154 protein-coding genes and 3 pseudogenes are annotated in these 184,211 nt (G+C 63.7%); 92 read left to right on the top strand and 65 right to left on the bottom strand.

All coding sequences use genetic code 11. The annotated features are described in order from the left end of the window. The 6 genes from EN846_RS24675 to EN846_RS24650 form a co-directional block, all read right to left on the bottom strand. On the bottom strand, positions 1 to 983 hold a 983-nt coding region (locus EN846_RS24675), incomplete at its 3' end, for a dihydrolipoamide acetyltransferase family protein (protein ID WP_135859317.1). A 3-nt stretch (positions 984 to 986) separates the two neighbouring features. Beyond that, positions 987 to 1,985 carry an alpha-ketoacid dehydrogenase subunit beta gene (locus EN846_RS24670; protein ID WP_128346923.1) on the bottom strand — a complete coding sequence of 333 codons (999 nt, stop codon included), beginning with the start codon at positions 1,983 to 1,985 and terminating at the stop codon, positions 987 to 989. Beyond that, on the bottom strand, positions 1,985 to 3,019 hold the full coding sequence (locus tag EN846_RS24665; RefSeq protein ID WP_127393910.1) for a thiamine pyrophosphate-dependent dehydrogenase E1 component subunit alpha: 1,035 nt from the start codon (positions 3,017 to 3,019) through the stop codon (positions 1,985 to 1,987). Before EN846_RS24665 ends, EN846_RS24670 begins: the two co-directional genes overlap by 1 nt. Further along, positions 3,016 to 4,338, bottom strand: coding sequence for an NAD(P)H-dependent oxidoreductase (locus EN846_RS24660; protein ID WP_127393911.1), 1,323 nt, complete (start codon positions 4,336 to 4,338; stop codon positions 3,016 to 3,018). Before EN846_RS24660 ends, EN846_RS24665 begins: the two co-directional genes overlap by 4 nt. Before the next feature lie 349 nt (positions 4,339 to 4,687). After that, entirely contained in the window at positions 4,688 to 5,338 is a 651-nt protein-coding gene (locus EN846_RS24655; protein WP_127393912.1) for a hypothetical protein, read from the bottom strand. A gap of 127 nt (positions 5,339 to 5,465) precedes the next feature. Beyond that, positions 5,466 to 6,284 (bottom strand): hypothetical protein, encoded by an 819-nt coding sequence (locus EN846_RS24650; protein ID WP_128347109.1) that lies wholly within the window; start codon positions 6,282 to 6,284, stop codon positions 5,466 to 5,468. A 116-nt stretch (positions 6,285 to 6,400) separates the two neighbouring features. Here EN846_RS24650 and EN846_RS24645 point away from each other — a divergent pair, with 116 nt between their 5' ends. Further along, a complete protein-coding gene (locus tag EN846_RS24645) occupies positions 6,401 to 7,426 on the top strand; it encodes a sugar-binding transcriptional regulator (protein ID WP_127284107.1) in 1,026 nt (341 codons plus the stop codon). Between the two features lie 36 nt (positions 7,427 to 7,462). On the opposite strand, the gene EN846_RS24640 is transcribed toward EN846_RS24645, so the two are convergent. The 6 genes from EN846_RS24640 to EN846_RS24615 all read right to left on the bottom strand — a co-directional run bounded on the left by EN846_RS24640 (position 7,463) and on the right by EN846_RS24615 (position 16,316). Next, complete coding sequence (locus EN846_RS24640) at positions 7,463 to 8,422, bottom strand: sugar kinase (RefSeq protein ID WP_135859319.1); 960 nt, start codon at positions 8,420 to 8,422, stop codon at positions 7,463 to 7,465. A gap of 11 nt (positions 8,423 to 8,433) precedes the next feature. After that, on the bottom strand, positions 8,434 to 9,492 hold the full coding sequence (locus EN846_RS24635; RefSeq protein ID WP_127309205.1) for an ABC transporter ATP-binding protein: 1,059 nt from the start codon (positions 9,490 to 9,492) through the stop codon (positions 8,434 to 8,436). Between the two features lie 59 nt (positions 9,493 to 9,551). Then, on the bottom strand, positions 9,552 to 10,391 hold the full coding sequence (locus EN846_RS24630; RefSeq protein ID WP_127287161.1) for a carbohydrate ABC transporter permease: 840 nt from the start codon (positions 10,389 to 10,391) through the stop codon (positions 9,552 to 9,554). A 3-nt stretch (positions 10,392 to 10,394) separates the two neighbouring features. Then, entirely contained in the window at positions 10,395 to 11,336 is a 942-nt protein-coding gene (locus EN846_RS24625) for a sugar ABC transporter permease (RefSeq protein ID WP_245493322.1), read from the bottom strand. A gap of 48 nt (positions 11,337 to 11,384) precedes the next feature. Further along, complete coding sequence (locus EN846_RS24620) at positions 11,385 to 12,920, bottom strand: extracellular solute-binding protein (protein WP_245493323.1); 1,536 nt, start codon at positions 12,918 to 12,920, stop codon at positions 11,385 to 11,387. Between the two features lie 558 nt (positions 12,921 to 13,478). After that, the gene (locus EN846_RS24615) at positions 13,479 to 16,316 is read right to left on the bottom strand and encodes an ATP-dependent Clp protease ATP-binding subunit (RefSeq protein WP_128346205.1); all 2,838 of its coding nucleotides are present in this window, start codon (positions 16,314 to 16,316) and stop codon (positions 13,479 to 13,481) included. Between the two features lie 334 nt (positions 16,317 to 16,650). On the opposite strand from EN846_RS24615, the gene tssA reads away from it, so the two are divergent. The 17 genes from tssA to EN846_RS24530 all read left to right on the top strand — a co-directional run bounded on the left by tssA (position 16,651) and on the right by EN846_RS24530 (position 36,805). After that, complete coding sequence (gene tssA / locus EN846_RS24610; protein WP_127392668.1) at positions 16,651 to 17,826, top strand: type VI secretion system protein TssA; 1,176 nt, start codon at positions 16,651 to 16,653, stop codon at positions 17,824 to 17,826. Between the two features lie 6 nt (positions 17,827 to 17,832). Beyond that, complete coding sequence (gene tssB, locus EN846_RS24605; RefSeq protein WP_127392664.1) at positions 17,833 to 18,372, top strand: type VI secretion system contractile sheath small subunit; 540 nt, start codon at positions 17,833 to 17,835, stop codon at positions 18,370 to 18,372. A gap of 3 nt (positions 18,373 to 18,375) precedes the next feature. Further along, positions 18,376 to 19,884 (top strand): type VI secretion system contractile sheath large subunit, encoded by a 1,509-nt coding sequence (tssC, locus tag EN846_RS24600; protein WP_127285564.1) that lies wholly within the window; start codon positions 18,376 to 18,378, stop codon positions 19,882 to 19,884. Between the two features lie 49 nt (positions 19,885 to 19,933). Continuing rightward, positions 19,934 to 20,389 (top strand): Hcp family type VI secretion system effector, encoded by a 456-nt coding sequence (locus tag EN846_RS24595; RefSeq protein WP_127285565.1) that lies wholly within the window; start codon positions 19,934 to 19,936, stop codon positions 20,387 to 20,389. Further along, positions 20,376 to 21,131, top strand: coding sequence for a type VI secretion system baseplate subunit TssE (tssE, locus tag EN846_RS24590; RefSeq protein WP_127392665.1), 756 nt, complete (start codon positions 20,376 to 20,378; stop codon positions 21,129 to 21,131). Before EN846_RS24595 ends, tssE begins: the two co-directional genes overlap by 14 nt. 1 nt (position 21,132) lies before the next feature. After that, on the top strand, positions 21,133 to 23,007 hold the full coding sequence (gene tssF, locus EN846_RS24585; protein ID WP_127285567.1) for a type VI secretion system baseplate subunit TssF: 1,875 nt from the start codon (positions 21,133 to 21,135) through the stop codon (positions 23,005 to 23,007). Beyond that, positions 22,971 to 24,038, top strand: a complete 1,068-nt coding sequence (gene tssG / locus EN846_RS24580; RefSeq protein ID WP_128274029.1) for a type VI secretion system baseplate subunit TssG — start codon at positions 22,971 to 22,973, stop codon at positions 24,036 to 24,038. Before tssF ends, tssG begins: the two co-directional genes overlap by 37 nt. Beyond that, on the top strand, positions 24,035 to 25,423 hold the full coding sequence (gene tagH / locus EN846_RS24575) for a type VI secretion system-associated FHA domain protein TagH (RefSeq protein WP_127392667.1): 1,389 nt from the start codon (positions 24,035 to 24,037) through the stop codon (positions 25,421 to 25,423). Before tssG ends, tagH (EN846_RS24575) begins: the two co-directional genes overlap by 4 nt. Before the next feature lie 3 nt (positions 25,424 to 25,426). Next, positions 25,427 to 25,879, top strand: coding sequence for a type VI secretion system lipoprotein TssJ (tssJ, locus tag EN846_RS24570; protein ID WP_127308960.1), 453 nt, complete (start codon positions 25,427 to 25,429; stop codon positions 25,877 to 25,879). A gap of 39 nt (positions 25,880 to 25,918) precedes the next feature. Beyond that, the gene (gene tssK / locus EN846_RS24565; protein WP_127308961.1) at positions 25,919 to 27,253 is read left to right on the top strand and encodes a type VI secretion system baseplate subunit TssK; all 1,335 of its coding nucleotides are present in this window, start codon (positions 25,919 to 25,921) and stop codon (positions 27,251 to 27,253) included. A gap of 4 nt (positions 27,254 to 27,257) precedes the next feature. Next, entirely contained in the window at positions 27,258 to 28,589 is a 1,332-nt protein-coding gene (tssL, locus tag EN846_RS24560) for a type VI secretion system protein TssL, long form (RefSeq protein WP_127308962.1), read from the top strand. A gap of 1 nt (position 28,590) precedes the next feature. After that, positions 28,591 to 32,127, top strand: coding sequence for a type VI secretion system membrane subunit TssM (gene tssM / locus EN846_RS24555; RefSeq protein ID WP_127392751.1), 3,537 nt, complete (start codon positions 28,591 to 28,593; stop codon positions 32,125 to 32,127). Beyond that, a complete protein-coding gene (tagF, locus tag EN846_RS24550; RefSeq protein WP_245509043.1) occupies positions 32,109 to 32,651 on the top strand; it encodes a type VI secretion system-associated protein TagF in 543 nt (180 codons plus the stop codon). Before tssM (EN846_RS24555) ends, tagF begins: the two co-directional genes overlap by 19 nt. Further along, complete coding sequence (locus EN846_RS24545; RefSeq protein ID WP_127392752.1) at positions 32,651 to 33,748, top strand: DUF2169 domain-containing protein; 1,098 nt, start codon at positions 32,651 to 32,653, stop codon at positions 33,746 to 33,748. Before tagF ends, EN846_RS24545 begins: the two co-directional genes overlap by 1 nt. After that, positions 33,745 to 34,770 (top strand): beta-ketoacyl synthase N-terminal-like domain-containing protein, encoded by a 1,026-nt coding sequence (locus EN846_RS24540; protein ID WP_127392750.1) that lies wholly within the window; start codon positions 33,745 to 33,747, stop codon positions 34,768 to 34,770. Before EN846_RS24545 ends, EN846_RS24540 begins: the two co-directional genes overlap by 4 nt. After that, complete coding sequence (locus tag EN846_RS35940) at positions 34,767 to 35,834, top strand: PAAR-like domain-containing protein (RefSeq protein WP_245493466.1); 1,068 nt, start codon at positions 34,767 to 34,769, stop codon at positions 35,832 to 35,834. Before EN846_RS24540 ends, EN846_RS35940 begins: the two co-directional genes overlap by 4 nt. A 65-nt stretch (positions 35,835 to 35,899) precedes the next feature. After that, positions 35,900 to 36,805, top strand: a complete 906-nt coding sequence (locus EN846_RS24530; protein ID WP_127394054.1) for a hypothetical protein — start codon at positions 35,900 to 35,902, stop codon at positions 36,803 to 36,805. Positions 36,806 to 36,872: 67 nt separating this feature from the next. Here EN846_RS24530 and EN846_RS24525 read toward each other — a convergent pair whose 3' ends face one another. From EN846_RS24525 to tssI, 3 genes are read right to left on the bottom strand one after another with little or no spacing between them, the layout of a single operon-like run. Next, positions 36,873 to 37,208 (bottom strand): hypothetical protein, encoded by a 336-nt coding sequence (locus EN846_RS24525; protein ID WP_127394055.1) that lies wholly within the window; start codon positions 37,206 to 37,208, stop codon positions 36,873 to 36,875. Then, a complete protein-coding gene (locus tag EN846_RS24520) occupies positions 37,208 to 37,633 on the bottom strand; it encodes a DUF6484 domain-containing protein (protein ID WP_127394056.1) in 426 nt (141 codons plus the stop codon). Before EN846_RS24520 ends, EN846_RS24525 begins: the two co-directional genes overlap by 1 nt. Before the next feature lie 9 nt (positions 37,634 to 37,642). Further along, positions 37,643 to 39,970, bottom strand: a complete 2,328-nt coding sequence (tssI, locus tag EN846_RS24515) for a type VI secretion system tip protein TssI/VgrG (protein WP_128346682.1) — start codon at positions 39,968 to 39,970, stop codon at positions 37,643 to 37,645. Positions 39,971 to 40,225: 255 nt separating this feature from the next. Here tssI and tagH (EN846_RS24510) point away from each other — a divergent pair, with 255 nt between their 5' ends. The 8 genes from tagH (EN846_RS24510) to EN846_RS24475 all read left to right on the top strand — a co-directional run bounded on the left by tagH (EN846_RS24510) (position 40,226) and on the right by EN846_RS24475 (position 54,802). Beyond that, positions 40,226 to 41,296 (top strand): type VI secretion system-associated FHA domain protein TagH, encoded by a 1,071-nt coding sequence (tagH, locus tag EN846_RS24510; protein ID WP_127394334.1) that lies wholly within the window; start codon positions 40,226 to 40,228, stop codon positions 41,294 to 41,296. A gap of 305 nt (positions 41,297 to 41,601) precedes the next feature. Beyond that, positions 41,602 to 43,110, top strand: a complete 1,509-nt coding sequence (tssL, locus tag EN846_RS24505; RefSeq protein ID WP_128346674.1) for a type VI secretion system protein TssL, long form — start codon at positions 41,602 to 41,604, stop codon at positions 43,108 to 43,110. A gap of 22 nt (positions 43,111 to 43,132) precedes the next feature. Next, on the top strand, positions 43,133 to 46,669 hold the full coding sequence (gene tssM, locus EN846_RS24500) for a type VI secretion system membrane subunit TssM (protein ID WP_128346675.1): 3,537 nt from the start codon (positions 43,133 to 43,135) through the stop codon (positions 46,667 to 46,669). Positions 46,670 to 46,828: 159 nt separating this feature from the next. Next, entirely contained in the window at positions 46,829 to 47,611 is a 783-nt protein-coding gene (locus EN846_RS24495; RefSeq protein ID WP_127393159.1) for a protein phosphatase 2C domain-containing protein, read from the top strand. Beyond that, the gene (locus EN846_RS24490; protein WP_127393160.1) at positions 47,608 to 50,064 is read left to right on the top strand and encodes a serine/threonine-protein kinase; all 2,457 of its coding nucleotides are present in this window, start codon (positions 47,608 to 47,610) and stop codon (positions 50,062 to 50,064) included. The genes EN846_RS24495 and EN846_RS24490 overlap by 4 nt, the downstream gene beginning before the upstream one ends. Positions 50,065 to 50,075: 11 nt before the next feature. Then, entirely contained in the window at positions 50,076 to 50,582 is a 507-nt protein-coding gene (locus EN846_RS24485; protein ID WP_348630794.1) for a DUF1036 domain-containing protein, read from the top strand. Further along, positions 50,579 to 52,972 (top strand): M23 family metallopeptidase, encoded by a 2,394-nt coding sequence (locus EN846_RS24480; RefSeq protein WP_127393161.1) that lies wholly within the window; start codon positions 50,579 to 50,581, stop codon positions 52,970 to 52,972. The genes EN846_RS24485 and EN846_RS24480 overlap by 4 nt, the downstream gene beginning before the upstream one ends. Positions 52,973 to 53,161: 189 nt before the next feature. Further along, on the top strand, positions 53,162 to 54,802 hold the full coding sequence (locus EN846_RS24475) for a caspase family protein (RefSeq protein ID WP_128346758.1): 1,641 nt from the start codon (positions 53,162 to 53,164) through the stop codon (positions 54,800 to 54,802). A gap of 51 nt (positions 54,803 to 54,853) precedes the next feature. Here EN846_RS24475 and EN846_RS24470 read toward each other — a convergent pair whose 3' ends face one another. Then, the gene (locus EN846_RS24470; protein WP_128346759.1) at positions 54,854 to 55,390 is read right to left on the bottom strand and encodes an OmpA family protein; all 537 of its coding nucleotides are present in this window, start codon (positions 55,388 to 55,390) and stop codon (positions 54,854 to 54,856) included. Positions 55,391 to 55,622: 232 nt separating this feature from the next. Here EN846_RS24470 and EN846_RS24465 point away from each other — a divergent pair, with 232 nt between their 5' ends. Continuing rightward, positions 55,623 to 56,156 carry a hypothetical protein gene (locus EN846_RS24465; RefSeq protein ID WP_245500112.1) on the top strand — a complete coding sequence of 178 codons (534 nt, stop codon included), beginning with the start codon at positions 55,623 to 55,625 and terminating at the stop codon, positions 56,154 to 56,156. 58 nt (positions 56,157 to 56,214) lie between these two features. Here the strand turns inward: EN846_RS24465 and EN846_RS35260 are convergent, their stop codons facing one another. Together EN846_RS35260 and EN846_RS24455 are read right to left on the bottom strand one after the other, a co-directional pair. Further along, positions 56,215 to 56,493: a hypothetical protein gene (locus EN846_RS35260; protein ID WP_187331462.1), complete on the bottom strand. Its 279-nt coding sequence runs from the start codon at positions 56,491 to 56,493 to the stop codon at positions 56,215 to 56,217. A 29-nt stretch (positions 56,494 to 56,522) separates the two neighbouring features. Further along, positions 56,523 to 59,072: a caspase family protein gene (locus EN846_RS24455; protein ID WP_127393837.1), complete on the bottom strand. Its 2,550-nt coding sequence runs from the start codon at positions 59,070 to 59,072 to the stop codon at positions 56,523 to 56,525. 702 nt (positions 59,073 to 59,774) lie between these two features. On the opposite strand from EN846_RS24455, the gene EN846_RS36415 reads away from it, so the two are divergent. Beyond that, entirely contained in the window at positions 59,775 to 59,903 is a 129-nt protein-coding gene (locus EN846_RS36415; RefSeq protein ID WP_281015745.1) for a hypothetical protein, read from the top strand. A 106-nt stretch (positions 59,904 to 60,009) separates the two neighbouring features. Here EN846_RS36415 and EN846_RS24450 read toward each other — a convergent pair whose 3' ends face one another. Then, positions 60,010 to 60,273, bottom strand: a complete 264-nt coding sequence (locus tag EN846_RS24450) for a hypothetical protein (RefSeq protein ID WP_127393838.1) — start codon at positions 60,271 to 60,273, stop codon at positions 60,010 to 60,012. Between the two features lie 394 nt (positions 60,274 to 60,667). Continuing rightward, a complete protein-coding gene (locus EN846_RS36530) occupies positions 60,668 to 61,003 on the bottom strand; it encodes a hypothetical protein (RefSeq protein ID WP_189521666.1) in 336 nt (111 codons plus the stop codon). A 514-nt stretch (positions 61,004 to 61,517) separates the two neighbouring features. On the opposite strand from EN846_RS36530, the gene EN846_RS24440 reads away from it, so the two are divergent. Next, positions 61,518 to 62,021 carry a transglutaminase-like cysteine peptidase gene (locus EN846_RS24440; protein WP_245493496.1) on the top strand — a complete coding sequence of 168 codons (504 nt, stop codon included), beginning with the start codon at positions 61,518 to 61,520 and terminating at the stop codon, positions 62,019 to 62,021. Positions 62,022 to 62,233: 212 nt separating this feature from the next. Beyond that, positions 62,234 to 63,856 carry a GNAT family N-acetyltransferase gene (locus tag EN846_RS24435; RefSeq protein ID WP_128346855.1) on the top strand — a complete coding sequence of 541 codons (1,623 nt, stop codon included), beginning with the start codon at positions 62,234 to 62,236 and terminating at the stop codon, positions 63,854 to 63,856. A 6-nt stretch (positions 63,857 to 63,862) separates the two neighbouring features. On the opposite strand, the gene EN846_RS24430 is transcribed toward EN846_RS24435, so the two are convergent. Continuing rightward, positions 63,863 to 64,345, bottom strand: a complete 483-nt coding sequence (locus EN846_RS24430; RefSeq protein WP_127308976.1) for a hypothetical protein — start codon at positions 64,343 to 64,345, stop codon at positions 63,863 to 63,865. Between the two features lie 7 nt (positions 64,346 to 64,352). Further along, entirely contained in the window at positions 64,353 to 65,138 is a 786-nt protein-coding gene (locus tag EN846_RS24425; RefSeq protein WP_245478120.1) for a response regulator transcription factor, read from the bottom strand. A 600-nt stretch (positions 65,139 to 65,738) separates the two neighbouring features. Between EN846_RS24425 and EN846_RS35255 the strand changes: the two genes are divergently transcribed. From EN846_RS35255 to EN846_RS24395, 5 genes are all read left to right on the top strand, one after another. Then, positions 65,739 to 67,637, top strand: a complete 1,899-nt coding sequence (locus tag EN846_RS35255; RefSeq protein ID WP_187331464.1) for a hypothetical protein — start codon at positions 65,739 to 65,741, stop codon at positions 67,635 to 67,637. A gap of 133 nt (positions 67,638 to 67,770) precedes the next feature. Next, entirely contained in the window at positions 67,771 to 69,816 is a 2,046-nt protein-coding gene (locus EN846_RS24410) for a type I secretion protein (protein WP_127394138.1), read from the top strand. Between the two features lie 504 nt (positions 69,817 to 70,320). Next, a complete protein-coding gene (locus tag EN846_RS24405; RefSeq protein ID WP_245493380.1) occupies positions 70,321 to 72,708 on the top strand; it encodes a type I secretion system permease/ATPase in 2,388 nt (795 codons plus the stop codon). A 12-nt stretch (positions 72,709 to 72,720) separates the two neighbouring features. Continuing rightward, a complete protein-coding gene (locus EN846_RS24400; RefSeq protein ID WP_127393888.1) occupies positions 72,721 to 74,061 on the top strand; it encodes an HlyD family type I secretion periplasmic adaptor subunit in 1,341 nt (446 codons plus the stop codon). A gap of 33 nt (positions 74,062 to 74,094) precedes the next feature. Next, a complete protein-coding gene (locus tag EN846_RS24395; protein WP_128346389.1) occupies positions 74,095 to 75,714 on the top strand; it encodes a GNAT family N-acetyltransferase in 1,620 nt (539 codons plus the stop codon). Positions 75,715 to 75,773: 59 nt separating this feature from the next. Here EN846_RS24395 and EN846_RS24390 read toward each other — a convergent pair whose 3' ends face one another. Continuing rightward, positions 75,774 to 76,814, bottom strand: a complete 1,041-nt coding sequence (locus EN846_RS24390; protein ID WP_127392983.1) for a proline racemase family protein — start codon at positions 76,812 to 76,814, stop codon at positions 75,774 to 75,776. A gap of 95 nt (positions 76,815 to 76,909) precedes the next feature. Between EN846_RS24390 and EN846_RS24385 the strand changes: the two genes are divergently transcribed. Beyond that, positions 76,910 to 77,872, top strand: a complete 963-nt coding sequence (locus tag EN846_RS24385) for a dihydrodipicolinate synthase family protein (protein ID WP_127392984.1) — start codon at positions 76,910 to 76,912, stop codon at positions 77,870 to 77,872. 167 nt (positions 77,873 to 78,039) lie between these two features. Here the strand turns inward: EN846_RS24385 and EN846_RS24380 are convergent, their stop codons facing one another. The 12 genes and pseudogenes from EN846_RS24380 to EN846_RS24325 form a co-directional block, all read right to left on the bottom strand. Next, a complete protein-coding gene (locus EN846_RS24380) occupies positions 78,040 to 78,867 on the bottom strand; it encodes a DUF1445 domain-containing protein (protein WP_127392985.1) in 828 nt (275 codons plus the stop codon). A 171-nt stretch (positions 78,868 to 79,038) separates the two neighbouring features. Beyond that, on the bottom strand, positions 79,039 to 79,854 hold the full coding sequence (gene sctT, locus EN846_RS24375; protein ID WP_127392986.1) for a type III secretion system export apparatus subunit SctT: 816 nt from the start codon (positions 79,852 to 79,854) through the stop codon (positions 79,039 to 79,041). A 9-nt stretch (positions 79,855 to 79,863) separates the two neighbouring features. Next, positions 79,864 to 80,133 (bottom strand): flagellar biosynthetic protein FliQ, encoded by a 270-nt coding sequence (locus EN846_RS24370; protein WP_127285468.1) that lies wholly within the window; start codon positions 80,131 to 80,133, stop codon positions 79,864 to 79,866. A 21-nt stretch (positions 80,134 to 80,154) separates the two neighbouring features. Further along, positions 80,155 to 80,805, bottom strand: a pseudogene (sctR, locus tag EN846_RS24365) (type III secretion system export apparatus subunit SctR); the annotation flags it as partial. Continuing rightward, positions 80,798 to 81,721 carry a type III secretion system cytoplasmic ring protein SctQ gene (gene sctQ / locus EN846_RS24360; RefSeq protein WP_189379639.1) on the bottom strand — a complete coding sequence of 308 codons (924 nt, stop codon included), beginning with the start codon at positions 81,719 to 81,721 and terminating at the stop codon, positions 80,798 to 80,800. The pseudogene sctR and the gene sctQ, both read right to left, overlap by 8 nt. Before the next feature lie 213 nt (positions 81,722 to 81,934). Then, entirely contained in the window at positions 81,935 to 82,423 is a 489-nt protein-coding gene (locus EN846_RS24355) for a YscO family type III secretion system apparatus protein (protein WP_127392988.1), read from the bottom strand. Then, entirely contained in the window at positions 82,420 to 83,769 is a 1,350-nt protein-coding gene (locus tag EN846_RS24350) for a FliI/YscN family ATPase (protein WP_135859330.1), read from the bottom strand. The genes EN846_RS24355 and EN846_RS24350 overlap by 4 nt, the downstream gene beginning before the upstream one ends. After that, positions 83,766 to 84,383: a type III secretion system stator protein SctL gene (gene sctL, locus EN846_RS24345; RefSeq protein WP_127394121.1), complete on the bottom strand. Its 618-nt coding sequence runs from the start codon at positions 84,381 to 84,383 to the stop codon at positions 83,766 to 83,768. Before sctL ends, EN846_RS24350 begins: the two co-directional genes overlap by 4 nt. Beyond that, complete coding sequence (locus tag EN846_RS24340; RefSeq protein WP_127394122.1) at positions 84,380 to 85,069, bottom strand: SctK family type III secretion system sorting platform protein; 690 nt, start codon at positions 85,067 to 85,069, stop codon at positions 84,380 to 84,382. The genes sctL and EN846_RS24340 overlap by 4 nt, the downstream gene beginning before the upstream one ends. Continuing rightward, positions 85,006 to 85,839 (bottom strand): type III secretion inner membrane ring lipoprotein SctJ, encoded by an 834-nt coding sequence (sctJ, locus tag EN846_RS24335; RefSeq protein ID WP_281015744.1) that lies wholly within the window; start codon positions 85,837 to 85,839, stop codon positions 85,006 to 85,008. The genes EN846_RS24340 and sctJ overlap by 64 nt, the downstream gene beginning before the upstream one ends. A 16-nt stretch (positions 85,840 to 85,855) precedes the next feature. Continuing rightward, positions 85,856 to 86,488: a hypothetical protein gene (locus EN846_RS24330; RefSeq protein ID WP_128346939.1), complete on the bottom strand. Its 633-nt coding sequence runs from the start codon at positions 86,486 to 86,488 to the stop codon at positions 85,856 to 85,858. A gap of 17 nt (positions 86,489 to 86,505) precedes the next feature. Continuing rightward, on the bottom strand, positions 86,506 to 87,156 hold the full coding sequence (locus EN846_RS24325) for a type III secretion protein (RefSeq protein WP_245493512.1): 651 nt from the start codon (positions 87,154 to 87,156) through the stop codon (positions 86,506 to 86,508). 237 nt (positions 87,157 to 87,393) lie between these two features. Here EN846_RS24325 and EN846_RS24320 point away from each other — a divergent pair, with 237 nt between their 5' ends. The 3 genes and pseudogenes from EN846_RS24320 (at position 87,394) to EN846_RS24310 (ending at position 88,567) form a co-directional block, all read left to right on the top strand. Beyond that, entirely contained in the window at positions 87,394 to 87,579 is a 186-nt protein-coding gene (locus EN846_RS24320) for a hypothetical protein (RefSeq protein ID WP_127392398.1), read from the top strand. Between the two features lie 64 nt (positions 87,580 to 87,643). Further along, positions 87,644 to 87,778: pseudogene (locus tag EN846_RS35930) on the top strand (LysR family transcriptional regulator); the annotation flags it as partial. Between the two features lie 93 nt (positions 87,779 to 87,871). Further along, positions 87,872 to 88,567, top strand: a complete 696-nt coding sequence (locus EN846_RS24310) for a substrate-binding domain-containing protein (RefSeq protein WP_245509034.1) — start codon at positions 87,872 to 87,874, stop codon at positions 88,565 to 88,567. A gap of 17 nt (positions 88,568 to 88,584) precedes the next feature. On the opposite strand, the gene EN846_RS24305 is transcribed toward EN846_RS24310, so the two are convergent. Further along, on the bottom strand, positions 88,585 to 98,784 hold the full coding sequence (locus tag EN846_RS24305) for a LysM peptidoglycan-binding domain-containing protein (protein WP_135859331.1): 10,200 nt from the start codon (positions 98,782 to 98,784) through the stop codon (positions 88,585 to 88,587). A gap of 76 nt (positions 98,785 to 98,860) precedes the next feature. Continuing rightward, entirely contained in the window at positions 98,861 to 99,721 is an 861-nt protein-coding gene (locus tag EN846_RS24300) for a MurR/RpiR family transcriptional regulator (protein WP_127393863.1), read from the bottom strand. Between the two features lie 211 nt (positions 99,722 to 99,932). Here EN846_RS24300 and EN846_RS24295 point away from each other — a divergent pair, with 211 nt between their 5' ends. The 6 genes from EN846_RS24295 to EN846_RS24270 all read left to right on the top strand — a co-directional run bounded on the left by EN846_RS24295 (position 99,933) and on the right by EN846_RS24270 (position 105,342). Beyond that, positions 99,933 to 100,118, top strand: a complete 186-nt coding sequence (locus EN846_RS24295; protein WP_126056235.1) for a hypothetical protein — start codon at positions 99,933 to 99,935, stop codon at positions 100,116 to 100,118. Between the two features lie 116 nt (positions 100,119 to 100,234). Further along, entirely contained in the window at positions 100,235 to 101,236 is a 1,002-nt protein-coding gene (locus EN846_RS24290) for an EscD/YscD/HrpQ family type III secretion system periplasmic domain-containing protein (protein WP_127393864.1), read from the top strand. A gap of 38 nt (positions 101,237 to 101,274) precedes the next feature. After that, positions 101,275 to 101,673 carry a hypothetical protein gene (locus EN846_RS24285; RefSeq protein ID WP_127393865.1) on the top strand — a complete coding sequence of 133 codons (399 nt, stop codon included), beginning with the start codon at positions 101,275 to 101,277 and terminating at the stop codon, positions 101,671 to 101,673. Positions 101,674 to 101,690: 17 nt separating this feature from the next. Next, complete coding sequence (locus EN846_RS24280) at positions 101,691 to 102,002, top strand: hypothetical protein (RefSeq protein ID WP_245455579.1); 312 nt, start codon at positions 101,691 to 101,693, stop codon at positions 102,000 to 102,002. After that, positions 101,999 to 104,170: a type III secretion system export apparatus subunit SctV gene (gene sctV / locus EN846_RS24275; protein ID WP_245493316.1), complete on the top strand. Its 2,172-nt coding sequence runs from the start codon at positions 101,999 to 102,001 to the stop codon at positions 104,168 to 104,170. The genes EN846_RS24280 and sctV overlap by 4 nt, the downstream gene beginning before the upstream one ends. A gap of 131 nt (positions 104,171 to 104,301) precedes the next feature. Continuing rightward, complete coding sequence (locus EN846_RS24270) at positions 104,302 to 105,342, top strand: EscU/YscU/HrcU family type III secretion system export apparatus switch protein (RefSeq protein ID WP_127393978.1); 1,041 nt, start codon at positions 104,302 to 104,304, stop codon at positions 105,340 to 105,342. A 111-nt stretch (positions 105,343 to 105,453) separates the two neighbouring features. Here EN846_RS24270 and EN846_RS24265 read toward each other — a convergent pair whose 3' ends face one another. Then, positions 105,454 to 105,783 carry a hypothetical protein gene (locus EN846_RS24265; RefSeq protein WP_245493315.1) on the bottom strand — a complete coding sequence of 110 codons (330 nt, stop codon included), beginning with the start codon at positions 105,781 to 105,783 and terminating at the stop codon, positions 105,454 to 105,456. A gap of 380 nt (positions 105,784 to 106,163) precedes the next feature. On the opposite strand from EN846_RS24265, the gene EN846_RS24260 reads away from it, so the two are divergent. Continuing rightward, positions 106,164 to 107,660, top strand: coding sequence for an aldehyde dehydrogenase family protein (locus EN846_RS24260; protein ID WP_128346199.1), 1,497 nt, complete (start codon positions 106,164 to 106,166; stop codon positions 107,658 to 107,660). Positions 107,661 to 107,668: 8 nt separating this feature from the next. Here the strand turns inward: EN846_RS24260 and EN846_RS24255 are convergent, their stop codons facing one another. The 4 genes from EN846_RS24255 to EN846_RS24240 form a co-directional block, all read right to left on the bottom strand. Then, positions 107,669 to 107,812, bottom strand: coding sequence for a hypothetical protein (locus EN846_RS24255; protein ID WP_187331466.1), 144 nt, complete (start codon positions 107,810 to 107,812; stop codon positions 107,669 to 107,671). A 48-nt stretch (positions 107,813 to 107,860) separates the two neighbouring features. Then, on the bottom strand, positions 107,861 to 108,724 hold the full coding sequence (locus tag EN846_RS24250; RefSeq protein ID WP_127392679.1) for a DUF2182 domain-containing protein: 864 nt from the start codon (positions 108,722 to 108,724) through the stop codon (positions 107,861 to 107,863). Positions 108,725 to 108,733: 9 nt separating this feature from the next. Beyond that, positions 108,734 to 109,372, bottom strand: coding sequence for a DUF1326 domain-containing protein (locus EN846_RS24245; protein ID WP_127283291.1), 639 nt, complete (start codon positions 109,370 to 109,372; stop codon positions 108,734 to 108,736). A 119-nt stretch (positions 109,373 to 109,491) separates the two neighbouring features. Further along, complete coding sequence (locus tag EN846_RS24240) at positions 109,492 to 109,812, bottom strand: antibiotic biosynthesis monooxygenase (RefSeq protein ID WP_127392678.1); 321 nt, start codon at positions 109,810 to 109,812, stop codon at positions 109,492 to 109,494. Between the two features lie 318 nt (positions 109,813 to 110,130). Between EN846_RS24240 and EN846_RS35610 the strand changes: the two genes are divergently transcribed. After that, positions 110,131 to 110,298, top strand: coding sequence for a hypothetical protein (locus EN846_RS35610; RefSeq protein ID WP_210235149.1), 168 nt, complete (start codon positions 110,131 to 110,133; stop codon positions 110,296 to 110,298). Here the strand turns inward: EN846_RS35610 and EN846_RS24235 are convergent. The 6 genes and pseudogenes from EN846_RS24235 to EN846_RS24210 form a co-directional block, all read right to left on the bottom strand. Then, complete coding sequence (locus EN846_RS24235) at positions 110,277 to 110,849, bottom strand: NAD(P)H-dependent oxidoreductase (RefSeq protein WP_210214002.1); 573 nt, start codon at positions 110,847 to 110,849, stop codon at positions 110,277 to 110,279. The genes EN846_RS35610 and EN846_RS24235 overlap by 22 nt on opposite strands. Next, complete coding sequence (locus tag EN846_RS24230) at positions 110,846 to 111,322, bottom strand: DoxX family protein (protein WP_127392677.1); 477 nt, start codon at positions 111,320 to 111,322, stop codon at positions 110,846 to 110,848. Before EN846_RS24230 ends, EN846_RS24235 begins: the two co-directional genes overlap by 4 nt. A gap of 11 nt (positions 111,323 to 111,333) precedes the next feature. Then, complete coding sequence (locus EN846_RS24225; protein WP_127392676.1) at positions 111,334 to 112,119, bottom strand: DNA-binding domain-containing protein; 786 nt, start codon at positions 112,117 to 112,119, stop codon at positions 111,334 to 111,336. Further along, positions 112,106 to 113,139, bottom strand: a pseudogene (locus tag EN846_RS24220) (DUF692 domain-containing protein). Before EN846_RS24220 ends, EN846_RS24225 begins: the two are co-directional and overlap by 14 nt. 41 nt (positions 113,140 to 113,180) lie before the next feature. Then, a complete protein-coding gene (locus EN846_RS24215) occupies positions 113,181 to 113,450 on the bottom strand; it encodes a DUF2282 domain-containing protein (protein WP_127283463.1) in 270 nt (89 codons plus the stop codon). Between the two features lie 234 nt (positions 113,451 to 113,684). Next, a complete protein-coding gene (locus EN846_RS24210) occupies positions 113,685 to 114,542 on the bottom strand; it encodes a hypothetical protein (protein WP_127392675.1) in 858 nt (285 codons plus the stop codon). Positions 114,543 to 114,758: 216 nt separating this feature from the next. On the opposite strand from EN846_RS24210, the gene EN846_RS24205 reads away from it, so the two are divergent. From EN846_RS24205 to EN846_RS24180, 6 genes are all read left to right on the top strand, one after another. Then, positions 114,759 to 115,037: a hypothetical protein gene (locus EN846_RS24205; protein ID WP_127392674.1), complete on the top strand. Its 279-nt coding sequence runs from the start codon at positions 114,759 to 114,761 to the stop codon at positions 115,035 to 115,037. A 189-nt stretch (positions 115,038 to 115,226) separates the two neighbouring features. Next, positions 115,227 to 115,502, top strand: coding sequence for a hypothetical protein (locus tag EN846_RS24200; protein WP_127392673.1), 276 nt, complete (start codon positions 115,227 to 115,229; stop codon positions 115,500 to 115,502). A 150-nt stretch (positions 115,503 to 115,652) separates the two neighbouring features. Next, positions 115,653 to 116,567: a LysR family transcriptional regulator gene (locus EN846_RS24195; protein WP_127392672.1), complete on the top strand. Its 915-nt coding sequence runs from the start codon at positions 115,653 to 115,655 to the stop codon at positions 116,565 to 116,567. Between the two features lie 192 nt (positions 116,568 to 116,759). Continuing rightward, the gene (locus EN846_RS24190; RefSeq protein ID WP_127283467.1) at positions 116,760 to 117,260 is read left to right on the top strand and encodes a cupin; all 501 of its coding nucleotides are present in this window, start codon (positions 116,760 to 116,762) and stop codon (positions 117,258 to 117,260) included. A gap of 89 nt (positions 117,261 to 117,349) precedes the next feature. Further along, positions 117,350 to 118,552, top strand: a complete 1,203-nt coding sequence (locus tag EN846_RS24185; protein WP_127391597.1) for an MFS transporter — start codon at positions 117,350 to 117,352, stop codon at positions 118,550 to 118,552. Positions 118,553 to 118,593: 41 nt separating this feature from the next. Beyond that, positions 118,594 to 119,058, top strand: a complete 465-nt coding sequence (locus tag EN846_RS24180) for a DUF302 domain-containing protein (RefSeq protein ID WP_127283469.1) — start codon at positions 118,594 to 118,596, stop codon at positions 119,056 to 119,058. Positions 119,059 to 119,113: 55 nt separating this feature from the next. Here the strand turns inward: EN846_RS24180 and EN846_RS24175 are convergent, their stop codons facing one another. Further along, entirely contained in the window at positions 119,114 to 120,025 is a 912-nt protein-coding gene (locus EN846_RS24175; protein WP_127283470.1) for a LysR family transcriptional regulator, read from the bottom strand. A gap of 161 nt (positions 120,026 to 120,186) precedes the next feature. On the opposite strand from EN846_RS24175, the gene EN846_RS24170 reads away from it, so the two are divergent. From EN846_RS24170 to EN846_RS24155, 4 genes are all read left to right on the top strand, one after another. After that, positions 120,187 to 120,969, top strand: a complete 783-nt coding sequence (locus EN846_RS24170; protein WP_127391595.1) for a 3-hydroxybutyrate dehydrogenase — start codon at positions 120,187 to 120,189, stop codon at positions 120,967 to 120,969. 22 nt (positions 120,970 to 120,991) lie between these two features. Then, positions 120,992 to 122,143: a patatin-like phospholipase family protein gene (locus EN846_RS24165; RefSeq protein ID WP_127391594.1), complete on the top strand. Its 1,152-nt coding sequence runs from the start codon at positions 120,992 to 120,994 to the stop codon at positions 122,141 to 122,143. A gap of 33 nt (positions 122,144 to 122,176) precedes the next feature. Next, positions 122,177 to 123,571 (top strand): NAD(P)/FAD-dependent oxidoreductase, encoded by a 1,395-nt coding sequence (locus EN846_RS24160; protein ID WP_187331467.1) that lies wholly within the window; start codon positions 122,177 to 122,179, stop codon positions 123,569 to 123,571. A 181-nt stretch (positions 123,572 to 123,752) separates the two neighbouring features. Beyond that, entirely contained in the window at positions 123,753 to 124,457 is a 705-nt protein-coding gene (locus EN846_RS24155; RefSeq protein ID WP_127391593.1) for a peroxiredoxin-like family protein, read from the top strand. Here EN846_RS24155 and EN846_RS24150 read toward each other — a convergent pair. The 7 genes from EN846_RS24150 to EN846_RS24120 all read right to left on the bottom strand — a co-directional run bounded on the left by EN846_RS24150 (position 124,441) and on the right by EN846_RS24120 (position 134,470). Further along, positions 124,441 to 125,346 carry a LysR substrate-binding domain-containing protein gene (locus tag EN846_RS24150; RefSeq protein WP_127391592.1) on the bottom strand — a complete coding sequence of 302 codons (906 nt, stop codon included), beginning with the start codon at positions 125,344 to 125,346 and terminating at the stop codon, positions 124,441 to 124,443. The genes EN846_RS24155 and EN846_RS24150 overlap by 17 nt on opposite strands. Before the next feature lie 138 nt (positions 125,347 to 125,484). Beyond that, positions 125,485 to 127,257, bottom strand: a complete 1,773-nt coding sequence (locus tag EN846_RS24145) for an adenylate/guanylate cyclase domain-containing protein (protein ID WP_127391591.1) — start codon at positions 127,255 to 127,257, stop codon at positions 125,485 to 125,487. A gap of 624 nt (positions 127,258 to 127,881) precedes the next feature. Beyond that, a complete protein-coding gene (locus tag EN846_RS24140; RefSeq protein ID WP_127391590.1) occupies positions 127,882 to 128,526 on the bottom strand; it encodes a peroxiredoxin-like family protein in 645 nt (214 codons plus the stop codon). A gap of 363 nt (positions 128,527 to 128,889) precedes the next feature. After that, positions 128,890 to 129,966 (bottom strand): ABC transporter ATP-binding protein, encoded by a 1,077-nt coding sequence (locus tag EN846_RS24135; protein ID WP_127391589.1) that lies wholly within the window; start codon positions 129,964 to 129,966, stop codon positions 128,890 to 128,892. Next, on the bottom strand, positions 129,966 to 132,203 hold the full coding sequence (locus EN846_RS24130; protein WP_210213988.1) for an iron ABC transporter permease: 2,238 nt from the start codon (positions 132,201 to 132,203) through the stop codon (positions 129,966 to 129,968). The genes EN846_RS24135 and EN846_RS24130 overlap by 1 nt, the downstream gene beginning before the upstream one ends. A 54-nt stretch (positions 132,204 to 132,257) precedes the next feature. Beyond that, positions 132,258 to 133,286: an ABC transporter substrate-binding protein gene (locus EN846_RS24125; RefSeq protein ID WP_127391587.1), complete on the bottom strand. Its 1,029-nt coding sequence runs from the start codon at positions 133,284 to 133,286 to the stop codon at positions 132,258 to 132,260. A 497-nt stretch (positions 133,287 to 133,783) separates the two neighbouring features. After that, entirely contained in the window at positions 133,784 to 134,470 is a 687-nt protein-coding gene (locus EN846_RS24120) for a GntR family transcriptional regulator (RefSeq protein ID WP_127391586.1), read from the bottom strand. A 135-nt stretch (positions 134,471 to 134,605) separates the two neighbouring features. On the opposite strand from EN846_RS24120, the gene EN846_RS24115 reads away from it, so the two are divergent. From EN846_RS24115 to EN846_RS24060, 12 genes are all read left to right on the top strand, one after another. Further along, positions 134,606 to 135,727 carry a cupin domain-containing protein gene (locus tag EN846_RS24115; RefSeq protein WP_128346171.1) on the top strand — a complete coding sequence of 374 codons (1,122 nt, stop codon included), beginning with the start codon at positions 134,606 to 134,608 and terminating at the stop codon, positions 135,725 to 135,727. A gap of 10 nt (positions 135,728 to 135,737) precedes the next feature. After that, entirely contained in the window at positions 135,738 to 136,658 is a 921-nt protein-coding gene (locus EN846_RS24110) for a fumarylacetoacetate hydrolase family protein (RefSeq protein ID WP_127393681.1), read from the top strand. A gap of 119 nt (positions 136,659 to 136,777) precedes the next feature. Beyond that, a complete protein-coding gene (locus EN846_RS24105; protein WP_127393682.1) occupies positions 136,778 to 137,809 on the top strand; it encodes a carbon-nitrogen hydrolase family protein in 1,032 nt (343 codons plus the stop codon). 44 nt (positions 137,810 to 137,853) lie between these two features. Then, on the top strand, positions 137,854 to 138,606 hold the full coding sequence (locus tag EN846_RS24100; RefSeq protein ID WP_127283480.1) for an Asp/Glu racemase: 753 nt from the start codon (positions 137,854 to 137,856) through the stop codon (positions 138,604 to 138,606). A 254-nt stretch (positions 138,607 to 138,860) separates the two neighbouring features. Next, on the top strand, positions 138,861 to 139,913 hold the full coding sequence (locus tag EN846_RS24095) for a peptidase M29 (protein WP_127393683.1): 1,053 nt from the start codon (positions 138,861 to 138,863) through the stop codon (positions 139,911 to 139,913). A 17-nt stretch (positions 139,914 to 139,930) separates the two neighbouring features. Then, positions 139,931 to 141,241, top strand: a complete 1,311-nt coding sequence (locus EN846_RS24090) for an acyl-CoA dehydrogenase family protein (protein ID WP_127283482.1) — start codon at positions 139,931 to 139,933, stop codon at positions 141,239 to 141,241. Positions 141,242 to 141,247: 6 nt separating this feature from the next. Further along, the gene (locus EN846_RS24085; protein WP_127283483.1) at positions 141,248 to 142,537 is read left to right on the top strand and encodes an alpha/beta fold hydrolase; all 1,290 of its coding nucleotides are present in this window, start codon (positions 141,248 to 141,250) and stop codon (positions 142,535 to 142,537) included. Continuing rightward, complete coding sequence (locus EN846_RS24080) at positions 142,534 to 143,223, top strand: TetR/AcrR family transcriptional regulator (RefSeq protein ID WP_127283484.1); 690 nt, start codon at positions 142,534 to 142,536, stop codon at positions 143,221 to 143,223. Before EN846_RS24085 ends, EN846_RS24080 begins: the two co-directional genes overlap by 4 nt. After that, positions 143,213 to 144,553, top strand: a complete 1,341-nt coding sequence (locus EN846_RS24075) for a glutamine synthetase family protein (RefSeq protein ID WP_127392283.1) — start codon at positions 143,213 to 143,215, stop codon at positions 144,551 to 144,553. The genes EN846_RS24080 and EN846_RS24075 overlap by 11 nt, the downstream gene beginning before the upstream one ends. A 6-nt stretch (positions 144,554 to 144,559) precedes the next feature. Next, entirely contained in the window at positions 144,560 to 145,726 is a 1,167-nt protein-coding gene (locus EN846_RS24070) for a LysR substrate-binding domain-containing protein (protein ID WP_210213996.1), read from the top strand. 91 nt (positions 145,727 to 145,817) lie between these two features. Further along, positions 145,818 to 147,251 (top strand): APC family permease, encoded by a 1,434-nt coding sequence (locus EN846_RS24065; protein ID WP_127392284.1) that lies wholly within the window; start codon positions 145,818 to 145,820, stop codon positions 147,249 to 147,251. Between the two features lie 154 nt (positions 147,252 to 147,405). Further along, complete coding sequence (locus EN846_RS24060; RefSeq protein ID WP_127392285.1) at positions 147,406 to 149,031, top strand: AMP-binding protein; 1,626 nt, start codon at positions 147,406 to 147,408, stop codon at positions 149,029 to 149,031. 120 nt (positions 149,032 to 149,151) lie between these two features. Here EN846_RS24060 and EN846_RS24055 read toward each other — a convergent pair whose 3' ends face one another. Beyond that, on the bottom strand, positions 149,152 to 150,054 hold the full coding sequence (locus EN846_RS24055) for a GNAT family N-acetyltransferase (RefSeq protein ID WP_127392286.1): 903 nt from the start codon (positions 150,052 to 150,054) through the stop codon (positions 149,152 to 149,154). Positions 150,055 to 150,281: 227 nt separating this feature from the next. Between EN846_RS24055 and argE the strand changes: the two genes are divergently transcribed. From argE to EN846_RS24025, 6 genes are all read left to right on the top strand, one after another. Then, the gene (argE, locus tag EN846_RS24050) at positions 150,282 to 151,406 is read left to right on the top strand and encodes an acetylornithine deacetylase (protein WP_127392287.1); all 1,125 of its coding nucleotides are present in this window, start codon (positions 150,282 to 150,284) and stop codon (positions 151,404 to 151,406) included. Between the two features lie 12 nt (positions 151,407 to 151,418). Next, on the top strand, positions 151,419 to 152,342 hold the full coding sequence (locus tag EN846_RS24045) for a glyoxylate/hydroxypyruvate reductase A (protein ID WP_127392288.1): 924 nt from the start codon (positions 151,419 to 151,421) through the stop codon (positions 152,340 to 152,342). 24 nt (positions 152,343 to 152,366) lie between these two features. Continuing rightward, positions 152,367 to 152,720: a cupin domain-containing protein gene (locus EN846_RS24040; protein WP_128346169.1), complete on the top strand. Its 354-nt coding sequence runs from the start codon at positions 152,367 to 152,369 to the stop codon at positions 152,718 to 152,720. Positions 152,721 to 152,867: 147 nt separating this feature from the next. Continuing rightward, complete coding sequence (locus tag EN846_RS24035; RefSeq protein ID WP_135859336.1) at positions 152,868 to 154,331, top strand: aldehyde dehydrogenase family protein; 1,464 nt, start codon at positions 152,868 to 152,870, stop codon at positions 154,329 to 154,331. 10 nt (positions 154,332 to 154,341) lie between these two features. Continuing rightward, positions 154,342 to 155,385 carry a tartrate dehydrogenase gene (locus EN846_RS24030; protein WP_128346289.1) on the top strand — a complete coding sequence of 348 codons (1,044 nt, stop codon included), beginning with the start codon at positions 154,342 to 154,344 and terminating at the stop codon, positions 155,383 to 155,385. A 17-nt stretch (positions 155,386 to 155,402) separates the two neighbouring features. Beyond that, positions 155,403 to 156,860: an NAD-dependent succinate-semialdehyde dehydrogenase gene (locus EN846_RS24025; RefSeq protein ID WP_127394081.1), complete on the top strand. Its 1,458-nt coding sequence runs from the start codon at positions 155,403 to 155,405 to the stop codon at positions 156,858 to 156,860. Between the two features lie 65 nt (positions 156,861 to 156,925). On the opposite strand, the gene EN846_RS24020 is transcribed toward EN846_RS24025, so the two are convergent. Both EN846_RS24020 and EN846_RS24015 read right to left on the bottom strand, forming a co-directional pair. Then, a complete protein-coding gene (locus EN846_RS24020; RefSeq protein ID WP_128346288.1) occupies positions 156,926 to 158,200 on the bottom strand; it encodes an FAD-binding oxidoreductase in 1,275 nt (424 codons plus the stop codon). A gap of 16 nt (positions 158,201 to 158,216) precedes the next feature. Beyond that, positions 158,217 to 158,885 (bottom strand): haloacid dehalogenase type II, encoded by a 669-nt coding sequence (locus tag EN846_RS24015; RefSeq protein WP_127393181.1) that lies wholly within the window; start codon positions 158,883 to 158,885, stop codon positions 158,217 to 158,219. Positions 158,886 to 159,206: 321 nt separating this feature from the next. Between EN846_RS24015 and EN846_RS24010 the strand changes: the two genes are divergently transcribed. From EN846_RS24010 to EN846_RS23945, 14 genes are all read left to right on the top strand, one after another. Then, a complete protein-coding gene (locus tag EN846_RS24010) occupies positions 159,207 to 160,046 on the top strand; it encodes a GNAT family N-acetyltransferase (protein WP_127393182.1) in 840 nt (279 codons plus the stop codon). Between the two features lie 10 nt (positions 160,047 to 160,056). Continuing rightward, positions 160,057 to 161,430 carry an aspartate aminotransferase family protein gene (locus EN846_RS24005; protein WP_127393183.1) on the top strand — a complete coding sequence of 458 codons (1,374 nt, stop codon included), beginning with the start codon at positions 160,057 to 160,059 and terminating at the stop codon, positions 161,428 to 161,430. A 240-nt stretch (positions 161,431 to 161,670) separates the two neighbouring features. After that, a complete protein-coding gene (locus tag EN846_RS24000) occupies positions 161,671 to 162,393 on the top strand; it encodes an HAD-IA family hydrolase (RefSeq protein WP_127393184.1) in 723 nt (240 codons plus the stop codon). 64 nt (positions 162,394 to 162,457) lie between these two features. Beyond that, positions 162,458 to 164,068, top strand: coding sequence for an ABC transporter substrate-binding protein (locus EN846_RS23995; protein ID WP_127393185.1), 1,611 nt, complete (start codon positions 162,458 to 162,460; stop codon positions 164,066 to 164,068). Between the two features lie 88 nt (positions 164,069 to 164,156). Further along, complete coding sequence (locus EN846_RS23990) at positions 164,157 to 165,107, top strand: ABC transporter permease (protein ID WP_127393186.1); 951 nt, start codon at positions 164,157 to 164,159, stop codon at positions 165,105 to 165,107. After that, positions 165,104 to 165,955: an ABC transporter permease gene (locus EN846_RS23985; RefSeq protein WP_135913929.1), complete on the top strand. Its 852-nt coding sequence runs from the start codon at positions 165,104 to 165,106 to the stop codon at positions 165,953 to 165,955. Before EN846_RS23990 ends, EN846_RS23985 begins: the two co-directional genes overlap by 4 nt. Beyond that, positions 165,952 to 167,607: an ABC transporter ATP-binding protein gene (locus EN846_RS23980; RefSeq protein WP_127391638.1), complete on the top strand. Its 1,656-nt coding sequence runs from the start codon at positions 165,952 to 165,954 to the stop codon at positions 167,605 to 167,607. Before EN846_RS23985 ends, EN846_RS23980 begins: the two co-directional genes overlap by 4 nt. A gap of 78 nt (positions 167,608 to 167,685) precedes the next feature. Further along, on the top strand, positions 167,686 to 168,165 hold the full coding sequence (locus EN846_RS23975; RefSeq protein WP_127391639.1) for an Lrp/AsnC family transcriptional regulator: 480 nt from the start codon (positions 167,686 to 167,688) through the stop codon (positions 168,163 to 168,165). Positions 168,166 to 168,628: 463 nt separating this feature from the next. Beyond that, complete coding sequence (locus EN846_RS23970; RefSeq protein ID WP_127391640.1) at positions 168,629 to 169,405, top strand: amino acid ABC transporter ATP-binding protein; 777 nt, start codon at positions 168,629 to 168,631, stop codon at positions 169,403 to 169,405. Between the two features lie 40 nt (positions 169,406 to 169,445). Beyond that, on the top strand, positions 169,446 to 170,264 hold the full coding sequence (locus EN846_RS23965) for a transporter substrate-binding domain-containing protein (protein WP_127391641.1): 819 nt from the start codon (positions 169,446 to 169,448) through the stop codon (positions 170,262 to 170,264). Between the two features lie 60 nt (positions 170,265 to 170,324). Further along, positions 170,325 to 171,038, top strand: coding sequence for an ABC transporter permease subunit (locus EN846_RS23960; RefSeq protein WP_127391642.1), 714 nt, complete (start codon positions 170,325 to 170,327; stop codon positions 171,036 to 171,038). A 1-nt stretch (position 171,039) separates the two neighbouring features. Beyond that, entirely contained in the window at positions 171,040 to 171,732 is a 693-nt protein-coding gene (locus EN846_RS23955) for an ABC transporter permease subunit (RefSeq protein WP_127391643.1), read from the top strand. Between the two features lie 11 nt (positions 171,733 to 171,743). Then, entirely contained in the window at positions 171,744 to 172,097 is a 354-nt protein-coding gene (locus EN846_RS23950) for a cupin domain-containing protein (protein WP_127391644.1), read from the top strand. Positions 172,098 to 172,126: 29 nt separating this feature from the next. After that, a complete protein-coding gene (locus tag EN846_RS23945) occupies positions 172,127 to 173,455 on the top strand; it encodes an FAD-binding oxidoreductase (RefSeq protein ID WP_127391645.1) in 1,329 nt (442 codons plus the stop codon). A gap of 31 nt (positions 173,456 to 173,486) precedes the next feature. Here the strand turns inward: EN846_RS23945 and EN846_RS23940 are convergent, their stop codons facing one another. Further along, positions 173,487 to 173,963 (bottom strand): Lrp/AsnC family transcriptional regulator, encoded by a 477-nt coding sequence (locus EN846_RS23940; protein ID WP_127283402.1) that lies wholly within the window; start codon positions 173,961 to 173,963, stop codon positions 173,487 to 173,489. 222 nt (positions 173,964 to 174,185) lie between these two features. Between EN846_RS23940 and EN846_RS23935 the strand changes: the two genes are divergently transcribed. Next, positions 174,186 to 175,511 carry an FAD-binding oxidoreductase gene (locus EN846_RS23935; protein ID WP_127391646.1) on the top strand — a complete coding sequence of 442 codons (1,326 nt, stop codon included), beginning with the start codon at positions 174,186 to 174,188 and terminating at the stop codon, positions 175,509 to 175,511. Positions 175,512 to 175,547: 36 nt separating this feature from the next. Here the strand turns inward: EN846_RS23935 and EN846_RS23930 are convergent, their stop codons facing one another. The 5 genes from EN846_RS23930 to EN846_RS23910 all read right to left on the bottom strand — a co-directional run bounded on the left by EN846_RS23930 (position 175,548) and on the right by EN846_RS23910 (position 182,275). Beyond that, positions 175,548 to 176,915 (bottom strand): FAD/NAD(P)-binding oxidoreductase, encoded by a 1,368-nt coding sequence (locus EN846_RS23930; protein ID WP_127391647.1) that lies wholly within the window; start codon positions 176,913 to 176,915, stop codon positions 175,548 to 175,550. Further along, entirely contained in the window at positions 176,912 to 177,214 is a 303-nt protein-coding gene (locus EN846_RS23925) for a (2Fe-2S)-binding protein (protein WP_127391648.1), read from the bottom strand. Before EN846_RS23925 ends, EN846_RS23930 begins: the two co-directional genes overlap by 4 nt. Next, the gene (locus EN846_RS23920; protein WP_127391649.1) at positions 177,211 to 179,196 is read right to left on the bottom strand and encodes a hydantoinase B/oxoprolinase family protein; all 1,986 of its coding nucleotides are present in this window, start codon (positions 179,194 to 179,196) and stop codon (positions 177,211 to 177,213) included. The genes EN846_RS23925 and EN846_RS23920 overlap by 4 nt, the downstream gene beginning before the upstream one ends. Before the next feature lie 4 nt (positions 179,197 to 179,200). Then, complete coding sequence (locus EN846_RS23915; protein WP_127391650.1) at positions 179,201 to 181,279, bottom strand: hydantoinase/oxoprolinase family protein; 2,079 nt, start codon at positions 181,277 to 181,279, stop codon at positions 179,201 to 179,203. 90 nt (positions 181,280 to 181,369) lie between these two features. Next, the gene (locus EN846_RS23910; protein ID WP_127282713.1) at positions 181,370 to 182,275 is read right to left on the bottom strand and encodes a LysR family transcriptional regulator; all 906 of its coding nucleotides are present in this window, start codon (positions 182,273 to 182,275) and stop codon (positions 181,370 to 181,372) included. 110 nt (positions 182,276 to 182,385) lie between these two features. Between EN846_RS23910 and EN846_RS23905 the strand changes: the two genes are divergently transcribed. Both EN846_RS23905 and EN846_RS23900 read left to right on the top strand, forming a co-directional pair. Beyond that, a complete protein-coding gene (locus tag EN846_RS23905) occupies positions 182,386 to 183,504 on the top strand; it encodes an FAD-binding oxidoreductase (protein WP_128346986.1) in 1,119 nt (372 codons plus the stop codon). Between the two features lie 469 nt (positions 183,505 to 183,973). Continuing rightward, on the top strand, positions 183,974 to 184,211 hold a 238-nt coding region (locus tag EN846_RS23900), incomplete at its 3' end, for an ATP-binding cassette domain-containing protein (protein ID WP_135898713.1).

Genomic DNA, 184,211 nt, shown 5'->3' with positions numbered 1-184,211 from the left:
AGGCCGCCAGGGATCGACACGGCGACGCCGACATCGGCGTGCTTGTGCTTGACCATGGCGCTGTCGGTCCACGAGGCATTGGCATCCGGCACCGCCATCAGCGCCATCGCCATCGCCTTGATCACCAGGTCGTTGACCGAGAGCTTGTAGGCTGGAACCTCGCCCTTCTCGGTCTTCTTCACCGGCGCGGCGGCATTGAGCTGCGTGCGCAGCGCCAACAGCGCGTCGAGCTCGCAGTCGAGCGTCAGATAGAAATGCGGGATGGTTGACTTGGCCTCGACCAGGCGGCGCGCGATGGTCTTGCGCATACTGTCGTGCGAGACGAGCTCGTAGGAGCCTTCGGCAAACAGCTTCAGCACCTGGTCGTCCGACATCGCCTTCGGCGCCGCGGCGGATGCAACTGCGGGAGCCTCCGCAGCGACCCTTGGGGTGGCGTTGCCGATCGCCGCGTCGATATCCGCCTTCACCACACGGCCGTATGGGCCGGTTCCAGCAATATTGGAAAGCACGATGCCCGCCTCACGAGCGAGACGACGGGCCAGCGGCGTTGCACGTGCGCCCACCGGCGATTGGCTGATCTCCCCCCTAGTGGGGGAGATGGCCGGCAGGCCAGAGGGGGGCGCGACAGAATGAGATGCTGGCGAGACAGCGCCCCCCTCTGTCGGCATCGCCGACATCTCCCCCACGAGGGGGGAGATTGGAGCCTCACCCTGCTTCGCCACAGCATCAGTCCCATAAGCCTCGCCATCAGCATAAATCCAGGCAACAGGCGCGCCGACCGGAATGTCGACGCCCTCCTTGCCGGTGACATCAAGCAGAATGCCGCTCGCCGGCGCATCGATTTCCATCGCCGCCTTGTCGGTCTCGATCTCGAACAGCACGTCGCCCTGCTTGACGACGGAACCCTCGCTGACAAACCAGCGCGAGATCTGGCCGGTCGTCATATCCATGTCGACCTTGGGAAGGATGACTTCGACGGGCATCGGCTAGCGCGCTCCCCTGACCAGATCGCGCGCCGCCGCGACAATGTCGGGCACTTGCGGAACGGTCGCCCTTTCCAGGTCGGGATTGTAGGGGATCGGTATCTCGGCGCCGCCCAGCCGCACGATCGGCGCATCGAGGAAGTCGAAGGCCTCGCTCTCGGCGATCATGGCGCTGACCTCGGCGCCGACGCCCAGCGTCTTCACCGCCTCGTAAACGCAAAGCAGCCGCGAGGTCTTCTTGACGCTTTCGATGATGGTGCGCTTGTCCATCGGCCGCACGGTCCTGAGGTCGATCACCTCGATGTCGATGCCTTCGGCTTGCAGCGCTTGCGCCGCCTCCAGTGACTTGTGCACCATGATCGAGGTCGCGACGACGGTCAGGTCGCTTCCCTCGCGCCGGACATCCGCCTTGCCGATCGGCACCGTGTAGTGGCCCTCGGGCACCGGCCCCTTCATCTTGTAGAGCAGCTTGTGCTCGAAGATCATCACCGGATCGGGATCGGCTATGGCGGCCAACAACATGCCCTTGGCATCGTAGGGCGTCGCCGGCTGGATCACCTTCAACCCCGGCACATGGCCGAGCCAGGCTTCCAGGCTCTGGCTGTGCTGCGCGGCCGCGCCGGTGCCCGAGCCGGCCGGGAACCGCATCACCACCGGCACCGAGACCTCGCCGCCCAGCATGAAGCGCATCTTGGCCGCCTGGTTGACGATCTGCTCCAGGGCAAGCGTGGCAAAATCGGAAAACTGGAATTCGAAGATCGGCCGCAAGCCGGTCATCGCCGCGCCGACGGCGACACCGGCGCCGCCGAGTTCGGAGATCGGCGTGTCCATCACCCGGTCGACACCGAAACGCTCGACCAGATCGCCCGTCACCTGGAAGGCGCCGCCATAGACGCCGATGTCCTCGCCCATCAGCAGGACGCGCTCGTCGGCCTCCATGGCGATCGCCATCGCCTCCTGGATCGCCTGCGCATAGCTCAGTTCGCGCATCTCGGCATCCATCACGCCAGCTCCGTATAGACGTAGTTCTGAAGATCGCCGATGTCCGGAGCGGGGCTCGCCTTGGCGAATTCGATGGCCTCGGTGATCTCCTGTCTGACAGCTTCGCGCACCGCTTCGATGCCGCTGTCGTCGATGATGCCGAATTCCTTCAGTTCAGCCTCGAACAGCGTGATCGGATCGCGGTTCGACATCCAGTCCTCGATCTCCTCCTTGCTGCGGTAGCGGTTGCGGTCGCTCTTGGAGTGGCCGCGATAGCGGTAGGTCTTGGATTCGATCAGCGTCGGTCCCTCGCCTGTCCGGGCGCGCTCGATGGCGGCATGCGCGGCCTCCGCGACTTCGGTGAAGCTGTTGCCGTTGACGATGACGCCGGGCATCGAATAGGCCGCCGCCCTGTCGGCGATGTTCCTGACGGCGGTCGAGCGGGCGGTCGATGTCGACATGCCGTAGCCATTGTTCTCGCAGACGAACACCACCGGCAGCTTCCAGATCGACGCCATGTTCAGCGCCTCGTGGAAGGCGCCCTCATTGTTGGCGCCGTCGCCGAAGAACGAGACCACCACCTTGCCGGTCTTCAGCCGTTTGGCGGAAAGCGCCGCGCCGACCGCGATCGGGATGCCGCCGGCGACGATGCCGTTGGCGCCGAGATTGCCCTTAGCGACATCGGCGATGTGCATCGAGCCGCCGCGCCCTTTGCAGTAGCCGGTGGTCTTGCCGAAGAACTCCGCGAACATCTTTCTGACCTCGGCGCCCTTGGCGATGCAGTGGCCGTGGCCGCGATGGGTCGAGGTGATCTGGTCGTCCTCGGCAAGCGGCATGCAGATGCCCATCGCGCTTGCTTCCTGCCCGATCGACAGGTGCATGGTGCCGTGGATCAGGCCGCGCATGTAACAGTCCTCAGCGCCCTCCTCGAAGCGGCGGATGAGGTACATCTTGCGCAGCACTTCCCTGAGCTGGCCGGCGTCGTAGTGCCGGTAGGCAAAGGGCAGATTGGTGGGCGCGGCCTTTTCCAGCACGGCTTTCCTGGCCATCGTCATGCCCTCCCGTAGACCAGCTGGTCCTGTCGCGCCCTGAGCTCCGCGATCCTTGAACCCGGCGCGGACGCCGCATTGGCATAGGTGATGAGATCGCCCTTCCTGATCGGCGATGTCACCGAGGCGCCTTGCAGCAGGCCGCAGGGAACGGCTCCGGCCGCCTTCGCCTCCGGCGCGGTCATGATCCAGGCGCGGTAGCAATACTCGCCGATCGCATCGAGCCGTTCGCCCGGCTGCATGTCCTTCTTGGCGACCGCGCAGACCTCCGCCACCGGCTTTGCCAGCGGCACCATGTCGGCCTTGCCGTAGAGGACGACGCGCGCGCAGGTCAGCGGCACTTCGAGCGAGGTCAGGTGATACGGTCGATGAAAGGTGAAATATGGGCCCTTGCCCATCTTCAGGTCCTCCATGCGCTCCGAGATGCGCGGATGCGACATGTCGGCGACGACGAAGACACCCGGCGCGACGCCCTTGCCGATCGAATAGTCGACGACGCCGACCTTCGACAGCACGCCGCCATCCTTCTGCGGCACCAGCACCTTCGACAATTCGCCAAGCGTCGCAGCGGGCCCGTGCATGCCGGGCCTGTCGGGCACCAGTCCGGTGGCATTGGCGATCGCCGCCATCTCGACCATCGTCTTGGAGCCGTCGACGAATTCCACCAGCATGCGCACATTCATGTGGCGGCGCGCGGCCTCCTCGGCATAGTCATGCGGGACGGCGTCGATGTTGAGCGGGTTGTTCTTGCCCTTGCCGGCGGCGACGATCGGATGGCCCATCGCCGAAACGAACTCGATCAGTTCCATGCAGGAGGACGGCTCGTCGCCGGCGCCGAGCGAATAGGTGACGCCCAGCCTGTCGGCCTCGCTCTTCAGATAGGCGCCGATGGTCACGTCCGCCTCGACATTCATCATCACCAGATGCTTGCCGTGCTCCATCGCCCGCAGGCCGTATTCGGCGCCGACCGCCGGAACGCCGGTGGCGTCGATCACCACATCGATCAGCTCGTTGTTGATGACGAGGTCGGCATCGCCGGTGACCGCGACCTTGCCGGCCTCGATCGCCGTGCTCATCGCCGCGACGCTTGAGACCTCGCGCGAATGGCCGCTCTCCTGAAAGGCGATATCGACCGCCTTGGCCGCCGCCGGAAGGTTGAGTTCCGAGATCGCGCCGATCTCGATGCCGGTCATGTGGGCGACCCTGGTCACGATGTCGGTGCCCATCTCGCCTGAACCGATCAGCCCGATGCGGATCGGCTTGCCGGACTTCGCCCGCTCGGAAAGATCGCGCGCAAGGCCGGTCGGCGCGACGTTGATGGTCATTGCTATATCCTCCCAGGGGCGTCTTGCCTCCGGCTGACAAATACTGAACATCTGTCTCCATATCAAGACGAATGTACAAATCTTTGCGGCAAAATCCGCAGCAGGAATTGCCTGCCGGATGAGAGGTCACGCACTTCGCGAGGGCTTTGCTGCTTTCCGGCCCGAGGACCGGTTGCCCTCGCCTGAAAATCAGATCGAATCGCTCGGGCGTGATTGCCCGAACGCATCGCCGGGCCGTAGGGCGACAAGCCCGGCCCGTAGGCCGATTGGGCTGAACCTGCTCCCTGGACCGGAGCGCCGACAGACCGCCGCAGCGGAAAACGCAAGAACGGACTCGGCGCGCCGTAGCCTATCTCGTCGCTGCCGGAGGCAGGCGGTCGAGCGCCGTTTCGCGGGGAGCGGCCAGAGCCTTCTTGATCGCTGCCCTCTCCTGCGCCATCGCCGGGAACAGCCAGTTCGGTTCCAGGCCGACGAACTGGTCGAGGAAGGCGATCGACATGTTCGGATCCTCCTCGGCGTTTTCCCGATAGGACCACCAGACGCGCAGATCGGAGGCGGCCTTTTCGAGATCGCGGGATTGCCCGAACTCCTGTTCCTGGACCGCGGCAATGCCGCAGACGCAGAAATTCGTATAGAGAAAGCCTTCCGGCCAGAACCGCGCAATCTCGAGCGTGGCCTTGTCATCCGCCTCGCTCGTCCCGGCATCCGAAACCATCACCGCTGGCTTGGTCCGGATCAGCTCGCGCAGGGCTAGCCCCGCCACGAAGACGATGTAGTCGGCCCGGTCGATCGCTGCCGAATCGTCCTGCTCGTCGATCGCCGCCAGCCAGTCGAAGAAGACCTGGTTCAACAGCTTGTCGTCGATCCGGTAAGAGAACCCAAAGTGCTCCTTCACCAGTTCCGCATTGTTCCGGAAGGCCTTGGAAAACCACCGCAATTGGCGGAGCCGGTGCCGCAGGTCCGGTATCGAGGACAATTTGTCCTTGGGTGTCAGATCCATTGTCCAGTTCCAACTGAGGCGCCCGCGATACCCAACCGCGACAGGGCATCAACATGTACATCTGTTGCACAAAAAATGCAAAGGTTCATCCCCGCCGATTTCGCGACAACCTCTCGCGAACGACCCGCTACGGAAGATGCGGGATCAGATCGGCAAAGACTCGCGCCAGGTCTCCAGGCCGATCCTGGCTTGCCAGCGCCTTGCTGAACAGCACGTAGCGCGCGTCGACCGCAGCGCAGACGCCCACATAGATATCGTCATCCGCCGTGACGTCGGCGCTATAGCTGGCGACAGCGGTGGCCAAGGCGAGTGCCGCCGCGACATATATGCCAGTGTCCAGCATCCGGCCGTTGGCCGCGTCATCGATGTATCGCGGCGACTCGACCGGACGGGCGCGAAGAATGGCATGGGCCATGGCGGCCGCCTGTAGGGCAATGTCGTCGAGCGAGGCATCGTCGGCGCCTTTCGATCGGCCAGCCGGGGCCGGCTGCTCGGTTCTGGCCGCGAGGCGATGGGCTTCGCCGAACAGTTCCTCGCTCAGCCGCGGATTGGCGACCCCTTTCGCCAACAGGATCTGCTTGGCGGCGAAATAGCAGTCGCGCGCGAACAGCGCCTGGGAGGTCGCATTCTCGGTGTCGAAGTAACGGCCGAGCGGATAGGCGGACGCGCTGCCGAAATGCGCCTTGGGGTCGGAAGAGAGCAGCCCAATGGCGACAGATTCCAATGCCGAAAGCGCGCTGTCGGAGAAGTCGGCGATCGCCGTCACCAGCCCGGCCGGGCCGGCGGCGCGGTCGCTCCGTTCCGGCGACTGGTCGTCCTGCCCCTTGCGGGTGGTCGCACGCATTTCGCGCGCCACGAACCGGGCGTCGCGCAAGCGCTCCTTCACTTTGGTCCGCAGTTCCTCCGGCAAAAACGGCGCCATCACCTGGGTCCCTTTGACTGCCAATCGTTACTCCTTGCAAAGATAGACAATTATGGGCTGCAAAGCTATGACATCGTCATCCGCGCATCCTGTGTTCCGGCTGTGACAGGTGGGCTGGAATGACGGGAGCCAAGGGGACCATGCGCCAGAGGAAACGGGGCTCGAAAGATCCCGAGATGCCGTTTGGCGAGAATGTCCGCGGCTCGAGTCAGGCCGACCGCGTCCGCATCCGGACCGCATGGATGTACTATGTCGAGCAGCTCACCCAGAGCGAAATCGCGGCCATCCTCAATGTCGGCCGGGTGACCGTCGTCAGGCTTCTGGCCGATGCCCGCGCCCGCAACGAAATCAAGATCACGATCAACGCCAAGGTCGCCGACACGACCGAGCTGGAGCGCGGCCTCGAGGAACTGTTCGACATCCAGAAGGCGATCGTGGCGCCGCTGTCCGGCCCGCAAGCCGATCCGGTGCCCGTCATCAGCGCCGCGGCGGGCGACTATATCTCGCAGATCGCAACATCGAACATGCGCGTCGGCGTCGGCTGGGGACGGACCCTCTACAACACCTTGCCCTTCATCAAGGGCCAGTCGCTCACCGGCTTCCGCGTCTACTCGCTGCTCGGCGGCATCATCCAGGCGCGCCGCTTCAATCCGGCCGAGTTCGCCTGGCAGCTGGCCGAGCTCTTCCAGGGTGAGGGCTTCCTGGTGCCGGCGCCGGCGATCGTCGACAGCGTCGAGACGAAGCGCACCCTGATCGAGCGCTGCGGCCTCAACACCATCTTCGAAATGGCCGAGGATCTTGACGCCGTGCTTCTCAGCGTCGGCGGAACCACGTCGACCGCCACCTCGTACCAGGTCGGCTACCTGACCGATGCCCAGCACGACTCGCTGGTTGCGGCCGGCGCGATAGGCGACCTTTTGTTCCACTTCTTCGACGAGCGCGGCAACCTCATCGATCACGAGATCAACGACCGCGTCATGTCGGTCGGCCTCGACCGGCTGCGCCGGGCGCCGATCCGGCTGCTCGCATCCGGCGGGCCGGAGAAAGTGGGCGCCCTGATCGGGGCGATGAAACTGGTCAACCCGACGGTTTTCATCACCGACGAGGTCACCGCGGCGAGCATGATCGAAAAGACGCGGCTGAACGGATCGCGGAAGAAGGCATAGAGCGCCGGACGGCACGGCCGGCGCCCGAGCCGCGCCTCAGGCGGCGAGCGTATTGGTCTTCTTCCTCGTGCGCCGCGCGAAGTCCATCGTGTGCTCGAACGACACCACTCCGGCCTGGCTGCCGAGCCCGGTTGCGTTCAGCGCCGAGGTCGCCTGCGCCAGCGTGACCGCGCTTTCCGCGTCGAGCCCGCGGTGCAGGCCCGCCGCGAAGCCGGCGTTGAAAGCATCGCCGCAGCCGCAGGTGCAGACCACATCGACCTCGAAGGCCGGGATATGGAAGCGCGTGCCGTCGGCATGGTGATAGTAGGCGCCGTGTTCGCCAAGCGTCAGGATGCAGCAGCCCACGCCGCGATCGAGCATGAAGCGCGCCACGTCCTGCGTGTCGGTGAGACCGGACAGTAGCCGCGCCTCCTCGACCGAGGGCAGGAAATAGTCGACATGCGGCAACAGCCTTGCGATCATCGACATGTCCTCATGCCTCGCGGAAGCGACGTCGAGCGTGGTCACGCAGCCGCGCTTCTTGGCGCGCGCCAGGAGGTCGACGGTCGGCTCGCCATCCATGCGATCCATCAGGCCCGCGCCGCCGACATGCACGAACGACGCATCGAGCACCCGGTCGAACTGGTCCGGCGTGACTTCGAAGAAGCCGGTCGCGCCCTTCATGTGCATGGCCGGCCGCTGGCCGTTGTCCTGGACCGCGACGATGCTCGACGAGGTGCCGACACCGTCGATGCGCTGCATCATGCTGGTGTCGACGCCGTAGCGGTTGAGCCGGCCAAGCACCCAGTCGCCCATGTCGTCGGCGCCGACGCCGCCGACGCCGAGCACCTTCATTCCGTATTTCGCCGCCACGATCGCCGCCGCCCCGGCGGCGCCGGAAACGGCGATGGTGATCTCCTCGAGGAAATCGAATTCGGTCGGACCCGGAATGCGGCGCACCGGCCGCCCGAGGCAATCGAAGGTGAAGAAGCCGATTGAGGCGTAGTCGTAGAGCACGGTGGTTCCCGTCAGTTGAGGCGGATGCGCTGGCCCGATTCCGCGTCGAAGAAATAAAGCCGCTCGGGGTCGAGCTCAATGGCGATCGAGGTGTCGAGCGGCTGCCGGAAATCCCGGTCCGCCTTCACCTCGACGACCATCGCATCGGTGCGAACCGAAAGGAAGGTCTGGTCGCCGGTCGGCTCGAGCCCGTAGAGCTGCCCCTTGAGATGAGCGGCCGTGCCGGTCGCCACTTTCGCGTCCTCGGGCCGCACGCCGAGAATGACGGCCCGGCTGTCCGGCAGGTTGATGCCGGCGACCTCGACCCCCGGAGCGGAAAACCGCTTGCCGCGCACCTCGCCCTTGATCAGGTTCATGGGCGGCGAGCCGATGAAGCCGGCGACGAAGGTGTTGTTGGGATTGCTGTAGATCTCGTCGGGCGTTCCAAGCTGCTGGATGCGCCCCTTGTCCATGATGACGATCCTGTCGGCGAGCGTCATCGCCTCCACCTGGTCGTGGGTGACGTAGATGGTGGTGATCTTCAGCTGGCGCTGGACATGTTTCAGTTGCACCCGCATCGCGTTGCGCAGCTTGGCGTCGAGGTTGGACAGCGGCTCGTCCATCAGGAACACGCGCGGCTGCCTGACAATGGCGCGGGCAAGGGCCGCGCGCTGCCGCTGTCCGCCCGACAGCGCGCCCGGCTTGCGGTCGAGGTAGGCTCCGAGTTCGACCATGTCGGCGGCCCGGCGCACCCGCGCGTCATGCTCGGCCTTCGGGATGCCGCGCATCCTGAGCGGAAAGCGGATGTTTTCGTAGACGGTCATGTTCGGATAGAGCGCGTAGCTCTGGAACACCATCGCCACGTCGCGGTCGCGTGGATCGAACTCGTTGACCAGTTCGCCGTCGATCCAGATTTCGCCCGAGCTCAAATCGTTGAGGCCGGCGATCATACGCATCGTCGTGGTCTTGCCGCACCCCGACGGCCCGAGGAAGACCATGAACTCCTCGTCGCGTATATCGAGGTCGACATTGTCCACGCCGACGACCGATCCCCACCCCTTGGTTACCTTCTTGAGCTGAATCTGAGCCATGTTCGTCTTTCCGGTTCTTTCTTTGGCCGCGCCGGAGCCCTTTGGGCCGGCGCGAAATCTCAGCCCTTGACCGCGCCCATGGTCAGGCCTCGCGACAGGTGCTTCTGGATCAGCACGACCAGAAGCATGATCGGCACGAAGGCGAGGAAGGCGACAAGCGCGATCGCGTTGTAGATGATGCCGTCGGACCCGCCGGTGAAATTGGCCAGCGCCACGGACAGCGTGTAGGCGTTCTTGGTCGACGCGATCAGCAGGGTGAAGAGGAACTCGTTGACCGCGAAGATGACGGCGATCACCGCAGCGGTGATGATGCCCGGCAGGCACATCGGCACGATGATCGACACCAGGATGCGCAGGTCGGACGCGCCATCGGTGCGGGCCGCATCCTCGATCTCATGCGGAATGTCGAGCATGTAGGAGCGGATGATCCAGGTCACCAGCGACAGGTTGATCGCCGCATAGACCAGCATCAGCGCCCAGACCGAGTCGAGCAGGCCAAGCTGGCGGAACAGGAAGAAGATCGGGATGGCGACGATGGCCGGCGCCATCATACGGGTCGACAGGATGTAGAAGCCGATGTCCTCGCGGAACCGGTAGTTATAGCGGGCGAGCGAATAGGCGGCCGGGATCGCGAGCAGAAGATCGATAACGACGCTGCCGCCGACCGCCACGACCGAATTGCGCAGATAGTTGCCCATCGGCCAGTCGGTCCAGATCATATCCCAGGCATCGAGCGAGAAGCTCGGCCAATAGATCGGCTGGGCGGCGATGATTTCGGTCCTCGGCCGCAGTCCGATCGACAGGAACCACAGGATCGGCGCCAGGCAGAACACCGCCCAAGCGCCAAGCACCAGGTAGCGCAGCAGCAGGCTTTCGGAGGATTTCGCTTTGGCGGCCATGGGCTATTCCCGTCCCGAGCGGAAGAAGCGTTTCACGAACAGCTGCGCGACGATGACGGTCATTGCCAGCATCACCACCGAGACGGCCGAGGCGTAGCCGAAGTTGAAGGTCTTGAAGCCGATGCGATAGATGAAATAGCTGATCGTCTCGGTGGCGCCGCCGGGCGTCCCGCCGGTGATGATGAAGACCGAGGCGAACATCGTGATGATGTCGATGGCGCGCAGGATCAGCGCGACGACGACGATCGGCATCATCAGCGGCAGCGAGATGTTCCAGAAGATCTGCCGCCATTTGGCTCCGTCCAGCCGCGCCGCCTCCTCCATCTCGGCGTCCTGGCCCTGCAGCGCGGCGACGAAGATGATGAACAGGAAGGGCGTCCACTGCCAGACGTCGGCGACGATCAGCGTCAGCCGGGCAAGCCAGACCGAACCCAGGAAATCCAGGTTGCCGTCGATCAGCCCCAGCCGCATCAGCAGGTCGCTGACGACGCGGCCGTCGTTGAAGGCAAGCTTCCAGATGAAGGCGACGGCCGAGGGCATGAACAGCATCGGCATCAGGAAGATGATGCGCCACGACCGCACCCACGGATCGCGATAGGCGAAGGCCGCGATGCTGATGGCGATCGTGCATTCGAGCGCGAGCGCGATCGCGCCCATGACGAAGGTGTTCCACAGCGCCTGCCAGAATTCGGGATCCGACAGCAGCTTGCTGTAGTTGTCGAAGCCCGCGAAGGTCCAGTTGTTGAAGCGGACGTGGAAGAAGCCCTGATAGATCGCATAGATGCCGGGATAGAGCGTGATCCCCAGCAGGAAGATCACCGAGGGCGCCACCAGAAGATAGGGAAAGGCCTTGCGGCGCCACCGGCTCCGGGGTCGGAGCCTGACGCCGGGATGGGCGGCCTTGGCCGCCCATCCTGTACTGTTCTGGACCGCGGAGTCCTGCATTACGTGAAGTCTCCCTGGACCAGTCGGCAAGCCAGCATCGTTCAATCGTCAGACCGGCGGGGTCTTGCCCTTGCCGGCCCAGGTCGCCGGAGCCACGGCGGCGTATTTGAAGGGTTCCTTGTCCGAGAAGAAGCCATTCTTGGTCATGATCTCCTTCCAGGCCTTGGCGCCGGCATCCAGCGCCTCCTTCGGCTTCGCCTGGCCGACGATCGCCTTGTTGATCTCGTTTCCGAGCGCCTGTTCCATCTCGAACATGCCGGGAATGCGTGGCGCGCACCAGGCATAGTCCAGCGAGTCCGCCCAGACCGCGGCGGGCTGGGAAACCGACCGCAGCTTATCGTTCTTCAGCACCGACTTGTAGCCCGGCGCGACGCCGTTGGCGTTGGCCTCGTTCATCGCCATGATCGATGCCGTGGTCAGGAAGGCGAGCATCAGGAAGGCGCCCTCCGGGTTCTGCGACGTGGCCGTCACGCAGGAGGTCGATCCGGCAATGTTCGGCGGCGCGAAGCGGGCGCCTTCGATCTGCACGCGCGGCTCATAGATGGTGAGCACGTCGCCGACGATGCGGCTCTGGTCCGGGCGTGTCGCCTGGGTGCCGGAATCCTGCCAGGAGATGTTCATGGCGAGCTGGCCGCCGAGCCAGGCGGCGCGGTTCTCGCCCCAGCCCCATCCGGCCACGCCTTCCGCCGAAGACGCCTGCAGCGCCAGGATGGTTTCCAGCGCCTTGACGCCGGCATCGCTGTTGAAGACCGGCTCCCAGGAATCGTTGAACAAATCGACGCCGTGCTGTGCGGCGATGTGCTCCCAGGTGTAGGTGGACCAGAAGCCGCGGGCGCCCATCAGGCCGACGCCGGCAACGCCCTTCTCAACCTTGTTGAGCTCCGCCGAAAGCCTGATCATCTCGTCATAGGTCGGCACGGTCAGCTTGGTGTCGGCATCCTTGCCCGTCACCTTCTTCAGGAGCGACGGACGCACATGCACCATCTGGATATCGCAGTCGAACGGGATGCCGTACAGGCCCTGGTCGCCGAAATAGCCGTAGTTCAGGCGATAGGTGTCGTAGAAGTCGTCGAGCGGCAGCTTCCACTTCGCGGCATAGTCGTCGAGCTTGGCAAGGAAGCCCGGGCCGGCGAAGTCGCCGAGCCACGGCGAGAAGAACTGCAGCGCGTCGAAGCTGGCGTTGCCGGAGATGAACTCGGCCAGCACCTTGTCGTACATCGAATCGTCCGGGATCGGCACCAGCTCGACCTTCATTCCCGAAAGCTGCTCGAAGGGCTTCAGCCCGTCCGCGGCCGATTCCATGTCGGCGGCGCCGATGGCGAACTTGACCGTCTTGCCGGAGAATTCGCTGCGCACCTTCTCCCAGTCGACGGTGCGGATCCAGTCCTTCGCGGGATCCCAGAGCTCATCGCCATCGGCGAGCTTGTAGAGATCGCGGTATTCCTTCTTGACGTAGCCGCCGACATTGATCTTGGCGAGAATGTCGGCGGGGTTCGCGGCTTCCTGCGCGAAGCTGCGCCGCACATTGAACAGCGACACGCCGCCGGCCGCCACAGCTGAGGCGCCAACCGCCGCCGTCGACATCAGAAACGACCGACGCGATACATCCTTCCTACTTCCAATAGGCATTGCAGATCCTCCCAAACGCCCGCCAGAAAAATCATGCACCGTTGCGGGCCGACGACGATGCTAGCTTCGCGGACAGGGCCGTTGCGGACCCTGCATTGATTCAACCAATCACGCCATATCTTGCCCGGGCCGCGCGGAAATCGGTCCACGCCGGTGCAATCCCGAAACAACACGAACAGACATGTGACTGGGCCTCCCAACTCCCCCGATTTCAGCCGAGGTCGCTTGCCTCTGCATGAACATCGTTATTCTCACAAAGTCAAATGTTCATATCAGCGGGGCGTTGTCAATACGCTCTCGACGGACTTCCGCGCATCTTGGCAAGGCGAGCGCCGGCTAGGGATTGCGTGCAGGAAGTGGCGGAATTCGACGTGCTGTCATCCGCCTTCGCCTTCACCGATGGCCGCGCCAATGCAACGCCTCCCGATCCGTCCAGACCGCGCCGGTGAGCAGGGCCTTGCCGGTCACGTCCAGACCGGGGGCGATGGCCGCCCCGCAGGCGCGTTGGTGTGACTATTCGAACGAGTAGGTGAACCCGTCCGCGGAAGCGCCGACGGTCACTTTCGTCATCTTGGCGCCTTCCAGCGAACGGTTCAGGACGCCACGGCTCAGTTCCGGCAGCAGCGTGTTGGTCAGGATGGCGTCGATCATCCGTCCGCCGGACTCGATCTCGGTGCAGCGCGCCTTGACCAGATCCATGACGCCCTCGCCGATCACCAGCTCGGCATCGTTGGTCGCCCGCAGCCGGCGCGCGATCTTGCCGAACTGGTGCCGGGCGATCGCCTCGATCATCGAGTCCGAGAGCGGGTAGTAGGGGATGGTGACGACACGACCGAGGAAGGCCGCCGGAAAGACTTTGAGCAGCGGGCCGCGCAACGCGGTATCGAGATCATCGATCCCGGTCCGCACGGTGCCGTTCTTCGTACGGTCCATGATGACCTCGGAGCCGACATTCGAGGTGAGCAGGATCAGCGAGTTCTTGAAATCAATCCGCCGGCCCTCGCTGTCGTCCATCATCCCCTTGTCGAAGACCTGGAAGAAGATCTCGTGCACGTCCGGATGCGCCTTCTCGACTTCGTCGAGCAGGATCACCGAATAGGGTTTCCGGCGCACCGCCTCGGTCAGGATGCCGCCCTTGCCGTAACCGACATAGCCGGGAGGAGCGCCCTTCAGGGTGGAGACCGTATGCGCTTCCTGGAATTCGGACATGTTGATGGAAATGAGGTTCTGTTCGCCGCCATAGAGCGTCTCGGCGAGCGCCAGCGCGGTTTCGGTCTTCCCGACGCCCGAGGGACCGCAAAGCAGGAACACGCCCACCGGCTTTTCCGGCGCGCCGAGCCCGGCGCGGCTGGTCTGCACGCGTCTGGCGATCATCTCCATCGCGTGATCCTGGCCGACCACGCGTTCGGCAAGCGTGGCGGCGAGCTTGAGCGCCTTCTCGGTCTGGCTGGACAGCATCCGTCCCGTCGGGATGCCGGTCCAGTCCTGCACCACGGCGGCGACCGCGTTGCGGTCTACGGATGGCAGGATCAGCGGCGTCTCGCCCTGCGCCGCGGCAAGTTCCGCCATCAATTCGCGCAGTCGTGCCAGGTCGGCGGCGGAATCCGGTGGCGAGGCGACGACCTCGGCAACGGGCGCCTCGACCTTGGCTGCCTTCGTTTTCGCGGCCTTCGTCTTCGAGGTCTTGGTTTCCGCGGCTTTCGCCTCCGACGCCGTGGCCTCGGTTGCCTTCTTCTCGGGCGCCTCTGCTCCCGTCGCGGCAGCCGTTTCGTCGCCGGCAGCGCCCTCGGCGTCCACCGGATCGAGCGGCACGCCCTCGCCGCGCAGCCGTGCTCGCAGCTCTAGGATCTCGGCCACCAGCGCCTTTTCCCGGTCCCAGCGTGCCTTGGCGGCGGACAAAGCGGCTTCGGTTTCGGCCAGGCCGGCCTCGACCCTGGCCTGCCGGTCGGCCACCTCGATGCCGATAGCCGCCTCGCGGCCGATGATGCCGCGCTCGACTTCGAGCGCCTGGCGGCGACGCAATATGTCCTCGACCTCGGCCGGCGTGGCATGCTGCGAAACGGCGACGCGGGCGCAGGCGGTGTCGAGAAGGCTGACCGCCTTGTCGGGCAGCTGCCGCGCCGGAATGTAGCGATGCGACAAGGCAACCGCCGCCTCGATCGCCTCGTCCAGGATCTGCACCTTGTGGTGCTGTTCCAGGACGCCGGCGACGCCGCGCAGCATCAGCACGGCCACGACTTCAGACGGCTCATCGATCTTGACCACCTGGAAGCGACGGGTCAGCGCCGGATCTTTCTCGATATGCTGCTTGTATTCGGCCCAGGTCGTGGCCGCGATGGTGCGAAGCTCGCCGCGTGCCAGGGCAGGCTTCAAGAGGTTTGCGGCATCGCCGGTTCCGGCGGCACCGCCGGCGCCGATCAGCGTGTGCGCCTCGTCGATGAACAGGATGATCGGCGTCTCGGAGGCCTGGACCTCGTCGATCACCGCTTTCAGCCGCTTCTCGAACTCGCCCTTGACGCTGGCGCCGGCCTGCATCAAGCCGACGTCGAGCATGCGCACGCTGACATTCTGCAGCGTTGGCGGCACGTCACCCTGGGCAATGCGGAGCGCAAAACCCTCGACCACCGCGGTCTTGCCGACCCCGGCCTCGCCGGTCAGGATCGGGTTGTTCTGCCGGCGTCGCATCAGGATGTCGACGATCTGCCGGATCTCGGGATCGCGGCCGACGACCGGATCGATCTTGCCGTCATGGGCGCGCTGGGTCAGGTCGGTGGCATATTTCGCCAGCGCCGAATCCCCGCCGGGGCCGCGTTTTACCGGCGTCTCCGTGGCTGGGGTGGCCGGGGCAGCGCCGGCCTCCAGCGAACCTTCCATGACATCGGCGAAGCGGGAAATGACGCCGTCCGCATCGATCCGGTCGAATTCGGCGCTGATCTTCGAAACCAGCCCCTCCAGCACCGGCGTCTTCAGGCAGGCAAGCAGGATATGGGAGCTGCGCACCTCTTCCACGCCGAACTCCAGCGTCGCCAGGTTCCAGCCTTCCTGGATGGCGTGGAAGATGTGGTCGGAGAATTCCTCCACCGAGGTGGCGCCGTAGGGCAGCTTGTCGATGGCGCGGGTCATGTCCGCCGTCAGCCGGCTGGCGTCCAGCCCGGCATCGGCCACAATCATCTGTACGTCCGAGCGCTCCGACAGCACCAGTTGCTGAATGAAATGGACGAGTTCGACATAGGGATTGCCGCGCAGCTTGGCCGTGTCGGCCGCGGCCTTGAAGGCACGCACCCCCGTGGCATTGAGCTTGGCGACCAGTTCCTTGCGCTTGAAGCCCTGCGATGACCGGCGCTGTTCCATCGAACGTGCTCCCGAAATCAGCCAGCCGATACCCTGCCATAGAAGCGGCAGGTTGACAAAGCATGTGATGGATAACGCGCCTCGATCCCCGATTCGGCCGGCATCTTCCGTTTTAAGGAAAGCCCCGCATCCCCAAGCAAACAAACACGAAATTGCCCCCGCCTATGCGACGCATTTCACATACGGCGCCGGACAATCACGCCATGGGTTTCGACGACAGAACGGCCGCGTTTAGCTTCCGTTAGTTTTTGAGCAGTCCTTGAATTGTGATAAAGTGACGCAGTGTGATAACCTCACGTCACGCAAGGTCTCAAGGCCGCTCCTGGGGGTTGGTGTGATTGATCTCGCACTCTGGCTGAATCCTCTCGACGGTGAGAATCCGTCAGGTGAGGATTTGCGCAACGAGCCGGCTTTTCATGAACTGGAGCGCCTGACCGAACAGCAGACCAAAGTCGAGTATGACGAGCGCAACAAGCCGTCCGCGGAAGCGATCATCCCGATCGACTGGCCCGCCGTGCTTGCCAAGACCGAGGAATTGCGTCCGCGCGGCCGGGATCTGCGCCTTCTCGTCATCGTCACGCGTGCCCTGGCCAATGAATACCGGCTGGCCGGACTGGCCGAGGGCCTGAGCCTGATTGCGCAGACGTTCGACGCCCACTGGGAAACCCTGCACCCGGCGCTGCGATCCGCTGCAACGCCGCGCGACGCTGCCTTGCGTCGTATAAATGCCCTGCTCGACCTCCAGAACGGCCAGGACGGCCTGCTGGCTAACCTGCGGCAGATGATCTTTTTCGCGCCGCGCCCGATCGGGCCGATCAGCGGCCGCGACCTTGAACAAGGCGCTCTCGACGAGCGCGTCATGCTCCAGGAGGCGGCATCCGGGTTGAATGCGACCGAAAAGGCAGCGCTTGCAAGTGCCCACAGCCAGTTGCTGAACCGGGTGCGCAGCGGATGCGCGGCGCAGATCGATCAGGCCGGCGCCGAGATGACCTCGCTTCTGGCCGACGCCCGCGCAGCCATCGCCGCTCTCGATGCGGTCGAGACCGCGCTCAACGCCCGCATCGAAGGCAACGGCCCTGCCGTCCCGGACTTGAAACGGTTCCTGCAGCGTTTGCTGACCACGCTGGAAAGGAATTCGGCCGGCGCCACGGTGGCGAATGGCGCGGCCAAAGCATCTCCCTCAACTGCGGAACCGGCAGTGCCTGCTCGAAACGGTCATGGAGCCGATACGATGGCAAGTGTGGCAAGCTACGCGGAACAGAGCACCGGGCTGCCCGACCGGATTTCCTCGCGCGACGACGTCGTCAAATGCCTCGACCTAGTCGTCGCTTTCTATGACCGCACCGAGCCGTCCAGCCCGATCCCGCATCTCGCCCGCCGTGTGCGCCGCATGGTGCACATGGATTTTGTTGAACTGATGGAAGATCTCGCCCCGTCGGGACTGAAGGAATTCCGGCTTCTGGCCGGCGTTCCCGATGCCAAGAAGACGGCCCAGAAGGATGAAAGGTAGCAACACATGCCAGCCGAAAGCAAAGCGAAGGTCATCGAACGAAATCGCGCGCCGCGGGTGCAGATCGCCTACGACGTCGAAACCTACGGCAGCCCGACTACGATAGAACTTCCGTTCGTCATGGGCGTGATGGCCGACCTTTCCGGCGCTTCGCAGACCAGGGAGGCTTCAAAGTCGCTGCTGGACCGCGCCTTCGTCGAGACCGACGCCAACCGCTTCCCCAAGTTCATGGAGGCGATGGGGCCACGCGTGAAGGCGCGGGTGAAGAACACGCTGCCGCAAGCAGAAGGCGCCGAGAAGGACGAGGAACTGGCGCTTGATCTCACCTTCACCAAGATGGGTGATTTCGCGCCGGACAAGATCGCCGAGCAGGTCCCGCAACTGGCCGAGATCCTCAAGATGCGTCGCCAGCTCGAGGAGCTGCTCGGCTTCATGGATGGCCGTGTCGACGCGGAGAAGCGCATCGCCCAGCTTCTGAACAACGAGCCGCTTCTGAGCAAGATCGCCAGCCAGGCAATGTCTGACGACGACAAGGTTGGGGAATAAGTCATGGCCGAACAGCAAAAGACCGCAGCCGTCACCGCCGAGGCGGAAGCCATCGACCTCGGAGAGTTCAGCGGGCTCCTCGAGAAGGATTTCAAGGTCAAGAAGGACGACAGCGAGAAGCTGCAGCAGTTGGTCCGCAATCTCGCTCTGGCGGCACAGTCTCGCTCCGAGACCACCACCATCTCGTCCAATGCGATCAAGTCGATCAAGTCGCTGATCGCCGGCATCGACAAGATGCTGACCACGCAGGTCAACGAGATCCTGCACGCGCCGGAAGTGCGCGAGATGGAAGGCACATGGCGCGGCCTCTGGTATCTCATCAACAACACCGAGACCGATGCCAAGCACCTCAAGATCCGGGTGATGAACATCTCCAAGGAGCAGCTGGCCGACACGCTCGAGGATTTTGAGGGCCAGATGTGGGATCAGAGCCCGATCTTCAAGAAGGTCTACACGGACGAGTATTCGATGCTGGGCGGCGAGCCGATCGGTTGCATCGTCGGCGCTTACGAATTCTCCAACCATCCGCGCGACGTCGGCCTGTTGCGCAACATCTCGGGCATCTGCGCCTCCGCACATACGCCGTTCATCGCGGCCGCCTCGCCGCGGCTGTTCCGTATGGACAGCTGGCAGGAACTGCCCAACCCGCAAGACCTGCAGATGATCGTCAACAACCCTGCCTACGCCTCGTGGCAGTCGCTGCGCGAGAGCGAGGATGCGCGCTACATCGGCCTCACCATGCCGCGCGTGCTGGCCCGGCTGCCTTATGGCACCGAGACCGTCCCGGTGAAGGGCTTCACCTTCGAGGAGGAGGTTGAGGGCGACCACAACAAATATGTCTGGATGAACGCCGCCTTCCCGATGGGCGTCAACATCAACCGCAGCCACAAGCTCTATGGCTGGGGCACGCAGATCCGCGGCGTCGAGAATGGCGGCACCGTGCTCAACCTGCCGGTGCATGCCTTCCCGACCGACGACGGTTCGATCGCGATGAAGTGCCCTACGGAAGTCGCCATCGACGACCGCCGCGAGGCTGAACTGGCCAAGCTCGGCCTGATGCCCATCCTGCACCGGAAGAACACCGACCTCGCGGCCTTCATCGGCGCCCATTCGCTGCAGGACGACGAGACGCGTGCCGGGCGACTGGTCGATCCCGACGCGCAGTCGAACGAACGCCTGAGCGCCAATCTGCCTTACCTGTTCCCGGTGTCGCGCTTCGCGCATTACCTCAAGGCCATCGCGCGCGACAAGATCGGGTCGTTCAAGGAACGCTCGGACATGCAGATCTGGCTGACCGAGTGGATCAACCGCTACGTGCTGGCCAACCCGGCCTTCGCCGACGACAAGGCGCGCGCAAAGCGTCCGCTTGCCGCGGCCGAGGTCCAGGTGGACAGCGTGGAGGGCCGGCCGGGCTACTACAACGCCCGCTTCTATCTGCGCCCGCATTACCAGCTGGAGGGCATCAACGCTTCGCTCCGGCTGGTGTCAGAACTCCCGTCAGTGAAGGGTTGAACTGCAGCAATGTGATCTTGTTTCGTTTTGAGAGCGGTGGAGAAAGACAATGCCTGTGAAGATCGATGGATTCCTGAAAGTTCCGGATATCAAGGGTCCGAGCGTGCGAGACGGCCACGAGGACGAGATCGAAATCCATGGCGTCGACTACAAGATGGTCGCGCCATACGATCCGAATTCGCTCTCGCGCCGCGGTCGTGTGGCCTTGGGGATGATCAAGTTCACCAAGCACTACGACAAGTCCTCGCCCTATCTGAAGAAGGCGCTGTTCGAGAACAAGGCTCTCGACGAGGTGGTGTTTTCCGCGCGCCGGACCATCGACGGCGAGACCAGCGACTATCTGGTCGTCACGCTCACCGACGCCTCCATTATGGAATACGACATGCAGCAGGCCGAGGACGAAGCCGACCTGATCGAGGAGGAAGTCAGCTTCGCCTATAAGAAGATCAAATTCGTCTACGACAAGGACGACGAAATCGAAATGGATGTCTATGTCGGCAAGTGAGGTCCGGCGGCCCGGCGCGAACAAGCCGCGGCTTGCCGGCAGTTCGCGAGCGACGCGCGAGGCGGTCCAGCCCTCTCTCTGGGACCGCCTCGTCAACGACCTGCCCGGGCTGACCTCCGAGATAGACGGGCTGCGCCAGCTCCTGCAGGACGAGCTTGGCGCGGACCGCCTGGAGACATTTCTTGCCGGTAGCGCGCGGGCCATCGACGCCGATGCGGAGCTGACACCTGACCAGAAGCGGCGCCTGCAGCGTTTGACCTTCCAGACCCAGCATCGCGCCGAGATCGAGAGCCGCGGCGTGGTGGTGTCGGCGCGCGTGCTGAGGGAGGCCGTGCGGCGCGACATCGAGGCCCTGTTCAACACCGAGCGCTTCGAATCCGTTCCGCTGTTTTCCGATCTCGAGCGCGAGCAGGCGTTGGACGATCCGCCGTCGCTGGCGGATTTTCCGGAAGTCCGCCGAAGTGTGGTCAACTACGGCGTGCCTTCCTTCTCCGGACGTTCATCGCGCGACTTCGACCGCGACGTGCTGGCGCGCGAGATCCGCGCGGTGCTCGCCACGTTCGAGCCGCGCCTGAAGGAAAGCGCCACCACGGTCACCGTCACTCTTGGCGACAAAAGCGTGGGTCTGAAGATCGAGATAGACGCGGTGCTGATCATGACGCCGACGCCGGAGCGGCTGCGCCTTCGCACCACGATCAATCTCGACAACGGCCTGGCGCGGACCGAATTCGGGGAAAGCTGAGATGGATCGGGTCTTCGTAGAATATTACGAGGAGGAACTGACCCATATCCGCGGGCTGGCAGCGGAATTCGCCGACATGCATCCGGCGATCGCCCGCAACCTTTCGCTCGATACGGTGCCGTGCCCGGACCCCTATGTCGAGCGCCTGCTCGACGGTGTGGCCTTCCTCGCCGCGCGCACCCGGCTGAAAGTCGATGCCGAGCGCTCCCGCTTCACCCGCGCCGTGCTCGACGTCCTCTATCCCGATCTGGTCACACCGGCGCCGGCGACCGCGATGGCGGTGCTGAAACCCGGCCAGCAAGTCCAGTCGATGATTGCGGGGCATGTCGTCAAGCGCAACACCAGGCTGGTTTCCAGCCTGCAGCCCGGCCTGTCGACACGCTGCACCTACACCACCGCGCAAGAGATCACGCTGTGGCCGATCGCGGTCAGTTCCGTCAGCTATTTCCAGGATCGCAGCGGACTGGCGGCGGCCGGTATCCCGCCGATCGGCGGCGTGGCCGGCGAAGCTGCGCTGCGCGTGGCATTCACCCGGACCGGCAAAGGCAAATTGAACGAACTCGCGCTCGATCGGCTTGATCTCTATTTGGCCGGCCGCGCCAAGGCGCCGCTGATTTTCGACGCCATTTTCGGCGCCTGCTCGGCGGTTGGCGCACGGGCCGAAGGCAAGACCAATCCGATATCGCCGCTGCCGGAGCCCGAAATGGTCGGTATCGGCGACGACGAAGCCTTGATGCCCCGTACCCGCCCGACATTCGAAGGCTACCGCCTGCTGCGCGAATATTTCATGATGCCCGAACGCTTCCACTATGTGCGGGTGTCCGGCCTGCAGCCCGTCATGCGCAAATGCGACGGCGGGCTCGAGATCATTTTCATGTTCCGGCGCCCGGTGCCCGAGCTTGCCGACCTCACGCCCGCCGATTTCGAACTCTTCGTCACCCCGATCATCAATCTCTTCGAGCGCGAGTGCAACGTCGTCGAGCTCGACCCCCGCAGGACGCGGCAAGTGCTGCATGCCGACCGCACGCGCGCGCGCGACTTCGAGATCTACCGGGTCACGCGCGTCGAGGACGCCGAGAGCGAAGGCAGCGACGCCGAAATACCCGAGCTCTTTAGCCTCGGGCAAAACCGCGGCAGCGGCTGGGTCTATTCCACCGAGCGCCGCCCGCGCCGGGCGACCGAGGATGAGCGGCGCGATGGCCTGACCCGCACCTCCTACACCGGGGACGATGTCTTCCTGGCGATCTCCCGTCCGGTCACAAGCCCGGCGAACCGGGCCATAAGGCGGCTCGACGTGATGGCGCTTTGCACCAATCGCGACCTGCCGATCCTCGACGACACCCCAACGCTGACGCTGGAGACGGCCGATCCGGTCGAGGCCGTCAGGCTCATCGGCGCGCTGCGGCCGCCGCAGCCGGCGATCCCCGCCGCGTTGCCCGCGGGCGCCGAAGGTGAATCGAGGGCCGACAATCTCGCCTGGCGGCTCGTCGCCCAGCTCGGGCTCAACTTTCTCAGCCTCGCCAAGGAGGGTCGCGGCATCGATCCGCTCCATGCCTTGCTCGACCTCTATGCCGACCGGGGCGATCCAGGCCTTGCCCGCAACGTGCATTCGATCGTTCGCATCGACTCGCGCCCGGTCATCGAACGGCTGCAGATCGACGGACCGATGTGCTTCGGCAGAGGCACGGAAGTGACCTTGCATGTGGACCAGTCCGTGCTTGCGGGGCAAAGCACGCTGCTGCTTTCGGCCTTGCTTGCGCGGCTGTTTGCCCGCCACGCCGGGATAAACGGCTTTGTGCGGACCCGTACACGGCTGCTGCAGAAGCAGGAGGATGTGCCATGGCCGATGACGCCCGGCAATCGCTACCTGATCTAGACAAGGTCGGACCGGACCGGACCGAAGATTTGTCTCAGTCGTTCGACTTCTTCGAGCTGCTGCGCCGGCTTGAACGCAGAGGTGGCCTGTTCGGCTATTCCGGCCGCTTGGAACGCGAGCCGGCAAGGCTCGGTCAGCATGTGCGCCTGAGCTTTTCGGCCAGGGACGTAGTGGACTTCCAGGAAGCAGCCGACAACGCGCCGGCGCGGGTCACGGTTGCCAATCTTGGCCTGATGGGACCCGAAGGCCCGCTGCCGCTGCATCTGACCCGCTGGGTGCTCGATCGCCTGTCGCAGCGCTGGTTCACCGGCGCCGATGCCAGGCAGACCAGCGACACCACCTTTGTCGACTTCGCCAACATTCTGCAGCATCGCATGATTGCGCTCTACTACCGGGCCTGGGCGGATGCCCACCCGGCGGTGCAGGTCGAAAGGGCCGTCGGCGGCCGGGTTCGTGCAATGCTGGAAGCGATGGCCGGCATTGGCCTTCCCGGCACCCAGAACCCCGAGCTCGACACCGTCAGGCTGCGCCAGGCCGCTTCGCTGGCCAGCCAAGTCGACGGCCCCGAGCGGCTCACCCTGTTCCTGGCCGAAGCCTTCAAGGTGCCGGTGCAGGTCAAGGAGTTCATTGCTGCCTGGATACCGCTGCCGGCCGCGCTGCAGAGCAGGCTTGCCAAGGCCTACGCGGTCCTCGGCCGCGGGGCGACGATCGGCCCGCGCGTTTTCAGCCGCCAGAGCCGGATCGAGCTGCGCGTCGGTCCGCTCGGCCTGGAGGATTTCAAATCTTTCCTGCCGGGCGGCCGGCGCCTGGCGCTGTTCAAGCAGGCGGTTCGCGAGATGCTCGGCGAAGCGCTCGACGTCGACCTGCGCATCGTGCTCGCGCGCGAGGCCGTGCCGCCGCCGCGCATCGGAACCGTCCAGCTTGCCCGCACCGCCTGGCTTGCGCGGCCCGCCGAAAGGGGGGATGCTGACGATCTGCGGCTGCGCACGATCGTCGGATGGCGGCCGGAGATAGCGGGGGTCGCGGCATGAGTCTGCTGCTTACGCTGGAGCAAGGGCCACGCACCCAGGCGGTAAGGCAGACCCGGCTGGACGAGGGTGAGCTGGTGATCGGCCGCAGCGCCGACGCCGGCTGGCAGATCGACGATCCGGACATGTTCGTCTCGCGCGCCCATTGCAAGATCACCGGCGGGCAGGACGGCTATTTCGTCACCGACACGTCGAGCAGCGGGCTGTTCATAAACGATTCCGACAGCCCGCTCGGCGCCGGACGGTCGGCGCGTCTGCAAAGCGGCATGCGGCTGAGGCTCGGCGACTACATACTGTATGTCGACCTGCAGACGCCAGCCATGCAATCGCCAGCAACCACCACCCAGCCGGTCGCCGAACGGTCGCCGCCCGCGTCCCGCGCGCCGTTGAGCATCGGCAACGACGATTTCTTTTCGGCCAGGGCGGAAGAAGAGCCGCGGCGGCCGCGTCCGGCCGATCTGCCCAACCCGTTCGAGCAGCCGCTGCCGGGAGCATTCGAACGCGCCAACGCCAACCAGGGCAGTTCGCAGGCCTTCGACGACCCGTTCAGCCTCGACCCGGTGCCATCCCTCAACGGTGCGGCCGAAGCCGCCCCGGCAAAGCCGTCGGCCGTCGAAGACGATTTCGGTTTCGGGCCGGCCGCTCCGGCGCATGGCGAATGGCCGGCGGGCCAGCGCGAGCGCGTCGCCGAAAGACCGCAACCGGCGAACCCATGGGATTTGCCGGCGCAGGCGCCCGAGCCCCCTCCCGCGCCGCGTGTGGCCGCCAGTCCGCGACCGGTCCGTCAGCCGCCGGCGGCCCCGTCGCAGTCGCACTCGGACATGGCGCTTCGCGCCGCCTTCCTGCGCGGCATGGGCGTCGAGGAAGCCGATCTCGCCGGCCGCGACGCGATCGCCGAGATGGAGAAGTTCGGGCGCGAGTATCGGCTGATGCTGGAAGGCCTGATGCAGCTTCTGCGCAAGCGCTCGGAGGAAAAGGGAAACGCGCGTGTCGCCCAGACGATGGTCGGCGCCTCCGAGGTCAATCCGCTCAAGTTCCTGCCGACGGTCGACGACGCGATCGTGACCATTCTTGGCGAACGCAGTCCCGGCTTCCTTGCCGGCGAAGCGGCGATCTCGGATGCGGTCCGCGATCTCGCGCAACATCACGTGCGCGCCTGGCGCGGCGTGCAGGCCGCGCTTCGCCAGATGGTCGACCGCTTCGACCCGGCGGCGATCGAGGAAGAGCTGAAATCGAATTCCGCGATCGGCACGCTGCTTTCGGGCGGGCGTGGCGCCAAGCTGTGGGAGCTTTACCAGAAACGCCATCGTGAAATCGCCGAGAGCGCTGAAAAGAGTTTTCTCGGCGAGGTCGGCGCTGATTTTAGGGATGCATATGAGGAGGAGTGAGACATGATCGATCGACGCGAATTCATCATTGCCCTTGGCGCCACCGGGCTGGTTTCGGCCTGCCAGAGCGGTCCGCCGAAACCATCCGTAATCACGGTCAATGTGAGCGGCGGCGCCGGCATGAATCCGGGGCCGGGCGGCGGTGACCGGCCGGTGACTGTCCTCGTGATGCGGCTGAGCAGCACCGGCAAGTTCAATTCGGCCGACTATTTCGCGCTGCAGGGCGATGCTGGGTCCGCGCTCGGGGCCGACCTCATCGGGTCCGACACGGTCTCGGTCGCGCCGGGAAAGACCGCGGCCAAGACCATCACGGTCGAACCGAACGCGACGGCGCTCGGCTTCGTCGCGCTGATCCGCGAGCCTGGCGGGAGGAACTGGCGCACGACCAAGTCGGTCTCGCCGGGCTCGAAATTCACCATCAACGTGACGCTCGGCAGCGGTGGCATCTCCGCCTAGCGGCCGGACAGGAAGTGGCTCCGTGCGGAGAGTAACGGCATGAGCGATGCAAACAGGGTGCTGTGGTCCGAGGGCCTGTTTCTCAGGACCCAGCATTTCCAGCAGCAGGACCGGTTCTTCGAGGCGACCGTGCGCGGCGCCTTGCAGGCCGGGCAGCTCCACACGTTCGGCTTCCAGCAGCTGACGCTCGACCAGTCCCTGCTCGACGCCGGCCAGATCTCCATCGTGTCGGCGCGCGGCATCTTCCCGGATGGCACGCCCTTTTCCATTCCCGAGATGATGGACGCGCCACGACCCTTGCCGGTCACCGCCGACACCGGCGCTGGAGCGGTGCTGGTCGCGCTGCCGCTCGAACCGCCCGGCGGCGTCGGCTTCGATCCGGCGCATGCCGCATCCACGGGCGCGCGCTATCATGGGCGGATCGTCTCGGTCCGCGACGCGGTGCACGGAGGATCGGACCCGGAGGAGATCGAGATTGCCCGGCCGCAGGCAGTGCTCTTGGCGCCGGGCAAATCGGTCGGCGGCTACACCGCCCTGCCCGTCGCCGATGTCAAAGGCGTGCGCGCCGATGGCGGCGTCTCGCTGGATGAGGCGTTCCTGCCGCCGACCCTGATCACAGGCGCGGTGGCCTGGTACCGGCAATTGCTTCTGGAAGTCGTCACCGGCCTCGACCAGATCGCCGAGGCGCATGGCAAGATGGTGATGGGCGGGCCCGGGCGCAGCGTGGAGGACCTGTTGATGCTCCACCTTGCCAATGCGGCACGGCCGCGGCTGGCGCACATGCTGGCGCAGGACGTCTTCCACCCGGCCGAGCTCTACCTGGAGCTTGCCGGCCTCGCCGGCGAGATGGCGACCTACGGTTCCAGCTCGCGACGGCTGGGCGAATTGCCGGCCTATGATCACATGGCCCCCGGCCCCGCCTATTCGGCGCTGGCCGACGCCTTGCGCTCGCTTATCCTGAGCCTGCGCTACATCGAGCCCAAATCGCGCGCCCTGCCCGTCATGCGGCATTCGACCAATGTCTGGAAGATCCGCATCGACAATCCGAAGCTGCTGGTGGCGAGCCGCATCGTTATCCGCGTCGGGTCCGAACTGTCGGAAGATGCGCTGCGCAAGATCTTCGTCAATCAGGCGACGGTCGGCGCGGCCGACCAGTTCGAGGGCCTGTGGAAATCGCGCCTGCCCGGCATCCCGCTGAAGCCGCTCCATTCGCAGCCGCGCGAAATCCCCTACGACGGCGACCGGCTGTGTCTCGAGCTCGATCAGAAGAGCGAGCATTGGGCCTCGCTGCTCGACGCCCCCGGCTTCGTCATCGGCGTCTCGGGTGTCTTGCCGAGCGAGCCGCAGGTGGACTGCTATTCGGTGAACAGGTGAGATCATGAGCCGGGATGATCCCTTCGGACTGTCGGAGGATCGCGAACGCACGCGCATCAGGCTGACCGGCGCCCAGATGCCGCGGCCGACGGCGCCGATGCTGACGGGTGTGCCTATCAAGCGCTCACGCACCCATCCCAATGCGCTCATCAACGCCTTTGCGCCGCTGCTCGAATTCGCGCCCGAGCTCGAAAGCGCGCTGGCGCCGGAGAACCCTGAAACGTTGCGCACGCGTCTGCTAGAAGAGCTGGTTCGGGCGCGCGATGCCGCCATGACGTCGGGATCGTCTCTGGAGCGCGCCGATCAGGCGGCCTGGGTGGTGGCGGCGCTTCTCGACGACCTCGCGCTCAACACGCCCTGGGGCGGCGCCAGTGCGTGGCCGCGCCAGCCGCTGGTGGTCATGCTGCGCGGCGATGTCGATGCCGGCACCCAGTTCTTCACGCGCCTCGACGAGCTGGAGCGCCACCCGAACCGGGACCGCGAGCTATTGGAACTGCAGTACCAGTGCCTGGCGCTTGGCTTCCGCGGCAAATACCGGGTGCCCGGCCGCTCCGGCGACCGCTCGCTCAATGCCGTTCGCGTGGCGGCGGCGCGCTTCCTGCGCGATGCCGACGCCGAGGGCGCGCCGCTGTCGCCACATTGGAAAGGCGTGATCGCCTCGGACGAGCCGCAGCGCTTCATCGTGCCGATCTGGGTGATGGCGCTCGCCGCCGCAGTGATCGCCACTGTGGTCCATATCGGGCTCTCGATGGGGCTGAGCAGCCAGGCCGTAGAGCTCTCGGCGCTGGTCCGGGCGCTGCCGCCGCCTGCGCGCGCCGACATCACCCGCGCCGCGCCGAAGGTTGACGCGCCTGCGCCGCCCGAGCCGGAGCCAGTCGATTTCGCGCTGCTGCCGGAATTCAAGGCCGAAGCGCCGGACGACCTCAGGGGGGCGCTCAGCGGCACCGAGAGCGTGTCGCTGGCCAAGCTGGTCATCCAGGCCTCCAACCCCGAATTGTTCCAGTCGTCGCGACCGACACTGACGCCAGGCTTCGAGCCACTGGTCGAATCCATCGCCAAGGTTATCCTCGCCAACCAGGAGCTGATCGGAAACATCACCGTCGTCGGCCACACCGACAACGTGCGTCTGCAAAGATCCAACCCGCTTTCGACCAACCAGCGGCTCTCGGAAGCGCGGGCCGAGACCATAGCCGACCTCCTGGTGCGGGCCGGCGTGCCGCAGGAGCGCATCCATTCCGAAGGGCGCGCTGAGACCGACCCGGTGGCCGACAACTCGACACGCGAGGGCCGCGCGCTCAACCGGCGCGTCGAGGTCCTGGTCGAGAAGAGGCTCTGAGATGTTCATCCTGCGCTTCCTCTGGGCTGTGCTCACATCGCGCTTCCTTTGGACGCTGATCGGCATCGCACTGCTTTCGCTGGTCATCTGGATCTTCGGCCCGATCGTCCAGGTCGGCCCCTATTCGCCCTTCGATTCCGACAATGTGCGCATCGGCATGATAGCCGGGCTGATCATCCTGTGGCTGATCTGGCTGATCATCGCCCAGCGCCGCGCGATCCGCGCCAACCGCATGTTCGTCGCCGAGATCGCGGCGCCTGTGGCGGAGAAGCAGCTCACCCCCGGCGAGGAAAGCGTCGCCGCCGTCGGCGCCAAGTTCGCCGATGTGATGGCCGAGCTGAGGCGCCGCAAGCTCGGCGGCCGCAAATTCCTGCGCGAAATGCCCTGGTATGTGATCGTCGGGCCGCCGGCGACCGGCAAGACCACGGCGCTGCGCCAGTCCGGCCTGAACTTTCCGATCGACCTCACCGACGACCTGCAAGGCGTTGGCGGCACACGAAACTGCGACTGGTTCTTTTCCGAAAACGCGGTGCTGATCGACACCGCCGGCCGCTACGTTCAGCAGGAAAGCCAGCCGGATGTCGACGCAACCGAGTGGCTGGGTTTTCTCGACCTGCTCAAGAAGCACCGCGGCCGCCGCGCGCTGAATGGCGTCATCGTCGCGCTCTCGATCGACGCGCTCTCGGAAGGCGACGAAGCCATCAAGGCGCACGGCCGCAAGATCCGCCGCCGGCTGGCCGAGCTCAACGACCGGCTCGAAATCCGCCTCCCTGTCTACCTGATGCTGACCAAGGCCGATCTGATCAAGGGCTTCGAGGCCTTCTTCGGCGGCCTGTCGACCACCGCGCGCGAGCAGGTGTGGGGGACGACCTTCGCGCTTGACGCCCGCGTCGACGCCAAGACCATCGAGAAGGAAATCGCCACGCTGGCGACCGAACTCGAGCGGCGCCTGGTGCCGCGTCTTGAAGACGAAGACAAGCTCGCCACGCGCGCCGAGATTTTCCGCTTCCCGGCCCAGCTCGCGAGCCTTTCCGAACCGGCCCAGGTGCTGATCGAGGCGATGTTCGGCGAAAGCCGCTACGAGGAAGCCGCCTGGCTGCGCGGCCTTTACCTGACGTCGGCGACGCAGGAAGGCGCGCCCATCGACCGGCTGACCGCGGCGTTGTCTTCATCGTTCGGTCTTCCGCCGCGCCGCGCCATGCCCGCGCCAAGGGTCGAGAAGCGCAGCTTCTTCCTGCGGAATCTGCTGACCGAGGTGATCTTCAAGGAAGCCGGCCTGGGCACGTTCGACCCGCTGGCGCAGCGCCGCCGCGCCTGGATCTGGCGCGGCGCCGCCACCGCCTGCGCGGCAGCGGCCTTGCTGGCCGCCGGCCTGTTCTCCTGGTCCTACTACGATAACCGCACCGCGATCACCGCGCAGGCTGGCCAGTTCGAGGCGCTGCAGGAGCCGCTGACCGCCGTCACCGCCGCACCGGCATCGGTGGAGCAGCCGGCCATCGACGGCGCGCTGGCCGCAATGGACGAGGTCGCGAATGCCCGCACCGCGCCGCCGGACGCGCCGCACGACCTGCTCGGACCATCGGCCTCGGCGGAACTGGTGCGCGCGCAGGCCGACACCTACGATCATGCGCTGCGCAACGTCCTGGAACCCCACATGGTCGCGCTGCTCGAGGCGACCATGTGGCGGCAGATCCGCGATCCGGACTTCATGCTGGGCGCGCTGAAGACCTATCGCATGATGACCGGCCTGTCGCAGATGGACACCGACTTCGCGCAGGGCTGGTGGGTCAACAGCCTGCCCGAATTCGCGCCCTCGCCGCCTTTCCCGAGCCCGGACGCGGAAGAGCACCAGTTGGCCGCGATCCGTCGCATGGCGGTCGACGACAACTACATCGCGCCCGACAAGGAACTGGTCGCCGAGGCACTGAAGACGGTGTGCACGATCTCGCTGCCGGCGCGCGCCTACAAGCAGTTGCTGGCCGATCCGGAAGTGGCGGGGGTGAAGGAATGGATCCCGGCCAATTTCGCCGGGCCGAACGGCGCCAAGGTGTTCGCACGGCGCTCCGACAAGACGTTGCGCGTCGGCGTTCCGGGCGCCTTCACCTATGCCGGCTTCCACGATGCCGTTCTCGACCGGGTCGAGGACGTGGCCGCCCAGGCGGCACTCGATCGGGCAGTGTTCGCCGGCGGCTGCTCGGAGAATTCCGAAACCTCCGTCTCGGCGCTGTCCGAGGACATACTGAAGCTCTACTACGACGACTACATCGCGCAATGGGACAGCTTCCTGCGCGATATGCGGCTCGCGCCGTTGGCCGACCTCAATGTCGCCAGCGAGAATCTCAAAGACCTTTCAAGCGCCGATTCCGCGCTGAAGCGCCTTTTGACCGCAGTGGTTCAGGAGACCGACCTTACCCGGTCCGACGAAGCCCCGGCCGACGACAAGGCGGCCGCGAAGGGCGGCTCGAAACTGCTCGGCAAGCTCGGCAAGCTGGGCAAGGTCGTCAAGACCGGGGCAAAGCTGCTGCCGCGCGCCGGTTCGGCCGACAAGGTGGACTTGACCGGCAGCCTGGTGGCCGAACACTTCAAGCCGCTGAAGGGCGCGATCGCCGAGGTCGACGGCCAGCCACCTGCGCTCGACGCCGCGGTGGTGGCGCTGACGGCGCTTTCCAATGTGCTGCAGACGGTGACCGCCAATCCCGACCCGCAGGACGCCATCAAGAAGCAGGGCGGCCTGGCCGAACTCACCGGCGCCGTCGCCAGGCAGGCGCAGATCCTGCCCGACCCGATCGACGACTGGCTCGGCGGCATCGCTGGCGACACCAGCGGCCTGACGCAGAAGGCCGTCACCAACGAGCTCAACGCCATCTGGCGCGCCGACATCCTGCCGTTCTGCCAGGCGGCGCTCAACGACCGCTATCCGTTCAGCCCCGAGAGCGCGGTCGACGTCAATGTCCGCGACTTCGCCCGCCTGTTCGGACCGGCCGGCATGATCGACGCTTTCATCAACGACCATTTGATCAGCTATGTCGACACCGCCAGCCAGCCCTGGAAATGGCGTGCCGACTTCGGCCTCGACCCTGCGGCGCTGGCGGCGTTCGAACAGGCCAGGCACATACGCGACGATCTCTTTCCCGGCGGGACGGGACCGGTGATGAGCTTCACGCTGGAGCCGAAGGACCTGTCGCCCAATGTCACGCGCGTGACGCTCAATCTCGACGGCCAGAACCTCGTCTATTTCAACAACGCGACGCGGCCGCAACCGATGACGTGGCCCGGCAAGGACGGCACCGGCGTGATCTCGCTCGCCTTCCAGCCGGTCGACGGCTCGCCCGAGATCATGCTCAACGAGACCGGCAGCTGGGCGTGGCTGAGGATGCTGCGCGCCGGCCGCTTCACCGGCACCTCGCTGGCGGACGTCTACAGCCTGCGCCTCGGCACCAAGGGCATGTACGCCGATTTCGAGCTCAAGGCGGCAAGCGTCGAGAACCCCTACAACCTCGAAATGTTCAAGAAGTTCACATGTCCGCCGCAGATATGATCCTGCCGGGCTTCTACGGCAAAATCCCCGCCACCGGCGATTTCGTGTCGCGGCGGCTGACGGGAGATTTTGTGCGCGTCTGGGATCGCTGGCTGGCGCAGCATCTTGTTCCGCTGATTGGCCTGGAGTCTTGGCCGCGCGCCACCGCACTGCGCTTCCTGGCCGGCCCGTCCTCCTTCGGCGCGTCGGCAGGCATTGTCGTGCAAAGCGCCGACAGGGTCGGCAGGCAATTCCCCTTGAGCATCGTCGCGCAGCTTTCCAAGGCTTCCTTCCAGTTGGCGCATGCCGAAGCGTGGTTTGCCGGCATCGAGGAAACGGCCATTGCCGCGCAGCAGGGCGGGTTGACGCCCGACGATCTGGAGGCAGCCCTGACGGTGCTGCCGGTGCCGCCCGTCGAGGCCGGCGATGAGGTCGTTGGCGACCTGGTGATGTGGACGACCTATTCGGATTTCTTCGACATCGATCCGCAATCGCCGCAACCGACGCTGGAACAGATCCTCGCCGCCACCTGGGAGACCAGCTGATGCAGATCTGGAATCAGATGGGCTATCCGCACCAGTTCACCATGGGCATGGACAAGGCCGGCCATGAGTGGATCGTCGTGGTGGTCAAAGGTACGTTCGATTTTCCGGCGACGCCCGGCGCAGCGGTGCAGAAATCGGCGGAACAGGTTCCGCTGGTGATGGCCGACACGCAAACGGGTTTGCCAGGTTATTCGGCAACGCTGTGGGAGACCGATTTCGCCTTCCGCAAGCCGCGTTGCGACGTGATCGCCAATGGCTGTGCCTATGCGCCAGGCGGGCGACCGGCGGAGCGCGTGCCGGTCGGCATCAAGGTCGGCACCTGGTCGAAACTGTTCGAGGTTGTCGGTCATCGCGAATGGCGGGCCATCGGGCCGGTGTTTACCTCCACGTCGCCACAGCCCTTCCTGAAACTGCCGATTTCCTACGACGTCGCCTGGGGCGGTGTCGACAGATTGGACCCGGAGGACAAACTCCCCGCCAGCTACAAGTACAACCCGGTCGGCACCGGTTGGTCGCGCACCAGGAACCAGCGCCTCATCCCAGGTTTGCGGCTGCCCAATACGCAGGCGGTCGACGAGGAAATCCGCTCCCCCTTCGGCGACTACAAACCGATGAGCTTCGGGCCGATGGGTCGCGGTTGGCCCGGTCGTATCGAATATGGCGGCACCTATGACGACAACTGGACAAAGAACATCTTTCCTTTCCTGCCGCCGGATTTCGACGAACGCTATTTCCAGATGGCGCCGGCCGACCAGCAGATCGACCATCCCCGAGGGGGCGAAGAAGTGGTGCTGGTAAATTTGACGCCGGAGGGACGGGTTAGCTTCCGACTGCCCTCGACGGCACTGCCGATGACATTGTTCAAGGGCAAGCAGAAGGCCTATGAGGCCGACATCCTTCCAGACACGGTACTCCTCGACCCCGAGAATCGGCGTCTTTCGCTCGTCTGGCGTATCTCACAGCGCATCCAGCGGACCATTTTGGATTTCTCGGAGTGCTGGGTTGGGCCACCGACGCAAGCAATGCTGAGGGCGCGCGCGACGGGGCGCACGTATATCCGTGCCAATGGCACCGCGCCGCAGGAGGAAGAGGCATGACCTCTCCGATCGAGATTGTTTCGGTTGGTATGGTGACTGCGGTTGGCCTCGACGCGCCCTCCGCTTGCGCTGCGATGCGCGCTCGACTCGATGGTTTTCAGGAAACCCGTTTCGTCGGCTTGCCCGCAGGATGGCTTACGGGTGCGCCCGTGCCGCTACCACGCAACTGGATCGGGGAGAAGCGCATAGCCCATCTGGCAGCCGGGGCTATATCGGAGGCTTTTGAAAATCACCCGCAAGCGCGAGGACAGACGGCGCTCATCCTTTGCCTGCCGGAGGAAGATCGGCCTGGGCGACCGGTGAAAGATAATTCCTCCCTGCTCCGTCGCATCGGCGAGATCGTTGAAATCGAACCTCATGTACGCTCTCGTATCGTGGCTTATGGTCGTCCTTCCGGACATGTCGCGCTCGATCAGGCCCGCAGACTGATTGCAGCCGGCGAAGCTCCCTATGTGATGATCGCGGGCGTCGATAGCTATCTGACGGGGCCAACAATTTCCCATTACCTCAGCAGGGGCCGCTTGTTGACCGCGGAGAATTCCAACGGCTTCATTCCAGGCGAAGCTGCGGCTGCGGTTCTATGCTCACGACCGCGAAATAACGGTTTCAGGCTCTTCGGACTCGGTCTTTCGCGCGAGGAAGCTTCGATTTACAACGAGCAGGATTTGCCGCTGCGCGCCGATGGCATGACGGCGGCATACGATGTGGCATTCCAAGAGACCGGGATTGACATGAACCGGCTCGGCTATCGCATCGCGGACCTGATCGGCGAGCATTACTGGTTCAAGCAGACCGCGTTGGCCTCTATCCGCCTCCTGCGGGGACGCCACGAGTTTCAGGACTTATGGTCGCCCGCTGAATCTCTGGGCAATGTTGGGGCCGCAGCCGTTCCTGTCATGGTTGGCATGGCTTGGACAGCAGCCGGGAAAGGGTATGCCGCCGGCAATCCGGTTCTCATCGAGGCCTCGTCCGATGCAGGCGCGTGCGGCGCTGCGGTGTTCGCATACGGGAGATCGGCATGACCGTCTATGCCAATGGTCTTGAGGTTGCCTGCAAGGCGCAGGCAAACCAAGTTATAGCGGCCTTCCCCTATGTCTGCTTCACACCGCCGCAAACTCCGGCAACGCCGCCGGGAGTTCCGGTTCCCTATCCAACATTTGGAATGGACAGTGACACCGACAACGGAACCGGCACGGTCAAGATCGGCGGAAAGACGATAACTCAGAAGAACAAGTCCTATTACACCAAATGCACCGGCAACGAGGCCGGCTGTGCGCCCAAGAAGAACATCATCACCTCGGTAAACACGGGCAAGGAATACGCCCATGCCTGGTCCGGCGACGTCAAAATGGATGGCGAGCCGATCAGCCGTTTCACCGACATTTCATCGAACGATCACGCCTCGCCTACAGCCGGCGGGCCTCCGATGCCCAAGGTAGCTACGGCCACGCCCGCGACCTTCAAATGCTCCGATCTTGAGATAAAGCCCTACAAGGAACTGGAATGCCCCGAAGGCTACGAAAAGGAGCATACCGTCGAGGTCCAGTTCTTCACCGCCGAAGGCGTGCGAGACCTGACCTTGGACTGCTGCAAGGACTACGACGACAAGGAAGCGCCATGCATTTGCATGAAAGCGAAATGGCTCGCGGGCGAAGCCGCAAAGGCCAAGGCAGCAGGCGCGCCCGGCAAAAAGGTAGTCGGCAAGAAGCGCAAGACCCCGCACAACCTAAAGTCGGCGGATGCCCGCAACTGGCTGAGCAACAATTCTTCCGGCAAGCTCGGTGACTTTACCGACACCTGCGTAAACAGCACGGTCAAGAACCTGGACGATCCGAAAATTCCACCGGCCGTGCAGGCCGCGGCCACAGAGTGCCTGAAGACTGCGAACATGGAATACATGAAGAAGGCCATGAACAAGTCCGAGAAGGAGGTGAAAGACAAGAAGGCCTGCCATGCGACATGTCCCAAGGCGAAGGATCAGGCTCGCCTCGTGCAAGTGGCGAAGAAGCGCCTGAAGAAGGCAGCGGGAGGGGAGTCCGTCGTAGTGACGGCCGCAGATGTCGCTCCCTCGAAAGTTTCCTGTTAGCCAAACAAAAGACGAGGCGATGCCTCGATGGCCCGCAAGAATATCTCTCAAGGAGGATGAAGCGGATGAAGATGGATAAGGAAGACCTTGAGGGATTCGCAACCGATCCGGACACTGACATCGAGTGCCTGCAAATTGCGCCATTGAGCGGCAACAAAGTGGCGATCCTGTTCCTACTCAGCGATGCTGACTATGTCACCACAGTCTCAGTGATTTTTGTCGTCGAAAATTTCGACCCTAAGAAAGCTCGTGGCGCCCTGGTGACGTCCGAATGGCTGATGGCGCTCTCGGCCGCGCCTTCGGGCGAAATGTTTGCGCTCGAGGCCACCACCTGGATCTGGCGCTACGCCGGCACCAATTGGACGCGGGACAAGGTCAGCGAAAAGAGCCTCAGGCAGGTTTGGGCAGAGGATGCCGGTGGGGTGATCACTGTTGGCACTGAGGGCGTGGCCTATCGAATGGTTGGGCAGCAATGGCTGCCCATCAGTCCACTAGGCTCCAATGAATATCTGGATGTCCATGGACATCCCAAGCATGGCATCTACGCCTGCGGCGAGATGGGCACCATTCACCGGTTGGTGGGTACGGGCTGGCAGCCGCTGGAAACACATAGACACGACCGATTGCGTGGCATCGATATCGCGCCGGACGGCAAAATCAGGGTTGCCGGCGACGACGGCGTGTGCCTCCGAATTGCAAATGAAGAGATAACCGAGATGACCGCCGCCGGCGACATGACATATCTGTCTGTGCGCAGCTTCAATGGCAAGGCCTACTGGGGCGACGAGGCCGGCCTCAATGTCGAATCGGCTGACGCTCTTCAGCCATTCGAGGACACAGGAATTGCCTCAGATCTCCGCACTGATGGCGAATTCCTGTACGTCGCCGGTATCGACACGGCGTGGCGCTTCGACGGTAAGAGATGGAAGACACTCACGCTCGTCTATGATGACGGTTTGCGCCTAATCTAGCATAGGGGGGTGGTTCGGTTCACGGTCGTGTCTGTCCGGTGACGAAGTCGGGCGGACCGTCCGCCCCTCAATGGCCATTCTGCGAAAGGTAGGTCCGGACCTTAATGAGGTCCAGTTCGGCAATCCGTTTTGGAGCACCGTTTGCCAGCATGCGCAGCACGAACAATTCCCCGGCTTCCGGGTATTCGGCATAGAGCGCCTCTGCAATTTCCCGCCCCGCCTCGCCGGCTATCCTAAGGCCGTCGAGATGAGCATCCAGCCTTTCGACCAGGCGCTCAAGCCGCTCCTCGTCCATATCGGGATTCTCGTCGGGATGCAGCAGATGGCGGTCATAGACGGTCCAGAGAAACGCCGCCATTTCTGCGTGCTGCCGTACAATCTCGCGCAGAACAACCTTGGGCATCAGTTGAGGTTCACAGATGCCCCACGAACGCGGTTCGTAGCGCTGGCATGGCTCGTTACATAAGTGCCGCGGATGGTGATGCGACCGTCTTTTTCCATAATGATCATGGCCTTGCCGCAGCGAAGTTCGATGCGCTCGTTCGCATTGATCCGTACGTGTTCTCCGTCCCGAACGACATGCGCCGCGTTCGATTTATGAGCAGGGTCAACGATCCGGCCAACAATCAGCGGCCGGCCTGGATCGCCATCCTGAAACAGGAGCGCCACCTCTGCGCCGATCATGTCCGAGGTCAATTCCGCAAGACTTCGCGCTGAAACGGCAGTTTCCTTTGGATTGCCCGGGAAAACCACGAGGGGTGAATCCTCTCCGAAGCCCAAAAAGATGCCGATTACAACGCCTTCGATCCGTTCTTTTGTCGCCGACATGGCGCGTCCTCAGTTCTGCTTTATTTCCGAACCCTTCATCGTGATGTCGCTCGAGGCCTTCACATTGATCTTGCCGGAACCCTTGATGGAGATGTCCTTGCCTTCAATGGTGATGGTGCCGTCCTTCTTCATGGTGATCGACGCTGACCCGCATTTGAGGGCAATCGCATCGCCGGCCTCGACTAGAAGCGTCTTACCCACATTTACGGTCGAGTCCTCGCCGACCCGAACCATGCTTCCTTTTGCGACTTTGAGCTCATGCGCCGCGCCAACCTCAGTCACATCATTGTTGGCGATTTTGGTATTGCGGTCCTTTCCTATCTGGGAAGTCTGGCTCCCAGCGATCGCAAAGCTCTGGTCGGCGCCTATCTGAACGCTCTGGCTTGCGCCGATCTTCCAACTATCGCTTGCACCAATATCGTGGCTCTGCCCCGCACCCACCGTCACGCTCCGCGACGCCCCGATCGTGTTCGACTGCACCGCGCCGACGCTCCTCGTCTCCGAAGCCCCCACCGTATCGATGCGCGCCGCGCCGACGGTGACGGTCTGGACGATGCCCACCGTCTGCGAATGGTTGGCGTCGATATTCTCCGTCGAGTTTGAAACGACGTGGATCGTCTCATTCGCCATCACCGTGAGCGAGCGGTTCGCGCCCACCGTCTCGGTGTCGTTGTTGCCGATGTCCGTCGTCTGGTCGACGCCGATCTTGACCGTCTTGTTGTTGCCGACGTCCTCGTCGAGGTTGTGGCCGACGGAGTGCTTGGCGTCATGGTCGATGCGGTCGGACTGGTCATGCTGGACCAGCTTCGTGCGGTCGTGCTTGATCAGCAGGTTGTGATCCTTCTGCGCCTGGAAATTGACCAGTTCGGAACCGGCCTTGTCCTCGAACATCAGCTCGTTGTAGCCGCCGCCGCCCTTGGACGAGTTCGATTTCCAGCCCGATTGCGTCGCGTTGCCCGGCAGCCCGTAGGGCGGCATCTGCGAGGCGTTGTAGACCCTGCCGGTGATGATCGGCAGGTCCGGATCGCCCTCGATGAAGTCAATGATGACCTCCTGGCCGATGCGTGGGATCTGGATGAAGCCCCAGCCGCTGCCGGCCCAGGTTTGCGAGACGCGCACGAAGCACGAGCTGTTCTCGTCCTTCTTGCCCAGGCGATCCCAGTGGAATTGCACCTTCACCCTTGCATATTTGTCGGTGAAGATCTCTTCGCCGGAAGGGCCGACCACGGTCGCCGTCTGCGGCCCGCGCATGATCGGCCGCGGCGTGATGCGCGGCGGGCGATAAGGCAATTTGGTAGGCGCGAGGCCCAGCACTATCCTGAAATTCTCGCTATGCCCCTCGTTCTGGGTCCGGTAGCCCGGATCGAACAGCCGGTACTCGGCGCTGAGCACCATATAGTCCTGGTTCTGGTCGTCGCGCGGAAAACTCTCCAGCTTGAACTTGCAGCCGGCAAAGAGCCCGCGCACGGTGCCCACCGCGGTGCCGCGCTGATGCACCGCCTGAAGTTCCTCGCGCCTTATCCCCGCAATCTTGTCGCCGCGCCCGACATCCAGATGCGCTCCGGGCTGGCGGTAGTTTTCGCCGGCGGCTTCCTTGTGGCCGAAGGGCTGCGCCGATTTCGCCATCAAATCCGCGCCGGGCTTCTCGAAATCATAGTCGGTGTGGGCGTAGGCGCCGGGCCGCACCGAACTGCCTGGAATCCATTCGGTGATGTATTCGACATCGCGCCGCGAGGCCTGCCCCTCGAAATTGTAAAGCACCTTGTCGTAGCCCGGAGCCGGCTTCAGCTTGCTCATCGCATCGCACAGAATGAGCGTGTGCTTGCCCTCGTCATATTCGAAGAAATAGAAGATGCCTTCGTGCTCCATCAGCCGCTGCACGAAATCCAGGTCGCTCTCGTCGTACTGCACGCAGTATTCGCGCTGCGGATAGGACCCCTGCAGCCGCTTCTCGAATTTCGCGATGCCGTATTTCGAGAAGATCTTCTCGATGATCTCCACCGCGGTCATGTTCTGGAAGATACGGCAATCGGTGGTGTTGCCGAGGAACCAGAGCCACGGCCTGATGACCGCTTCATAGTAGGCCAGCCGGTCCTCGATGCGGGTGAGCCGGAACTCGGACACCAGGCCGCTGAACCAGCGCTTCGGATCGGACTCACCCTCGATCGAGACGGAGCCGCCCAGCATTTTCAGCGGATCGACATCGTGGTTGGTGCTGACGAACCCGATCGTATGGGCGAAGCAACGGCTGATCTCATCGCGTCCGACAAGATGGGTAAAGGTCAACAATTCGGCGCCTAACGGCGTCTGCACAACCGTGGCACGTTCGTTCGGCATAGGTCGTGCCCCTCCAGGACGCGGCCGCCAGTGTGATGGATTTGAAGTTCCCCCTATGTTAACCGCATCACGTTCGGGGACTTCCCGGATTGCCACACTAGGCTTCGTTCAGCCTACCATATGTTTTCCCACCGGCCAAAAGGAACGACGGGCGGGCAAAGCTTGCGCCGGAGGCAGTTGTGAAAGGCTGCTGTCGTGTTGTGCTCGCAAACTGCTAGAATGGCGAAATAGATCAGCGGTCCGCGGCCAATTCATATGTTCATCAGTCTGCAGATCAACAATGTCGAGGCCGTGCCCGCAGGTCTCCCCCTCGGCTACGGATCGCGGGACCGCAGCTTTGAAATCGGGCGCGAAAATTGCGACTGGACCTTGCCCGACCCGGACAAATTCATTTCCGGCCGGCATTGCGAGGTTCGGTATGAGGCGGGAGCGTTCTGGCTGCACGATGTCTCGCGCAACGGCACCTTCATCAACGGATCGAGCAAGCGCCTGGCCGCGCCGCATCGCCTCGGGCACGGCGACCGGCTGCTGATCGGCCGCTACGTCATCTTCGTGTCTCTCGACGACGAGCGCGGCGCGACGGGGCACCCTCATTCGCGATCCGGTTCGACGCAACGCGAAATGCCGGCCCCGACGGGCCGGCCGCAGGAATTCAGCAACGAGCCGTTCTTCAGCCCGCGCGACCAACGTCAGGCGCCGGCCCCGACGTCCTCATTGCGGCAGGCCGCCCCGCCGCCTTCGGCCGCGCAGCACCCCGGCGCGGACGAGATCCTCAGGGATATCGCCCGAGCTGCCGGTATCTCGCCGGACCTGCTTCAATCGCGCGACCCGCATGAGGTCGCCGCCGAAATCGGCGCGGTGCTGCGGACGACGGTCGAGCAACTGGCCTTGCTGCTGAAGGCCCGCGCGGCCGCCAAGATCCTGGCCAAGAGCACCCACCGCACGATGATCAGCGCGGCCGACAACAATCCGCTCAAATTCGTGCCCGGAACCGACGACATCATGGAAATCATGTTCGCGCGGCGCAGGGCCGGCTATCTTGACGCCAGGCACAGTGTCGAAGACGCCTTCCGCGATCTCAAGACGCACGAATTGGCCACCTATGCGGCCATGCAGGCGGCGCTCTCCCGGCTGCTTGACGACCTGTCGCCCGAGGCGATCGGCAAGAAGCTTCCGCCCACGTCGTTCAGCTCGAAGAAGAGCCAGGCCTGGGATGCTTTTGTGGCCACCTGGCGAACCATGGAGGAAGCCCACGAAAACGGCATGCTGGACATATTCCTGGCCTATTTCGCCGAAGCCTATGCCAAGGCCGACAAGCAAAAATAGCGTGTAAAATCCGGCTCTAGGGCCGGATCCCTACACCGCCGCCGTTAAGAATAATCCGGGCCATTCCGCGCATATGGTTCCAATCGGCGGCTTCTGAGATTACGATCACATACGACAGTTCGCCAGGCGGTTACGGCTGAATGACCCAGGGGTCTGCGGCAAATGTCATGTTACGGCGGGATCGCGTTCTGTAGCCTAGCTTCCACCGGACACTCCCCGCGCCAGCAGGGCACGCATTCTTTGCTTCTGCCCATGCATGGTCTTGCGCGCCGGCACGGCCGCCATGCGGGAACGGAAGGCCAGCAATGAGCTCGAAGGACGATCCCTTCGGCCCCGCCGGCAAGACCGTCATTCGCGCCAATCCGCGACGCAGGCAAAAGTCGGCGCCGTCGCCCCCGGCATCCGCCGATGGCGGGCAGCCCCTGCCTGTGCGGGATTCGACGGTTTTCGATCCCCAGGGCGGACAGCACATGCCGCCGGGCTGGGCATCCGGAACCGTGATCTATCAAGGAGCGGCGTCCAATGCCGGCCCCTTGGAGACCGCGCATTCGGCGGCGCCGCACCAGGACGTCCTCCTCGACGCCGCCGGCAGCATCACCTACCCCACGGCAAACCCGATCCTGGCCGCCGCCGCGCCTTTGCTGCTGCTGTTCGGCCAGCTCAGGCTCATCCCCGTCGAAAGACATGCCGAGCCGCTCGCCGGGCATATCGCCGAGGCGATCGAAAAGTTCGATCGGACGCTGCAGAAGTCAGGCATCGCCGAAGAGGACGCACGGATCGCGAAGTTCGCGCTTTGCGAAACCGCCGACGATCTTGTCGGCAACCTGCCCTGGCCCGAGGGAGACGGCTGGGCAGGACATGCCATGCTGTCGCGGTTCTTTCACATCAAGTCCGCTGGCGCGGGTTTCTATGAAGCGCTGAACAAGCTGCTCGCCGCGCCGGAAGCGCATTACGACCTGCTCGAACTGATGCATGCCTGCCTGTCGCTGGGGTTTGAAGGACAATACCGCGGCCTGGCGCGCCAGGGCGACAATCTCGAGCGTATCCGGCGCGACGTCTTCGACACGCTCCGCTACTTCCAGCCGCCTGCCTCGCAAGACATCTCGCCCCGCTGGCAAGGCATGGCGGCCGTCATGGCGCAGCCGTCGGCCCGACTGCCATTGTGGGCCGTGGCGGCCGCCGCGGCGACACTGGTGACGGCAGCGTTTTTCGTCCTGCGAGTTCTCATCACCGATGAGGGTGATGCGACGGCCGGAGAGCTGCTGGCGCTCAATCCGTCGACGCCGGTCACCATCGAGCGCGCCGGCGTGGCGCCGCTGGCCGAACCGGCGAAAGTCGCTCCTCCTCCTCCAACGCCCGTCGCGCTCACCCAGATCAACCGGATCCGCGCAGCGCTGGCGAAGGATCTGGTGCGCGGCGGGCTGGCGGTGGGCACGCAAGGCAGCTTCATCGTCGTCGAGATAAACAACGTCCTGATGTTCGAACCCGGCAAGGCCGAGCTGAAACCGGAGTTCCAGTCCCTCGCCGCCGACATCGCCGGGGCGCTCGACGCCGAGCCGGGACCGATCAGGATCGTCGGTCACACGGACAACGCAAAGCCACGCAAATCGAGCACGTTCAAGTCCAATTTCGACCTCTCCGTCGCCCGCGCCAAGGCTGTCGAGGCGCTGATGGCGCCCGGGTTCAAAGACCCGTCGCGGATCACGGCCGACGGCAAGGGAGAGGACGAGCCGATCGCCGACAATGCGACGCCGCAAGGCCGCGCCACCAACCGCCGCGTCGATGTGATGATCCCCAAGGAGGAGACATTATGAGCGCGGCCCGCCGGAAGCGCCCATGACGCAATGGCTGCTGCGCATACTCAACGCCCTCGCCTTGGCCGGTTTCGCGGCGGCCGTCTGGTTTGCCGGGCCGTTGATCCGCTATGCCGATAGCCGTCCGCTGGGCCCGGTGTGGCTACGCGCCGCGATCATCGGCCTGGCTGTGGCCGCGGCCGTACTCTTCTACACGATCCGGTTCTGGCAAAGGCGAAAGGCGCAAAAGGCGCTTGAAGCCGCAATCGTGCGCAACGACGCCGGCAATGACGATTCGCAGGTGCTCGAGGCCCGCATGAGCGAGGCCATCGCGACGCTCAAACGCTCGAGCGGCAAGCACAATTTCCTCTACGACATCCCATGGTACATCGTCATCGGTCCACCTGGCGCCGGCAAGACCACGGCGCTGGTCAATTCGGGCCTGAAATTTCCGCTTGCCGGTTCCGGCACGGCGCAGCCGGTGGCCGGCATTGGCGGCACCCGGTCCTGCGACTGGTGGTTCACCGACGAGGCCGTGCTGATCGACACCGCCGGACGCTACACGACGCAGGATTCCGACAAGGCGCGCGACAACAAGAGCTGGCTCGCCTTCCTGTCGCTGCTCAAGAAATATCGCGCCAGGCAGCCGATCAACGGCGTCATCCTGGCTGTCAGCCTAGCCGATCTCATGAGCCTCGACGACCGGCAGCTTGATGCCCATGTCACCGAGATACGCAGCCGCCTGCGCGAAACCCATGAAACGCTCAGGATCCAGTTTCCGGTCTACCTGCTTTTCACCAAGGCCGACCTCGTCGCCGGTTTCATGGATTACTTCGGCGGCTTCGACGAGGCGCGCAGGCGCCAAGTGTGGGGCGCTACCTTCCAGACCACCGACCGCAACAAGAACATGACCGGCGAGGCGCCGGCCGAATTCGATGCGCTGCCGGCGCGCCTGGCGGACGAGGTGGCCGACCGGCTGCAGGAAGAGGCGGATCCGGTCGCGCGCATATCGATCTTCGGCTTTCCGGCGCAGTTCGGCGCCTTGCGCAACCGGGTTGCCGGCTTCATCGGCAGCCTGTTCGACCCCTCCCGCAGCGAGGTCAATGTCAGCCTGCGCGGCCTCTATTTTTCCTCGGGCACGCAGGAAGGAACGCCGATCGACCAGGTGCTCGGCGCCATCGGGCGCAGTTTCGGCAGCAGCGCCCAGGCCCATCTTTCCGGGACCGGCAAGAGCTTTTTCCTCCACGATCTTCTGGCCAGCGTCATTTTCGCCGAAGCCGGCTGGGTTTCGTATGACAGGTCGGCCGAAAGACGCGCGGCGATCGCCAGATATGGCGGCATCGGCGCAATTGCTTTGGCCGCCGCCGTCGCCCTCGGCGCGTTTGCGCTCAGCTTTACCGCCAACAGATCGCTGCTCGCCGCAACGACGCAGGCGATGAGCCAATACCGCCAGGCGGCGGAACCGCTGCTCAACAGCACCGAGGTCGCCGACGTCGACCTCGAGAACGTGATTGGCCCGCTCGACCAGCTACGCAACCTGCCAGCCGGATTCGAGACCGGCGACACGCCGACGGCTATCGAGGAGACGTTCGGCCTCGGCCAGCGGGAGCGGCTTCTTTCAGCGTCCAAAACGGCCTACCGGCAAGCACTGGAACGAAGCTTCCGCTCGCGCCTGCTGCTGCAGGCGGAGCGCACGATCCAGGCCAGGATGGCCGATCCGGCGGCACTCTATGAGCCGCTGAAGATCTATCTGATGCTCGGCGGCAAGGCGCCGAAGGTCGACGACGAGCTGGTCGTTTCCTGGATGAGGCAGGACTGGGAGCAGAACCGCTATCCCGGCGAAAACAACCGCGAAGGACGGGCCCAGCTCGAAAAGCACCTGCGCGCCATGCTTGCGCTGGACGATGCCTATGATCCGGTCTTCGAGCTCAACCAGCCGCTTGTCGAAGCCGCCCAGCGCTCGCTCGGACGCATGAGCCTCGCCGATCGCGCCACGGCCCTGATCAAGTCGGCGGTCTACGCCGCGGCCCTGACCGATTTTTCCGTCTCGGCCAAGGCAGGGCCGGAAGCGCCGCTGCTGTTCGAGCGCGCCGACGGCAGCGATCTCTCTGGACTTCGCATTCCCGGCCTCTATACCCATGCCGGCTTCAACGATTTCTATCTGCTGCAACTTTCGCGCATCGCGCAAATGCTTGTCGACGACCGATGGGTCCTGGGCGGAGGCGGCGAGCAGGGCGGCATCGATCAGGAATTGCTCAAGCTCGGCCCCGAGCTTCTCGATCGCTATGCCAAGGAATTCGCCGCAGCCTGGAACGGCGTTCTCGACCAGCTGCGCTTCAAGGCGATGCTGAAGGACAAGCCGCAATATATCGCGCTTTCCGCCGCGGCTTCGCAGAACTCGCCGATCGATCAGCTGTTCAGCGCGATTGCCGATGAAACCGCCCTGACCCGGCAAAGCCAGGTCGCAAACACCGACGCAGCCACGGCCGGGCAGCCAGACGCCGCGGCCATCGCCAGGGGCCTTGCCCGCATCGGCATCCAGATGGCGATCGGCAAGTCGCAAAGCCGTGCCGGCGCCGGCACGGCGAGCGCGCAGGGCCCCGGCGCCAATGTCGAGGCGCAGTTCAGGTCGTTCCAGGCCCTGGTGGGCGGTCCCGCTGGACGCCGCCCGATCGACGCGTTGACCCAGAACTTTCGCGACATCTATCAGAGCCTGAAGCTGGCGGCGGACGTTCCCTCCGAGACCGAGCGCGTCAGCACGAACCTGCAATTGCAGGTCTCGACGCTGCGCGCCAACGTCTCGCGCCTGCCCAAGCAGCTTGCCCGCATGGTCAACGCGGCGGCCGACGAGTTCGAGGGCAACGTCGCCGAAACCTCGGTGGCGAATCTGAACCAGTTGCTCGACCAGACGGTGACGCGCCCCTGCGAGGAGATGGTCAACGGCCGTTATCCTTTCGCCGCCGGCAGCACGCAGGAGATTGCGATGGCGGACTTCGCCAAGCTGTTCTCCCCCGGCGGATTGATGGACCGCTTCTTCGCGCGAAATCTCGCATCCATGATCGACATGACCGGCCAGGACTGGAGCTGGAAGCAGGACCAGCGTTTCGGGCGCGATCTCTCGAAAGCGACGTTGAAGACCTTCCAGTCGGCGGCGGAAATCCGCGCCGCCTTCTTTCCGTCCGGTGGTTCGGTGCCTTTGGTCAACATCACGTTCACGCCCTTTTCGCTGCATGGAGATGCCGACAGCGCGGTGCTCGATGTCGATGGCCAGACCGTTCAAAGCAGCCAGACGGGCAACGCGCCGAGCACGCTGAGCTGGCCGAGCGGCGCTGCCTCCGGGTCCGCCAGCCTGAGCCTTGCGCCGGAAATGCCGGGCCGGGAATCCGCCATCAAGTTCGACGGCCCGTGGGCGCTGAAACGGCTCATGGATAAGGCATCCGTCAGCGGCAGCGCAGGCAGTCTGGAAGCGCGCTTCGTGATCGGCGGACGCGACGCGGCTTATACGATCCAGAGCAATTCCGATCCCAACCCGCTGTTCCTTCCGGCGCTTGGCGCGTTCAGTTGCCCGAAGGGATTCTGAGATGTTTTTTCCGCTCCCCGCCCCATCGATGACAAAGCCGGCCGGCCGGCGTACCGGCCTTGATTTCGGTACTCTAATGCTCGCGCCTGTGGCAGAGTGGCGCGAGCGGCGGCCCGAGGGTGCGGCGCGAAGGACGCTTGAGAAGCGCTTGGTGGCAAATTGAACAATGTCGCCCTTCCCTTTGAAAGCTTCGGCGTCAGCCACAAAGGCTGCGTGCGCGACCTCAATGAAGACAGCTATCTGGTCGAGCCGCGAACAGGCCTCTGGGTTGTGGCCGACGGCATGGGCGGACATGATGCCGGAGAGGTGGCTTCGGCAAGCATCGTCGATCATCTGGCGACGATCGGCATCGCCAGTTCCGCGCCGGATCTTCGCGCACGCTTCGAGGACAGGCTGAGCCGGGCCAATGCCGAAATCCGCGGCATATCCGAAGCCCGCGGCATAACCATCGGCTCGACCTTCGCCGCCCTCTTGGTGATGGACGGGCGGTTTGCCTGCCTTTGGGCCGGCGACAGCCGCGTGTATCTTGTCCGCAATGCCTCGATCTCGCAAATCTCGAAAGATCACACTGAAGTCCAGGAACTCCTCGACAGAGGCATGATCAGCGCCGCCGAAGCGCTCACCTGGCCGCGCCGCAACGTCATCACCCATGCGGTGGGCGTCAGCGACGACGTCGTGATCGACTACCAGCAGGGCGAGACCATGCCAGGCGACATCTTCGTGCTGAACACCGACGGGTTGACGGCGCATGTCAGCGATGCGGAGATCGAGGCGGCGGTGTTGTCGGCCGCGCCTCAGGCGGCGTGCGAGAACCTGCTGGAAACGGTGCTGGCGCGCGGCGGAACCGACAATGTGACCATAATACTCGTGAAGATCGGCGATCGTCGCAACGGCCAGGCGGCCGGTCCGCATCCCGCCACAGCCGGAAGTGGGGACCGATGAGCGCCGACGACAAGACGCGCGTCTCGCCGAGCTTTGCCAGCACAGGCGTCGGCACGCAGCTTAGCGGCATATACGAGCTCGACGAGCGGATCGCGTCCGGCGGAATGGGCGAGGTCTATCGCGGCCACAACATCCAGACCGGCGATCGCGTCGCGATCAAGATCGTGCTGCCGGAGTTCGCCCGCGATCAGACGATCCTGTCCCTGTTTCGTAAGGAAGCCTCGATCCTCAACCACCTGTCGCATGACGCCGTCGTGCGCTACCACGTCTTCACCATCGATCCCGGTATCGGGCGACCCTACCTGGCGATGGAATTCGTCGACGGCCAGTCGCTGTTCGATGTCATCAGGCGTGGCGCCATGCCTGTGGAGGACGTGCGCAAGCTCTGCCATCGGCTCGCCTCCGCCCTGAGCGCCGTGCACCAGGCGGGAGCGATCCATCGCGATCTCTCGCCGGACAACATCATCCTGCCGGGTGGCCGGGTCGACCGCGCCAAGATCATCGATTTCGGCATTGCGCGCTCGGCGGCCGTCGGCGGGGAGACGCTGATCGGCGGCAGGTTCGCCGGAAAATACAACTACGTTTCTCCCGAGCAGCTGGGGCTTTACGGAGGCGAGGTCAGCGAGCAGTCCGACATCTACAGCATGGGGCTGGTGCTGGCGGCCGCCTTGCGTGGCAACCCGCTCGACATGAGCGGCTCCCAGCTCGAAATCGTGGAAAAGCGCCGAACGGTTCCGGATCTTTCCGACATCGATGCCGATTTCCGCGAGATCATCGAGGCGATGCTGCAGCCGGACCCGAAGCACCGGCCGATCAGCATGGCCGAAATCGCCAGGATGACCCGCGACCCCGACGAGGAGACCAGGCCGCCGGTATCCGCCATGCCGCGCGAGCGGCCGGACCTGCATCGCACCTCGACCCCTGCCGCGCCGGAAAAGTCGCAAGGCCAGGCCTGGGTGCCCCCCGGCGACCAGCGTTTTGTCCCGCATCAGCGGCCCGCGCATCTTTCCGAACCGCGCCCGCGGGCGGCGGCACCCCCTCCCCGCGCGGTCGCGCCCGACGGTTCCAGGAAACCCGCAAGGACCCGAAACATCGCCATCGCCGCCGTGGCCGCGCTGGCTCTGGTGTCGGGAGCAGGCGTCTATCTCAACGGTCTCCTGACGCCCGCCGCGCCGCCGGCCGGCAAGACGACGCTTTCCCCTTCGAAAACGCCGAAGCCGGCGCCGGCCGACAGCGCCGCCACGACGCCTCCCGAGGAGCCGGCAGCGGGCTCGTCCCGAAAGCCACAGACAGAGGCAGGCCAGCCGCCGGCTGAGAAGCCGGCAGCGCCGACCCCGGCGCCGGTCGAAAAACCGGCGGATGTGGCGTCCGACCAGAAGCCGGCGCCAACGCAGCCTGCCGAGCCCCTGCCGTCAATGGAGGAGGAACCAAAGCCGCCGACTGCCCAGGCGCAAGCGCCCACCGAACAAGCTCCATCGGCAAATCAGCAGCAGGCCAGCGATGGCCGGAAGGCGACTGCGCCGCCCACCAGGATCGCGCCTGCTCCGCCAACGGAAGAGATTGCCCCGGCCTCGCCACCGGTCGAAAAGGCCCCGGCGCCCGTCCAGCCGGATATCGCGGAAGCTCCGAAGCCGAAGCTGCCGGCCAGCCAGCCGGCTGAGCCGAAGGTGGCTGACAAGGTTCCCGAAGGTGCGGCGACTGCACCGGAAGCGGCGAACACGACAAGCCCGCAGCCTGAACCGCCCGCCGCCAAGCAGCCGGGTGAGACCGTCGTCTTGAATGTGCCCAAACCGCAGGTTCCGCCGGCCGCTCCCCTCGACGAGACCGCGCTACGCGCTTCCTGGGTGCGCGATTTCAGCGGCGGCGACTGTTTCTACGCGACCATGACATCGGCAACCGCCAACGCCGCGGCGATCGAGGGCTTCGGCACTGCGGTCCAGCCGTTCGAGCGCCTGATGTCCGACTTCCAGTCGCGCTTTGGTGTCGAGCCGGATATCAGCGTGCGCCTCATTGAACCCGCCCAATGCGAGGTCACCAATTTCCTGCGTTCTCTCGGCCGCTCCGATGGCGACAAGCCGCAGCTCGTCCTCGATCGGACATTGGTGCCGAACGGCGCGCCGATCGGCGGCACGCTGGTGACGCGTGGCGGCCTCATCTCCAACGTGCTCCTGATCGACCACAAAGGCATGGCGTTCAACCTCGACGACCGCATGGTCGTGCAGGCGGGCAAGGCGAGCTTCAGCATCCCGATCGAGCTCGGCGCCGCCGACAAGACGGCCGGCAAGGTCGTGCCGCAGGTCATACTGGTGATCACGGGACCTCGCGACATCCCGGCCGCCGTGTTCACAAGGCCTACTCCGGCATCCGAGCTGCTGCCCAGGATCCTTGCCGAGATCGAGGCCCGCGGATCTGATTTCTCCGCCACCGCCAAATATTTCCGGCTCGGCGGATAGCATGGACGCCGATGGAAATCCGCCGCTCGCGTTCTTCCTTCCCACCCGTCCTCCCGCCACGCAAGCTGCGTGAACGGGCCCGAACCGTGCTTGGCCTGATCGGCCGCGCCAGGCCTGCCGCGATCCCGGTCGCGGCACTGCTGGCGGTCCTGTCGATCGGCCAGGCGCGCGCCGAGTTCACGGTCTGCAATCAGACGCTGGATGTCGTCAATCTCGCGGTCGGCCAGAAGGTCGACAATGCCGACCAGACGGACGGCTGGTGGACCATCGGCGCGAACCAATGCGTCAACGTCATTCGCGAGGAGCTGACCAACCGCTACATCTACATCTACGCGACGGACGTCTTCGGCCACGCGATCCTCAACGGCTCGACCGAAATGTGCATCGACCGGCGCCGCTTCTCGATACGCGGCATCGACGAATGCTGGCAGCGCGGCCATATCGCGGCGCGGTTTGTCGAGGTCGACACGCTCGAACAGGTGCGGTGGACATTCTTCCTGACCGGGAACAGCCCGTGACGCACAGTATCGACACGAGCTTCAAGCTGAAAAGGCAGGCGCGCCTAGCTTCGCGCAGGCGCAAGCTCTGGCGCCGGGTCCTTATCGGTCTTGCGGCGATGGTCCTGGTTTCGATCGGCACCGGTTTCTACCTCACCGCCGACTACTGGTCATTCGGCGATGAGGATGAGGAATTGCAGGCCGTCGACGGCACAGAGGACGTCCCGGCCGACGCCTCGGTCTATGTGCCCGCCATCATCGACCTTGCCGGGGACCCGATGTGGATCACGCTCGCCCCCGATGCCGACACTTCGACGAAAGCCCATGCGATGGCGCGGCCGGCCGAACTCGATCAGGCCGGGATCTCGCCGCAGATCGAGGTGCTGTCGGACGTGATGCTCAGCGCCAGCGAGAAATTCATGACGACGATCCCGTCGACGCAGGAGGATTTCGCCTTCTTCCAGGCGCAGCGGCAGACCGCGTCGCCGCCGTCCGACGACCTGCAGGACGATCTTCAGCCGCCGGCCGGCGACCTGCAGAACGACCTGCAACCGACGCCTGTCCCTGACGAGGCGCCGGCCGCTGCGGGACAGCCAGCGGACGCCGACGATCCGGAGGCCGGCTGGGGCGAAACGATCGATGCGGGCGAGGCTGCCCTGCCCGCATTCCAGAAGACCCAGATCGAAAACAACACCAGCGTCGCGACCGTCACCAAGGAATACCAGCGCTTCGAGGCGACCGAAGACAGCTTCGTGAAGATCCTCAACGACCGCAGCCTGGACAGCGTGGCGCTCGATGCGCATTTCTCGGCCGAGGACGCCAAGCTGGCCGGGGAAGCGCTGAAGGCGCTGTTCAACCGGGAAAGCCTGGAACCGGGCTATGTCGTGGCGATGCGCGGCTTCAGGCCGACGCGCGAGGCGACGACGATGTCGCTCATGCAGGTCTCGATCTACGCCAAGAACGTGTTTGTCGGCACGCTGACGCGCAACGCCGCCGGCGCCTTCGTATCGGGGGTCGATCCCTGGGTCCGCGAGGACCTGTTCAACTATTCGGGCGCGCCGGAGGAAGGAACGCACAAGCGGCAGTATCGCCTGCTCGACGCGATCTACTCGACGGCCGCGCGCAACAAGGTTCCGACCGGCGTGATCGGCGAAGCGATCATGTATCTGTCGCGGGGGCAGGATCTCGACGCCTTCGCCAGCGAGGACCAGCGCCTGGTGCTGATCTACTCGCAGACGCCGCGCGGCCAAAGCGAGATCTCCGGACGGGTCCTCTATGTCGGCGTCCAGGGCACGGAAAAGAGCCTCGACTGTTTCGTTTTCCAGCAGAGCGACGGCCAGTTCGCGTGCGTCACCGGCAATGACGAGGTTCGTTCGCTGGCGGTGACAAACGGCATGGTCACCCCGGTCAGCGGGGTCATGACCTCGACCTTCGGCCCGCGCAAGCACCCGATCCTCGGAACGGTGCGAATCCATAAGGGCGTCGACTGGGCCGCTCCGGTCGGCACACCGATCATGGCCGCCTTCGATGGCGAGATCACGTTTCAGGGCGATGGCGGCAGCTATGGCAATCTGGTGAAGATCTCGCATCCCAACGGGCGCGAAACGCGCTATGCGCATATGCAGAAATTCGCCATCGCCAGCGGCGTCGGCACCAAGGTGAAGGCCGGCGACGTCATCGGCTATATCGGCACCACGGGGCTTTCGACCGGCCCGCATCTCCATTTCGAGCTCTACCAGGCCGGCGCGGCTATCGATCCGCTGGGAACGGTCACCACGGTTGCCGCCTACGCTTCCGGCGGTTCTGGCGGCACCGGCGATGCTGCCGTCGAGACGCTGACCGACCGCATCGTCCATGTCGAAAGCGGCGGCAGCGCGCGGGCCAAGAACCCGCTTTCCTCGGCGACGGGCGCCGGCCAGTTCATCTCCAAGACCTGGATCCGGATGATGAACACCTACCGCCCCGATCTCGCCCGCTCGCTGTCGACCGCCGACCTGCTCGCGCTTCGCTATGATGCGACGCTGTCGCGCGAGATGGTGCGCAACCTGGCGCGCGAAGGCGAGGCCTATCTTCGCGCCCGCGGCCATCAGATCACCGCCGGCCGTCTCTATCTCTGCCATTTCCTTGGCATGGAAGGCGCGCATCAGGTGCTGGCGGCGCCGGGCGCGTCGCAACTGAGCGCCGTGCTCGGCTCGGCCGTCATCCAGGCCAACCCTTTCCTCACCGGCAAGACGGCCAGTTACGTAGTGGACTGGGCGGAGCGGAAAATGGGGCAGAAGGCCCCTCGCATCGCCACCGACGCGGCGCAGCAGACGACGACCACGACCGAGATCCGGCAGACGTCGCCGGAATTCGAGAAGTACAAGCAGGCCGTCACCGCCCTTATAGGCTCGCTTCAGAACACCCTTTAAGCCCGCCGTTGGTGTTCCTGCCGCCCGGTGATATTATCGGCGAACTTTTTTCGGGCCTGTCGTGAACCATGACTGTGGTTGAGATCACAGACGCCCAAGAGCCATTTTTGGCAGAAGCGACTGTGTCGCCGACGAAACTAGCATGCGCAGACATCACTAGCGCGCCCCTCTGGGGCGGAGGGCTGATCCATGAAAGCGTTCGCCGTCTTTCTGAGCGGATTCATACTGTTCGTCCTGGCCTCGCTTAGCGCCCAGGCTGCGGCCTCCGATAGTGGTGCGCCCGACGCCAAACGCGTCGCGCTGGTGATCGGCAACAGCAAATACGTCCATGCCGTCGCCCTGCCCAATCCCGCCAACGACGCGCACCTCATTGCATCGACGCTGCGCAACGCCGGCTTCGAGGTCATCGAAGGGGTGGACCAGGACAATGCGGGCATGCACAGCCTCATCAGCCGGTTCACCGAGCAATCCTACGATGCCGACCTCGCCGTCATCTACTATGCCGGCCACGGCATGCAGGTGGACGGCAAGAACTTCCTCATTCCGGTCGATGCCGAGTTGACCTCGCCGGCCTATCTCAAGACCCGCACCGTCCAGATCGACGAGTTCATGGCGGCGCTTCCGTCCGATCCGGCGGTCGGCGTCATCATCCTCGACGCCTGCCGCGACAATCCGCTGGCCAGGACGCTTGCTGCATCGCTTCCGAAGTCGCGCTCGCTGGGCGCCGGCCTGGCGCCCGTCGAAGCCAAATCGGAAGGCGTCGGCACCGGCGGCATCCTGATCGCCTATGCGACCGACCCCGGCGCCATCGCCTTCGACGGCAACGGCGTCAACAGTCCCTACTCGACCGCGCTCGCCAGGCATCTGACCGAGCCGGGCGTCGAGATCCAGAGCGCGCTGACGCGCGTGCGCGGCGAAGTGACCGAGACCACGCAAGGCCGGCAGCGGCCATGGCACAACGCGTCGCTGGGGCGTGAGGTCTTCATGGGAAAACCCGTGGTGGCGCCGCCTGCGGCAAAACCCGCCGCCGACGCGCCCAACGCCGCGGCGACATCGGCCCCCGGCCTGGTGGTTGGCGAAGCTCCGTCCTGGGAAGTCGAGCAGCGGCTGTGGGACGAAGCCTCGAAGAAGAATTCCATTCCGTTCTACGAGGCCTATCTCGACCAGTTCCCGAATGGCCGTTTCGCGACGGTGGCGCGGTTGAACATCGATGAGTTGCAGGACCCGAAAGCCGAAGACCGAAAGGTCGCGGCCCTCGATACGGATGAGGCGGATGCCAATTCCGGCTCCACGGTGCGCACCTCGGTTGGCATTTCGGACGAGATGAAACAGGCGCTGGGCAGCGAGCAGACGGAAAACGCCATCGGCCTCGATCGCGAGGGCCGCATCGACCTGCAGTTGCGCATCGAGGCGCTTGGCAACGAACTTGGCCGCGTCGACGGCAATATCGGGCCCAAGACCCGCCAGGCCATCGGCGACTGGCAAGAGAGGAACGGCCTGCCGCCGACCACCTTCCTGACACGCGAGCAACTGGCCTTCCTGGTGGTCCAGACCGATCCGATGATGGAGGCCGTGCGTGCCAAGCACGCAGCCGACCAGGCCCGTGCGGCGGCGCCGAAAAAGCAGGTCGTGCAGAAGGCCCGCACGCCGAAGGCGGTGGCGCAGAAACCCCGCAAGAAGCAACAGCAGGTCGTTCAGACGAGGCGCAACCGCGACACGCTGGTCGGCCGCGAGGAACCCCCGCCGCCCCAGGACAACAACAACGACTTCCTGACCAAGGCGCTGATATTCGGCACCGGTGTGGCCGTGGGCGGCGCGCTCAAGAACTGACGCGCCCGCGGCATCCCCGGATGGCGCGAGGGCAGGCTATGTCGGCCCAAGCTACTGAGTGCTGATCCGCATCTCCACCCGGCGGTTGACCGGATCATAGGGATCGGGGCTGCGCGGGTTCTTCTCGCCCATCCCGATGGCCTTGATGCGGGCAGCGTCGACGCCGCTGGACGTCAGGAAGGCGGTCACCGAGCGTGCCCTTCGCTGCGACAGTCCCTCATTGTAGTGGACCGTGCCGGACGCGTCGGTATAGCCTTCGACGACGAAGCTGAGGGAGCTCAGCCGGCTGTCCTTCAGCGCCTTGGCGAACTCGTCGAGTTCCGCGCGCGCCGTCGCGTCGAGCTCGGCCGAATCCAGTCCGAAATTGACCAGCATGTCGAGGCCTGCCTGTTTGGCCGGGGCTTCCTTCGTCTCGCTTTTGCTCTTGCACTCGTCTTCGCTGCCGACGCAAATTCCACGCGAAGCGCCGAGTTTGCCCTCACCGGCAAAGAACTTCACGATATCTTCCGATTTCTGAAGCGGATCGGCAAAAGCCTGGCCCGACACAAGCGCGATCGCCAACACTAAGGCTGCATTGCCCAATTGCATAACCGTTACTCCCGTCTGAGCATCCGATTTCGCCGGCCGGATCATATCAAATTCCGGAGCAATTGTCTGTCGGCGACATCGAAAATATACGGCATTGCCGACAGTGGCCGCTCCGCGGCCGAGCAAGGCTTGACCGTTGCCTCGCCGGAGGCTTGAGTGGTTGTTGTCCCTCAGGGAAGGCGTGGCAGCCATGGCCAATGAGCTCCGATTCAAAACGGCACGGGATCTTTTCATGGCTTGTCCCGCTGTTGCCGAGGACATGAGCGCCCCTCCAACCGAGCAAGCCTCGATCGAGTTCTGCCGCGCCCTGCTCGCCGGGCCGGTGCCCGAGGAGGCGATCACGTTCTGCGCCTATCTGCTTGCCGAACGGGCTGCCGTCTGGTGGGCGCATGAGTGTCTGAGCCACCTGACCGACCTGCTCGACGGGCAGGATCAGGAACTGCTCATGCTTGTCGGCGACTGGGTCAGCGAACCGGACAATCCCCGGCATCATGCCGGGCTGAGCAGGGCCGCGGCGATGCCGCCGACAACCCCCGCCGCCTGGATCGCCCTGGCGGCGGCATGGCGCGGCGACGGTTCGGCCGCGGAAACCACGGCGCGGCCTGTCGCGCGGCTGTTCCCCGCCGCCCATGCGGTGAATGCCGGGATTCTGTCGGGACTGGCGCGTGTCGCGCTCGCCGATCGCTTTTCCGTGCTTTCAGCCTTCGTCGAACTGGGCATCCAGACGGCGGAGATCGATGCGATGCGTCAATCGACGGACGCCTAGTTAGTGAAATTCCGGAAAAAGTGCTCGGCAGCGCCTTTGCTGGCCTATTTGGCCACGCTTATCCCCAACCACCCCCACCCCCGCCGTTACCGCCACCACCACCACCACCGCCCAAGGGCGGAACGACCACAGGCGTGGTTTCCTCAACCGGCTTTACCACTTTCTTGGCAGTCACCTTTTTCTGTTTGACGACCGTCGTCTGAGGGGTCGTCTGCACGACCTTTTGCTGCGGCTTCGCCGCCACCGGCGTCGGCTCTGCCTTGGGCATCATGGACGTGCAGCCCATGAGCGCCACCACGACGCCGGATAGCGTTGTTGCGGTGATTGCTTCCTTCAATGTCCTGCCCACCATTGCCTCCCGGTTGATCAGAAAAGGTCCCTGCGCGGATTGGCTTCTTCCCACACCCCTCTGGCCGCGTTGATCAGTTGGGCGTCCAGCGAACCGGTCGCGGGGATCTTCGACTTGAGCTCCTGCTGCAACTGCTGCAACGCGGCCGTTTTCGGCTTGGCTCCGAATTTTGCCAGCGTCTTTCTGGCCCCCGGAAGCTCCTTGCGAAGATCGAGCGCAGCCGCGAAGGCAAGGAAACGCGCAGCAACGGCCTGATCCGCCTTGTCGCCCTTTTGCATTTCGAGAGCCGCGCGATCGTAGGCGCCGGACTGATCGCCGCGCATGGTCGCCAGCTCGAACAGTCTTTGCGCTTCGGCGAGGTCCTGCTCCACGCCAACACCGTCCCGGTACATGCGTCCAAGGCTGGCCGGGGCATAGGGCTGGCCAAGATCGATGGCCTTCTGAAACAGCGTCAGCGCCATCTTTGGATCCTTCTCGATGCCCTGGCCGCTGAGATAGTTCCGGCCGAGAAGGTTCATCGAATACATGTCCTGCCGCTGCACGCCGGCCTGAAGGAAGGCGACGGCGCGGGCCGGGTCGGCGGTCACGCCGTTGCGGCCCTCGGTGAAGATCGCGGCGAGATCGTTCATGGCGTAGGTATGTCCCATCGCCGCCGCCTTGAGCAGCAGGTCCAGCCCCTTTGCGGTATCGGCCTTGACGCCGTAGCCGTTGAACAGGGCGCGGCCCCAGGATGTCATGCCGTAGGGGTCGCCCTTGTCGGCCGCGGCCTTGTAGAGGGAGTTGGCCTGCGTGCGGTCTTGCGGCGTCCCGGTCCCGGTCGCGTGCAGGTAGCCGAGCTCGAACACGGCGCGGACATGTCCCTTCTTCGCGGCCTCCTCGATGGCTGTCCTCGCCTCCTCGACCTTGCCGGCGGCAAGCAGCGCGCGCCCGAGTTCATAGCGGAAGCGGGGCACATCCGGGTAAGCCTTCACCGCGGCCTCGCAGACGTCCACGGCACTGGCGCCGATCTCGTTCGGCAGCAGGCCGGGGACCACGCCCTGCAGGTCGAGAGGCTCGCCGGCGGCCGTATCGCAAGGGTCGACGCTGGGCGAGAGTTTCATGGTGGCGGGCTTGGGCGAATTGTTGTCCGCCCGGATTTCGAAGCCGACCACAAGCGGTTTGACGGTGCCGATCTGGGGTTCGTACCGCAGGTGCTCGACTTCGCCGACCATCAGGCTTGAGTCGGGCGTCAGTGTTCGGTCAGGCAGGGATAGCGTTCCCGTCGCCGGATAGCTCGCGACTTTCAGGCTGACCGCTGGGTCCTTCGTCGGCAGGTCCAGCTTCAGCGCAACCGGGCCGACGCCGACGGGAACGGCAACGTCGCTATTCTCGATCGCCTCGGCCGCACCGGTGATGTGGATGCCCCGTTCCAGCGTCTGCTGCTTCTGCTCGGCCTCGAGCGAGGCCACAACCTGTTCGCCCTCGGCGCCCTCGCCGCTCTTGACCCGGAACACCATGATGCCGTGAGCTTCACCGCCCCAGTCGTCGTGGGTGGCGTAGGCCAGCATATCAACTTCTTCCTGGGCAACTGCTCCCTTGGGTACATCCATCTTCAGGCGCGGCAGGTCCTTGCCCTGGATCGGCTGGCCCACCTCGACAGGCTTGCCGTCCAGTGTCAGTTGTCCGAGCGCAGGCGGTCTTTCGATGCTGACCGTGACCGTTCCACCATCGACGTCGACGGGCGCCGGCAAATCGAGGGCAACCGGGCCGATCCCCGATGGCACGACCTTCTCCAGCACCGGCGGCAGCGAAGGCCGGGTGGCGCGGCGCATCAGCACGACCTCATCGATCAGCGAGGAATTTTCCCAGGGCACCTGCTTGCCTTCGGTCGCCTGGACCACATCGCGGCGCACAGCCGCCATCACGGTGCGTATCTCCTGGTTCGGCGCCAGCGCGCGCCGCGAAAATGCCGACGAGAAGGGACTGAGGTCGCCGGTTCCGTCATAGGCGACCGCCCCGGGTTCCGTCGCGAAGGCAATCAGCGTGTTCAGCGAGCTCTTGACCTGCGCGAGGCCTGCATTGCCGGCGGTGATGAGCTGATCCCTCAGCCAGTAATCCTTGCGCGGGAACGGGTTGTTGCGGCAGGCATCGAGGATGATCACCTGGATCTTCGATTTCGAACGCATCTGCTCCAGCACATCGTTGAGCTTGATGGCCTGGACCTCGATGTCGGCCGCTTTCTTCAGCGAGGCATCGACCGGGATCAGAAAATTCTCGCCGCCGATCTGGAAGCCGTGCCCGGAATAGTAGACGACCGCCAGTTCGGCGCCGTCGGCTGCGGCCAGATAGTTGCGAAATTGCTTCTCGAACTCGAGTTTGGTGAGGTCCTTGGCGACGAACACATCGAAGCCGGCCTGCCGAAACGTGTTCGACACATCCTCGGCATCCTTGTCGGGATTCTTGAGCGCCGGGATGTCCCGATATTCGGAATTGCCGATCACAAGGGCAACCCTCCGATCGGCGCGGGCATCCAACGTCGCGAGGCCCACGAGGATCAGGGCTGCAATGAACGCGCAGCATCGCAGCATGGCAAATCCTTAACTGCTATGACCTGTCGACCACAAGAACGCAGCTTGCGGTGCCGGGGTCTGTTAAAGAGTTCACAATCTGCCGAAACAGGGGCTGAGGCAGGCGCCATGGCGAATGCGGGCGTATTCCTCATCCAATCGGTTTCTAAATTACCCTAGCGGCGGAACTTCCGCAATGATTTGAGCCGGCTTGCCGCTGCGGCCTGCCCAGCGCCTTGGTCGGCCTTCAGCCAGTTCAAACGCCGCATTCCGGATACGGGGCGCGGCGGTGCGGGAACAGCGCCAGCGCATTGCCGCGCCGCGCCGCACTGCCGCCCCGGGCGGCGAGTTCAAATTCCTGATTTGGCTGAGGCTGGCCCCGAAAAAGGCGGACCTGGGGGACACCGGGTCCGCCTTGCCTGCCGACGGGGCTTCGGGGGGAAGACGAGGTTCGGCAAACAATCCGAGGGCAACTCCTGCGAGCGTTGGAGTTTTTGGTAAGCTCGGAAGACAGATAGTGAGCGAGTTTGGCGCTTAACTCAATTAGCTCGATAGGCCTTAGCTCGATCTGGTTAGTCGGCAGCAGCTTATGTTGTCTCCTTCACAGTCACCGACACGGCTTCGTTACATAACGGTGCGACCTTAAGCTGTGGGTAGGCAGAGGGAACCGTGGAGATGACATACAAGTCAGTTCAAGAGAGCCTGCGGGCAGCCGGAATTGTCATGAGCAAGAAGGGCGAGATCCATCGCATAAACTTCTTCGGCGGCCTCGAGGACACCGCGCACTACACCACAAGTCTCAAGGAGGCCCTGGAAAAGGGGCTGGCGATGGCAAGGCCGCAACGCTGGTGACAGGCGCCGCCCAGCAGGCGTCGGCAACGCGGATCCCCGCGGTTGCAAGCTTGCCTGTCAGGTCGCCCGTTCACGCCGGGCCACGAGGGATCCACGGCTATTGGGGTCAATTCAGCAGCGAGGCGCAACGTACGGACTCGACAAGGTCGAGCAGCTCGTCCCATTGGGGTGAAATATCGAGCCCGAGGCCGGTCCCATAAGAGAGCAGGGAAAACTGCGCCGTCAGTTCCTCCTGAAGACGCAGCGCTTCAGCAGGATCGGAAATCGAAGTCGTAGCCAAGGCAGCCAGGTCGCGGCACCTGGCCTCGGTCTCGAAGCCGAGGCCACCGACAATCACACCAAGTTCGACCATCATCGAAATGAGGCGCACAAACCCCCTCCGGCGATCTGCGCAACACGAGCGGCACGAAATCAACCATGGTTGATTGGAAATAGAAAGCCGCAATTCGGGGAATCCCCGTCTTCCCCGCATTTCACTGTCTTGTGACAGCATACCCCTCCTTCCGGGAATACTTGTATTGACAGGTTTTCCTGCAATAGGACGGCCAGCCGAGATGCCGGCGCGTGGAGCGCTCGGCCGCGCGGTGTGACGGGGTCGGCGGTAGGGCCAGCTTGCGATACGCGTGGTAGACTGGTGGCAGTCGAAAACGCGGGGCCGGTCCCAAGAAATCGTCTCGCACATCTCTTGGCGGCAGTCAGGCAAGCGGGTGGGCGCCTGACCCAGACGTCCACCCGCTTCTGCCAACTCGATACGACGAGTTGCTCTATCCGGATTTAGCCGCCACTGCCGCCGGAGCCACCCGAGCCGCCGCTGCCGCCGCCGCCCGAACCGCCACTGCCGCCGCTGCCGCCCGAACCGCCGCTGCCACCGGAGCCGCCCGAGCCGCCGTCACCGCCCCCGTTGCCGCCGCCATCGCCGCCGCCATCACCGCCGCCGTTGCCGCCGCCATCGCCGCCGCCGTTGCCGCCGCCATCACCGCCGCCATCGCCACCGCCGTCGCCGCCGCCATCGCCACCGCCGTCGCCGCCGCCATTGCCGCCGCCGCCCGAGCCGCCACCACCGCCGCCGCCAGAGCCGCCGCCTTCACCGTCACTGGCAACGGTGGCTGCGATAAGGGCGGTCGTGATCGGCGGGCACATTGCGATTTGTGCTCGCGTCAGGATGGTTCCGCGATTGCTCGCAATGCAGCAGAGCGCGTAGTTGGATTCCGTCAGCGGCTGGCATTGTGCGGCCGTCATACGCGGCCGAACGCTGTTTTGTGCCGATGCGGGTATTGTCAGATTCACCGCTGCAAGAGCGGATGACACAAGCAAAAGTGCGCGAGCCCTGCTCGCGCAGGTTGGGTACAGGTGCATTTCTTCCTCCAAGAAGGGAAAAAAGGCGCTCCCGTCCCCAAACTGGGCGCTATGTCAAAGTTTCCGACCATCGGAAACAATTTGTTAAGCATACATTGTTTTAGAATCTGTGCAAACACTATCCGGCAGGGTTGATTTACCTGGTTCCGCGAACATCATCATCGCCTTGATCATTCGAGCTAGTTCGAGGGGATGAACGTGATACGTTTCGTGGCGCTTGTCGCCGCGGCCATGGCTTTGGCCGGCTGCAGCGAAACCATGCGCACTTCCGACAGTTCGGCCATGATGGCCACGGCGGGCTATGCGTTCGCCCCGCCGGCCGCGCGCACCTTCTGTGCAAGGCAGCCGAGATACTGCAGTCCGACCGGACACGTCAGAGAGGTGAAGCTTAGCGATCGCCGCTTGGCCGAGCTGCAGGCGGTGAACAGTTCCGTCAATGCCAGGATCATGGCCCGCAACGACTCTGCTTCCGGCAGTGCCGACGACTGGCGTATCCCGACCCGGGAAGGCGATTGCGAGGATTTTGCAATCCTCAAGAAAAGCGAACTGATGAAACGCGGCTGGCCGGCTTCGGCCTTGCTGCTGACGGTGGCGACCCTCGGCGGCGCCGGCCATACGGTTCTCACCGTCCGCACGGACAAGGGTGACCTCATCCTCGACAATCGCAGCGGAGCCGTGAGGAACTGGTCGCAGACCTCCTATCGTTATTTCGCTCGCCAATCCCAGTCGCAAAGCGGCAAGTGGGTGCGGATCGAATCCTAGCCAGATCCCCGCCCCGCGCGGTCTGCCGATCTGCCTGGCGGGACAAATCAGGTCGCGTCCCGCGCCCACTCAATCCTTTGATTGTCTTGCAAGGCTGGTCCCCGCCATGGGATCATCACAGCTCGCTCCCTGGCCAGGCCCAGGGACTGGGGGAACAGCTGATACCAGGATCATTGCCCGTTTACCGACGCTCCTGAGCAAAGGTCGGCGCCATGCGCGTGGATGTTATCGACGGCTTCGACACGCTCGTCCAACTGAGAAGCAACTGGGATGCCGTCTACGCGGCGGATCCCGAAGCTCAGTACTTCATGTCGTGGCCGTGGATAGCAGGCTGGTTCAAGCGGCTTCGCTATCAATGGCTCGTTCTGGCTGCAAGGGAAGATGATTCATCCGACTATGTCGGGTTCTTTCCGCTTCAGCTTCGAACCGAAAGGGCCAGGGACGGCGCATTCCACAACGAACTGAGGACCGGGGGCGGCTATTTCGCCGGATACAGCGGCTTCCTCTGCAATCCCGATGTTCAGGACGACGTCATCGTCGCGTTCGCCGAAACGGTGAAGCAGCAGAACTGGGCCAAGCTGCATCTCGAGAACATCTTTATGTCGCCGCGGCGGCTGAACGGCTTTCTGAGCGAGTTTTCCGCCCCGGCATTCCTGACCGGCAAGGTCAGGCGACCGGACGACGGAGATGGCGTCGATCATGACATCTTTGTCTATGTGAACCTGCCCGGCGACTGGGAAGAATTCCTCAACGGCAGGCTCGGCGCGGCGACACGCAAGACCGCGCGGCGCACGCTGCGGGCGATCGACGATGCGGCCGAGTACCGTGTGACAGACGTTACCGCCGCGACATTGGAACGCGACCTGCGGATCCTGCTTCAGTTCTGGGAAAACCAGTGGGGCGCCAAGCTGGCGGCGCGATATCACCCTGGCCTGCCCAAGGCGATGATCAACAATTTCCGCAACATGCTGCGATGCGCCTTCGAGGACGATGCCCTTTACCTGCCCGTGCTTTGGCAGGGCGAGAACCCGATCGGCGTCCAGGCCACGCTGATCGATCGCAAGAACCGGTCCCTGATCGGCATGCTCAACGGACGCGACCTCAGCATCAGGAAGCCGGCGCCCGGGTTCGCGCTTCATCTCTACAGCATACGCTGGGCCATCGAGAACGGCTTTGCCGTCTATGACCTGCAGACCGGGGACTTCGCCTACAAGTATGATTTCGGCGGCCTCGAGCGAAAGGTCGAATGCCTGCTCGTGAACACCGCCACGCGCCGCAATCTGCGCGACAGCCTGGAGAGGCGAAGCCTGCCCGTCGTGCTTGCGCGGGCAAAAGCACTGCATCAGGCGGGCGACCTCGACGGGGCCGTTCGCGCCTGCAGACAGATCCTGAGCGCCGACCGATCCCATTCCGGAGCACGTCAGCTGCTCGAGCAGCTGGATGCCGCGCGACGAGCGCTGCTACCGCAGACGCTCAGTGTGGCCGCCCGTTTGCACCAGGCCGGAAGCCTGGCCGAGGCCGAAAAGATCTATCGCGAGATCCTGGACGTCGAGCCCAGGCACTTCGACGTCCGCTATTTGCTCGGTGTGATCTTCCTTCAGCAGCGCAGATACGGCGAGGCGGAACAGCAGATCAACCAGGCGATCGAGATCAGGCCCGACGTCCCTGGCGGGCACTACAATCGCGGCCTCGCGCTGGCAAAGCTCGACCGTATCGAGGACGCGCTCGCAAGCTTGGACAATTGCATTGAACTGGAGCCGAGCCACAGCCAGGCGCTGGCCCTTCGCGCCGCTTTGGTGAGAAGCCCTCAGCCCGCCGCGAGCCTCACCCGATAGCAGCCCTCATCTGGGGAACGAATTGTCCACGACGATGGACCATATGTCCTTGTTTATGGCCCTGATGTCCTCGATGGAATCGTGGATCCTGCCCATCTCCTTGTCATCGAGCGCTTCAATCTTCCCGTATTTGACGTCGTCCTTGCCGTCGACGATGCGCATCAGTTGCGTGCTTCCGTGCGATCCGCTCTCGTCGAATGAATAGATGCAATGGCTGTATTTGTTGCGCAGCTTTGCCTGGCGCGTGAGCTTGCCGGTGACGGTCAGCACCGCCTGGCGGCAATCCGCCGCCGTCTTCGGCATCTTGGCAAGCCGTTCGACCAGCTCGATACGGGCACGCGTCGTGTTCAGCGTCAGAAAGATGATGATTGCCGTTTCCTTGTCCACCTTCGCCAGGCCGGCAATCAGATAGATCAGCAGGCTTTCGGTGTTGGTCCACGTATAGTTCAACTGGCCAACGAGGAGCAGTATCTCCTGAAAGCGGGGCATCGCCGCCTCATGCCGAGGACTGGCTGATGCCCGGCTGTCTCGACCGTTCCATGCCGCCGTAAAAGGTATCCTTGCGCGCATGAAAGACGGCGGCCGCTTCGGTCCTGTTGTGAGCTCCGAGCTTGGTGATGATGTTGTGCAGATGGATCTTGACCGTATGCTCGGACAGCCGGAGGGTCGCCGCGATGATCTTGTTCTGCAAACCGCGCGCTACCATTTCGAGAATCTGAAACTCGCGCTCGGTCAATTCACCCATCTCGTCGAAACCCGCGCGGTCCGTCGCCGATTGCTCGATCTGCAGCGAATGATCCGGAGCCCGGTCCGAAAGGCCCTTGGCGAAGGACTGGAACATCGCCAGCGGGAAGTATTCGCCGCCGCGAAGCATGAGCCTGATGACCGAAAGCCAGACGTCCAGCTTCAGATCCATGGGCAGGACGCTGCGCACGATCTTCAAATCGAGAACGTCCTGGATGGAAACAGGAACGCGGCTGTCGTGCTGCACCAGCACGATCGGCGCCGATGGATGGCACCGCATGAAAGCAGCCGCATGCGTATCGATATCCTGCAGGAATTCAGTGTCGATAAGGATCAGGCAAACAGGATGCTCGAATGTGTCGCAGGCCGCGTCCAGGCTTGTAGCCTGTTCCACGACGATGGAGGGAAACTCCCTCTCGATTGCGTAGACGAGACATTCCGGAAAGCTGTCTTCAGACGAAACAGTTAGAAGAATTCTGCGCGCCCAACTGTCTCCCGCACCGCTACCCACGGTGCTGCGCAAATTGACTCTGGACATGGTTGCCACCCCACCCTAGACCAAGACTGTCGATTTTTCGTTCTTTTCCCTTCTGCGATGTTGGGGGCCTCCACCCCACGAACAGCTAGCCTTAATGACTTATACACCAAATTAGGCGCCGCTGATATAGTTCGGACGAGCTATAGCTGATTTTACCGATCTCGCCGCCGATCAGCTGGCCCCGACAGGGCCGTTTTGACCTCGATTCGCGGCGAAATCCGGCCATTTTGCCCCTGTTGGCCACCTCCGCCACAGCCCGGCCGGACGGGCTAGGCCGAACTGTCAGCTTACAATCACATCCCCGTGGCCACAAACTTCCCGGGTTCCATGCGGGATTGGGGAACATCCAGGTCTCCCCTGTTTGAACGACCGGATCAGTGCTGATCCGGCGCTCGATGGGTGTTGCCTTGGCTGGGCCGCCTCTCCCGGAGTCAAAGGGAGGTATTCAAGCAAACAAATGACGAATGCCGGGTTTCGGACCTCAGTCCCCTCGGTCCGAGAATCCGTTCACCGCATTAGACGCAACGTCCGCGTACGGCCAATAACCGCGTAAGAGAAGAATGCGGTTCGGCGGTCGCGGCCTCAACAGAGGACACGATCATGTCTCTCGACCTCGACAAGAATAATATCAATGCATTCGGCTTGCAGATCGTCGACAGCGAATTCGATATCGGTGACGGCGGTGGCGAGAACGAAAACACGAACCACAACACGAACGACGCCAAGAACGAAAACGAGAACGAAAACAAGGCCTCGAACGAGAACGAAAACAAGAGCGAAAACGAGAACCAGAACGAGAGCAAGTCCTCGAACGAGAACGAGAACAAGGCCTCGAACGAGAATGAGAACAAGAACTCGAACGAGTCCAAGAACGAGAACTCGAACGAGAACAAGAACGTCAACGAGACCAAGGTCGACGTCGACGTCGACGTTGGCGTCAAGCTCGAGGGCGAGCTCGGGAACTCGGATGACGACTTCGCCGACATCTATGCCAACGGCGACATGAAAATCGACACCATGATCAACAACAAGGACGGCAACGTCACTTATGATCCTGGCGACGACGTCACCTTCAAGGACATCCTGAACAATTCGATGACCGGCGCCGGAACCAACACCGCGTCGATCATCAACCAGACCCTGAACATGTATGACAACGACAAGCTCGACAACGCGACCGTCAAGAACGACGCCGATTTCAAGCTTGATCTGAACGCCAAGGGCGGCAATTCCGAAGCCGGCGACGGCATCTCGGCCGGCGGCGGCGGCGGCAGCGGCGGCGATGACGCCAAGGCCAATGGCGGCGAAGGCGGCAATGGCGGCGACGCCAAGTCCGGCGACGTCGAAGCCGGCGACGGCAAGGGCGGCCTGGCGCTCAGCGCGGCCATCGGCGGCGACTCCAAGAGCGACAACAAGGCCGACGCCGGCGACGCCAAGGCAGGCGACGGCGACAGCGGCGACGCCAAGGGCGGCTACGGCGATGGCGGCGACGCCAAGGGCGGCTACGGCGATGGCGGCAACGCCAACGGCGGCGATGGCCTCGGCCTCGGTCTCGGGCTCGGCCTGGGCCTGGGTATCGGCGCAGCAGAAGCCGGCGATGCCCAGTCGGAAGACGGCGGCGATGCCAAGGCGGATGCCGGCGACGCCAAGTCTGATGGCGGCGATGCCAAGGCCGATGGCGGCGATGGCGGCGATGGCGGCAATGGCGGCGACGTGACCGGCGGCGACGCCAAGTCGGACGGCGGCGACGGCCTCGATGTCGATGGCAAGCTCTCGCTGCTGAACTACGGTGAAGGCGGTGACGCCAAGAGCACGGCCGGTGACGCCACCGGTGGCGGCGGCGGTGGCGGTGGCGGCGGCGGTGGCGGCGGTGCCGATGCTGACGGCGGCAATGCCAATTCGGACGGCGGCAACGCTCATTCCGACGGCGGCGACTCCGAGGCCTATGGCGGCGATGCCCTCGGTGCAGGCTTTGGCGCAGGCTACGGCGCAGGCTCAGGCACGGGCACCGGTGGTGCTGGCGGTACAGGCGGTTCTGGCACGGGCGGTGCCGGAGCTGGCGGAAGTGGAACCGGCGGTGAAGCCACCAGCGGCGCGGCGACCGGCGGCGACAGCCTCGGCGGCTTCGCGGCGGCCTTTGGCGGTGACGGCGGTCATGCGCTGAGCGGCGCCTGGGCCGATGGCTATGGCGGCGACGCCAAGGGTGGGTTCACCCACGCCGGCGACGGCGGTCTCGGCGGTGCTGGCGGCACGGCCTACACCGGCGACGGTGGTGCCGGCGGCGACGGTGGGACCTGGGGCTCGAACAATGGCGATGACGGCTTCGTGACCGGCACCAGCCATGCTTCGGCCGACGGCCTGATCGACGTCAGCGCTTTCAACCAGCAGATCGTGATGGGCGCCAACCTGCAGGAAAACCTGGTCGACCAGACCGTGGTTGGCGGCGACTACCACAACACGCTGACTGGCGAGGACGCCGGCGACCACACCGGTACGTGATCGATCCTACACGACTGATTTCTTAGGAAATCAGACAGCTTGGGACTGCGCGGAGTTTTCCGCGCGGTCCTTCCAATCCGGGAGACATGCCGCCCCGACCGAGCGCGAATGATCTCAAGATACGGAGGCTACCGTGTATTCGATGCAATTGGACAAGATCTCCGAGGCTATCTCGCATTTCATCGGAATGTTCGAAATCTCGGTCGAGGAGGCACGGCAGCTAAAGAGCTACGACGAATTCAAGATCGCCGAGGCCGTCAAGGAAGAGACCCCCGATCTTCCCAATACGAACATCAACATCAAGGCGCCGTACACGCTGGACGATTTCGATCCGCATGTTCCGTACATGGGACTTAAGGCTGAGCTAGTGCCGAACACGGTCGGCTCGAGCTTCTGGTACACGCCCCCCGAAATTCCGAACGCCGGCCCCCTGCACCATGGCCACCATCTGTTTCACATCCCGCATCTGCCGGGAGCGGGCGGCCATCTGGTTCTGCCTGACATCGAACCTCCAGGCGCGGTTGCGGCGTACATCAACCAGGAAATCCGCCTGTCGGATAACGACTATGTCAGCGCTGGCGGACACGGCCTGACGTTCACGCCGGCGATCGACGACGGCAGCCACCTGGCTTTCCTGATGAACAAGGCGGCTGAAGTATCGCCGCTCGACGATCTGGCAATGCCTGGTTCCGGCGAGGAGATGGCAAACACCGTCATCACCGCCGGCGAGCGGATAGCGGCCTATGCCGACAGTTTCGACGGAGACGCGACCGTCTTCGTGCTGCACCCGGACGCGGCCTCGGGGCCGATCGCGGGCATCTACGTCAACGGTCAGCTGGTCGACGAAGCCGACGCGCCGAAGGCGGAGGACCACCTCAACATCCTCAAGGAACAGCAGCAGGATAACGAAGCCGCGAGCGACGGTCCCGACAAGGACGATTACAACACGCCGCCGGACTCCTCGGACTTCATGTCGGGCTGGGGCAACGGTTTGCTGAACCCTTGCGTCGATTTGGACACCGGCGGCAACACGCTGGTCAACTCCGCGGTGCTGACCAACAACTGGACAACGACATCCGTCGTCGCCGCGGTCGGAGACAGCTATGAAATCAATGCCATCATTCAGATCAACGCCTATTGCGACAGCGACGCGACCGGCCCGAGCCTGAACGGCTGGACGTTGGACAATGCCGCCGACGCGTGCTTCAACATCGCGGCGTTCAAGCACATCGATCCCTCGGCCGGCAACGAAGCACCGACCCCCGCGGACGGATTCCCCGCGGCGTGGGTGGTGACGCAAGTCACCGGCGATCTGATCATCATGAGCTGGCTGCAGCAATACAGCTTCATGATGGACAACGACACCTCGATCCTGTCCTCGTCGGGCGTCAGGACCATGGTGAGCACGGGCGACAACACAGCGATAAACGATATGTCGATCAGTGAGTTGGGTCACTACTACGACCTGATCATCATCGGCGGCAACATCTATGACGCCAATATCATCCATCAGCTCAACCTGCTGATCGACAACGACCTTATCGGCGCCGTCGATGGGTTCGAGACGTCGGGAGGCGGCTCGTACTCGACCGCCGGCAACCTGCTCTGGAACGACGCGACGATCATCAACGTCGGCGGGCAGAACCACTTCGAGGCATTGCCCGCGTCTTACCTGAAGGCGGCCCACGACATGGCCGCCGGCAAGGATGACGATCCCGGCGACATCCTGAAGGACCCGGCGTTCCACGGTCTCGGTCACTTGCGGGTTCTCTACATCTCGGGCGACCTGATCAACATGCAATACGTCTCCCAGACCAACGTGCTGGGCGACAGCGACCAGGTGGCCCTGGCGATGAACCAGCTCGTCGCCCACCCCGAAGCGGAATGGACGATCACCACCGGCGGCAACCAGGTGGCCAACTTCGCAGGCATCATCGACGTCGACGGAACCGACAAGACCTATGTCGGCGGCGAGCACTATACGCACGAGATCTTGATCCAGGCAGACATCATCTCCTGCGATCCGGAACTCGGCGGACAGAATCCGGACGCGCTGGTGAACGAGGCGGTCGCCTTCCTGGCCGACGATCTCACCGACGATGCCGCGCAGGTAGACCATCCGATCGCCCCGACGCCCGACCATGTTCAGGCCGACGGCGTGCAAACGATTTTGGCTTGATCCGGGATCCGGGGGCAAATTATGACCGACGATCGCGACCTGTCCTGGGAGACGTTTGCCGAGGACCTTGAGGCAACCCTGCATGAGGACGAGCAGGCATCGCCGAAAACAGGTTCCGAGATGCCCCGCAAGACGCTTTCGAGCGCGTTGCTGCAGCATGAGCGGGCCATAGACCGCACCATCGAGGCCATCGACACGGTCGTCGGCGAACTGCACAACGTCGTGGCCCATGCGGGCACGAAGGATCGGGCCCCAGCCCAGCCCGGCAGCCAGACGGTCGAGACCGCCCGCCCAAGAGCCGTGCCGACAAGGGAACAGGCGACGCCCCCCGCCCCCGCCTCCCAGGTCAGGCCAGCGGCACCGGTATCCGCGCCTTCCGTCGTGCCTGTTCTGGCGGCGGGCGGCGGCCAGCCCGGGCAAGCGGGAATGGCGCCCCCGGCCTTGAGCCCGCAGGCTACTGCACCGAAGACTCCGGTGGCTGACCCCGTCAAATCCGTCCTGTCCATGCAGGAGAAGCGGCCTGAGCCAAGGCCAAATCCAGTTCAGCAGCCGGCAACCCGCTCAGACGGGTTGCCGCCAACCGCGCCGGCCGCAAAGGCGGCGCCGGCGGCCGACAGGTCGAACCCCGCACCCTCCGCTCAACCGGCCAGACCGGTTGAGGAGCGGCATTCGAGCCGGAACGCCGCTGCCGGCGCTCCAGCCGTTGCTTCCGCGCCGGCCCGCGCTCCCGAGCCGACACCGGCGGCGCAAAGACCCGGATCCGCACAGCCGGTGCAGGAGCCGAGGCCGGCATCGACGAGCGAGAGTAACGGCGCAACGGCCGCACCAGCGGCGGCAAGGCCGGAGCCCCCGCCCCAGCGTGGACCCGAGCCCAAGGCCGCGTCGCCGATCGAGAAGCAAGGCGCCACAGTGCCGCCGGCGGCTGCAAGGCCGCAACCCGCGCCGCAAGGCACGGCCGCCCCCCACGCCAAAGCGGTGCCGGAAACGCCCGAAAAACCATCGAAATCCGAAATGAAGGATGTGCCCAAGTCGCCAGGCATGATCACCATAGATGGCGACACTGGTCCGATCGTGGCAAGGGAGCGCACCTCCGATGGCGGCGATCCCCCGCGCGGCGACGACAATGGCCGGCGGGGCGGCGGTGGCGGCGGCAGCGGCGCCTTCCACAAACGCCTCGGACCGGTTGATTTCGGCGCCTCCCTCAAGGCCGGTTTGAGTGCGGTCAGGAAAAACCTGGCGATCGTGATGATGTTCACCGTTGCCTGCAACATGCTGGTCCTGGCGATCCCGATCTACCTGTTCCAGATTTCGGATCGCGTCCTGACCAGCCGCTCGGCCGACACGCTGGTCATGCTGACGGTGGTGATTGTCGGTGCCGTCGTGCTGCAGGCGATGTTCGACGCGCTTCGCCGCTTCATCCTGATGCGCACGGCGGTCGAGGTCGCGGCCCAACTGGGCGCGCCGATCCTCAGCGCCGCGGCCAGGGCCTCCCTCAACAGCAACGGCAAGGAATATCAGGTCCTGGGCGACCTGCAGCAGCTGAGAACCTTCCTGACATCCGGCACCCTGCTGTCGTTCCTCGATGCGCCCATGGCTCCCTTCATGATGCTGGCGGTGTTCCTGATCCATCCGCATCAGGGGTTCATCGTCGCGGCCTCGGCACTGATGCTGCTCATGATCACGATGCTCAACCAGCGCGCGACGGCCGCCGCTTTCGGCGAAGCCAACGCGCATCAGAGCAAGGCCAACATCCATCTCGATTCCATGTCGCGCAACTCTCAGATCATCAATGCGATGGCGATGATTCCGGAGGCAGTGAAGATCTGGGGCAAGGACACGGCCAACTCCCTTCGCGCCCAGGTGATCGCGCAGGACCGCAACATCGTCTTTGCCTCGCTGTCGAAGGCGGTGCGCCTCCTGACCCAGGTGACGATGCTCGGCTGGGGCGCTCATCTGTCGATCGAGGGCCATCTCACCGGCGGCATGGTCATCGCCGCCTCGATCATCGCCGGTCGTGCCCTGGGCCCGATCGAAGGCGCCATCGAGGGCTGGAACCAGGTCGTGCATGCGCGCGCCGCCTACGGCCGGATCGCATCGCTCCTGCAGTCGTCGCCGCTCAATTTCGAACGGCTGAACCTGCCACGTCCCGAAGGCCGTCTCGACGTCGAACGCCTTCTCTTCGTGCCGCAGGGAACCAAGCGGGTGGTACTGAACGGCATTTCCTTCGCGCTGTCGCCGGGCGACTCGCTTGCGATCATCGGAAATTCGGGCGCCGGCAAAACGACCCTGGGCAAGATGCTTGTCGGCTCCATCCTGCCGACATCGGGCAACGTCCGGCTGGACCTCATGGATCTGCGCAACTGGGATCCGCGCCAGTTCGGCGAGAACATCGGCTATCTGCCGCAGGATGTTCAGCTGTTTCCCGCTTCGATCAAGGCCAACATCGCCCGCATGCGCGACGACGCAACGGACGCCGAGATCTATCAGGCCGCCGCGCTTGCCGACGTCCATGAGATGATCTCCACCTTGCCGCACGGCTACGAGACCTTCGTCGCCGCCGACGGCGCGCCGCTTTCCGGCGGCCAGAAGCAGCGCGTCGCCCTTGCCAGAGCCTTCTTCGGCAATCCCCGCCTGGTCGTGCTCGACGAGCCGAACTCGAACCTGGACTCGGCGGGTGACGCGGCGCTGGAACGAGCTCTCCAGCACGCCAAGGAGCACAAGATCACGGTTATCACCATCACCCAGCGGCCATCCCTGCTGAAGAGCGTCGACAAGATACTCCTGCTCGTCAACGGCACCGTCGCCCTGTTCGGCATGCGCCAGGATGTCCTGCAGGCATTGGCGTCGCGCGGGCTCAGCATCGAAGGCGGGGCGTTTGGCCAGATCCAGTAGGCGGGCAATCATATGACGACCGACATCGCGAAAGTTCACGACATAGAATGGTACTCCGAGGTGCCGCGCTCGATCTGGAAGCAGACGGCGGTCGGCTTGCTGCTGATCACCGTGGCCTTCGGCGGCTTCGGCACCTGGGCGTCCACGGCGCCGCTGGCGTCCGCCATCATCGCCCAGGGCAGTTTCGTCGCCACCGGGCAAAACAAGATCGTCCAGCATCTCGAGGGCGGCATCATCAAGGAAATCCTGGTCAGCGAGGGCGACCATGTCAGCCTCGACCAGCCGCTGATCAAGCTTGATGAAACCGCCGCCCAGACCAACGAGCGGCAATTGTTCCTGCGCAAGGCCCGGCTCGAGGCAATCTCGGCGCGGTTGAACGCCGAGGTGCAGGGCAGCCCCAGCATCCAGTTCCCGGCGATCGTCCTCGACAACCGCTACGACCCGGAAATCACGCCGATCATGGAGAGCCAGCAACTCAACTTCGAGGCTGCGGAACGCAAGCGCGACAGCGAGATAGCGCTGTTCGACCAGAACAAGAAGGCGATGGAATTCCGCAACGAAGGCATCGACGAGCAGATCTCGTCGGTCCGGCGGCAATTGCAATTCCTCAAGGAGGAATACCTCGGCAAGCAAAAGCTACTCGACCAGGGCCTGATCCGCGGAACCGAGGTCAAGGCGATCCAGCGGGCGATGGCCGATGCCGACGGACAGATCGGCAAGATGGTGGCGGAAGTCTCCGAGAACCGCGAACAGATCGTCAGGTTCGAGCAGCAGATAACCCAGACGAAGGATGCCTATCGCCAGGCCGCGCTTCAGGAGTTGCAGAGCCTGGAGGCCGAACTGGACGCGGTGCGCGAGCAGTCGCGGGAGGCCGAGAATGTGCTTCGCCGCGTCACCATCAATGCCCCCGTGCCCGGCACGATCATTCGCATGTACTACCATACCGCCGGCGGTGTCATTGAGAGCGGCAAGGCCATCCTCGAGATCCTCCCCTCCGATGTGCCCCTGGTCATCGAGGCGCAGGTGCCGCGCACCGACATCGACAACGTCAAGGTCGGGCAGAAGGCTTCGATACGGCTGATCGCGCTCAACCGGCGCACCACGCCTGTCCTGGAGGGTGAGGTCTACTATGTCTCGGCCGACGCATTGCCGGAGATGAGCGGCCCCACGCCCAAGGAAGTCTATCTGGCGCGCGTGCGCTTGCCGGCAAGCGAACTGGCGAGGGTGCACGGCTTTCAGCCGACGCCCGGAATGCCGGCCGAGATCCTCGTGCAAACCCAGTCGAGGACGTTCTTCAGCTATCTGACGAAGCCGATCGCCGACAGCATGGCGAGAGCCTTCATGGAACAGTGAGCAACAAGGAAAGAGGAATTATTCGGGGGCACCATGCAGATCGATGTCATTACGACAAGGGAGGCCTTGAACGGGCTCAAGCAGAACTGGGACGACCTTTACGAAAAGGATCCCGAAGCCCAGTTCTTCCTCTCCTGTACATTCCTGTCTTCCTATGTCCGCCGCTATGAGGGCGGCTGGTCGGTGCTGGCGGCCCGGCCGGGACCAGGGACTCCGTATGTCGCGCTGCTGCCTTTGCGGCTACGCACCAGGCTGAACAAGAAGACCGGCTTCTGCCACAACGAAATCAATATGGCCGGCAACTACGCGGCCGACTATGCCGGCATCGTTTGCGCGCCGGGCTTTGCCGAACGCGCCATCCCGGCGCTTGCCGGCCATCTGCTGAAGATGAACTGGGCCAAGCTGCATCTCGAGAATCTGCGCATGTCCGACAAGAGGCGGCGCCTGCTGCTCGACAATCTCGTCGACAAGCGGCTCACCGCCCAAAGGATGCAGCGCGTCAACAAGACCGACAATGTCGACAATTGCATCTGCCCGGCCGTTGCCCTGCCGGGAAATTGGGACAGCTATCTCGAGCAGAACACGAGTTCGAACACCAGACAGAAGATCAGACGCTTCCTGCGCAAGCTGGACAGTTCCGACGAGTTTCGCATCACCCACGCCGACGCCTCGACGATCGACCGCGACATCGGCATCATCCTCGAAATGTGGCGCATCAAATGGGCGCCGCGCAAAGGCAACCTGATCCCGGGCCTGATGCGGTCCAATCGGATATTGTTCAAGGACGCCTTCGAGAGCGGCACGCTTTTCCTGCCGATCCTGTGGCAGGCAGACAAGCCGCTCGGCGGCCTGGCGTTCCTGGTCGATCCGGTCAAAAAGGCGATGCTCTTCCATCTCGCCGGGCGCGACGAGACCGCCAACGACATTCCGTCGGGGCTTGTGCTGCATGGCTATTGCATTCGCCGTGCTATCGAACAGGGCTTCCGCAGTTACGACTTCCTGCGCGGCAACGAGGCCTACAAATACTCCTACGGCGTCGAGGAAACCGCCATCCATTGTGTCCTGGTCAAGACCAGGACCGGTCGCAATCTCGGTGACCGGCTTGACCCGAGATCCGTCGGCAGCGTGCTCGAGCAGGCGACCAAGTTCCATGAGGCGGGCAATCTGACCAATGCCGAGAACGGCTATCGCCAGATTCTCGAGGTCAATCCCCGCCATTCCCGCACCCTGTACGGTTTGGGACAATTGCTGGCGGCCAAGGGCGACCACTGGTCGGCTGCCGATACCTTCGCCACGCTGGTCGAGATCGCCCCTCAGTCGCTCAAGGCGTGGTCGAGGCTCGCCATCGAGTACCAGGCGCTAAGTCGCCACGCGGAGGCCGCGGACGCCTTCCGCAAGGTGCTGGAGCTCAATCCGGACCTTCCCGGGGCGCAATACGGCCTCGGCCGCAGCCTGGCGCAATTGCGGCAGATGGACGAGGCCGCGAAGGTCCTGAGCGCGGTGCAGGACAAGGCCGACAAACCCGTCGACCCCGTGCTGCGCGCCAAGGCTCGTGTGCAGTTGCAGAAGCTGAAGGAGGAAGCAAACCCCTGCTACATCAGGCTCGAGCCAAGCAATGCCAGGTCGCCAATCCTTGAGCAGGCGGGCGCTTAGGGCAATTCCAGGAAATGTGTAACGCTTTTCCGTCCCGAGCTTCGCCCTGACGTTGGGCTCTACTGCTTCACGGAAGTCGAGGTGCCCCAGGTGTCGGACAGCACATAGCCTTGGGGGTATGGATCCGTCGGATCGAGATAATAGACATGCTCGCCGGTGATCCAGGCCCGGCCGGTGATCTCCGGAACGATCGCCTTGCGACCGCCGATTTCCGTCAGCTCCACGATCCTGCCGGTGAAGCGGGAGCCGATGATCGATTCATGGATCAGCACCTCGCCTACCTGCATCAGGCCCCTCGCTTGCAGGACCGCCATGCGGGCCGACGTGCCCGTCCCTGTTGGGCTGCGGTCGGAGCGTCCCGGCGAGACGATGCAGGTGTTGCGGGTGACGTTGCCCGGACCCTGGAACGGCATGGCGAACTGCACGATCGAGACACCGCGTACATGTTCGAACTCCGGATGCACGACATCGAGCTGCTCGCGCGCGGCGTGCCTGATCTTCTCGCCGGCCACCGCCAGTTCGCGGGCCTCGTCGGGAGCGACCGAGAAGCCGAGCGCCATGGCATCGACGATGGCGTAGAACATGCCGCCATAGGCGATGTCGACGGTGAGCGTGCCGAGCCCCTCGACCTCGATGCTGGCATCGAGACGTTCGGCGAAGGCGGGCGCGTTGCGCAAGGTGATCGAGACGCATTTGCCGTCGCGGCATTCGGCGCGCACTTCGATGACGCCACCCGGCATGTCGAGCTTGAAGCGCGTCTCAGGCTCCTGCATCGGCACCATGCCGGTCTCGAGCAGCACCGTGGCGACGCAGATCGTGTTGGAGCCAGACATCGGCGGGTATTCCGTCGGCTCCATGATGATGGCGCCGGCGGCGCAATCATCGCGCGTCGATGGAACCAGGAGGTTGACGTGGCGCGCGACGCTGCCGCGCGGCTCGCAGATCAGCATCCGGCGGATGTGGTCGTGATCGCGTTCCATCGTGACCATCTTTTCCATCATCGTGCGGCCCGCCGGCGGCAGCACGCCGCCGACGATGACGTCGCCGACTTCACCTTCGGCATGGCAGCCGACGACACGAATGCTTGTTTTGGTGCGCATTGTTTCTCCCTGGCCTCCGCCACTATTTGCTTGGCAAGCAGTGCCGCTCCGGGACAAACTGGTCAATCTGCCAGCCAGCCTCAAGGAGAATCCCAATGGGCGCCAATATCTTTTCCGGCTGCATGCCGGCCTTGATGACACCCTGCACGGAGGACCGCCAGCCCGACTTCGAGGCGCTGGTGCGCAAGGGGCGGGACTTGATCGCGGCCGGAATGTCTGCCGTGGTCTATTGCGGCTCGATGGGCGATTGGCCGCTCCTGACCGACGAGCAGCGCATGGAAGGCGTCGAGCGCCTGGTGAAGGCCGGCGTGCCGGTGATCGTTGGAACCGGCGCGGTCAACACCGCCAAGGCCGTGGCCCACGCCGCCCACGCCCAGAAGGTCGGAGCGAGGGGCTTGATGGTGATCCCGCGCGTCTTGTCGCGCGGACCGTCGGTGACGGCGCAGCGCCACCACTTCAAGGCGATCCTCGCCGGGGCGCCGGATCTGCCCGCGGTCATCTACAACAGCCCCTATTACGGCTTTGCCACGCGCGCCGACCTGTTCTTCGCGCTGCGCGCCGAGCATCCGAACCTTGTCGGCTTCAAGGAGTTCGGCGGCCCGCAGGATCTGCGCTATGCGGCCGAAAACATCACCAGCCGCGACGATGAGGTTGCGCTGATGATCGGCGTCGACACCGCCGTCTTCCACGGCTTCGTCAATTGCGGCGCGTCCGGCGCCATCACCGGCATCGGCAATGTCTTGCCGAAGGAGGTTCTGCATCTCGTCGGACTGAGCCAGGCGGCCGCCAAGGGTGACGTCGAGGCCCGCCAGCGCGCGCAGGAGCTCGAAGCCGCGCTCGCCGTTCTCTCCTCCTTCGACGAGGGTCCGGACCTGGTGCTTTATTTCAAGCACATGATGGTGCTGAAAGGGGATCCCGAGTACCGGCTGCACTTCAACGAGACGGATGCCCTGACCGACAGCCAGCGCGGCTATGTCGAAGCGCAGCTCAAGCTGTTCGACAGCTGGTATGCCCAGTGGTCGAGGCAGCCCGGCGTGATCGCGAGATATGCGGCCTGAGACCGGTCGAGATCATCTCCGCGCCATAAGCCGAAGGCAGGGGGCCTTTCATCTATGCTGGCGGCGGCGCGGTGTCCGCGGCTCGAATTGCCATTACCAATTCGAGCCGCAATCATGGCGAGCAGTGGCCGATCGTCAGGAAGCAATCGTTTTCCTGCGCGGCCAGGCTAGTAGACCTTGAATGCACCCGCACCCGCTCGTGCATCCACATCGGTGATCAGCATGTGTCCCGGCGATACCGTGATCGAGATCGCCAATTCGGCACGAGCAAGAGCATCCTGGGCGGTCAGGCTGCTGCCCCAAAATACAGGGACCTCCCCGTCCATGATCTCGACCGCATCGCCCCAGTCGGGAGCCATCAAGTCCTCTATCCCAATGATGGCGGGCTCTCCGACATGGATGGGAGAGCCATGGGCGTGCGGAAAACGTGCGGTAAGGGCGCGAACCTTGTCGACGTCGCACTGTCTTATCGGCCGCATGGAGACGACCATCTCGCCACCAAACGGTCCGACGCCGCGGGTCTCGATCCTGGTTCGGAATTTGGGCAAGGCGTTGCCGTAGCCGATGCTGCGGAGCTTGATGCCCTTGGCGACAAGGGCGGCTTCGACCGTCAGCGAACTGCCCAGCGCGAACACGGCGAAGTCTTCGCGCCACAGGTCGATGATGTCCGTGGTCTGATGGATCACTTCCCCGAAGCAATAGATGTTGTACTGGGGCGCGTCGGTGCGGATGTCGATATCACCCAGGGTCGGGAGCAATGGGCTGCCGACACGGCTGACGCCCACCAATGGACAGGGTTTTGGGTTGCGGACGCAGAACTGGTGGAAATCGCCGGCAAAGCTGCGAGGCACGATCACGACATTGGCCTGGAGCTTGCCGCGCGCAAGCCCGCCCGTGTGCCCTTCATAGGCACCCATCCTGACCAATCTGCGGAGCCTGTCCGCATCGACCAGTCGCAAATTGTCATAGAACAATGAAGTGGTCAGGCGAGCCATGGCTTCCGAAGTGAGATGCACGTTTCAGAGACACGTCGAGAGCGCGTAAGATCATCGGCGGGTTGGCCGCTTGTCAAATTGTCAGAATCTTTCCCCAACGATAAATTGTATTTATTGGTCGGCCAATGGTGACCGCTATTATCATTAGCGTTTGCGAATAAATCTTTTCGTTCACCGGCAGCCGCGGCAGCCGATCGCCTCTATCTGCCGGCCAGCTTCGTGCAGAAAGGCAAGGTCCCGGTTCATGTAGAACAGCAGGAAAGCCGCATAGAGGACAAAGACGAGGCTGAAGACCAGCGTCTTGACGACCAGCGAAAGCGCAAAGACGTTCAGGTGCGGCGAGGCGCGCGCCAGGAAGGCAAGCACGATGTCGGACAAGAGCATGCAGATGATGAGCGGGAAGACGAGTGTCAGCGCCATCATCAGGATGCGGTTCAGCAAACCGAGGAAGATGACGGCGGCATCCTTGCTGAACACGGGCATGAGCTGGTCGATCGGCCAAAGGCCATAACTGTCATAGAGGCTGGTCAGGGAAAGTTCGAAGCCGCCGGCGGCCAGATAGACCGTGACCATGATGACCGCGAGCAAGGTGCCGGTGGCACTCGTCTCGTGGGTCATCATCGGGTCGATCAGCGTTCCCATCGTCGAGCCGCGCTGCAGGTCGAGGATGTCGCCGGCAGCCTCCGCCGCCCAGAACGGTATGCCCATCGCCAGCCCGAGCGTTACCCCGACCACGACCTCCTTGAGCATGTAGAGCACAATCATCGTCGTCGTGATGTCGGTGCTCGTCAGCTTGTTCACGATCATCGGAAAGACCGGAACCGCCAGCGCCAGAGCCACGCCGTTGCGCAGCAGCCCGGATAGCGGCACCCGCGAAAAGAGCGGCATCAAGAGCATGAAACCGGTCATGCGCGCCAGCGCGAAAGCGCCGGCCAGCAGATAGAACTGAAGCTCCTTTATCGACGCGAAGAGTGGTTCGACCGGCATCCGCCTGCCTCAACGCGTGACGACGGGGAACTCGTCCAGCGCCGTCGAGGCCTGCTCCGCGATCTGCTGTCCAAGCAGCGGGCCGACGACGATGATGACCAAAAGGATCACGACGAGCTTGATCGTCTGCGGCAAGGACTGGTCCTGGATCTGCGTCAGCGCCTGGGCAAGTCCGACAAGGATGCCGACCGCCAGCGCCGCGATGATCGCCGGGCTGGACGCGAACAGCACCGTCCAAAGCGCGCCTTGGACCTTCGCCAGGATGAAGTCATTGCTCATGCAAAACCCCCGGCGGCGTCAGCCATAGCTCAGGATGAGGCCATGCATCAGCCGCGACCAGCCATCGATGGCGACGAAAAGGAACAGTTTCAGCGGTATCGAAATGAGGACCGGCGAGACCATGATCATGCCGAGCGTCATCAGGACGTTGGCGACGACGATGTCGATGATGAGGAAAGGGAGATAAAGCAGGAAGCCGATCTCGAAGGCACGGGTCAGCTCGGAGGCGACAAAGGCGGGAACAAGGATCGAGAGATCGTCGTCCTTCAGGTTCTGGCGCGCCTCTTCCGGCCACAGCCGGCTCGTTCCGTCGAGGAAGAACTTCCGCTCCTGCGGCTGGGTGAATTTCATCAGGTGTCGTTGCAACGGTTCCCTGACCAATTGTGCCGCCCTGGCCAGGTCATCCGTCGTCTGGAACTGGACCTGCCCCTCCTGAAGCCGCCCCGACATCTCGCTCAGCAACGGCGTCGTGACGTATACGGTGAGCACCAGCGCTATGCCGTAGAGCACCAGATTGGGCGGCATCTGCTGGACGCCGAGCGCATTGCGGATGAGAAACAGCACGACCGAGATTTTCAGGAAGCCCGTCATCGTGACGACCGCCAGCGGCAGCAAGCCGACGAAGCCGACGGCGATCAGAATGCCGAGCAGGTTGGGCGAATTCTCAAGCATTGTCGAACATGCGCACGATCCGCACGCCCAGGCTTTCGCCGATCCGCACGATCTCGCCACGACCGACACGCTTGCCGTTGGCGATGATGTCGACACTCGCCTCCGTGACATCGGCGAGCGCAACGACAGAACCGGGCGCAAGCTGCCTTATCTCGCCGACCGGCATGGCCGTGCGGCCGATCTCGAAGGCAAGCGCGACCGGCAGCTCATCCAAGGTCGACTCTTCCAAGGTCCGGCCGGCTGGCGGCGGCGTGTTCTCGTTCATGGTCCACTCCCAATTCGATCCGGCGATTGCGGTCGGCGCGGCAAGCAATTGCGGCCCATCGGCAGTCAAGGCCACCGGCGCATAGAGGCGCTCGGCAATCACCAGCGCCGCCATGCGTTCCTCCTCTGCATCCCTGAAAAGCACTACATCGTCAGGCTGCAGGCTCCGCAACTCGCCAAGGGTGATCGCAAGCGGGCCACGCCGAAGGTGGACCGGCAGCGGAAATCCGGCCGGGATCGGCGGCCTCGCCTTACCGAGCTCGTCGAGAAGGCGGCCGATCCGCGCCGCCAGGCCGGCGTCGTCAGCATGCAAGACGCAGTCGATCGCTTCATCCTTGCCGGTCAGGACAAGGGCGAATGAGGTTTCGCCCGAAACGGCATCTCCCGGTGCGATCGAGGTGATCGCGATCCTCTCGCCCAGCCTGCCCTCGATCCAAGCGAGATCGTCCTCGAACGTGGCCTCCAGCAGCAGCGCGGCGTGAGCAGGCGCCAATCGTCGCACGTCGAGGAGTTCGTCCGCCCTGGCCAAGCCCCGTTCGACAACAGAAAGCGGCAGGCGCAAGTTGACGACCGCGTCCCCGACGGTGAGCGCAATGGTACAAAGCCGCTCGTTGGCAAGATTCGGCGCCGGCCAGACCGTCGCGATCGCCATGGCCTTCCCCGCAATCGTGATCTCCGCGGGAGCGCGGCGGCGGTAGAAGGCGTTCAATGCACCGACGTCAACCGGCGCAACGGATTCCAACGTCAGCAGATCGCCGACGCTCGACCGTGCGGCCGCGCGCTTCGCCGGTTTTGACCGCGTTTTCCTTTTTGCCGACGCGAAGGCTTGAGGCATCAGATCCATATTCACGATCACGGATTGGGGCTATCGTTCTGTGGGCAAGCGCGATGGACCGCGCTCCTCCTCCTCGGAAAGCTCGGCAAGCGCCAGGCGACGACGTGCGGTGCGCCTGGTCAGGTGCTCCAGCAGCCCGTCCAGCTTCGTCACGGCCCTCATGCTCTCGCGATGATCCTTGCGGGCTGCCGACAGCTCCACTTTGCGTCGCTGCTCGGCTACGCCGGCCATCTTCTCGTTCTCTCGCAATTGCCCGGTTTTGCTGGCGGCGACTTCGAACCGACCCTGAAGCCGATACAGGCTGGCAGCCTTCACCGGCTGTCCGACAAGCGCACCGAACGCTGCATCTTCGGCGTCGACCGTGCGCTGAAGGTGTTCGGTGACGGCGGCCGCCGCTTCCTCGACCTCCCTCGCAGCCCGCTGCGCGGCGGCTTGCCTTCTGATGACCTCTTCCGTTGCGCGCTCTTCGCGGCGGCGTCTGAGGTCGCGCAGCCGGGCGATCGTGTCAGGCGCCTTCATTGGACGATCTCCCGCATGCGCTGGCGTGTCTTCTCGATGCCCTCGTGCGTGGCGGACGGCTGTCGCAGGAAGTCATTGATGGCGTCGATCTTCGCCACCGCCTCGTCCGCCACGGTATCGCTGCCCTTTTGATACTCCCCGACGCGCAGGAGAAGCTCGATGTCGGCGTAGCGGGCAAGCAGCTCGCGAAGGCGGCTGGCGTCAGCCCGGTGCGCCGGCGGCACGACGGCATCCATCAGACGGCTTCGGCTGCGCAGGACGTCGATGGCGGGGAAATGGTTGCGCTGCGCCAGCTCGTTCGACAGGAAGACGTGGCCATCGAGAAGCGCCTGGATCTCCTCGGCGACCGGATCCAGCGTGCCGTCGCCTTCCAGGAGAACGCTGTAGAGGCTGGTGATGGACCCAATGCGACCGGGCCCCGAGCGTTCGAGCAGACGCGGCAGGACCGCGAACAGCGAAGACGGAAAACCGCGCCGCGTCGGCGGCTCGCCCGAGGCCAGGCCGATCTCGCGCTGCGCGCGGGCAAACCTGGTTATGTTGTCCATCGCAAGCAGCACATGCTTGCCCTGGTCGCGAAAATATTCCGCAATGCTGGTCGCCACATAAGCGGCCTTGACGCGCTCGATGGCAGGCCGGTCGGATGTCGCGACGACGACGATCGCCCGCTCCCGCCCTTCCGCTCCAAGCTGATGCTCAACGAATTCGCGCACCTCGCGCCCGCGTTCGCCGACAAGGGCGACCACGGCGACATCGGCGTCGGTGCCGCTGACGATATCTGAAAGCAGGAGCGACTTGCCGACGCCAGGTTCGCCGAAGATACCGACGCGTTGCCCGCGCGCGCAGGTGAGCAGCCCATCGAGGGCGCGGATGCCGAGCTGGATCGGCTCGGAAATCAGACTGCGCTCAAGCGGAGATGGCGGATAGGCGTTGACCGGATAGCTGCCGGCAATGCCATCCGGCGCAAGCGGCTTGCCGTCCAATGGCTCGCCGAGCGCGCTGATCACCCGGCCAAGAAGGCCGGGACCGACGGGCACCTGCTGGTCCTTTCCGGTCGCAACGACCTCGGTCAGGCTCGAAAGGCCGGTCAGATCGCCAAGCGGAACGAGGATCGCCATCTCGTCCAGCAGGCCGACCACTTCCGCCCTGGTCGTCCTGCCTGTCCTGGGGTCGATCAGTTCGCATATCTCGCCGATCCGGGCCTCCTCCACGGTCGCGTGGATGACGGTGCCGGTGACCCTCCGCACGCGCCCTCGCCTCGGCCGGCTGGCATCGTCGCGCAGGCCGGAGCGCAGGCCGGGGATGATGGACGCCAGGCGATTTTCGATTTCGGCAGCGGGCGTCGTCATGCAACCTCCGCCTTCGACGCGATAGCGGCAGCTATGGCCTTGAGCTGCGCGTCGATGCTGGCATCGACGACGGCAAAGTCGGTCGAAACGATGCAGGCGCCGACCGCCAGCGCATCATCCGCGTCGATCTCGACGGTCATGCCCAGATCACTGTCGCGCAGGACGGCGTTCAGCTCGTCCCGGACCCTGTCGACGGAAGCGGGATGAACCCGGACCTTCAGATATTTGGCACGGCGAATTTCGGAAACCGCCTGTCTCGCGGCCTTGGCGACAAGCGTGCCGACGTCGAACTCGCCCAGCATTCGCCTGACGATTTCGATGGCCAGGCCGATGACTTCGGTCTCCAGCCCGGCGAGATAGCGATCCACCTTGACCGCTGTTTCGCCGATCAGCCGCGTGGCGTCCGCATCGCCCTGCGCCTTGCCGTCCTCATAGCCCTGCGCATATTCGGCCGCGTAGGCTCGCCGGGCGGCTTCGCGCAACTGCTGCGCATCGTGCCTCGCCTCGTCGAGAAAGGCGTGCCCATCCTGCCAGGCGCGCGCTTCCGCGGCGCGCAGGATGCGCGCAGAAGGGCGTCTCGGCATGGCGTCGATCGCTTTGCCCGGTTCGATCATCTCGTCTCGCTCATCGCTCGTCGAACAATCGCCGGACCGGCAGCGGCAAATGCTTCGGCCGCCGCTGCGTCGACAGACCCGTGCGGCATCAGCTTGAGGCGAACCCGCATGCTCGTCTCGCCGGGCATCGCCTGACACCACGCGCCAAGGCAGCTCAGCCCATCGGCATAGACGCGATCGTGAATATCTTCCAAGGGCTGCAAGGACTGGGTCGGACCGGCGAGATCGCGGTTGGCGACCAACAAGGCGCAGAGATCGGCGCCAAGGGCCGCCTGCAATCCGGCGGCTTCGCGTCCATCGATGACAGCGGCCAGACTGCCGGCCCAGTAGATCGCGCCCGAGCGGAGCGCAAGCTCCTCCAACTCCTCACCCGATGACAACGCGATCGCCCGATCCACCGCGTCGGCCGGCTCATCGGCCGCGGAATGGAGCCGGTAGCGCTCGAGCAGCAATTTGGACAGTCGTTCCTGCAGGCGCTGCGATCGCAGCATGCGCTCGCAGGCGGCCTCGCTTATCGTGCCGTCAAAGCATTCCGCAAGCCGGGCTGCATCCGCATAGGATGCGGGATTGGCCATGAATGCCTGCCATTCCGGGCTGGCGGTTTGCTGCGAGCCGGTCCCGGTCATGTCTTCTTCACCGGCAGAGCGGACGCGTCGAGCGCATAGACACCCGGCCGTCGATACCACTGGAGGTAGGCCAGCCGGGCAGCCAGCGCCAGTATGGCCGCAGCCATGCCGTAGAACAGCCACATCGCGGCGGCGACGCTGTCCGGATGCAGCCAGAGGCCAAGGAATGTCGTGAAGCCTGCTTCGGCGGTTTCGTGCTCGGGGGCCTTCGCGGCCACCGGGATGAGCGTGACCGAGACATTGTCATAGGTCAGTCCGGCGATACCCTTGGCCACCAGCATCTTGACCTGCGGGATCAGCTCATTCATCGGAACCGACGCGCGATGGCGGATGAAGACGGAGGCGGAAGACGGCACCAGCTGCTGTCTCAGCGGATCGTTCTCCGGCAAGACGAGATGGACGCGTGCGGAAAGCACGCCGTCGATGTCCGAGATCGTCTGCGAAAGCTCCTGGCTCAGGCCGTAGATCATCGTCGCCCGCTCTTCCACCGGCGAGGACACCAGCCCGTCTCTCTTGAACACCTCGCCGAGCGTCTGGAATTCCTGCTTGGGCAGTCCGCTTTCGTCGAGGATTGCCATGGCTTCGGCGAAACGGCCCTTCTGCACAGACACCGTCATCTTGCCGTCCTTGCCGGCCTCGCGCTGGGCCGGGATCCCGCGACGCATCAGCGTGGCGACGATCTCGTTGGCCTGCTGCTGGTTGAGGTTGGAATAGAGCTCCACCGAGCACGCCTGGAGCACAAGCATGCCCATGACAACCAGCGCGACGCGGCACCGGGCGCCGCACCGATTCAAAAGCGTTGATCGCCGCGGCAAGGATAGCGTGAGCACGAACACTCCGTAGCGCTTACTGTTGCTTGATCAGCGTGCTGGTGGACGACGTGACGGCGGTCACGCTGCTCGTCACCACCTCGAGATTGGCGGCTGCCCACATCACCGAAATCGATCGCTCGAGCAGTTGCTCGGCGTTCTTTGCCGGCGCGCTTTCGCCTTCCTTGCCCGACGGCGCCGCCTTGCCGGTGGCCTCCTGCAGCGAGGCTGCTTCAGCGTTCACCGGGGCGTTCGCCTGGCCGAGGGCTTTCTGGACCTGCTGCATGGTTCCTTCAAGCGACCGAACGGCGGAACCGAACAGTGCCGACGGATCGGTGAGCGCCCCACCCCCTGCCTTCTCCGCCTCGGCCAGATAGTCGAAGAGTTGGCGCTCCACGATCGGCTCGGTGCGTTCCGCTTTGGCGGATTGTCCGGCCATTGCCGGATTGGCGCCGGACGATGCCTGCGCCACCTGCCGACCTGCCGGCGTGGCGACATCGCCTCGGTCGGGCGTGCTGGCCTTTGCGACATCGTGCTTTTCCTGCTTGGCGCCCACCATCCGGTTGCCCGGCTGCGCTGCCGCGCCGGCGGTGATCTGCTGTTGCGAACTTATGCTGGTGGTCAAATTTGCCAGCGTTGCTTCCAGGGCTCCAATCGGCGCGATCTGCATGAACCTGGCCTCCTGTTTCAGTTCGGTGTGACGGGCACATTCTGTGTCTCCGCCAGCTTGCCGCCGCGGAAAACGCGGATCGAAACGACCTTGCCGGGCTCCCGCTTCGGGCTCGATGCGGCAGGAACTCCGAGCGTCTTCCTCACGAGTTCGACGTAGGACGGCGGCCCCGACACCGAGACGACATCGTCTTGCCTGGAAACCTTGATCGGAAACCTCGGATCGATGACGCCCAACCGCTGCAGCCGATCTTCCGCGCCGGCAGCCGTGTTGGCATCGAGCGGGATCATCTCGGTCTGGACTTCAGCCTCGGTCGCGACGTTCATGACGATGCCGTCGAAATGCCAGACCAGGCCGTACCGATTGCAGATCTCTTCCAGGAATTCGCGGGCAGTTCCAACCGGCATGCCGGCGCTCAGGCGCCCTTTCACAAGCTTGCCGACACGCATGGGCACCCCCATGTTGCGACCGAGCTCGATCAGCGCGTCCGTCACCGACTGATCGACCGTGATGTATTTGTAAGGACCGGCAGGCCAGCGTGGCTCGGCGGCGCTCGCCCGAGACGAAGCGAGGCCAAGCGCCAGGATCATCGCGAGGCCGCCGGCCGCGAAGACAGCCTTGGCTCCCGACAACCAGTGCGCATGGCAGGTACCGCGTCCCGTCAACATTTGATCCTGTCACAGGACGACGCGGAGCGATGACCCGCCTCGCCTGTCTCATTGGTTTACCCGCCAACTCCCTCTTATCGTGCACACCGCAAAATTGGAAGTCCAATTGGATTGCTCATGTGCATTTGGTTCCAAATGTTGCGAACGGCGAGCAAAGCGATATGGTGCGCGCTGGAATCAGGCATCACCGCTTCGTGATCGCCGGATTCAATGCCTGGATGGGAAGGATCGGCCTCGGTGGCGGCAAGCAAGAACCTGGTCGCGCGTCTGGACGCTCCCACCGGAAGTCCGGGGCGCTGGACGTCGATCGGGCTGAGCCTCGCCCAGAGCTTGGGTGAATCAGTTCTGATTGCTGCCACGTTGACTGTCGCCATGGCGCCGGCGCAGGCTCGATCGAACAGCGGCTATCCGCATGACCAATGAAGACGTCATCGACCTATATGACCGAGTGAAGATCGGCGCCCAGATTATTGTCCGGCATTGAATCGTGATCCCTTTCAACATCAAGCAGCTCGAAACATTTCTGCTGGTGGCGACTTTCGGAAGCTTTCGAAAGGCGGCCGAACGGCTGAACACAACGCAGCCGGCGGTATCCACCCGAATTGCCGGCCTGGAAGAAGCGCTGGGTGCCAAGCTGTTCGAGCGGCAAAGCAGCACCGTCAGGCTGACTGCCGAGGGACAGCGGCTGCTGCCGCCCGCGCAACGCGTCTTGCGCGTGGCGGAAAGGCTGCAGCTGACGGCCAACTCCCTTTCAGAAACGGCGGGAGTGCTCAGGCTCGGCGTTGCCGAAACCATCGTGCACACCTGGCTGCCGGATTTCCTGAAGGAGTTGCAGGCAAACTATCCGCTGATCGACACCGATATCGTCGTTGACGCGACGACCACCCTTCGCAACGAACTCATGTCGCATAGACTCGATCTTGCGGTGCTGATGGGCCCGGTTCTGGAGTACAGCATCGAGAATATCGGACTGCCGTCCTTTCCGCTCGTCTGGGTGTGCTCGCCGCAGCTGAAATTGCCGAACCGGCGCAAGCTGACGCTGAACGATCTGATGCAATTTCCCATCATCAGCTACGCGCGCACCACAACGCCCTACAGCGAGCTTTACCGCAAGCTGACCGGCGAGTTGGAAGAGACGCCGCGCATCTTTCCGGCCAATTCGCTGGCCGCGTCCATCAAGATGACGATCAACGGTATCGGCATAGCCTCTCTCCCCGAGGAAGTGGTCCGGGACTATGCCGCAGGCGGCCAACTGCGCATCATCGATTGCGAATGGCACCCGTCCGACCTGCGGTTTACCGCCTCCTACTCTTCCGAGCCCTCCAATCCGATCGCGGAGCGGGCGGCGAAGCTGGCCGCCTGTGTCGCACACGCCTATGCCGCAAGGATCGGCAAGGCTCCTGCTGACTAGACTGAGCCGGCCGCTCCTCAGCCAACCGATGTGACCGGCAGATAGATGCGGTCGCCCGAGAAAATCTGATCCGGGCTCAGGATGTGATCCATGTTGAGCACCACCGTCTCCGCCACATCCGCAGAATGCGTCCTGGCGATCAGGCGAATGCTGTCGCCGCTCTTGACCTCGACCCACTGATAGCCGCCCTTCTCCAGCGTCGGGTTCGTGCGGCCCTGGGCATTGCTGCTGCCGTCGAGATGAACCTCGACATGGTCGCTGGAAACCCAGCCGCTATGCATTTTGCCGTCCGGCCCGAAACCTTCGACAGGTATCCAGGCTTCTCCTGACGGGTCGCTCGAAGGCTTCGCGGTCTGTTCGACGAACGTGCCGGGCTGCAGGACCGTCGCCACGCTCGAATCCCCGTCGGGCTCTGTCCGCAAATTCAGACCGTCATCCGCCGACACGACGAGCTGCGGGAAGTCCTCGGGCGGGGTTTGCGGCGGAACATCCGAAGGATCATCGGGTTGCTGGGACGAGGCATCGCCGTCCGGTTTTTTCGGATCGGGTGGAGAGGCCGGCGCGCCCTCCCAAGGCTTCGCCAGCAGCGAGTCCAGCGAGAAGAGAAGCATGCCGACGCCGAAGGTTATGCCCAGCGTCCACCGATCCCACGCACCCCATCTCTTGTCGGACTTTTCCGCCGCCGCCATATCGGCATCGGTTCGCGGCACCGAACGGCGATTCATCCGGTCCGTCCGTATCGCCGATGCCCAGAATTCGGCGCAGCCGAACGTGAACAAGGAGCCGGCGACCGTGGCGATCGGCGCCGGCCAGGAGTGCAACGTATAGACGGCGCAGCCAAGCACATAACCGGGTCCAGCCAGATGTTCGGCCACGTTTCGGATCACCGGTCTGCCGGTGAACGACTGCAGCATCGACTTCGTGCCATAGACGACGTTGCCGAGCGAAAACGTGCTGTTGACGACAAGATCCTTGCCCTGGATCATCCCGGTCGCGGCACCTGGCGCCGCTGCAATGAACGTGGCCCCGCCGAGCGCGTTGAGAAATCTCCCGAACGGCTTGTTGTTAGCGGTTGCGTTGGGGAAGATCGCCTGCGTGCCGAACACGAAGCCTCGCACGCCGAATGCCACGGCTGCGGCAGTCGCGCTCCAGGTTGGCGGCAACGAACTCCACAACATGTAAGAAGTGGTCGACATGCCGCCAAAGGTGGCGAGCGCCTGAGCGTTCTCGCGCATCCTGGCATGGCTGAGGGCCAGATCGACGCTGGCGGCCTGATCCGGCGTCATCGCCTTCTTGTGGGTGGCGCGATAGGTCGTCAGTTGCAGTACGGAAAGGCCGTTCGTCTGATCCCCGCTCATCCACCCGAACTGCTCAGGCGTGAACTTGCGGAACTGGCCGGGACTCATTTCCTCGAACTGTTTCGGTGTCACCGCTTCGATCTGCGGCTGGATCAGGGTTTCGATGTGGTGGACCGTGAAAGCGCCCCATTGATCGCGCGTCAGCATCGGGATCTGCTTCTCGGTCAGCCACGGCACCTGCTTGGGATCGAGCTTCGCCACATCCAGCGAATCGATCATGCTTTCGGGGATCGCCGGAACCTGGCGCTCGGTGAGGTTCTTCAGCAATCCGGCCTCGCCCAGTTCCTTAAATTGCTGTGACGTGAACTTCGCGACCTGGCCGGGCTTGAACCACGGAACCTGGCGCGCTTCCAATGTCGGCACATCGACGAACGCGACCATGTCACCCTTGATCGCGCGCACCTGTGGTTTCGTCAGGTGAGGCGTCAAACCGGCTTTGCCGAATTCCCGGAACTGCTGGTCGCTCAGATTCCGGATGTGACCCTCGGTCAGCCAGGGAACCTGTTTCGCGTCGAGCCCCGCGATGTTGACATAGCCTATCTTGGCCTTCGGGATACCGCGCAGTTGGACCTTGGTCAGATAAGGCAGCAATCCGGCCTGATCCATGTCGCGGAACTGCTGTTGCGTCAGCTCGGCCACCTGCTCGCGTTTGAGCCATGGAACCTGGTTCGGCTGGAAATCGCCCATGACGAGACCCGGCACCTGGTCAAGCGGAGTAGCCCTGACGCCATCGCGGGTCAGCCCGTGGCCGCCGGAGGCACCGCGTATCCAGGGCAGGACGACGGCTTCGCCCGTGTCGGGGTCGTAGACCAGCATGTGCGTCTTGTCCTGCACCTCCGGAGCATCGGCCGGGGCGCGGGGCCCGTCGGAAGGCGGCACATAAACCTGTTCCGGGCTCCTCGGCTCCGTGCCCAGCATTGCCGCGACGATCACCTCGCCATTCCTGTCCTGGAGATGGATGGTGCGGCCCGCGGCGACCTGGCTCGACGCCGGTTGAGATTGCGGAGTTGCCGTAGCGGGCTTGCTGTGTCCGAAGATGTTGCCGACAATTCCCGCATCGTCGAGCGCCCGCTGCAATTCCGCGGAAGGCGGCGCATCGAGGAAAACCCAGCGCGGCTGATAGGCGGGGTTCTCGTTGCGCAGCGCCACATCCTTGTTGATCTGCTCCTGCAGTTTTGGCGTCAGCGGCACTTCGCGCATCTGGGCGACACCGTTGATGGTCGTCCAGCGATGGTAGGTCTTTACCTCGATGGCCTCGATCACGTCAGGGCTCTTGAAGACAGGCGAATCCACGTAGCGCCCGCCCTCGCCGAAGACCGGATGCGGGCCGTCCGGATTGGCCGCGACCGGGAAATGCGCCTCCCCAAGCGATCCGTTGAGTTCGCGTGTGTAGGTCTCGCCGGCCTTCCATTTTTCAGGCTGCCGCATGTTGCGCACCTGCTGCAGCGAATAGGTGGTCGGCGGCGCCGCCTCGATGGCCTTCCTCGCCGGCATTGCCTGCGGCGGCACGGCTTCTCCCTCCGGCCGTCCCTGGCTGCCCGGCACGTGGTCCTGCGAGCCGCCGCGCACCCATGGCAGGACATATGCTTCGCCCGTCTCCGGGTCCCGATAAAGAATGTGCGACTTGTCCATCAGCTCCGGTTCGTCGCCGCGCGCCTTTGGTCCGTCGGCCGGCGGCACATAAACCTGCTCCGGACTGTTCGGTCCGTTGCCCAGCATTGTGGCGGTGATCACATTGCCGCTCTCGTCCTGAAGCTGCAGGGTTCTTGGCGGGCGTTTACCGGCCGACGCAGCGTTGGCGGCGCCAGCGGCCGCGTCTTGCCCAGGCGCAGTGTTACCTGCCGGCGGTGCTGGCCGTCGAAACCAAAGCGGCCTGTCCGAGGGCGAAGGAGCAACCCCTTGCTCCTGATACCAGCGCGCAAGCGCCTGCTGCTGGTCGGATGGCGCCAGATAGACAAATTCCGGCGGCGGCATCTCAATTGGTTTTGCCTGTGTCTCGAGGAAGTCACGGATGGCGCTCATCGCGCCAGGTGGAATGAAGGCTTCATCCTTGAGTGACAGCAACGTGGATTGGCGGAACGCCTCGATATCGGCCTTCTGACCGGGTGTCGCGGTCGTTTCGAGTTCATCCAGCCATTTTCCGAAAGACGCCTTGCCGCCTCTCGGAAATGCCAGACCTCCGCCGCTGTCGGCACGCTGGTCGAGTTCATGCAGCCAGCGCGGAACCACTATTTCCACAGGCAGGTTGTCGGCGAAGGTAAATTCACGTCCAACGAAGTCGCCCTTCGCGACGATCGGGGCGACCTCAGGCAAATTCGTTCGGTAGAAGAACCTGATTTCGCCCGTGAACGCCAATGGCAGTTGGAGGAACGGCACGGAGGGCACGCGCAACTTGAGCGCCGGGCTCCGCACCGCAAGCGTGACGTCAAGTGTCGAGGCGACAGCCTCACGCTTGCCGAAAAGGTTGACATAGATCGGACCGCCCGAGCGAACATAATGATTGTAGGGCGCAGGCAGCTTGCGCAGGAGAATGCGATCTGGACTCGGCAGGAATTTGTGGAATGCCTCGTTGACGATGACCTCGAGCCGGCTTGCGCCGGCATCCCACACGCGCCGACTTTTTCCCGTGAGATCGACAATTGTCTCTCCCAGTGCCAAGCCGGGAACAGCAGATTGCCGCATCCCGCTTTCCGAGCCAGGAATGAACAAGATCGATTTCTGAGCATCGATTTCTCCCGACGCCACCAGTGCCCGGATCGTGCTCATGTCAGGATTGTCGGCAAGCGCCTGCGCCGTATGCTCGTCCTTCACGACGAACTGGGCCCTCAGTCGCAGGCGGTCAAGCACTCCCTTGTTCGCGTCGACGAAATCTGAATTGACGATCGTTCCCTTGGGAAATGTTGCGTCCATCGCCACTTCGTAGCGCTTCTCGACGCTTAGCAAGCTCGTCAGGTAATACTTGTCCTCCAAGTAAACTTTGCGATACGGAACGTCGCCGTGGAACTCCGAGAATTCCGTCTTGCCGTCCTCCGTTTGACGCAAGAAGTCGCTTTCACCGTCCTTCAAAATTGCCGACTTTGAGCGAAGGGCGAGGCTGAATGTCAGCTCCACGGCCCAACCCTGGTTCCCTGCCGGACCCTCAACGCTGGCAGAACGCGGCATGACCGTGAAGACGGAATCCGAGGCCTCGCCGAACAGCCTTTGACGTGCCGCGTCGAGAAAATCCTGACCTTTGAACTGGAAAGCCGTCTGGCGCTGAACCTTGAGGCCGAGCTGCGCGAGCGTGATGTTGCGATGCTCGTTCGGGCGAATGGAGATTCCCAGTTCCTTGCCGAGACTATAGCGTGCCGGTTCGAGCGACCGGTATTTGACGCTGTCGGCAAATGACTGCCAAAGGGCACGATAATCGGTGCGTGTCCCTAGGCCCACCATGTATGACCGCCAGGTCGGCGATCCCAACTGGAGGGCCTCAGGCATACCCGGGATCGAATGGACGGCCATGTTTGCCGGGTCGGAGTTGAACCGGACCCGCCCGAGCGCGGATATCCTGAAATCTCCCCAGTTCTTCTGTTTGGCCGGCTCGACGCCTGCCAGCGGGTTGGCGCCAGGCGCTGCGCTTTCGTCCACCGTCCCCCGCGCTGTTTCTGGAATGCCATCCGGGCCATAGCGTTCTGCCAGCTCATGGCTGGAATAGTAGCTTTTCTCCTGTTCGTAGCGGGTCACCAGCTGTTCGGTGGTCAAACCGTCGAGATAGGCCGAGGGCGTTTTGGGATCCTTGCCGCTTGTGTAGACATACCCGCCTGTGTCGCGTTCAGGCGTGCCAGTGAAGCTGCGCGTTTCCGGATCCCACACGAGATGCACCGGGACCTCTGTCACGGTCGGCTTGTTCGACACGATGATGGGATCGCCGTCAGTGGGGTTGGCTGGGCTTCGCACGGCCAAGCCATCCGGATCGCGGCCCGGCAGCATCGTCGGGTCACCGCTTCCAGCGCCTTCGAATGGCTCGTGCAGGACGATCGGCCGCGACGGCTGACTGTTGCCTGAGGGATCAGTCTTGTCACCAGTCGATGGCGGCTGGTTCTGGCCCTCTGACTTGCCGGCTGGCAGCGCGCGCTGACCAACTGGATTTCCGGCCCCCTCCCGAGCGCTGAAACCGGGCCCCGGCTGGCCGCTGGTTTCGCCGATCACCTCGCCCTGGATAACGATCTCATTCGGGTCCGGCATGACGTATTCGCCGGTGGGCCTGTAAACACCGTCCTGGCCCATCGCGTAGACCGCCCGCGGTCCCGGCCCCGAATCCGGTCCGCCCGGCGGTGGAAAGCCTGACGTGGGAGTCGCGTCGCCGCCCCGAGGACCGGACGCTCCAGGCATGTTGTACAGCAACGAGCGGCCGCCAAGGCCCGTGCCGACCGCGCCGGTGCCGATGCCCATGATGGCGTTCGCAAGTTCGGCAAATGACATTTCACCGCCGTGCCTGGCCAGATCCTCCGCCGACCTGGCAAGCACCGGAATACCGGTGACCACGCCCCCGGCATCGAGGCCCCAGGCTGTGTTGGTCAGCTTGCTGCCGCTTTGCAGATAGCTCGCTGCCTGTTCGGCATAAGAGGATTGCGTTACGTTTACGCGGAGTTTGCCAATGCCCCAGCTGGCGTCGCTCATGCGCGCCATGCCGAATCCGCCCGCAAACGCCTCGGACGTGGACAGGCCGGCCCTTGCCAGGCCGAACGTGCGCAGGGCGCCGGCCCCTACGGGCAGGAACGCGGTCACGCCGGTGGCGACATTCCAGGCCGACTGACTGTCGAAGTCGCCGCCCTGAAGCAGGTGCTCGCCTTCCCTGTAGAGCGTCTTGCCGCCAAGAGCCGCGCCGGAGGTGATCGCAATGGGAATGGCCCATTGACCGCCCGGAACGAACGAGACGATGGTGGCGGCGCCGGCGACGATGCCAAGACCGATGTCGGTGGCCTTGTCCCAGAAATCAACCTTGCGTGCGTCGGCGATCTCCACCTCGTCGAGCGAGAACCCATCGGCGCCGAGCTTCATGTCGCCGCCCTTGGCCAGGATCAGCTTGCCGTTCTGGCTGAAGATGCGGTTCTCATGCTGGAATTCGTCGAAGCTGCCGTAGTATTTGCCGGAGCTGTCGACATAGCCGATTTCTTTTCCATCGTTCTTGATCGCGAACAATGCCGTCGACGATTCCATCCCGCCATCCAGCGAGAAGATCGGCACGACCTTGACCTCCGCGTTTTCGCCGGCACGGTCGGTGATCTCTCCGGTAACCTTCGTGACCCCCTCGCTCGATTCGTCGAGGCCGAGAGTGCGGGCAACCGTGCCGCTGAGCTCGCCGGGCTTGTATTGCTTGTATTCGCCCGTGAACCCGTTGTCGTACAGCTGCTTGAGCCTGACCTGGTAGCCGGCGAGCGCCTGATCCTTGTGCTCCTCGAAATACGTGTTTTTGAGCCGCGCCTCATGCTCTTCGTTGCCATAGGTCAGAAGCTTGGGGTTGCTTGCGTAGAAGCCGTACCAATCGCGCGCCGCCACCATCGCGGGGCGGACATCCTTGTTCCATGTCTCCAGTTGAGTCTTTTCGGTTTCTGCTAAACCCCTGTCGATTTCCGCGGCCGCCACTTCGGGGTGCACCCACAGCCACTGGCCATCCATCTCGATCCGGACCGACTTGCCGCTGGCGCCGATTGCGCCCGGCCCACTCTTTTCGTAGGCAGCGGCAACCTCCGGTGCGACCCAAAGCTCGCGGCCGTTCACCGTGACCTTTACCGGCTTCTCGCCCGGCTGCAGTGTGCCGGCAGGCGCTTCGACGGTGCCCCCGCCATGCTCGGTGATTGCTTTGTCGCGAGCCGTCGTCGCGTCGACGAGCTTGGCTTTCGCATCTTTGAGCTTCGCGTCGAACTGCTCGACCTGCACGCCGACGATCTTGGATTTGGCCGCCGCCAGCGCCGATTGCGAACCTGTCCCATTGGGCGTGCAGACCGGCGCCGAAGCCGAGCTTTGTGTCGATGCCAGCAGCTCCTGCCACTGCTTGTTGAGCGGATTGTTGCGGAAATCGTCCCGGATATTCTTGTCGCCGAGATCGTATGTCAGAGCATATTTCAGGACTGGCGTGTCGTTGCCGTCTTTGTCGCTGAAAACATCATTCTCATAGGTGTTTACGAGATAGAGCTGTCCATTCTCCTCGATCACTTGCTGCGATTTCAGTTTGCCGGTGAAGTCACCCTCGCCGTTCGTGTAGCCGTCCCAATCGAAATGGTGCGGATTTCTCTGCTTCGCCTGGGCGACCAATGCCTGCTTGATCGGTTCGACATCCACGGCAAGGTCGGCCGCATCTTTTTGCGCGACGCCAAATTCCTCATACGCCTCAGCCAGCGTCACCTGGCTGGCTGCCGGCCCCTGCAGGCCTTTCAGTCCCTCAAGCCTGCCATTGATTTCTGTATACTCGGGGCTCCCGGATTTGACGCCGTAGAGCTCCAATTCCGTCGCGCTGACCATCTGGTCGATGGTGGCCTTGTTGCCTCGCGCGGTGTGCAGCGCCGCGTTGATGAAGAGTTGCGTCACCCCCGCGTGCTCGGCCTTGCCCTGCAGGTTGGTTACCTCGCGGCTGGGCCCGCCGACAGGACCGACGGACGGCTTGCTCGGATCGCTGAGCATCGGCAGGGTTGCCTGCTTGCCCAGGGCATCAAGGAGGCTCTTCTCGCCCTGTGCGTACTCGGCCCTGGCAGTGCTGGCACTTTGCAGCATGCTGTTGGCGGTGGTCAGCCGCTTTTGCGCATCCGCCAGCGTGCCTTTCGGCTCGGGGGCCTGCCATTGCAGCCCATACGGCGCCAGCACCTTATCGAGTGTCGTCTCGGCGCTCTTCACGGCTCCCTTAAGTTCGGGATCCAGCGCATAGACGTCGAGCTGGGCCCCGCTCTGCTCAGGTTTTGCCTGTGCTTCGCCGAGACGCGCTATCACAGCGTTTTCGGCGGCGATCGCCTTGGCAACTTCCGGATCAAACCACTGCCAGCTCCCGTCGACCATCAGCGGCACCCACTTGCCGCCTGACGGAGCCGTAGCCGATGGCGGCTCGCCGAACGGGCCAACCGATGTGGCGCTGCCGTCGAGATTCGGCGTCGCCGGCCTTCCGCCACCATATTGCTTGATCGCGTCCTTTACTGCTTGCTGCTTATCTGCGACCTCTTGCGCAAGCTCAGGACTTGCCCCGCCGAGCACTCCTTCCAGAATCGTCTTGAGAACCGTGTCGGTCTTGGCCTGCTCGGGATCCTTGCTCTGCGGGTTGATTTTCATCAACAGTTCGGCCAACGCCTGCTGCGCCGTGCCGACCTCGATCTTCAGGTCGTTGCCGGTCGTGTCGTTGTGCAACGTCATGCTGCCATCGGGCCTGGTGGTCAGCGTATAGCCGTTGAAGGTGACCTTCACGGTGGTTCGCGTGCCGTTTTCGATGGTGACCTTTTCTCCGGCGTTGATGACGTCCGGATCACGGGCCGAATCGAAAAGGCCGGGATTCGTCCGCCTGAGATCGTCGAGCGATACGCCATATTTCCGTGCGATCAGGGTCAGGTTGTCGCCCGGCTTGACCTCGTACTCGACGGGTTTGCCGCCATTGATCTTCTCGGTGATGGTCGTCGTCACCCGGCCATCCTCGTCGGTGACGGTCTTGGTTTCGGTTCCGTTGCCATCGATGGATTGCGACGTTTTTTTCCCGTCCGCCGTCGTCGTGACGGTGCGTACATCGTGCTGATAGTCGTAAGAGTAGACCGTCTTGTCGCCGGTGCGCGGATCGGCGAGCTCGACCGACTGCGCGTCGCTGCTGCTGGTGGCCGTCACCTTGTAGCCGGCGGCCTGCAATTCGGCGATCACCTGGTCGCTGGTGAGGCCGTTTTCCTGCGCAATCTGCTCGATGCTCTTCCCATCGGCAAGGTCTTGCTTGATGTTGTGCGTGCTGGCCCCGCCCGGATCCTGGGAGGCCGCCAATATGGTCTTGCGGCCGTCCGGACCGGTGACGGTGGTGACGGGAAGCGACGGGCCGGCGCCCGGCGTCACCGTTTCCACCGAGGTCCCGTTGGGCATCGACGTCCGCTCGGTGACGGTGCCTGTGCCGAGATCGTCTTCATACCGCGTCGTGATGGCGCCGGTATCGGGATTGTAGCTGCTGGTCTCCTTGCGTCCGAGCCCGTCGCGGACCGGCGTGGTGGTTGCCGCGCCATTGGGTTGTGCCTGGACGCTCGTATAGTAGCTGTCGTGCTGGTAGTCGTAATATTGGGTGACGGTGCGGCCGCTGCCATCCGTGATTTTCGTCGTCTGCACGTCGCCATTGCCGCTTGTCGGGTCGGTGGTCGACACGGTCATCCCGCCGGACCTGAGCGCGGCGATAACCTGTTCGCGCGTCATGCCGCGAGCGGACGCAATCTGGTCGATGCTCTTGCCGCCGGTGACGTCGTTGACAATGTTGCGGGCGGTCGTCGCGTCTTTGGGGTTCTCTTCGGCCGGGCCCCCATCGAGTTTCACCGTCGCGGCGGTTGCGGCAAGATCGGGTCGCACATAGAGAGCTGGCGCCACCGTCGCGCCATTGCCCGACGTGCCTGCGCTGGCGTTGACGACATTGACGCCCGGCATTGCCGGAACCGCGACCGGCGGCGGCTGAAGCGAACTCAATTCGCTATTCACCTGCGCCAGTTGCTGGCGCGCCTGCGCCGCCCAATCGCGCTCGCCCATTCTGTTGGCAAGCCGGATCTGCTCGCGCAGTTGCACTGCCTGCGCCTCCAGCCGCGCAACCTGCGCGGCGTTTGCCTTGGCGTCGACTTTTTGCGGTTGGACCGGCGGCTTGGTGAGCGTTATCGGGCGAACCATCTGGACGACCTCCGGGAATCACTGTTGCCGGCAGCCTGGCTGCCGTCACGCCCGCCCAGACAGCAACGTTCCAATGCTATCTGGGGGGCTTCCAATAAATGCCGAAAGCGGCAAGCTGCTCTTCCGACTGCTTAATTCGATCCGCGGCATCCACCTCGGACTGCGCAGCCGTCAGCGCCGCCAGGATTTCGACGGCGGCGAAGGCCGGCGCCAGGCTGCGGAAGAACGACTGCGAATTTGACGTGACGATGATTGTTTCCCGCGCGATCCGGGCCAGCGGCGACACGCTGCTGTCGGTGATTGCCACCACGCCGACGCCCTGCCGAGCCGACTGCCGCGCAACATCGATCGTCGTGCGCTCATACGGCGACATACCTAGGGCCAGCAGCACATCGCCGCGTCCCGCCTGCTGCAGAACATCGAGGCCAGGTCCGCCCATCTCGCCGACAAGCGTCACCTTGCGGTCGCCGCCAGCCAGAAACGACATGATGTGGGCGAAATGGCCCGCGACCGGATAGGCGGAGCGTGTGGCCAGGACGAACAGGTTGGACGATCGCGCCAGCAGGCCGGCGGCGGCGATGAATTGCACGGCACTGCCATATTCGCCAAGACTTGCAATCTGGGCCGCGAGCGTATCGGCAACGACCCCGACGGTCGAATATCCCGGATCGCCATGCTGCTTGATACCCTGTCGCGCGGGCTCACCGGCGATCGTCTCACGCAATGCACGCGCATAGAGGCTGCGCATGTCCTCGTAGCCATCAAGCCCGAGCCAGCGCGCCAGCCGCATCATCGTGCTGTGCGAAACGCCGGCCTGGTGCGCCTGCTCGCGCATCGACATCAGCGCGACGTCCTTGGGATGATCCAACACGAAACGCGCGGCGACCCGCAACTGCGGCGGCATATTCTCGAACCGTTCGACCAACAGCTCGGCCAAAGGACCTTTTTCCATATCCGAAATACCCCATTCACCCGCCTCGCAGGTTACTCCTAGAACGCGACCAACGCAACAGTTGGAACTTGTATGGCTCAAATATTCCAAATGGACTTTCATTTTCAGCCACGCTGTCTTAAGCTGCCTTGGCAATGTGCCGGAGCGCAGCGGTGTGAGTCCGGCGTTTGCGACTTGAATTTCTCGCAAGGAGACAATGATGGCTGCTACCCCTCCCATTACGTCCGGCTCTGCAGGGTCGCCGGAACAGAACCTGGACAAGATGATCAAGCACCAGGAGCGCATGTTTGGGCTGGAGATCACGAAAGAGATCGCGAAATCCCAGCATGACATGCTGATGAGCACCGCGAGGACGCTCGGCCAGTCGGCTGAGAAGGCCTAAGGCGGATCTCGAACCCGTACGCCGCCGAAGCAACCGGCGGCGTACTTGCACGGCAGGAACCTTTCAACGCCGTCGTCGCTGCATTTGAAATCGTCATCGGCGGGAGATGAAGTGGCATGACCGATAGTCCTATCGGCAGGTATCTGGATGCGGCGCCAGCGCGCCGGCTGCGGTCGATCATCGCCCCCTCCCCGGCATCCGGAGGTTTCGTTGTGCTCAGCGTCACCCACGGATTCCACGCCGGCGCCGAACTCAGCCTGGTGGAGACGCTGTACACGATCGGCTCCAGCACGGAGTCCGACATTGTGCTGAGGGATGCCGGCATCGCGCCGGTCCACGCAAGGCTGCGGCGCAAGGGCAGCCAGTTTGAAATCGAGGCCGTCGGCGGCGATGTCACGCTCGCCACAGGCGAAACCATCCATGAAGGCCACGGCAGCCGCTGCAGGCTGCCGCTCACCGTAAGTGTCGGCGACGCCCGTATCCGGCTGGTCAACCCGGAACGCCCCGCAAGTCGGTGGTCCTTTTCCAATCGCCCCGTGCTGGTGGCGGGCAGCGTTCTGTGCGCCGTATTCGTTCTTTCCCTCGCCGCGAACGGGCTCTCTCTCGCCAAGCCCGATGTTGGCGAGACGCGCCCCTCGAAAGATGGCGAACCGATCAGAATGGCCTTCGCCGGCGAGCCGGGCCAACAGGTCCTGGACGATTCGTCGCCGGCGCAAATGCAGACCGCCGCCGAAGCGGAAAGTCAGCTCAAGCTGCGTCTCGAGCAATCCGGCATAAGGACCTTGACCGTTCAGCGATCGCCGGGACGTCTCGTGGTCTCGGGCATGATCCCGAATGACCAGAGCGGCGTCTGGACGGAAACGCAATCGTGGTTCGACCAGGCCTACGGCGCACACATTCCGCTGGTCTCCAACGTCATGATCGGCAACGCCGAGCAAGCCCCGCGCCTGACGCTGCAGGCGATCTGGTATGGCGAGCGGCCTTACGTCATCGCAGCCGATGGCGCGCGCTACCACGAAGGTGCGTTCACCAATGACGGCTGGACCATCAAGCACATCGGCGAGACGGAACTTCTCCTGACGAAGGGCGGCGCCACGGTCGCGCTGAAATACCCGTGAACCGTCGGCTTGAAGGGCCGCGATTCGATTCGGCAAGGATGGACACGGCTGGCCGCGAGGTGCGCCAGGCGGAAGGCGTGCGCGGTCAGGCAATCAACCGGCGACGGATGAATGGCGTCGACAAGGCCGCGAGCCGTGCTCAGGGAACGAAATCCGCCGCTGGTGCTGAAAGGCCGCAAACCGCGGAGTTTCAGTCCTCCAGGGAAGCGGCAGGCGAATCGCTTGATGACATCCTCATCGACTTCGTCATGCCCCGTATACCCGAGCCAGCCATCCTGCGGCGCTCCGTGCCTATCCTCCAGCATTTTGTGACGCACCTGGTTCCCAACCTCGAGGGCGGCGAGCAGCTCAAGTCGCTTGCGAGAACGCTGATGGAGGATGAAATCGAGCGTCATCGCGACCTGCTTGGTCGCATGCAGGAAGGAATCGAAATCTGACCGGCCCGGATGACACCGTGCATCTGCTGCATGTCCTGGGCTTTCTCTACGGGTCTCACGGGCAGGCAAAGCGGGGCGCGGCCTATCTGCTTATCGCCGCGCAGCTGTCGCCGGGAAATGCCGGCGTGCTGAGGACATTGGCGCATCTGCTCATCCTCGATGGCGAGGCGGAAAAGGCGCTGGCCACGATTGCCAGGCTGGAGACCTTGGAAGGAATGGACCATCCGGCGCTTGCCTTGCTGAAGAGCCGAGCCTTGCTCGTGGCGGGGCGCAAGACCGAGGCGCACAGCGCCCTGCTGAGTTTCCTTTCGCAACGAGGCGTTCAATGAACATGACCGTGTCGGAGCGGGTGCTGCAATTCCTTGCCAGGCTGTCACGCCGCAGCGACCTGGTCATCGCCGTCCTGCTGCTCGTCGCGGTGGTGATGATGCTCATTCCGTTGCCGACATTCCTCGTCGACATTCTCATCACCGCCAACATCGCCATCAGCGTGCTCATCCTGCTGGCATCGTTTTACGTTTCCCATCCGCTCCAGTTCTCGTCGCTGCCGTCGGTCATCCTGATCGCCACCTTGTTCCGGCTGGCGATCACGATCACGACGACGCGACTGATCCTGCTGCAGGCCGATGCTGGCGAGATCATTACCGCCTTCGGCACCTTTGTCGTCGGCGGCAGCATTGCGGTCGGCCTGGTCATCTTCCTGATCATCACCGTCGCACAGTTCATCGTGGTCGCGCGGGGTGCCGAGCGCGTCGCCGAAGTGGCCGCACGCTTCACACTCGATGCACTGCCGGGCAAGCAGATGAGCATCGATGCGGAGCTGCGCAACGGCGACATAGACCAGGCGGAGGCGCGACGCCTGCGCCAGCAGTTGGAGCGCGAGAGCCAGCTGTTCGGCGCGATGGACGGCGCCATGAAATTCGTCAAGGGCGACGTCATCGCCGGTATCGTGATCATTCTGGTCAACCTGATCGGTGGTTTCGCGGTCGGAACGCTGCAGCACGACATGTCATTGGGGGATGCGGCCGCGACCTACTCGCTGCTCACCGTGGGTGACGGGCTGGTGGCGCAAATACCGGCACTGCTCGTCGCCGTGGCCGCAGGCACGATGGTGACGCGTGTCGGCAGCGCGGACGGAACGGGCGACCTTGGCCAGCAAATAACCAGCCAGCTCCTGCGCGACTCCCGAGCGCTCGCGCTCGCTGCGGTGATCATGGTCGGCCTGGCCATCGTGCCAGGCTTCCCGTCGATCGTGTTCCTGATCCTCGGCGCCTGCTTCGGCGCAGGCGCCTACGCAATCAGTCGCCGCACCGCCCGGGAATCCGAGCCTGACGACGCCGCCGGCCAGATCGCCATGCGCGAACAGCCGGGAAATTCCGCAGCGCTTTCAGCAATCTCCACCGGAACGCTGCCTCCTCCCTACCGCATCGTCGTGCGCTTCGGAGCCGAACTCGCACGCTCGATCCCGGAGCCCGAATTTGCCGCGCTGGCCGACGGCGTGCGCCGCGAGCTCTTCGGCGATCTCGGTGTCGACGTTCCGGCCATCGGCCTGCAGGTCGACGAGATGCTTTCGCCTCGCGGCATCCGCATCGATCTGGAGGGTGCGCCCATCCTCGACGCCGAGATTCCCGCCGACCGCGTTCTTGTCGAGGCGGATGCAACGCATCTCGACCTGCTCGAGGTGGCTTACGAAGGCGGTTCTTCGATTGCCGGCCAGCGCAGATTCGTGTGGGTCGACGACAGCCACCTGCCGGCATTGAGGGAAGCCGGCTTCGTCTTCTCCACGCCGGCGGAAACAGCGGCCAAGTGGACCGGAAATGCGCTGCGGCTCTATGCCGGCCATTTCGTCGGGATTCAGGAGACACGCAGGCTCCTGTCGGACATCGAGCCGGACTACGCGGATCTGGTCAGGCAGGCTCAGGAGATCGTGCCGCTGCAGAAGATCGCGGAAGTGCTTCGCCGGCTCGTCGGCGAGAACGTGCCGATCCGCAATCTGCGCCTCATCCTGGAAGCGCTGATCGAATGGGGCCAACGCGAGCAGGACGTCGTCCTGCTGACGGAATATGTCCGCACGTCGTTGAAGCGCCAGATCAGCTTCCGCTCCGCCGGCCGCAACAACATCATCGCGGCCTACGTGCTGCAGCGGTCGGCCGAGGATATCCTGCGCAACGCTGTGCAAGGCACCTCGACCGGCACATTCCTGAACCTTTCGGACGATGACGCGCAGGCCCTGGTGACGGAGATCGAGCGAGCCCTGTCGCAGAGCTCCATCGATGTCTCGCCCGTCGTCCTGGCCGCGATGGACGTGCGCCGGCACATGCGCACCTTGCTGATGCACAATGCCATCGAGCTTCCCGTCCTGTCGTTTCAGGAACTCGCGCAGGAATTCAACGTCCAGCCTTTGGCCACGATCACCGGCCGCACGGTCAGAACCGGCGCGCGCTCGCAGGCGCTGCCCTCGGCTCAGGCGAAAGCCGGGCAAGAGGCTGCCTCATGACGGCAGCCGGACGGACGGGGACATTAGGGGAATCAGGAGAGGAACGGGCTGACAATCCACGATACCGCAGCGCTCGCATCGCTGCCGCACATCGGCCCACTGGAACCACAACTGTGCGGTAAGATTGCAACATGGCCGAAGACGCTGAGGAAAAGAAGCTACCGGCATCGGACAAGAAACTCCGTGACGCCCGCCGCAAGGGCCAGGTTCCGCAGAGCCGCGACCTGGTCTCCGGCTTCACGCTTTTCGCGGCGCTGGCGTATCTCTATTTCGCCTGGCCGACGCTCTTCAAGCGCCTTTCGGACCTCGTGCAGACCGTGACGATGCCCGGCGAACCGTTCGGGGACGCCAGCCTGCGGGCCATCCGCCATTCGTTCTCGCTGCTGATGCTTGCTACATTGCCGCTGGTCGGGATCGTCGTCGTTCTCACCGTTGCCTTCGGCATGCTGGGGACGTTCGGACCGGTCTTCTCGTTTGAACCGCTCAAGCCGCAGTTCGATCACATAAATCCGGCGAAGGGCCTGCAGAAGATCCTGTCGCTCCGCAACGTCATCGAGTTCGCCAAGGGCCTGGCCAAGGTGGTGTTGCTGGCAAGCCTGTTCGTGTTCATCCTGATGGCGTGGCTGCAGCCGCTCTTCGATGCGCCGGGCTGCGGTCCGTCATGCCTGGAGCCAATCATCACGGCGGTGTTGACACCTCTTGGAATCGCCGCCGCCCTGGCCTTTGTCGTCATCGGCGTGATCGACGTTCCGATCCAGCGCTGGCTGTTCCTTCGCGACATGCGCATGACGACAACCGAATACAAGCGCGAACACAAGGATCTCGAAGGCGATCCCTTGATCCGCCACGAGCAGCAGCGGCAGCGGCGCCAGGCGGTGACGCAACCTGCGAAGCTTGGCGTGAGAAATGCGGTCATCGTCTTCGTGACCGGCGACTGCGCCGTGGCGTTGCGTTACGTCAAAGGCGAAACGCCGGTGCCGACCGTCGTCGGCAAGGGCCAGGGCCGCGCGGCCGACGAGATGGCTGCGCAAGCACGCCAGGCAGGTATTCCAGTAGTCGACGATGCGACAGTCGCGGAACCACTTTTCGAGCGCGCCAATACGGGAACATATATCGGCCAGGACATGTTCTCACCTGTCGTTCGCCACCTCGTCCGCCACGGGCTCACCTGAGGCAAAATCCTGCGGTTCTTTTGCAGTCGCGATGTGGAAACGAACCCGACAGTCAGGGTATGAGCGCGGCTGGGTATCTGATGGAGAACCGCTGGCCAAACGGCCGCGATCTCATACCGTCCACATCGTGGAGTGGAGCAGAGCTTGCATGTGCTCTGGCAAATCCAGTTCGCCGCGCGCCTCGATCTCGAGAAGATACGTTGCCTTGGCAAAGCGATCGCCTTGCGTGGCCACGGGAAAAGCGCAGATGGAGATCAGCGCCCTCTCCTCTTCCCGGCTGGCTCCATCGTAGTCGCGGCTGTTGGCACCCGTTTCGTGGACAGCTTTGAGGAACGCCGCATATGCCGTCTTGTGCCCGTCGATCAACGCTCGCAGTTCGTTCGACGGTTCTGCCTCTAGACGCGATGCCTCGGCGGCGAGTGACGTGGCTGATACGGTCAAGGCGACGGCGGCGGTGCCTGACCGAAAGAGCACAGTGCGACGGCTGATCCTGGACGTGGGAAACGCTCCTCTCATTTCAGAACAGCACGTAACAGCTGTCCTCGATCGTGGGACCCTAACATGGCGGTTAGCCCATTTATGTCAGGATGACGCTCGAAGCCGGCACGGTTATCGCACAAGGTCAGTTCCTGGCCTGCCCCGCCTTCGAAGAACGCGATGGCGACCTTGCCAGCAAGTCTCATATCTCTCCATTGCCGGAACCATCGGGGAAGACGCTTGCGTTGCACAGTCCGATTATCTGAACGCCCTTTTAGCTTTCCTTGTTTGAGGTCGCCGGCGCTGGGAGTAATAGTCGGCCCGGAATTCGTGAGGAGGAGACGATGACGCTGAACTTCGACCCGAGGGCGAAGGCCACGGCGCTCTACCATGGCGAATTCCGGCCGATGTTCATCGGCGGCAAGTGGGTTGCGGCGCAATCCGCAGAGGTGATGCAGGCGCTGAACCCGGCGACGGGAGAGGTGCTGGCGACAGTGCCGCGCGGCTCGGCCGCCGATGTCGACGCGGCGGTGGCCGCGGCGCGCGCTGCCTTCGAAGGCCCCTGGTCCGAATTCTCGCCCTACGAGCGGCAATGCGTGCTGCTCAGGATCGCCGATCTGTTCGAGACGCATTGGGAAGAGCTCTGCGTCTCCGACACGCTCGACATGGGGCTGCCGATCACGCGCACGCTGGCCAACCGGCGCCGCGTCATCGGCATGCTGCGCTTCTATGCCGGCATGGCGACCGCGCTGCATGGCGAGGCAATCGACAACTCCATTCCGGGCGAAATCGTCACCTTCACCCGCCGCGAGCCGGTTGGCGTCGTCGGCGCCATCATTCCCTGGAATGCGCCGACCGCCGCCTCCATCTGGAAGATCGCGCCGGCGCTGGCGACCGGCTGTACCATCGTGCTGAAGCCGTCGGAGGATGCATCGCTGACGCCGCTCCTGATCGCGAAGCTGATGCAGGAAGCCGGCGTTCCAGACGGCGTCGTCAACATCGTCACCGGAACCGGCGCCGAGGCCGGCGCAAGGCTTGCCGAACATCCGGACGTCAACAAGATCGTCTTCACCGGCTCGACGCTGACCGGCCAGGCGATTGCCCGCGCCGGCGTCGCCAACCTCAAGCGCGTTTCGCTGGAGCTCGGCGGCAAGTCGCCGATCATCGTCTGCCGCGACGCCGATATCGACAAGGCGGTGCCGGTCGCGGCGATGGCGGTGTTCGTGCATTCGGGCCAGATCTGCATCGCCGGCTCGCGGCTGTTCGTGGCGCGCGAGATCCATGACGAGTTCGTGCGCCGGGTCGCCGAGTTTGCCGGCAAGCTGCGCATCGGCCACGGCATCGAGGCGGAGACCGAAATCGGGCCGCTCATCAACTCAAGGCAGGCCGGCAAGGTGGAAGGCTACATCAAGGCCGGCAGCGACGAGGGCGCCGAGCTGGTCGCCGGCGGCTCGCGGCTGACGGGCGAGCTCTATGACGGCGGCAACTTCATCGCCCCGACCGTCTTCGGCGCGGTGTCGGACAAGATGACCATCGCACGCGAAGAAATCTTCGGGCCGGTCATCTCGGCAATGCCCTTCGACACGCTGGATGAGGCCGTCGCGCGCGCCAACGCGACACCTTACGGCCTGGCGGCGGGTATCTTCACCACCAATCTCGGCACCGCGCACAGGCTGGCGCGTCGCGTCAAGGCCGGTTCGGTCTGGGTCAACATGTACCACGCCATCGACCCGGCGGTGCCGTTCGGCGGCATGAAGATGTCGGGCTACGGCCGCGAAGGCGGCGTCGAGCATCTGCACGAATATTTGGAGACGAAGTCGGTCTGGATCCAGACTGACTAGGCATACCCCTAAGTCAGTGAGCCAAGCTCCCGCAGATTGGTGCGGATCAGGTTCATCAGCTGCTCGGAGAACGAGTGGTGCACGTAACCCCGGGCGGTGATGATACCGACCGCGCGGTGGGCGTCGCGATAGTCGATCGGCACCACCCGCATGCGCTCGTCGTTGCGCGAGATAGCGATGCCAGGCAGAAGCGAAGGCGGCTAGCCACCCATCCAAGGCATATCGATCGCCCCGAGCGATAGGACGATCCCGAGGGCCACCAGCGCAACGCCCACGCTACCTTCGAAGCGCCGGCCACGGGGCAGCAGCTTCTCGACGAAGACAACCAGCGTCAAAAGCAGCATCCAGGCGAGGCTCATGACGCCGGTCGCGACCAACACGGCAAACAGCGCCCAGCAGCAGCCAAAGCAATATAGGCCGTGGCGCAGCCCCATCTTGAGCGCGCCAACACGTCCGTCGCGCCAGTGCTGCGCAACGAAAGCGAGCGGCGAGCGGCAGTGGCTGAGGCAAACATGCTTGAAGGTTGTGAATTGGTAGAGCCCGGCGACGCCAAGCGTGGCGCCAAGCGCGAGCGGTGCCCATTTCGAACGCTGCGGTGGATCGAGGCTCGTTGCAAAGCCGCTGCCGAGCTGGACCAGGACATATACGACAAGGCCCGCGGCCGCCCAGATGAGCAGATAGCCCGCGACAAAGGTCCACGTCGGGACGGCCACGCCTTGTTCGCGCCTCGCCTGCGCCGCCGCGAACATAAAGATCATAGGCGCCGCAGCTGGCAGCATCATGGCAGCCATCATCACGGTCCACACAGCGAGAAAAGCGGCAGCGCCGGCAACCGACCAGCCGTCGGCGGCAATTCCGGCCATCGCCATGCCGGCCATGCCTTCCATACCCGCCATGCCGCCGCGCACGGCAATGCCCATGGGCATATCCATGCTGAAGGTTTGGTAGAGGGTGAGCGCCCACGCCGCTGCCGTCAGCCCGACCAGCGATGCGAGCAGACCGAACGGGATGCCGCGCAGATTCCGGGTTAGCCGCCGCGATGTCCTGGGGAACGCGTCAGCCATCGCCGTACCCTAGTTCGGGCCGGTCCAGTCGAACGGAATGTGCTTGCTCGAGCGGGCCGTTCCGGTCCAGTCGAACCCGAAGCCTTTGGCGCTCACCTCGACAGAGCGCCCCCAGGTGGCAACCTGGCCCGGGCCGACCTCCGAACCAGGCGAGTTGATCGTCTGCACCCGCTTGCCGGGTGGGGTGGTGGGTCCGGAAAGCGCTTCCGCGTGACCGACGACGAGGCCAGGAATATCGACGCGCCAGGTGGCCAGGTCGCCCGCCACCTCGAAAGTGATCGGCACGAACTCCATGCCACGCATCTCGCCGACATTGGCGGCAAAGCCCGCCGGCCAGCCGCCGGCCTGGCCACCGAAGATCATCTGCAGGGCTTCGCGTTGCCGCTCGTTCGCCCTTTCGTCGAGATACATGCCCATCACGGCACTTGCCTCGCCAGCCCAGAGATTGCCTTCAAACTCGCCGAGCGCCACCAGTGTCAGGCCGTCGAGCTTGACGTCGCCATACTGACCCTCGCGCACATGCCAGGCGAGCACACCTTGGCAATGATTGCCGGTGGGCCGCTGTGCGAACTCGCAGGGGCAAGGGATATCGCAGCTGCAGATGTCGAACCAGTCGCCTGCGAGCCGCCATTGAGGTACTGCATTCATGGCCAGTCCTCCCGAAGATCGAGGGATCAGATAGTACGACGATGGCAAGCCGCACTCCAGCTATTCGTGCGCAGCTCTCCGATTTTGAGACTGGCCCTTCACGTTAGCGGTCGAGCGGTTCACGCCTGCAACTGGGCCACTTCGGTCGCGATCTCGGCAACGACCGTCCCCGAGACCGGATCGGTCACGCCGAGGTCGCCGCCAAGATCCTCAAGCATGTCGCGCATCGTATCCAGAAGCCCGATCATCTGCGGCCGCGCCGCTGCGAGACTATCCATGTCGTTCCATTCGCCGACGATGCAGAAGGTTCGGTCGCCAGTCCTGATGAGCGCACCTTTGCGGAAACCCTTGACGTCGAGCTTTGCCTTCATGTGCGCATCGATGAATGCCTGCTCCCTGCCGGGCTTGGTGCGGAACCGGACGACGTTGTAAGCGGTCATGTCTTCCTCCATTCAATCGCTTTCACGCAAAGAACCTTCGGGACGTGCCTCGATAGGCGTGTTGAACGGCGTCTCGTGGCGCGGCCTTGGCGACAGGCCAGTTCCCGTTGCGGGGTAAGGTTCTCGCTGTGACAGTCAGTTGTTCGATCCGTAGCGACTGGCCGTTACAGCTTCACAGTAACGTGACCGCTGATGGGAATTCTCAGCGAGAGGGGGGACTTCGAGTCCGCTGCCGCATGGGGCCAACAAGCTAGCTCAGAAACCCCGGCTGGCGTCGACGTCCTATCCTGGTGGACTGGACTACGCCGATTTCAAAACATGGCTGTGGTCGAAGTCTACGAGTTTTGGGTAAGCGATGGTTGGCGCATGCGCCAGACCAAGCAGCCGTTCACGGTAACGGCCGAGGAAAATCCGGCGTTCGGTGTCGCTGATGCGCGCAGGTGCGTGCACGAGGAAAGGCTCGATCACCTGAAGCCGACAAAGTAGAGCATACCGTGATTGATCGGAAATAGAATTGCACCGATTGGGCCGTTCAATCCTCGGTCGGAATAGATCGGCGGCGGCCCGCCGATCGTGACGGAACACATCGCGCGCTTTCCTGAGAAGACGCCGCGATCATACCATTTGCCGCCGCCATAAATACGGCCCCCAGACGCGAACACCCGGTCGACCCAGCCCTTGAGAATCGCCGGCAGCCCGAACCACCAGAGCGGAAACTGAAGGATCAAGGCGTCACACCAGAAGAGCTTGTCCATCTCCGCCTGGATGTCTGGAGCAAATCCGTCGTGGGCGGCCGCATTCGCCTCCTCAGTCTGCTGGTGGTAGTAGTTCGCGTCTCGTACGGTCGTGAAGTTGCGGCGATCCGACACTGGGTTGAACCCCATGGCGTAGAGATCGGAGACAACGACCTCGTGTCCAGCCGCGACAACGCCTCCCGAGCCGATCGGGTCAGGGCACCGTTGAAGCTGTTGGGCTCGGGGTGCGCGTGGACGATGAAGATGCGCATCGTGCTTTCGCCGCCCGGTCGGACTGTTCATTTTGCAGATGCCGAAAGGGTTCGCTCGGCGACATAGTCGAGAGAGAAGACGCCGGCGCCGCGTGTCAGCACGAGAAACAGCAGCGATGCCCACAGGAGGTGCTCGGCCCAGTTCTCCGGATAGACGAAGATCTGGATAACGGAGACGACGCCGAGCAGCATCAGGGCCGCAAGGCGCGAGAACAGTCCAAGGAAAATCAACACCGAGCCTGTGATTTCGGCCGTCGTTGCCAAGGGCGCGGCGATCGACGGATCGATGAGCGGCAGATTGTATTCGCTGGCGAACAGCTGCAGCGTCACGGGCCAGGATGCGAGCTTGCTCTGCGCCGATTGCCAGAAAACATGAGCCACCGCCACACGAGCAGCGAGCTGGATCAGTGAAAACGGAAGGTACTCGGGCAGCTTGATGATACGCTTGTAGAGGCCGACAACGCCGGCCGGTTTGGACGAGGATTGCTCCGATATTGCGGTCATGACCGTCTCCGTCAGTTTGAGGGGGAATTCGCGGCGATCCGCACGTCGGTGACGAGCCTGTCGCGGAACAGACGCACAAGGGCTGAAACCAGGTCGAAGGCCGGGTCGAGCGCCAGGGCACGGCCGGTGGCATGATCGAGACCGAAACCGTGCTTCAGCGAATGCCAGAAGGCGAAGCTCGCGCGGTCGAGCAGAAAAAGCCGCACGTAGTTCCCCGATCGCCACAGCGCCACGCGTTCGGGACGCCTTGTCCAGGTGATGTTTTCGTCGACCGCCGTCCCGTGTTGATGCGCCATCCATACCGACAGGATCGACCAGTGCGAGATGATCAGTCGCAGTGAGGGCTGGAGCAAGATATCCGGCGAGAACCCAAGGTCGGTGCTGTCGTATTCTGCGAGGCTGCGGGGCGGCAGCGAAGCCGTATCGAGGGCCTCAGCTATGGCCCATTCGAGCCGAGCCGTCTCGGCGACGATCGGCATGTCGGACAGCGTGTCGATCGTCTTCAGGAAGCGTGGGAATCCGGATCCATAGCGCGAAAGACGCGATTCAGCCGGCGGATACCGTCGAATGAACTCGCTCGCCACGTAGCGGAAAAAGCGTTCGTCTATCAGCCGGACGGTGACAGGAAACACCGACATCAGCGCCGCGGTGAGCGAGCTGCGCGTGTTGTTTTGGTAGATACGCAGGCGGGCCAACGGATCGGCCCTGCCGGCGGTCAGCACATTCGCGGCGACAACTGGCTCCATGGCCAGCACTGCCCGCGCGATGGTGGTCTGCAGGTGTTCAAGCGGCAACATGGTATTCCTCCTCGATTGAGACAAGCGCCGCGGGCATGCACGACCTGGCGCACCGGGCAGCTGCAAACGCCGCAAGGACGGGCATGCTGGTCGTCGTTTCGGCCTCGACAGAAAGGCGGATCGGCGGCGCTCGTGTTTCGGTCGTTTGCTCACGTCGCGCGGCTTGCTTGCGGCTGAACATGATCGACGCGGTGAGCATGTCGGCCCACATCGCTTCGCCAAGCAGCACGTCGAGGACGGGAACGTCGGTGTCCCACTCGATCAGGGTGGGACGCGGTCCGAACCGGTCTATGGCATGCTGGTAGAGCGCCCAGACGACCGGCGGCACGCGCGAGCCATGGTCGTCGATGAGCACGGTGTCGGCCCGACGTGATTGGTTGCGTGACCGGCAAGATGAATCTCCTCGATCGCCGCCGCCGGCAGCGCATCGATGAAGGCTTTGGCGTCGTATTGCAGATTGTGCGCCGAAACCTGGACGTTGTTGACGTCGAGCAGCAGGCCGCAGCCGGCCCGCGCCACGAGCTCGGACAGGAATTCGGCCTCGCTCATCGCCGAATCGGCAAAGGCGACATAGGCCGACAGGTTCTCGATCAGCACACGCCGCTTCAGCGCGTCCTGGACGGTCTCGACGTTGCGCGCCACGATCGCCAGCGCGTCTTCGTCGTAGCGCAGCGGCAGCAGATCGTTGAGGTAGGCGCCGTCGGCGACGCTCCAGGCCAGATGTTCGGAGACGAGATCGGGCTGGAAGCGCTCGCAGACCTTGCGCAGTCGCTCCAAATGATCGCGGTCCAAGCCTCGCGCGCTGCCGAGCGACAGGCCGACGCCATGAACGGAAACGGGATAGATCTCGCGCAATCTTTCCAGCGCCTCGACGCCGGCGCCCTCCCCCATGTAGTTCTCGGCGTGGACCTCAAGCCAGCCGGCGGAGGGCCGCCTCGTCAGCATCTCTGTGATGTGAGGCGAGCGAAGACCGATGCCCGCCGATGCGGGGATCGCGAGGGACTGAAACGCACGGGACATCGGTCTGCTCCTTTCAAGGGTTGGCTCGAAGTCTGGATTGCTCAGGCTTTCGGCTTGTCGCTGCCGCCGGTGATCTTGGCGCAGCTGCCTGCGGGCACGTAGAGCCAGGAATCCGGCTGGTTGTCGGCGGTTGCGGTGCCGGCGCAGGAATGCGTCGCGGTCTGGCAGTCGTTCTGGCCGGCCTTGACGACGCCGTAGCACTTCTCGAAGGCGAAGCCGGGCTTGGCGGCCGGGCCGCTGTAGGCCGCTGTCGCGGCAAGCGAAGTAGCGGCCGCGAGGGCCGATCCGATGAGGGTCTTTGTGTTGATCACAGGCTTGTCTCCTGGTTGGCGTTTCAAGTGAAAGACCGGCCTCGAGGCCCGTCTGCAGATCAGTCTGTCCGATCGTGACGCCGAGCTGAAATGCTGTCTCGGCATGGATTTGATACGCACTCCCTATGTCCCGGAAGGCGGCGCGAAAAGGCCCTCCGGCGGGGGCACCGGAGGGCTTGGCACCTGCGTTCGGGAGTATGCGATGCAGGCGCGGCTAGGCGGGGAGCGAGGCGCCTAGATGTATCGTCGCTCGCTGGCTGCGACCGGGCTTTCATCAGCGCGCAGAGGATCAGCGGCAAGCCAGGCTGCTGCACGCTGCCGCCCCCTGTCGCGCATGTCGGTCAGTTCGCCCCAATCGGTCCAGGGCCGCAACAGCAGCGGAGCTCCGGCACGGTGTCGACTGTCGAATATGGTGTGAACCGGCGCGCATTTCGTCAGGCAATGACCGGCTGCGGTGCTGCGAGCCGGACACGGCGTGGTGAAGACGGAAGGCTTGCCGGCGATAATCAGGCGATGGCGACCTTCAGCTGATACGAGGCGCGGCGACTGGAAGACGTCGCCCTCACCCCAATAGGCATCGCCGTCGATCTCGACAGGCGGCGAAAGGAAGGGGATCGTGGCTGCCGCGACGATCGCATCGATCGACAACTGGTCGCTCGTGAATATCTTTACCGCATCCGTGCGCGCGTTGACGGCTAACACGCCCAGTTTCACCGGGCATTCCTCATCACGGATTTGCTTGAGATCAATTGACTGTTCCAGGATAGATCGAAGCAGGCTGGCTCTGTCATCGGAAAAGACCGAAGCGTGGCTGATGCGCCGCCAGAAATTGGCCAGTGCCGTCCGCGCGCCGCGCCTGCCGCCGACGCTCAGGCCGTAGGCAAAGACGGATGCCTCCATCGCTGCGAAACCCGACGCCGTGACGCCGTTGACGCGGCAGTTCGTTTCGTCCAGCAGGCGATCGAGCACGCCCCAGACGAACGCGCCATGGGCATCGTTTGCCAGCACGATGTCGATCGTCCGTTCCTCCAAGCCAAGATCCACCGCTGAAATGGCGGCCTGGTCCGGTCTAATCGGGGACTGGGCAAGCATGGTTTCGTCTCCATCCCAAGATCGTCAACAAGGCGACTGGAATGAGACTGCCGCATCTTCTTGATCAGCCGAAATGCCAAGGTGGCATGAAGTCCATAGGCAGATTGCATTGGCTGCCGGTCTTCGCGCGCCGCACTCTTCATCCCGATCAGACGAGGCGACGCGCGTTGCCAGCCCTGGCGCTGTTGCCAGAGCCGCCGCCTGGAAAGGAGATCAATGATGAGAAGACTACTTGCCTGTCTGGCAGCGTTTGCAATTGGCGTTGGTGCGTACCCTGCGTCCGCCAACCCGTTCAGTGACTTCGCTGCATTTCCGAGCTTCTATACGGACGCCACGATGAAGACGATGAAACCGATGGCTGGGTTCAAGAACGCCTGGTTCGCTCTGTCAAAGCATGATCGCGTCAAGATGACAAAGGCATGCAACGACCCGGCGATGAGTAAGCCCCACGCCCAGTTCTGCGCCAAAGTCCTCGCTTTGGGCGGAGCTGACTAGCAGTGCGATCGTAGGCATCTACGAGATGCACGCCCGGCATAACCTCGATACGCAGATGGCATTGGCAGCTTGCCGGCTGATTGTCGCGAGATCAAAGCCAGCAACGAGAAACCCAGAAATTCTCAATTGCTGTCAATCAATCAAGCGGTTGTCGACAGGACGACTACCCGACCAGAAAAGGACTTGAAAATGAATCCAAAAGCTATCTGCCTCGGCGTTTTTGCCCTTTCCGTTCTTGGCGGCGTTGCCTTCGCCGGCGCCCTCGACGAGCCTTCCAACATGCAGCCCTTCTTCACCGACGCCAGCATGAAGACGATGAAGTCGAGCGCCGATTTCGAGACGGCGTGGAAGGCCACGCCGAAATCGACGCAGAACGCAATGATGAAGGAATGCAACGACGCCGCCATGAGCAAGCCGCATGCGCAGTTCTGCGCGCAACTCTTTGCCCTCGGCCATCACAGCTGACGCTACACGACCAGATGGCGGGCCTTGGCCCGTCATCGTCGCATGACGAAACGCTATTGACTTTATAGCCCCCGCGCATTGGCGCGATCCCGTTCCTTGCGGCAGTCTTCGAGCTGGAAATGCACCTGCGCTGCTCGAGGGACGATACTTATGGACATCCATCACATCCGCTACTTCCTGGCCGTCTGCGAGACCCGAAATTTCACGCGCGCGGGCGAAAGGTGCAACGTCACCCAGCCTGCGCTGTCACGTGCGATCCAGCAGCTCGAGGAAGAGGTCGGCGGCCTGCTGTTTCGCCGCGAGCGAAACCTGACCCACCTCACCGATCTGGGTGCTTTGCTGCGGCCGCGGTTTCAGCAGATCCTCGATGAGCTGACCGGAGTGCGGCAGGAGGCCTCGAGATTCCTCTGCCTGGAGAACGCCAACCTCAAGGTTGGCGTCATGTGTACCATAGGCCCGCGCCGCTTCACCGGCCTGCTGGCCGATTTCAACAGGCGCCAGCAAGGCATTCAGCTGCAGCTTGTCGAAGGTGTGCCCGCGTCCCTGTCGCAACTGCTGGAGGCGGGTGAGATCGATGTCGCCATCATGGCGTCCAGCAACAGTTTTCCGGAGAGGTTCGATGTTACGCCGCTCTACCGCGAGCGTTTCGTCCTCGCTTTCCCCAATGGGCATCGGTTGGCCCGCAACGACAATGTCGCCATCTCCGAACTCGACGGCGAAAATTATCTGAGGCGGCTGAACTGCGAGTATCGCGATCATCTCGCCGGTCTGTGCAACGACCGTGGCGTCAAACTCAGGATCTCCTATGCGAGCGAGCGCGAGGACTGGATCCAGAACATGGTTTCCGGGGGGCTTGGCATCTGCTTCATCCCGGAGTTCAGCGCGGTGATCCCAGGCTTGCAGATCCGGCCGGTCATCGATCCCGAGGTCTGGCGGGAGGTCTCTCTGGTGGTCGTGGCGGGGCGCAGGTTCTCGCCGGCCGCCTCTGCCTTCGTCAACAGCGTCAAGGCGCATGGCTGGCCTGAGAGTGCCCTCGCTCAAGCAATCCGTAAGACCGCAGCCTGAAGAAAACTGAAGAAATGGTTGTGGCGCGCCTCAAGTCCTGTCGTGCGCCTTCTTCATGCATCCAGGACAGCCAACGATAGTTTTCAGGTATCGAATTAAGAGCCAGTCAGCATTTCTCTTTCATCGAGGCTCCCGTCACTCTCCTCTCATGCCCCGCTTCCGCGATTGGGCACCGACAAAGGAGAAATCGACATGGCTTCCAAGACTATTGCATTGCAGGTGCCGCTGAAGCTGGCGCTGACACTCGGACTTCTCACCGCCACCGCCGCGTTTTCGGTGGCCCCGGTTTTCGCCGGCGACTGTCCTGCCGGCCAGGCCGCGACGACCGACATCCAGGAACATCCCAGCAAGCCGGTGGGTGTGACCGACACGGTCCTTTCCGCAATCGATCTGAGCAGCAAGGGCGAGGCCTGGAAAGGCAACATGCTGCGCCTTCGCAAGCTCGTCGTTCAGCCCGGCGGCGTCGTGCCTTGGCACGAGCACAATGTCCGCCCGGCCAACATCCTGATCGTCGAGGGTTCGATCACCGAATATCGCAGCACCTGCAAGGTCGGCATCGAACATCCGGCCGGTGACGTGACCGCCGAGTTCGGTCAGCTTGCCCACTGGTGGAAGAACAATGGCAAGGTTCCGGCCGTCCTCTATTCCGCCGACGTCCTGCCGCCCGCGATGCACGAAGACCACATGATGTGAGCCGTTCGTCGCGGCCAAGCTATCCCGACATCAGAAACCAAAAGCCCGTCCTCTGGCGATCGCCCGGGGACGGGGCAACGGAGCCTGTCATGACGACGAGTGAACATACCGAACCAACGCGGCTTCGCTCAGTGGCCGCAGACGGCTGGCGCTTCGGCCTGATCGCCTTGATTGCGTTCCTGACGCTCGTTGATCTGTTTGCCACCCAGGCCATCCTGCCTTCGCTGGTGGTGAAATTCGGCGTCAGCCGCGCCACCATGGGCTTCGCCGTCAACGCCAGCACGTTCGGCATGGCGGTGGCGGGCATCGCCGTCGCGCTCTTCGGACGCGGCATTGATCGCCGCAACGGCATCTGGATCAGCCTGGTCATCCTGGCGATACCGACAACGCTGCTTTCGCAGACCGACAGCATCGTGGTTTTTGCTTTGCTGCGCATAGCGCAAGGCCTCTGCATGTCGACCGCCTTCACGTTGACGATGGCTTACCTGGCAGAGCATTTTTCCGCTCGGCAGACGACCAGCGCGCTCGCGGCCTATGTGACCGGCAATGTCGCCAGCAACTTCTTCGGCCGGCTCATGTCGGCTGCCGTGGCCGACACATTCGGCATCTCTTCAAACTTCCTGACTTTCGCCGCCCTCAATCTGTTCGGCGCCGCTCTTGTCTGGTTCACGCTGCAGAAGACCTCGGCCATGATGCGTGGGGACGGGACTGGCGGGACTGCCCGCGGGGCCTGGAAAGCACCATTGCAAAACGTCGAGCTGCGCGCCTGTTTCGCGATCGGCTTCCTGATCCTCTTCGTCTTTATCGGCACGTTCACCTACGTGAACTTCCAGCTCGTAGCAGTGCCCCTGTCTTTGACCCCGATGGCCCTCGGCGTGGTCTACTTCGTCTTCCTGCCCTCAATGTTGACTACTCCACTCGCCGGGCGCGTGGCCTCGCGTCTCGGGCCGAGGGTGGGGGTCGGACTGACGCTCGGGCTGGCGATCGCCGGTTTGCTTCTGCTGCTCGCTCCGAGCCTTCCCGTCGTCCTCGCCGGAATGGCGCTGGTTGCTATCGGCACCTTCCTTGCGCAGGCGATAGCGACCGGACATGTCAGCCGGACCGCCGCGCGCGATCGCGCCGCCGCGAGCGGCATCTATCTCGCGTCCTACTACGGCGGCGGCCTCGCCGGCAGCTTCGTCATCGGACAAGTCTACGACCGCATTGGGTGGACCGCCTGCGTGGCCGTGCTTGTCGCCGTTCTCGCCAGCGCGATTGCGATCGCGCGTGTGCTGCAAACACCGAAGGCCTGAGCATCAACCTGAAAAACTGTTATCCAACCAAGGAGACTGACATGATCAACCAACTGAAAACTCTGCTCGCAGGCGCCGCTCTGCTGATCGCCGTTGCCCTCCCGGCAGCCGCATCGGACGGCGTTGTCACCGTAAAGAGCGACTATTCCGTCGCCGAGACCGTCGCCCGCATCAAGAAGGACGTGCTCAAGAAAGGCATCAAGTTCTTCGGCGTCATCGACCAGGCACGGCTTGGCAACAATGCCGGCAACGATGTCAGGCCTTCGCGGCTCGTCATGTTCGGCAATCCGGCCCTCGGCACGACGTTCATCACCTCAAATCCCGAGGCCGGCCTGGACTGGCCGGTGCGCGTGCTGGTCTACCAGACGCCCGACGGGCAAGTTTACGCTGCCTACAGCGACTTCGACTGGATTGCCAAGCGCCACGGCATCACTGACCGGCAGGCGCAGTTCAAGATGGCCACCGAGGTGATCCAGTCCGTGACCTCGACCGTCAAAAAGAACTGAGCGCCGAGATCCAGTGGCCGGGCATGCGAAGCACGCTGGCCGGCGCCGGCGGCCCCTACTCGGCGGCGGACAGCGCTTTCACCCGCTCGCCGAACCACTTCTTCTGCGTGGCCTCGCGCACCAATGCGCCGACCGCGGGCGAATGCCTGCGGCCGCGCACCGTGACGAGATTGACCTCCCGCCAGAATTCCGGTTCGGTGATCGGCAGGGGCACCACGCCAGGATGCTTGGCGGTATGCTCCGGCATGAAGCCGAACCCAAGCCCGGCAGCGATCATCGCCAATGTCCAGTCGTCTCGATCGCTCCAGTAAACCGGACTGACGGTGACGCCCTGCTCCGCAAGGATGGCGTCCGCGTAGCCCGCGAACTCGCAATTGTTGCGGTGGATGTAGCTTTCGTTGCTCATGTCCTTCACCCGCACAACGCGCTGGTTGGCAAGGCGATGGGCCAGGTGAACGGCCATCACCATCTGCTCTTGGAACAGCGGCAGGGAGTGCACTTCCTCGTCGGGGACGTCTGAAGGCAACGCGTAGATGGCGGCCTCGAGTTCACCCTCGAGCAGCCTTCTCCTGAGGCTCACGGCGTCCGCATCGCAAAGATGCAACTCGACGCCGGGGTGGTGCGCGCGCACGCCCGCGATGAGCTCGATGATCTCGTCCGGAGCGATCGTGCTCATGATGCCAACCTTGAGCGGCATCTTCTTCAGGGTCACGTATTGTTCGGCAATCTGCTTTGCCTGGCGAGAGTTCTCGAAGACGCCCTCGAGATAGGTCTCGACCATGCGGCCGAGTTCGGTGAGGTGAGTGAAGCGGCGCTCACGGTGGAAGAGCGGCCCGCCGAATTCATCCTCGAGAAGTTTGATTGCGCGCGACAGCGCGGGCTGCGTGACATTGCACTGCTCGGCCGCCCTGGTGAAATTCAGCTCCTTGGCGACGGCCAAGAAGTATCGGACCTGGCTGATCTCCACTGCACGCTTCCCCTCGGGGCGGTTCCGGATGCCCCGGCGTTGCCGAGCAATATTACTAGCTGCCGTAACTCTGGTCCGCAGATCCAGAGCCGAGCGCTGCAGCTCGGCGCCAAGCAGCCGCCGGCCCATTTGCCTGCGGTTCCAGACACAGGGAAACAACGATGCTCAGTGGCAAGACAGCGCTCATCACCGGTTCGACCAGCGGCATCGGGCAAGGCATAGCCGAAGCCTTCGCCGCCAAGGGCTGCAACATCGTCCTGAATGGTTTTGGCGATGCCGTCGAAATCGAACGCCTGCGGGCGAAGCTCGCCGGCGATCACGGGGTCACCGTCCGCTACGACAATGCCGACATGAGCAAGGGCGTTGCGATCACGGCGATGATGGACAAGGCCATCGATGAATTCGGCTCAGTCGACATACTGGTCAACAACGCCGGCATTCAGCATGTCGCGCCGATCGATGACTTCCCGATCGAGAAATGGGAGGCGGTCGTCGCGATCGATCTTATGTCTTCGTTCTATACGATCCGGCGCGCGTTGCGGGCGATGAAGGCACGCAAATGGGGTCGCATCATCAACGTGGCTTCAGCACACGCACTCGTCGCATCGCCCTATAAGTCCGCCTATGTCGCAGCCAAGCACGGGGTCGCCGGCTTGACCAAGACCGTCGCGCTGGAAGTCGCCGAACAGGGCATCACCGTCAATGCCGTCTGCCCCGGCTACGTGCTCACGCCGCTGGTTGAGAAGCAGATCCCGGACACGGCGCGAGCCCGCGGCATCACCGAGCAGCAGGTGATCAAGGATGTGTTGCTCGCGGCGCAGCCGACCAAGCAGTTCGTCACCGTCGAGCAGGTTGCCGCGCTCTGCCTGTTCCTGGCGTCGGACGAGGCGGCGTCGATCACCGGTGCCGTGATGCCGATCGAAGGCGGTTGGACCGCTCACTAGACCTGCACGAGGACCGAAGGCCATGAACAAGATCACGCGAAACCTGTCTGTTCCGGAAGCAGAACCGGCGGTCAGCCACCAGGCCGAAGTCAGGCGTCAGACAGTCCTTGTCCTTCAAGGCGGTGGCGCTCTCGGTGCCTATCAGGCCGGTGTCTACCAGGCGCTGGTCGAGGGCGGCATCGAACCGGATTGGGTCATAGGAACCTCCATCGGCGCCATCAACGCCGCGCTGATTGCAGGAAACGAGCCCGGCGATCGTCTGCCCAGACTTCAGGAGTTCTGGGACGGCGTCAGCCGGAGCAGTCCGCTCGACGAGTTTTTCCGGATGATGATTCCAAGCAACATCTTCGCCAACATGGGCACGGTGATGCGCGGCATCCCTGGCTTTTTCGAACCGAACCCAAGCGCGATGTTTGGAGTGAACCGCGAGGTCGGTGTCGAGAACGCGTCCTACTACACGACAGATCCGCTCAAAAGGACGCTGAACAATCTGATCGACTTCGACTACCTCAACGGTCGCCACACGCGACTGACGGTCGGCGCGGTCAACGTCAACACCAGCGAGCTCAAATACTTCGACACGCGCGAGATGATCCTGTCGCCGGCGCATATCATGGCGTCGGGCGCTCTACCGCCAGCGTTTCCGGCGGTCTGCATCGACGGCGAGCCTTACTGGGACGGCGGCATCTATTCGAACACGCCGATCGAGGTCGTTCTGGACGAGCGTCCGCGGCGCGACGCGCTGATCTTTGCCGTCAATATGTGGCAGCCCCGCGCCACCGAGCCGAAATCGATCTGGCAGGTCATGGGGCGGCAGAAGGATCTTCAATACGCCAGCCGCGGCAAGAGCCATGTCGCCCGCCAGGAGCAACTGCATCGTTTGCGCCACGTCGTGCGCGAAATGGGAAAGCTCGTGCCCGAGGAGCGTCGCGAGGATCCGATGTTCAAGGAACTCGCGTCTTACGGCTGTCCGTCGGTCATGCATCTCGTCCGGCTGCTTTCGCCGCGCCTCGACGGCGAGGACCACACCAAGGACATCGACTTCACCCGCTCGGGCATCCGCACCCGCTGGCAGGCGGGATACGGACATGGGCAGCGCGTCCTAGCGGACAAGCCCTGGGAGTGCGAGGTCGACGTGCTTCAGGGCATCGTGATCCACGAATCCCAAGAGTGATGCGCCGCGCCAAAGAAGGGATGGAGACCACCGATGCAGATCATCACTCCAGGTGTGCGGCTCATTCCTGAAGCCGTTCTGGCCAACAATGCCGCGCTGTTCCGCACCATCCCGGAGACTCCCTCGCACGCGGACAAGTCCCTGCACCGCGTGGTCATTGTCGGCGGCGGCGCCGGCGGCCTGGAACTGGCGACGCGCCTCGGCCGCAAGTTCGGCAACCGGCGGCTTTCGGTCACGCTTGTCGATCGAAACCGCACCCATATCTGGAAACCGCTATTGCACGAGGTGGCGTCCGGCGCCTTGAGCGCGTCGCACGACGCCGTCGAATACATCGCCCATGCCAGCCGACACGGCTACCGGTACCGCATCGGCGAGGTCGTCGGCATTGACCGTGCAAGGCGCCAGGTCTTTGTTGCGCCCAGCTTCGACGATGACGGCCGGCAAGTCATACCGCCACGCGTTCTTGGCTACGACACGCTGGTCATGGCAGTCGGCAGCGTCAGCAACGATTTCGGCACGCCGGGCGCCGCGCGCCACGCCATTTCGCTCGACACCGCGGAGCAGGCCGCCCGATTCAACAGGCGCATGATCGATGCATGCCTTCGTGCCAACGCGCAATACGAGCAGCTGTCGCCCGGTCAGCTCCATTGCGTCATCGTCGGCGCCGGCGCAACCGGCGTTGAATTGGCCGCGGAGCTGCACAAGTCGATGCGTGAAATTGCATCGCACAATCTCGACAACATCGACTTCGAAAGGCTGATCCGCATCACCATCGTCGAAGCCGGGTCGAGGATTCTCCCGGCGCTGCCTGAGCCTATGGCGCGCGCGACGGCACGCTTGCTGATCAAACTTGGCGTGCAGATACGTTGCGGCATCAAGGTCACCGAAGTGACCGAAGACGGTATCCGGCTAGGCGAAAAGCTGTTTGTGCCGGCCGAATTGGTGGTATGGGCGGCCGGCATCAAGGCGCCGGATTTCCTGAGGGATCTCGATGGCCTCGAAACCGACCGCATCAACCGGCTGGTCGTCGACGAAACCCTGCGGGCGGTTGGAGACGAGCATGTATTCGCGATCGGCGACTGTGCGAACTGCATGCTGCCGGGCGAAGACAACGCCTTGCCGCCGCGAGCCCAGACGGCCCATCAGCAGGCAGACCACATGGTGAAGGTGATCGCAACTCGTCTCGCAGGGCGTGCCGCGCCGGCGTATCGCTACCGCGACTATGGTTCCGTGGTCTCGCTGGCCGACTACGGCGCGTTTGGCAGCCTGATCGGAGGGCTGAAGATCGAAGGTCTCATTGCAAGGCTTGTCTATCGCTCGCTGTACAAGATGCATCTCAAGGCGGTGCACGGACTGGCGAAGACCATGCTGGCTGCGATAGGCGAGATCATCGTCAGGCGGGCAAGACCGCGGATCAAGCTTCACTGATGCATGTCGCCCAAAGTGTGCCGGCGGATCGGATCGTCGGGGGATATCTGGTTGGGAGGCGAATGGAACAGGAACCTGGCATGCGACGATGCACGGGGGGCATCGAAACCATGCAGGAAAAACATGGCAATGGCCGAGGGGCTCCGGTGGTAGGCTGTGCGGGACGCGTGAAAGTGCAGACATGACCGCCGACGACCAGGCAATGACATTCGAGCAGTCCGTCCAGGCAGCCATCGAACTTGATGCGCCTCTCAACGAACGGCTGGCGGTGGTTGCCGCGGCGGTTCGCCGTCTGAACTCGGAATTCGCGGACGCTGTAGAGCGACTGGTGGATCGCCTTGAGAAACAAGGGGCCGGGACCATGGCGCCGGCTCCGGGCGATGCCATGCCCGGTTTCCTGTTGCCTGATGACGATGGCAAGCTCGTCAGCCTGTCGGAAATCCTCGCCAAGGGCCCAGCCGTCATCACCTTTCAGCGTGGGCACTGGTGCCCCTACTGCCGCTTGAACGCCATCGGCATCGTCGAGGTGCAGCGCGAGATCGCTGAGCTTGGTGGACAGGTGGTCGTGATAATGCCCGAGCGGCGCAAATTTGCCAAAGCCATGAAGGCCGCGGTTGGCGCGCAGTTCCCGTTTCTGGTCGACATGGACAACGGCTACGCATTGTCCCTCAACCTTGCGATCTGGGTCGGTGCAGAGATGGAGCGGCTGATGGGCCTGGGGCTCGATCTGCCCAACTACCAGGGCAACAGCAGCTGGTTTCTGCCGATCCCAGCCACCTTCATCGTCGGAACGAACGGCATCATCGCGGATCGCTTCGTCGATCCGGACTACCGCCGGCGCATGGACATTGACGAGATGATCGCGGCGCTCAGGCGGGCTCGCTGACGCCGAATGTCGACCAATCTGCTGACCTCAGCAGGTTGAGCAGCGTTGTCGCGACAGGCGAGCGCTGCCTGCCGGCAACCGCATAAACGGAAACGATCCGCGAGACGTCCAGATCGCGAAGCTTGAGCCGCCGGGTGTTCGAGGATCGCGGCGCCGTAAGCGAGACAAAGCCGACCCCGGCATTGGCCTCGAGCAGCGCGAGTAGGTCCTGGTCGGTTTCTACTTCATGCGCGGTTCGAGGCGAGTAGCCTTTTGCGGAAAGGCAGCGCGACAGTTCCTCGCTCGTCTCCCAATCGATCCGGCTGAGCACAGGCTCTGCCGCAAGCTGGGCCAGCGAGACATCGGCCTCATTGCGCCGGGCAAGCGGATGATCGGAATTTACGGCGAGCTCAATCTCCTCCTGAAACAGCGGCCACACGTCCAGGCGATCCCAGACCTGTCCCAGCGGCCCGGCAATCGCCAGTTCGGCATCACCACTTTTCAGCGCGTCGATGACGGCAGCCGGCGAACCACGGTTGATCTTGAGGTGAACGCCGGGATAGGCCCGGAAAAGCTCCGTAAACGGCGACACCAGCAGCGCGATATTGACGCTGTTCGAGATCGTGACATTGAGCGGCGCGACGTCGCTGCTTTGCACTGCCTTGGCAAGCGATTTGGCGGAAGTGGCGGCATCATAACACTGCTGCAGCAGCGGCAGCATGCGGCGCCCAAGTTCGGTGAGGTGCGAATGCTGGCGCTCGCGCCGAAGCAACTCTCCGCCCAGTTCCTCTTCAAGCGTCTTGATGGCGCGCGTAAGCGCCGGCTGCGTGACGTTGCACTCTTCGGCCGCTCTGGTGAAATTCAACGTATTGGACAGGGCCAAAAAATAGCGGACCTGCTGCATCTCCATGAACTTTCGCCCCCTCAGCGAAATGGTTTATCAGCGATGGCGCATATTGCGAGACTAACCCAATTGATCTCATTGAGCAAAGTGGCTTGCGGCGAGGCCGAGGATCGGCGGCGATTGCGGACGTCGATGCAGAGGAGCCTAGCCCTTTTGCCTGGCGTCGTTCTCAGCAGAATCTAATTTCGGTCGTTCGCTTCCTTGCGTCTCAACATTGTAGACGCGAACGTGCCCTTCGAGGCCTTTGAACTGGCGCGTGCCGAGGTCAACGATCGGCATGTTACCAGGCAAATGGCGCGCCACGGAATAATCGATAAGGATTTGTCGATCTTCAGCGGACGAACACAGCCTCGACGCCAAGTTCACGACATTGCCAATTGCGGTGTAGTCAGCGCGGGCCTCATAGCCAATCCGACCCACCGTTGCCCACCCCATAGCGAGACCCATGCCGAAGCCAATCTCATAACCACGCTGCCGCCAATCAGATATGAGCTCTTGTGTGGAATCCTGCATGTCGACAGCCATTTTTACGGCATGAAGCGCCGGCTCTTCACATGGAACCGGGGCGTTGACGAGGATCATCAATCCATCCGCCGAAAAACTGGTCAGCGTTGCTTCATACTTGGTGATTATCGCGCCGAGCGCCTCATAGTACTCGCGCAGGACCTGCATGAGGTTCTCAGGCTCAGCGTGCGATGAAAATGCAGTAAAGCCACGCAAGTCGCTAAAAACAGCGACTACTTCTGCGCGCTGTCCAGCGAGCATTCGCTCGTCACCGGCCTTCTCTACGAGTTCCGCAACCTGTGGTGCAAGGAAGCGCTTCAACCGCGTCAGTCGTTCCGCGCGGTCCCGCGATGTGGCAAGTTCCTGCGCCATTTGGTTGAACCGAGCAGCCAACCGTTCAAGTTCGTCTCCAGTGGAGATGGTGAGCCGGTGATCGAACTGTCCAGCACCGATCTTGAGAGCGCCCTCCTCCAACAGGAGGATAGGCCCGCTCATCCGTCTGGCAAGCCAGTATGCGAGCACCGCCGCAAGGACTGTGGCGAGGAACAACAACCCGCCCGTCCGCCACAATGAAGCGTATAGAGGCGCAAAAGCCTCTGCCTGCGACTGCTCGACAATTACCGTCCAGCCTGCCGCGGTAACCGGCGCGCCAGCAATCACAACGCGTTCATTCTCGGCGTTGCGGCTTGCAATCGCAGTGCCGCCTGCGGCAGCGCTCGCATCCCGCAATTCGCGCAGGGCCAGCGCTGCTTTCTCGTCCGCGCCCTCCATCACTTTGCTGATCGCGGGGTGAGCGATGAGGTGGCCGGCCTGGTCGATGACAAATCCCTGGCCGCTGCGGCCCACGCGGATTTCGGAAACGATGAGCCAGATCGGCTTCAGACTGATTTCGGCGATGACCGAGTTGGCGACGGCTAAATTGTCGTAGCTGGCCATCGCCATGGTTAGGGAGGGTTCGGACCCCGGGCGATAAATGACTGGACCGTACCACACCTTCGCCGTCCTGAGGCCCACGACAGCGGGATCGCCTGAGCGATCCGCCCCGCTTTCTGTCCTGTTTTTGCCAATGCGAGAGATGTGCAGCCGCTCCGCGCCAGTACCGTCGACAATACTGATGCTGAGGATTCCCGGGACCTCGTGCATCGCTCGTACGGCAAGAAGCCGAAGCTGTTTCACGCTGGCCATATTCGATCCTTCCGGGGGGATCGTCGAGCCTAGCGGAAGCTGGATGCCGTCAAGAAAGCTCTCAATTTTGTCGGCCGCCGATGTTGCCTCGGACTGCAGCAGGGCACTGAGGATCGCATGCTGGTCGACATAGCTGAACCACGTGTTGCTGATGCCACCGGCAGCGATCGGAAAAATGGCCGCGGCAAACAAGACGAAGAAATACTTCTGAAATAGCGATCGACGCATGATGCGGCTTTGAGATTGGACGACGGTCTCCCAAGTGATGCGACCCGACCATAGGTCGCGATAGCTCAGCCCCGGAAAGGTAACCTAAATTATTGCGTCTTGGTATGGGCTGAGCCGTTCCCGCTCATGGTCGCGTCTCGTCCCTTCCATGGGTTTGGATACGGATCGGGGAGAGTCGCAATCACGACCCTCAGCTTGATGGAGTCCGCTTCAGGACAACGACGAACTTTGCCTGTTAGGCCGAAATTGGACGCGAAGCTGCCGGTCAAGTCAGGATCGCCCCATGTCGCGGTTTGCGTCCGTGGCGGCGCAGCCCCCGACGGGTTATCCATGCTGATGGTTTGCTACATTAATTTCCACCCGAAACCCACATCGTCTCTGGTCGCCGCTGGGTGCTGCCTGAAGGCGTAACAGTGCCCTATCCAGCCGTTGCAAGCGTTGATTGTGGAGGGAACGTCGTCTGGCCTATGCGCTGAGGCTGGTTCACTCTGGCGTCCGCCCGTTGAATGGAATCGCGCTACGAAGCTTACGGGCAGACCCGGGCCGCGCTTCAGCACCTTGATCATGGCCTCAAACCCATAGAATCGTTACAGGGCGCGGTGGTCGAGCGAATTTTTCGGCAGCCTATTGATGTGCGACTTGGGACGCTACCGATATCAGTTCCTCGGGTTTCGGCGCCCTGAACGTTTGGAGACCAACCTCCAGAATTTCAGTGAAGCTCCAGCGCACGATGCCCTCCCGGTCGATTAGGAACTGACCGACAAGCTGCGCCTGGCCGGAACCCATCATCTGCTGATCGGCTTCCGTAATCTCATATCCTTCCTTCTTGTTGAGAAATTCGTTCATTGCCATCACGTCCATAGGTTCTGGCAACTCGCCTGGAAGGTCAATCTGTATCGCCGCGACCGCGTCCATCCCGACCTCGCGCAAGCCGAAAGCACGATGCGAGGCCCGCTCCGGGTCGGACGCGGCGAGAAGGTGGGGCATCGGGTGGTAGCGGAAATAGAGCCGCGCCCGTTCGACCGGCGTATTGACCACTGCCAGGCACTCGACGCCTTTCTCACGCAGAGCCGGATTGAGTTGCGCCATGGCCGCGACGTGACGGCGGCAGAACGGACAGTGCAGACCGCGAAACAAACCGATCAACAACGGGCTACGGCCTCGAAAATCATTGAGCGCAATCTTGCCTTCTCGCGAGATAGCATCGAGCACTATATTGGGCGCTGGGTCGCCCGGCTGCAGTGGGCGGTTAACACTACACATGGACATGGACACAAACTCCTCGCCCAAGCTCAGTCAGCAAAAGGCAGCAACACTACATTTCGGGTTGCGCCCGCTGGGCGCAAACTCCCGCGCCAGAGCAAACAGCGTTCGGCCTCTGCCATATGCCGAGGTCAAGGTTGCAAGCCCATCATAGCACGAAAAAAGCATCTGCGGCTCACGCGTATCGCGAGCCGTCTCGGACGCCGCGGCAAACAGTGGTCGTCTCATCCGTGCGTAGGACGACCACAGCGGCGAGACCGACAGGATCTTTCAAACGGTGCTCAACGTCTTGAAACTTGGGCGGCTTCGATGTGACCGGAGCCGGCAACGGTGTGTTAGCCCAGATTCGCGACCTCTGCGTAGAACCCTTCAAGCTTTGATCAGAACCGGTCCGCGTTCCGGAAAACCGATGCCGACATTGTCGCCCGCCTGAAACGGCGCATCGACGTTGCGCGACAACACGAACACGTTGCCAAGTGCCGTGGCAACGACCAGTTCGAGATGGCTGCCAGCATAGGTGGCCTTTGCGAGCGTGCCTGCGATCGTCTGCGGCGCGCCAGCAGGACCGATCTCGATGCGGCTTGGACGGACGGCCAGCTTCGCCGGGCCGGCTTGGTGGCCAAGCGCCGGCAGTTTCAAGGCAAGCGTGTCTAGCCGCACGGTAGCTTCGTCCCCTTGCACCGCAACCACCTCGCAATCCAGGATGTTGGCTTCACCGATGAAGTCGGCAACGAATGCGTTGGCTGGCGCGTCGTATAGTTCGCGCGGCGTACCGTCTTGTGCGACCACCGCCTTGTTCATGACGATGATGCGGTCCGAAACCGCAAGCGCCTCTTCCTGGTCGTGCGTGACGTAGACCACAGTCAACCCGAGCTTAGTCTGGATCTCCCTGATTTCCTCACGCACATGCCGGCGCAGCTTGGCATCTAGGTTGGAGAGCGGCTCGTCGAACAGCAGCACTTGCGGTTCTAGCACCAGTGCGCGCGCCACCGCCACGCGCTGCTGCTGACCACCCGACAGTTCGCTGGGCAGGCGCGCCTCGAAACCGGTCAGGCCGACCAACTCCAGGCCGGCGCGGGCGCGGGACGCGGCCTCCTTCTTGTCATGGCCGGAGAAGCGCAGACCGTAGGAGACATTTTCCATCACCGTCATGTGAGGGAACAACGCATAGGACTGGAACACCATGGAAACGTCGCGGTCGGTGGCCGGCAAGCTCGTTACGTCGTTGCCGCCGATGAGGATACGGCCGCTGGACGGCATCTCCAGGCCGGCGATCATGCGCAGCGTCGTCGTCTTGCCGCAGCCGGAAGGTCCGAGAAGCGTCACCAGCTTGCCGGCCTCGATCGCAAGCGAAATGTCGTTGACCGCCGGCGTGCTGGCGCCGGGATAAGTCTTGGTGACGTGCTCGAAGGTCACCGAGGCAGCGTTGCCGCGAATTTCGGCCATCACCCGGCTCCTGCTATTGTCGTCTGGCCCCCTGGCGTTGCCGGCAGGCTGACATTGGTGCGCACGCTCCAGCCACCGTCGCCTTTCTGGATACCGCGCCGGCCGATATTGCGGCTGCCGACGACCAGTTGCATCAGGCCGATGACCACCAGCATGACGACGATCAGTACCGTCGAATAGGCGATGGCGATGCCGTATTCATTGTTCTCGACACGTCCGACGATATAGCTGGTCGAAAGATCGTAACGCGCACTGACCAGGAAGATGACGGCGCTGATCGCGGTCATGGCGCGCACGAAGGAATAGACAAGCGCCGCCAGCATCGCCGATCTCAGCAAGGGCAGGATGACGCGTCTGAAGGTCTGCCACGAATTGGCGCCAAGCGTCAGCGAGGATTCGTCCAGGCTGCGGTCGATCTGCGACATCGAGGCGACGCCGGCGCGTACGCCGACTGGCATGTTGCGGAAGATGAACGACAGCACGAGGATGATGCCGGTTCCAGTCAGTTCGATCGGCGGCACGTTGAAGGCTATGATGTAGCTGACGCCAATGACCGTTCCTGGAATCGCGAAAGACAGCATGGTCGCGAATTCGAAGGCATTCTTGCCACGGAAATTCTGGCGAACGAGAAGGTAGGCGGTCAGAAGTCCTACCCCTGCGGTCAGTGGCGCCGATATCAGCGCGATCTCCATCGTCGTCCAGAACGAACTCCACGCCGACCCCGACCAATGGATGCCGAATTCATTCCAGCTGACGGCGAACGCTTTCTTGTAGTGCTGCAGCGTCAGGCTCTGATCGACCCCCCACAGCCTGACAAAGCTGCCGTAGAAGATCACCGCGTAGACCAGCACGGTGAACGCCGTCCACAGGCCGGCGATAACATAGAGCGCGCGTGTCAGCCCGTCCGGCAGGCGCGGATGGACGCCGGCATCGCCCTTGCCGGTGACGGTGGTATAGGAACGCCTGCCGATCCAGAAGCGTTGCGCGTAAAAGGCGCCAAGCGTGAAGCCTAGCAGCACCAGTGCCAGGATCGCCGCAAGTGCTGCATCGTTCTGCGCGCCGACAATGGCGAAGAAGATTTCCGTCGACAGGACGTCATAGTTGCCGCTCAGCACCAGCGGATTGCCGAAATCGGCCATGCTTTCGATGAAGCCGAGCAGGAAGGCGTTGGCGAGGCCTGGCCGCATCAGCGGCAGGGATACGGTCCAGAAGGTCTGCCAGCGGCTGGCGCGGAGCGTCTGCGAGGCCTCTTCCATGGATGGGCTGACGCCTTCGACGACGCCGATCAGAACCAGGAAGGCGATCGGGGTGAAAGCGAGAACCTGGGCGATAAGCAGGCCGGGAAGGCCATAGACCCAGCGTGTCGGCTGGATGCCGAAGACGCCGGCGACGCTCTGGGTCACCGCGCCCGACAGCCCGAACAACAGGATGATGGCAAGGCCGATGACGAAGGCCGGGGTGATGATCGGCAACACAGTCAGCGCACGCAGCAGCTTGCCATAGCGGAAATCACTGCGTGTCACGACAAGCGCGAACACCAACCCCAGAAACATGGTCAGCAGGCCGACGAGCACGGCGAGCAGCAGCGAGTTCCAGGCAACGCCGCAGCGGCTGCCGCCGGCGAGACAGTCCAGGCTCCACAAGCGCGAACTGAACAGCTTGGCCAGGAACGTGACAAGCGAATAGCCACCGTCGTCGGTCTGCATGGCGTTGGCCAGCATCATCAGGATCGGCATGAAGATGAAGATGGAAACCACCGCGACGACGAAGCCGATCGAGCTGACGACGAAAACGTCGCCACCGACGGCACCGCGCGAGGCAATGCCAAGGGTGAGCAGAAACAGAAAGGCGCCACTGACCAGCAGGGCGCCGTAGCCCATGCCGAACTGGCGGTCGCCAAGATCGCCGAACAGGCTGGTCAGCCAGCTGAACTGCCAGCCGTGCAACCCGATGGCGAAGCCCTGGAACAAAAGCCAGCCAAAACCGGCAGCGCCGACAATGACCAGCAGCCGGCCGAAAAACGGATCGGATTTGTTGCGACCCCACAGCAGCAGCGGCGCCGGCAGGAGGAAGCCGAGCGGCGCCAGCCACAGTTTTTCGCCCTTGAGGGCCAGAACCAGCGCTGGAGCGAATTTGCTATCGAACGGGTAGCCGTCGAACAGCCAGGAAAAACCGAAGAACCCGTCTTCGATGCCGTACCAGGGCAGCAGGGCAAACCCCACCCAGCCGATCGCCATCCAGAGGACGACGATCGGTTCGAGCGGCCCGCGGGTTTGGCGAAAGCGCATCTGCTATTGCGGCAGCGACGCGACCTCTTCGTCCCATTTTTTCAACAGGCGCTTGCGCTCTTCACTCGATCCATACTTCTTGAAGTCGTAGTCGATCAGCTTGATGGCAGCGAGGTCAGGCGCCTTGTCCGAGGTTTTTGCCGCCTTGTTCGACGGAACCTGGAACGACCCCGCATCCTGCGCCGTGGACTGGACATCGGCCTCGAGCGCCCAGTCGTAGAATTTTTTCGCGGCCTCCATGTTGCGGGCACCCTTGATGATCGATTCTGAGCCAATCTCGTAGCCGGTTCCCTCGCAAGGGGTGACCGGAACGATCGGGAATCCGGCGACGACCTGCGACACGGCGTCGTGGATGAAGACGATGCCGATCGTGGTCTCGCCAAGCCCGGCGGCCTTGATCGGCGCCGAGCCCGACTTGGTGTATTGGTTGACGTTCTTGTGCAGGGCTTTCAGGTACTCGAAACCCTTGTCCTCGCCGAACAGCTGAACGATGGTCGCCAGCATGTTGTAAGCTGTACCTGAGGAATTCGGGTTGGCGACCTGGATATGCCCCTTGTACTCCGGCTTGGTCAGATCGGCCCAGCATTTCGGCTCGGGCAGATTGTTCTTGACGAGCAGGTCCTTGTTGTAGCCGAAGCCCAATGCGCCGGAGTAGATGCCGACCGTGCGGTGGCCGGATGTTTCAGCCTGCTTGATTGCCCAGGGCTGCAACTGGTCGAGCAGGGGTGATTTGTACTCCTCGGTCAGACCCTCCTCGGCCGCCTGTAGGTGCGGGTCACCGGTGCCGCCCCACCAGATGTCACCCTTGGGATTGGCGGCCTCGGCGCGCAGCTGGGCATAGATTTCGCCAGCGCTCTTGCGGGTCATGTCGACGGTGATACCGGTCTTTTCCTCGAAGGCCCGCGCCGTCTGCTGACACCAGACCTCGTCGACGCCGCAATACATGGTCAGGTTTTCAGCGGACGCCGATGACGACGCGCTCCACATGCCAGTGGCAAGGATTCCGGCGCCGAGAATTGCCCTTTTTATCATGTTGAATTCCTCCCTAAGCTATTTGCCGACTTTGAAACCCATAGGCGGAAAATACAAGTTGGAAGCTAGCATCTGCCTGACCGAGTTGCAGCGCTTTCCATAGATGGCGCCGCGCATACCTCGCAGTTTAGGGACGAAGGTCTGCTTTCGGGAAGTCGCAAACTGATCTCTTGCGACCGGCCTGAGGCGCGAAGCCGTCGTTCCTGAGCCCTGGCGAGTATACTGGATGGGTCAGGCCCGCCCTTTCGCACGCCGTTGCCGCCGATCACCGCACCCACCGTCGGAGAGCCTTTCGAAATTTATGGCCTTGCGCTACGTCGTAGTTGGTGGGCCAGCAGCGTCATCGTTTTCTGCATAAAATCAATATGTTAGCGGGTGGTTAGCCAACTCTTTTCCTTCGTATTCTCTCGTATGGCCTGGCGAACCCAAGTATCAAGTGGACACAACCCCACAAGTCTCTCGACCATCTCCTTAGGCAAAAATTGAAGTGGCCAAAATCAGACGGTCTGCCTGACCGGCAGAGGCACGCCCTTGCTGGAGCTGATGACTTCCGCCAGGTCCTCGACCGTCCGCAGATAGTGCTGTTCGAGCAGCACGGAGGCCTTGTCCGCATCCCTGTCGAGGGTCGCTTCCGCAAGCGCGCCATGCTCGGCCTGGACATCGCGACCGACCGGTCGGGCAGAGGCCAGCAGAACGGGAATGCGGTAGCGCTCGGTCGCTGCATAGAGCCGTTCGAAGAATTCCAGCGTCCATGGCGAATTGCAACCCGCCAGCAAGGCGCGGTGGAACGCGTGGTGCCGCTTTTCGAGGGTCCAGATATCGGCTTCGGGGCCCGTTCGCGCCGCCTGCACATTCAAGGCGTAGAGCGAGGACACGATGCCCGACGCCCAGGCGTCGTCGCCATTCTTGATTGATGCCTTGAGCGCTTCCGTCTCGATGACGATACGCAGTGACGTGGCGTCGTGGAGCTCGTCGAGCGACAGCGGCGCCACGCGGAAGCCGCGCAGCGATTCGGCCGTCACCAGCCGTTCGGCCTGCAGGCGGTTCAGTGCCTCGCGCAGCGGCGAGAAGCCCATGCCATAGCGCTCGCCCAGGTCGGCAAGACGCAACGGTCGGCCAGGCGGAAGTTCGCCGCGTATGATGTCGTGGCGCAGGGCATCGTAGGCTTTTTGGGCAAGCGTCATTCACATTTCCTCGCCCATACAGCCTTACCTCATAGAGGAGCTCGTCGGCAATTTCATTTATTTTCGAAAATTTCTGTTGCAATCGAAAATTCTTGAGGTCATGCTAGACTTACGGGCTACCAGCAGGAGAATGCCATGGCACAGGAGCGCGAAAACCATCGCGAGGATGTCGTCGGCCGGGCGAACGTCGAGGACACGCCGGAATTGCTTGCCTATTACGACGAGCTGGCGCGCCATAAGGCAGGCGCGCTGTGGACCGTCGCCAACAAGATCGAGCCTTGGGAACCGAAGTCGCAGTCGGTGCCGGTGGTCTGGCGCTATCGCGACCTGCGTGCGCATGTCCTTCGCTCGGTTGAACTCGTCACACCGGAAAAGGCCGGACGGCGGGTGGTTTATCTGAACAATCCGGGGCGCTCCGACGTGGCGGCCGCGGTCGGCTGGATCTATGGCGGGCTCCAGGTGATGAACCCCGGCGAGGTTGCCTCGGCGCATCGCCACTCGGCCTCGGCGATCCGCTTCATTATCGAGGGCTCGGGCGCCTATACGGTGGTGGACGGGCACAAGATGACGCTCGGGGCGAACGATTTCGTGCTGACGCCGAACGACACCTGGCACGAGCATGGCGTGGAGGCGACCGGCTCGCCCTGCATCTGGCAGGACGGCCTGGACATCCCTTTCGTCAACGCCATGGAAGCCAATTTCTACGAGGTTCACCCGGATCTCAGCCAGGCGGTCGGCTACGCGGTCGACGACATGACCAAGACCTGGGGGAACGCGGGGCTCAGGCCGATGGGCGAGAACTGGACCAAGGGCTACAGCCCGATGTTCAAATACGAATGGGCACCAACCTACGACGCACTGACGAGATACGCGGGTTGCACCGATGGCTCGCCCTTCGACGGCGTGCTGATGGAGTATGTGAACCCGGTGACGAACGGCCCGGTCATGCAGACGCTCGGCGCATCGATGCAGATGCTGCGTCCCGGCGAGCACACAAAGGCGCACCGGCACACGGGCAGCGGCCTCTACCATGTGGCGAAGGGCAGCGGTCATTCGATCATCAACGGCCGCCGCTACGATTGGCAGGAGCACGACATCTTCTGCGTGCCGTCCTGGGCGTGGCACGAGCATGCCAACGGCTCGGATCGCGAGGACGCCTGCCTGTTCTGCCTGTCCGACCTGCCGGTGATGCGGGCGCTCGGGCTCTACCGCGAGCAGGCATTCGGCGACAATGGCGGCTTGCAGCCGCTCCTCTGAAGGAAAGATCATGAAACTTGTGACCTATCGCGCCTCGGTCGAGGCGGCGGCAAGGCTCGGCGTCCTCGTCGACAATTTGGTGGTGGATGTGGAGGCGCTCGCCACGGCGCAAGGCACGACCCTGCCCGATACAATGCTCGGCCTGATCGATGCCGGGCGCGGCGGACTGGAGACGCTTCGCGACTGCCTCGGCAGGGCAGCCGGACGCTTCCCGGCCGGAACCGCTACGGCGGTGGACAATGTAAGGCTGCTGGCGCCCATTCCCCGACCGCGCAAGAACATCTTCGGCATCGGCCTGAACTATGTCGAGCATGTCGCGGAAAGTGCGAAGTCGCTAGACACGTCAAAAGACCTGCCGAAACAGCCTGTCGTCTTCTCGAAGCCGCCGACCACGGTGATCGGGCCTGGGGACGGCATCGAGCACAACAAGAAGATGACGCAGCAGCTCGATTGGGAGGTGGAACTTGCCGTTATCATCGGCACCACCGCCCGCCGCGTGCGCAAGGAGCACGCACTAGACCACGTCTTCGGCTATTCGGTGATGATCGACATTTCGGCGCGCGACAACCGGCGCGCCGGTCAATGGATCTTCTCCAAGGGTCAGGACACGTACGCGCCGTTCGGGCCGTGCATCGTGACGGCCGACGAGATTCCCGACCCGCAGGTGCTCGACCTGTCGCTGACGCTCAACGGGGTCGAGAAACAGCGGTCCAACACCCGCCACATGCTGTTCAAGGTCGACCACCTGATCGCCGACATTTCGTCGGCGATCACGCTGGAGCCCGGCGACATCATCGCCAGCGGCACGCCGGAAGGTGTCGGCGCCGGGCGCGATCCGCAGGAATGGATGTGGCCGGGCGACGTGGTCGTGGCATGCGTTGAAGGGATCGGCACGCTGCGGCATCCAGTCGTGAACGCGACGCCGGAGTAGACACGTGCCCACGCCGTTCAAGACAGCCGTCGTGCGGTTGGTCCCGGATCTAAGCGATCAGAAGGTCTCTGGCATCCAAGACAGCCTGCCTGGTGGCCGATGAGAGCAGGAGAGTTGCCATGCTGAAGCTTCCAAAGTTCGTTGCCGCGGCGGTGCAAGCCGCACCCGTTTTTCTCGATACGCCGGCGACGATCGAGAAGGCCGTCTCCCTGATCCGCGAGGCAAGGGCCAATGGCGCGGATCTCATCGCCTTCCCGGAGGTGTTCATCCCGGCCTATCCGTATTGGAGCTGGATCACCGATCCGGTGACCGGCGGAGCCTGGTTCGACAAACTGGCGCGCGCCGCCATTGTCGAGCCCGGTCCGGAAGTCGAAATCCTGCGCAGTGCGGCACGCGAAGCCGGCATCCACGTCGTGATCGGCATCAACGAGCGCAGCGCGAGTTCGATTGGAACTCTCTACAACACCCTGTTGACCATCGGCCCGGATGGAACGCTGCTTGGCAAGCACCGCAAATTGATGCCGACCTGGGCCGAAAAGTTGACCTGGGCGCCTGGCGATGGAGCCGGCCTGAAAGTCCACGATACTGCAATCGGGCCACTCGGCGCGCTTGCTTGCGGCGAGAACACGAACACCCTTGCGCGCTTCACCCTTCTCGCCCAAGGCGAACTGGTTCACGTCGCCAGCTACATTTCGCTGCCTGTTGCGCCGCCCGACTACGACATGGCGGAGGCCATAAAGCTGCGCGCCATGGCCCACTCGTTCGAAGGCAAGGTCTTTACGATCGTTTCCTGTTCGACCGTCTCGGAAGAAATCATAGCCGCAATGGAGGGTGTCGTTCCGGATGCAAGGGCGCGCCTGCAGCGCAAGTCCAGCGCCTTCTCTGGGGTGATCGGCCCGGACGGGCGCGTGGTTGGCGAGCCGCTGATCGACGAAGAAGGAATCGTCTACGCCGAGATTGATCTCGGACGCTGCATCCAGCCGAAGCAGATGCATGACATAGTCGGCCACTACAACCGGTTCGACGTTTTCGACCTGCGGGTAAACCGCCGCAGGCTAGAACCGATTTCCCTGACCGAAAGGGCGCAGACCTTCGACAGCGATGACGCCGGCTTGATCGAAACAGCACAGCCAGGTGCCCATTCGGCATAAGCCGAAGCCTACCAGTTACAGCAGTCAGACGGAGCGGATCCAGCATGGCGAGCACTTTTCGCATCGGGCAGATCGTGCCTTCCTCCAACACCACAATGGAGACGGAAATCCCGGCGATTTTCCGCACGAGGGAAATATTCCTGCCTGAACGTTTCACTTTCCATTCCAGCCGGATGCGGATGAAGAAGGTGGTCAAGGAAGAGCTCGAGGCCATGGATCGTGACAGCGACCGCTGCGCGATCGAGCTTTCCGACGCGCGCGTCGACGTCCTCGGCTATGCCTGTCTGGTCGCGATCATGAGCATGGGCAAGGGTTATCACCGCACCTCGGAAGCGCGGCTGCATATGCGCACAGCGGAGAACGGCGCTCCTGCTCCAGTTGTCACGAGTGCAGGTGCGCTCGTCGATGGCCTCAAGGTGCTCGGGGCGAAGAAGATCTCGATGATATGCCCTTACATGAAGCCGCTTACCCAGCTGGTGGTCGACTACATTGAGCATGAGGGAATAGCGGTGAAGGACTTCGTCGCCCTCGAAATTCCCGACAACCTCGAAGTCGGCAGGCACGATCCGAACAACCTGCTCGATATCTACAAGAGGGTCGACACAACCGGCATCGACGCGTTTGTCGCGTCCGCCTGCGTGCAGATGCCTTCCTTACCGGTGATCGACGAACTCCAGAAGGCGCTGGGCCTTCCCGTCGTCAGTGCCTCTGTCTGTACCAGCTATCAGATGATGTCACGGCTTGGACTGCTCGCCGCGTCACCCGGCGCCGGCGAACTGCTCTCCGGCAGGTATTGACGAGCGCAAGTTCAGTCACAGGCCCTGATCGAAGGCAGACCCGGTTACCAGTCGGCAATGCAGCCCGGATTCCCGCGATGCCCTTCCCACTGCCTGATCGCCGCGGTGGTCAGCCCTGAGGCCTGCGACACGTCATTATTCTCGAAAAAAGAAGAATCTTCGAAAATCTCATTGACAGGCTTATGCGAACGTGAAAACTTAACTGACAAGTAAAGAAATCCGAAACAAGCCGGATCGTCAATGGGAGTTTAGCGATGCTGCAAGAGCGCATCGAAGGACGGTGGCTGGACTGCTTCCGCCGCGTCTTCGTACTAAATGCTATCGGCAATGGGACAAGGGTGGCGATCCTGTCTGAGACGCAGTCGCGTCCGGTGCTGGTCCATCTGTCGGAACTCGCCCTGCACGATCTCGGTGCCGAATTCTGCATGATCCAGATGCCGACGCCGCGCCAGACGGCGCCGGTGCCGGTGAAGTCCACCGGCACGTCCTGGGCGATCCAGGGCAACCGCGCCGTGATCGAGGCGCTGAAGCTCTGCGAGGTGATCGTCGACTGCACGGTCGAGGGGCTGATCCATGCCCCGGAATGGCCCGAGATCGAGGCGGCAGGACGAACCCGCCTCCTGGTCGTCACGAACGAACATCCTGAAATCCTCGAGCGCACCGAGCCGACGGCCGAGCTCGGCCCGAAGGTGGCGCTCGGCGTGCAGATGCTGCGCGAGGCGCGCGAGATGCGCGTCACCTCGCCGGCCGGTACCGATCTCGTCATCGATTTGCGCAACGCACCCTGCGGCGGCACGCCGGGCTTCGGCACCACGCCCGGCGCGGTGGCACACTGGCCGGGCGGGCTCTGCCTCGCCTTTCCCGGAAAGAACTGCGTCAACGGCCGGATCGTCATGGACGTTGGCGACATGAACCTGACGTTCAAGACGACGCTCACCAGCCGCATCGACTTCACCGTCGAGGACGACTTCGTCACCGCCATCAAGGGCGACGGCGTCGATGCCATCCATTTCCGCGAATACATGGAAGCCTGGAACGACCGTAACGCCTACGGCATGAGCCATGTCGGCTGGGGCATGCATCCGCGTGCCCGCTGGGTCTCGGCCGCCATGTACGACAAGCGTGACATGCAGGCTGTGGAGTTCCGCGCGCTGGCGGGATCGTTCCTGTGGTCCACAGGCGCCAACCAATATGCCGGCCGCTACACGCTCGGTCATTTCGACCTGCCGATGCGCAACTGCACAATCACTCTGGACGGGAACGTCGTCGTCAAGGACGGCCTCCTGCAAGGCGAACTGGCGTCCTGACGCCCTCGGAGAAGACCATGAGCGACATTGCCGATTACTACGACCTCTCCCGCATCCGCCCGCAGGTGCAAGCCAAGCTGCGGCTGGTCAACGAGCTTGGCCGCGATAAATTCGCGTCGCGCGCCAAGGGGATCGACGATGACGCCTCCTTCCCGGTCGAGAACTACAAGGATTTGGCGGCTGAAGGCTTTCTCGGGCTCTGCATCCCGGAGGAATTCGGTGGCTGGGGCTTCTCGATGTTCGAGTATGCGATGGTCGGCGCCGAGATCGGCAAATACTGCGGCGCCACCGCACTGACCTTCAACATGCACAACTCGTCCATGGCTTGGTCGCGCTTCATGTTCGATATGCCGAACCTGACGCCCCAGGAGAAGGCGGCATTCGCGCCGCTGCGCGAGCGCCAGTTCCGCCGCGCCATCGCCGAAAAAGCGATCTATTCGCAGCCGATCTCCGAGGGTGGCCAGAACTGGACCTCGAAGCCGAACCAGACGCAGTGCCGCAAGGTCGACGGCGGCTGGAAGATCAACGGCTTCAAGAAATTCGCCTCGCTGGCCGGCTATTGCGACTACTACACCATCGTTTGCACCGAGGTGTTCGAGGGCCGCGAGCCGCGCCACGAGGACACCATGCTGTTCGTCGTCCACAAGGATGCGCCGGGCCTCAGCGTCAAGGGCGACTGGGATCCGCTCGGCATGCGCGGCACCAACAGCCGCGACCTCATCCTGAAGGACGTCTTCGTCACCGAATTGGACCTCTTGATGCCGCGGGGCATCTTCGGCAAGACGCTGCCCAACTGGCCTCACATGATGGTGACCCTTTCGCCCACCTATATGGGTGTCGCGCAGGGCGCCTTCGACTTCATGGTCGACTATCTCAAGGGCAAGGTGCCCGGCCAGCCACCAATAGATCGGCGCATGTATGCGACCAAGCGTATCGCGGTGGGCAAGATGTACGCCCGGCTGGCGAACATGCGCGCGCTGTGGTGGCAGGCTTTCGGCGAGTCGAAAGGCTTTCCGACCAAGGGCGAGGTGCTGCGCATGTACGCCGCGCAATACAACGTCATGGAAGGCGCGGCCGAGATGACGTCGATGGCCATCCGCACCTGCGGCGGCCAGTCGATGCTGAAATCGCTGCCGCTGGAGCGGATGTACCGAGACAGCCGCTGCGGTGCGCTGATGCTGCCCTTCACATCCGAGATCATGGAAGACTACCTCTCGGTGCTGGCGCTCTACGAGATGGACGAGATCGACTCCGCCCCTGGCGATGAAGGCGGCGCCCGCATGTCGCTGTGGCGCGGCGAGCACGGCGCCGCGCGATCGGCCCGGTAGACGCCAATGGCGCGCGAAACGGTCGAGGTCGTCGGCGTCTCAGCTGCCTCGCCGGAGGCGGTGTGGTCCGTCGTTTCGGACTTCTGCGGACAATGGCACCCGGCCATCGCCACCATCCACGCCGAGCGCGACGCGCGAGGCGCCCTGGTTCGCGCCTTTACCGCTCATGGGGAGGGTACCGTCTATCGCGAGCAACTCACCTGGCTGAGCGACAGCGACCGCACGCTTGCCTACACACATCTCGAAGGCATTGCCGGCGCGCAATCCTATGACGGCCGCATTGCCATAGGCGCCGGCGATCATGGCGGCAGCACCCTGCGCTGGAGCGCGCGGGTCGAGGCCGCCTCGCCGCGGTTGCAGGCGATTTGCGAGGGCACGAAGGCGATCTTCGAAGCGGGCATCGCCGCCCTGTCGGAGACAACGCTCGCTACCGACGCGACGGAGCAGCCAAGGCCCCTGCCCGCCTCTGCCGCCACGCGGGACATAGTCATCGATGGCGAGCCTCGCCTCGCGCTAACGACGACGGACAGCGACGGTCCGCTCTGCCTGTTCCTGCACGGCATCGGCGGCTCGCGCGGCAACTGGCTGCCGCAACTCGCGGCCGCAGGCGGCGTGATGCGCGCGGCGGCACTCGACTTGCGCGGCTACGGCGGCAGCGCGCTCGGGCGAATGCAGTCGACCGTAGAGGACTACTGCGACGACATCCTGCGCGTGAAGGAAGAACTTGGCGCCGATCGGCTGGTGCTGGTCGGCCTCTCCCTGGGCTCGTGGATCGCCACCTCCTTCGCCATGCGCCACCCGGAGATGCTGGCGGGGCTGGTCCTTTCGGGTGGCTGCACCGGCATGTCGGAGGCAAGCCTCGAGGAGCGCGAGACCTTCCGTGTCAGCCGCAAGGTGCCGCTGGATGCCGGCCAGACGCCGGCCGATTTCGCTCCCGCGGTGGTGAAAGTGCTGGCGGGGCCGAACGCCTCCGACGCGGTGAAGGAACAGCTTTTCCGGTCAATGGCGGCGATCCCGTCCGCCACCTATCTCGACGCGCTCGTCTGCTTCACGAATCCCTCCGAGGGTTTCGATTTCTCGCGCCTGACCATGCCGGTGTTGATGATGACGGGCGAGCACGACCGGCTGGCGTCGCCATCGGAGATCCGCAGCGTTGCCGGGCGAATGCTCGACCAGGCCTCCCGGCCAGACATCCGCTACGAGACCATCCTAGATGCCGGCCATGTCTGCAATGTCGAGCAGCCCGCAGCCTACAGCCGCATCCTGCTGGACTTCCTGAGGAAACTGCCGCGATGACCGCCTTGTCCCGCCGACAGCAAAACAAGATCGAGCGCGAGCGGCGCATCCTGGAAGCCGCGCTGAAGGTCTTTTCCGAAATGGGCTATTCCGGCGCCAACATGGATGCCGTCGCTCTCGAGGCGAACCTGTCGAAGCCAACGCTTTACCAGTACTTCCAGTCCAAGGAAGCGCTGTTCTCGGCCATGATGCTTGGCGAGCGCGACCAGATGCTGGCGGTCTTCGAACATCCTTCCGATCGCGGCATGGTGGCGGACCTGCTGGAATTTTCCTGGGACTACGCCGACACCGTGCTGCGTCCGGACCTCCTGTCGCTGGCAAGGCTCATCATTGGCGAGGTGCAACGCTTTCCGGAGATCGGCCGCGCCTATCAGGAGGTGGGGCCGGACCGCCTGCTGCGCGGCATCATGGATTATCTGCAAGGCCAGCGACGCGGCGGCCGGCTGGCTTTCGACGACGCCGAACTCGCCGCGCAGGATCTATGGGGCCTGATCCTGTCGGCGCCGCGCACGCAGGCCCTCTACATGCCGGACCACTCGCCCTCGCGCGCCGAGATCGCCCGCTATCTGAACAACGGCCTCAAGGTATTCCTCAAGGCCTATTCGACACAGCCCGAGACTGATCTCGCCGAACTCGCACGACTTATCGGCGCCCATTCCCTCAATCAGGTGCAACATGACGCTTGACGATTATATGGCCGACCCGGCCAGCCGCTTTGCCACGGTCGCGATGACCGACACCAACGGGCTGCTGCGCGGGCAGATGGTCTCGGCCAACAGCCTCAAGGGCATTGCCAAGAACGGCATGGGCATGGCCCCCGCGCAACTGGCGCTGGACCCGACCGATGCGATGCTTATCATTCCTGGCGTCAATGACGATAAGGGTGATTTCCACGATGACCCCTTGCAGCTCGATCCCGGTTCCGTCCGCCGCCTGCCGTGGTCGAAGGCCGGGCATGACCTGCTGGTGCTGTCGAACTACACCGGTGCTTCATCACAGATATGCCCCCGCGCGATCCTGAAATCCGTTCTTGCCCGTGCCGGCGAAGCGGGGCTGGTGCCGAAATACGGAATGGAGCTGGAATACACGCTGTTCGACGAGACGCCGGAGAGCGCGAAGGCGAAGGGCTATCGCAATCTCAAGACCGCGACGGCGCATGCAAGCCACGACCTGATCCTTTACCAGGTCGTCCAGACCGAGTGGTACGAGGCCGTGGCCGCCATGTGCGAGCCGCTGAAGATCGACCTCGCCAAGATGCACGAGGAAATCGGCGCGGGTTTCATGGAGGCGTGCATCGGCGCCGGCGAGGGCATGGGGCCGGCCGACCAGCTGGTTCTCCTGAAGAACTTCATCCGCGCGCTGGCGCTGCGGCAGGGCCGGTCGGTCACCTTCATGCCGCGCTGGAACGAAAAGGCGGATAGCCAGTCGATCCACCTGCACATCAGCCTGAAGGACAAGACAGGCAGGTCCCTGTTCTGGGACGCGCAGGAGAAGAACGGCGTCAGCCGCACTTTTCGCCACTTCCTTGGCGGGCTGCAGGCCTATGTCGGTGACGCGACGCTAGTTTTTCAGCCGACGGTGAACAGCTACCGGCGTTTCGCCCCCGGCACTTTCGCGCCGCCTGGCCTGACATGGGGTTTCGAAAACCGTACCACCTGCTTTCGCCTCGTCGGTCATGACGCGGGGTCCCTGCGGGTGGAAAATCGCCTGCCCGGCGCAGATTCCAATCCCTACCTCTCGGCCGCCGCAACCATCGCGGCCGGGGTCGCCGGCGTCATCGGTGAGATCGAGCCAGATCCCGAAACCATCGGCTCGGGTTATGCGCAGCAACCCGCTCGCGACTTCGCCCGCTCGATGCCGGATGCAATCGACCGGCTGCGCGGCTCCGCCTTCGCCAAGGACTGGCTGGGCGCACGCTTTGTCGAGGCGTTCACGGCCACTCGCGAAAGCCAGCACAACGAGTTCCGTCGCAAGGTTCCGGACGTCGAGCTGGAACGCTTCTTCGACCTGGGGTGAATGAACATGGATACCGATCTGCGCGCCCGTTTCATCGAAGGCATGAGCCGCGTGGCCGCCGCCGTCACCGTGGTGACCACGGACGGCGAGGCAGGTCGTTTCGGCGTGACCGTTTCATCGATGACGTCGGTGTCCGCCGACACCAGCCGGCCTTCATTGCTGATCAGCGTCCATCACCTCAGCCCCGCATGCGAGGCGATCAAGAAGAACAGGCGGTTCTGCGCCAACGTGCTCAGCGGCAACCAGAGTTTCGTCTCGGATCTCTTCTCCGGCCGCCTCAAGCATTTGAACCAGGACCGGTTCGGCGCGATCGCTTGGCATCCCGGCGCGACCGGCGCGCCGATCATCGATGGCGCTGTCGTTTCTCTCGACTGCGAACTCAAGACGGCGCTGATGTGGGGAACCCATTTCCTCTTTATCGGCGAGGCCGAGACCATCGACCTTTCGGCGCAGCGCTCGCCGCTGGTCTACGGCAATCGCGGCTACCGGCGCGCCATCCCGATCATGCCGGATGACCATCGACCGCCACACCCGGAGAACCATCTCAGCATCGGCTTCTTCATCACGCTTGGACCGCAATTCGTGCCGGACCTCGTCGCCGGCTTCGCCAGCCAGCAGCCGGATGTCGACATCCGCCTTCTGGAAGCCGACCATGACGATCTCATCGAGCAGATGCGGGCCGGCAGGATCGAGGCAGCGATCACTTTCGGGGCGGTGAACGAAGCTGACCTCGATGCCGAACTGGTCTGCCCTCCGGCTCCGCATGTGCTGTTGAACGCCAGCCACGCATTGGCCGGCAGATCCAGTCTGCGGCTAAGCGATTTGGCTGAACTGCCCATGATCCTGCTGGATTATCCCTCGGTGCACTCGGCCACGGACACCCTGTTCAAGCGCGGCGGGCTGCAACCGCACATCCGCTTCCAGTCGCCTTCCTTCGCCATGGTGCGCGGCCTGGTCGCGCAGGGTCTTGGATATTCGATCGTCCCGCAGGCGCCGCAGGCCAGGACCGCGCCCGACGGCAAGGAGATCCTCGCCATACCGCTGGACGAGGACTTCCCGGAAGGGGCGGTCGTGGCGATCACGCCACGCGGCAACGGCCGCAGCGAATGGGTCGGGCAGTTTCTGGCCAAATGCCGGCGGTCCTTCGGGCATGCCGCCAACGGAGAGGGATGACGGCCGGACGAAACGGCCGAGCGGTAACAGACATCAACAAACAATGGACCGGTCAATCGGCCATGGGGAACAGAGAGGGAGAACGACAGAAATGAGTACCGCAGGAAGCAATCAACTTCGCAGGAATTCGCTAGGACTGATCGCCGTGACCTTCATGGTGATCTCGGCAGCAGCTCCCCTGACCGGCGTGGCCGGCGCGATGCCGCTGGCGTTCATGCTTGGCAATGGCGCCGGTATTCCAGCGACCTTCATTTTCGTGACGCTGGTGATGCTCGCTTTTTCGGCCGGTTACGTGGCCATGTCGCGGCATGTCACCAATGCTGGCGCCTTCTACGCCTATGCCGCGCGCGGTCTCGGCGGGCGCTCCGCCGGCGCCGTGGCGCTCGTGGCCCTGGTCGCCTACAACGCCATGCAGTTCGGACTGATCGGTCTGCTGGGCGGAATCGCCTCCGGGGTCTTCAGCGAGCTCGGACTGGTCCTGCCTTGGTGGGGGTGGAGCCTGATCGCCGTCGTCCTGGTCGCCATTTTGGGCTACCGGCAGGTGGACCTGTCGGCAAAAGTTCTCGTCGTGGCCGTCGCGCTCGAATATCTGATTGTCCTGATCGTCGACTTTGCCATCCTCGGCAAGGGCGGCGACCACGGGCTGGCGCTGAACGTGTTCGATCCCGCCGCGATGTTTTCGGGTTCGCTGACCGCTGCGATCCTGTTTTGCCTGGGTTCCTTCATCGGCTTCGAGGCAACCACGATCTATGCCGAGGAAGCCCGAGACCCGGAAAGGACCATTCCGCGCGCCACTTATCTTTCGGTGCTGATGATCGGCATATTCTTCGTGTTCACCACCTGGCTGATGATCGTTGGCATAGGTGCCGACAAACTGGTCCCGACCATCCAGGGCTATGGCGATCCATCAGCGCTCTTCTTCGATCTGGCGGGGCGCTATGTCGGCGGGCCGATACCGACGATTGCCGGTATCTTGCTCGTATCGAGCCTCTTTGCCGCGTTGTCGGCCTTCCACAACTACATCGCCCGATACAGCTACGTGGCAGGACGCGAGGGCCTGTTGCCCGCCGCCTTCGGGCGCACCCATGCAGATCACCAGAGCCCCCACATCGGCTCGGTCGTGCAGACGATCGGCGCCCTGATTGTGCTGGCGATCTTTGCCGGCCTCGGGCTCGATCCGGTGCTCAACATGTTCACCTGGATCAGCCAGGTCGGCACGCTCGGCGTGCTCGGCATGATGACCGTCACCTCGCTCTCGGTGATCGTCTTCTTCCGCAACAAGCAGGCTGGCGCGCCGGCGCTGTCGACTGTGGTCCTGCCTGCCTTGTCGGGGCTGATCATGGCGGCCCTGTTCGTCTACATCTTTCTGCATTTTGGCGACCTCACCGGCACCACCGGCGGCGCGCTAGGGGTCATCTTGCCGGCATTGATCCCGGCCGCCGCCGTGGTCGGATATGGGCTGTCGCTGCGACTGGAGAGGGCAGATCCGGCCCGCTTCGCCCGCATGGGTGAAAATCAGGCCTGATATTGCCTATGCGGAAGCGTGCGTGGTCGCGCTTCCGCCAGCAAACGGAAGTGATATCAGCGCCAAACATTTTAAGCTTTAAACAACTGGACTCCTGTGCCACCGTCGGCTGGTCGTTTCCATTGCACATTTCACGACGGGTGGAGGTTTGCGAATGCTTGGTCGGTCTGCACATGTCGATACGTTCGCGCGTGACAATCTTCCGCCCGGCGATCAATGGCCTGACCTTCCGCTCGATGGGTTCGACTATCCGGAGCATCTCAATGCCGCGGTAGAGCTGACCGATCGGCAGGTCGAGCGCGGCTTCGGCGATCATGTAGCGCTGATCGGCAACGGTCGCCGCAGGACCTACAAGGAACTGTCCGACTGGACCAACCGCCTGGCGCACGCGCTCGTCGAGAACTACGGCCTGCGGCCGGGCAACCGCGTGCTGATCCGTTCAGCCAACAACCCGGCTATGGTGGCGTGCTGGCTGGCCGCTACCAAGGCAGGCGCGGTCGTGGTCAACACCATGCCGATGCTGCGATCAGGCGAACTGTCGCAGATCGTGGACAAGGCCAAGATCACGCTTGCGCTATGCGACACGCGGCTGATGGACGAGATGGTGGCTTGCGCCAAGGACAGCCGCTTCCTCAAGCAGGTCGTCGGCTTCGATGGCACGGCCAATCACGACGCAGAGCTCGACCGCGCGGCCCTCGACAAGCCGGTCGTATTCGATGCCGTGGAGACCGGTCGCGACGACGTGGCCCTGCTTGGGTTCACGTCGGGCACCACCGGCTCGCCAAAGGCGACGATGCATTTTCATCGGGACCTGCTGATCATCGCCGACGGTTATGCGCGCGACGTCCTGCAGGTCACGCCCGAGGACATTTTCGTCGGCTCGCCGCCGATCGCCTTCACCTTCGGCCTCGGCGGACTTGCCATCTTCCCGCTCCGCTTCGGCGCCACGGCGACGCTGCTGGAGCACGCCTCTCCGGCCAACATGATCGAGATCATCGAGAGATATGGCGCGACCATCGTGTTCACGGCTCCGACGGCCTACCGGGCGATGATCGCCGCGCTCGACGAAGGGGCCAATCTTTCGTCGCTTCGGATCGCGGTTTCTGCCGGTGAAACCCTTCCCGCGCCGGTGTTCGAGGCCTGGGTGCAGCGGACTGGCAAGCCGATTGTGGACGGCATCGGCGCAACCGAGATGCTGCACATCTTCATATCCAACCGGCTGGACGATCTCGCGCCGGGCAGGACCGGGCGTCCGGTTGCCGGCTACGAGGCCCGGATCGTGGATGCCGATATGAACGAGTTACCGCGTGGCGAGGCCGGCCGGCTAGCCGTCCGTGGCCCGACGGGCTGCCGCTACCTGAATGATCCCCGGCAGAAGGACTATGTGCGCGACGGCTGGAACCTGACAGGGGACTCGTTCTTCCGGGATGAGGAGGGCTATTTCCATTTCGCCGCCCGCTCTGACGACATGATAATTTCCTCAGGCTACAACATCGCTGGTCCCGAAGTTGAGGCGGCCTTGCTTTCCCACCCCCATGTCAAGGAATGCGCTGTCGTCGGCGTCCCGGACATCGGTCGTGGGCAGATCGTGGAGGCGCATGTCGTCCTGATCGACGGGATCGACCCGGGTGAGTTGGAGCAACGCCTCTTGCAGGATCATGTCAAAGCCACCATCGCGCCCTACAAATATCCGCGTTCGATCAAGTTCACCGATGCGCTTCCAAAGACGCAGACTGGCAAGATCCAGCGGTTCAAGCTGAAAGCGCATACCGGCACCTGAGCCCATCGTGCTCAGGTGCCAGCCTAGGCTGAAGGAAGTCGCTCGGTGTTTTTCTGGCGGCGGCCGAGGCCTCGACCAAGCAGCTGTTGGCCGGCTCTTTTTGTCGACGAAAACAACGAACTACCCGAGAGTTTGGCTCGCCAGAGCATAGGTCTTCGGCATAGCCGGGCCGCCGGCAGCATAATCGGCGAGGCGCTTGCCCAGCGACATGGTCAGCACCGTGTCGAAGACCGGCATTCCGCTGTGCGACAGGAGGGCGGCGAAGTCGCCATTGTCCACATGCGTGTCGATCCTGAGGAAGGACCCCGAGTGGTCGGCCACGTGCGGCCGGACGACCGCCACGGCGTCGGCGTCGCTTTCCGCCACGACCGGCCCAACGACATGGCCCCGCCCGAACGGGCGGCAGAGCGCGAAGGCTTTCAGCCTGTCGCCCTTGAAAAGGCCATAGCCGGCTGAGTGCGCGAAGAGCTTTTCGATGAGCGCCGCCCGCCTGACGCCAAATCCCGCCCCATCGAGCGTGATCGCCGCGGGAATGTCGCCTTCACCCAAAGTCCGGACATCGCCCCTGGTCTCTGCCAGCCTACCCGTCCCCTCCGCACGAACGATACCCTGGCATTGGTAGACGGTCTTCTCCGGCTGGAAGTCGAGCGAAAGATAGAGCCGTCTTGCCGCTCGGGTTGCATTGAGGCGCAGGTCGCGCCCGGCGACCTTCTCGAAGACCCGCTTCATCAGCCATTGCCCGGCTCCGAGCGTCTGCAGTCGCGGCGAGGTGATGACCATTCCCACGGTCGCGAAGTCGGCGCCATGCTCGAACCACATGGCCGAACCGAGAACGCGGCCAATTTCATCGAGCGCCACGAAGCCGCGTCCCGATTCGCGCAGGAACTGCCAGTCTTCGGCCCGGTGCGGCCATCCCACGGACAGGGAGTGCGCGTGCAACCGGTCGAGTTCGATGCCCTCGATGTCGCCGATGCGCATCGAGAAGGTATCGATTTTCAAGCTTCCGGACGGCTTCAAGTCCATGCCCCTGAAAGATTGCCGCACTAGAGGGTGACGCCCTCGCCCCGCCCACGCTAAACAAGCAGACCGGTAGGATTTGCTCGAAAGCCGCGCGCCAACGCTAGATTCAACTGAAACACTTCCGCTTTCGGCACGCAATCGCGAAAGAACGCCCACATCCTCTCCGGAAATCTAGCACCATATGGTCGTCGGCACCGATCCCGGCGACCCGAAATCTTTCAAGGGTTGGAATGGACGTCTCCGACATCCTCGACCGTCTCGTCGCCTTTCCATCGGTCGCCGGCAAACCGAACGGCGACATCGCCGGCTGGATCGCGGCCCATCTTGCGCAACACGGGGCGCAGGTCACCCTGCTTCCGGGGCCGGAAGGCGACCGTTCCAACCTGTTCGCGACGATCGGCCCCGCCGATGTCCCGGGCTACATGCTGTCCGGCCACATGGACGTCGTCCCGGCCGGCGAGCCGCAATGGAGCTCGGCCCCTTTCGCGCTGCGCCGGGAGGGCGAACATCTCTACGGGCGTGGCACCACGGACATGAAGGGGTTCCTTGCCGCCGCGCTGGCGGCTGTGCCTCACCTGACAGAACTGCGTCTGGCCAGACCGATCCACCTCGCCTTCTCCTACGACGAGGAGGTCGGATGCCGCGGCGTGCCGCATCTGATCGCCCGCCTTCCCGAACTTTGCGCGAAACCGCTCGGCGTCATCGTCGGCGAGCCGAGCGGCATGCGCGCCGTGCGCGGCCACAAGGGCAAGGCGGCGGCTCGGGTGACGGTCAACGGGCGGTCCGGCCATTCGTCGCGACCCGATCTCGGGCTCAACGCCATCCATGCCATGGCCGCTGCGCTGGGCGCGGCCGTCAGCGAAGCCGAGCGGCTGACGTGCGGTCCGTTCGACCCCGCCTTCGAGCCGCCCTATTCCTCGCTGCAGGCGGGCGTGGTGACGGGTGGGCAGTCGGTCAACATCATTCCAGACACCTGCACGCTGGACCTGGAGGCCCGCGCCATACCCGGCGTCGACCCGGCCAGCCTGCTCGCGCCGGTCAGGGCGCGAGCCGAAGCCCTTGCGGTCGACGGCTTTCGGATCGAGTGGACGCCGATGAGCGCCTATCCGGCGCTGTCGCTGCCGCAGGACGCTGCACTGGCGGCACTGTTGGCCGAGTTGACCGGCGAAGCGCCGCTCGCCGCCGTCAGCTACGGCACGGAGGCCGGACTCTACCAGGCCGCCGGCTTCGATGCGATCATCTGCGGCCCGGGCGACATAGGTCGCGCCCACAAGCCCGACGAATACATCCTCGCCAGCGAGCTCGCCGCCTGCCAGCGATTGATCGAGGCGCTGGGCGCCCGCTGCGCGGCTTGAAGGGGAACCGGGATGACCTTCCTGTTCAATTCCGATGCGCGCCGCGGCGCGGTCTTCGCAGAGGCCTTCGCCGAGGAACTGCCGGACATCCCCTTCACGACGAATGCAGCAACAGTCGATCCCGACGCGGTACGCTATCTCATCACCTGGACTGCGCCGGAAGACCTCGCGCGCTATAGGAACCTGGAGATCCTGTTTTCCATCGGCGCCGGCGTAGACCAGTTCCGCCTCGATAGGGTGCCGGAACAGGTGAAGATCGTGCGTACGATCGAGGAAGGCATCGTGCGCATGATGCAGGAATATGCGACGCTTGCCGTGCTTGCGCTCCACCGCAACCTCCCTGGATATCTGGCACAGCAACGCGCCGGCGAATGGCGCGACATATCGCAGCTTCAGGCCGCCTCGCGCCGGATCGGCGTGCTCGGCCTGGGGCAGCTCGGCCAGGCCGTCCTCGACCGGTTGAAGCCGTTCGGCTTTCCGCTTGCCGGTTGGAGCCGCTCGCCACGGCGGATCGAGGGCGTGACCTGTCACGATGGCCGGCACGGGCTGCAGGAGATGCTTGCGGCCAGCGACATTCTGGTCTGCCTGCTGCCGCTGACCGAGGAGACGCGCGGTTTCCTCGATGCCGAGCTGTTCGCGAAGCTGCCCAAGGGCGCGGCGCTCGTCCACGCCGGTCGGGGGCCGCAACTCGACCAGGAAGCGCTTGTCGCCGCGCTCGATAGCGGCCGCCTCTCGGCAGCGATGATCGATGTCACCGATCCCGAGCCTCTGCCCTCGGGCCATCCATTCTGGTCGCACCCGAAGATCATCCTGACACCGCATGTCGCCAGCGTCACCCAGCCGGCGACCGCTGCGCGGGCCGTCATCGACAACATCAAGCGCCACCGCGCCGGGCTCGATCCGATCGGGCTCGTCGACCGGTCGCGCGGCTATTGAAGCTCCAACCTGAAAGGTCATTCCTTGTCCCTGCTGAAGACCCTCGATACCGACCCGTCCTTCCCGCCACGCCAGTCCAAGGCGTTGCCCGAGCGGCTGATTGCCGGCGACCCGGCCTTCAAGACCTGGGCGCAGGACGCAGCCAAGGACGACCTCGTCCATACCGGCGTCTGGGAGGCGACGCCGGGGGAGACGCGCTCGATCAAGGGAAAGACTTTCGAGTTCTGCCACATCCTGTCTGGCGTGATCGAGATCACGCCAGACGGCGGCGAGCCGGTGACCTACGGCGCCGGCGACAGCTTCGTCATGAAGCCGGGCTTCACCGGGGTCTGGAAGACGATCGAAACGGTGCGCAAGATCTACGTGACGGTCGGGTGAACGGTCGGCGCGGTTTCAAGCGGCAGCGACAGATTTTGCCGTCCCGCGCGACACGCACGCAACAATCATCCGCGACGGTTCGACGAACGATGCAAGCTGCTTGCCCGCGCGCGCTAGGCTGCTGCCAACGCTGCTAAGTGGTTGCCCATGAGCCTGAGCTTCGATCCAAACACAATTCCCCTTCCCGTCGGCCATTTTGTCGGCGGGAAAATGATCGCGGCCGAGGGCGCGATCGAGATGCGCCGCCCGTCCGACGGCAAGGAATATGCCGCCTGCCCGGTGGCCGGCGCCGACATGATCGACCGTGCGGTGGACAGCGCCAGGGCGGCGCTGAAGGCCAGCAACTGGGGCGGCGTCCGGCCGCGCGAGCGCACCAGGGCGCTGCTGGCCTGGGCCGACCTGATCGAGGCCGAAGCCGCAACGCTGGCCAGGATCGAGGCGCTGTGCTCCACCCGCCCGGTCGGCCAGCTCATTGCCGGCGACATCGCGGTGACCGCCGAGCAGATCCGCTTCTTTGCGGAATTCGCCGACAAGGAAGGCAGCGAGCTCGTGCCAACCGACGACGCCAGTCTCGGCATGATCATGAGCGAGCCCTATGGCGTGGTCGGCGCGATCACGCCCTGGAATTTTCCCATCTCGATGGCCGGATGGAAGCTTGGCCCGGCGCTGGCCGCGGGCAATGCGGTGGTGCTGAAGCCATCGGAAATGACACCCTTTTCGGCTGTCTACATGGCGCAACTCGCCGTCAGGGCGGGTCTGCCGGCAGGGCTCATAAACGTGGTGCTAGGAGACGGTCCGACGACCGGAACGGCGCTGACCGGCCATCCCGAGATCGCCAAGGTCAGCTTCACCGGCTCGACTCGCGCCGGCTCGGCGATCATGGAGAACGTCGCTCGCACCGGCGTCAAGCCGATGACGCTGGAGCTTGGCGGCAAGAGCCCGCAGCTCGTCTTTGCCGATGCCGATCTGGACAAGGCGGCGACGGCGATCGCCGGCAGCGTCACCTTCAACGCCGGCCAGGCCTGCGTCGCCGGCACCCGGCTGATCGTCGAGAAGAGCGTGGCCGACAGGCTGACGACCGCGATCCTGGAGAAGATGAAGGCCGTGCGGCCTGGCCCGACCTGGGACGAGGCGACGCATTATTCGCCGATCATCTCGGAACGGCAGCGGGCGCGTGTCGACAGCATTGTGCGGGCTGCGGTGGCGGCAGGCGGCGAATGCCTGACCGGCGGCGCCGCCATGGATAGCCGCGGCTATTTCTACGCGCCGACACTGATCGCCAATGTAGATCAGTCCAATCCCGCGATCGTCGAGGAGATCTTCGGCCCGGTGCTCACCGTCCAGACCTTCGAGACCGAGGACGAGGCGCTGGCGCTGTCCAGCCATCCTACCTACGGGCTGGCTTCCGGCCTGTTCACTTCCGATCTATCGCGTACGATCCGTTTGGCGCGCAAGCTCGAAGCGGGCACGGTCTGGGTCAACCGCTACAGCCGCTCGCGCGACCACATCCTGCCGACCGGCGGCTACAAGCGCTCCGGCATCGGCAAGGACCTTGGCCGCGACGCCTATCTCGCCAACCGCAGGACCAAGAGCGTCCTGGTCAGCGTATGAAGGGATGCCGATGAAATCCTACTCGATCGCCCTGATCCCCGGTGACGGCATCGGCCGCGATGTCACCGCCGCCGCCTGGACGGTGCTGGAAACCGTGGCCAAACAGGACGGCTTTGTCCTGACGGGCACCGAGTTCCCCTGGTCCTGCCGCTTCTACAACGAGACCGGCCGCATGATGCCCGAGGATGGCATCGAGACCTTGCGCGGCTTCGACGCCATCCTTCTCGGCGCGGTCGGCTGGCCGGCGGAGGTGCCGGATTCGGTCTCGCTGCACGGCCTGCTGCTGCCGATCCGCAAGGCATTCGTGCAATATGCCAACATCCGGCCACACCGCCTGCTGCCTGGGGTCACGGGACCGCTGCGAGCGGAGAGCTTCGACATCCTGTGCATCCGTGAGAACACCGAGGGCGAATATTCCGGCGCCGGCGGGCGTGTGCACCAGGGCACTTTGGACGAGGTCGCGGTGGAGACATCGATCTTCACCCGCGCCGGCGTCGAGCGCATCCTGCGCTTCGGCTTCGAGCAGGCGCGATCACGGCGGGGCAAACTTGCTTCCGTCACCAAGTCCAACGCCCAGAAATACTCGATGGTGTTCTGGGACGAGGTCACCCGCAAGCTTGCGGGGGATTATCCGGACGTCGAGGTGACCAGCTATCATGTCGATGCGCTCGCGGCGCGCATGATCATGGCGCCGGAGAGCCTCGACGTGCTCGTCGCTTCCAACCTGTTCGGCGACATCCTGACCGACATCGGCGCGGCGATCCAGGGCGGGCTCGGCTATGCCGCCTCCGCCAACATCAATCCCGACCGTTCGGCGCCGTCCATGTTCGAGCCGGTGCACGGCTCGGCGCCCGACATCGCCCATCTCGGCATCGCCAACCCGATCGCCACCATCTGGTCCGGCGCCATGATGCTCGATCATCTCGGCGAAAAGGCTGCCGCCGGCCGCGTCATGAAGGCGCTCGAGGCGACAACCGCGCGAGGCATTGGAACAACCCCCGGCAAGGATCGCACACAAGCGATCACCGCTGCCGTCGTCGCGGCGCTCACCTGATTGCAAGGTCGTTTTCGATGAGAAACCTGAAAGACAAAAGCCTCTTCCGCGAAGCCGGTTTGATCGGCGGCGAATGGGTCATCGCCGACTCTGGCAAGACGGTCGATGTCATCGATCCGGCGACCCAGGCCGCGATCGGCACCGTGCCCGACATGGCCGCTCCGGAGACCCGCGCGGCCATAGACGCCGCGGCTGCTGCCTATGGGGATTGGAGGAAGAAAACCAACGCCGAGCGCGCTGCCCTCCTGGAGGCCTGGCATGGGCTGATGCTGGCGAATCTGGACGATCTTGCGCTGATCCTGACGACCGAACAGGGCAAGCCGCTGGACGAGGCCAAAGGCGAGATCCGCTACGGCGCGTCCTTCGTCAAATGGTTCGCCGAGGAGGCACGCCGCATCAACGGCCACACCATCCCCTCGCCGACGCAAGACCGGCGCATCATCGTGCTGAAGGAGCCGGTCGGCGTGTGCGGCATCATCACGCCGTGGAATTTTCCCAATGCGATGATCACCCGCAAGGTCGCGCCGGCGCTGGCCGCCGGCTGCACGGTGGTCATCAAGCCATCGGAGTTCACGCCCTATTCGGCACTGGCGCTAGGCGTGCTCGCCGAACGTGCGGGCATCCCCGCCGGCGTCATCAACATCGTCACCGGCGTGCCGGCCGATATCGGCAACGAGATCATGGCGAACGAGACCGTGCGCAAGATCTCCTTTACCGGCTCGACGCGGGTCGGCTCGCTGCTGATGCGCGGCGCGGCCGACAGCGTGAAGCGGCTCAGCCTCGAACTTGGAGGCAACGCGCCCTTCATCGTCTTCGACGACGCCGACCTCGATCTCGCCGTCGAGGGCGCGTTGGTTTCAAAATTCCGCAATGGCGGCCAGACCTGCGTTTGCGCCAACCGCATCATCGTCCAGGCCGGTGTCTACGAGACCTTCGCCGCGAAGCTCTCCGCCCGTGTCAACGCCATGAAGGTCGGGCCGGGCACCGAACCCGGCATCGCCATCGGGCCAATGATCAACATGGCCGCTGTCGAGAAGATCAACCGTCACGTCGAGGACGCGCTAGCCAAGGGCGCGGCGATCATCACCGAAAAGCCGGCGCTACCGGTCGGTCACCAGTATGTTGCGCCACTGGTGCTGACCGGCGCCACGAAAGACATGCAGCTTGCCGGCGAGGAAACCTTCGGCCCGGTCGCGCCGCTTTTCCGCTTCGAGACGGAGGAAGAGGCGATCTCGCTGGCCAACGGCACGCCTTACGGGCTTGCTTCCTACTTCTACACCGAGAATTTGAAACGCGCCTGGCGCGTCGGCGAGGCGCTGGAGTTCGGCATGGTGGGGCTCAACACCGGCTCGGTCTCGATGGAGGTGGCCCCCTTCGGCGGCGTCAAGCAGTCCGGTCTTGGGCGCGAAGGTGCCCAGGCCGGCATCGAGGAATATCTCGAGATGAAGAGTTTTCATATGGGAATAGGGGAGTAGGGGAGTAGGGGAGTAAGGCAGTAGGGAATGAGCGCCTGTACCCTACTCCCTACTCCCCTACTGCCTCATTGTATCCGGTCAAGCGCCTTGTAGTAGAGGCCGACCATCGGCAGGAACCAGGGCTTGCCGGAATAGCCGGGAATGGAAGGCCATTCGAGCCCCTTTAGCGGATTGCGATCCTCGCGGCCGAGCATGGCATCGGCCAGGATCATACCGAGATGAGTGGAAAGCTGCGCCCCGTGGCCGGAATAGCCCATCGCGTACCAGACACCGCCATTGTATCCGGCGCGCGGAAAACGGTCCTTGGTCATGTCGACCAGCCCGCCCCAGCAATAGTCGATCTCGACCTTGGCAAGTTGCGGGAAGATCGCCGCGAGGCCGGCTCGCAATATCTCTCCGCTTTTGGCGTCGGAGTGCTGATCCGACGTTGCAGAGAAGCGCGCGCGGCCGCCGAAGATCAGGCGCTTGTCCGGCGAAAGCCGGAAGTAGTTGCCGATGTTCATGGAGGTCACGCATGTCCGGTTGCCCGGCATGGTCGTGGCGATCTCGGCATCGCTTAACGGCCGCGTGGCGATGATGAAGCTGCCGACGGAGATAATCCTGCGACGGAAATAACCGAAATTCGGCGTGGTGTAGGCACCGGTCGCCACCAGCACATTGTCGGCGCTGATCCGGCCGCGCGAAGTGGTCAGCTCATGCCTGCTGCCGGTCTGCTTGCGGTCCGTCACCCTGGTGTTCTCGTGGATCACGGCGCCGTGGCGGGCGGCGGCCGTGGCCAGGCCTGCCACATAGCGGCCCATATGCATCATGGCGCTCTTCTTCGACAGCATCGCGCCATGGAAGGGCGAACCGATCTCGGACTTGAGCTCCGCCGCCGACAGCAGCGCCGTGTCCGGATCCACCTCGGCATGGACGGCCTCGAAGTTGCGGGCGATCGCTTCGAAATGCTGCGGCTTGGAGGCGAGCTTCAGCTTGCCCGCGCGGCGGAAGTTGCAGTCGATGCTTTCCTCGGCGACCAGCGCCTCGATGGTATCGACGGAGTCGTCGAGCGCTCGGTACAGCGCGATTGCGCGTTCCTTGCCGAGTTCCGCCTTGGCCGAGAGGAAGCTATGGGCGAGGCCATTGTTCAGGTGCCCGCCATTGCGCCCGGATGCGCCCCAGCCCACCCGCTCCGCCTCCAGCACCGCCACCTTCGCGCCGGCCTTCGCCAGCTGGCGCGCGGCGGCGAGACCGGTGAAGCCGCCGCCGATGATGGCGGCATCGTAGTGACCCTCGACCGGGCCTTGCGCCGCGCCGGAAAAGTCGGGGGCGGTGTCGTGCCAGTAGGAGACGAACTTCATCGGCAATCCGCCCTGTTCAGAGACCGACCACGCCTGGAAGACCCGAAATGTCTGATATCTCGACATAGCCGTAGTACGGGTTGGCCGGTTCGTGGCCGCGGTTGACCCAGACCTTGTTCTTGATGCCGAGATCATGGGCCGACATCAGGTCGTAGCGGAATGACGACGAGCAGTGAAGGATGTCCTCCGGACCGCAGCCCAGCCTGTCGAACATATATTCGAAGGCCTTGAAGCGCGGCTTGTAGGCCTGCGCCTGCTCGGCCGTGTAGACGGCATGGAACGGCGCGCCGAGCTTCTCGACATTGGACATGATCTGCGCGTTCATGGCGTTGGACAGGATGACCAGCGGAATTTCCTTGGCGACTTTCGCCAGGCCGGCCGGAACGTCGGCATGCGGCCCCCAGGTCGGGACGCGCTCATAGACCATCTTCGCGTCGTCGGGGCTGAAGGCGACGCCGTTGCGCTTGCAGGAACGCTCGAGCGCGTTGTGGACGACATCGGCATAGGGCTTCCAGTCGCCCAGGATCTCGTCCAGCCGGTACGCCGCGAATTTCTTGATGAACTCCTGCATGCGCGGCTCGTCGAGCCGGCTGCCGTAGAGGTCGCGTGCGGCTTCCGCCATCTGGAAATTGGTCAACGTGCCGTAGCAGTCGAAGGTGATGTATTTGGGCCTGAAGGAAGCCATGTCCGTCGATCTCCGGTGGAAGCACATCCGCGTTCGGATGAATTCATCATAGGACGGCAGAAGGCGGCCGACCTGACCGAAATCGGCGTCCCGAAAGCAGAAAGTTCCGTATCCGCCATCCGGTTTGGCACGCTGTAGCATCTGGTGTGGCGATTACGTCGTCGCGCGAGACGTGAAGCGCGTCCGGCGCGGCGGGCGCGCCAGCACAAGATGCGGCGCATGCCTCGCGCTACGGCGAAAGATACTGTCCAGGCCAAAACCTTCAGACGATCTGCGGCGCGCCGATGGCCGAGACTTGATCAGCAGACGAAAGGATGCCTCATGCAGCAGGGCGAGATCGAACTCCAGGCCTTCGGGCCGGACCATATCGAGGGTGCGGTAGCGCTTTCTCGCCAGGAGAATTGGCCGCATCGCGCGCAGGACTGGCAGATGGCGCTGCAACTCTCGAGCGGCGCGGTCGCGCTCGACGACCAGGGCCGTGTCACCGGCACCATCCTGGTAACGCCCTATGGCAATGATTGCGCCATGATCAACATGGTGATCGTCGACAGGAATGTGCGGGGCCAGGGGCTCGGGCGCCGACTCATGGATCAGGCGATCGCCCTTGCCGGCGACCGTCCGCTGCGGCTCGTCGCGACGGCCGATGGCGAGCCGCTCTATGAAAAGCTCGGCTTCGTGCGCTCCGGTGCGATCCTGCAGCATCAGGGGAAAGTGACGGAGCTTGACGCGCCCGACGGCGTTGAAGCCGCAAGCATTGGCGATCTGCCGGAAATCAAGGCGCTCGATCGCGACGCTTATGGCGCCGACCGGGAAGCCCTGATCGATGCGCTGGCCGAGCGCGGTCACTTCGCAATCATCCGCCGCAACGGCGCCATCGAGGCCTATGCGGCGATCCGTCCCTTCGGGCGCGGCGAGGTGATCGGCCCGGTCATCGCGGCAAGCGCCGAGGCCGCGAAAGACCTGATCAGCTTTTTCGCCGCGCCGCGCCGCGGCGCCTTCCTGCGCGTGGATACCGACAGCCGGACCGGTATCGATGGCTGGCTCACCGAAATCGGCCTCGTCCATGTCGGCGGCGGCGTGGCCATGGACCGTCCGCCCAAGCCGGGGTCGGAACAGGCCAGGCCAAAAGTTTACGCCCTCGCCAACCAGGCGCTCGGCTAGGAGGACAACAATGCTCGCCAATTCCCTGATCGAACTCGACCGCGCCCATCTCGTCCATCCGGTCTCCTCATACCGCGGCCATGAGGCGCTCGGCGTGCGTGTCCTGAAATCGGCCAAGGGCGCCACCGTGACCGAAGCATCCGGCCGGCAGTTGATCGATGGCTTCGCCGGGCTGTGGTGCGTCAATGCCGGCTACGGCCACGACAGCATCGTCGAGGCGGCGGCCCGGCAGATGCGCGAACTGCCCTATGCCACCGCCTATTTCGACCTCGGCTCGGAACCGGCCATTCGCCTCGCCTCGGAACTGGCCGAGCGCGCTCCGGGCGACCTCAATCACGTCTTCTTCACCCTCGGCGGCTCGGACGCGGTCGACAGCACCATCCGCTTCGTCCGCTACTACTGGAGTGCCAGGGGCGAGCCGAAACGCGACCAGTTCATTTCCATCGAGCACGGCTATCACGGCTCATCGGTGGTCGGCGCCGGCCTGACCGCGCTGCCCGCCTTTCACGCCGGTTTCGGCATTCCCTTTGAATGGCAGCACAAGATCCCCTCGCCCTACCCTTATCGCAATCCGGTAGGCGAGGACGGCAACGCGATCATCGCCGCATCGCTGGCCGCGCTGAAGGCCAAGATCGAGGAGATCGGACCGGAGCGGGTTGCCGCCTTCTATGCCGAGCCGATCCAGGGCTCGGGTGGCGTCATCGTCCCACCGAAGGGCTGGATCAAGGCGATACGCGAGCTCTGCCGGGAGTACGGCATCCTGTTCATCGCCGACGAGGTGATCACCGGCTTCGGGCGCACGGGACCCCTGTTCGCTTGCACGGACGAGGACATCGTTCCCGATTTCATGACGACCGCGAAGGGGCTGACCTCCGGCTATGTCCCGATGGGCGCCGTCTTCATGGCCGATCATGTCTACGACGTCATCGCCGACGGCGCGGGCGCCGCTGCGGTCGGCCACGGCTACACCTATTCGGCCCATCCCGTCAGCGCCGCCGTCGCGCTCGAGGTGCTGAAGCTCTACGAAGACGGCCTTCTTGAGAACGGCATCAAGGCCGGTGCCCGCCTGATGACAGGATTGGCAAGCCTGCGCGACCACCCGCTCGTCGGTGATGTGCGCGGTCGCGGCATGCTGGCCGCGATCGAGCTGGTGGTCGACAAGACGAAGAAGACACCGCTTCCGGCGTCGGCCATGCCGGCGCGGCGCGTCTTCGACCGGGCGTGGGACAACGGTCTCATCATCCGCGCCTTTGCCAACGGTGTCCTCGGCTATGCGCCGCCGCTCTGCTGCACCGACGACGACGTCGACGCTATCATCGAGCGCACGCGCCTCACGCTCGACCAGACGCTGGACGATCCCGACGTCCGTCAGGCCCTGGCATGACGGGCGCCGAATTTTTCGTATCTCGAAATATCGCCGGGGCAGACGATTTCGCAATTTTGTGCCGCCCCCTCACGCCTTTTCGGCGAATCCAGCGCGGGGGAAGTGCCAGACTGCTTATAAGACAAGGCCAGAAAGCGCGGATTTATGGGCTTTCGAAAAGGGCCAACGCCTTGGACAGCACGGAATTTTGTTCTGTTCAGCACCATGCAATCCGGTATCGCGCAGAGGAGAGCTAGTTTCTTGGCCAGGGCTTTCAGCGAATTCAAGTACATGACCTTCGATGTCGTCGGCACGCTGATCGACTTCGAAGGCGGCATCACGACTAGCCTGGCCGGGATTGCCGCCGAGGCTGGCGTCTCCATCGATGGCGAAGCCGCGCTGGCCCTCTACCGGCAGGCCCGCTACATGCCCGATGCCGGCCTGTTCCCCGACGATCTGGTGCGTGTGTACATGGTCATCGCGCCGCAGCTCGGCCTGCCGGCAGACGAGAAATTCGGCGTCCGCCTGCGCGATTCCGCCAGCGTCTGGAAAGGTTTCCCCGACAGCGCGGCGGCATTGGCGGACCTCGCGAAATCCCACAAGCTGATTGCCACGACCAATGCCCGACGCTGGGCCCTCGACCATTTCGAGAAGCAGCTCGGATCGCCCTTCTTCGCCACCTTCACCGCCGACGATACCGGAACGGAGAAACCGGATCCGGCGTTCTTCCAGAAGGTCTTCGATTTCGTCGCCTCAAGGGGCGACAGCAAGGACGACATCCTGCACGTCGCGCAAAGCCAGCATCACGACATCGGCGTATCCCGGGCACTTGGCCTGACCAATTGCTGGATCGAACGCCGGCATGCCCAGAAGGGCTATGGCGGCACGATCGAGCCCGAGCGCTTCACCGTGCCGGACTACCACTTCACCTCGATGGCCTCCCTTGCGGCGGCCGTTCGGGAAAGCCTGAAGGAACGAACCTGAACCCAAGCCCGGACAGCCGCAGCAAGACGAGCATGCCGACCAAACAAACAGAAAGGGGAATGACATGACCGACAAGATCACCAACTGGACCAGCGCAGACGACGCCATGGTCGAGAACGCCATCCGGCGGGGCGCGAGCCGCCGCGAACTCCTCAAGATGCTGTTGGCCGGTGGCGCCGCGGTCGCCGTGGGCAGCCTGGTGCTTGGCCGCGCCAGCCAGGCCGTCGCCGCCGAGCCGGTTTCCGGCGGAAGCTTCAAGGCGGCCGGCTGGTCGTCCTCGACCGCCGACACGCTCGATCCGGCAAAGGCGTCGCTCTCCACCGACTATGTCCGCTGCTGCTCGCTCTACAACCGCCTGACTTTCCTCGACAAGGATGGCGTCACGCAGATGGAGCTGGCCGAGAGCTTCGACAGCAAGGACGCCAAGACCTGGACCGTGAAGCTGCGCAAGGGCGTCACCTTCCACGACGGCAAGGACCTCACGGCCGACGACGTCGTCTACTCGCTGAAGCGCCATCTCGACAAAGCGGTCGGCTCCAAGGTTGCCAAGATCGCCGCGCAGATGACCGGCTTCAAGGCGGTCGACAAGTCGACCGTCGAAATCACGCTCGCCGACCCGAATGCCGACCTCCCGACCATCCTGGCGCTGCACCATTTCATGATCGTGGCGGACGGCACCACCGACTTCTCCAAAGGCAACGGCACCGGCGCTTTCGTGCTGCAGACGTTCGAACCCGGCGTGCGTTCGGTCGTCACCAAGAACAAGAACTACTGGAAGTCGGGCAAGCCCTATCTCGACTCCTTCGAATTCATCGCCATCACCGACGACAGCGCTCGCGTCAACGCCCTGCTTTCCGGCGACATCAATTTTGCCGCATCGATCAATCCGCGCTCAATGAAGCTCCTGGAGAGCCAGCAGGGCTTCGAACTGTCGAAGACGACCGCGGGCAACTACACGGACCTCAACATCCGGCTCGACATGGAACCGGGCAGCAAGGCCGACTTCGTGGCCGGCATGAAGTACCTCGTCAACCGCGAGCAGATCGTCAAATCGGCATTGCGCGGCCTTGGTGAGGTCGGCAATGATCAACCTGTCTCGCCGGCGAACATCTTCCACAACGCCGACATCAAGCCGAAGGCATTCGACCCGGACAAGGCCAAGTTCCACTTCCAGAAGTCAGGCCTGCTCGGCCAGTCCATACCGGTGATCGCGTCCGACGCCGCGACCTCGTCGATCGACATGGCGGTGATCATCCAGGCCGCCGGCGCGGATATCGGCATGAAGCTGGACGTCCAGCGCGTCCCATCCGACGGCTACTGGGACAATTACTGGCTCAAGGCGCCGATCCATTTCGGCAACATCAATCCACGCCCGACGCCGGACATCCTGTTCTCGCTCCTCTACGCTTCCAGCGCGCCCTGGAACGAAAGCCAGTACAAGTCCGAGAAGTTCGACAAGCTTCTTGTCGAGGCGCGCGGCTCGCTCGACCAGGCCAAGCGCAAGGAAATCTACAACCAGATGCAGGTCATGGTCTCCGAGGAGGCCGGCACCATCATCCCGGCCTACATCTCCAACGTCGATGCCCTCTCCAGCAAGGTGAAGGGTTTGGAGGCGAACCCGCTTGGTGGCATGATGGGCTACGCAATGGCGGAATATCTCTGGCTCGAAGCCTGAGGGGCGACTGCCGGGGGCCGGTCAGCCGGTCCCCCGGCGCTGCATTGCGCAAGATGGTTGGCCGAACGCACCGCAGGGAGCGCTTTCAATGACGTCTGGGGTTCTCAACCTCGTGCTGAAGCGGCTAGGGATCTCGGCCATCACGCTATTGATCGTGCTGTTCGCCGTGTTCTTCGCCACCAGCATGCTGCCTGGCGACACCGCGTCGATCCTGCTCGGCCAGGCGGCGACTCCCGAGGCGGTCGCCGGCCTGCGCGAGGCCATGCATCTCAACGACCCGGCGATCCTGCGCTTCCTGCGCTGGCTTGTCGGCCTGCTCCACGGCGACCTCGGCACCTCCTATGCCAATGAGATGCCTGTTGCGGCTCTGATCGGCGGGCGCCTGGTCAACACCATGAAGCTCGCCGGCATCACCGCGCTGCTCTCGGTGCCGCTGGCGCTGACGCTCGGCATCACCGCCGCGATGTTGCGCGGCTCCGTCTACGACCGCACCGTCACTGTGCTTTCGATCGGCGTCATCTCCGTGCCGGAGTTCATGGTTGCCACGCTGGCGGTCTTGCTCTTCGCCGTTTATCTCAGATGGCTGCCGGCGCTGTCGTCGGTCAACGAGGCGCATTCGCTGACCGATCTCGTGCGCATCTATGCAATGCCGGTGATCACGCTCACCTTCGTCATCTCCGCCCAGATGATCCGCATGACGCGCGCCGCGGTAATCGAAACGCTCTCCACGCCTTATGTCGAGATGGCTCTCCTCAAAGGCGCCTCGCGCAGCCGGATGGTGCTGCGGCACGCGCTTCCCAACGCGCTCGGGCCGATCGTCAACGCGATCGCGCTTTCGTTGTCCTATCTGGTCGGCGGCGTGATCATCGTCGAGACGATCTTCAACTATCCGGGCATCGCCAAGCTGATGGTCGATGCGGTCGCGACCCGCGACCTGCCGCTGATCCAGAGCTGCGCGATGATCTTCTGCCTCGGCTATCTTCTCCTCATCACGGCCGCCGACATCGTCGCCATCATGTCCAACCCGAGGCTGAGATGACGATAGCGCTCACGACAACCTCCCGACGATCCTTCCTGGGCCACAGCTACAACCTCGTCGGCGTCGTGGCCTCGCTGGTCATCCTGGCGTGGACACTGATCGCGATCTTCGCGCCTTACATCATTCCCCATCCCATCGGCGACATCGTCGACGACGACTATTTCGGCCCGATGCGTCAGGGGCTGTGGCTCGGCTCGGACTATCTCGGGCGCGACATGCTCTCTCGGGTTCTGATGGGCGCGCGCTACACAGTCGGCATATCGCTTGCGGCCGTCTCCATCGCCTGCTTTTCCGGCGTCGTGCTGGGTATGATAGCGGCCGTCACCGGCGGCTGGCTCGACACCTGCCTCAGCCGCTTCCTGGACGCCATGAACTCCATCCCCAGCAAGCTGTTCGGCCTTGTCGTCGTCGCTGCCGTCGGCTCGTCGATTCCGGTGCTGATCCTGACGCTCGCCGTCATCTATATCCCCGGCGCCTACCGCTTCGCGCGCGCGCTCGCCGTCAACATCAACACCATGGACTTCATGACCGTCGCGCGTGTCCGCGGCGAGAGCACCCTCTATCTCATCGGCTCCGAGATCCTGCCCAACATCATCCGCCCGGTGCTCGCCGACTTCGGCCTGCGCTTCGTCTTCATCGTTCTGCTGCTCTCCGGCCTGTCCTTCCTTGGGCTCGGCCTGCAGCCGCCGCTCGCCGACTGGGGCGCGCTGGTGCGCGAGAACATCGGCGGCCTGCCCTTCGCGGCGCCCGCCGTCATCGTGCCTTCGCTGGCGATCGCCAGCCTCACCATCAGCGTCAACTTGCTGATCGACAACCTGCCGCAGAAGATCAGGGACCGGGACGCATGAGCAATCTCGTCGAGGTCAGGAACCTGAGGATCGAGGCGACGACCGACGCCGGACGGCTTGTCGAGATCATCAAAGGCGTCAGCCTCGACATAGCCGACGGCGAGATCGTCGCCCTGATCGGCGAAAGCGGCTCCGGCAAGACTACGGTGGCGCTCTCGCTGATGGGTTATGCGCGGCCCGGCTGCCGGATCACCGGCGGCGAGATCAACGTCAACGGCAAGAACATGGCCGCCCTTTCCGAAAAGGAGCGCGCCAGGCTGCGCGGCACCGACATTGCCTATGTTCCGCAAAGTGCAGCCGCCTCCTTCAACCCCTCCTCCACCATCATGGAGCAGGTCATCGAGGTCACGCGCATCCACAAGCTGATGCCGCCCGAACAGGCCCGCCGACGCGCCGTCGAGCTGTTCAGGGCCTTGTCGCTGCCGGACCCGGAAGGGATCGGCGCCCGTTATCCGCACCAGGTTTCGGGCGGTCAGTTGCAGCGGCTGTCGGCGGCCATGGCGCTCATCGGCGATCCCAAGCTGGTGATCTTCGACGAGCCGACGACGGCACTCGACGTGACGACGCAGATCGACGTGCTGAAGGCATTCAAGTCGGTCATGCGGGCGGGCGGTATCGCAGGTGTCTATGTTTCCCACGACCTCGCGGTCGTCGCCCAGATCGCCGACCGCATCGTGGTGCTGAAGGGCGGCGAGGTGCAGGAAACCGGCACCACAGCGGCAATCCTGTCAGCTGCCCGGCACCCCTATACGCGCGAACTGCTGGCCGCCTTCGAACCGAAGCCGCGGCAAGGGCAAGCCGACGCGGATGCCGGGACGAAGCAGCTGCTGCGTATAAACGACGTGACGGCCGGCTATGGCGCGATGCGGGCTGACGGACTGCCGCTTATCCGCGCGGTCGATTCCGTCAGCCTGGTCGTCGAGAAGGGGCGCAATCTCGGCGTCATCGGCGAATCCGGCTGCGGAAAATCGACGCTGGCGCGCGTCATCGCCGGCATCCATCCGGCCGCGGCCGGCGACATCGTCTTCGATGGCAAGGACCTGCAGCGCGCCGCCAGGAAACGCAGCCAGGACCAGCTGCGCGAGATGCAGATCGTGTTCCAGTACGCCGATACCGCACTCAATCCGGCCAAGCCGGTGGAGGACATCATCGCCCGTCCGCTCGCCTTCTATCACCGGCTCGACAGGCAGGCGCGCTCGAAGCGCGTCGACGAACTGCTCGACATGGTGCGCCTGCCGAGGGCGCTGCGCTACCGGCATCCATCGGAGCTCTCGGGCGGCCAGAAGCAGCGCGTGAATTTCGCGCGCGCGCTGGCGGCCGACCCCAAGCTCATCATCTGCGACGAAATCACCTCGGCGCTCGACACGGTGGTGGCGTCCGCCGTGATCGAGTTGCTCAAGGAGCTGCAGCGCGAGCTGGGGCTCTCCTACATCTTCATCAGCCACGACCTCTCCGTCGTCGAGGCCATCTGCGACGAGATCATGGTCATGTACAATGGCCAGCGGGTGGAGCAGATCACGCCAGACAAGGTGAAGGCGCCCGCCCACCCCTACTCCAAGCTACTGTTCTCTTCGGTGCCGAAGCTCGATCCGACCTGGCTCGACGGCCTGGTGCGCGACCCCGAGCTCGTCAGCCAATACGGCCATTGCTGACTACATCGGAAGACTGAGGGGTGACGGCAAGTTTTTCAGCCACGATTGTGTCACCAGATCAACGCGCAGGCAGGCAGAATGAAGCTTGATCGACTGGACTCTCGCTTGCTTAATATTCTGCAGACCAACAATCGCCACGGCACGGAAGAGCTTGGCCAATTGGTCGGCCTGTCAGCAACGGCGGTCCAGCGTCGTCTCAAACGGCTTCGGGTAGGGGGAGCAATCGAAGCTGACGTTTCGATCGTGAAACCCAAGACTGTCGGCCGGCCCATTGCGATGCTCGTGCTGGTTTCGCTCGAGCGCGAACGGGCTGACATCGTCGACCGCTTCAAACAATCGATCCGCCAGACTCCGGAAGTGATGAACGGCTACTACGTTACGGGAGAAGCAGATTTCGTTCTCATTGTCACATCCCGAAGCATGGAAGATTATGAAGCTTTTACTCGGAGATTTTTCTACGAAAATCACGACATCAAGGGGTTCAAGACAATGGTTGTCATGGATCGAGTGAAGGTTGGGTTTTCCATGCCAATCGATTTCGAGCATTTTCTTGATTGATTATGCGTTTAGGCCTGTCAACGGCGTGCAGGCAGCCCGTGATCTGAATCTCTGCAAGAACGTGCCGCGAAAAATGGGCGCGAGGTGAGCGCCGATCCGAAGAACTGGTCTACCCAGTCGCGGTCAGAGTCCGACGCGTTCGGAGCGTTTCCTCTTACAAACCTAGAATTGGCAGGAATTCTGCGGAAATTCAATTGAATAAGACGGAATTGCGTGCCCCGACGGACATAAGCTGAGGTCACGTTTTGTAATCCTTGAGGGTGGAATGCAGCTGGAAGCAGTCGGCCTTGAACGGGAGGGGTCGCGACATCATCCGTCGCCGGATTTCGTCGAACCGAAATTCGTTTGTTTCTGCGATGCCCCCTAGGGATCCGAGAATGACTACCAGCGAAGATGTCGCCGAAATGGACCGTCGATCGGCTCTACATCCCTTCACCACGGCACGGACAGGAGGTGCTTCGGCGTGGCTCCCGTTCTGAAAGTTCACGAACTTCGCAAGGCGTTCGGCGCGGCCCGCGTTCTCAACGGGCTGAGCTTCCAGATGCGGCAAGGCGAGGTCATTTCGCTGGTCGGCTCTTCCGGCTCGGGAAAGAGCACCGCGCTACGATGCATCAATTTTCTGGAGACCCCGAGTTCGGGTGAGATCGAGGTGATGGGCGATGCGATTTCCGCGTCGCAGAACGAAAGCCACGAAACGAAAATCGTCAACGCGACCAATATCAGAGTTTTCCGTCGCCGCATCGGAATGGTGTTTCAGTGCTTCAACCTGTGGCCACATCGAACCGTACTTGAGAACGTAACCGAGGCGCTGATCTACGTACTGCGGAAGGGCAAGCGGGAGGCGGATGAAACAGCGCTTTCGGCGTTATCCAAGGTGGGCATGGCCGACTTTGGCCACCGGTATCCAAGCCAGCTTTCGGGTGGGCAGCAGCAGCGCGTGGCGATCGCACGCGTTTTGGCGATGCAGCCTAAGCTGATGCTTTTTGATGAACCAACTTCCGCGCTTGACCCCGAGTTGGTCGGCGAGGTCTTGAAGGTCATCCGAACGCTTGCCGACGAGGGAGCGACCATTCTCCTCGTCACGCATGAAATGAGGTTCGCGCGGGAGGTGTCGAACCGAATGATATTCCTGCACAAGGGTATCGTTGAGCAGGATGCCGTGCCGGAAGAACTGTTTCGAAATCCCGCATCCGAGGCGGTGAACCGGTTCCTATCCAGCGTTATTCCAACTGCCGCCTGATGGCGGCCATCAAACAGAAAGCAAAGAGGGGTAACTCAGAATGCTCGTAAAGAACACACTTCGCTTAATCTGCCTATCCGGCCTGATGGTGGCGGCGGCAATAAGCGTCGCATGGGCCGAGGACGGCGTCTTACGCGTGGGCACCGAAGGCGATGCCCCGCAGTTCAGCATGGCCGACGCCAACGGCAACGTTACCGGCTTCGACGCCGATATCGCCAACGGCATTTGCGCCCAGCTCAAGGTCAAATGCAAATTCGTGGTGCAGACGTTCAGTTCCTTGGTTCCGTCGATGGACAGCGATCGCTTTGATGTCATCATCTCGGGTCTCGGCATCACCGACGAGAGAAAGAAGAAGATCGACTACTCCGTCCCCTACGCAACCACACCGCAGTATTTTGTGGTTCCGAAGGATTCTCCGTCCGTTGGGCTGAAGAGTCTTGCGGAAATCGAGAAGGCGCTGGCCGGCAAGACCATAGGCGTTGTGAATGGCACCACATACGCGCAGTTCATAAAGAAACATATTCCGACTGCGGATCTGAAGACCTACGACGCCACTACCCAGCAGAATTCCGATCTCGCGGCAGGCCGGCTTGACGCTGCATTCGGCGATTCCCCGACCTGGGTCGATTTCCTCGGCACGCCTGAAGGCGCAAATTTCGCCCGCATCGACGTCAAGGTCACCGGAGCGGACGACCACGAGGCGCTGGGCTACGGCATGGGTGTTGGCTTGCGCAAGGGCAACTCCGCACTGAAGGCCAAGCTGGACAGCGCGCTTTGCGCCATGATCAACAGCGGCAAGGTGAAGGCTGCCTCGGAAAATTGGTTCAAGGACGACTACACCATCGCGTGCAAGAAGTAGTCATCCAACGGGGAACAGGCCGTCGCGGCAATGCCGCGACGACCTGATGGAATGGTCTTCATGTTGCACGATATCTGGGTGCTGATGATCGAGAAGGGCTGGCTCCTCGCGCTGCTGCGCGGCGCCGGAATAACGCTTCTGATCGGTTTTCTCGGCGCGGTCATAGGGCTGGCGACGGCGATACCTCTTGCCATCCTTCGTTGGCGCCGGGTTCCGGCTTTGTCACAGCTTGTCGATGCCTACAGCATCGTCGTTCGCGGCGTTCCGGGGCTACTGGTCATTTATCTGCTGTTCTTCGGCTCCGTCGATTGGGTGCAGAAAATTGCCTCGGCATTCGGCTACGCCGAGAGCGCCGAAAATGCCTATCCGTTGATCATCGGCATCGCGGCTATCGCCGCGATCTCGTGCGCGTACTCGATAGAAGTCATACGAGGCGCCTTGCAGGCAGTTCCCGCCGGCCTTCTGGAGGCGGCCCGATCGCTTTCGTTGTCGCCACGCGTCACCTTCTCCCGCGTGACCCTGCCGCTCGCTCTCAGGCTGGCTCTGGGCGGGATCAACAACGTTTGGCAGATGACGATCAAGGACACGTCGCTCGTATCCGTCGTCGGCATGCAGGAACTGATGCGAGCCGCAGCGGTCGCCGCGGGAATCACCCGCTCGCCGCTGCTGTTCTATTGCATGGCGGCAGCGATGTTTTTCGGCATGACCGTGGCGAGCCAGGTTCTGTTCAACCGCGTCGAAAAACATTTCAATCGCGGATTCACCAGAGGCTAGGATGGACTTCAGCATCGTCACCTATGCGGTTCCGTTTCTGCTCGTCGGCGTTAAGACGACTCTGCTGATTGCATTTTTCGGGGTCGGCATCGGATTGCCGTTCGGCATACTTATGGCAACCGCCCGCATGTCCCGGCGCGGCATCGTCCGCAAATGCGCCGACTTCTACTGCGCGGTGTTCCGGGGCACGCCGATGCTCGTGCAGGTCTTTGTGATCTACTACGGCCTCGCGCAGATAGGCTTCATACGTCACAATACGGTTTTGTGGTGGCTGATCGGCGACAGCCTGCATGCCGCCATCCTTGCCGTCATCCTGAATACCGGTGCCTATACGGCGGAGATCTTCCGTACGGCGCTGCTGTCGCTGCCGCGCGGACTGATCGAGGCGGCGCAGGCATGTGGCATGTCCGCCTGGGTGGTTTTTCACCGCGTCAAGTTCCCCTTGGCGCTGCGCCAGGCCCTGCCCTCCTACAGCACGGAGGTCGCCGTCATCATCAAGGAGTCAAGCCTTGCCTCCACCATAACGGTGCTTGAAATCACCGGCTATGCCAAACGGCTGATGAGCGAGACGTTCGCCATCATGGAAATCTTCGTCATCACCGCCGTCTTCTACCTTGCAATCAACGTCGTCTGTCTGACTGCTCTGCATGCCATCGAAAGGCGCCTGTCTTTCGAGCGGCATGCCGCGCGCTGAAAGGGTGCCCCATGTCCAAGCTTACCTTTTTCGATCAGAACAAGCTCCCCGAACCCAGGAAAGGCGAACCGCTGCCGGAACGGCGCGTGGATGGTGATCCCCGTTTCCTGACTTGGGATATCGCGCAAACCGCTGACGGCCAAGTGCGGGCCGGTGTATGGGAGGCCACGCCGGGCGCCTATCGCTCCATAAAAGGCGGAACCTTCGAAGTCTGCTACATCCTTTCGGGAGTTTCGGAACTCATCGAGGACGGGTTCGAGCCGCGCCGCATTTCGGCAGGCGACGCCTTCGTGATGCACCCTGGATTCACGGGCGTCTGGCGGGTGATCGAAGCCACCCGCAAGCTCTGGGTCTCGCGCGATTGAGCGCGTTGATCGGATCACAGATGCACAGCATGGATACGACCACCTCGCGTCCGTTCAAGGCCACGCCATACTGGTGGGACGATTGCGCATTTTCTGCCTTGCCTGTGGTGCCGCTGGTCCCCCGATGCGATGTCGCCATCGTCGGCGGCGGCTATGCGGGGCTGTCGGCGGCCATCGAACTGGCGAGAGCCGGACGCAGCGTCCAGCTTTTCGACCGGCAAGCTATCGGGCAGGCCGCGTCAGGCCGAAACGGCGGCATGGCGAGCGGCAGCATAAGGCCGAGCCGCAAGCAATTGATCCGCAGGTTCGGTCAATCTCGGGCCGATGGCATCCTGGCGGAAGGAAAGGCGGCGCGACAGGACCTGGCAGCCTTCCTCGAAACCGAAGGGGTGGAATGCGACTTCTTCCTCTCGGGTCTCTTCGATGGCGCGGTAAACCATCGCGAATGTGATGAACTCAGCCGCCACGCCGAGTTTTTAAACCGTTTCCTCGGGATTGAGACGTCGGCGGTCCCCCGCAAGGAAGTATCGCGGTATATCGGCACGGACTTCTACGCCGGCGGCTTCGTACGGATGGACATCGGAGGCCTTCATCCCGCCAAACTGCTGTCGGGCATATTGCGGGTCGCCCGAACAACCGATGCCATCATTCACGAGAACACGACGGTTCTGGGGACCAGCCAAGAGGCTGGTGGTGTGCGCCTCGCAACGTCACGCGGCGAGGTGTCGGCGAAAAAGCTGCTGGTATGCACCGACGCCTACACGGACGGCTTCGATCCTTGGCTGCGCCGTCGCCTCGTGCCGGTGCGGAGCCGCATCATAGCGACCGAGCCGTTGGGCGAAAGCGTGATGGACCGGCTGATGCCGAAGAAGATGATGCACGGCGACACGAGACAGCTCAGCTATTACTACCGACCGTCGCCGGATGGCACGCGCATTCTATTCGGCGGACGCGACGGCACGACGGAAGGGGATCCGCTGGCGCCCACCACACATCTGCGCTCGGAGCTTGGGCGTATTTTTCCCGAACTGGCAAAGGTGGGCATAACGCATAGCTGGTTCGGCCAAGTCGCGATGAACCGCGACATGGTTCCGCGAATGTTTACGGTTGGCGATACGGTCTACGCCACCGGTTTCTGCGGTTCCGGTGTGGTTTGGGCGCGCTGGCTCGGCAAGAAGGCCGCCTTCAAGCTCCTTGGCCAGACAGAGAGGGCTCAGTCGGCTTTCGACTTCGATCCGCCACCGAAGGCAGTGCCTCTATACCGTGGCAAGCCTTGGTTCATCCCACTGGTTTATTCGCTCTATGAACGAAGGGACAAACGCGCCATGCGCGGCAAGAAGGAGAGTCCCAAAGGCTGACCTTCCTATTTCGATGATCGCGCGTAAGGCCTCACATCGGGAACAGGCTGGGCAGCGGCATGTGCGCCTTGACGATGGGGGACTTCAGCACGACGAAGGAGAAATACTTGTCGATGCCGATATCCATGTCGGTTAGCCGTTCCATGATCGTCTGGTATTCGCCGATGCCGGCGGTGACGAATTTCATCAGGTAATCGTAGCCGCCCGAGACGAGGTGGCATTCGATCACCTGGTCGATCTTCTCGACGACAGCGAGGAATCGGGCGAAGTCGACCTGGCGGTGGTTCTTCAAGGTGATCTCGGTGAACACGGTCAGCGTCTGGCCGAGCTTGCCGATGTTGATCTGCGCGGAATAGCCCTCGATGTAGCCTTCCGACTGCAGTTTCTTGACCCGCATCAGGCAAGGGCTCGGCGACAGATGCACGAGGTCGGCCAGTTCCACATTGGTGATGCGGCCGTTCTTCTGCAATTCGTGAAGAATCTTGATGTCGATCCGATCCAGTTTCATGGCCGTCTCCAAAGATCGCATGCCACAGCACAAAATGCTGCCGTACCAACAGCCTTGACACTACCACAGCCCGCGGGCCAGTCCATCCGAGCGGGCACCGCTTTGAAACGCAGCGAGTTCCGATTTCGACCGAGCAGCCGAAATAAAATTCTGCTTCGGCTTCAACTGCGGCAGCGGCTGCCTGCGCAACGCGTTAGATTGGCGCGTGAAGGTAGAGAGACCATGCGCGCGCCACTGCAGCAAATCGAGACATCTGGCAAACTGCCGCAATCCGCGGACGTGGTGGTGATCGGCGGCGGCATCGTCGGTGTCTTCGCGGCCTATTATCTTGCCAGGCGCGGCATGAAGGTCGCGCTTGTCGAAAAGGGACGCATCGGCGCCGAGCAATCCTCCAGGAATTGGGGATGGTGCCGCCAGCAGAACCGCGACGCCCGCGAACTGCCGATGGCGACCCGCAGCCTCGATCTGTGGGACAGCTTTGCGGCGGCGACCGGCGAAGACACCGGCTTTCGCCGCTGCGGCCTGCTTTATCTCAGCAATGACGAGGCGGAACTGGCCGGCTGGGCGCGCTGGCGCGACTTCGCAAGGACGGCCGGCGTGACCACCCATATGCTCGACGGCGCCGAGGCCAGCGAGCGGGGTGGCGCCACGGGCCGGACCTGGAAGGGCGGCGTCTTCTCGCCGAGCGATGGCACCGCCGACCCGTCGCGGGCCGCGCCCGCGGTCGCCCGCGCCATCCTCAAGCTCGGCGGCACCGTTCACCAGAATTGCGCCGCGCGCGGCATCGAGACCGAGGGCGGACGCCTGAGCGGCGTGGTCACCGAAAGCGGAACGATCCGCACGAAAGTGGCGGTCATGGCCGGCGGCGCCTGGGCGTCGTCCTTTTGCCGGCAGTTCGGTTTCCGCTTTCCGCAGGCGTCGATCCGTTCCTCCATCCTGTCCGTCTCTCCCGGCGCCGAAGGCCTGCCGGATGCGCTGCACACGGCGAGGATCTCGGCCACGCGTCGCGGCGACGGCGGCTACACGCTTGCCATCAGCGGGCGCGGCCGCGTCGACGTGACGCCGCAGCAGTTGCGCTTCTCGTCGCAGTTCCTGCCCATGTTTCTGAAGCGGTGGCGCAGCCTCGCGCCCGGCGGACTGCAAGGCGTGCGCTCGGGGCACGAAACGCTGCAGCGCTGGCGGCTCGACCAGCCGACGCCGATGGAGCGCATGCGCATCCTCGATCCGGCTCCGGACCGGGCCACCATCCGTCTGACCCATGCCCGCGCGCTTGAACTTCTGCCCGACCTCAGAAAGACGAAGATCAGCGCTGCCTGGGCCGGCTACATCGACAGCACGCCGGATGGCGTGCCCGCCATCGGCGAGATCGATAGCGTTGCGGGCTTCTTCCTCGCCGCCGGATTTTCGGGACACGGTTTTGGCATCGGGCCCGGCGCCGGTCATCTCGTCGCCGATCTGGTGACCGGGTCGGAACCGATCGTCGATCCGACATCCTACGATCCGCGCCGCTTCGAAGCCTCCGCCTGGGGCAAGGTTGCCGAATTCTAGATTGACCCTCATCAATGCGCGGCATCCGCAATTGCGTCAGCCGTTCCGCAGAAAAGCGCCGATAGGCGCCGGTCGGACAGGAGCCTGTCCGCGAAACCGGCCGACGGCGCCGGGCGTGCAGCCGGCCTGTGCCGCAACAAGCTCGACGGCAGCCAACTGGCAGTAGCGCCCCTGGCAGCGCCCCATGCCGACGCGCGACAGCGACTTCACCCTGTTAGCCTCGCAGCCGCCGAAAGCCACGCCATGGCGTATGTCTCCTGCAGTCACGTTCTCGCAGCGGCAGACAATCGCGTCGTCAGGGAGCACCCGCGCCATCGCCTCCGGCCAGGGAAAGGCGCGGGCCAGACCGCGGGCAAAGCGCTCGAGCCGCGCGAGCTCGCTCAGATCGGTGCTGGCCGACGGCGCCGGTTGTCCGAGATCGGCAAGGCACGCCGCCGCCGCAAGGCGCCCGGCAATCTCCGCGCCGTCCGCTCCCAGAAGCCGAACCCCATCGCCCGCAAGGTAGACGCCATTCCCGGCACGGCCCATCGCATCGGCCTTCGGCAGCCATTGCCGCCACTGCGCGTCATAGGCGAAGGCGCACCCGACGACGTCGGCCAAGTGGGTCTCAGCACGCAAGTGCCAGCCCATGCCGATCATGTCGCATCGCGTGACGTGTTCGCGGCCGCCAGCGTCGCGCCAACGCATCGCGATGACACCTTGTTCGTCGGCCTCGATTTGTTCGAGCGTCACCCCCGCATGGTAACGACCGCCGAGCCTCGCCCGCAGCGCCAAACCGCGCAGCGCGACCAGCGGCCGGGCGGCGAGCCCAAGTAATCCCCGCATCTGCTGGCGCCAGGACGATGTATCCAGCACCGCCGCCACATCCGCCCCAGCCTTGACGAGTTGGGCGCCGACCAGCGTCAGCAAAGGCCCCGATCCCATCAGGACGATCCGCCGCCCTAGAGCCACGCCCTGCGCCTTGAGCGCGATCTGCGCGGCGCCGAGGCTGTAGACACCGGCGCTCTGCCAGCCGGGGACCGGAGCGACGCGATCGGATGCGCCGGTGGCAAGGATCAGGCGGTCATAGCTGACTAGCTGCATGCCGCCCTGCCCCAGCACATGCAGCCGACCGTCCCGCGCGGCGATGACCGAACTCGCCGCGCAATGGGTGAGGCGCTCATCCTTGACCAACCGGTCGAACAGCGCATGCAGCGCCCGCGCCTTCGCGGCCTCCGACCCGTAGAGCTGCTCCGGCGTGCGGGTAAATCCGTCCGGCGGGCGACGATAGATCTGACCGCCGGCGCGATTACCTTCGTCGATCACCATCGGGTGCAGCCCGGCCTCGACCAGCACCGCCGCCGCCCTTATGCCAGCCGGACCGGCGCCGACGATCACGATCTTCGGCGATGAAGCGTCACTCACGGCCAGCTCTCCGGCGGTGTCGTGCGCAGCCGCATGCCCTCAGCGATAGGGGTTGTGCACGCGCGCAGGCGCGGCCCCTCTTCCTGCCAGACCCAGCAATCCTGGCAGGCTCCCATCAAACAGAAGCCCGCGCGGGGTTCAGGCCCGAACTCGGACTTTCGCAAGGCTCGTCCCGACGCCAGCATGGCGGTCAGCAAGGTATCGCCGGCCAGCGCGCTGCGCATCTCGCCATCGAGGACGAAATGCACCTCTACCCGGTCGCGCTCGGCCAGCCGGACGATGCGGCCGGCGCTGATCATTCAGCGGCCTCCCGCACCGGGCGAGGACGCGGCAGTTCGGGGAACCGTTCGCACGCCGCATCGAAGGCCGCCTGCACGCCCTCCGGCCCGGAGCCCCCCTTCATGCGCCGGAAGATCTCGGTCTTGGCGAAGAACCGCCAGTGGATCGGCAGGTCCCTCAGTATGGCGGTGAGCCGGTCGTAGGCGGCAGGGGTCCATTGCTCCTCGTAGCCGTCGCGCTCTGGACCGAAATGGAAATGGCCGACGGACGGCTTGTGCCGCGCGCGCAGCCTTTCCGTCGCCTGCTCGTCGACCTCGCCGCCGCGCAGGACGACGCCATAGTCGCGCTCCGCCGATGCCTCTGAGACATAGCCGCGCCGAACGTCCTGCGCGACCCGCCAGGGCTCGCGCAGGTGCGGATCGCCGCGCCCGCCGCCTCCGGCGGAGCGGATATCGAGCAGGTCGCCGGGCTGCAGCACCGCGGTGTCGATGTTGCCCAGCCGCCGCTCGTGCTCGGTGCCCGGATTGACGACCATGTCCGACAGGCCGGCCGCCTTGCCGCCCAGCACGCCCCAGGGACGGAAGAAACTGCGGTCGCGGTTGCGCGCCGTGATCCTGGAGTCGGGGGCAAAGACGCGGAAGGCCATCTCGGTCGCCAGCCCGCCGCGCCAGCGGCCCGCACCGCCGCTGTCCCTGGCGAGCCCATATTTCACGAATTCGACTGGGGTCTCGGTCTCGGTGATTTCGATTGGCGTGTTCTTGAGATAGGCGGCATCGGCGCCCGATCCGTTGGTCCCATCGCGATGCGGCATCGCACCGCCGCCGCCGACCACCGGGTTAACCGCCGCGATGACCGTGCGGCTGCTGCGCTCGTCGATAGTCATGACGTTGACGATGCAGTTGTTGCCGGCCGGCGCCGCGGGCAGACGCTCGGGCACTGCTTGCGAGAAGGCGCCGAAGATGACGGAGCGCAGCCGGGCGCAGGTGAGCGAGCGCATGCCGACGGCTGCCGGATGGACCGGGTTCAGCACCGATCCCTCGGGAGTGATGCAGGTGAACGGCCGGGTAAGGCCGGTGTTGAGCAGGATCTTCGAGTTGAGCGTGTAGAGCACGTAGTAGACGCCGACCAACAGCATGGTGTGGCGCGGGTCGCCACCTGAAGGCACGTTGAGCGAGGAGCCCAACTGCGGATCGGAGCCGGTGAAGTCGAGCACTGCCTCGTCGCCCTTGATCGTCAGTGTCAGCTTCAGCCGGCAGGGATTGGCCTCGACCGAATCCTCGTCGGCATAGTCGGCGAATTCCCAGGTGCCGTCGGGCATGGCGCGCAGCACGTCGCGCGCCTGCGCCTCGGCATGATCGAGAAGCGCGGCAACCCCTTCGATGAAGCCGGCCTTGCCGAACTTCCGCACCATTGCCTGGATCTTGCGCTCGCCGGTGTTGAGCGCGCCGACAAGCGCCTTGATGTCGCCGATGTTGAGGTCGGGCTTGCGCACATTGGTGCTCATGATGCGCAGGATCGTCTCGTCGAAGACGCCCTCCCGCACCAGCTTCATCGGCGGGAAGCGGATGCCTTCCTGATGGATTTCGGTCAGCGCCCGGCTGAGCGAAGCCGGCACCGCCCCGCCCATGTCGGTGTTGTGGATGTGACCTCCGGTCCAGGCGACGATCTCGCCGTCGACGAAGACCGGCTTCCACAGATGCGTGTCGGGGGCGTGCGTGGCGACGTGGCCCGAATAGGGATCGTTGGTGAAGGCGACGTCTCCAGGTCGGTAGTCGTCGACCATCGCGATCGCGCGGTGGTAGGAAAGTCCCGGATACCACGTGGCGCCGAGTTCCATCGGCACGGCGAAGGTCGCCCCCGCACGGTCCATCAGCATCACGGTGAAATCCTGCGTCTCCTTGACGAAGGCGGAGTGCGCGGTGCGGTGCAGCGTGTGGGCCATGTTTTCGGCCGCCGCGCGGGCGTGGTTCGCCAGAACCTGCAGGTTTGTCCGGTCAAACATGGCGTCACTCCGCGAAGGTCAGCAGAAGGTTGAGGTGGCGGTCGACGCGCGCCTGCGCTCCCGCGGGAATGGCGAAGGTGGTGTCTTCCTGCACGACCACGGCAGGCCCTCGGAAGGTGGTGCCCGGCACCAGGGTCTGCCGGTCGTGGAGGTCCACGACTTCGAGGCTCGCGCCCGTGTAGACCGGAAGGCGGCGCGCCGGAATGGCGGCGGCGCCGATCTCGTCTGTCTCCGGGAAGGAGAGTTTCGGCCCCGCGCCTATGGCGGACAGCCGCACGTTCACAAGCTCGATCTCGCCGTCCGGGTCGTGGAAATCGTAGAGCTGCTCATGGGTGCGGTGGAATGCCTGCTCGATTGCCTCCGGGTCGGCGTCCGCCAGCCATTGCGGTGAAAGGACGACCTCGATCTCGTAGCTCTGGCCGAGATAGCGCATGTCGCAGGAGAGAGTGAGCTCAGCCGCCGCGTCGTGGCCCTGCGCCGCGAGCCAATCGCGCCCCTCCTGCGCGAGAGCATCGAAGGCCTCGCGAATCTCGGGGAGCGACGCAGCCGTCAGCGGGCTGAAGATGGTGCGTATGAAATCCCCGCGCAGGTCCGCCACAAGCCCGCCCAGCGCCGACACCACGCCGGGGCGGCGCGGCGCCATGACGCGCTTCATGCCGAGTTCGCGGGCGAGGAAGGCGCCGAGCATCGGGCCGCCGCCGCCGAAGGGCATCAGCGTGAATTCGCGCAGGTCGACGCCGGCGCGCGAGGCCAGCTTCTCGACCTCGACGAACATCTCCGACACCGCGATGTCGAGGATCGCCTGCGCGGTCTGCTCGACCGGGCGGCCGAGCCGGGCGGCAAGCTCGCCGACCGCGCTATGCGCCAGCCCGGTATCGATGCGGAGCTGGCCATAGGCCATCTCGCTGTGACCGAGCCATCCGCACACCACCATGGCGTCCGTCACCGTCGCCTGCGTGCCGCCACGGCCGTAGCATGCCGGCCCCGGCGTCGAACCCGCCGATTCCGGTCCGACCCGCAGCACGCCCTGCGCATCGACGCTGGCGATCGAGCCGCCGCCGACGCCGATCGAGCTTACCGACACGGAGGGGATGTGGAGCGGAAATTCGCCGATCAACTCGCCGGTGCCGAACTGCGCCTCGCCGCCGATGATCAGCGCGAAGTCGGCGGAGGTACCACCGATGTCGAGGGTCAGCACCTTGTCTTCGCCCGCCTGGCGCGCCAGCCACGAGGCGCCGATGACGCCTGAGGCCGTTCCCGACAAAAGCATGTTGACACAGGCGCGCTTGCCTTCGGCGGCGTTCATGAGCCCGCCATTCGACTTGGTCAGCATCGGCCGGGCCGGCACGCCACGACGCTTCAGCCGCTCTTCCAGCGCGGTCAGGTAGCCAGAGACGCGTGGATGAACATAGCCGTTGAGGATGGCGGTCGAGCTGCGCTCATATTCGCGGATGACCGGCCAGACCTCGGCCGAGGTGAAGACAAAGAGATCAGGCGCAAGGCGCGCGACCGCCAACTTCACCGAAGCTTCCTGCGCGCCGTTGCGCCAGGCATGGAGGAAGGACACGATAATCCCCTGCGCGCCGTTCGCTTTTGCCGCCATCACGGCACGCTCCACCGCCGCCATGTCCGGTGCCTGGGATTCGCTTCCATCGGCACGCAAGCGGGCCGGAATGCCGAACACCATGTCGCGCGCGATCAGCGGATCCGGCCGCGCGCAGAACAGCGAATACATGTCCGGCATGCGAAGCCGCGCCAGCTCGATGACGTCCTCGAAGCCGGCATTGGTGAACAGTGCCAGTGGCGCGCCCTTGCGCTGAATGATGGTGTTGATGCCGACGGTCGTGCCATGCACGAAGCGTGTCATATGGGTCGGATCGAAGCCTTCGCGTTCGGCGAGAAGGGTGAGGCCCGTCATCAGCTCGGCGCCCGGGTCCTCCGGCGTCGTCAGCACCTTCAGGGAGGCGACGCGTCCCGAGTTCGCCTCGAGCGCGCAGAAATCGATGAAAGTCCCGCCGATATCGACGCCGACCTTCCAGTCGGTTCCGCTTTGCGCCTCATCCCCAGTGATGACCCCATCCATGGTGCGTCCCTTCCTGTCTGCCTGCAGAAAGCTGGCACGGCTGGCCGGTCTGGGTCCAAGATGGATGATGGGCAAGCATATAAGGTTTGCTTATGCCTTTGCCTTGTCGCCGCCCAGAACGGCGGAGCAGGCGGCGCGGATCTGGTCGCGCATCATCTCGTCGGCCCGTGCAAGGGCGCGTGTGCGCGAGGTCAGCAGAGCGATGGGAAATTCCGGCCCCGCTGCCAGCGGCCTGACGGCAAGCCCGGCAAACTGGCGCCAAGGCAGCAGGGCGTCGACGAGCCCGATGCCGAGACCAGCCTGGACGAAGCCGACGGCGGAGATGGAGACGTCGATCTCGAGCGAGGGCGAAAGCGCCACGCCCTGCGCGCGGGCCGCATGGGCCAGTTCGTCGGCGGGACGGGTGTTTCCGCGATAGGATATCAGCTCCTCTCCGGCGAGATCGGCGAGCGTCAACTCGGCTTTCCTGGCCAACGGATGCCCGGCCGGCAGCAGGCAGGCGAAGCCGACACTGCCGATCACCTCCGCCTCGATATCGGGAGGCAGGCGGTCGTCCAAGGCGACGCCCAGGCTGGCATCGCCGGCGCGCAGCATGTCGACGATGGCTGCGATCGGCGCCATGTGGGAACGCAGCAGAATGCCTGGATGCTGCGCCCGGAAACTGGTGAAAGCGCGCGGCAATATCGCCATGGCCGGCGGCGGCGAGGCCGCAACGCGCACGAGGCCAGCCCGACCCAGGCGCAGGTCGGTGGTCTTGCGCCGCAAGCCCTCCAGCCCCGCCGACAGCCTTTCGGCATCGGCGAAAATCTCAAGCGCCTCCGGCGTCGGCCGCAGCCGTCCCTTGACGCGCTCGAACAGCGTGAAGCCGAGTTCGTCCTCGGTGTGGAGCAGGATCTGGCTGAGCGCAGGCTGGGAGATGTTCAGCATCCGCGCCGCGGCGGTCACGGTGCCCGCGCGCATGACGGCGATGAACACTTCGAGCTGCCGCGCCCGCATTGTCACTCCATAGGTCAAGCTTATGGTTTTCGTCCAAACCCATCTTTGACGCATCGGCGCGGCGTCGACAAGATCGGTCGAAATTCGGGCACTGTTTGCGAGGGGCCGCTATGGATGTGATCGTGCTGGGCGGCGGCCTGATGGGGACGGCTTCGGCCTATTTCCTGGCCAGGCGCGGCGCGCGCGTGACGCTGATCGAGCGCAACCGAATCGGCACAGGAGCAACCGTCGCCTCTTTCGGCAACATCCGACGCACCGGGCGCCATCTGTCCCAGCTTCCGCTGGCCCACCGCTCGCTCAAGCTGTGGGGCGAGGCCGAAAGGCTGCTTGGCCGTGACGTGGAGTTCCGCGCCACCGGACACATCCGGTTGATCTTCGATGAGGGCGGTCTCGCCGACATGCGGGCCTATGCCGACACGGCGCGACCCTGGGGGCTCGAGCTGGAGGAACTGACCCCGCGCGAGATCCGTGTCCGCTTTCCCGGCCTCGGCCCCGAAGCGATCGCTGCGTCGTTCTCGCCGCGGGACGGCAGCGGCAATCCGCGGCTGATCGCGCCAGCCTTTGCCGAGGCGGCCCGCGGGCTGGGCGCAGAAATCATCGAGGAAGCCGAGGTCGAGAGCGTCAGCCGCGATAACTCCGGTTTCCACGTCGCCACCTCGAAGGGTGCGTTCGCCGCCGAGTGCCTGCTCAACACCGCCGGCGCCTGGGGCGCGCGCATCGCCGCACAGTTCGGCGAAGAGGTCCCGCTCGAGGCCCGCGGCCCGCAGATGGGCGTGACCGAGCCGCTGCCGCACAGAATTCTCCCCGTAGTCGGCATCTGGACCCGCGACAAGGAGTACGGCGCCTATCTGCGCCAGGTCGAGCGCGGCAACATCGTCTTCGGCGGCGCGGCCGAAAGGGTGCCGGTGGATCTCGAACCCGGCCATGCAAGAGCCGACCCCATGCGCCTGCCTTTACAGTTGCGCGCCGTCGCGCGGCTGCTGCCGGCAATCGCAAAGGTCGCGGTCATCCGCACCTGGTCCGGCTGCGAGGGCTATGTGCGGGACATGCTCCCGGTGATGGGATGCTCGGCGACGACGCCAGGCCTGTTCCACGCCTTCGGCTTCTGCGGACACGGCTTCCAGCTCGGTCCCGGCGTCGGCGATGCCATGGCCGAACTCATCACGACCGGCCGTTGCGAAACGCCGCTCAATGATTTCAGGATCGACCGCTTCAGCCGCGCTGCCTGACGAACTGAATTGACTACGATTGGCCTCCCCAAGGCCACCAGCAATGACCGTTTTTCGGAAACGCCGGAACCTTACCGCACCGGCCCATATGAGACGCAAAACCGCCGTTCGTTTGCTGGCTCTCAGCGGCCCACCGCAAGTCAACAAAATCAACACGATGCGCCGAGGTTCGCCGAAAGGCGATTTGAGAGAAGAAATCAAGACTAAGCCATTGATAACAACGACAATGGCGGGCCCGGAGGGTCATCGTTTTCCGACATAAAATCAATACGTTGGCGGCTGGTTCGCCAACCGATTTCCTTCGTATGATCTCGTATGATCCGGCGAACCTCCTAAACCGCCCACTTGTTGGCAGGACAGTTGGCAGCTGTTTCGCGGGCCAGGAATGAGGCGCCCATTGTGCCGTAGCTCAACATTCCTTGACATCGGGTATTTATCCGAAATTATGTAGGAAAGAAGGATCGCCAGCATGACGGGAATCACGCTTTCGGGCGTATCAAAGCACTTCGGCGCCGTCGAAGTGATCCGTGACGTGAGCCTGGACATCGAGCCGGGAGAACTGGTCGTCTTTCTCGGTCCTTCCGGTTCCGGCAAGACGACGCTGCTGCGCATGATCGCCGGCCTCGAAAGCATTGACGTGGGCACGCTGACGATCGACGGGGTGCGCTCGGAGAACCTTGCGCCGGGCAGGCGCAACGTTGCGATGG

This window comes from Mesorhizobium sp. M4B.F.Ca.ET.203.01.1.1 (assembly GCF_004791025.1).
Lineage (GTDB): Bacteria > Pseudomonadota > Alphaproteobacteria > Rhizobiales > Rhizobiaceae > Mesorhizobium > Mesorhizobium abyssinicae.
The sequence above is the reverse complement of the archived record's forward strand: the minus strand, read 5'-3'. Positions and strand labels throughout refer to the sequence as shown.

Bases quoted from the DNA above. Each gene is read 5' to 3' on its own strand.
- EN846_RS24670 (WP_128346923.1), bottom strand. From the start codon at position 1,985: ATGGATGCCGAGATGCGCGAACTGAGCTATGCGCAGGCGATCCAGGAG.
- EN846_RS24665 (WP_127393910.1), bottom strand. From the start codon at position 3,019: ATGACGATGGCCAGGAAAGCCGTGCTGGAAAAGGCCGCGCCCACCAAT.
- EN846_RS24660 (WP_127393911.1), bottom strand. From the start codon at position 4,338: ATGACCATCAACGTCGCGCCGACCGGCCTTGCGCGCGATCTTTCCGAG.
- EN846_RS24655 (WP_127393912.1), bottom strand. From the start codon at position 5,338: ATGGATCTGACACCCAAGGACAAATTGTCCTCGATACCGGACCTGCGG.
- EN846_RS24645 (WP_127284107.1), top strand. From the start codon at position 6,401: ATGCGCCAGAGGAAACGGGGCTCGAAAGATCCCGAGATGCCGTTTGGC.
- EN846_RS24635 (WP_127309205.1), bottom strand. From the start codon at position 9,492: ATGGCTCAGATTCAGCTCAAGAAGGTAACCAAGGGGTGGGGATCGGTC.
- EN846_RS24630 (WP_127287161.1), bottom strand. From the start codon at position 10,391: ATGGCCGCCAAAGCGAAATCCTCCGAAAGCCTGCTGCTGCGCTACCTG.
- EN846_RS24625 (WP_245493322.1), bottom strand. From the start codon at position 11,336: ATGCAGGACTCCGCGGTCCAGAACAGTACAGGATGGGCGGCCAAGGCC.
- EN846_RS24620 (WP_245493323.1), bottom strand. From the start codon at position 12,920: ATGTCGACGGCGGCGGTTGGCGCCTCAGCTGTGGCGGCCGGCGGCGTG.
- EN846_RS24615 (WP_128346205.1), bottom strand. From the start codon at position 16,316: ATGGAACAGCGCCGGTCATCGCAGGGCTTCAAGCGCAAGGAACTGGTC.
- tssB (WP_127392664.1), top strand. From the start codon at position 17,833: ATGCCAGCCGAAAGCAAAGCGAAGGTCATCGAACGAAATCGCGCGCCG.
- tssC (WP_127285564.1), top strand. From the start codon at position 18,376: ATGGCCGAACAGCAAAAGACCGCAGCCGTCACCGCCGAGGCGGAAGCC.
- EN846_RS24595 (WP_127285565.1), top strand. From the start codon at position 19,934: ATGCCTGTGAAGATCGATGGATTCCTGAAAGTTCCGGATATCAAGGGT.
- tssE (WP_127392665.1), top strand. From the start codon at position 20,376: ATGTCGGCAAGTGAGGTCCGGCGGCCCGGCGCGAACAAGCCGCGGCTT.
- tssF (WP_127285567.1), top strand. From the start codon at position 21,133: ATGGATCGGGTCTTCGTAGAATATTACGAGGAGGAACTGACCCATATC.
- tssG (WP_128274029.1), top strand. From the start codon at position 22,971: ATGGCCGATGACGCCCGGCAATCGCTACCTGATCTAGACAAGGTCGGA.
- tagH (WP_127392667.1), top strand. From the start codon at position 24,035: ATGAGTCTGCTGCTTACGCTGGAGCAAGGGCCACGCACCCAGGCGGTA.
- tssJ (WP_127308960.1), top strand. From the start codon at position 25,427: ATGATCGATCGACGCGAATTCATCATTGCCCTTGGCGCCACCGGGCTG.
- tssK (WP_127308961.1), top strand. From the start codon at position 25,919: ATGAGCGATGCAAACAGGGTGCTGTGGTCCGAGGGCCTGTTTCTCAGG.
- tssL (WP_127308962.1), top strand. From the start codon at position 27,258: ATGAGCCGGGATGATCCCTTCGGACTGTCGGAGGATCGCGAACGCACG.
- tssM (WP_127392751.1), top strand. From the start codon at position 28,591: ATGTTCATCCTGCGCTTCCTCTGGGCTGTGCTCACATCGCGCTTCCTT.
- tagF (WP_245509043.1), top strand. From the start codon at position 32,109: ATGTCCGCCGCAGATATGATCCTGCCGGGCTTCTACGGCAAAATCCCC.
- EN846_RS24545 (WP_127392752.1), top strand. From the start codon at position 32,651: ATGCAGATCTGGAATCAGATGGGCTATCCGCACCAGTTCACCATGGGC.
- EN846_RS24540 (WP_127392750.1), top strand. From the start codon at position 33,745: ATGACCTCTCCGATCGAGATTGTTTCGGTTGGTATGGTGACTGCGGTT.
- EN846_RS35940 (WP_245493466.1), top strand. From the start codon at position 34,767: ATGACCGTCTATGCCAATGGTCTTGAGGTTGCCTGCAAGGCGCAGGCA.
- EN846_RS24530 (WP_127394054.1), top strand. From the start codon at position 35,900: ATGAAGATGGATAAGGAAGACCTTGAGGGATTCGCAACCGATCCGGAC.
- EN846_RS24525 (WP_127394055.1), bottom strand. From the start codon at position 37,208: ATGCCCAAGGTTGTTCTGCGCGAGATTGTACGGCAGCACGCAGAAATG.
- EN846_RS24520 (WP_127394056.1), bottom strand. From the start codon at position 37,633: ATGTCGGCGACAAAAGAACGGATCGAAGGCGTTGTAATCGGCATCTTT.
- tssI (WP_128346682.1), bottom strand. From the start codon at position 39,970: ATGCCGAACGAACGTGCCACGGTTGTGCAGACGCCGTTAGGCGCCGAA.
- tagH (WP_127394334.1), top strand. From the start codon at position 40,226: ATGTTCATCAGTCTGCAGATCAACAATGTCGAGGCCGTGCCCGCAGGT.
- tssL (WP_128346674.1), top strand. From the start codon at position 41,602: ATGAGCTCGAAGGACGATCCCTTCGGCCCCGCCGGCAAGACCGTCATT.
- tssM (WP_128346675.1), top strand. From the start codon at position 43,133: ATGACGCAATGGCTGCTGCGCATACTCAACGCCCTCGCCTTGGCCGGT.
- EN846_RS24490 (WP_127393160.1), top strand. From the start codon at position 47,608: ATGAGCGCCGACGACAAGACGCGCGTCTCGCCGAGCTTTGCCAGCACA.
- EN846_RS24485 (WP_348630794.1), top strand. From the start codon at position 50,076: ATGGAAATCCGCCGCTCGCGTTCTTCCTTCCCACCCGTCCTCCCGCCA.
- EN846_RS24475 (WP_128346758.1), top strand. From the start codon at position 53,162: ATGAAAGCGTTCGCCGTCTTTCTGAGCGGATTCATACTGTTCGTCCTG.
- EN846_RS24470 (WP_128346759.1), bottom strand. From the start codon at position 55,390: ATGCAATTGGGCAATGCAGCCTTAGTGTTGGCGATCGCGCTTGTGTCG.
- EN846_RS24465 (WP_245500112.1), top strand. From the start codon at position 55,623: ATGGCTTGTCCCGCTGTTGCCGAGGACATGAGCGCCCCTCCAACCGAG.
- EN846_RS24455 (WP_127393837.1), bottom strand. From the start codon at position 59,072: ATGCTGCGATGCTGCGCGTTCATTGCAGCCCTGATCCTCGTGGGCCTC.
- EN846_RS36415 (WP_281015745.1), top strand. From the start codon at position 59,775: ATGAGCAAGAAGGGCGAGATCCATCGCATAAACTTCTTCGGCGGCCTC.
- EN846_RS24440 (WP_245493496.1), top strand. From the start codon at position 61,518: ATGCGCACTTCCGACAGTTCGGCCATGATGGCCACGGCGGGCTATGCG.
- EN846_RS24435 (WP_128346855.1), top strand. From the start codon at position 62,234: ATGCGCGTGGATGTTATCGACGGCTTCGACACGCTCGTCCAACTGAGA.
- EN846_RS24430 (WP_127308976.1), bottom strand. From the start codon at position 64,345: ATGCCCCGCTTTCAGGAGATACTGCTCCTCGTTGGCCAGTTGAACTAT.
- EN846_RS24425 (WP_245478120.1), bottom strand. From the start codon at position 65,138: ATGTCCAGAGTCAATTTGCGCAGCACCGTGGGTAGCGGTGCGGGAGAC.
- EN846_RS35255 (WP_187331464.1), top strand. From the start codon at position 65,739: ATGTCTCTCGACCTCGACAAGAATAATATCAATGCATTCGGCTTGCAG.
- EN846_RS24405 (WP_245493380.1), top strand. From the start codon at position 70,321: ATGCAGGAGAAGCGGCCTGAGCCAAGGCCAAATCCAGTTCAGCAGCCG.
- EN846_RS24400 (WP_127393888.1), top strand. From the start codon at position 72,721: ATGACGACCGACATCGCGAAAGTTCACGACATAGAATGGTACTCCGAG.
- EN846_RS24395 (WP_128346389.1), top strand. From the start codon at position 74,095: ATGCAGATCGATGTCATTACGACAAGGGAGGCCTTGAACGGGCTCAAG.
- EN846_RS24390 (WP_127392983.1), bottom strand. From the start codon at position 76,814: ATGCGCACCAAAACAAGCATTCGTGTCGTCGGCTGCCATGCCGAAGGT.
- EN846_RS24385 (WP_127392984.1), top strand. From the start codon at position 76,910: ATGGGCGCCAATATCTTTTCCGGCTGCATGCCGGCCTTGATGACACCC.
- EN846_RS24380 (WP_127392985.1), bottom strand. From the start codon at position 78,867: ATGGCTCGCCTGACCACTTCATTGTTCTATGACAATTTGCGACTGGTC.
- sctT (WP_127392986.1), bottom strand. From the start codon at position 79,854: ATGCCGGTCGAACCACTCTTCGCGTCGATAAAGGAGCTTCAGTTCTAT.
- EN846_RS24370 (WP_127285468.1), bottom strand. From the start codon at position 80,133: ATGAGCAATGACTTCATCCTGGCGAAGGTCCAAGGCGCGCTTTGGACG.
- sctQ (WP_189379639.1), bottom strand. From the start codon at position 81,721: ATGGCGATCGCGACGGTCTGGCCGGCGCCGAATCTTGCCAACGAGCGG.
- EN846_RS24355 (WP_127392988.1), bottom strand. From the start codon at position 82,423: ATGAAGGCGCCTGACACGATCGCCCGGCTGCGCGACCTCAGACGCCGC.
- EN846_RS24350 (WP_135859330.1), bottom strand. From the start codon at position 83,769: ATGACGACGCCCGCTGCCGAAATCGAAAATCGCCTGGCGTCCATCATC.
- sctL (WP_127394121.1), bottom strand. From the start codon at position 84,383: ATGATCGAACCGGGCAAAGCGATCGACGCCATGCCGAGACGCCCTTCT.
- EN846_RS24330 (WP_128346939.1), bottom strand. From the start codon at position 86,488: ATGCAGATCGCGCCGATTGGAGCCCTGGAAGCAACGCTGGCAAATTTG.
- EN846_RS24325 (WP_245493512.1), bottom strand. From the start codon at position 87,156: ATGTTGACGGGACGCGGTACCTGCCATGCGCACTGGTTGTCGGGAGCC.
- EN846_RS24305 (WP_135859331.1), bottom strand. From the start codon at position 98,784: ATGGTTCGCCCGATAACGCTCACCAAGCCGCCGGTCCAACCGCAAAAA.
- EN846_RS24295 (WP_126056235.1), top strand. From the start codon at position 99,933: ATGATGGCTGCTACCCCTCCCATTACGTCCGGCTCTGCAGGGTCGCCG.
- EN846_RS24290 (WP_127393864.1), top strand. From the start codon at position 100,235: ATGACCGATAGTCCTATCGGCAGGTATCTGGATGCGGCGCCAGCGCGC.
- EN846_RS24285 (WP_127393865.1), top strand. From the start codon at position 101,275: ATGGACACGGCTGGCCGCGAGGTGCGCCAGGCGGAAGGCGTGCGCGGT.
- sctV (WP_245493316.1), top strand. From the start codon at position 101,999: ATGAACATGACCGTGTCGGAGCGGGTGCTGCAATTCCTTGCCAGGCTG.
- EN846_RS24270 (WP_127393978.1), top strand. From the start codon at position 104,302: ATGGCCGAAGACGCTGAGGAAAAGAAGCTACCGGCATCGGACAAGAAA.
- EN846_RS24260 (WP_128346199.1), top strand. From the start codon at position 106,164: ATGACGCTGAACTTCGACCCGAGGGCGAAGGCCACGGCGCTCTACCAT.
- EN846_RS24255 (WP_187331466.1), bottom strand. From the start codon at position 107,812: ATGCGGGTGGTGCCGATCGACTATCGCGACGCCCACCGCGCGGTCGGT.
- EN846_RS24250 (WP_127392679.1), bottom strand. From the start codon at position 108,724: ATGGCTGACGCGTTCCCCAGGACATCGCGGCGGCTAACCCGGAATCTG.
- EN846_RS24245 (WP_127283291.1), bottom strand. From the start codon at position 109,372: ATGAATGCAGTACCTCAATGGCGGCTCGCAGGCGACTGGTTCGACATC.
- EN846_RS24240 (WP_127392678.1), bottom strand. From the start codon at position 109,812: ATGACCGCTTACAACGTCGTCCGGTTCCGCACCAAGCCCGGCAGGGAG.
- EN846_RS35610 (WP_210235149.1), top strand. From the start codon at position 110,131: ATGGCTGTGGTCGAAGTCTACGAGTTTTGGGTAAGCGATGGTTGGCGC.
- EN846_RS24235 (WP_210214002.1), bottom strand. From the start codon at position 110,849: ATGAACAGTCCGACCGGGCGGCGAAAGCACGATGCGCATCTTCATCGT.
- EN846_RS24230 (WP_127392677.1), bottom strand. From the start codon at position 111,322: ATGACCGCAATATCGGAGCAATCCTCGTCCAAACCGGCCGGCGTTGTC.
- EN846_RS24225 (WP_127392676.1), bottom strand. From the start codon at position 112,119: ATGTTGCCGCTTGAACACCTGCAGACCACCATCGCGCGGGCAGTGCTG.
- EN846_RS24210 (WP_127392675.1), bottom strand. From the start codon at position 114,542: ATGCTTGCCCAGTCCCCGATTAGACCGGACCAGGCCGCCATTTCAGCG.
- EN846_RS24205 (WP_127392674.1), top strand. From the start codon at position 114,759: ATGATGAGAAGACTACTTGCCTGTCTGGCAGCGTTTGCAATTGGCGTT.
- EN846_RS24200 (WP_127392673.1), top strand. From the start codon at position 115,227: ATGAATCCAAAAGCTATCTGCCTCGGCGTTTTTGCCCTTTCCGTTCTT.
- EN846_RS24195 (WP_127392672.1), top strand. From the start codon at position 115,653: ATGGACATCCATCACATCCGCTACTTCCTGGCCGTCTGCGAGACCCGA.
- EN846_RS24190 (WP_127283467.1), top strand. From the start codon at position 116,760: ATGGCTTCCAAGACTATTGCATTGCAGGTGCCGCTGAAGCTGGCGCTG.
- EN846_RS24185 (WP_127391597.1), top strand. From the start codon at position 117,350: ATGACGACGAGTGAACATACCGAACCAACGCGGCTTCGCTCAGTGGCC.
- EN846_RS24180 (WP_127283469.1), top strand. From the start codon at position 118,594: ATGATCAACCAACTGAAAACTCTGCTCGCAGGCGCCGCTCTGCTGATC.
- EN846_RS24170 (WP_127391595.1), top strand. From the start codon at position 120,187: ATGCTCAGTGGCAAGACAGCGCTCATCACCGGTTCGACCAGCGGCATC.
- EN846_RS24165 (WP_127391594.1), top strand. From the start codon at position 120,992: ATGAACAAGATCACGCGAAACCTGTCTGTTCCGGAAGCAGAACCGGCG.
- EN846_RS24160 (WP_187331467.1), top strand. From the start codon at position 122,177: ATGCAGATCATCACTCCAGGTGTGCGGCTCATTCCTGAAGCCGTTCTG.
- EN846_RS24155 (WP_127391593.1), top strand. From the start codon at position 123,753: ATGACCGCCGACGACCAGGCAATGACATTCGAGCAGTCCGTCCAGGCA.
- EN846_RS24150 (WP_127391592.1), bottom strand. From the start codon at position 125,346: ATGGAGATGCAGCAGGTCCGCTATTTTTTGGCCCTGTCCAATACGTTG.
- EN846_RS24145 (WP_127391591.1), bottom strand. From the start codon at position 127,257: ATGCGTCGATCGCTATTTCAGAAGTATTTCTTCGTCTTGTTTGCCGCG.
- EN846_RS24140 (WP_127391590.1), bottom strand. From the start codon at position 128,526: ATGTCCATGTGTAGTGTTAACCGCCCACTGCAGCCGGGCGACCCAGCG.
- EN846_RS24135 (WP_127391589.1), bottom strand. From the start codon at position 129,966: ATGGCCGAAATTCGCGGCAACGCTGCCTCGGTGACCTTCGAGCACGTC.
- EN846_RS24130 (WP_210213988.1), bottom strand. From the start codon at position 132,203: ATGGCGATCGGCTGGGTGGGGTTTGCCCTGCTGCCCTGGTACGGCATC.
- EN846_RS24125 (WP_127391587.1), bottom strand. From the start codon at position 133,286: ATGATAAAAAGGGCAATTCTCGGCGCCGGAATCCTTGCCACTGGCATG.
- EN846_RS24120 (WP_127391586.1), bottom strand. From the start codon at position 134,470: ATGACGCTTGCCCAAAAAGCCTACGATGCCCTGCGCCACGACATCATA.
- EN846_RS24115 (WP_128346171.1), top strand. From the start codon at position 134,606: ATGGCACAGGAGCGCGAAAACCATCGCGAGGATGTCGTCGGCCGGGCG.
- EN846_RS24110 (WP_127393681.1), top strand. From the start codon at position 135,738: ATGAAACTTGTGACCTATCGCGCCTCGGTCGAGGCGGCGGCAAGGCTC.
- EN846_RS24105 (WP_127393682.1), top strand. From the start codon at position 136,778: ATGCTGAAGCTTCCAAAGTTCGTTGCCGCGGCGGTGCAAGCCGCACCC.
- EN846_RS24100 (WP_127283480.1), top strand. From the start codon at position 137,854: ATGGCGAGCACTTTTCGCATCGGGCAGATCGTGCCTTCCTCCAACACC.
- EN846_RS24095 (WP_127393683.1), top strand. From the start codon at position 138,861: ATGCTGCAAGAGCGCATCGAAGGACGGTGGCTGGACTGCTTCCGCCGC.
- EN846_RS24090 (WP_127283482.1), top strand. From the start codon at position 139,931: ATGAGCGACATTGCCGATTACTACGACCTCTCCCGCATCCGCCCGCAG.
- EN846_RS24085 (WP_127283483.1), top strand. From the start codon at position 141,248: ATGGCGCGCGAAACGGTCGAGGTCGTCGGCGTCTCAGCTGCCTCGCCG.
- EN846_RS24080 (WP_127283484.1), top strand. From the start codon at position 142,534: ATGACCGCCTTGTCCCGCCGACAGCAAAACAAGATCGAGCGCGAGCGG.
- EN846_RS24075 (WP_127392283.1), top strand. From the start codon at position 143,213: ATGACGCTTGACGATTATATGGCCGACCCGGCCAGCCGCTTTGCCACG.
- EN846_RS24070 (WP_210213996.1), top strand. From the start codon at position 144,560: ATGGATACCGATCTGCGCGCCCGTTTCATCGAAGGCATGAGCCGCGTG.
- EN846_RS24065 (WP_127392284.1), top strand. From the start codon at position 145,818: ATGAGTACCGCAGGAAGCAATCAACTTCGCAGGAATTCGCTAGGACTG.
- EN846_RS24060 (WP_127392285.1), top strand. From the start codon at position 147,406: ATGCTTGGTCGGTCTGCACATGTCGATACGTTCGCGCGTGACAATCTT.
- EN846_RS24055 (WP_127392286.1), bottom strand. From the start codon at position 150,054: ATGGACTTGAAGCCGTCCGGAAGCTTGAAAATCGATACCTTCTCGATG.
- argE (WP_127392287.1), top strand. From the start codon at position 150,282: ATGGACGTCTCCGACATCCTCGACCGTCTCGTCGCCTTTCCATCGGTC.
- EN846_RS24045 (WP_127392288.1), top strand. From the start codon at position 151,419: ATGACCTTCCTGTTCAATTCCGATGCGCGCCGCGGCGCGGTCTTCGCA.
- EN846_RS24035 (WP_135859336.1), top strand. From the start codon at position 152,868: ATGAGCCTGAGCTTCGATCCAAACACAATTCCCCTTCCCGTCGGCCAT.
- EN846_RS24030 (WP_128346289.1), top strand. From the start codon at position 154,342: ATGAAATCCTACTCGATCGCCCTGATCCCCGGTGACGGCATCGGCCGC.
- EN846_RS24025 (WP_127394081.1), top strand. From the start codon at position 155,403: ATGAGAAACCTGAAAGACAAAAGCCTCTTCCGCGAAGCCGGTTTGATC.
- EN846_RS24020 (WP_128346288.1), bottom strand. From the start codon at position 158,200: ATGAAGTTCGTCTCCTACTGGCACGACACCGCCCCCGACTTTTCCGGC.
- EN846_RS24015 (WP_127393181.1), bottom strand. From the start codon at position 158,885: ATGGCTTCCTTCAGGCCCAAATACATCACCTTCGACTGCTACGGCACG.
- EN846_RS24010 (WP_127393182.1), top strand. From the start codon at position 159,207: ATGCAGCAGGGCGAGATCGAACTCCAGGCCTTCGGGCCGGACCATATC.
- EN846_RS24005 (WP_127393183.1), top strand. From the start codon at position 160,057: ATGCTCGCCAATTCCCTGATCGAACTCGACCGCGCCCATCTCGTCCAT.
- EN846_RS23995 (WP_127393185.1), top strand. From the start codon at position 162,458: ATGACCGACAAGATCACCAACTGGACCAGCGCAGACGACGCCATGGTC.
- EN846_RS23990 (WP_127393186.1), top strand. From the start codon at position 164,157: ATGACGTCTGGGGTTCTCAACCTCGTGCTGAAGCGGCTAGGGATCTCG.
- EN846_RS23985 (WP_135913929.1), top strand. From the start codon at position 165,104: ATGACGATAGCGCTCACGACAACCTCCCGACGATCCTTCCTGGGCCAC.
- EN846_RS23980 (WP_127391638.1), top strand. From the start codon at position 165,952: ATGAGCAATCTCGTCGAGGTCAGGAACCTGAGGATCGAGGCGACGACC.
- EN846_RS23975 (WP_127391639.1), top strand. From the start codon at position 167,686: ATGAAGCTTGATCGACTGGACTCTCGCTTGCTTAATATTCTGCAGACC.
- EN846_RS23965 (WP_127391641.1), top strand. From the start codon at position 169,446: ATGCTCGTAAAGAACACACTTCGCTTAATCTGCCTATCCGGCCTGATG.
- EN846_RS23960 (WP_127391642.1), top strand. From the start codon at position 170,325: ATGTTGCACGATATCTGGGTGCTGATGATCGAGAAGGGCTGGCTCCTC.
- EN846_RS23955 (WP_127391643.1), top strand. From the start codon at position 171,040: ATGGACTTCAGCATCGTCACCTATGCGGTTCCGTTTCTGCTCGTCGGC.
- EN846_RS23950 (WP_127391644.1), top strand. From the start codon at position 171,744: ATGTCCAAGCTTACCTTTTTCGATCAGAACAAGCTCCCCGAACCCAGG.
- EN846_RS23945 (WP_127391645.1), top strand. From the start codon at position 172,127: ATGGATACGACCACCTCGCGTCCGTTCAAGGCCACGCCATACTGGTGG.
- EN846_RS23940 (WP_127283402.1), bottom strand. From the start codon at position 173,963: ATGAAACTGGATCGGATCGACATCAAGATTCTTCACGAATTGCAGAAG.
- EN846_RS23935 (WP_127391646.1), top strand. From the start codon at position 174,186: ATGCGCGCGCCACTGCAGCAAATCGAGACATCTGGCAAACTGCCGCAA.
- EN846_RS23925 (WP_127391648.1), bottom strand. From the start codon at position 177,214: ATGATCAGCGCCGGCCGCATCGTCCGGCTGGCCGAGCGCGACCGGGTA.
- EN846_RS23920 (WP_127391649.1), bottom strand. From the start codon at position 179,196: ATGTTTGACCGGACAAACCTGCAGGTTCTGGCGAACCACGCCCGCGCG.
- EN846_RS23915 (WP_127391650.1), bottom strand. From the start codon at position 181,279: ATGGATGGGGTCATCACTGGGGATGAGGCGCAAAGCGGAACCGACTGG.
- EN846_RS23910 (WP_127282713.1), bottom strand. From the start codon at position 182,275: ATGCGGGCGCGGCAGCTCGAAGTGTTCATCGCCGTCATGCGCGCGGGC.
- EN846_RS23905 (WP_128346986.1), top strand. From the start codon at position 182,386: ATGGATGTGATCGTGCTGGGCGGCGGCCTGATGGGGACGGCTTCGGCC.